At 33.3% G+C, this 230686-nt stretch carries 213 protein-coding genes and 1 tRNA gene (1 of these 214 cut by a window edge); 85 read left to right on the top strand and 129 right to left on the bottom strand.

What is annotated here, in order from left to right; translation table 11 throughout:
• Positions 1-403 carry the end of a dipeptidyl-peptidase 3 family protein gene (locus P7122_RS10955; protein ID WP_278005843.1) on the top strand. It extends 1637 nt beyond the left edge of the window, so the window shows 403 of its 2040 coding nt (coding positions 1638-2040); the start codon falls outside the window, past its left edge; the stop codon is at positions 401-403.
• 493 nt (positions 404-896) lie between these two features.
• On the top strand, positions 897-1283 hold the full coding sequence (locus tag P7122_RS10945; protein ID WP_278005841.1) for a pyrophosphohydrolase domain-containing protein: 387 nt from the start codon (positions 897-899) through the stop codon (positions 1281-1283).
• 32 nt (positions 1284-1315) lie between these two features.
• Here P7122_RS10945 and P7122_RS10940 read toward each other — a convergent pair whose 3' ends face one another.
• Complete coding sequence (locus tag P7122_RS10940; RefSeq protein ID WP_278005840.1) at positions 1316-2386, bottom strand: branched-chain amino acid aminotransferase; 1071 nt, start codon at positions 2384-2386, stop codon at positions 1316-1318.
• A 220-nt stretch (positions 2387-2606) separates the two neighbouring features.
• On the opposite strand from P7122_RS10940, the gene P7122_RS10935 reads away from it, so the two are divergent.
• From P7122_RS10935 to P7122_RS10920, 4 genes are all read left to right on the top strand, one after another.
• A complete protein-coding gene (locus tag P7122_RS10935; protein WP_278005839.1) occupies positions 2607-3110 on the top strand; it encodes a DUF4920 domain-containing protein in 504 nt (167 codons plus the stop codon).
• A complete protein-coding gene (locus P7122_RS10930; protein WP_278005838.1) occupies positions 3088-3543 on the top strand; it encodes a hypothetical protein in 456 nt (151 codons plus the stop codon). Before P7122_RS10935 ends, P7122_RS10930 begins: the two co-directional genes overlap by 23 nt.
• On the top strand, positions 3544-4239 hold the full coding sequence (gene mnmC2, locus P7122_RS10925; protein ID WP_278005837.1) for a tRNA (5-methylaminomethyl-2-thiouridine)(34)-methyltransferase MnmC2: 696 nt from the start codon (positions 3544-3546) through the stop codon (positions 4237-4239). It abuts the gene before it with no gap.
• A gap of 412 nt (positions 4240-4651) precedes the next feature.
• The gene (locus tag P7122_RS10920) at positions 4652-5557 is read left to right on the top strand and encodes a TIGR01777 family oxidoreductase (RefSeq protein ID WP_278005836.1); all 906 of its coding nucleotides are present in this window, start codon (positions 4652-4654) and stop codon (positions 5555-5557) included.
• Between the two features lie 23 nt (positions 5558-5580).
• Here the strand turns inward: P7122_RS10920 and P7122_RS10915 are convergent, their stop codons facing one another.
• Together P7122_RS10915 and P7122_RS10910 are read right to left on the bottom strand one after the other, a co-directional pair.
• A complete protein-coding gene (locus tag P7122_RS10915) occupies positions 5581-7425 on the bottom strand; it encodes a hypothetical protein (RefSeq protein ID WP_278005835.1) in 1845 nt (614 codons plus the stop codon).
• A gap of 202 nt (positions 7426-7627) precedes the next feature.
• A complete protein-coding gene (locus P7122_RS10910) occupies positions 7628-8281 on the bottom strand; it encodes a YceI family protein (protein WP_278005834.1) in 654 nt (217 codons plus the stop codon).
• Between the two features lie 172 nt (positions 8282-8453).
• Here P7122_RS10910 and P7122_RS10905 point away from each other — a divergent pair, with 172 nt between their 5' ends.
• The 9 genes from P7122_RS10905 (at position 8454) to P7122_RS10865 (ending at position 18031) form a co-directional block, all read left to right on the top strand.
• Positions 8454-8999, top strand: a complete 546-nt coding sequence (locus P7122_RS10905) for a nucleotide exchange factor GrpE (protein WP_278005833.1) — start codon at positions 8454-8456, stop codon at positions 8997-8999.
• 99 nt (positions 9000-9098) lie between these two features.
• On the top strand, positions 9099-10214 hold the full coding sequence (gene dnaJ / locus P7122_RS10900; protein WP_278005832.1) for a molecular chaperone DnaJ: 1116 nt from the start codon (positions 9099-9101) through the stop codon (positions 10212-10214).
• Positions 10215-10481: 267 nt separating this feature from the next.
• A complete protein-coding gene (locus P7122_RS10895) occupies positions 10482-11408 on the top strand; it encodes an ABC transporter ATP-binding protein (RefSeq protein WP_278005831.1) in 927 nt (308 codons plus the stop codon).
• Between the two features lie 2 nt (positions 11409-11410).
• Positions 11411-12724, top strand: coding sequence for an ABC transporter permease (locus tag P7122_RS10890; RefSeq protein ID WP_278005830.1), 1314 nt, complete (start codon positions 11411-11413; stop codon positions 12722-12724).
• 3 nt (positions 12725-12727) lie between these two features.
• Positions 12728-13603: a mechanosensitive ion channel family protein gene (locus tag P7122_RS10885; protein ID WP_278005829.1), complete on the top strand. Its 876-nt coding sequence runs from the start codon at positions 12728-12730 to the stop codon at positions 13601-13603.
• Between the two features lie 8 nt (positions 13604-13611).
• The gene (locus tag P7122_RS10880; RefSeq protein ID WP_278005828.1) at positions 13612-14502 is read left to right on the top strand and encodes a DUF6268 family outer membrane beta-barrel protein; all 891 of its coding nucleotides are present in this window, start codon (positions 13612-13614) and stop codon (positions 14500-14502) included.
• 2 nt (positions 14503-14504) lie between these two features.
• Positions 14505-15668: a sigma-54-dependent transcriptional regulator gene (locus tag P7122_RS10875; RefSeq protein ID WP_278005827.1), complete on the top strand. Its 1164-nt coding sequence runs from the start codon at positions 14505-14507 to the stop codon at positions 15666-15668.
• A gap of 79 nt (positions 15669-15747) precedes the next feature.
• A complete protein-coding gene (locus tag P7122_RS10870) occupies positions 15748-16626 on the top strand; it encodes a PPK2 family polyphosphate kinase (RefSeq protein ID WP_278005826.1) in 879 nt (292 codons plus the stop codon).
• Positions 16619-18031: a M20/M25/M40 family metallo-hydrolase gene (locus P7122_RS10865; RefSeq protein WP_278005825.1), complete on the top strand. Its 1413-nt coding sequence runs from the start codon at positions 16619-16621 to the stop codon at positions 18029-18031. Before P7122_RS10870 ends, P7122_RS10865 begins: the two co-directional genes overlap by 8 nt.
• A gap of 61 nt (positions 18032-18092) precedes the next feature.
• Here P7122_RS10865 and lysA read toward each other — a convergent pair whose 3' ends face one another.
• Positions 18093-19298 (bottom strand): diaminopimelate decarboxylase, encoded by a 1206-nt coding sequence (gene lysA / locus P7122_RS10860; RefSeq protein ID WP_278005824.1) that lies wholly within the window; start codon positions 19296-19298, stop codon positions 18093-18095.
• Between the two features lie 122 nt (positions 19299-19420).
• On the opposite strand from lysA, the gene P7122_RS10855 reads away from it, so the two are divergent.
• Together P7122_RS10855 and sucC are read left to right on the top strand one after the other, a co-directional pair.
• The gene (locus P7122_RS10855; RefSeq protein WP_278005823.1) at positions 19421-20083 is read left to right on the top strand and encodes a hypothetical protein; all 663 of its coding nucleotides are present in this window, start codon (positions 19421-19423) and stop codon (positions 20081-20083) included.
• A gap of 102 nt (positions 20084-20185) precedes the next feature.
• A complete protein-coding gene (gene sucC / locus P7122_RS10850) occupies positions 20186-21376 on the top strand; it encodes an ADP-forming succinate--CoA ligase subunit beta (RefSeq protein ID WP_278005822.1) in 1191 nt (396 codons plus the stop codon).
• Positions 21377-21472: 96 nt separating this feature from the next.
• Here the strand turns inward: sucC and P7122_RS10845 are convergent, their stop codons facing one another.
• The 3 genes from P7122_RS10845 to P7122_RS10835 all read right to left on the bottom strand — a co-directional run bounded on the left by P7122_RS10845 (position 21473) and on the right by P7122_RS10835 (position 23182).
• Positions 21473-22174 (bottom strand): phosphoadenylyl-sulfate reductase, encoded by a 702-nt coding sequence (locus P7122_RS10845; RefSeq protein WP_278005821.1) that lies wholly within the window; start codon positions 22172-22174, stop codon positions 21473-21475.
• 84 nt (positions 22175-22258) lie between these two features.
• Positions 22259-22501 (bottom strand): DUF1456 family protein, encoded by a 243-nt coding sequence (locus P7122_RS10840; RefSeq protein WP_278005820.1) that lies wholly within the window; start codon positions 22499-22501, stop codon positions 22259-22261.
• 3 nt (positions 22502-22504) lie between these two features.
• Positions 22505-23182, bottom strand: coding sequence for an alpha/beta hydrolase (locus P7122_RS10835; protein WP_437130090.1), 678 nt, complete (start codon positions 23180-23182; stop codon positions 22505-22507).
• 276 nt (positions 23183-23458) lie between these two features.
• On the opposite strand from P7122_RS10835, the gene P7122_RS10830 reads away from it, so the two are divergent.
• Entirely contained in the window at positions 23459-23860 is a 402-nt protein-coding gene (locus P7122_RS10830; RefSeq protein WP_278005818.1) for a TerB family tellurite resistance protein, read from the top strand.
• A 94-nt stretch (positions 23861-23954) separates the two neighbouring features.
• Here P7122_RS10830 and uvrB read toward each other — a convergent pair whose 3' ends face one another.
• The 14 genes from uvrB to P7122_RS10760 all read right to left on the bottom strand — a co-directional run bounded on the left by uvrB (position 23955) and on the right by P7122_RS10760 (position 56983).
• A complete protein-coding gene (gene uvrB / locus P7122_RS10825) occupies positions 23955-25961 on the bottom strand; it encodes an excinuclease ABC subunit UvrB (RefSeq protein ID WP_278005817.1) in 2007 nt (668 codons plus the stop codon).
• Between the two features lie 35 nt (positions 25962-25996).
• The gene (locus P7122_RS10820) at positions 25997-28351 is read right to left on the bottom strand and encodes a choice-of-anchor L domain-containing protein (protein ID WP_278005816.1); all 2355 of its coding nucleotides are present in this window, start codon (positions 28349-28351) and stop codon (positions 25997-25999) included.
• A gap of 66 nt (positions 28352-28417) precedes the next feature.
• Positions 28418-33322, bottom strand: coding sequence for a T9SS type B sorting domain-containing protein (locus P7122_RS10815; protein WP_278005815.1), 4905 nt, complete (start codon positions 33320-33322; stop codon positions 28418-28420).
• A gap of 109 nt (positions 33323-33431) precedes the next feature.
• Entirely contained in the window at positions 33432-38291 is a 4860-nt protein-coding gene (locus P7122_RS10810; RefSeq protein ID WP_278005814.1) for a T9SS type B sorting domain-containing protein, read from the bottom strand.
• A 111-nt stretch (positions 38292-38402) separates the two neighbouring features.
• Positions 38403-43238, bottom strand: coding sequence for a T9SS type B sorting domain-containing protein (locus P7122_RS10805; RefSeq protein WP_278005813.1), 4836 nt, complete (start codon positions 43236-43238; stop codon positions 38403-38405).
• Positions 43239-43660: 422 nt separating this feature from the next.
• Positions 43661-45466 (bottom strand): T9SS type B sorting domain-containing protein, encoded by a 1806-nt coding sequence (locus tag P7122_RS10800; protein ID WP_278005812.1) that lies wholly within the window; start codon positions 45464-45466, stop codon positions 43661-43663.
• A gap of 74 nt (positions 45467-45540) precedes the next feature.
• Complete coding sequence (locus P7122_RS10795) at positions 45541-48000, bottom strand: T9SS type B sorting domain-containing protein (protein ID WP_278005811.1); 2460 nt, start codon at positions 47998-48000, stop codon at positions 45541-45543.
• A 2-nt stretch (positions 48001-48002) separates the two neighbouring features.
• Positions 48003-51410 carry a T9SS type B sorting domain-containing protein gene (locus P7122_RS10790; protein WP_278005810.1) on the bottom strand — a complete coding sequence of 1136 codons (3408 nt, stop codon included), beginning with the start codon at positions 51408-51410 and terminating at the stop codon, positions 48003-48005.
• Positions 51411-51514: 104 nt separating this feature from the next.
• Complete coding sequence (locus P7122_RS10785) at positions 51515-52348, bottom strand: ABC transporter permease (protein ID WP_278005809.1); 834 nt, start codon at positions 52346-52348, stop codon at positions 51515-51517.
• Between the two features lie 23 nt (positions 52349-52371).
• On the bottom strand, positions 52372-53301 hold the full coding sequence (locus tag P7122_RS10780; RefSeq protein ID WP_417871272.1) for an ABC transporter ATP-binding protein: 930 nt from the start codon (positions 53299-53301) through the stop codon (positions 52372-52374).
• A gap of 136 nt (positions 53302-53437) precedes the next feature.
• Entirely contained in the window at positions 53438-53950 is a 513-nt protein-coding gene (locus tag P7122_RS10775; RefSeq protein WP_278005808.1) for an IS1096 element passenger TnpR family protein, read from the bottom strand.
• A gap of 153 nt (positions 53951-54103) precedes the next feature.
• Positions 54104-55120, bottom strand: coding sequence for a COX15/CtaA family protein (locus P7122_RS10770; RefSeq protein ID WP_278005807.1), 1017 nt, complete (start codon positions 55118-55120; stop codon positions 54104-54106).
• Positions 55107-55571 (bottom strand): GNAT family N-acetyltransferase, encoded by a 465-nt coding sequence (locus P7122_RS10765; protein WP_278005806.1) that lies wholly within the window; start codon positions 55569-55571, stop codon positions 55107-55109. The genes P7122_RS10770 and P7122_RS10765 overlap by 14 nt, the downstream gene beginning before the upstream one ends.
• A complete protein-coding gene (locus P7122_RS10760; protein WP_278005805.1) occupies positions 55568-56983 on the bottom strand; it encodes a CCA tRNA nucleotidyltransferase in 1416 nt (471 codons plus the stop codon). Before P7122_RS10760 ends, P7122_RS10765 begins: the two co-directional genes overlap by 4 nt.
• A gap of 144 nt (positions 56984-57127) precedes the next feature.
• On the opposite strand from P7122_RS10760, the gene P7122_RS10755 reads away from it, so the two are divergent.
• Complete coding sequence (locus P7122_RS10755) at positions 57128-58021, top strand: ATP-grasp fold amidoligase family protein (protein ID WP_278005804.1); 894 nt, start codon at positions 57128-57130, stop codon at positions 58019-58021.
• Here P7122_RS10755 and P7122_RS10750 read toward each other — a convergent pair.
• Positions 58002-59108 (bottom strand): glycosyltransferase family 4 protein, encoded by a 1107-nt coding sequence (locus P7122_RS10750; protein ID WP_278005803.1) that lies wholly within the window; start codon positions 59106-59108, stop codon positions 58002-58004. The two genes, P7122_RS10755 and P7122_RS10750, sit on opposite strands and share 20 nt — an antisense overlap.
• 41 nt (positions 59109-59149) lie before the next feature.
• Positions 59150-60001 carry a glycosyltransferase gene (locus P7122_RS10745; RefSeq protein WP_278005802.1) on the bottom strand — a complete coding sequence of 284 codons (852 nt, stop codon included), beginning with the start codon at positions 59999-60001 and terminating at the stop codon, positions 59150-59152.
• Between the two features lie 72 nt (positions 60002-60073).
• Here P7122_RS10745 and P7122_RS10740 point away from each other — a divergent pair, with 72 nt between their 5' ends.
• Positions 60074-60847: a lipopolysaccharide kinase InaA family protein gene (locus tag P7122_RS10740; RefSeq protein ID WP_278005801.1), complete on the top strand. Its 774-nt coding sequence runs from the start codon at positions 60074-60076 to the stop codon at positions 60845-60847.
• Here P7122_RS10740 and P7122_RS10735 read toward each other — a convergent pair.
• Positions 60844-61656 carry a glycosyltransferase family 2 protein gene (locus P7122_RS10735; protein WP_278005800.1) on the bottom strand — a complete coding sequence of 271 codons (813 nt, stop codon included), beginning with the start codon at positions 61654-61656 and terminating at the stop codon, positions 60844-60846. The genes P7122_RS10740 and P7122_RS10735 overlap by 4 nt on opposite strands.
• Here P7122_RS10735 and P7122_RS10730 point away from each other — a divergent pair.
• Both P7122_RS10730 and P7122_RS10725 read left to right on the top strand, forming a co-directional pair.
• Positions 61647-62468: a glycosyltransferase family 2 protein gene (locus P7122_RS10730; protein WP_278005799.1), complete on the top strand. Its 822-nt coding sequence runs from the start codon at positions 61647-61649 to the stop codon at positions 62466-62468. The genes P7122_RS10735 and P7122_RS10730 overlap by 10 nt on opposite strands.
• A gap of 7 nt (positions 62469-62475) precedes the next feature.
• Complete coding sequence (locus P7122_RS10725; protein WP_278005798.1) at positions 62476-63297, top strand: glycosyltransferase family 2 protein; 822 nt, start codon at positions 62476-62478, stop codon at positions 63295-63297.
• Here P7122_RS10725 and P7122_RS10720 read toward each other — a convergent pair.
• Both P7122_RS10720 and P7122_RS10715 read right to left on the bottom strand, forming a co-directional pair.
• Entirely contained in the window at positions 63294-64364 is a 1071-nt protein-coding gene (locus P7122_RS10720; RefSeq protein WP_278005797.1) for a glycosyltransferase family 9 protein, read from the bottom strand. The genes P7122_RS10725 and P7122_RS10720 overlap by 4 nt on opposite strands.
• A gap of 71 nt (positions 64365-64435) precedes the next feature.
• Positions 64436-65251 carry a 2,3,4,5-tetrahydropyridine-2,6-dicarboxylate N-succinyltransferase gene (locus P7122_RS10715; RefSeq protein ID WP_278005796.1) on the bottom strand — a complete coding sequence of 272 codons (816 nt, stop codon included), beginning with the start codon at positions 65249-65251 and terminating at the stop codon, positions 64436-64438.
• A 476-nt stretch (positions 65252-65727) separates the two neighbouring features.
• Here P7122_RS10715 and ruvX point away from each other — a divergent pair, with 476 nt between their 5' ends.
• The 4 genes from ruvX to mazG all read left to right on the top strand — a co-directional run bounded on the left by ruvX (position 65728) and on the right by mazG (position 68084).
• Positions 65728-66141 (top strand): Holliday junction resolvase RuvX, encoded by a 414-nt coding sequence (ruvX, locus tag P7122_RS10710; protein ID WP_278005795.1) that lies wholly within the window; start codon positions 65728-65730, stop codon positions 66139-66141.
• 38 nt (positions 66142-66179) lie between these two features.
• Positions 66180-66770 carry a peptide deformylase gene (def, locus tag P7122_RS10705; RefSeq protein WP_278005794.1) on the top strand — a complete coding sequence of 197 codons (591 nt, stop codon included), beginning with the start codon at positions 66180-66182 and terminating at the stop codon, positions 66768-66770.
• 102 nt (positions 66771-66872) lie between these two features.
• A complete protein-coding gene (locus P7122_RS10700) occupies positions 66873-67307 on the top strand; it encodes a DUF5606 family protein (RefSeq protein WP_278005793.1) in 435 nt (144 codons plus the stop codon).
• Positions 67308-67310: 3 nt separating this feature from the next.
• A complete protein-coding gene (gene mazG, locus P7122_RS10695) occupies positions 67311-68084 on the top strand; it encodes a nucleoside triphosphate pyrophosphohydrolase (RefSeq protein ID WP_278005792.1) in 774 nt (257 codons plus the stop codon).
• 254 nt (positions 68085-68338) lie between these two features.
• Here mazG and P7122_RS10690 read toward each other — a convergent pair whose 3' ends face one another.
• The 13 genes from P7122_RS10690 to P7122_RS10630 form a co-directional block, all read right to left on the bottom strand.
• Entirely contained in the window at positions 68339-70303 is a 1965-nt protein-coding gene (locus P7122_RS10690) for a DUF349 domain-containing protein (protein WP_278005791.1), read from the bottom strand.
• Between the two features lie 274 nt (positions 70304-70577).
• Positions 70578-71333 (bottom strand): shikimate dehydrogenase family protein, encoded by a 756-nt coding sequence (locus P7122_RS10685; RefSeq protein ID WP_278005790.1) that lies wholly within the window; start codon positions 71331-71333, stop codon positions 70578-70580.
• Positions 71302-72321, bottom strand: coding sequence for a DUF368 domain-containing protein (locus P7122_RS10680; protein ID WP_278005789.1), 1020 nt, complete (start codon positions 72319-72321; stop codon positions 71302-71304). The genes P7122_RS10685 and P7122_RS10680 overlap by 32 nt, the downstream gene beginning before the upstream one ends.
• On the bottom strand, positions 72321-73289 hold the full coding sequence (locus P7122_RS10675) for a DUF368 domain-containing protein (RefSeq protein ID WP_278005788.1): 969 nt from the start codon (positions 73287-73289) through the stop codon (positions 72321-72323). The genes P7122_RS10680 and P7122_RS10675 overlap by 1 nt, the downstream gene beginning before the upstream one ends.
• A 37-nt stretch (positions 73290-73326) precedes the next feature.
• Entirely contained in the window at positions 73327-74733 is a 1407-nt protein-coding gene (locus P7122_RS10670; RefSeq protein WP_278005787.1) for a tetratricopeptide repeat protein, read from the bottom strand.
• 247 nt (positions 74734-74980) lie between these two features.
• Positions 74981-76156: an aspartate aminotransferase family protein gene (locus P7122_RS10665; protein ID WP_278005786.1), complete on the bottom strand. Its 1176-nt coding sequence runs from the start codon at positions 76154-76156 to the stop codon at positions 74981-74983.
• On the bottom strand, positions 76157-78016 hold the full coding sequence (locus tag P7122_RS10660) for an OstA-like protein (RefSeq protein WP_278005785.1): 1860 nt from the start codon (positions 78014-78016) through the stop codon (positions 76157-76159).
• A 96-nt stretch (positions 78017-78112) separates the two neighbouring features.
• Positions 78113-79393 (bottom strand): adenylosuccinate synthase, encoded by a 1281-nt coding sequence (locus P7122_RS10655; RefSeq protein WP_278005784.1) that lies wholly within the window; start codon positions 79391-79393, stop codon positions 78113-78115.
• A gap of 13 nt (positions 79394-79406) precedes the next feature.
• Positions 79407-79859 (bottom strand): Fur family transcriptional regulator, encoded by a 453-nt coding sequence (locus P7122_RS10650; RefSeq protein ID WP_278005783.1) that lies wholly within the window; start codon positions 79857-79859, stop codon positions 79407-79409.
• Between the two features lie 104 nt (positions 79860-79963).
• Positions 79964-82174, bottom strand: coding sequence for a RelA/SpoT family protein (locus tag P7122_RS10645; protein ID WP_278005782.1), 2211 nt, complete (start codon positions 82172-82174; stop codon positions 79964-79966).
• A gap of 182 nt (positions 82175-82356) precedes the next feature.
• Entirely contained in the window at positions 82357-82872 is a 516-nt protein-coding gene (locus P7122_RS10640) for a T9SS type B sorting domain-containing protein (RefSeq protein ID WP_278005781.1), read from the bottom strand.
• Between the two features lie 105 nt (positions 82873-82977).
• Positions 82978-84210: a M48 family metallopeptidase gene (locus tag P7122_RS10635; protein WP_278005780.1), complete on the bottom strand. Its 1233-nt coding sequence runs from the start codon at positions 84208-84210 to the stop codon at positions 82978-82980.
• A 133-nt stretch (positions 84211-84343) separates the two neighbouring features.
• Positions 84344-85141: a TrmH family RNA methyltransferase gene (locus P7122_RS10630; RefSeq protein WP_278005779.1), complete on the bottom strand. Its 798-nt coding sequence runs from the start codon at positions 85139-85141 to the stop codon at positions 84344-84346.
• Between the two features lie 128 nt (positions 85142-85269).
• Here P7122_RS10630 and P7122_RS10625 point away from each other — a divergent pair, with 128 nt between their 5' ends.
• Both P7122_RS10625 and P7122_RS10620 read left to right on the top strand, forming a co-directional pair.
• Complete coding sequence (locus P7122_RS10625; RefSeq protein WP_278005778.1) at positions 85270-87060, top strand: T9SS type A sorting domain-containing protein; 1791 nt, start codon at positions 85270-85272, stop codon at positions 87058-87060.
• A gap of 105 nt (positions 87061-87165) precedes the next feature.
• Positions 87166-87963 (top strand): DUF6503 family protein, encoded by a 798-nt coding sequence (locus P7122_RS10620; RefSeq protein ID WP_278005777.1) that lies wholly within the window; start codon positions 87166-87168, stop codon positions 87961-87963.
• 196 nt (positions 87964-88159) lie between these two features.
• On the opposite strand, the gene P7122_RS10615 is transcribed toward P7122_RS10620, so the two are convergent.
• From P7122_RS10615 to P7122_RS10605, 3 genes are all read right to left on the bottom strand, one after another.
• A complete protein-coding gene (locus tag P7122_RS10615; RefSeq protein WP_278005776.1) occupies positions 88160-89482 on the bottom strand; it encodes an amidohydrolase family protein in 1323 nt (440 codons plus the stop codon).
• 11 nt (positions 89483-89493) lie between these two features.
• The gene (locus P7122_RS10610) at positions 89494-92481 is read right to left on the bottom strand and encodes an amidohydrolase family protein (protein ID WP_278005775.1); all 2988 of its coding nucleotides are present in this window, start codon (positions 92479-92481) and stop codon (positions 89494-89496) included.
• A gap of 76 nt (positions 92482-92557) precedes the next feature.
• The gene (locus P7122_RS10605; protein ID WP_278005774.1) at positions 92558-93625 is read right to left on the bottom strand and encodes a DUF3810 domain-containing protein; all 1068 of its coding nucleotides are present in this window, start codon (positions 93623-93625) and stop codon (positions 92558-92560) included.
• Positions 93626-93812: 187 nt separating this feature from the next.
• Here P7122_RS10605 and P7122_RS10600 point away from each other — a divergent pair, with 187 nt between their 5' ends.
• Complete coding sequence (locus P7122_RS10600) at positions 93813-95279, top strand: aminoacyl-histidine dipeptidase (protein WP_278005773.1); 1467 nt, start codon at positions 93813-93815, stop codon at positions 95277-95279.
• A gap of 122 nt (positions 95280-95401) precedes the next feature.
• Here P7122_RS10600 and P7122_RS10595 read toward each other — a convergent pair whose 3' ends face one another.
• The 3 genes from P7122_RS10595 to P7122_RS10585 are packed head-to-tail and all read right to left on the bottom strand — an operon-like array spanning position 95402 to position 98104.
• Positions 95402-96562 carry a peptidylprolyl isomerase gene (locus P7122_RS10595; RefSeq protein ID WP_278005772.1) on the bottom strand — a complete coding sequence of 387 codons (1161 nt, stop codon included), beginning with the start codon at positions 96560-96562 and terminating at the stop codon, positions 95402-95404.
• Complete coding sequence (gene gldI / locus P7122_RS10590) at positions 96555-97088, bottom strand: gliding motility-associated peptidyl-prolyl isomerase GldI (RefSeq protein WP_278005771.1); 534 nt, start codon at positions 97086-97088, stop codon at positions 96555-96557. The genes P7122_RS10595 and gldI overlap by 8 nt, the downstream gene beginning before the upstream one ends.
• Positions 97088-98104, bottom strand: a complete 1017-nt coding sequence (locus tag P7122_RS10585; RefSeq protein WP_278005770.1) for a DHH family phosphoesterase — start codon at positions 98102-98104, stop codon at positions 97088-97090. Before P7122_RS10585 ends, gldI begins: the two co-directional genes overlap by 1 nt.
• A gap of 277 nt (positions 98105-98381) precedes the next feature.
• Here P7122_RS10585 and P7122_RS10580 point away from each other — a divergent pair, with 277 nt between their 5' ends.
• Positions 98382-98801 (top strand): nucleoside-diphosphate kinase, encoded by a 420-nt coding sequence (locus P7122_RS10580; protein ID WP_278005769.1) that lies wholly within the window; start codon positions 98382-98384, stop codon positions 98799-98801.
• A gap of 91 nt (positions 98802-98892) precedes the next feature.
• Here the strand turns inward: P7122_RS10580 and P7122_RS10575 are convergent, their stop codons facing one another.
• The 4 genes from P7122_RS10575 to P7122_RS10560 form a co-directional block, all read right to left on the bottom strand.
• A complete protein-coding gene (locus P7122_RS10575) occupies positions 98893-99441 on the bottom strand; it encodes a hypothetical protein (protein WP_278005768.1) in 549 nt (182 codons plus the stop codon).
• A complete protein-coding gene (locus P7122_RS10570) occupies positions 99398-100111 on the bottom strand; it encodes a hypothetical protein (RefSeq protein ID WP_278005767.1) in 714 nt (237 codons plus the stop codon). The genes P7122_RS10575 and P7122_RS10570 overlap by 44 nt, the downstream gene beginning before the upstream one ends.
• A gap of 186 nt (positions 100112-100297) precedes the next feature.
• A complete protein-coding gene (locus tag P7122_RS10565; protein ID WP_278005766.1) occupies positions 100298-100495 on the bottom strand; it encodes a hypothetical protein in 198 nt (65 codons plus the stop codon).
• A 10-nt stretch (positions 100496-100505) separates the two neighbouring features.
• On the bottom strand, positions 100506-101366 hold the full coding sequence (locus P7122_RS10560) for an SDH family Clp fold serine proteinase (RefSeq protein WP_278005765.1): 861 nt from the start codon (positions 101364-101366) through the stop codon (positions 100506-100508).
• A 237-nt stretch (positions 101367-101603) separates the two neighbouring features.
• Here P7122_RS10560 and P7122_RS10555 point away from each other — a divergent pair, with 237 nt between their 5' ends.
• The 7 genes from P7122_RS10555 to P7122_RS10525 are packed head-to-tail and all read left to right on the top strand — an operon-like array spanning position 101604 to position 106446.
• Entirely contained in the window at positions 101604-102239 is a 636-nt protein-coding gene (locus tag P7122_RS10555) for a tetratricopeptide repeat protein (RefSeq protein ID WP_278005764.1), read from the top strand.
• Between the two features lie 16 nt (positions 102240-102255).
• Entirely contained in the window at positions 102256-103608 is a 1353-nt protein-coding gene (locus P7122_RS10550) for a histidine kinase (protein WP_278005763.1), read from the top strand.
• Between the two features lie 13 nt (positions 103609-103621).
• Positions 103622-103927: a 2TM domain-containing protein gene (locus P7122_RS10545; RefSeq protein ID WP_278005762.1), complete on the top strand. Its 306-nt coding sequence runs from the start codon at positions 103622-103624 to the stop codon at positions 103925-103927.
• Between the two features lie 13 nt (positions 103928-103940).
• Positions 103941-104285: a 2TM domain-containing protein gene (locus P7122_RS10540; RefSeq protein WP_278005761.1), complete on the top strand. Its 345-nt coding sequence runs from the start codon at positions 103941-103943 to the stop codon at positions 104283-104285.
• A 57-nt stretch (positions 104286-104342) separates the two neighbouring features.
• Positions 104343-104660, top strand: coding sequence for a 2TM domain-containing protein (locus tag P7122_RS10535; protein ID WP_278005760.1), 318 nt, complete (start codon positions 104343-104345; stop codon positions 104658-104660).
• 30 nt (positions 104661-104690) lie between these two features.
• Complete coding sequence (locus P7122_RS10530; RefSeq protein WP_278005759.1) at positions 104691-105446, top strand: LytR/AlgR family response regulator transcription factor; 756 nt, start codon at positions 104691-104693, stop codon at positions 105444-105446.
• Positions 105447-105498: 52 nt separating this feature from the next.
• Positions 105499-106446: a Fic family protein gene (locus P7122_RS10525; RefSeq protein WP_278005903.1), complete on the top strand. Its 948-nt coding sequence runs from the start codon at positions 105499-105501 to the stop codon at positions 106444-106446.
• A gap of 2 nt (positions 106447-106448) precedes the next feature.
• Here P7122_RS10525 and P7122_RS10520 read toward each other — a convergent pair whose 3' ends face one another.
• On the bottom strand, positions 106449-107627 hold the full coding sequence (locus P7122_RS10520; RefSeq protein ID WP_278005758.1) for an LETM1-related biofilm-associated protein: 1179 nt from the start codon (positions 107625-107627) through the stop codon (positions 106449-106451).
• A gap of 141 nt (positions 107628-107768) precedes the next feature.
• On the opposite strand from P7122_RS10520, the gene P7122_RS10515 reads away from it, so the two are divergent.
• From P7122_RS10515 to P7122_RS10500, 4 genes are all read left to right on the top strand, one after another.
• Positions 107769-108425 (top strand): DUF4331 family protein, encoded by a 657-nt coding sequence (locus P7122_RS10515; RefSeq protein ID WP_278005757.1) that lies wholly within the window; start codon positions 107769-107771, stop codon positions 108423-108425.
• 20 nt (positions 108426-108445) lie between these two features.
• A complete protein-coding gene (locus P7122_RS10510; RefSeq protein ID WP_278005902.1) occupies positions 108446-109006 on the top strand; it encodes a DUF4331 family protein in 561 nt (186 codons plus the stop codon).
• An 80-nt stretch (positions 109007-109086) separates the two neighbouring features.
• Positions 109087-110364: a tetratricopeptide repeat protein gene (locus P7122_RS10505; protein WP_278005756.1), complete on the top strand. Its 1278-nt coding sequence runs from the start codon at positions 109087-109089 to the stop codon at positions 110362-110364.
• A gap of 2 nt (positions 110365-110366) precedes the next feature.
• Positions 110367-112589, top strand: coding sequence for a TonB-dependent receptor (locus P7122_RS10500; RefSeq protein WP_278005755.1), 2223 nt, complete (start codon positions 110367-110369; stop codon positions 112587-112589).
• A 165-nt stretch (positions 112590-112754) separates the two neighbouring features.
• Here the strand turns inward: P7122_RS10500 and P7122_RS10495 are convergent, their stop codons facing one another.
• Both P7122_RS10495 and P7122_RS10490 read right to left on the bottom strand, forming a co-directional pair.
• Positions 112755-113669 (bottom strand): helix-turn-helix domain-containing protein, encoded by a 915-nt coding sequence (locus tag P7122_RS10495; protein WP_278005754.1) that lies wholly within the window; start codon positions 113667-113669, stop codon positions 112755-112757.
• Between the two features lie 49 nt (positions 113670-113718).
• Positions 113719-114474, bottom strand: a complete 756-nt coding sequence (locus tag P7122_RS10490) for an SDR family NAD(P)-dependent oxidoreductase (protein WP_278005753.1) — start codon at positions 114472-114474, stop codon at positions 113719-113721.
• A 199-nt stretch (positions 114475-114673) separates the two neighbouring features.
• Here P7122_RS10490 and P7122_RS10485 point away from each other — a divergent pair, with 199 nt between their 5' ends.
• Entirely contained in the window at positions 114674-115108 is a 435-nt protein-coding gene (locus tag P7122_RS10485) for a hypothetical protein (RefSeq protein ID WP_278005752.1), read from the top strand.
• Between the two features lie 2 nt (positions 115109-115110).
• Here the strand turns inward: P7122_RS10485 and P7122_RS10480 are convergent, their stop codons facing one another.
• The 5 genes from P7122_RS10480 to recF form a co-directional block, all read right to left on the bottom strand.
• The gene (locus tag P7122_RS10480) at positions 115111-115467 is read right to left on the bottom strand and encodes a hypothetical protein (protein WP_278005751.1); all 357 of its coding nucleotides are present in this window, start codon (positions 115465-115467) and stop codon (positions 115111-115113) included.
• Positions 115467-117884: a penicillin acylase family protein gene (locus P7122_RS10475; protein WP_278005750.1), complete on the bottom strand. Its 2418-nt coding sequence runs from the start codon at positions 117882-117884 to the stop codon at positions 115467-115469. The genes P7122_RS10480 and P7122_RS10475 overlap by 1 nt, the downstream gene beginning before the upstream one ends.
• 63 nt (positions 117885-117947) lie before the next feature.
• A complete protein-coding gene (locus P7122_RS10470; RefSeq protein WP_278005749.1) occupies positions 117948-118244 on the bottom strand; it encodes a DciA family protein in 297 nt (98 codons plus the stop codon).
• A gap of 88 nt (positions 118245-118332) precedes the next feature.
• Complete coding sequence (locus tag P7122_RS10465; protein ID WP_278005748.1) at positions 118333-118755, bottom strand: lipocalin family protein; 423 nt, start codon at positions 118753-118755, stop codon at positions 118333-118335.
• Entirely contained in the window at positions 118752-119831 is a 1080-nt protein-coding gene (gene recF, locus P7122_RS10460) for a DNA replication/repair protein RecF (protein ID WP_278005747.1), read from the bottom strand. Before recF ends, P7122_RS10465 begins: the two co-directional genes overlap by 4 nt.
• Positions 119832-119972: 141 nt before the next feature.
• On the opposite strand from recF, the gene P7122_RS10455 reads away from it, so the two are divergent.
• The 8 genes from P7122_RS10455 to P7122_RS10420 all read left to right on the top strand — a co-directional run bounded on the left by P7122_RS10455 (position 119973) and on the right by P7122_RS10420 (position 126553).
• Positions 119973-120737: a tetratricopeptide repeat protein gene (locus P7122_RS10455; protein ID WP_278005746.1), complete on the top strand. Its 765-nt coding sequence runs from the start codon at positions 119973-119975 to the stop codon at positions 120735-120737.
• A gap of 3 nt (positions 120738-120740) precedes the next feature.
• Positions 120741-121247 (top strand): 6,7-dimethyl-8-ribityllumazine synthase, encoded by a 507-nt coding sequence (gene ribH / locus P7122_RS10450; protein ID WP_278005745.1) that lies wholly within the window; start codon positions 120741-120743, stop codon positions 121245-121247.
• A 184-nt stretch (positions 121248-121431) separates the two neighbouring features.
• The gene (locus P7122_RS10445) at positions 121432-121659 is read left to right on the top strand and encodes a hypothetical protein (RefSeq protein WP_278005744.1); all 228 of its coding nucleotides are present in this window, start codon (positions 121432-121434) and stop codon (positions 121657-121659) included.
• A 7-nt stretch (positions 121660-121666) separates the two neighbouring features.
• Positions 121667-121951, top strand: a complete 285-nt coding sequence (locus P7122_RS10440) for a riboflavin synthase subunit beta (protein WP_278005743.1) — start codon at positions 121667-121669, stop codon at positions 121949-121951.
• A complete protein-coding gene (gene mutL / locus P7122_RS10435) occupies positions 121951-123825 on the top strand; it encodes a DNA mismatch repair endonuclease MutL (RefSeq protein WP_278005742.1) in 1875 nt (624 codons plus the stop codon). The genes P7122_RS10440 and mutL overlap by 1 nt, the downstream gene beginning before the upstream one ends.
• Position 123826: 1 nt before the next feature.
• Positions 123827-124618, top strand: a complete 792-nt coding sequence (locus tag P7122_RS10430) for a rhomboid family intramembrane serine protease (protein ID WP_278005741.1) — start codon at positions 123827-123829, stop codon at positions 124616-124618.
• 2 nt (positions 124619-124620) lie between these two features.
• Positions 124621-125496 carry a rhomboid family intramembrane serine protease gene (locus tag P7122_RS10425; protein WP_278005740.1) on the top strand — a complete coding sequence of 292 codons (876 nt, stop codon included), beginning with the start codon at positions 124621-124623 and terminating at the stop codon, positions 125494-125496.
• Between the two features lie 25 nt (positions 125497-125521).
• Entirely contained in the window at positions 125522-126553 is a 1032-nt protein-coding gene (locus P7122_RS10420) for an endonuclease/exonuclease/phosphatase family protein (RefSeq protein WP_278005739.1), read from the top strand.
• On the opposite strand, the gene P7122_RS10415 is transcribed toward P7122_RS10420, so the two are convergent.
• The 8 genes from P7122_RS10415 to P7122_RS10380 form a co-directional block, all read right to left on the bottom strand.
• Positions 126542-126850 (bottom strand): DUF6122 family protein, encoded by a 309-nt coding sequence (locus P7122_RS10415; protein ID WP_278005738.1) that lies wholly within the window; start codon positions 126848-126850, stop codon positions 126542-126544. The two genes, P7122_RS10420 and P7122_RS10415, sit on opposite strands and share 12 nt — an antisense overlap.
• Positions 126844-127464 (bottom strand): WbqC family protein, encoded by a 621-nt coding sequence (locus P7122_RS10410; protein WP_278005737.1) that lies wholly within the window; start codon positions 127462-127464, stop codon positions 126844-126846. Before P7122_RS10410 ends, P7122_RS10415 begins: the two co-directional genes overlap by 7 nt.
• Before the next feature lie 12 nt (positions 127465-127476).
• Positions 127477-129096 (bottom strand): signal peptidase I, encoded by a 1620-nt coding sequence (gene lepB, locus P7122_RS10405; RefSeq protein WP_278005736.1) that lies wholly within the window; start codon positions 129094-129096, stop codon positions 127477-127479.
• 61 nt (positions 129097-129157) lie between these two features.
• Positions 129158-129859: a 4-hydroxy-tetrahydrodipicolinate reductase gene (dapB, locus tag P7122_RS10400; RefSeq protein WP_278005735.1), complete on the bottom strand. Its 702-nt coding sequence runs from the start codon at positions 129857-129859 to the stop codon at positions 129158-129160.
• Positions 129859-130464 (bottom strand): DUF5683 domain-containing protein, encoded by a 606-nt coding sequence (locus tag P7122_RS10395; protein ID WP_278005734.1) that lies wholly within the window; start codon positions 130462-130464, stop codon positions 129859-129861. Before P7122_RS10395 ends, dapB begins: the two co-directional genes overlap by 1 nt.
• Positions 130454-131359: a ParB/RepB/Spo0J family partition protein gene (locus P7122_RS10390; RefSeq protein ID WP_278005733.1), complete on the bottom strand. Its 906-nt coding sequence runs from the start codon at positions 131357-131359 to the stop codon at positions 130454-130456. Before P7122_RS10390 ends, P7122_RS10395 begins: the two co-directional genes overlap by 11 nt.
• Complete coding sequence (locus P7122_RS10385; RefSeq protein ID WP_278005732.1) at positions 131359-132126, bottom strand: ParA family protein; 768 nt, start codon at positions 132124-132126, stop codon at positions 131359-131361. Before P7122_RS10385 ends, P7122_RS10390 begins: the two co-directional genes overlap by 1 nt.
• Positions 132127-132263: 137 nt before the next feature.
• Positions 132264-135098 carry a M16 family metallopeptidase gene (locus P7122_RS10380; protein ID WP_278005731.1) on the bottom strand — a complete coding sequence of 945 codons (2835 nt, stop codon included), beginning with the start codon at positions 135096-135098 and terminating at the stop codon, positions 132264-132266.
• A 233-nt stretch (positions 135099-135331) separates the two neighbouring features.
• On the opposite strand from P7122_RS10380, the gene P7122_RS10375 reads away from it, so the two are divergent.
• Positions 135332-138094 (top strand): M16 family metallopeptidase, encoded by a 2763-nt coding sequence (locus tag P7122_RS10375; RefSeq protein ID WP_278005730.1) that lies wholly within the window; start codon positions 135332-135334, stop codon positions 138092-138094.
• Between the two features lie 71 nt (positions 138095-138165).
• On the opposite strand, the gene scpA is transcribed toward P7122_RS10375, so the two are convergent.
• From scpA to P7122_RS10345, 6 genes are all read right to left on the bottom strand, one after another.
• A complete protein-coding gene (scpA, locus tag P7122_RS10370) occupies positions 138166-140283 on the bottom strand; it encodes a methylmalonyl-CoA mutase (RefSeq protein ID WP_278005729.1) in 2118 nt (705 codons plus the stop codon).
• A 283-nt stretch (positions 140284-140566) separates the two neighbouring features.
• Positions 140567-141937, bottom strand: coding sequence for a methylmalonyl-CoA mutase subunit beta (locus P7122_RS10365; RefSeq protein WP_278005728.1), 1371 nt, complete (start codon positions 141935-141937; stop codon positions 140567-140569).
• Positions 141930-142256, bottom strand: coding sequence for an FtsB family cell division protein (locus P7122_RS10360; protein WP_278005727.1), 327 nt, complete (start codon positions 142254-142256; stop codon positions 141930-141932). Before P7122_RS10360 ends, P7122_RS10365 begins: the two co-directional genes overlap by 8 nt.
• A complete protein-coding gene (gene udk, locus P7122_RS10355) occupies positions 142256-142861 on the bottom strand; it encodes a uridine kinase (protein WP_278005726.1) in 606 nt (201 codons plus the stop codon). Before udk ends, P7122_RS10360 begins: the two co-directional genes overlap by 1 nt.
• Before the next feature lie 47 nt (positions 142862-142908).
• The gene (locus tag P7122_RS10350; protein ID WP_278005725.1) at positions 142909-143364 is read right to left on the bottom strand and encodes a c-type cytochrome; all 456 of its coding nucleotides are present in this window, start codon (positions 143362-143364) and stop codon (positions 142909-142911) included.
• Positions 143361-144461: a PQQ-dependent sugar dehydrogenase gene (locus tag P7122_RS10345; RefSeq protein ID WP_278005724.1), complete on the bottom strand. Its 1101-nt coding sequence runs from the start codon at positions 144459-144461 to the stop codon at positions 143361-143363. Before P7122_RS10345 ends, P7122_RS10350 begins: the two co-directional genes overlap by 4 nt.
• Before the next feature lie 104 nt (positions 144462-144565).
• On the opposite strand from P7122_RS10345, the gene P7122_RS10340 reads away from it, so the two are divergent.
• Positions 144566-144640, top strand: a tRNA-Pro gene (locus P7122_RS10340).
• A gap of 68 nt (positions 144641-144708) precedes the next feature.
• On the opposite strand, the gene P7122_RS10335 is transcribed toward P7122_RS10340, so the two are convergent.
• Entirely contained in the window at positions 144709-144852 is a 144-nt protein-coding gene (locus tag P7122_RS10335; RefSeq protein WP_278005723.1) for a hypothetical protein, read from the bottom strand.
• A gap of 231 nt (positions 144853-145083) precedes the next feature.
• Here P7122_RS10335 and P7122_RS10330 point away from each other — a divergent pair, with 231 nt between their 5' ends.
• Positions 145084-145872: a hypothetical protein gene (locus P7122_RS10330; RefSeq protein ID WP_278005722.1), complete on the top strand. Its 789-nt coding sequence runs from the start codon at positions 145084-145086 to the stop codon at positions 145870-145872.
• On the opposite strand, the gene P7122_RS10325 is transcribed toward P7122_RS10330, so the two are convergent.
• Complete coding sequence (locus P7122_RS10325; protein WP_278005721.1) at positions 145869-146357, bottom strand: hypothetical protein; 489 nt, start codon at positions 146355-146357, stop codon at positions 145869-145871. The genes P7122_RS10330 and P7122_RS10325 overlap by 4 nt on opposite strands.
• A gap of 159 nt (positions 146358-146516) precedes the next feature.
• Between P7122_RS10325 and trxB the strand changes: the two genes are divergently transcribed.
• From trxB to P7122_RS10305, 4 genes are all read left to right on the top strand, one after another.
• The gene (gene trxB, locus P7122_RS10320; protein WP_278005720.1) at positions 146517-147500 is read left to right on the top strand and encodes a thioredoxin-disulfide reductase; all 984 of its coding nucleotides are present in this window, start codon (positions 146517-146519) and stop codon (positions 147498-147500) included.
• A 145-nt stretch (positions 147501-147645) separates the two neighbouring features.
• Positions 147646-148230, top strand: a complete 585-nt coding sequence (locus P7122_RS10315; protein WP_278005719.1) for a YceI family protein — start codon at positions 147646-147648, stop codon at positions 148228-148230.
• Between the two features lie 27 nt (positions 148231-148257).
• Entirely contained in the window at positions 148258-149535 is a 1278-nt protein-coding gene (locus P7122_RS10310; protein ID WP_278005718.1) for a hypothetical protein, read from the top strand.
• 60 nt (positions 149536-149595) lie between these two features.
• Positions 149596-150192, top strand: a complete 597-nt coding sequence (locus P7122_RS10305; RefSeq protein WP_278005717.1) for a YceI family protein — start codon at positions 149596-149598, stop codon at positions 150190-150192.
• A gap of 11 nt (positions 150193-150203) precedes the next feature.
• On the opposite strand, the gene P7122_RS10300 is transcribed toward P7122_RS10305, so the two are convergent.
• The 6 genes from P7122_RS10300 to P7122_RS10275 form a co-directional block, all read right to left on the bottom strand.
• Complete coding sequence (locus P7122_RS10300; RefSeq protein WP_278005716.1) at positions 150204-151034, bottom strand: GIN domain-containing protein; 831 nt, start codon at positions 151032-151034, stop codon at positions 150204-150206.
• A 183-nt stretch (positions 151035-151217) separates the two neighbouring features.
• A complete protein-coding gene (locus tag P7122_RS10295; protein ID WP_278005715.1) occupies positions 151218-151946 on the bottom strand; it encodes a head GIN domain-containing protein in 729 nt (242 codons plus the stop codon).
• A 41-nt stretch (positions 151947-151987) separates the two neighbouring features.
• On the bottom strand, positions 151988-152512 hold the full coding sequence (locus tag P7122_RS10290) for a nuclear transport factor 2 family protein (RefSeq protein ID WP_278005714.1): 525 nt from the start codon (positions 152510-152512) through the stop codon (positions 151988-151990).
• A gap of 86 nt (positions 152513-152598) precedes the next feature.
• On the bottom strand, positions 152599-154380 hold the full coding sequence (locus P7122_RS10285; protein WP_278005713.1) for a PspC domain-containing protein: 1782 nt from the start codon (positions 154378-154380) through the stop codon (positions 152599-152601).
• Complete coding sequence (locus P7122_RS10280) at positions 154377-154718, bottom strand: PadR family transcriptional regulator (protein WP_278005712.1); 342 nt, start codon at positions 154716-154718, stop codon at positions 154377-154379. Before P7122_RS10280 ends, P7122_RS10285 begins: the two co-directional genes overlap by 4 nt.
• Positions 154719-154778: 60 nt before the next feature.
• Complete coding sequence (locus P7122_RS10275; protein WP_278005711.1) at positions 154779-155225, bottom strand: DUF4870 domain-containing protein; 447 nt, start codon at positions 155223-155225, stop codon at positions 154779-154781.
• Positions 155226-155571: 346 nt separating this feature from the next.
• Between P7122_RS10275 and P7122_RS10270 the strand changes: the two genes are divergently transcribed.
• The 7 genes from P7122_RS10270 to P7122_RS10240 all read left to right on the top strand — a co-directional run bounded on the left by P7122_RS10270 (position 155572) and on the right by P7122_RS10240 (position 160858).
• Positions 155572-156027: a DUF4442 domain-containing protein gene (locus P7122_RS10270; protein ID WP_278005710.1), complete on the top strand. Its 456-nt coding sequence runs from the start codon at positions 155572-155574 to the stop codon at positions 156025-156027.
• A 96-nt stretch (positions 156028-156123) separates the two neighbouring features.
• The gene (locus tag P7122_RS10265; RefSeq protein ID WP_278005709.1) at positions 156124-156951 is read left to right on the top strand and encodes a TIGR00266 family protein; all 828 of its coding nucleotides are present in this window, start codon (positions 156124-156126) and stop codon (positions 156949-156951) included.
• A 222-nt stretch (positions 156952-157173) separates the two neighbouring features.
• Entirely contained in the window at positions 157174-157371 is a 198-nt protein-coding gene (locus P7122_RS10260; protein WP_278005708.1) for a hypothetical protein, read from the top strand.
• 116 nt (positions 157372-157487) lie between these two features.
• The gene (locus tag P7122_RS10255) at positions 157488-157814 is read left to right on the top strand and encodes a hypothetical protein (RefSeq protein WP_278005707.1); all 327 of its coding nucleotides are present in this window, start codon (positions 157488-157490) and stop codon (positions 157812-157814) included.
• A gap of 159 nt (positions 157815-157973) precedes the next feature.
• Positions 157974-158771 (top strand): MbnP family protein, encoded by a 798-nt coding sequence (locus P7122_RS10250; protein ID WP_278005706.1) that lies wholly within the window; start codon positions 157974-157976, stop codon positions 158769-158771.
• A 61-nt stretch (positions 158772-158832) separates the two neighbouring features.
• The gene (locus P7122_RS10245) at positions 158833-159879 is read left to right on the top strand and encodes a cytochrome-c peroxidase (protein WP_278005705.1); all 1047 of its coding nucleotides are present in this window, start codon (positions 158833-158835) and stop codon (positions 159877-159879) included.
• Positions 159857-160858, top strand: a complete 1002-nt coding sequence (locus tag P7122_RS10240; protein ID WP_278005704.1) for a hypothetical protein — start codon at positions 159857-159859, stop codon at positions 160856-160858. Before P7122_RS10245 ends, P7122_RS10240 begins: the two co-directional genes overlap by 23 nt.
• A 30-nt stretch (positions 160859-160888) precedes the next feature.
• On the opposite strand, the gene P7122_RS10235 is transcribed toward P7122_RS10240, so the two are convergent.
• Positions 160889-161827 (bottom strand): LysR substrate-binding domain-containing protein, encoded by a 939-nt coding sequence (locus tag P7122_RS10235; RefSeq protein ID WP_278005703.1) that lies wholly within the window; start codon positions 161825-161827, stop codon positions 160889-160891.
• A gap of 102 nt (positions 161828-161929) precedes the next feature.
• Here P7122_RS10235 and P7122_RS10230 point away from each other — a divergent pair, with 102 nt between their 5' ends.
• A complete protein-coding gene (locus P7122_RS10230; RefSeq protein WP_278005702.1) occupies positions 161930-162409 on the top strand; it encodes a Dps family protein in 480 nt (159 codons plus the stop codon).
• Between the two features lie 95 nt (positions 162410-162504).
• Here the strand turns inward: P7122_RS10230 and P7122_RS10225 are convergent, their stop codons facing one another.
• Positions 162505-162921 (bottom strand): DUF2141 domain-containing protein, encoded by a 417-nt coding sequence (locus tag P7122_RS10225; protein WP_278005701.1) that lies wholly within the window; start codon positions 162919-162921, stop codon positions 162505-162507.
• Positions 162922-163144: 223 nt separating this feature from the next.
• Here P7122_RS10225 and P7122_RS10220 point away from each other — a divergent pair, with 223 nt between their 5' ends.
• Complete coding sequence (locus tag P7122_RS10220; protein ID WP_278005700.1) at positions 163145-163768, top strand: trimeric intracellular cation channel family protein; 624 nt, start codon at positions 163145-163147, stop codon at positions 163766-163768.
• A gap of 1 nt (position 163769) precedes the next feature.
• On the opposite strand, the gene P7122_RS10215 is transcribed toward P7122_RS10220, so the two are convergent.
• From P7122_RS10215 to P7122_RS10175, 10 genes are all read right to left on the bottom strand, one after another.
• Positions 163770-164108, bottom strand: coding sequence for a hypothetical protein (locus tag P7122_RS10215; protein ID WP_278005699.1), 339 nt, complete (start codon positions 164106-164108; stop codon positions 163770-163772).
• A gap of 12 nt (positions 164109-164120) precedes the next feature.
• Positions 164121-164612 carry a VOC family protein gene (locus tag P7122_RS10210; protein ID WP_278005698.1) on the bottom strand — a complete coding sequence of 164 codons (492 nt, stop codon included), beginning with the start codon at positions 164610-164612 and terminating at the stop codon, positions 164121-164123.
• A 43-nt stretch (positions 164613-164655) separates the two neighbouring features.
• On the bottom strand, positions 164656-165279 hold the full coding sequence (locus P7122_RS10205) for a hypothetical protein (RefSeq protein WP_278005697.1): 624 nt from the start codon (positions 165277-165279) through the stop codon (positions 164656-164658).
• 66 nt (positions 165280-165345) lie between these two features.
• Positions 165346-166638, bottom strand: coding sequence for a hypothetical protein (locus P7122_RS10200; RefSeq protein ID WP_278005696.1), 1293 nt, complete (start codon positions 166636-166638; stop codon positions 165346-165348).
• Between the two features lie 195 nt (positions 166639-166833).
• Positions 166834-167262 (bottom strand): hypothetical protein, encoded by a 429-nt coding sequence (locus P7122_RS10195; RefSeq protein ID WP_278005695.1) that lies wholly within the window; start codon positions 167260-167262, stop codon positions 166834-166836.
• Between the two features lie 335 nt (positions 167263-167597).
• Entirely contained in the window at positions 167598-168179 is a 582-nt protein-coding gene (locus P7122_RS10190; protein WP_278005694.1) for a hypothetical protein, read from the bottom strand.
• Positions 168180-168420: 241 nt separating this feature from the next.
• Complete coding sequence (locus P7122_RS15840) at positions 168421-168639, bottom strand: CPCC family cysteine-rich protein (RefSeq protein ID WP_367575433.1); 219 nt, start codon at positions 168637-168639, stop codon at positions 168421-168423.
• 4 nt (positions 168640-168643) lie between these two features.
• Positions 168644-169087 carry a DUF4262 domain-containing protein gene (locus P7122_RS10185; protein WP_278005693.1) on the bottom strand — a complete coding sequence of 148 codons (444 nt, stop codon included), beginning with the start codon at positions 169085-169087 and terminating at the stop codon, positions 168644-168646.
• A gap of 171 nt (positions 169088-169258) precedes the next feature.
• Positions 169259-171403 (bottom strand): M3 family metallopeptidase, encoded by a 2145-nt coding sequence (locus P7122_RS10180; RefSeq protein WP_278005692.1) that lies wholly within the window; start codon positions 171401-171403, stop codon positions 169259-169261.
• A 132-nt stretch (positions 171404-171535) separates the two neighbouring features.
• A complete protein-coding gene (locus tag P7122_RS10175; protein ID WP_278005691.1) occupies positions 171536-172243 on the bottom strand; it encodes a peptidylprolyl isomerase in 708 nt (235 codons plus the stop codon).
• A gap of 2 nt (positions 172244-172245) precedes the next feature.
• Between P7122_RS10175 and P7122_RS10170 the strand changes: the two genes are divergently transcribed.
• Both P7122_RS10170 and P7122_RS10165 read left to right on the top strand, forming a co-directional pair.
• Positions 172246-172887, top strand: a complete 642-nt coding sequence (locus P7122_RS10170; RefSeq protein ID WP_278005690.1) for an NUDIX hydrolase — start codon at positions 172246-172248, stop codon at positions 172885-172887.
• 48 nt (positions 172888-172935) lie between these two features.
• Positions 172936-173733: a lysophospholipid acyltransferase family protein gene (locus tag P7122_RS10165; protein WP_278005689.1), complete on the top strand. Its 798-nt coding sequence runs from the start codon at positions 172936-172938 to the stop codon at positions 173731-173733.
• 83 nt (positions 173734-173816) lie between these two features.
• Here the strand turns inward: P7122_RS10165 and P7122_RS10160 are convergent, their stop codons facing one another.
• Positions 173817-174449 (bottom strand): DUF8845 family protein, encoded by a 633-nt coding sequence (locus P7122_RS10160; protein WP_278005688.1) that lies wholly within the window; start codon positions 174447-174449, stop codon positions 173817-173819.
• Between the two features lie 4 nt (positions 174450-174453).
• Positions 174454-174948, bottom strand: a complete 495-nt coding sequence (locus P7122_RS10155; RefSeq protein WP_278005687.1) for an RNA polymerase sigma factor — start codon at positions 174946-174948, stop codon at positions 174454-174456.
• Between the two features lie 137 nt (positions 174949-175085).
• Between P7122_RS10155 and P7122_RS10150 the strand changes: the two genes are divergently transcribed.
• The gene (locus P7122_RS10150) at positions 175086-176357 is read left to right on the top strand and encodes an NAD(P)/FAD-dependent oxidoreductase (RefSeq protein WP_278005686.1); all 1272 of its coding nucleotides are present in this window, start codon (positions 175086-175088) and stop codon (positions 176355-176357) included.
• An 87-nt stretch (positions 176358-176444) separates the two neighbouring features.
• On the opposite strand, the gene P7122_RS10145 is transcribed toward P7122_RS10150, so the two are convergent.
• The gene (locus P7122_RS10145) at positions 176445-177125 is read right to left on the bottom strand and encodes a lysoplasmalogenase (RefSeq protein ID WP_278005685.1); all 681 of its coding nucleotides are present in this window, start codon (positions 177123-177125) and stop codon (positions 176445-176447) included.
• Positions 177126-177256: 131 nt separating this feature from the next.
• On the opposite strand from P7122_RS10145, the gene P7122_RS10140 reads away from it, so the two are divergent.
• Entirely contained in the window at positions 177257-179407 is a 2151-nt protein-coding gene (locus tag P7122_RS10140; RefSeq protein ID WP_278005684.1) for a TonB-dependent receptor, read from the top strand.
• A gap of 93 nt (positions 179408-179500) precedes the next feature.
• The gene (locus tag P7122_RS10135; RefSeq protein WP_278005683.1) at positions 179501-180229 is read left to right on the top strand and encodes an energy transducer TonB; all 729 of its coding nucleotides are present in this window, start codon (positions 179501-179503) and stop codon (positions 180227-180229) included.
• A gap of 78 nt (positions 180230-180307) precedes the next feature.
• Here the strand turns inward: P7122_RS10135 and P7122_RS10130 are convergent, their stop codons facing one another.
• Both P7122_RS10130 and P7122_RS10125 read right to left on the bottom strand, forming a co-directional pair.
• On the bottom strand, positions 180308-180832 hold the full coding sequence (locus P7122_RS10130; protein ID WP_278005682.1) for a GNAT family N-acetyltransferase: 525 nt from the start codon (positions 180830-180832) through the stop codon (positions 180308-180310).
• Positions 180829-181383 carry a thioredoxin family protein gene (locus P7122_RS10125; RefSeq protein WP_278005681.1) on the bottom strand — a complete coding sequence of 185 codons (555 nt, stop codon included), beginning with the start codon at positions 181381-181383 and terminating at the stop codon, positions 180829-180831. Before P7122_RS10125 ends, P7122_RS10130 begins: the two co-directional genes overlap by 4 nt.
• A 32-nt stretch (positions 181384-181415) precedes the next feature.
• Here P7122_RS10125 and P7122_RS10120 point away from each other — a divergent pair, with 32 nt between their 5' ends.
• Positions 181416-181751, top strand: a complete 336-nt coding sequence (locus tag P7122_RS10120; RefSeq protein ID WP_278005680.1) for a tRNA-binding protein — start codon at positions 181416-181418, stop codon at positions 181749-181751.
• Between the two features lie 97 nt (positions 181752-181848).
• Here P7122_RS10120 and P7122_RS10115 read toward each other — a convergent pair whose 3' ends face one another.
• The 3 genes from P7122_RS10115 to P7122_RS10105 form a co-directional block, all read right to left on the bottom strand.
• Positions 181849-184359, bottom strand: a complete 2511-nt coding sequence (locus P7122_RS10115; protein ID WP_278005679.1) for a M14 metallopeptidase family protein — start codon at positions 184357-184359, stop codon at positions 181849-181851.
• Positions 184360-184445: 86 nt separating this feature from the next.
• Positions 184446-184835: a PUR family DNA/RNA-binding protein gene (locus P7122_RS10110; protein WP_278005678.1), complete on the bottom strand. Its 390-nt coding sequence runs from the start codon at positions 184833-184835 to the stop codon at positions 184446-184448.
• A gap of 61 nt (positions 184836-184896) precedes the next feature.
• Positions 184897-186654 (bottom strand): ABC transporter ATP-binding protein, encoded by a 1758-nt coding sequence (locus P7122_RS10105; RefSeq protein WP_278005677.1) that lies wholly within the window; start codon positions 186652-186654, stop codon positions 184897-184899.
• Positions 186655-186786: 132 nt separating this feature from the next.
• Here P7122_RS10105 and P7122_RS10100 point away from each other — a divergent pair, with 132 nt between their 5' ends.
• The 5 genes from P7122_RS10100 to P7122_RS10080 all read left to right on the top strand — a co-directional run bounded on the left by P7122_RS10100 (position 186787) and on the right by P7122_RS10080 (position 192465).
• Positions 186787-187890 (top strand): Glu/Leu/Phe/Val family dehydrogenase, encoded by a 1104-nt coding sequence (locus P7122_RS10100; protein WP_278005676.1) that lies wholly within the window; start codon positions 186787-186789, stop codon positions 187888-187890.
• A 92-nt stretch (positions 187891-187982) separates the two neighbouring features.
• Entirely contained in the window at positions 187983-188927 is a 945-nt protein-coding gene (gene nusB, locus P7122_RS10095; protein ID WP_278005675.1) for a transcription antitermination factor NusB, read from the top strand.
• A 115-nt stretch (positions 188928-189042) separates the two neighbouring features.
• Positions 189043-189579 carry a DUF1573 domain-containing protein gene (locus P7122_RS10090; protein WP_278005674.1) on the top strand — a complete coding sequence of 179 codons (537 nt, stop codon included), beginning with the start codon at positions 189043-189045 and terminating at the stop codon, positions 189577-189579.
• 8 nt (positions 189580-189587) lie between these two features.
• Positions 189588-189878 carry a preprotein translocase subunit YajC gene (gene yajC / locus P7122_RS10085; RefSeq protein ID WP_278005673.1) on the top strand — a complete coding sequence of 97 codons (291 nt, stop codon included), beginning with the start codon at positions 189588-189590 and terminating at the stop codon, positions 189876-189878.
• 208 nt (positions 189879-190086) lie between these two features.
• A complete protein-coding gene (locus P7122_RS10080) occupies positions 190087-192465 on the top strand; it encodes a TonB-dependent siderophore receptor (RefSeq protein ID WP_278005672.1) in 2379 nt (792 codons plus the stop codon).
• 58 nt (positions 192466-192523) lie between these two features.
• Here P7122_RS10080 and P7122_RS10075 read toward each other — a convergent pair whose 3' ends face one another.
• The 3 genes from P7122_RS10075 to P7122_RS10065 form a co-directional block, all read right to left on the bottom strand.
• Complete coding sequence (locus P7122_RS10075) at positions 192524-193123, bottom strand: YdeI/OmpD-associated family protein (RefSeq protein WP_278005671.1); 600 nt, start codon at positions 193121-193123, stop codon at positions 192524-192526.
• A gap of 137 nt (positions 193124-193260) precedes the next feature.
• Positions 193261-194493: a peptidase T gene (gene pepT, locus P7122_RS10070; RefSeq protein ID WP_278005670.1), complete on the bottom strand. Its 1233-nt coding sequence runs from the start codon at positions 194491-194493 to the stop codon at positions 193261-193263.
• 24 nt (positions 194494-194517) lie between these two features.
• Positions 194518-195348 carry a universal stress protein gene (locus P7122_RS10065; RefSeq protein ID WP_278005669.1) on the bottom strand — a complete coding sequence of 277 codons (831 nt, stop codon included), beginning with the start codon at positions 195346-195348 and terminating at the stop codon, positions 194518-194520.
• Positions 195349-195494: 146 nt separating this feature from the next.
• On the opposite strand from P7122_RS10065, the gene P7122_RS10060 reads away from it, so the two are divergent.
• The 3 genes from P7122_RS10060 to P7122_RS10050 are packed head-to-tail and all read left to right on the top strand — an operon-like array spanning position 195495 to position 198048.
• Positions 195495-196511, top strand: coding sequence for a quinone-dependent dihydroorotate dehydrogenase (locus P7122_RS10060; protein WP_278005668.1), 1017 nt, complete (start codon positions 195495-195497; stop codon positions 196509-196511).
• Between the two features lie 13 nt (positions 196512-196524).
• Positions 196525-197139 carry a LysE family translocator gene (locus P7122_RS10055; protein WP_437130089.1) on the top strand — a complete coding sequence of 205 codons (615 nt, stop codon included), beginning with the start codon at positions 196525-196527 and terminating at the stop codon, positions 197137-197139.
• 45 nt (positions 197140-197184) lie between these two features.
• Positions 197185-198048: a hydroxymethylglutaryl-CoA lyase gene (locus P7122_RS10050; RefSeq protein ID WP_278005666.1), complete on the top strand. Its 864-nt coding sequence runs from the start codon at positions 197185-197187 to the stop codon at positions 198046-198048.
• Positions 198049-198180: 132 nt separating this feature from the next.
• Here the strand turns inward: P7122_RS10050 and P7122_RS10045 are convergent, their stop codons facing one another.
• The 3 genes from P7122_RS10045 to P7122_RS10035 form a co-directional block, all read right to left on the bottom strand.
• Positions 198181-200358: an FG-GAP-like repeat-containing protein gene (locus P7122_RS10045; protein ID WP_278005665.1), complete on the bottom strand. Its 2178-nt coding sequence runs from the start codon at positions 200356-200358 to the stop codon at positions 198181-198183.
• A 92-nt stretch (positions 200359-200450) separates the two neighbouring features.
• On the bottom strand, positions 200451-201638 hold the full coding sequence (locus tag P7122_RS10040) for an HmuY family protein (protein ID WP_278005664.1): 1188 nt from the start codon (positions 201636-201638) through the stop codon (positions 200451-200453).
• 11 nt (positions 201639-201649) lie between these two features.
• The gene (locus tag P7122_RS10035; protein WP_278005663.1) at positions 201650-203794 is read right to left on the bottom strand and encodes a TonB-dependent receptor plug domain-containing protein; all 2145 of its coding nucleotides are present in this window, start codon (positions 203792-203794) and stop codon (positions 201650-201652) included.
• A gap of 91 nt (positions 203795-203885) precedes the next feature.
• On the opposite strand from P7122_RS10035, the gene P7122_RS10030 reads away from it, so the two are divergent.
• From P7122_RS10030 to P7122_RS10015, 4 genes are read left to right on the top strand one after another with little or no spacing between them, the layout of a single operon-like run.
• The gene (locus tag P7122_RS10030; RefSeq protein WP_278005662.1) at positions 203886-204791 is read left to right on the top strand and encodes a DUF6607 family protein; all 906 of its coding nucleotides are present in this window, start codon (positions 203886-203888) and stop codon (positions 204789-204791) included.
• Positions 204792-204798: 7 nt separating this feature from the next.
• Positions 204799-206277 carry an ankyrin repeat domain-containing protein gene (locus P7122_RS10025; RefSeq protein WP_278005661.1) on the top strand — a complete coding sequence of 493 codons (1479 nt, stop codon included), beginning with the start codon at positions 204799-204801 and terminating at the stop codon, positions 206275-206277.
• Positions 206278-206284: 7 nt separating this feature from the next.
• A complete protein-coding gene (locus P7122_RS10020; protein WP_278005660.1) occupies positions 206285-206770 on the top strand; it encodes a DUF2271 domain-containing protein in 486 nt (161 codons plus the stop codon).
• Between the two features lie 15 nt (positions 206771-206785).
• The gene (locus tag P7122_RS10015; protein ID WP_278005659.1) at positions 206786-208984 is read left to right on the top strand and encodes a PepSY domain-containing protein; all 2199 of its coding nucleotides are present in this window, start codon (positions 206786-206788) and stop codon (positions 208982-208984) included.
• Between the two features lie 76 nt (positions 208985-209060).
• On the opposite strand, the gene P7122_RS10010 is transcribed toward P7122_RS10015, so the two are convergent.
• Positions 209061-211292 (bottom strand): TonB-dependent receptor family protein, encoded by a 2232-nt coding sequence (locus P7122_RS10010; protein WP_278005658.1) that lies wholly within the window; start codon positions 211290-211292, stop codon positions 209061-209063.
• 221 nt (positions 211293-211513) lie between these two features.
• Between P7122_RS10010 and guaB the strand changes: the two genes are divergently transcribed.
• Positions 211514-212983, top strand: coding sequence for an IMP dehydrogenase (gene guaB, locus P7122_RS10005; protein ID WP_278005657.1), 1470 nt, complete (start codon positions 211514-211516; stop codon positions 212981-212983).
• 52 nt (positions 212984-213035) lie between these two features.
• Here guaB and P7122_RS10000 read toward each other — a convergent pair whose 3' ends face one another.
• The 23 genes from P7122_RS10000 to P7122_RS09890 all read right to left on the bottom strand — a co-directional run bounded on the left by P7122_RS10000 (position 213036) and on the right by P7122_RS09890 (position 230462).
• On the bottom strand, positions 213036-214073 hold the full coding sequence (locus P7122_RS10000) for a serine hydrolase domain-containing protein (protein ID WP_278005656.1): 1038 nt from the start codon (positions 214071-214073) through the stop codon (positions 213036-213038).
• Between the two features lie 125 nt (positions 214074-214198).
• Positions 214199-214954, bottom strand: coding sequence for a DJ-1/PfpI family protein (locus tag P7122_RS09995; RefSeq protein ID WP_278005655.1), 756 nt, complete (start codon positions 214952-214954; stop codon positions 214199-214201).
• 32 nt (positions 214955-214986) lie between these two features.
• Positions 214987-215445: an SRPBCC family protein gene (locus P7122_RS09990; protein WP_278005654.1), complete on the bottom strand. Its 459-nt coding sequence runs from the start codon at positions 215443-215445 to the stop codon at positions 214987-214989.
• A gap of 22 nt (positions 215446-215467) precedes the next feature.
• The gene (locus tag P7122_RS09985; RefSeq protein ID WP_278005653.1) at positions 215468-216361 is read right to left on the bottom strand and encodes a tetratricopeptide repeat protein; all 894 of its coding nucleotides are present in this window, start codon (positions 216359-216361) and stop codon (positions 215468-215470) included.
• Between the two features lie 31 nt (positions 216362-216392).
• Positions 216393-216857, bottom strand: coding sequence for a hypothetical protein (locus P7122_RS09980; RefSeq protein WP_278005652.1), 465 nt, complete (start codon positions 216855-216857; stop codon positions 216393-216395).
• Entirely contained in the window at positions 216854-217936 is a 1083-nt protein-coding gene (locus tag P7122_RS09975) for a hypothetical protein (RefSeq protein WP_278005651.1), read from the bottom strand. The genes P7122_RS09980 and P7122_RS09975 overlap by 4 nt, the downstream gene beginning before the upstream one ends.
• A 520-nt stretch (positions 217937-218456) precedes the next feature.
• Positions 218457-218624: a hypothetical protein gene (locus P7122_RS09970; RefSeq protein WP_278005650.1), complete on the bottom strand. Its 168-nt coding sequence runs from the start codon at positions 218622-218624 to the stop codon at positions 218457-218459.
• 312 nt (positions 218625-218936) lie between these two features.
• Positions 218937-219419: an outer membrane beta-barrel protein gene (locus tag P7122_RS09965; RefSeq protein ID WP_278005649.1), complete on the bottom strand. Its 483-nt coding sequence runs from the start codon at positions 219417-219419 to the stop codon at positions 218937-218939.
• 214 nt (positions 219420-219633) lie between these two features.
• Positions 219634-220173, bottom strand: a complete 540-nt coding sequence (locus tag P7122_RS09960) for a Riean_0653 family protein (RefSeq protein ID WP_278005648.1) — start codon at positions 220171-220173, stop codon at positions 219634-219636.
• Between the two features lie 203 nt (positions 220174-220376).
• Positions 220377-220913, bottom strand: coding sequence for a hypothetical protein (locus P7122_RS09955; protein WP_278005647.1), 537 nt, complete (start codon positions 220911-220913; stop codon positions 220377-220379).
• A gap of 147 nt (positions 220914-221060) precedes the next feature.
• A complete protein-coding gene (locus tag P7122_RS09950; RefSeq protein WP_278005646.1) occupies positions 221061-221663 on the bottom strand; it encodes a hypothetical protein in 603 nt (200 codons plus the stop codon).
• A gap of 147 nt (positions 221664-221810) precedes the next feature.
• Positions 221811-222515 carry a hypothetical protein gene (locus tag P7122_RS09945; RefSeq protein WP_278005645.1) on the bottom strand — a complete coding sequence of 235 codons (705 nt, stop codon included), beginning with the start codon at positions 222513-222515 and terminating at the stop codon, positions 221811-221813.
• Between the two features lie 154 nt (positions 222516-222669).
• A complete protein-coding gene (locus P7122_RS09940) occupies positions 222670-223431 on the bottom strand; it encodes a hypothetical protein (protein WP_278005644.1) in 762 nt (253 codons plus the stop codon).
• Positions 223432-223580: 149 nt separating this feature from the next.
• On the bottom strand, positions 223581-224117 hold the full coding sequence (locus tag P7122_RS09935; RefSeq protein WP_278005643.1) for a Riean_0653 family protein: 537 nt from the start codon (positions 224115-224117) through the stop codon (positions 223581-223583).
• A gap of 193 nt (positions 224118-224310) precedes the next feature.
• The gene (locus tag P7122_RS09930) at positions 224311-224640 is read right to left on the bottom strand and encodes a hypothetical protein (protein ID WP_278005642.1); all 330 of its coding nucleotides are present in this window, start codon (positions 224638-224640) and stop codon (positions 224311-224313) included.
• On the bottom strand, positions 224641-224961 hold the full coding sequence (locus P7122_RS09925; RefSeq protein ID WP_278005641.1) for a DUF7677 family protein: 321 nt from the start codon (positions 224959-224961) through the stop codon (positions 224641-224643).
• Positions 224962-225111: 150 nt separating this feature from the next.
• Positions 225112-225540: a lipocalin-like domain-containing protein gene (locus P7122_RS09920; RefSeq protein ID WP_278005640.1), complete on the bottom strand. Its 429-nt coding sequence runs from the start codon at positions 225538-225540 to the stop codon at positions 225112-225114.
• A 141-nt stretch (positions 225541-225681) separates the two neighbouring features.
• Complete coding sequence (locus P7122_RS09915) at positions 225682-226428, bottom strand: hypothetical protein (RefSeq protein WP_278005639.1); 747 nt, start codon at positions 226426-226428, stop codon at positions 225682-225684.
• A 153-nt stretch (positions 226429-226581) separates the two neighbouring features.
• The gene (locus P7122_RS09910; RefSeq protein ID WP_278005638.1) at positions 226582-227064 is read right to left on the bottom strand and encodes a hypothetical protein; all 483 of its coding nucleotides are present in this window, start codon (positions 227062-227064) and stop codon (positions 226582-226584) included.
• 159 nt (positions 227065-227223) lie between these two features.
• Positions 227224-227688, bottom strand: coding sequence for an HAD family hydrolase (locus tag P7122_RS09905; RefSeq protein ID WP_278005637.1), 465 nt, complete (start codon positions 227686-227688; stop codon positions 227224-227226).
• 192 nt (positions 227689-227880) lie between these two features.
• Positions 227881-228285 carry a DUF3592 domain-containing protein gene (locus P7122_RS09900; protein WP_278005636.1) on the bottom strand — a complete coding sequence of 135 codons (405 nt, stop codon included), beginning with the start codon at positions 228283-228285 and terminating at the stop codon, positions 227881-227883.
• 175 nt (positions 228286-228460) lie between these two features.
• A complete protein-coding gene (locus P7122_RS09895; RefSeq protein WP_278005635.1) occupies positions 228461-229462 on the bottom strand; it encodes a hypothetical protein in 1002 nt (333 codons plus the stop codon).
• 148 nt (positions 229463-229610) lie between these two features.
• On the bottom strand, positions 229611-230462 hold the full coding sequence (locus P7122_RS09890; protein WP_278005634.1) for a hypothetical protein: 852 nt from the start codon (positions 230460-230462) through the stop codon (positions 229611-229613).
• Between the last annotated feature and the right edge of the window lie 224 nt (positions 230463-230686).

Here is a 230686-nt window from a genome sequence, read left to right as displayed (position 1 = left end):
TGCTTGGGTATTCGAAAAAGGAAAAGCAGACAACGTTATTGAAAAGGTTACCAGAGATGGAAAAACATATTTTAATATTAATGATTACGATAAGTTACATGAACTTTTTGGTCAGTTATTAAGAGAAACACAGCGTATTAAATCTGAAGGAGATTATGCTGCTGTTGAAGCTTTAGTAGAAGGTTATGGAGTTAAGGTAGATCAAGCAATTCACGCAGAAGTTTTAAAGCGTAACGAAGCTTATCCAGATCCACCTTACAGTGGTTTTGTAAATCCTGTTTTAGTACCAGAGATGGATGAAAACGGTGAAATTACTGCCATTAAAGTAACGCAGCCAGTAGGATTCCCAGAGCAAATGTTAGAGTATAGCAAAACGTATAACTTTTTACCAGAAGTAAACTAAATATACGTTTGTACTGAGATTTTAAAAGCAGCCTATTTGGGCTGCTTTTTGTTTGTACTAAAAAATAATAGAAGTCCGTTTATTACTAACAGAATTAAAATAGAGTATAAAATTATCATAGTTTCTTTTTTAATATAACAGCCTAGAGTTAAAAACACCTAGTAGATAAAATGTTAAAAAAGAAGTGAAGTATAAAAAGCTACATCAAAAGAAACTTAACTGCGGCAATCATGCCTATAAAGCCAATGAAAGCAATAAGAACCCAGATTGTTCCTTTGTAATAGACTTTGTGAATTTTTAAGTCTTTACGATATTGGTAGCCTACAGCTATAACGAAAGCTATAAAGAATAATATCCCAAAAATCAGTTGACCAGTTGTAAACATTAGCGTATTTTTATACAAAAATAATTAAAATTAGAGCAAAAACATCACATTAAAGCTCTTCACTATTATAAACTTCAAAAAAAATAACAACCTTAGTTTTTATATAATATGCAAGACAAAATTAATGCTGTAAAAGCATTTCATACCGCTTTTAAAATAGGACACAGAGAGACACCAAAAGCAGATTTAGGATTAGATAAAAATATGCTGCGTTACAAGTTAATGCGAGAGGAAAATGAAGAATATTTAGAAGCCGCTAATAATAATGATTTAGTAGAAGTTGCAGATGCCTTAGGCGATATGCTTTATATTCTTTGTGGTACAATTATAGAGCATGGGTTACAGTATAAAATTGAGGAAGTTTTTGAAGAAATTCAAAGAAGTAATATGAGTAAACTAGGCGAGGATGGAGAGCCTATTTATAGAGAAGACGGTAAAGTGTTAAAAGGCCCAAATTACTTTAAACCAAACATACAGGATATTCTAGAATCATAAAATAAAAAAAAGCAGCCAACTGGCTGCTTTTTTTATTTTACTTCGTGTCTCCAACTATGTTTATCTTCAGATAAATTGTGTTGTATATGTGTGAGTGTCTTCTTAAAAAGAGAAGCATATGAGTTTTCTTGCTGAGGAATTTCAAAAACATCGTCAGCATGTTCAAAAGCAGAAACAGGACTAATAACCGCTGCAGTTCCAGCACCAAATATCTCTTTTAAATTTCCTGCTTCAGCAGCATCTTTAATTTCTTTTACGCTTACAGGTCTTACTTCGTAATCTATACCAAGATCTTCAGCAAGTTGTAAAACACTTTTACGTGTTACACCATCTAAAATTCTATCGCTAGTAGGAGCAGTGATAAGTTTATCGCCAATTCTAAAGAATATATTCATTGTACCAGCTTCTTCTAGATACTTATGCGTAGAAGCATCTGTCCAGATAATTTGGTCAAAACCTTTTTTCTGAGCCAATCCAGTTGGGTAAAACTGTGCAGCATAGTTTCCGGCAGCTTTTGCAAAACCAACTCCGCCATCAGCAGAACGACTAAATTTTTCAGCAAACAATACACGTACTGGCTTGTTATAATAAGCTTTTGCTGGCGAGCAAATAATCATAAATCTGTAAGTTGCTGCTGGTGATGCTGAGATCGCAGGCTCAGTAGCAATAACAAAAGGACGAATATATAATGAGTTGCCAAGACCTGGTTTTATCCAATCGCTTTCCATTTTTAATAAAGTTTCTAAGCCTTTAAAAAAGTAATTTTCAGGAAACTCAGGTATAGCAAGTCTTGAGGCAGATTTGTTTATTCTGTCATAATTTTGTTTAGGTCTAAACAAAAAGATTTTTCCATCATCATCTTTATAGGCTTTCATACCTTCAAAAACGGCTTGTCCATAATGAAAAACACGAGCAGAAGGTTCAAAGGTCATAGGTTGGTATGGTGTAATCTTAGGATCTTGCCATTTACCATTTTCAAAATCGCAAACAAACATATGATCTGTAAATACACGACCAAATACTAAGTTGTCAAAATCAACAGTGTTAATTTTTGAATTTTCCGATTTTACTACAACGATTTCGTTAGGGTTAGTTTCTACCATTAAAGAGGTGTTTTAAATTAGTGCAAAAGTACAAAATCAATGTGGTTAATAAAAGGTAATATTATCTTAAAATTTGTAGCTTTGTAGCTTTGTAGATATAATACAAACATTACTAAACAAATCAATAAAGAAACCTCCATGATTAATTACTAATCATAAAACCGAATAATAACTGAGAGGATGTTCTTTGAGACTATTAAAAACAATAAACATTAAATACATGAAAAAAATAATTTTATTTTTCGCAATGAGCTTAGCCTTAGTGTCTTGTAAAAATGAGAAAGACGCAAAAGAAGAAACGACTAAAGAGGTAAAAGAAGAGATTGCTTATGCATCGTTTGGAAAGGAAATAGACGATGCCAATGCACTTTCTCCTGCTCTTATGGTAGAGCGTTATGAAGGCTTAAAAGTTGGTGATACTATCAATACCAAAATGACGGGAACCATAAATTCTGTATGTTCTAAAAAAGGATGTTGGATGCGATTAGATGTAGGTGATGATAAAGAAGTGTTTGTGCGTTTTAAGGACTATGGTTTCTTTATGCCATTAAACGCAGAAGGCGAAGTTGTGGTTAACGGAAAAGCATTTGTTACAGAAACTACTGTAGATGAATTAAGACATTATGCAGAAGATGACGGTAAATCTGAAGAAGAGATTGCAGCAATTACTGAGCCTAAATTCGAATATAAGTTTTTAGCAGATGGAGTACTCCTTAAGCAATAAAACTCTCGCACTTATAGCTTTATTGCTATTGTGTTTTAATTGTAAAAATGAAGCGGAGCCCAAGCCTGTAGAAAAGGAAGACAAGCCAGAGCTTATAATGTATCAACCTTCTGAGATGGCAAATCTTATGAATGGTATGTATGCATATAACTTGCAAATAAGACAGCAGATTATTGATGGAGAAATTCCTACATCAATGCCATTAGATATAATGAAATTGCATTCTGCAGAAATGAGTAACGGTCATGCCAGAGGTGCTGTTTGGAATAGTAAGATAGATAACTTTATAGAAGCACAGCAATCTATTGCAGATACACTATCTAACACAGAATTAAAACAGCGTTTTAATGCAGCAATAAGTAATTGCATAGCATGTCATAAAACCGAATGTACAGGACCAATTCCAAAAATTAAAAAACTTTTAATTCAGTAATTGAAGCGAAAAATAATCACCACCTCAGATGGTTCTAAAACCATACAAATAGAAGATTGGAATGAACAATACCATTCCATTCATGGTGCCATACAAGAAGCAAACCACGTATTTATAAAGCATGGTTTGCTTTTTTATTTACAAGCTTGTTATCCTGAACCTGTTTCAGGTTCTCGTCCAATAAGCATTCTCGAAATAGGTTTTGGTACAGGTCTTAATGCCTTTCTTACTTTTTTAAAAGCTGAAGAACTTCAGGAATCTGTAAATTATGTTGGTGTAGAAGCTTATCCTGTAAAACCTGAAGAAATTCAGCAACTCAATTATGTAGAATTAATTTCTGAAAAATTTAAGGCTGAGTTTGAAAAAATGCACAATATTTCTTGGGAAGAAAAGCATAATGTTAGTAAAGGCTTTACGCTCGAAAAGCAAGAAAAATTTTTCAAAGACATTATAGACCAAGATAAGTATGATATCATTTATTTTGATGCCTTTGGTGCACGTGTGCAACCAGAGCTATGGACAGAAGATATCTTTGCAATTATGTACAAAGCACTAAAAGAGAAAGGTGTTTTAGTAACCTATTCTGCAAAAGGTAGTGTAAGACGCGCTATGCAAGCGGTTGGTTTTGTTGTTGAAAGACTTCCTGGTCCACCTGGCAAACGAGAAATGTTACGAGCGCGCAAAATGCGCTCTTAATATTCAGCGAACATAGTGAGCTAGATGTCCTTCAGAAAAAGAGCTCTTAGCATTTGACGAAGTGCAGCGAGTCAAATGTTTAGTAATAGCATTCGGCAACGTACAACGAGCCAAGTGTTTAGTAATAATTTTCGTCGAAGCAAGCAAAATATATTTTCTAAACGTCACTTCGAGTGATTGCGAAACTATCGAAATCAAAATATATTTTGATTGAAGATACCTAAGCGAAGCTTAAGCAATCGTATTGAGAAGCTATGAGGAATTAAATGGTTATCAATACTAATTTTATAAGCTCTCGTATCTAAAACTAATTAGCACAAACGTTGAAGGTACCAAACGTTAAAACCAAATTAAAGTCGTAAGGATGGCTCACTTCATATCGTACCTTTGTTAGTAAGAAAAAGAAAAAGCAATGACGGTTTTAATTACAGGCGCAACAGGATTAATTGGGCAAGAGATCGTAAAACAATGTCATGCACAAGGTATTACGGTCCATTATCTAACTACCTCAAAATCCAAGTTAAATAAAGAAGAAAATTACAAAGGGTTCTATTGGAATCCGAATGCTAATGAGATAGATCATAACTGTTTTAATGGTGTGTCTGCTATTGTAAATTTGGTAGGAGCAAGTATTTCAAAACGTTGGACCAGCAGTTACAAGAAACAAATTTTAGATAGCCGAACCAAAACAGCAAAATTATTACAGGACACAATTATAAAACACAAATACGAGGTTGGTTATGTGGTGTCTGCGAGTGCTATTGGTGTATATCCTACGAGTTTAACTAATTATTACGAAGAAGATTCAACCAAGGTGTCTAAGACTTTTTTAGGCGAAGTTGTAGAGCAGTGGGAAGGTGTTGTAGATGGTTTTAAAACATTAGGGTCTAAAGTGGCTAAAGTGCGCATAGGTTTGGTTTTGGCAAAAGATGGAGGTGCTCTACCGGAAATTGTAAAACCTATTAGGTATGGCGCAGGTGCTGTTTTTGGCGATGGCAAACAATGGCAAAGCTGGATACATGTACAAGATTTAGCCAGTATTTTTATGCATGCATTACAGTACCAGTTAGAAGGTATTTATAATGGAGTGGCACCAAACGCAGTTACCAATAAAGAGTTAACTAAGGTTGCGGCAAGTGTTTTAAAACGACCATTGATTTTGCCAAATATCCCAAGATTTGTAATGCGATTAGTGCTTGGAGAAATGCATATTCTCTTATTCGAAAGCCAACGTGTCAGCTCACAAAAAATAGAGGACAAGGGCTTTGATTTTAAATACGCAAACTTACGACCTGCTTTAGAGGATTTGTTGATGTAGGATATGATGAGTTTTGAAAGAGATTATTTTTTAAGTGCTTTAATAATTCTTTCTTCATTAATGACTATGTCTCTAAAAAGGACATAGGGAAATTCTTCATATTTAGACGTTTTAAATGCTTCATAAATATTTGAGAGAGTTGAAGCTGTAATTAATGAAAGATTCATTTCAGTGTCCATTTCACAATCTGTAACAAAGTCATCACTAAATTCTGGTGCAACCAATAAAATTTTTACAATTCTCAAGTCGTTTTTTAAAGCTAAATTTTGATAAGATTTTAACTGTCTTGATACAGAACTAAATTTATTATATCCTCGTTCTTTACTCGTTTTACATTCAACAATTATAATTTCTTCATTTCCAAGGTTTAAAAGGATATCCATCATGTCCTTTTTTGTATTCAACTTGTTTTTGAATGTATCGTCAACATTAAAGCCTAAATCTTTAAAAATTGTTTTTGTCAGATCTTCGAATTTTTGTCCTAGTTCACTTTCTTTTACTGAAATTCCATTCTCTTTTAATGTGTTGAGATTCCTGTATGCCACATTTTCATAATTTTCTAAATATAGATTTTCAACATCTTTGTAGTGTTCAAGAATATTTAAAATGTCATCGCCTCGTTGTTTTATTCCATAATCTTTGATAAATTTTGTTAAATCAGATTTAACTATTAAATCAAGGATATCTCTAGGTTTAATATTGTAATCCAATAAATAGTCAGCTTTAAGTACAAATTCATCCTGTAGTTCAAATTGTTCTTTAATATCTCGATTAAGTTTGGGTAACGATTGGTTTAATTCAGAAAGTAACTTGTCAAAACCATCTAAGGAAATACCAACTTTTTCATCTCGTTCAACATTTTCAAAATGATTGATGAGATTCATAATTTTTTCATCTAATGTACTGCCTCTAAGGTTTGAAATATTTAAACCTTTTTCGCAAAGCTCATTTAATGTTTTTTTCTTTTCTGTTAATGTTGTTTCATTTTTATAAATGTTATCAGTTAACAAGTTTGTAAATGAAACACCTTCTTTTATTATTTCTTCTATTTTTTGGGCATGGGATAGATTTCTATCTATATTATGTTCTCTTGCAATTTGATTAATAATTGGTTGTCTAAGTAATTTTAGGGTTCTTCGATAAAACTTTTCTGCAACTTCTTTTTCCCTTATTTTCCTCAGCATTCTCACCATTTCATCAGCAACATATACAGTGTTTTCTTTGTTAGAGTAAAATATAACACCAATATTTTTCAAATCTTTAATAACATCTTGAATATCTAGCTTTTTAATAGGTACAATTGAATAGTTGATTAATTTAATTTCCTCTTGAGAAAGACCTAAATATTTTGATAGTGTTAAAATGATAGATAATTCGTCAGAAGTAATTTTTGGATCTCTATTGTTCTCAATATCATTTTTATATGCAGTGTGTAAACATGCTTTGTAAATTTTATAATCACGTTTGCGACTCTCACTTAACTCTGATTTTTCATTTTTAAAATCTGATTCTAGGACTTTTATCCTTCCTTTTAAATGTTTGATTTCTTTATCATAAAGTCTAGAAAACCAATCCCTTTTCATTATACAATTACCATCCCTTATGATTATATCTATCAGTATGTCTAACTGAGATGTTATTTCTTGAAATTCACATTTTATATGTTGTTGAAATTCCTCAGAAGTTAATGCAAAGATTTTAGAAATATTTTGGTTGTCAACTGATTTCAGTCCTTTATCAGAGGTGCTTAATATTTTGTCAATTTCTTTGATGTTTTTTGGTGAGTTGGATATAATGTTGTCAATTATTTTAATAAATGAGTTTTTTTCAATTGACCCAAGTTTGTCTAAAATTTGTTCTAACTTCATGAATTATCTTTTGTGATTTTCTACTAAATTAGATAAAAATCAGGTTCTTACTATACGTATCCTTACGTATTTTTCGTTGACAATTAGAATCTTAGCTCATAAATAACAAAAAAGCACTCACGATTCCGCAAGTGCTTTTCTTATAATTTATATCTTTCTTGTGTGTCTCAACATTAAGGCGTTGAGGTACGCTGATAAAGTCTTAAGCTTTGTTAGCTAAAAGGTTAACAGTTAGTTCAATATCGTCGTTAATAAACTTATCTCCTAAATCATCAAAGAAAGACTTAGATCCATACTTTATATTCCACTTAGAGCGGTCAATTGTAAAAGTTTCACTTGTTAAAGTCATTGTATCTCCATCAACAGAAGTTTTTACAGGGAAACTAATATTATTTGTTTCACCTTTCATGGTTAAGTTTCCAGAAAGCATACTTTTACCATCTTTGTTTTCAAAACCAGTAACTTCAAATTCTGCAGTAGGGAAACCAGTAACATCAAAGAAATCAGGACCAGATAAGTGTCCTTGTAAGTTAGCATTACCTTCTTCGCTTTTAGGAATATCTGTTACTTCAATAGTAGACATATCTATAGTAAATTTACCACTCTCTACAGTGTCACCATTGATAGCAATAGTACCTCCTTTAACATTAATAGTACCTTCGTGAGAGCCTGTAGGTTTAAAACCTTTCCAGGTAATAATAGATTTGTCAGTATCTGCTTTAAAAGTTACAGCAGTAGATTTTGCTACAGCAACTTCTTCAGCGGCTTTTGTTTCTGCTTCTTCAGCTTTGTCTTTACAGCTAGAGAACGCTACAAATGCAACTAAAGCAGTAATTTTTAAGAAAGTTGTTTTCATGTTAGTGTTTTTTTTGAAATTGTTTGTTAAAAACACAAAGTTAACAATATGCAGCACTATTATCTAATAAAAAAATGTTAATGACATTTTGACATTTTTATAATAATGGCAGTACTTTTGCAACCCTAAATCGTAGATTTAAAAGTTAGATTAAAAATAAAGCACACTCAAAATGAGTAAAAAAGATAAAAACAAGGTTGAAGAGCCTCAGGTAGAAGATACTGCAACAGCAACAGCAGAACAAGAGCAAAACGAAGGAAAAACTGCAGAAGAGCAATTGCAAGACCAGTTAGCAGCAGAGAAAGACAAATTTATGCGTTTGTTTGCCGAGTTCGAGAATTATAAAAAAAGAACAAATAAAGAACGTATAGAGCTTTTTAAGACAGCTAGCGAAGGAGTAATGTTGTCTATGTTACCAGTTTTAGACGATTTTGAACGTGCCTTATTGCACATAGAAGAAGATAAAGAAGCCGAAGAGTTACGCAAAGGAGTACTTTTAATTTATAACAAATTATTGAATACTTTAGAGCAAAAAGGATTGTCTAAAATTGAAGTAAATAAAGGAGATACCTTTAATGCAGATGACCATGAAGCGGTAACTCAAATTCCTGCTCCAAGCGAAGATTTAAAAGGAAAAATTATCGATGTAGTAGAGCGTGGCTATAAGCTGGGAGATAAAGTTATCCGTTTCCCAAAAGTGGTAATAGGGCAGGCATAAACGATAAATTATTAACGGTTCGTCAGTTCGGGTGTACAAGCGGTAAACCTCGAGATGTATCGAGAACAATAAAAGATTCCCGTTTTATGGGCAGTAAACATGAAAGAAGATTATTACGACATACTAGGAGTAAGTAAAAGTGCTTCAGACTCAGAAATAAAAAAAGCCTATCGCAAGATGGCTTTAAAGTACCATCCAGATAAAAATCCGGATAATAAAGAAGCTGAGGAAAAATTTAAGAAAGCAGCAGAAGCTTACGAAGTTTTAAGTAATTCGGAGAAAAAAGCACGATACGATCAGTTTGGTCACCAAGCCTTTGAAGGTGGAGGTGGCTTTGGTGGAGGTGGCATGAATATGGATGACATCTTTAGCCAGTTTGGTGATATTTTTGGAGGTGCCTTTGGTGGAGGTGGCTTCAGTGGCTTCGGCGGAGGAGGTAGACAACGTGTGGTAAAAGGTAGCAACCTTAGAATACGTGTTAAACTATCTTTAGAAGAAGTAGCTAATGGAGTTGAGAAGAAGATAAAAGTAAAACGAAAAATACAAGCACCAGGTACAAGTTATAAGACATGTACAACATGTAATGGAGCAGGTCAGGTAATGAGAGTTACCAATACTATTTTGGGTAGAATGCAAACTGCAACAACGTGTCAAACCTGTGGTGGTGCCGGACAAATTATAGATAAAAAACCATCAGATGCAGATGCGCAAGGCCTTAAAGTTTCTGATGAAACAGTGTCTGTAAAAATACCAGCAGGTGTTGTAGATGGTATGCAACTTAAAGTTACCGGAAAAGGTAATGATGCACCAGGAAATGGAATAGCTGGAGATCTTTTGGTTGTGATTTCAGAAGAAGAACACCCAACACTAAAACGAGAAGGAGATAACTTACATTACGATATGTATGTAAGTCTACCAGATGCTGTTTTAGGAACTTCCAAAGAGATTGATACGGTTACAGGTAAGGTGAGAATTAAGATAGACGCAGGTGTGCAATCTGGTAAAATCTTAAGGCTAAGAGGTAAAGGAATTCCAAGTATTAATGGCTATGGTAAAGGTGATTTACTTGTTCATGTAAATGTTTGGACACCAAAGACTTTGAATAAAAAGCAAAAAGAGTTTTTTGAAAACATGAGAGATGACGAGCACTTTGAGCCTAAACCAGAAAGCTCTGATAAGTCGTTTTTTGAAAAGGTTAAAGATATGTTTTCGTAAAACCTTAAATGTTAAATAAAAAATACTATCTTTGAATTATCGCTAATTCTTATTAGCGGTAATTTTTCTTTTTCATAGCAATTTTTTCCCATCCTTATCTAACCATAAGGGTGGGTTTTGTTTTTTTAGACAATACTGAACATTATTTGTGTGCACAACATGTTATTTGTACAGTAAAAAACACTTAATAAGTAAGGTTTAAATGCAACAAAATGTTTAACATTTAATATATTTACAAACTAACCGTTGTAAAAAACTACTACTCCTATGAACGATTTATTAGTTGCTGATTCCGTATCTAAAAGCTTCGGAAGTTTTAAAGCACTAAATGAAGTTTCAATCGCTGTTCCAAAAGGCAGTATTTTTGGATTACTTGGCCCTAATGGAGCCGGAAAAACTACTCTAATACGTATTATTAACCAAATAACAATGCCAGATGAAGGTACTGTGCAATTAGACGGACAGCCTTTAAAACCAGAGCATATTAGAGATATCGGCTATTTGCCAGAAGAGCGTGGATTGTATAAATCTATGAAAGTTGGTGAGCAAGCTTTGTACTTGGCACAGCTAAAAGGGATGTCTAAATCTGAAGCAAAAAGCAGACTAAAATATTGGTTTGATAAGCTTGATATTGGAGATTGGTGGAACAAAAAAATACAAGAATTAAGTAAAGGTCAGGCGCAAAAGATACAATTTGTAGTTACAGTTTTGCACAGACCAAAACTTTTAATTTTTGACGAACCGTTTTCAGGATTCGATCCTATAAATGCTAATTTAATAAAGGATGAAATTCTACAATTAAGAGATGAAGGAGCAACAGTGATTTTTTCTACCCATAGAATGGAATCTGTAGAAGAGCTTTGTGATCATATAGCATTAATTCATAAGTCTAATAAAATTTTAGACGGAAAATTAAACGACATAAAACGTCAGTACAGAACCAATACTTTTGAGGTTGGGTTACAGTCTAACAATAGCGAAGCTGTTATTGCAGAAATAAAGAATAAGTTTGAAGTCTTGCCAGCAACCTTCAAAAATTTAAATGATGATATTAAACTCAATATAAAAATTAATGAGGCAACATCATCAAACGATTTGCTGTCGTTTTTAACTTCAACAGCAGAAGTAAATCATTTTGTGGAAGTGATTCCTACAGCAAATGATATTTTTATTCAAACTGTAAAAAATAACTAATAATGAATCATTTACCGCTCATTATAAAACGAGAATACCTTACAAAGGTTAGAAATAAGTCTTTCATTATAATGACTTTTTTAAGTCCACTGATTATGATTGCGCTAATCGCTGTGGTGGCTTATTTATCGCAACTTAACAACGATAAAAAACGAACAATAACAGTGCTAGATGAGTCAGGATTTTTAAAGGATGTTTTTCAGAATACAGAGAACACAACCTATAATAATCTAGAGGATTTTAACTTAGAAGAAGCTGTAAAGCTTGTAAAAGAAACTAATGACTATGGTTTGTTGTATGTAGCTAAAGTTGATTCTATAGAGGAAGTTTCTAAGAGTATAAAATTCTATTCAGAGGAAACACCCTCTTTGACTGTTATATCAGGTATAGAAGGTAAAATAGAAAAATTTTTAAGAGACAAAAAACTTCAGCAAGATGGTGTTACAATAGCACAAATAGAGGCAGCTAAAACAAATGTAGATATTGCTCAAGAGAGTTTTGATGGTCAAAAAAGTTCCAAATTAGATAATATTATAAAACTAGCATTTGGAGGAGTTGCAGGTTATTTGCTATTTATGTTCATCATTATTTATGGTAACATGATAATGCGAAGTGTTATTGAAGAAAAAACAAGTAGAATTATTGAGGTCATAATTTCTTCAGTTAAGCCTATTCAGTTAATGATGGGAAAAATTATAGGTACATCATTAGCAGGTGTAACGCAATTTGCAATTTGGGTAGTTTTAGGTGGTGTTTTAATGATTGTTGTTTCTACAATATTTGGAATAGATTTAGCCCAAACATCAACTCCTCAACAAGAGTTAATGAACCAAGCTATGCAGGCAGAAGGTGCTCAAGCCATGGCTGAAAATCTTTTAAACGGTATTAATAACTTACCTCTATTAAATCTTGTTATAGCTTTTATGTTCTTCTTTATTGGAGGTTATTTACTTTACAGTTCATTATATGCTGCAATTGGAGCTGCTGTAGATAACGAAACAGACACACAGCAGTTTATGCTGCCAATATTAATGCCTTTAATTTTAGCTGTGTATGTTGGTGTATTTACGGTTATCGAAGATCCTCATGGTACAGTATCAACAGTGTTTTCGTTTATTCCTTTTACATCTCCTGTGGTAATGCTAATGCGTATTCCGTTTGGTGTGCCGATTTGGCAACAAGGTTTGTCTTTGTTGCTTCTTATTGGTACATTTATGTTTGCGGTTTGGTTTGCTGCCAAAATTTATCGTGTAGGTATTTTAATGTATGGTAAGAAACCAACATATAAAGAATTATTTAAGTGGTTGAAATACTAGTGCATGCAAGGTCTTAGTGAAATAGAAGAAACAATAACAGAAAGCTCTATTTGGGAAAATACCAAAGAGTTTCTAAGTCTGCATATAGACTTTACTAAGGACATTAGCATTTCAATTTTTGATATGCTAATTGTTACTACAGCTATTGTAATAACAACTGTTGTGTTAAAGGTTTTTCTAAGAATTATTACCAGAAACCTACCCGAAGCAGATAAAGGAAAGTTTAATGTTGTGTATGGCTACTTTAGGTGGTTAATATACCTCATTATATTGCTTATTACATTGCATTCAGTTGGTGTTAATGTTACAGCTGTTTTTGCAGCTTCAGCAGCACTTTTAATAGGTGTTGGTTTGGCATTGCAAACCTTGTTTCAAGATATTATTTCGGGAGTATTTATACTCATAGATCAGTCTGTTCATGTTGGAGATATTATTGAAATTGAAGGCAAAGTAGGTAGAGTAGAAGAGATTAAATTAAGAACAACTAGAGCGGTAACTATAGATAATAAAGTGTTGGTAATACCTAACCATCTCTACTTAACCAATTCGTTGTACAACTGGACGCAAAACGGAACAACAACCAGAGAAAGTGTTGAGGTTGGTGTTGCTTACGGAAGTGATGTAGAGTTGGTAAGAAAACTACTGTTGCAGTCTGCAAGCACACATCCAGATGTTATATCAGAGCCTGAGCCTGTGGTGTTGTTTACTAATTTTGGCGATAGTTCGTTAAATTTTAAGTTGGTTTTTACTATCAATGATAGTTTTAAGGCTAGCTTTCCTAAAAGTGATATTCGATTCGAAATCGATAGACTTTTCAGAGAAAATAATATTTCAATTCCGTTCCCGCAACGCGATATTCACATTATAGAAAAGAAATAAAAAAATATATGATTTTACGCTTTAAGAAATGCCATACAATACTAGCCCTTGTTGTAATGTGTTGTGTGTATTCTGCAAAAGCACAACTTACAGATTTAGCACGTTTAGAATATTCTTTTATCCCAAAAGGAGATTCCGAAGATCAGTACACAAGGCTAAGAGCTTTATTTAATTACCCTATTGAGACCAGCAAGGATTGCTACTTAGTTTTAGGTGCAGAATATAATAGAGTTATTCTTAATTTAGAAGACAACTATCCGTTTGATAAGTCGCTTTTAGAGACCATAAATATTATAGACCTAAGTATTGGTTACACTTTTAAATCCAGTACAAAATGGCGTTTAGGCCTAAAATTTAATCCAAGAATAGCATCTACATTAACAGAAAAACTAACCTCTGATGATTTTTTTCTTAATGGAGGTATTTTTGCAATAAACGATAGAACAAAAGACGAAACTGCTAAAAGACCATACCGTTTAGTATTAGGTCTTACATACAATTCTACAACAGGTTTGCCAATTCCATTACCTTTTATAAGCTATTATAGGCGAGTTAATGAAAATTGGTCTTTTAATGCAGGTGTACCAAAATCTAATATTAAGTATTTTTTCAATGAAAAAAATATGCTTCAAACCTTTGTTACATTAGATGGGTATTTTGCGCACATACAACGACCACAGCAAATTAACGGAAAACAAGTAGATAATATATCATTATCTTTAGCTGTCGGAGGACTTGGGTATGAATATTGTTTTACTAAACATTTGGTGGCTTATATGTACACTGGTTACACCTTTAGGTTAAATAATGCCTTAAGAAACGAAGATAGAGATGAGGTTTTTAAGTTAAATGATGTAAATACATTTTACTTAAGAACAGGATTAAAATTTAAAATATAGATATGTCTAAAATATTAATAATAGAAGATGAAGCTGCAATCCGCAGAGTATTGGTTAAGATACTTTCAGAAGAAAGTGATACGTACCAAGTTGAAGAAGCTGAAGACGGTTTAGTCGGAATTGAAAAAATAAAAAAGGATGACTACGATTTGGTACTTTGTGACATAAAGATGCCAAAAATGGATGGTGTAGAAGTGCTAGAAGCTGTAAAAAAAATAAAACCAGAAACACCAATGGTTATGATTTCTGGTCATGGAGATTTAGATACAGCTGTTAACACAATGCGTTTGGGTGCTTTTGATTACATATCTAAACCACCAGATTTAAACCGATTATTAAATACAGTTCGTATTGCTTTAGACCGAAAAGAACTTGTTGTAGAAAACAAGAGACTTAAGAAAAAAGTAAGCAAAAATTACGAAATGATTGGTGAGAGTGCTGCTATAGCTCGCATCAAAGACATGATAGATAAGGTAGCTCCAACAGATGCTCGTGTTTTGGTTACAGGACCAAACGGAACAGGTAAGGAGCTGGTAGCACATTGGTTGCACCAAAAGAGCGAACGTTCTAAAGGACCTATGATTGAGGTAAACTGTGCTGCTATACCAAGTGAGCTTATAGAGAGTGAATTATTTGGGCATGTAAAAGGTGCTTTTACATCAGCAAATAAAGATAGAGCAGGAAAATTTGAAGCAGCAAACGGAGGCACTATTTTCTTAGATGAAATTGGTGATATGAGTCTTTCTGCTCAAGCTAAAGTGCTACGTGCTTTACAAGAAAGCAGAATACAACGTGTTGGTAGCGATAAGGATATTAAGGTAAATGTAAGAGTTGTTGCTGCAACTAATAAAGACTTAAAAAAAGAAATTGCTGATGGTAAATTTAGAGAGGATTTGTACCATAGACTAGCAGTAATTTTAATAGAAGTTCCAGCGTTAAATGACAGACGAGAAGATATTCCTTTGCTAGTAGATTATTTTGCTAATAAAATTTCTGAAGAACAAGGAAATGCTAAAAAATCCTTTTCAGATAAAGCTATAAAACTTCTTCAAAATTACGACTGGACAGGAAACATCAGAGAGTTAAGAAATGTTGTGGAGCGTCTAATTATTTTAGGTGGAAAAGAAGTAAGCGAAGCAGATGTAAAAGCATTTGCTTCTAAGTAAAGTTGTGTCATTATGCGCATTTGCTGAATGGACATTACTAGGTAGTTCAGACGTCATAATAATCTAGAATTTAAAAGAAATGAAAGACATAAACATAGAAGATTTTAGAATTAAGTCCCAAGTCAACATTAAAGATTTAACAACTAAGTATAATCTTGACGCTGATAAAAAAGACATCAAAGAGGCGATGCGTGACATTAGCAAAGACTTGGCAGATATACAAAATGCTATGTATGCTCATGGCAAGTATTCGGTTTTGTTTTGCATTCAAGGGATGGATACAGCAGGTAAGGATAGTCTAATTCGTGAAGTGTTTAAAGAATTTAATGTTAGAGGAATTGTTGCGCATAGCTTCAAAAAGCCAACGGAATTAGAGTTGAAACATGATTACCTGTGGCGGCATTATATTGCTTTGCCTGCAAGGGGTAAATTCGGAATTTTCAATCGTACACACTACGAAAATGTGTTGGTTACCAGAGTGCATCCCAAATATTTAATGTACGAAAATATGCCAGGAATCAATTCTGTTGAAGATATCGATGAAGCCTTTTGGGAAAGGCGTTTCAAGGAAATCAATAATTTTGAAAAGCATATTGCAGATAACGGTACAATCATTTTTAAATTCTTTTTAAATCTTTCAAAAGAAGAACAAAAAAACAGATTACTTAGACGTCTCGATAGATCAGATAAACAATGGAAGTTTTCTGCCGATGATCTAAAAGAACGTAAGCTTTGGGATAAATATCAATCATGCTATGAAGAGGTTTTAAATCAAAGTTCAAAACCACACGCACCTTGGTTCAATATTCCTGCTGATGATAAACCAACAGCACGTTATTTGGTGGCAAAAATTCTTTACGATACACTTAAAACGTATAAGGATATAAAAGAACCAGAACTTCCTGCAAAGGAAAAAGCTAATATAGGTTTGTATAAACAAGAATTAGAAAATGAATAATATTCAATTAAAAGCTATTGTATTTGGTTTAATGTTGAGTTCGTTTTGTGTTTCTGCTCAATCTGACGAAGCAGCATTAAAAACCATCTACAAGACATCTTTAACCAATGGCAAAAGTTACCAGTGGTTAGACTATTTATCCAATACTATTGGTGGTCGTTTATCTGGTTCAACCAACGCAGAACTTGCTGTGCAATACACCAAAATGGAGCTAGAAAAACTAGACTTAGATAAAGTATGGTTGCAACCAGTTATGGTGCCAAAATGGGTTAGAGGAGAAAAAGAAATGGCTTATTTTACTACTTCTGGAGAGTTGAATAAAGTCAATATTTGTGCATTAGGCGGATCAGTTGCAACACCAGAAAATGGGTTAAAAGCAAAGGTTATTGAGGTTGGTAGTTATGAAGATTTAAAGCACCTTGGAGAGGCAAAAATTAAGGGCAAAATTGTATTTATTAATAGAGCACTTCAGCCAGATTTAATCCACACTTTTGAAGCCTATGGAGGCTGCTCTGTAGAACGTTATAGAGGTGCTCACGAAGCAGCAAAGTATGGAGCGGTTGGTACTATTGTACGTTCATTGAGTTCTAGACAAGACGATTATCCGCATACAGGAAGTATGAGTTATGGAGATTTGCCAGTTGAAAAAAGAATACCATCTGCAGCAATAAGCACCAATGATGCTGTAAAGCTGAGTGAAGCTTTAAAACAAAATAAAGACTTAGAATTTTTCTTCGAGATGAGTTGTCAGCAGTTTGAAGATGTACAATCTTATAACGTCATTGGTGAAATTACAGGAAGCGAATTTCCTAACGAATATATCGTCGTTGGAGGTCATTTAGACTCATGGGATTTAGGAGATGGAGCACACGATGATGGTGCAGGTGTAGTGCAATCTATGGATGTGTTGCGTTTGTTGAAAGAAAGTGGCATTAAACCAAAGCGTAGTATTAGAGTTGTGCTTTTTATGAATGAAGAAAACGGACTGCGAGGAGGACGCAAATATGCAGAAGTCGCAAAAACAAAAGGAGAAAAACATGTTTTTGCATTAGAAAGTGATTCAGGTGGTTTTACACCAAGAGGCTTTAGTTTTGATGGTAGTGAATTAATGCTGCAAAAAATCGATGCATGGAGAACGCTTTTTAAACCGTATTTAATTCATTATTTTGAAAAAGGTTATAGTGGTGCAGATATTGGTCCACTAAAAGATGACGGTATTTTATTAGCAGGTTTAAGACCAGACTCTCAACGTTATTTTGATCATCATCATGCTGCCAATGATACCTTTGAACATGTTAATAAACGCGAACTAGAACTTGGAGCCGCAACAATGACAGCTTTAGTATATTTGGTAGATAAGTATGGTGTAGAAACGACTTTAAAACAAAAACAATTAAAGGACTAAAAAAATTCTCCCTTAAAAACTAAGGGAGAATTACTAAACTAAAAATAAACATTTTCAATTTTTACATAGCAATTTCAAGTTGATTTCTTAGAATATCTTCAAAGGTTTCACGTTGTCGTATGAGTTGAGGTTTCCCTTTGTATATTAAAACTTCAGCAGGTCTGTAACGCGAGTTGTAGTTGCTAGACATGGTAAAGCAATAGGCACCAGCATTTTTAAAACACAAAATATCACCTTCGTTTATTTCTGAAATTCTTCTGTTATTGGCAAAGGTGTCGGTTTCGCAGATGTAGCCGACAACAGAGTAAAAACGCTCACGTCCTTTTGGGTTAGTAATGTTTACAATTTCATGCTGAGATCCATAAAGCATAGGTCGTATTAAGTGATTAAAACCAGAATCTATCTGAGCAAAAACTGTAGATGTTGTTTGTTTTACAACATTCACTTTTGCTAAAAACACACCTGCTTCACTCACTAAAAATTTACCTGGCTCAAATGCAAGGGTCAGGTCTTTTCCATATTCTTTACAAAAACTATTAAATCGCTTTGATAGTTTTTTGCCAAGTTCTTCAATATTGGTTTCTATATCTCCTTTTTTGTAAGGTACTTTAAAACCAGAACCAAAGTCAATAAATTTAAGGTTTTTAAAATTCTTTGCAGTTTCAAACAAAATCTCACTGGCATACAAAAACACATCAATATCTAAAATATCACTACCAGTATGCATGTGTATGCCGTTTATGGTCATATTAGTGTTTTCAACAATACGAAGTAATAAAGGTATCTGATGAATTGAAATACCGAATTTACTATCAATATGACCAACAGAAATGTTGGTGTTTCCACCAGCCATAACATGCGGATTTATTCTTATACAAACTGGGATTTTTGGATGTTTAGAGCCAAATTGTTCTAAAATCGAAAGATTATCAATATTAATTTGTACACCTAATTCTGCTACACTTTCAATCTCTTCAAGAGACACTCCGTTTGGTGTGTAGATAATGTTTTCTGGCTTAAAGCCGGCTTTAAGACCAAGTTGTACTTCTTGTATAGAAACAGTATCTAAACCAGAACCCATACTATTAAATAACTTTAGTACAGATATGTTAGATAGTGCTTTAGCAGCATAATTAATTCTTAAGTTGTTTACAGAATTAAAAGCTTTGGTTAAGCGCTTGTATTGTGATGTGATTTTTTCAGCATCATATACATATATTGGGCTTCCGTATTCTTTAGCAATTTGTAATAACGTATTGTTGTCCATTAATTTCTTTCCTAATTAAGGACACAAACATAGAGTTAGAAAAGTTATCAAGGAATTTATTGTTGAATATTTACTAATTTTGCACAATAAGTTAAATAATTAACAAATTTAATTCTTAAAGCGTGAAGACTATTGCCTCTTGTGTAGAAAGCATTGTATTAGAGCAGCCTTTTTTAGAAGAAGGCTTGGCAAAAGAGATTATTAATTACTCTGCATTAGCAGAAGTTTTGCAAGATGAGGTCTCTAAACAATTAGGGAAACCAGTAAAAACAGGAGCTATTATGATGGCTTTAAGACGTTTTAAAGATCGTTTAGAAGTTAGTAAACCATATTATAAGTTAGATACACTTCTAGGACAGTTGGGAGACATTACCTTGCGTTCTAATTTAAGTGATTTTACATATAAAAATTCTAATACCTTAATAGATAGTCAGGCAGCAATTCTAACAAAAATAAAAGATAAGAGTAATGTGTTTTACACTTTTACTAGAGGTATTTTAGAAAGTAATATTATCATTTCGAGTTCTGAAAGAATTTCGGTACAAGAAAGTTTTAAGAATGAAGAGTGTATTGCTGTAAAAGAAAATCTGTCAGCTATCAGTTTAACCTTACCAAAAAGCAATACAACAGTTGCTGGTTTATATTATCAAATTCTAAAACGTTTGGCATGGCAAAATGTAGCGCTGTATGAAGTGATTTCTACAACAAACGAGTTTACTATTGTGGTAGAAGATGCCTATGTAGATAGTGCATTTTCAATAATAAAAAACCTGAACAGAAAGTAAAACCATAAGTTATATCAAAGGTTTAAAAATTCGACCCAAAAATTATTGGTTTAAACTAAGCGTATATGTATTTTTGCGTAACGAATTAATTTCAGATCACACATGAATTTACACGAATATCAAGGAAAAGAATTACTAAACAGCTTTGGAGTACGCATTCAACGCGGAATTGTGGCTCAAAGTGCTGACGAAGCTGTAGAAGCAGCTAAGAAATTAACTGAAGAAACAGGCACAGGTTGGCATGTTATTAAAGCTCAGGTTCATGCTGGTGGACGTGGAAAAGGTGGAGGTGTAAAACTTGCCAAAAATTTAGATGAGGTTAAAGATCTTGCTGGTCAAATCATCGGAATGAATTTGGTAACACCACAAACCTCTGCAGAAGGTAAAAAAGTACACCAGGTTTTAGTTGCTGAAGATGTGTACTATCCAGGCGATAACGAACCAGAAGAATACTACATGTCTGTACTTTTAAACAGAGGTACTGGTAAAAACATGATTATGTATTCTACTGAAGGAGGTATGGATATCGAGGAAGTTGCAGAGAAAACACCTCACTTAATCTTTACAGAAGAAATAGATCCTGCTTTAGGTCTTTTACCATTTCAGGCACGTCGTGTAGCTTTTAATTTAGGATTATCAGGTGCTGCATTTAAAGAAATGACAAAGTTTGTAACGTCTCTTTACACAGCATACGTAAAATCTGATGCCTCTTTATTTGAAATCAATCCTGTTTTAAAAACAAGTGATGACAAAATTATGGCAGTAGACTCTAAAGTAACTTTAGATGCTAATGCATTATACAGACATAAAGATTTAGCTGAATTACGCGATAAGCGTGAAGAAAACCCAATTGAGGTTGAAGCAGGTGAATTAGGCCTTAACTATGTAGACCTAGACGGTAACGTTGGTTGTATGGTAAATGGTGCTGGTTTAGCAATGGCTACAATGGATTTAATAAAGCAAGCAGGTGGTGAGCCAGCTAACTTCTTAGATGTTGGTGGTACTGCAGATGCTGCTAGAGTAGAAGCTGCTTTTAAAATCATTTTAAAAGATCCAAATGTAAAAGCAATCTTAATTAACATCTTTGGTGGTATTGTACGTTGCGATAGAGTAGCACAAGGTGTAATAGATGCTTATAAAAACATGGGTAACATTAACGTACCAATCATTGTACGTTTACAAGGTACCAATGCAGATATAGCTAAAGACTTAATTGACAACTCTGGTTTAGATGTACTAAGTGCTACAGAATTCCAGGAAGCTGCTGATAAAGTACAAGACGTTCTTTCTTAAGAAAAGAAAAAATATAGAATTAAAAAAGCGCCTTAATTAAGGCGCTTTTTTTATGTTAAAAACTAAAACATTAATTTTTTAGTTAATATGTGTCTTTTATAAATGTAACCCACATTCGGTTTTAGGATTGTTGTTCCAACGACCACTTCTATCTTCTCCTGGAACAGTGCAATGCTTACAACCAATAGAATTATAACCTTTAGCTACTAATGGATGAAACGGAAGATTATGCTTTTTTATAAAAGCATCTCGTTCTTCTTTACTAACATCTAAAAGCGGATAGAATTTTAATATTTCTCCACGTTCTTCAAAGATATCTAAGGTTGCTCTGTGGTCACTTTGCCATTTCATTAAACCAGAAATCCAAACCTTGTAATTTTTCTTTATTGTCTGTAAAGGTTGAACTTTGTTGATAGAGCAACAAAAATCAGGATTTTTCTTCCAGGTTTCGTCTTTTGTTGTAAACTCATGTTCTTCCTTAATTCCAGAAATAGACGTAACGTTAAGGTTGTATTTTTTTTCTAAAGTAGCCTTGTATTTTAGTGTGTCTTCAAAATGGTAACCTGTGTCAATAAAGAATACTTCTTGTTTGTTATTAATGTCTGAAATTAACTTTAACAAAAAAGCAGACGTAGCCGCAAATGAGCTGGTAAGCATAACATCTGCCATATCAAAATCTATGTACAGTTGTTTTATACGCTCAGCTGCGGATAAAGGTTTGTATTTTTCGTTTAGTGTTTTTATTTCCTTTGCAGAAATATCTAACAAAGGAGTGTGTTTTGAAGAGGTTTCAAACATGCTATGAATCAGTTTCTATTATGCAATTTAAAGGCAAAGAAGATAACAAAAAAATAATTTAGATATTTTTATGAACTTAATAATTTAATCCTTCTTTTTTTGAGGTTTTGGCATCGGACCTCTTAAATGAATAATTAAACCATTTAGGAAATTTCGGAGAATCTGATCGCCACATTCCATATATTTAGGATGATCTTCTCGCCTAAAAAAGGCATTAAGCTCACTTTTAGAGATTCTAAAATCTACAAGCTCTAAGATTTTTACAATGTCTTCATCTCTAAGTTTGTGTGCTACTCTTAGCTTTTTAAAAATATCGTTATTCGTCATAATTTAGTTTGCTTTAGTAAATAACCAATCATAGGCAGCAGCAAAGTTTTCTCTCCATAATTTTTCATTATGTTGGCCGTCTTTTATGATGTGGCTTTCTATTTGATTATCGTTAACGCCTTTAGTCTTTAATAAATTTACCATTCTTATTTGATCTGATACCATGGTGTCACTTTCCTTATCTCCAACTAAGAAATAGAATTTTGATGTAGCAGGTATATCAACAGATTTTGCTAGTTCATAGATCTCTTCGCTAAACCAAAAGGATGGAGAGAAAACACCAGCCTTACCAAAGGTTTCAGGATATTTAATTGCCGCATAAAAGGATATAAGACCTCCAAGTGAAGCGCCAAAAATAGTTGTGTGCTCTGCTTTAGGCTTTGTTCTGTAGGTAACATCTACATGTGGTTTAAGCGTATTTTTTATAAACGTAACATATGCTTCACCTTGTCCGCCACCATATTTTTCATGCTTGTAAGGTGTTAACTCTTCTATTCTTTTTTCATTGCCATGCGCTATGCCAATAATTATACTTTCATTTTGAGAAAGCGTGTTTAAATATTCATCTACTTGCCATTCGCCAGCATAAGCTGTTTCATTATCAAATAAATTTTGAGCATCGTGCATGTAAATAACAGGATACGCTTTTTCAGAATTTTGATAATTTTTAGGCAAATACACCCATATTTTTTTGAAAGTCTTAAGTTGAGGAGCTTCTATTGTAAATGTATTAATCTCTTTAGATGCAGTGCTTTGCGCGTTAATGCAACAGCAAAAAAACATAAAAAAGAATAGTGATAAATGGTTGAAACGCATACTATAAAAGGCTTTTGAGCTTGATAAAAGTTTAAAATTACCGACTAAGTACATTTAATTTTTCGACAAGATACATTATATCAACGACAATAAAATAATGTACCTCTTTAACTTTACACTGTTCATTAATTCCCTTTTTAAATGATTAATAGAGTTGAAAAATTGAGCTTACTTTCTGAGATGATTGCGTTTGCTCAAACTGATGAAAATATAAAGACGATAGAGTATAACTTCTTATTTAGTATAGCCAAACAATTGGATATATCTAAAGAGGATTTTGAATATCTTTTTAATCATCCTGTTACGTATGTACATTTAAAGACGCATAGTGAGCGCATTGTTCAATTTCATAGGTTAGTGCTTTTAATGAATTTAGATCATAAAGTATCTCCTAAACAGTTGGCAAAGATTCACAACTTTGGGTTACGTATGGGATTAAGCCATGAGTCTATTAATAGAGTATTGGACTTAATGGATAGTTTTCCTAATAAAATTGTACCGCCAGATTTCTTAATTGATATATTTAAGGTTCAGTATAATTAGATACTCAAAACGTTTAATTGTATAGGTGTTTATTAGTTGAATTGTATTGGTTAAGTTGATTTTATACTCATTAGTTAATTGGTTTCACTAATAACTATTTCACTTTAAGACTTTCTAATTTTTCTTGATAAGCCGTAATCTCATCTCTATATTTTGCGGCTTCCATAAAGTCTAATGCTTTGGCAGCTTGTTCCATTTGCTTACGCTTTTCTCTTATTTTCTTTTCGAGTTGAGCTTTAGTAAGGTATTCGCTTTCTGGTTCTGCGGCAAGTTTGGCATCGAGTTCGGTTTTATAAGTACTCACAGAGTTTTTTGCTAAAGCACTATCTAGACTTTTGTTCAAGGCCTTTGGTGTAACATTGTTTTTGGTATTGTATGCAATCTGTTTTTCGCGTCTATAGTTGGTTTCGTCTATGGTTTGTTGCATACTTTTGGTAATGGTATCTGCATACATAATTGCTTTACCATTTAAGTTTCTTGCGGCTCTACCAACAGTTTGGGTTAGAGAACGGTTAGAGCGTAAAAAACCTTCCTTATCTGCATCTAAGATAGCTACTAACGATACTTCTGGTAAGTCTAAACCTTCACGTAGTAAGTTAACTCCAACTAACACATCAAACAAACCCTTACGTAAATCTTGCATAATTTCTACACGCTCTAGCGTATCAACATCACTGTGAATGTAGCGACAACGAATGGCAATACGAGTTAGGTATTTTACCAATTCTTCTGCCATACGTTTGGTTAGTGTTGTAACCAGTGTACGCTCGTCTTTTTCTACACGATTTTGTATTTCTTCGATTAAATCATCGATTTGATTTAAACTAGGACGTACTTCGATAATAGGATCTAATAAACCAGTTGGTCTAATAACTTGCTCAACGTAAACTCCATCTGTTTTTTGCAGTTCATAGTCGGCTGGAGTTGCAGAAACATAAATCACTTGGTTTTGCAACGCTTCAAATTCTTCAAATTTTAAAGGTCTGTTGTCCATGGCAGCTGGTAGTCTAAAACCGTATTCTACTAGGTTTTCTTTACGACTTCTATCACCACCATACATGGCATGTACCTGTGAGATGGTTACGTGACTTTCGTCAACAACCATCAAGTAATCATCTGGGAAATAATCTAGCAAACAGAAAGGTCTTGTACCAGGAGCTCTGCCATCTAAGTATCTCGAATAGTTTTCAATACCAGAGCAGTAACCTAATTCACGGATCATCTCAAGATCAAATTCGGTACGTTCTTTAAGGCGTTTGGCTTCCAGATGTTTGCCTATATCTTTAAAATAATCGTGTTGTTTTACCAAATCATCTTGTATATCTCTGATTGCATTTTGAAGCACATCAGGCGACGTTACAAACATGTTTGCAGGATAGATGTTGAGTCTGTCATAGCGTTCTATCACTTCATTTGAATATGGATTAAAAGCTTCAATTTCTTCAATCTCATCACCAAAAAAGTGAATTCTAAACGCATTGTCTGAATATCCAGGAAAGACATCTACAGTATCTCCTTTTATTCTAAAGTTTCCGTTTTTAAATTCGGCTTCGGTACGCGAGTATAAACTTTGTACTAATTTGTGTAAAAGTTTAGTTCTAGAAATAACTTGATCGCGTTCTAGCGTAATAACATTTTTTTGAAATTCAACAGGATTACCAATACCATATAAGCAAGATACTGATGCAACAACTAATACATCGCGACGACCAGAAAGTAGGGAAGAGGTAGTGCTTAATCGCATCTTCTCAATTTCTTCGTTTATAGACAAATCTTTTTCTATATACACACCAGAAACAGGAATGTAAGCTTCTGGTTGATAGTAATCATAGTAAGATACAAAGTATTCTACAGCGTTATTAGGAAAAAACTGTTTGAACTCAGAGTACAACTGCGCTGCTAAGGTTTTGTTGTGCGCCAATACCAAGGTTGGTCGTTGTACTTCTTCAATAACATTGGCAACGGTAAATGTTTTACCAGAACCAGTAACACCAAGAAGTGTTTGATACCGTTCATTACTGTCTATGCCAGCAGCTAATTGTTTTATAGCTTGAGGCTGATCTCCTGTGGGTTTAAATTCTGATTCTATCTTAAAACGCATAGCACAAATTTACGATAAAGATAGCTAGTATTCAATTACCGTTTTAATGCAAAATGGCCTTTAATTTCGTAGTTTGAAGTGTCTTGTTTAAATTTTAAGACATACCAATAATCGCTGGAAGGCATAGGATTGTCTTTATAGTTTCCATCCCAACTAAAGCCACCAGAATACGATTGCATCATTAATTTTCCGAAGCGATCAAAAACCTGTAAGCTTTCAATTTGATTAAGGTCTGTATTAGCACCTATAATTTCCCATGTATCATTAACATCATCTCCATTTGGTGTGAAGAATTTTGGTATACCGACTATTGTTATAGTTTCTTCTGTAATACCGCAACCATTTCTATCTTTTATGTAGATGGTGTGTTCACCTTCAGTAATATTATTAAATACATTACTCTCTTGATAATTACCGCTACTGTCATCTATAGCAAAATCGTAAATTCCTTGCCCAGAAATATTAACAGTAACAGTGTTATTTGGGGAAATACCTTCAATAGAAATACTTTCAATGATAGCAGTTTCAGAAGCATTTACTGTTAAGGTTCGGCTTGATGAACAACCATTAGGGTCGGTAACGATTACGGTGTAGTTTCCGGCTTCGTTGATCTCATTGAACGAGGTGTCAACATCTGTTAAACTACCATTAAAATACCACTCATAGTAGTAATTGTTTGGTAAATCATTTAAAACTCCACCATGAAGTGTAATGGTTTCAGGAAACGTATTTGTACAATAAATTAAGGTTTCGTCTGCTTCTAATACAGGAGTGTAAAGTACATTCAGATTTGCTGTTGAAATGCTGAAACACTGATTATCGTTTTTAATTTTTACAAAAATGGTTTGAGAATCCGCAATTATGTTGGTGTAATTATTTGGTAAAGAATTGCTTTCGCTTAAAGCATTTTCAAGGGTTTCATAATATGTTACTAGAGAACCAGTGAGAATTTGAGCGATAATGGAAGCTTCAATATTGCTTAAAGTAAACGTAGCAAACCCATCCATTTCCATGCCATCACAAGCTCCCAAATCTGGAATTGAAATAATAGTATTTGTAGTTTGTAATTCTAGAGCAACAACATCAAAACAATTTGCAGTATTAACAACACGAGCAAACACATTTTGAAACGCTTCAGTATTTTGAAAGTTTATTGGGTCAGTTATAGGATTGGTGTCATTTAAAGCATCATCCTCGGTTAAGAAAAAATTTGAAACGATAAAATCATCATTGTTATTTGTTAAATCGTTTTCAGCATCAAAAAGGTTATAAGTCGTTAAACCGTCAGAATCAACATCGCATTCTGTTAAAATAGAATCTTGACCATTTGGGACAGGAGCATATTCAACAATAATTTCTCCATAGGAAATACAGTCATCTAAAATAGTAACTTCAACATTATAGGTTCCTGGTTCTGTAACTGTGTAATATCCGCAGTTTAAGCAGTTTGGTGTTGTTTCTTGCAGCACACCATCTTTGTACCAACTGTAAGAGCTTAAGGCAGCATGATTGGCGTTAAGTTCTAAAGTTTCGCCTTCGCATAATGCGTTTTCTGTAGCGACAAGTCGGTTTGGACCTAAATCTGTAGATAATTGAAAACTACCAGCTTCAAGAAATACAGCAGAATCGTAGCGGTAGTTTTGTTCGTCTGCAATAACCAGTTTTACATGATAAGATTGATTAGGTGTAACATTTGCTGTTGCAGTTAAAACAGCTGTTTGACCGTTGAAATTTATTGGTGAGTTAAAACCATTATACGAGCCAAAATAGGTTTCGTTTTGAGGTGGACAGGATCCTGAAACACCTGGAGTTACAGTCGTTACTTTTACAGGTATCGTAGTATCTGGAACTAAAGCTATATTCTCATATTGATTTTGACTGGTTGTAGGTCTAATTAGAAAACCAAATAAATCGGAATAGTTACAACTATTAGAATTGTTTTCTTGATATTCTTCTGAAGCAAATAAATATCGGAAACTAACTTGAGAAGCCACAGCAGTAAAATCGAATTCTAATATTGTGGCATTATAAGTTTGGTTTTCATTTAATGCAATTTCTAAATCGATATCTCCTGCCCAGTTTGCGGCATCATCATCACTTAAGTTGTCATTTGGTCCAGGGACATTAATAAGTCTGCCTGTACTTAAAACTATGCCGCTTTCAAAAGGAAAGTTTGTGCCAGAAGCATCAAAATAACCATAGCTCTGATCTGCACCATTAAAATTACCACCAATTACATTGGTTACGTTAACATTGGTAATGCATTCACTATCAATTAATATGTCTTCTATTAGCTGCTGAGCAGAATAGGTCTGACTGTCTACAACAATGTTTTGAGTGTAGCTTGTTATTGTAAAAAATAACACTAAAAATCGTACTATTGTTTTCATCTCACATTTAAGGGAGTGCAAAGATACGCATAGAAAACATTAAAAAGTGTTAAGTATAGGTTATAACTAACGTCTCAGCGCAAAGTGACCATTAACTTCAAAAACGTTGTCGTCCTGTCTCACTTTAGCAACAAACCAGTAATCACCAGCAGGCATAGGATTGCCGTTGTAAGATCCATCCCAACCAGGAGAGGTATGCAGAAGCGTTTTTATGAGTTTTCCAAACCTGTCAAAAATATAGATGACTGTACCAGGAAGCGTTTCTACACCAGTAATGTGCCAAGTGTCGTACTGTCCATCACCATTAGGAGACATGTGCTTAGGAGTGTCAATCACCAAGACCTCTCTGGTAATCTGAGCACAACCATTTTGATCAATAATAGTTACAGTATTGTAGCCAATAGGTACATTGTAGAAAGTGCCAGAAGTCTGAAAAGGCTGATCGTTTAATTGATAAAGATAATTACCAATACCAGTTACTGTAACGACAATATTATTAGGATCTGCAAAATTTACGGTTTCTACAACATCAATTTCGGCAGAGTCAGATTCTGTTACCGAAAACGTAGATGTGGTTTGGCACCCAAATTCGTTGGTAACCGTTACAGAGTAAGACCCAATAGCAGTAATCTCAATAGAAGAAGCGGTTTCATTTGTAGACCACTCATAGCTATCTAAAGGGTTGTTGGTCTCGGCAGAGACCACCAAAGGAAAATCATTAAGACAAAGCACTTGGTCATTGATATCAACAAAAGGCTTGTCATTAATAATGACCGAGAATTGCGTAATACCGAAACAACCAGTGATACTATTTTCAACCCTTGCAAAAATATATTCGTTGTTTGAAGCTACATATGAATTGGCTAAACCATTAGTGTTTTCAATAGCATCAATTTCAGAAGAAAAATAACTCACCGAGAATTCATCAGGATTTTGGCCTAAAAGAATTGAAGCATCCTGTTGCGATAAATCAATAGCCAACTGTCCATCAAAATCATCGTCACAATCTACAATGTTGTCAGGTTGATTAGCAACAGGAAGCGGATTGACATGCAATTCAAAAGGATAAATCGCATAACAACCAGTAGTGGTATATTCAACTCGAGCGACCAAGTTTTCAATAGTATTTGTGTAGATGTAATCTGTACTTAAGGCGTTATTGTCATTTTCGGCATCGTCTGTAGTTTGATAATAACTGATTAAAACATTAAAGGTGTTATCAACCAAAATCAAATCAATGTCGTGCAGGTCTAGAGTATTGGTGTCATTATCACAAATATCATAAACACCAAACTGATTGATAGTAGGAGGTGAGTTGATAATCAGTTCAAAAGGAACAACCGAGAAACAATCTGTAGTGGCATTACGAACTCTGGCATATACTGTTTCAGGACTACTAGTATTTGTATAAGCCGTAGGATTGTCGATAGCATTCACATTATTCTGCGCATCATCTTCGGAATTGAAATAAGTGAAATCAATATTGTACTGTCTGCCATCTAAGATGTTGAGTTCAATTTCAGTTAAATTCCACTCCACAGAAGTATTATAATTATTACCACAAGCCACCAAGGATTGTCCATGAGTTAACTCAGGCAATGAAAGCGTATTGAGATTAAATGTTTCCACATTATAACAACCGGAATTGGCATTTTCAATTCTGGCATATATCATCTGAGGATTCGTTGTCGCTGTATAATTTAAAGCAATGGCATTGGCACCAACTTCAGCATTTAGAGGTGTTAGGTGAAATGACACATTCAGAGGTGTGGTACTGCCAAGTTCAATTTCGTTGATAGTGTTGCTAAGGTCAGTTGTTGCCAGACCAGTATTATTAACATCGCATTCAAAAATATCGGTAGGAATATTATAGTCAGGTGTTTCTCTCACTTCGATTAGCATAGGAGCAACCTTGTAACAACCGTTTTCAGCTTCATTTTCAAGTCTAACGTAGATGGTCTGAGGATTTGAAGTATTGAAATAAGGCACTGTTTTATCAATAGCATTTTCTCTGTCAATAGCATCGTCTTCAGTTTCGAAATAGAGCACTTGCATGTCTTGTTGGTTGCCTATGATGGAGGCATCATTATCTTCAAAAACAAACTCAGATGGCACATTAGGATCGACTTCACAATTTATAAAGTTGGAAACGCTATCTAACTGTGGGTCTGCGTAGATGAGGACGTCAAAATTGAGAATACTAAAACAGTTTTCAGACTCAATTTCAGCTCTTATAAATATCTCCTTGCTTGAGGTGTTATAATTGCTTGGATTTGTTATGACTAAATCATCATGTAACTCATCTATAGCATCATCAAAAGACTCATAAAATGAAAAAGTAACATCTGGATTATTCGCTGAAAGTCCAACTAAAACATCTTCTAAGTTAATAGTGGACCATAAATCTTGATCTTCATCACAAATGATTATAGGTTCTGGATTACTTGCCTCAATAGCAGAAGTAATATTAAACTCTAATGTTGTAATGTCATAACAGCCAGTAAAAGTATTTGTTGCTCTTATATATAAAAGTTGTCCGAAACTTAAGTTATAGATTTCATCTAATGGATTAGATAAATTTTCAGCATCTTCAAATGTTTCATATATGTTTACATTAGCTATTATATTGTAAGTATTAGCAAAGTCTTCTCTAATGTTATCAGTAATGGTTTCTAAAATTACTGTTGTTGTGTTTGTGTTTGGATCTGTGTTACCACAATAATCTATTGAAACAGGATCTAAATTTATTGTTGGAATTACATCAAAATTTATTTTTGAATAAATACTACAAGCAACATTACCATTAAATGTATAATAAGCATCTATAAACAACTCATCTTGACTGGTTGCAGTAAAAGGAATAGATTGATCTATAGCATTAACACCATTGCTTCTGTCTTCTTCGGTGAGGTAATATGTTAAGTGTACATTAGAAGAGTAGTTAGCGTCTATATTTTCCAAAAGCTCTTGTCGTATATAGTCAAAGTTGAAATCTTCAATACCATCGTTTGATTCATCATCACATTTAGAAATAGTGTTTTCTGCACCTATAACTTCGTGAAGGTAATTTTTATAGAGTCTAAGAGTTACAGGACTATAACAGTTACCATTGTCAAAAGATACTGCCAATGGAATAGTGAATGTAGAATTTTGCTCTAGAGTATAGGACATTGGGTTGCCTAAAAACATTAAAGCGTTTAGCCTAACAGTAGATCCAGGGAAAATGGATGTTTCAATAAGGTCAAAATAACCTTCGATATCAAAAAACACAGGTAATGTGCTGTAGGTATAGTCAACGTCATCAATGCTTCCTTCAAAATCTGGGTCAATACATGCGTCTAGTATTAGTGTGTCAGTATATAAGTCTGGAGGTGTAATGTAATCAAAGTATATATATGCTAAAGAAAAACAGTTATTGACTTGGTTATTGGACTGAACTCTTGCAACAATATGAGGAGGTTCATCACTAAAGCTAGGGAAATCAGTTATTGGGTTAACATTATTAGTGGCATCTTCTTCGTTAAGAAAATAAGTAACGGTACTTTCAAATTCGCCATCAGCCATTACTATGTTAAACATATTTAAGTTGGAAATACCAGGATCAGCAAAGCTGCCATTACAAATATAAACTGAAGCATCTGCTGTACTTGGAGTTTCGTTAACCGAAGAATTAAAGCTACCAATTTGCAGACAATCTCCATTTAGGCTTTCAATTCTTACAAAAATAGTTTCTTCCTGTTCTGTATTTTGATATATGCCAACCAGAGGATTAACGTTGTTTTGAGCATCATCCAAACTTAGATGGTAAGAGATGTTGTAATTGTCTGAAGGCAACTCAGCTAAAATTTCATCATTTTTCAATAACGGAAAATCAAACTGATAAATTCCATCGCTAGGAGTAGGATCGCAAACCGAAAGATCATCAATAGGTGCAGCTTCTTGATAAGGAATTATTTCAATTTCAATACTATCTTCCAAGACACAGTTGTTACTAGTACTTGGAATTGAGATTTCAACACTATAAGTACCAGATTGTTCAGCCAGAAGCGTAGGGTTTGTTTCGCCAGTAATAAGATCATCATCTAAGTACCATGAATACACGGCAGAAGGATTGTCAATCTCAGCATCTAAGGTTAAGTTACTACCACAAACCGATTGGTCAGGACCAAGATCTATAGAGCCGCCAAAGCCTTCAGCTTCAATAAAAACAGCAGAATCAAAACGTTGATCGATATGGTCTGCAATCACAAATTTAATTTCATAAATCTCATTAGGAATAACCTCAGCGTTAGCGATTAACACTTTAGTTTGACCATTGAAGTTCGTGCCAGGTAAGTTGTAACCCTGAAAATAATCTTCGTTAATAGCCTCACAAAATCCATTGATGTTTGGGTGAATAGTGTTTGTACTTACTTCTGTTGTGGTTTCTGGTACTAAAGCAATATTTACAAAAGGATCAGCACTACCTGCAGGTCTAATAAGAATGGCAAAAACATCTTTAAAGTTACAAGGGTATTCTTGCTGATATTCGTCGGAAGCAAAGAGGTATTTAAAGGCTACAAAATCATTAGCCGTACTAAAGTTAAACTTAATAGAAGTCGCATTGAGAGTTTGGTCTATACCAAGAATATTCAACACATCAGGATCTGTTTCCCAATTGATATTACCATCACTAAGATTGTTGGTTATGACTGAGTTTCCAGCATTAGTTATGCTTCCAGTAGATAAAATGATACCACTTTCTAAAGGAAAACTAGAAGAGCCTCTGTCAAAATTCCCATAGCTTATAATATTGTTTACACTACCATTATAAGGTGAAGAAATACTGTTGACTGTAGCACAATTATCGCCTACTAAATTTTGGATAAGTTGTTGCGGAGTTAGCGTGTTGTCTGTAATAATCTGTTGCGAAAACAAAAAATTCACAAACGACAAAAAGAGGAGAAGAGTACATGTTCTATTCCTTATCATAGCTTTTTTTTAAGAGAACAGGATTGATGGTATTGTACTCTTATTACCAAATATAGGAAAAACCGTATAATTTTTTTGTTTTAATTAACAATTAATTGAAAATAAGAACTTAACGTCTCAGCGCAAAGTGACCATTAACTTCAAAGACGTTGTCGTCCTGTCTCACTTTAGCAACAAACCAGTAATCACCAGCAGGCATAGGATTGCCGTTGTACGATCCATCCCAACCAGGAGAGGTATGCAGAAGCGTTTTTATGAGTTTTCCAAACCTGTCAAAAATATAGATGACTGTACCAGGAAGCGTTTCTACACCAGTAATGTGCCAAGTGTCGTACTGTCCATCACCATTAGGAGACATGTGCTTAGGAGTATCAATCACCAAGACCTCTCTGGTAATCTGAGCACAGCCATTTTGATCAATAATAGTTACAGTATTGTAACCAATAGGCACATTGTAGAAAGTTCCAGAAGTCTGAAAAGGCTGATCGTTTAATTGATATAGATAATTACCAATACCAGTTACTGTAACGACAATATTATTAGGATCTGCAAAATTTACAGTTTCTACAACGTCAATTTCGGCAGAGTCAGATTCTGTTACCGAAAACGTAGATGTGGTTTGGCACCCAAATTCATTGGTAACCGTTACAGAGTAAGACCCAATAGTAGTAATTTCAATAGAAGCAGCAGTTTCATTTGTAGACCACTCATAGCTATCTAAAGGATTGTTGGTTTGGGCAGAGACCACCAAAGGAAAATCATTGAGACAAAGCACTTGGTCATTGATATCAACAAAAGGCTTGTCATTAATAATGACCGAAAATTGCGTAATACTGAAACAACCAGTGATACTATTTTCAACCCTTGCAAAAATATATTCGTTGTTTGAAGCTACATATGAATTGGCTAAACCATTAGTGTTTTCAATAGCATCAGTTTCAGAAGAAAAATAACTCACCGAGAATTCATCAGGATTTTGGCCTAAAAGAATAGAAGCATCTTGTTGCGATAAATCAACAGCCAACTGTCCATCAAAATCATCATCACAATCTATAATGTTGTCAGGCTGATTGGCAACAGGAAGCGGATTAACATGCAATTCAAAAGGGTAAATCGCATAACAACCAGTAGTGGTATATTCAACTCGAGCGACCAAGTTTTCAATAGTATTTGTGTAGATGTAATCTGTACTTAAGGCATTATTATCATTTTCGGCATCGTCTGTAGTTTGATAATAGCTAATTAAAACATTAAAGGTGTTATCAACCAAAATCAAATCAATATCGTGAAGATCCACAGTATTGTCAACGTTGTCACAAATATCATAAACACCAAACTGATTGATAGCAGGAGGTGAGTTGATAATCAGTTCAAAAGGAACAACCGAGAAACAGTCTGTTGTGGCATTACGAACTCTGGCATATACTGTTTCTGGACTAATGGTATTTGTATAAGCTGTAGGATTGTCGATAGCATTCACATTATTCTGCGCATCATCTTCAGAATTGAAATAAGTGAAGTCAATATTGTACTGTCTGCCATCTAAGATGTTGAGTTCAACTTCGGTTAAATTCCACTCCACAGAAGTGTCATAATTATTACCACAAGCCACCAAGGATTGTCCATGAGTTAACTCAGGCAATGAAAGCGTATTGAGATTAAATGTTTCCACATTATAACAACCGGAATTGGCATTTTCAATTCTGGCATATATCATCTGAGGATTCGTTGTCGCTGTATAATTTAAAGCAATGGCATTGGCACCAACTTCAGCATTTAGAGGTGTTAGGTGAAATGACACATTCAGAGGTGTGGTACTGCCAAGTTCAATTTCGTTGATAGTGTTGCTAAGGTCAGTTGTTGCCAGACCAGTATTATTAACATCGCATTCAAAAATATCGGTAGGAATATTATAGTCTGGTGTTTCTCTCACTTCGATTAGCATAGGAGCTACTTTGTAGCAACCGCTTTCAGCTTCATTTTCAAGTCTAACATAAATGGTCTGAGGATTTGAAGTATTGAAATAAGGCACTGTTTTATCAATGGCATTTTCTCTGTCAATGGCATCGTCTTCAGTTTCAAAATAGAGGACTTGCATGTCTTGTTGGTTGCCGATGATGGAGGCGTCATTATCTTCAAAAATAAACTCAGATGGTACATTAGGATCTACTTCACAATTTATAAGGTTAGAAACGCTATCTAACTGTGGGTCTGCGTAGATGAGGACGTCGAATCGGAATACCGTAAAGCAACTCATTCCATCTATTTCGGCTCTAATAAAAATTTCTTTAGAGTCTGTAGTGTAGCTATCAGGATTTAAAATTGGGTTTAGATTATCTGTAGCATTGTCATAGCCTTCAAAGAAGGTAAATACAAGGTTATCAGTTCCGTCTGTTATTTCTGGAATGACACTTAGTAGATTAACGTTAGAAAAGCCATCTTGATCTTCATCACATACAACAATTGGGCTTGGATTTACAGCATTTATTGAATTGCTTATGTTTACTTGAGCTGTTGTAAAATTGTAACACTGATTTGGAGAAAAAATATCTGTAACTCTAACATAAAACAAATGTCCATCTCCGATAATTTGATATTCTTCTTCAAGAGCATTTTCTTGGTTTTCAGCATCTTCTTGAGTTAAGTATAATTCTACAGTTGTAGCGGAGTTCAGGCTTGTATTTAAACCTAAACGAATTTCATCAATCAAAGGTGGAATTGAGATTGTGGTGGTATTTGTGTCTAAGTTGGTATTTCCGCAATAATCTATTGTTACAGGCTCAGGAATAAAAAGTGGTTCAATTTCAAAAGTAACTTTTGTATTATATGTACAACCTTGATAGGTGGATCTTATGTATAGGCTTTGATTGTTAGATACAGATGTTAGAGCGTTCTGATCTAATGCATTTGTCAATAAGGATCTGTCTTCTTCTGTTTCGTAAAATGTAAGTTCTATATCTTCATAACCATTTTTTAGATCTTCAGTAATTTCAGCTAAATCTACATCAATAACTCCATCATTAGAAGCGTCATCACATTGAGAAATTAGAGTTTCTTCTCCTAAAACATTAAAAAGTAGGTTTTTATGAATCTCTATGGATATGGTTTTTGGGCAATTTTCATCAACATATCTAACAGTGATAGGTAAATTAAACGCAGGATCAGAAATATGTAAAACAGGAAAATCTGGATGCTCTATTATATCTAGAGAAATGATAGCTTCATATTCAGGATTAGCGTTTATATATGCATCCCTCATGTCAATAGCATTATAATCTGTTGTTAAGCTATAATAGTCAAAAGTTTCACCATTTACAGTTTCGTTATAATTAGGGTCTATACAATGATTAATTATAACATTGGTTATCTCTGGAGATGATACATAGGATAAATTAACAGGAACAATTGATGGGCAACCATTAAAATCACTTTCTACTCTAGCAAAAAAGCCTTCAGGTTCATTTTCTAAGTCAGGAAAATCTGTAATTGAATTTATAGTGTTTATGGCATCATCCTCAGTTTCGTAATAAGTAACTGTTGTCTCAAATTGATAATTAGATACAACAAGATCTAAAGAGCTTAGGTCTGTGAACGTTATTTCAGTGATGATACCATTACAAACTTCAACTGTAATTTCATTGGTTTCTGGTGATAGGTATACAGAAATATTAAAGCTACCAATTTGCAGACAATCTCCATTTAGGCTTTCAATTCTTACAAAAATAGTTTCTTCCTGTTCTGTATTTTGATATATGCCAACCAGAGGATTAACGTTGTTTTGAGCATCATCCAAGCTTAGATGGTAAGAGATGTTGTAATTATCTGAAGGCAACTCAGCTAAAATCTCCTCATTTTTCAATAACGGAAAATCAAACTGATAAATTCCATCACTAGGAGTAGGGTCGCAAACCGAAAGATCTTCAATAGGTGCTGCTTCTTGATAAGGGATTATTTCAATTTCAATACTATCTTCTAAGATACAGTTGTTGGTAGGGCTAGGAATTGAGATTTCAACACTATAAGTACCAGATTGCTCAGCCAGAAGCGTCGGATTAGTTTCGCCAGCAATTAGATTACCATCTAAAAACCATGAATACACAGCAGAAGGGTTATCAATTTCAGCATCTAAGGTTAAGTTACTACCACAAACCGACTGGTCAGGGCCAAGATCTATAGAACCACCAAAGCCCTCTGCTTCAATAAAAACAGCAGAATCAAAACGTTGATCAATATGGTCTGCAATCACAAATTTAATTTCATAAACTTCATTAGGAATAACCTCTGCATTGGCCATTAGTACAGTAGTTTGACCATTGAAGTTTGTACCAGGTAAGTTGTATCCTTGAAAATAATCTTCGTTAATAGCCTCGCAAAATCCATTAATATTTGGGTGAATAGTGTTTGTACTCACCTCTGTTGTGGTTTCTGGTACTAGAGCAATATTTACAAAAGGATCAGCACTGCCAGCAGGTCTAATAAGAATGGCAAATACATCTCTAAAATTACAAGGGTATTCTTGCTGATATTCGTCGGAAGCAAAGAGGTATTTAAAGGCTACAAAATCATTAGCCGCACTAAAGTTAAACTGAATAGAAGTCGCATTGAGAGTTTGGTCTATACCAAGAACATTCAACACATCAGGATCCGTTTCCCAATTGATATTACCATCATTGAGGTTGTCTGTTATAACCGAGTTACCAGCATTAGTTATGCTTCCGGTAGATAAAACGATACCACTTTCTAAAGGGAAACTGGAAGAGCCTCTGTCAAAATTACCATAGCTTATAATATTGTTTACACTACCATTGTAAGGTGATGAAATGCTATTTACCGTAGCACAATTATCGCCTACCAAATTTTGGATAAGTTGTTGCGGAGTTAGTGTGTTGTCTGTAATAATCTGTTGTGAAAACAAAAAATTCACAAACAACAAGAAGAGGAGAAGAGTAAAAGTTCTATTCCTTATCATGGCTAATTTTTAAGAGAACAGGATTGATGGTATTGCACTCTTACTCTCAAATATAAATAAAACTGTACACTTTCTTTTACATTAGCCTAACTAAATGGTTTTAAAATACGCTTAACGACGTATAGCAAAATGCCCTTTTACCTCAAAAGACTGGTTGCCTCTTGCCACATTAGCAACAAACCAGTAGTCGCTTGCAGGTAAGTTTAGACCATTTAAAGTGCCATCCCAACCAGGACTATCATGTCTTAGTGTAGCTAAATGCTTACCATAACGGTCAAAAATATGAATAATGGTTCCTGGAAGTGTTTCTACACCAACGATATGCCAAGTATCGTACTGGCCATCACCATTTGGCGACATGTGCTTTGGTATGTCTATTACCAAAACGTCTCTCGTTACTTCAGAACAACCATTTAAGTCTATAATTGTTATTGTGTGATAACCCATGCCAACGTTATCAAAGAAGTTAGATTCTTGTGGTTCTCCATCATCTAGTTGATAGAGGTAATCACCAATGCCACTAATAGTTACCGTAATATTGTTAGGGTCAGAAAAATCTATAATTTCTGTAGCTTCTATGGTTGCAGCTTCAGATTCTGCCACACTAAAAACTCTTGTGTTTTCGCAACCAAACTGTGTCGTAACAGTAACCCAATAGGTTCCGATTTCAGGTATTGTAATTTCAGGTGAAGTTTCACCAGTAGACCAAATATATTGATCTGTTGGGTTGTTGGTGTTTGCAGAAACAATTAATGGTAAATTATCTAAACAAATAACCTGATCTTCAATATCTATAACAGGTAATGGATGAATAATAACCGAAAACTGTGTTACAGAGTAGCAACCAGTGGTATTGTTTTCTACTCTTACATGTAAAATTTCAGAATCAAAAGCAACATAGTCTGTATCTATTGCAGACACATTGTCAAGAGCGTTAGCTTCGGAGTTGTGATATGTAATTGTAAAATTATTAGGGTTTTGTGCGCCTAATATTTCTGAATTTTTTTGTGTTAAATCAAAGTATAATAACCCATCAAAATCATCATCACACTCTTCTAAATTGCTAGGTTGATTAGCAACTGGAAGCGGATTAACATTAAGATTAAACTCATATACTGTAAAACAATGTGTTGTGGTAAACTCTGCACGTGCAAACAACGTGTCATTATTGGTTACATATGTATAGTCTGTATTTAATGCATTTTGGTTTGCATAGGCATCAGTTTCGTTATTGTAATAACTGAATATTACATTAAAACTTTCGTCCATGATAACTTCGTCAATCTCATTTAAGTCGAAACTATTATTTTCATTTTCACAGATATCGTAAGACTGAAAATCATTAATAACAGGAGGTAAATTCACGCTTAAATCTAAGGGAATTAAGACATAACAGTTAGAGAAGGAGTTATTTATTTTAACGTATGCGGTTTGTGGATTACTTGTGTTAGTGTAAGCTTCAGGATTACTAATAGCATTATTATTAGTTTCGGCATCCTCGTAGTTTTCAAAATAAGTAATTTCGATATTATCTTGTCTTACATCTAAAATGTCGAGTTCAGCATTGGTTAAATCAAACTCAGTAAATCCATCATAATCTGTATCGCAACCAATTAAAGGTACTGAAGGATTAACATCCGGAACTTGTACAACATTTAATTCAAAAGATGTAATAGAATTACAAATTGTTCCATTATCAATTTGAACAAAAATAGTCTGAGGGTTTACAGTGTTAGTATACTCAAGAGGTAATGGGTCTATACTGTTTTCAGCGTTATTAAGCGAAGTGTAAAATGTTACAGTTAAGTTGTCTGAAATTCCGTCTGATATTTCTGTAACTTTAGTTGACAGATCAAAAGTTTCTGAACCATCGTTAGAGATGTCGTCACATACAAACCAGTCTGAAGGTTCATTATAAAGTGGGTTTGTGCCTACCTCAATAATAAAGCTAGTAGTGCCGTAGCAATCTTGATCTGTAATATTTTCTACCCTTACAAAAATTGTCTGTGGAGTCGTAGTATTTTGGTATGCAGTATCTTTGTCTATTGCATTGGTTCTGTCATCAGCATCTTGTTGATTTAAATAATATGAGACTTCTTTTCCTGATTGTCCGTTTAAAATTTCCGCATCTTTTGTATTAAAAATGAAATCAGCATAACCATCACTATTGTCTTCGCAAATTTTATAATTTTCTATTTCAGAAAAAACAGGAAGTGTATTTACAGTAATACTTAGTGTTTCTGTAGCATGGCAACCAGTATTTGTGTTTTCTACTCTAATAAAAATAGTTTCTGTCTGAGCATTGTAACTACTGTCATTGTTAATGGCATTGCTACCATTATCTGCATTTGTTTGGCTATTATGAAATGTTATTTGTCTATCTGTAGTGCTATTAACCACTTCTGGAATAACATCAGTCAAGTTAATTGTAAAGAATCCATCTTGATCATTATCGCAAATAACTATATCTGAAGGAGCAGAAGTTACAGGAGCTTCTAAAACCGTAATCTCAAAAAAGTTTACATCAGAACAACCTGTTTCGTTAGAAGTTATTCTTGGATAAACGGTAAAAGGATTTGTGGTATTGGTGTAAAAATTTGGTAAAACATTGGTGTTGTTTCTGGCATCATCCTCAGTTAAAAAATAAGTAACACTAAACCCGTCTAAAGCTTCTGTAACTTGTGTGTCAAATTGCGATAAGTCTGTTGTAGTAAAACCATCTTGGTCTTCGTCGCAGACAGTTTGACTAACAATAGATTCAAATTCATATATAGGAATTAAGATTAAGTCTATTTGTTCAATTTCATAACAAGTGTTGCTAGATAACCCTAAGTAAATGGTTTGAGGATTACTGGTAGGAACAAAAGGAACTGTTTGGTCTAGAGGGTTTGTTTGATTGTCTCTGTCGTCTTCAGTTAAGTAAAATTCTACAGCAATATTAAACTCTTCAGGTAAATCATTAATGATGCTGGCTGCTATTCCTGAAAAATTAAATTCTTCATTTCCGTCATTTTCAATGTCACAAAGCGATACATCATTAATGTTTGTAGCTGTTAATAGCAAGTTGGTATGAAGCTCTATAGGTGTAATAGAAGCACAACCTGTAGTATTGTTTTCAACTCTGATGTATACCACTTGTTCTTCAGAAGTAATGTTTGCATAATTGGTATCATCAGCAATAGGATTACTTCCGGATAAAGCATCAGTATTGGTTTCATGAAATGTAACCGTAACATCGGTTAAACCTTCTAGAACATCAGGAATTATAGTAGTTAAGTCAAAATTTGCAAAGCCATCATGGTCCGTATCACAAGCATCAATATAATGATCTTCTGTGTTTATTACAGGATTGTCTAAAACAGAAATATCTAAGGTTGTTGTACTAATACAGCCTGTAGACTCATCTCTAACACTAACAAATACTTGCTCGTTGCTATTGGTGTTAACATAAGGCATTGGTAATGGATTAGAACCAGAAGCTGCATCTGCAGAAGTATTGTGATAAGTAACAATTAGGTTGGTAAGTCCGTTTGTAATCTCGTCATTTTTTATGTTTAGGTCTATAGTTGTGTATCCATCTGCAACCTGATCATCACAAACCTCTAAAGGTGAAGGATCATTAATGTTTGGTAGAGGATTTACTATTAAATTAAAGTTAGAAAAAGCTAAACAACCATCATTTGTGTCCTCTATTCTTACATATATAGTTTGAGGATTAGTTGTATTTTGAATTGGGCTAGTAATAGAATTTGCGCTACTCTGTGCTTCAACATCAGAATAGTGATAAGATATTGTATAGTTTGAAGGAGGAACAGATGCTAAAACTTCAGCATCTTTTGTACTTAAATCAAAAGTTTCTACACCATCATTGCTCGAATCGTCACAAATTTCATAGTCCGATATTGGGTCCGAAGATTGTGTAGAACTTAAAGTAAGATTAATATCATCTTCAATAACACAAGAACTTCCAGAAAGAGGAATGTCTATCTCAACGCGGTAATTACCCGAAATATTAGCGTTTAATGTAGTTTGGTTTTCGCCAGGAATTAATACATCGTTAAAATACCAGTTGTATGTTGCTTGCGGATTGCCAATATCTCCATTTAGAGTTACATCACTGGCACAAGTAGAAAAGTCTTCACCTAAATCTACAGTAGCATTAAAACTATTTCCTTGAATAAAGACTGCAGAATCATAATTTTCGTCTGTTTGATCTGCAATGATTAATTTAATTTGATATTCTACATTTGGTTGAATCGAAGCAGTAGCAGACAGTACATCTGTTCTTCCGTTATAATTGGTATCTCCTAGACTATAACCTTCAAAGTATTGTTCGTTTGAAGCTTCGCAGAATCCAACAATTTCATCGTGAACTGTATTGGTGTTTACAGGTGTTGCAGTACCAGGAACCAAAGCAATATTAGTATAAGGTGCATTAGTGCCAGCTTCTCTTATTAAAAATGCAAACCCATCAGAATATTGGCATGGAAAATTACCATAATATTCTTCTGAAGCTAATATGTAATTAAATTGAATTTGATTTGATATTGAAATAAAATTAAACTCTAAAGATGTGGCATTTAGTGTGCCTGTTATGCCAAGAGCAGTTTCTAAGTCAGGATCAGTAGCCCAACTGCTACTTCCTTCATTAAGCGTTGCTGTATTTTCAGAATTTCCTGCAGAATTAGCATTTCCGGTACTTAAAACAATTCCGTTTTCAAAAGGAAAATTTGAAGCACCTCTTTCAAAATATCCAAAACTACCCAGTCCAACAACACTACCATTAGAAGGAGAATTAATATTTGATACTTCTACACAACCTTGAATAAGATTATTCTCTATTAAGTTTTGAGGGCTAACAGAATTATCTACAGTGATTTGCTGTGCATAAGAAAAACTGTAAATAAAGCATAGGATTAGTAGGAGGGAGCGATTAATAAATTTCATAAGTAGGTTAAGTTTACTGTACTGGTATTTATCATTTTGGGACTGATAATTTTGTACGTTCTAGATGTGAAAAGTAAAAGCATTAAAGTTGAAATGCAAAAAAATACGATAAAAAACATAAAATGTTAACATTTGAAGGTGGTTTTGTATTCTTAATCGCACAAAAAAGACCTCAAAAAAGAGGTCTTTTTCCCAAATTGAAATTTCAAAACATTACAGCCTCAACAAATAATGTTTCTTAACCTGAAACTTCATATTGTTGTTTTTCGAAGTTGAAAAACATAGCTTACTATAATAAAATATTAAGAGGGAAACGTGAGCAATGTTGAAATGGAATAATAAATGCTTCACAATATTAAAGGTAAAGTTCAATTACAACACGCACAAAAGAAAAAGATAAACGGACTAAAATCTTAACATAATTAGTAATTTACGTACACCCAACCTACCATTGGTCGATAATTAGGGTCATTAAGATGTAAAACGTAAAAGTATGTGCCAACTGGTACAGTTTGCCCATGATTATTAAGCCCTCTGTTTATTTTTCCAAACCAAGGTTTATCGTTGTTACCTTCAAAAATAACATCACCATAACGGTTATATATTTTTAGTTGGTGCTCTGTAAAAACATCATACAAACCTTGTATATTAAACCAATCGTTATAATTGTCATCGTTTGGTGAAAAACCATTGGGTACATACGGAGGGCAATTTTCTACAGAAAGCTGAAATTGATATACTTCATAGCAAGGAGGGCTTTCTAACCTTGCATAAATAGTTTCAGGATTGGTAGTGTTGTTATAAATAGATGGAACCAGAATAGGATTTGATGCTGTTTCTAAATCTTCAAGAGACGTGTAAAAAGAAATGTTTTCTTCTTCATATTCTATACTTTCCAGAGCGTTGTACAAATTATAGGTTGAAGTTTCAAAACCTTCATTACAACCCATAAGTCCTGGTAAAGTTGTAATATCTGGTATTACTAATAATTCTATATCTATAAAGTTGATATTATTGTCTTCGTTGGTTTCTGTTACAACTCCAGACATAGAGCCATCATCATCTACAGCAGCTACTATAGTTATACTTTGGTTAGAGTCTTCAGGAATGGTTACGATGGTAGAGTTAGTCTCTGACTCTCCAATGTTTAAGCTATTGGTTGTTTGGCTTTGTCCTACAAGCAGACCGTCTAAATAAAATGCAATAGGTGTATTTGCTGGTAAAACGTCAGTACTATTAAAATTGTTAACGGTATAAAATAATTCAATACTATTATCTCCACAATTTACTGTATAATCGTTAACCTCTATAGTTGCATCTGGTAATTGACTATTAAGTACCGTAATAATGTTGTTTAGAATTATAAGGTCTGCGCTAAATCCACCATTTTCATTAATACCACCTGTTGTTAGCTTTATAGATACAGACGTGTCTCCAATATTAATGTTGTTTTCTAAATCGTAAACGTCTAAATCTGCATTGTAGAAAGTGGTAGAATTTGTAAAGGTGTTTGTGCCATTAAAGGCATTGTCTGCCAGATTTAGAGGAGGATTGGATATAACGTTGTTATTAATGGATAAAGATTCTCCATAATTAAGATTATTATCACCTTCCCAAGCCAGAAAGCCAATTTTGGCACCTACATTATCAATGACATCAATATTATCTAGAATAATTTCTTTTTCTTGGACATTACGGTTTATAATTTCTAAACCTTGGTATAAATTAACTTGATTTAAAGGAAGGGTTTCATTTTGATAAATGACATAAATGCTCCAACCTCCAAAATTTGTTCTATTGCTACAATAGCCAGGATTAGACATTAAATCTGCACTTATATCCATGTCTGAAAAGGTGTATGTACCGTTACCTTCACTAAGTATTAAATTGGTAATATCAGCATAGCAAGAAAAATAATTTAGCTGTCCACTGGCAGTATCTGTATACGTTACGTTATAAGTTTCTTCACTAGAAATTTGTATTCCGTTTAGGGTAACTTCTGTATCACCAAATCCAGAACCAGCCCAATACAAATAAGCTTTTACAATTTGATTGTCTGCATCTAATGTAAGATTAGCACTAGAGGATTCTAAAAGTGAGCAAAAACTCTGATCAATGTTATTTTCAGCCTGATTTAAAGTGTTGCCAATAGCTGTATAATCGTATCTGCCATTAAATTGTTCAAACAAAGAAATATCTTGAGCAGATAGAGGCAATACGAGGCTCAAAAAAAATATAAAAAGTATGTAATGAGCTTGTTTCAAATGGTTTGGATTGGTTAGGTCTAAATTACGATTAAAATCTATCGCACCAAACTAAAATGACTGGTAAAGATTCTACCATCTTCTAGTTCTACTTTAAACCAATAATCACTACTTGGCATTTTCTTTCCTTTATAGGTTCCGTCCCAGCCGCCACCAAGAGGGTTTAGTTCTGCCAATAGTTTTCCGAACCTGTCAAAAATTAGGATACTGGTGTTAGGCTGAAATTGTCGACTGATGCCTTTAACTTGCCAAAATTCGTTTGTACCATCTCCATTTGGTGTGAAGAATTTAGGAAAACCAATTACAGAAACTAATTTATCTTCAATACCACAGTCGTTTTTATCTCTTACAAAAATGGTGTAGAGTCCAGGTAATACGTCTTCAAATATGTTAGAATCTTGGTATGGTCCATTAATATCATCCAGAGCATATTCGTAATCACCTTCACCAGAAACTAATACTGTAATCGAATTATTATTAGAAGCATCAATAACTTCAATGGCATCAATAGTAGCAATATTAGAAGGTAAAACTGTAATCGTTCTGTCTTTAAAGCAGCCGTTAACATTGCTAACTCTAACATTATATGTGCCTGCAGCACTAACTTCAATTGTTGCTGTATTTTCACCAGTAGACCAATCAAAAATATAGTTGCTTGGTGAGTCGTCAATGATACCAGCATCTAAAACTATGGTCTCAGGAAAACTATTGAGACAGTATAAGGTTTCAAACTCGGTTTCAATATTTGGAAGTTCGTAAACTGTAAGCTCAACTTCACTTATCCCATAGCAAGCATTAGAGTTTTCAACACGAGCATAAATTGTTTGATTGTATGGAATAGTATTGGTGAAATTGGTACCAAGCGGATTGGTTTCAACTAAGGCATCTTCATACGTTTCAAAATATTGAAGATCTAAACCAGCAGGTGCGCCAGCAAGCACAATGGCATTGGTATCATTAAGGTTAAAAACAGCAAAGCCATCTTCATTACCGTCGTCATCGCATACAGCAATACTGGCATTGTTGGAAGATGTGGTACTCACTTCTAAAGAAACTTCACTAAAATTTACACAACCAGTTGAGGTGTTGGTAACTCTAGTGTACACAATTTGTGGATTAAAGAAGTTATCAAAAGCGCTGGCATTAATTTCATTTTCATTATTATCTGCATCTGTTTGAGATAAAAAATAAGAAACATCTGCATTAGAATCTCCGTTGGTAACATCACTTGATATTTCATTAAGATTGAAGGTAGTAAAGCCTTCTGGGATGCCGTCTTCATCACATTGAATTAGTGATACATCATTTGCAATTGGCTTGGCAGCTACCACAATGTCAAATGAAGTGAAACCAACACAACCATCAACTAAATCTTCAATCCTTACAAAAATTTCAGTTGGCGTTGCTGAAGTGTTTGTGTAAATGGTTGGTAAGGCAGAAGTATCAGTTTCTGCATCTGCTTGAGACAAATGATAGCTTATATTAAAGTTTCCACCCAAAATGCCATTAGTGATTTCTTGAGTTTTTACATCAAAATCAAAAGTAGCTTGTCCATTTTGGTCATCACCATCTGTGTCATCATCACATACCTCATAGGTGGTTGGTGGATTAAAATTTGAAAAAGAATTGATATTAACGGTCATTGTGTTAACGATAAAACACCCTGTTGTTGAGTTTTCTATTCGTATAAAAACAGTTTGAGTACTGAAAAAACTGGTGAAAATATCACCAAGAGCATTTATGCTAACATTAGCATCATTTTCAGTATTATGAAAACTTACAGCTACATCACCTTCACCATTAATAATATCTTGTCTAAGACTGGTAAGGTCAATTTCAGTTATTAAATCATCAAAAGGAGCAACATTATCACATAGTTCTAATGGAGGTAAACTTGTAGTGTTTTGGTTTGTTAGTAGTGGGTTAGAAGGACTATCTGGAAATGTAGCTGTACCAGTCCATTCTAATGAAAAAGGGCTGTTACCAACAGGTCTGTCAATGACTAAGAAAAATGTTTGTCCAGCAATAACATCTAAGCTGCTTACAAAGCTGTCGCCATCTTCACCAGGACCTTCGTTAGGGTCTGGATCATTGGCACTCATACCTGTGAGATTATTGCCTTGATTTGCTGCTTGTGGGTTTGTTGTAGAACACCTTATGGTCTGCCCAAGGTTATCACATGTTGCATTTGGGCCAAAAAGAAAAAAATCGTAATCCTCAGAAATAGAGGTGCTTCCAGGTGTTAGTGTAAATGCTAAAGTACCAGATTCTGCAATGGTTATTTGAAACCAAATACTGTTGTTTTCTCTACTGCTACAATTGTTTCTTCCTTCTACTTCTTGTACACCAATACCATTAACATCAAAAACAAAACTTGAATTGCCACATACGGTTATTGCATTAACACAGTCGTTGGGTTCTTGGCTATAACAAAAGATACTAAAACATGATATAGCTAAAGCTAATAGATTTTTATTAAGGGATAGATTTGGTTTCAATGTTATCGTTTTAAAGAAAAATGGCTTGTAAAAGTTCTTCCATCTTCTAGCTCTACCTTAAACCAATAGTCGCTTGCAGGCATGTTAGCACCATTGTATCTGCCATCCCAACCAGGACCAAGAGGATTAAGCTTTGTTAGAAGTTTTCCGTAACGGTCAAAAATAAGAATTAAAGAATTAGCTTGAAACTGATTATTAATACCTCTGACTTGCCAAAACTCGTTAGTGCCATCACCATTTGGTGTAAAGAATTTTGGAAAACCAATAACTGAAACTAGCTCTTCTGAAATTCCACAATCGTTTTTATCTCTAACAAATACTGTGTAGAGACCTGGTGAAATATCTTCAAACACATTAGAATCTTGATAAGGTCCATTAATATCATTCAAAGCATATTCATAATCACCTTCACCAGAAACTAAAATTGTTATAGAATTATTGTTTGAGGCGTCTACAATTTCAATATTATCTATAGTTGCGATGTTAGAAGGTAAAACCGTTATAGTTCTTTGTTTGCTACAATTGTTACTGTTAAAAACATTTACCGTATAAGTGCCAGGTTCATTAACTTCAATTGTAGATGTTGTTTCAGTTGTAGACCAAGAGTAGGTATAGTTGCTCGGTGAGTCGTCAATAATTCCTGCATCTAATATTATTGTTTCTGGGTAAGAATTAATACAATATAGTATTTCAAATTCAGTTTCAATATTTGGTAGTTCATTAACAATAAGTTCTATTTCACTTATACCATAACATGCGTTAGAATTCTCTACGCGTGCATAGATGATTTGATTATAAGGAGTTGTATTGGTATAGGTGTCATTAAGTGCATTGTTTTCTAATAGAGCGTCTTCATAAGTTTCGTAGTATTGCACATCTAGTCCTGCAGGTGCGCCTGCTAAAATGATTGGATTTTGAGTTATAAGACTAAAAGCCATTAAACCATCTGCAGTATCATCATTATCGCAAGCAATAAAAGTTGTATCGTTTGAGGATGTTGTGCTTACTTCTAACGAAACTTCACTATAACTTACACAACCAGTATTTGTATTGAATACCCTTGCGTAAATAATTTGAGGATTAAAGAAGTTTTCAAAAGCATCAGCATTAATTTCATTTTCTTCATTTTCTGCATCTACTTGAGATAAATAATAGCTTACATTTCGGTCTGGTTCATTATTAGCAACATCATCATTAAAGAGATTAATGTTGAAAGACGTGAATCCTTCTGGTATGCCATCTTCGTCGCATTGCACTATAGAAATATCATTTGCAATAGGAGCATCATTAACGTTAAGTTGAAAGCTTCCTGTGCTGTAGCAATTAGTATTATTTGTGTTTTCAATTCTTACAAAAATTTCACCAGAATCAGAAGTATATGTTAAGGGTAATGTACCAGTGTTGTCATCAGCATCTTGTTGTGTAGGATGAAAGGTAATATTTGTGTCGGTTTCAGATTGATCACCTCTTATAGTTGGTATTAAGTCGCCTAATTCTATTGTGGCAATCCCATCTGTTGGGTCACCTTGGTTGTCACAAAATTCAATATTATTTAGTTGAACAATTTGCGGAGTATTAATTACTTCAAGCTCAAAGGTCGTAACATCAAAACAGTTGGTGTTATCTACGTTTTCTACTCTAACATAAATTGGTTGAGGGCTACTGGTATTTGTATATGGAAAGGTAATTTCATTTTCGAGGTTAACAGCATCATCCATCGATTCAAAATAACGCACGTTATACTGTGTTGGTGATTGCATAGAGAGAGCTTCTTCATTTTTGTCTGAAAAATCTATATTACCAACAATACCATCGTTTATAAAATCATCACAAATCGTTAAATCAGAAACAGTGTTGGCTACAGGAATATCAAAAACACTAACCACAGCACTACCTTCTATTGGGCAATCTCCATTGTTGGGTTCTATATAAACTTCATAAAAACCGGGAGTGTCTATTAGTAATTGAGCTTGATTATTTCCGGTAATCGGTGTGCCATCAAAAGACCAAACATAATCTGCGCCTGTAATTTCATCAGCCTGTAAGGTGTAGTTATCTCCTGTACACAAGCTTAAATCAGAGGTGCTAATACCATTTCTTATAATATCTATTTCAAAACTAAGTAGAGAAGTGATAAAAGGAGGTAAGCCTAAAGTGGCATTAGTACCATTAGCTAAGGGCTGTCCACCTTGGTTGTAGTTACATGCTAAACCAGCTTCACTAGGATTTTCAATAACATCAAGACTATTTAGGCTTTGTCCATTACACACGTATATTTTGTTATTTGGACCCAATTGCATTGATGAAATAAATTGTGTGCCTTGAAATACCGTGGTTACAGCATTATTATTATCGAGATCAAACTGCCTTACTACAGTGCCATTAGTTACATATACTTTTTTAGAATCAGCAGAAAATTCAGTTCCATAGCTTTGAACATTTGATATTAGATTTACAGGATTGCTAACTTGCCCTGTTTCATTATCAAAATCATAAATCCAAAAACCACCAGTGCCAGGAGCTTGGTTATCATCACTAGGTAAAACACCGTTTTGAGCATGACAAACTGCTATTTTAGTGCCATCTGGCGACGATTTTATATAGCCAATACCATTTCTTCTATAGCCAAGTGTACTTATGCTTGGTGTTACGGTAGAGGTAACTGGAGTTAAATCATTAAAACCATTAGCATCAATTTTAAAAGCATAGAAGGTGTCTACAAACTGAGTTATAACCCACATTGTTTCACAGTCAGCCCCTTGAACCGCAGTTATTTTTTCTGCACATTTGTATAATTCTTGGCCTGGTTGAGAAGTATCATAAGTTATAAGATGAACATTTTTTTCAGAAGGTACAACATCACCAAAACCTCCGTTAAGCGTCATGTCTACTAAAGAGTAATTAAAACCATTATTAAAGCCATCATCATCATTAGGTACAGTTTGAAAGTCGCCAAAGGTTTCTTCGTAAAAATTTATTGGATTCCCATTTTGGTCTGATGGACCTTGGTTAGGTGATGCCCAAGCATTATTATGATGAGGCTCATCTACAGTAAAAATATAGTATAAGTTATTGTTTGTTGGGTGTGGTACAATGACACCAGATGATGTACTGGATGGATCGCCAAGTAGACCTGTACCTCCAAAATAATTACCGTTTGGCATAATTTGATGGTTACGGTTCCATACCGTGCGTCCGTCTGTGTAAAACTGTAAAACACCATCTTCATCAGAGATAGTAGAACAGCCTTCGTTAGTACTTATTGAGGTAGAAATGGGTACAACATTTCCTGTTGCTAGATTAAAATTTAGACCAGCATTGTTTCCAAAAGCCCAATTTGTAGTTTCTTCTTGTGCTAATGCTACAACACAATAAAAAAATGCAAATAGTAAGGCGTATTTCTTTTTCATAGTTGCTTTATTGTACACTTCACACTTTAATACAATATAACAACTAGAACTCAAAAACTCCTAGATTTAGTATTAAAAAATATAAAGCAGTTCACATAAAGCTATTATAAATCTCTCTTTTTTAATAATTGATAAGATAAAAAGATAAAAAGAGCAGACCAACCTAATACTATCGTAATTTCGTACCAATGTACTGAGTAATCGTAAGATATATCTTCTTCTATCTGATTGGCTAATGTTTGTACAGCCGATAACCTAGATACTGGCTCGTCAATTAAATTCCATAAGGATTTAAATGGCATGTACTGATAAATGCTATCTGCTAAATCTGTACCTCTGTTGTATGCAGATACAATACTCCAACTAATAAATTCTGCCAAGAATAAGACAACCATTGTTGCTACAGCAAACGCAGAACGTTTTATAAGCACACCTAAAAACAAACCAAAAGAGAAAAACCCAACAAGTTTTACAAAGAAGGCGAGTAAATATTCTAGGTCTGTAAATACTATAGAAAATTCTGTGTAACTAGAGTAGATGTAACCCAAAGCTAATGATACAACAAATACAAAGGCTGTAGATATTAGCGAAAAAGCTAAAACCATATAAAACTTAGATAGTATAAATTCTTTTTTGCTTAATCCATCTATAAGGTTTTGCTTTAAGGTTTTATTGCTATACTCGTTAGATACCATAGAAACAATAACCAGTAATAAGAAAAACTTTAATAAGCCAGCGACAAAAGTGTTGAAGTGCCAAATGTATGGGAAATTAAAAATGCCCATTTCCGCTAAATGAAATTTAACTGGGCCAATATCGAACTTTATGACAGCAAAAAGCGCTATTAGTACAAGTAAAATGAAATAGGTAAGTATAAGTATTCTACTTGCTTTATTATATCTTAATTTATCAAATTCTATTTTTAATAATCTTAACATGGTGTGGTTGGTTGTGCTTAGTTTTAATTTAATTTTCCTAATTCTTGATTAATCTCATTTTCATCTGTCAGTTGCAAGAATTGTTCTTCAAGACTTTCTTTTCGTTTTACTAGATGCGATAGGATTATACCTTTGTCAAACATCATTTTGTTAAAGTCTGAAGCAGACATAGGCTCGTTTAGAAAGGCTGTGATTAATTCTCCTTCAATTTTAAGATTGCTAAAGTTTGAATGAGATTCTAAAATTGAAATAAGCTCTTTCTTTTTTTCTGTTTTTAATTCAAAAAAACCATGACTATTAATCATTTCATCTACTCTTCCAGAGTATAGTTTTTCGCCTTTTCTAAGAACTACAACATGAGAACATACTTTTTCTACTTCATCTAAAAGGTGAGAGGCTAACAAAATGGTTGTACCACCAGCTGCTATATCTTTAATAATTTGGCGTATTTGATGAATTCCTTGAGGATCGAGACCATTTGTAGGTTCATCTAAAATTAAAATTTCAGGATCGTTAAGTAGCGCAGAAGCAATAGCCAAACGTTGTTTCATTCCTAATGAATAGGTTTTAAACTTATGGTGTTTTCTGTCTAAAAGGCCAACAACCTCGAGTTTTTCATCAATTTTACTATGGTCAACATCTTTAATTCTGCATACTAACTTAAGGTTTTGTTCTGCAGTCATATAAGGATAGAAGTTAGGTCGTTCTATAATGGCTCCAACTTGCTTTAATGCATTATGTGTAGATGTATTGCCATTGAACCATTTAAAGTCTCCACTGGTTTTATTTACAACATTTAGAACAATACCTAAAGTGGTAGATTTACCACTTCCGTTGGGTCCTAAAATGCCATATACATTGCCTTTGTTAATAGTAAAGCTTAGATCTTTTACAGCTGTAAGAGAACCAAACTTTTTTGTAAGATTATTGATTGTAAGAATGGATTGTTCCAAAATTGATTGGTTTTTTAATACTGAAAAATACAGTATAGATTGGTTATGTATGTAAGACGAACGTATGCATTTTTTGTTACATGCAAATAAAAAAAGCACCAAATTTTGGTGCTTTATCTACTCGTTTAATATGTTTTTAATTCCAATTTTCATTAAAATCAAGACTTTCATAATCATCTATGTCTAGATCATCATCAAACTCATTAAAATCATCTTCATCTGCTTCAAAGGTCTTATCAGGAGCTTCATCAGGAATTTGACCATGAACAAACATTAAGTTAGGATAATCTGTGCCTTGAGCTTCTTCCACAATTTCGGCAAGTTCTACATAGAATGTCCACATGCTTAAGAAATCATACACATAAATTAGCTTTGGAGACGCCTCGTGTACAATGTCTTTAATAATTGTTGTGCTCATCATTTTAACTTCATTACCAGCTTCACTCATATCGAACATAGCAATTTCTTCGCCTTGGTTCCATTCGTCATCGCTTATGTAAAATGAAGCCATTTCCATTCCGTCAAAACCAAAAGATTGGGTAATGATGTTATGCAAATCTTCCATAGTATCTGTTTCGCGGATTTCTAAATCACGAAACACATCGTCTTCTGTATCGTTGTCTAATATGACTCTAAATCTGTAAATCATTTTGCAAAGATAGATTTTAAAACGCAATTATTATGCGGTGAAAAGTATTTAGTTTATGTGTTGACAATTCGAGAATCTATTTGTTGAATTGTTTAAAAGTTTACAAGTTTTTTATGGAACTATTTGTGAGTATAATAATTTTCACACTTCACATTACTTGCTAAAACGATGCAGTGTAAAAACCATACAACTCAATAAAATAAATGCAACCACCTGATGCAAAACACCCAGCCAAACAGGTACCGCTAATAATAGTGTAAGTACACCTAATAAAAACTGAATGCCAACCACAATCAGAAGACTGTTAACACCTTTAGATTGCCATTTTGAAATGTCGTTGCGTGTAGCTTTGTACCAAATTGACAGAATAAAAATGACTACAACGTATGCTAATGTTCTGTGTACAAACTGTACACCACTTTTTCCTTCCAGAAAGTTGAGGTAGGTTGGGTTTTGTTCTGTGTATACGGTTTCGTGAATAAGCTTACCTTCGCTCATAAATGGCCAATGGTTATGAATCCAGCCAGCATCTAAACCAGCTACAAATGCACCATATATAATCTGAATAATTAGTATAACAAGACCGATTCTAATAAAGTTTCTAAGCTTAGTGTCTACATTTTTTTTATTAGGAAACATTAAATCCAGAGCAACCCAAAACGTGTAAGCAAAGGTTAAAAACGCTGTAGTTAAGTGTGCAGCTAGCCTGTAATGACTTACATCTGGTCTGTCTACCAAGCCACTTTTTACCATGTACCAACCAAGAAAACCTTGAAAACCTCCCATAAGGAGTAGAACAATAGATTTTTTGATTGTAGGTTTTGAAAGTTGTTTTCGGATTAAAAAATAGATAAACGGAAATATGAATACTAAGCCTATAAAGCGACCAATTACTCTATGAATCCATTCCCAAAAGTAGATATCCTTAAACTCTTCTAAAGTAAAATGGTTATTTAGTTTTTGGTATTCAGGATACTGTTTGTATAGCTCAAAAGCTTCGTTCCATTCTGTTTCGTTCATTGGTGGAATGGTGCCAGAAATTAACTTGTAATTAGAGATGGATAGACCAGAATGTGTTAGTCTGGTAATGCCACCTACAATTACCATGATAAAAATTAATAAGCAACCTGTAAGAAGCCAGTAGATTACGGCTTTGTTATCCTTTTTCATTTTCTAAATTTTTTATAAAACAAAGGCTGTTTTTAACACCTTTGTATTGTCCGTAATTAGGGATTATGTTGTAAGAATTCTTTTTATAAAATTCAACAGCTTCAATTTGTCTTATGCCTGTTTCTAATATGCAAGAATCGTAATTCAGTTCAGAAGCCCACTTTTCAAGTTCATTTAAGATTAGAGAGGCTATGCCTTTTCCTCTGTGTTTTTCTGAAGTAAACATGCGTTTTATCTCAACGCTATTGTTTTCAAAATCTTTAAAAGCTCCACAGCCAACAGGTTTGTCATCTATATAGGCAATTACAACTTGTTTAAGATTTTCAATAGCGTTGTATTGGTTATAAAAATCATGCTCGTCTCCATCTGTAATCTTTAAATAAGCATCGAGTTGTTCTACGAGACCAACAAAATCTTTATTAGAAGAATTGGTTCTTTTTAGCGTTATCATACAGCCACAGTTAAACCTAATTTTTTTCCTTTTTCTATCATTAGCTTAAGAGCAGCTTCACGCTCATTCGGAATGTCTCCTTCTAGAATAGCTTCTTTTATAGCTTCTTTAATTAGTCCTATTTCCCTTGAAGGCTTTAGGTTAAATGTTTTCATAATTTCTTCACCAGAAACAGGAGGTTGAAAGTTGCGTACCTTGTCTCGTTCCTCTACTTCAACAATTTTATCTCTCACAACTTTAAAATTGTTGTGATACTTTTTAAATTTTTTAGGGTTTTTCGTTGTAATGTCTGCTTCGCAAAGTGTCATAAGATCATCTACATTATTACCAGCATCAAACACCAAACGACGAACAGCAGAATCTGTAACTTCACTAGCTAAAACAATAGGACGAGAGCTCATCAATACCATTTTTTGAACAAATTTCATTTTGTCATTTAATGGCATTTTTAATCTTTTAAAAAGTTTGTAAACCATTTTAGAGCCAACAAACTCATGGCCATGAAAGGTCCAGCCTACTTTTTTGCTAAATTTTTTGGTTGGAGCTTTACCAATATCATGAAGCAATGCAGCCCAACGTAACCAAAGATTGTCTGTGGTTTCGCAAATATTGTCAACTACTTCTAGAGTGTGATAAAAATTATCTTTGTGCCGTTGGCCTTCTACTTCATCAATACCTTTGAGTGCTGTGAGTTCTGGTAAAATAAAATCTAAAAGTCCTGTTTTTTCCAGAAGTTTAAATCCTATTGAAGGTTTATCGCTTTCCAGAATTTTGTTTAACTCTGTAACAATGCGCTCTTTGGTTATGATCTTTATTCGGTCCTTATTGTCTGCAATAGCTTTGAGAGACTGTTCTTCAATTTTGAAGTTTAATTGCGTAGCAAATCGAATAGCACGCATCATACGTAGCGGATCGTCACTGTAGGTTATGTCTGGGTCTAGAGGTGTTCTTATAATGCCTTTGTCTAGATCTTCTATGCCATTGAAAGGATCTAATAATTCGCCAAAATTAGATGTGTTAAGACTAAGAGCAAGTGCATTTATTGTAAAATCACGACGGTTTTGATCATCTTGTAATGTGCCATTTTCTACAATAGGATTGCGGCTGTCTTCGTTATAACTTTCTTTACGAGCACCAACAAATTCTATTTCAATATCATCGTAACGCAGCATTGCTGTACCATAAGTTTTAAAAACTTGTACTTTTGGATTTGTAGGCAGGTTTTTAGAAACTTGTTGAGCCAATTCTATTCCACTGCCAACAGCAACAACATCAATATCTTTAGCATCACCACGTTCTAATAGATAGTCTCGTACAAAACCACCAATAACATAAGAATCTAGGTTTAATTCTTCTGCAGATTTCGAAATAGTTTCAAAAATTGGATGCTTTAGAGCTTGTTTGTGATTCATTTTTATGAATTAAAAATGGTTTTGCAAAGATACTACTCGTCATTAGTCTTTTAAAACTTCAAAAGAATTTTATTTTATAAATTTTGAATCTAATAGTAATTCAATCATCTTTGTTAACATGTTTATCACTGTAATTTTATTTGTATGAATTTTATTAAACGTAAGTATTATCAATTATTAGTTAAGTTTCTAAAAAACAAGCCAAATTCAGACGTTGATTTTATTAAAGCAAAATATTTTTTAAAAAATAATAAGCAGTTAAATATTGAGAACCCTCAGGAATTTACGGAAAAATTGCAATGGTTAAACCTTAATTTGTATAATGAAGATTATAAAGATTTTGTTGACAAATATGAAGTGCGAAAATACGTTGAAAAAAAAATAGGAGAAGGTTTTTTAGTTGATTTTATTGCTGTATTTAACGACGTTGATGAGATTGATTTTAATGTCTTACCAAACCAATTTGTTTTAAAAGCCACACATGGCTCTGGCTATAATATTATTATCAAGGATAAATCTAAAATTGATATAACAGAAGTAAAGAGAACATTGAATAAATATCTTAAGTCTAATTATTATGATAAATACAAAGAGCGAGTTTATAAGAAGGTTCAACCACGTATTTTAATTGAGCACTATCTAGAAGAAGTTGATGGTGAGAATGTCTTAGATTATAAATTTTTCTGTGTACATGGAGAGGTTATATACATATTTGTTTTGATGCGTGATAAAGATGGTAAAAAGAAGTATTGTTTTTATGATTTAGATTGGAATAAAATTAAGAATGATAACCCAAGTAACACTTTTCTTTCTAAAGACATAGAAAGACCTGATAATTTGAATGAATTACTTTCTGTAGCAAAAAAATTAGCGGAAGGATTTATTTTTATTCGAGTTGATTTGTATTCAATCGAAGGAAAAATATATTTTGGTGAACTTACATTTTTTCCAACATCAGGTTTACAGCGATTATATGTTGAAAGGCTAAATAAAGAGCTTGGCGAATTAATGCATCTTCCTATTGAATCTGGTGCTTAGACAGCTCGTCGTACATTTTCTTTGCAATTACTTTCTTGGTAAAGTTATCTAATAAATATTGATATCCGTTTTTAGTAAATTTATCTTGTAAACCTTTGTCTTTAATTAATAAAGTTACTTTTTCTGCAAAATCTTTAGGGTTTCCTACTTTAGCTAGAAGACCAGTTTCACCATCTACAATAACTTCAGAAATACCACCAGCATCTGCAGCTACAATAGGAACTTTACAAGCATAAGATTCTAATAATACACCTCCTGTAGGTTCGTTGTTTGAGGTGAATAAGAATAAATCAAATTCAGGTAAAATTTCAGGAATATCTCTTCTAAAACCTGTGAAAATAATGTGCTCTGTTAGACCTTTTTCTTCTACATAATTCTTTATGTCTTGCTCCATACTTCCTTTACCAACAAGAATATACTTGGCTTTAATGGCATTTTCTTTTACCAATATCTCAACAGTATCAACCCAAGTATAATGATCTTTAAAACCAGTGAATTCCGCAATGTTTCCAATAATTTTATAGTCTTTTGGAATGTTGAATTCCTCATGTAATATTCCGGTGCCTTCTTGCTTCTTAAATTTGTTAATATCAGTAACACTGCCAACTACATCAAAACGACTATGATCTTTAACTGCAAATTTTAAAGATTCAACAACAGGTTGAGAGACACAAATAATTTTTTTAATGCCTTTGTAATTGTATTTCCATTTTCTAAAGAAATTGGTGTCTACACGTTTTATAAGTGTTCTACAAAGCACCAAAGGAACTTTCATTCTAAAAATAAAATGAGCTAAAACAGCTATGGTATGCGCTTTACTACTATGTATAAAAATTACAGATGCTTGTTTTTCTTCTGCTAATTTTTTAAAAGTTTTTGCATAAGATAGACTGTATTCAGATTTATATTCAAACGGAATAACTTGCATGCCTTTTTCAGTAGCAATACGCTCTACTTCAGAGCCGATTGGGCAAACAATCCATTGGTCTTCTACATAACCTTCTGCTTTAAAAGCTTCGTATAAATAGATGATTTTTTGTTCGTGACCACGCCAACCATTAGAGGCTGTAAATTGTATTAACCGCATTTAAATTGTTTTTAGCAAAGCAAAAGTAAGACTTTTCAAGTTTACTTAATCTTATAAAGGCCAAGTGCTTTTTTTAACTTTTTACTTGCTAAAACATAATTAACATATAACTTGTTTTTTAGGCTTAGAGTTCTCCATTTTTTATGCGGAATGATCTCGTTACTCACCTTTTTTTCAATCGATTTTGATACTATAAACTGAGTTTTTATATCGTCCCAATCTACATTATCATAACCATCAAACTCGTTGACCTTATTCTTTTCGTGTATGATAGACATCCAAAGGCGTTTGTTGGCAATTTCAACACGCCTAGATTCTTTTTTCCACATATTATGGTCACTAAACCAAACTGTTTTTGGAGCTTCATTTTTTTCAATAAGACTTATAAAAGGATTAAAAATATGCTCTTTTTTACCCAACATTATATCTGGTGAAATTTGAAGCGAATACCCCTTTAATACATCTATTGCCATAAAGTCTTGAGACTTGAATTGAGATTGAATTGTATTGATGTAATCTTTATGAATACAGTCATCATTGTCTATACGAGAAGTAATAATATATGACGAATCATTACTGTCTTTAGTAATGTAATTTTTTATAGAATTATGAAATGCCTCCATACCATCAATATAGAATGACTTAAAGTGAGGGTAGGGCTTTAGCAGTATTTCTAATTCGGTTTTAAAATCAGAATCTGTACTTGTGTCAAAAAATAGTAGCCACTGAAAATTTGTATTGGTTTGACTTGCTACAGATGGTAAACAAAAATTACTAAAAAGACCAATACGGTGCGTCATCCACTCGCGAGTTAATAGGGTTTCGTTATTCTTAGTAACTTCCCAGTTTTTATTTTTAAGATTAAAACGCGTGATAAGATAATGTTTAAACATAGTATGGTATTAGTTGCTGGCAAATTTAAAGAATTAAATAGCTACTTTTGCAAACTAAGGTAATAGCTATATATGTCTGTAACAATTAAAATTCATAAAGATTCCAAACTTACAAAGTCCACTGTTTTATCTACACTCGATAATTTTGAGCATCAAGGTGAGCTTATAGGTACAGGTTACAGAAACGTTATTAAGATTCTTGATATTGAAGATGAACACTATAATATCAAAGGTTTTAAAGTGCCTAATTTGGTGAATAAAATTGTGTATCGTTTTTTTAGAAAAAGTAAAGCAGAACGTTCTTTTTTATATGCTGAGCGATTACTAAAAAACGGAATTTTAACACCAAAACCAGAAGCTTATATTGAATACAAGTCTTTATTTATTTTTGGTAAAAGCTATTACATAAGCAAGCAGTTAGAATACGATTTTACTATAAGAAAACTTATAGACGAGCCTGAGTGTGATGATTACGATAATATCCTAAGGCAGTTTACACAATTTACTTTCAAGTTGCACGAAAAAGGGATACACTTTTTAGATCATTCACCAGGAAATACTTTAATCAAAAAAACAGATTCTGGTTACGACTTTTATTTGGTAGATCTTAATAGAATGAACTTTAAAACGCTAACGTATGATGAGCGATTAGCAAATTTTGCACGCTTATCTCCAAAAGATTATATGCTAGATATAATAAGTGATGAATATGCCAAGCTTATAAATAAACCACACGAAGAGGTTAAAGAGAGAATGTACTTTTTTTCTAAGAAATTTTCTTCAGGTTTTAAGAAAAAAGAAGCTTTTAAAAAGAAATATTATTTCTGGAGAAAAAAGAAAAACTAAATTTCCTTCTTATAAATCTCACGCAACTTAGAGTACTTCAAAAAAGTAATATTTGCAGTTTGTACACAGATTACAAAGCCGTTAAAACCATCTAAAAACCCAAGCCTCAAAACATAAGATTTAAAAAATGCCCAAGTCGGATTCCATACAATTTTCCAGATAGGAGCAGTTTTACCTTTGTTATAATAAGCCTTGGCTGCAATTGTAGAGAAATGTTCGGTTTTATTATTAAATTCAGAATAAGTTTGGTACGTCCAATGCAGAATATCACCTTTTAAGTGTCCGCTTTTGGTCTTATTATCGTAAAACTGAACATTATCATGCGGATTAATTCCTTTCCATTCAGCTTTTGTTTTATCAAAAACACGCAATTTTCTGTTAGGATACCAATCGCTGTGTTTTATCCATTGACCACAAAAATTATTAAAACGATTGGCGTAATATCCATCAAAATTCCAATTGTTTTTTAGCTCAATTATAGATGTTTGAAGCTCTTCAGAAAGTGCCTCATCACCATCAAGAGAAATAACATGGTTGTGTGTAGTTTGGTTTAGCGCAAAGTTCTTCTGCTCTATGTAGCCTAAAAATTTCTGCTCAATAAACGCTACGTTATATTTTTGGCAAATGTTTTTGGTATTATCGGTAGAGTAGGAGTCAACAACAATAATTTCGTCAACTACATTAACTAAGGATTGTAAACATCGTTCAATGTTTCGTTCTTCATTAAAGGTAATAATAACACCAGAGAGTTTTAGCATAGTTGTGATTTCACTGCTGTAAAAATAGTATTTTTGTGCTAATGAAATCATCACTAAAGGCTTCAGTTATCATAAGCACTTACAACCAACCAAAATGGTTAGCGTTGGTGTTGCATAGTTATGAAATTCAAACAGAATCTAATTTCGAATTAATCATAGCTGACGATGGTTCTGACGAGAGAACAAAAGCTGTAATTGATGAGTTTTCTAAGCAGTCAAGCATAAATATTACTCACGTATGGCAAGAGGATGAAGGCTTTCAGAAAACCAAAATTCTTAATAAAGCCATAATAGCTTCAAATGCAGAATATCTCATATTTACAGATGGTGATTGTATTGCAAGAGCAGATTTTGTAGCAACACATTTAAGGTTGAAGCAAATGAGTTGTGCGCTATCAGGAGGATATTTTAAGTTATCTGAAAAAATATCTCAAAGTATTACTAAAGAGATCATAGATGGTCAAAAATGTTTCGATAAACAGTGGCTTTTAAAGCAAGGTCAGACTAAAAGTTTTAAGCTAAATAAGTTAACGAAGTCTAAATTGAAAGCTAACCTCTTAAACACATTAACTCCAACAAAAGCTACTTTTGATGGCATGAATGTATCTTGTCATAAAAATGATATTTTAGCTGTAAATGGTTTTGATGAGCGTATGCAATATGGAGGTGAAGACAGGGAAGTAGGCGAGCGTATGATGAATAATGGTGTAAGATTCAAGCAAGTGAGGTATAGTACTATTTGTGTACATTTGCATCACGAAAGACCTTATAAAAACGAAGAAGCAGAGACTTTAAATCTGAAAATTCGAAAAGAAACAAAAAAAAATAAATCAACATATACCAAGTTTGGTATTAAGAGATAAAAAATTCATGGCGTTACCAAAAATTACAGTCATTATTGCTACTTACAATAAAACCGATTGGTTAGAGAAAGTGCTGTATGGCTATAGTGTACAAACCTACAAAGACTTTGATGTTATTATAGCAGATGATGGTTCTACAGAAGAAACCAAAAATTTAATTGATAAGTTTAAACAAGATTATCCTGTAGAAATTACGCACGCTTGGCATGAAGACAAAGGATACAGACGCCAAAAAATATTAAATGAAGCTATAGTCATGGCAAAAAATGATTATATCTTATTTACAGATGGCGATTGTATTCCGCGTGAAGATTTTGTAGATACTCATGCTAAACATGCTGAAAAAGGCTACTTTTTGTCTGGCGGCTATTGTAAACTTCCAATGGACATTAGCGAAACTATTGCTGAAGATGATATAAAGTCTAAGCGTTGTTTTGAGGTTAAATGGCTTAAAGCACAAGGTGAGTTGAGTGGGAAAAACAAACTAAAGCTCTCTGCAAAAAATGGTCTGGCTAACTTCTTGGATGTGGTAACTCCAACAGGTGCTACATTTAACAACTGTAATTCCTCAGCATGGAAATCTGATTTAATTGCAATCAATGGTTATGACGAACGTATGCAATATGGTGGGCCAGATAGAGAGTTGGGTGAGCGTTTGGTAAACAATGGCATTAAGACAAAACAAATACGATACAAAGCTATTTGCCTGCATCTAGATCATGCACGTGGTTATAAAACACAAGAATCTTTAGATAGAAATTTAGCGATTAGAGCTAAGGTGAAAAAAGAAAATTTAAAGTGGACTGAATTCGGTATTAAGAAAGGTTAAGCCTGTAATCTTTCTAAAAATTTAACCAAGCCTTCTTCAAAAAGAGAAGGTTTAAATTTTAAATACAAATCAAAAGCTTTAGATTTTAATTCTTTTGGGTGCTTTATATCAATATATGGTTGTTTGTTGTAATCTTTTAGATGAACCGAAACGTGCTTTATACCATCATCAAACATATTCCAAGCTTCTTTTTTTATCCAAGGTGAAAAAATAGTAAATGTTGGGATGCTCAAAGCTTTCGCCATGTTTATAGCACCTCCTTCATTTCCTATTAGTGCATCGCAATGCTGTGTTATGGCTAAAAAATCTCTCAAACTTTTACCGAAAACATTAAAATGAACGTTGTCTTGAGTTTTTGATGCACAAAGATTTAAAATCGCTTTAGCATCAGCCTCTTGTTTTGGTATATAATTGAATAAAATCTGGCTTTCGGGTTGAGTTGTTACAATTGTATCAATTACAGAAGCCATATAGTCAAACGGATAAGTTTTGTTAGATCCGCTTCCCAAAACACCAATCATGTAGAGTGGTTTGTTAGTGTCAATGTTATTTGATTCTAAAAACGCTTTAGCTGCAGATTCTTCCTCTTTAGTAAGATATATTTTTGGTCTTACTATTTTACTGCTATCTATATTTATAGGCTGCAATAGTTGCAGTCGGTTTTCTATGGCCAAACCAGCATTGGTATCTGCTTTAGCTTTGTGTTTGTATAAGTTGGTATACAATAGCTTATTTCTGCTTTTATCTATAGAAATTCTAATTTTCGCCTTAGAAAGTAAAGTTATGAGGTTACTCGATAGTTTAGAGTAAACATCTATGATAACATCGTAATTTTCTTTGCGAAGTTGTTTAGCAAGTTTAAAAAGTTTCAGTTTACTGTTTTCGTGTTCTGGAGTAAAAAACTGAATCTTATCTATGTAAGGGTTTTGATCTACAACAGGAAACGTGTGCGTATTTATAAGGTAATGCAATTCTGCATCAGGATATTGATGTTTAATGGCTTCAAACAATATGCTCGAAGCCAAAACATCACCAATCATTTTTTGTTGTATGATTAAAATTTTCATTCAGAAAAGCTTAATTATGCAAAATTATTTTTTCCTTCTTAAGGAAATATTTGTAGTATAAAATAGCTTTTTTAAACCGCTACATCATACTCGCGTAAAGCATCATTTAGAGATGTTTTCTTATCTGTACTTTCTTTACGTTTTCCAATAATTAAAGCACAAGGTACTTGGTATTCTCCAGCTGCAAATTTCTTGGTGTAACTACCAGGAATTACAACAGAACGCGCAGGTACTCTACCTTTCATTTCTACAGGTTCATCACCAGTAACATCTATAATTTTAGTACTCATAGTCAATACCACATTAGCACCAAGAACAGCTTCTTTTTCTACATGTACTCCTTCTACAACAATACAGCGGCTGCCAATAAAAGCTCCGTCTTCAATAATTACAGGAGAGGCTTGTAAAGGTTCTAGCACACCACCAATACCAACACCACCAGAGAGGTGTACGTTTTTACCAATCTGCGCACAACTACCAACTGTGGCCCAAGTGTCTACCATTGTACCTTCATCTACATAAGCACCAATGTTAACATAGCTTGGCATCATAATAACACCTTTAGAAATGTAAGCTCCGTGCCTGGCAACAGCGTTAGGAACAACTCTAATACCCTTTTCCATGTAGTTGCGCTTTAATGGAATTTTGTCGTGATATTCAAAGATACCAACCTCGTGGGTTTCCATTTTCTGAATAGGGAAGTAAAGCACAACTGCTTTTTTAACCCATTCATTTACTTGCCATCCATTTTCGGTTGGTTCTGCAACACGTAAGGTGCCAGCATCAATAAGATCTATAACACTTCTTATAGCATCTATAGTAACTTGGTTGGTTAATTGAGAACGATCGTCCCAAGCGCTTTCTATGACGGATTGTAATTGTTTCATGTGTTTTAAAATTTTACCAAAAGTACATGATTTTTTTCATTCAATAATTGGCAAGAGCCGAATAGAAATAATGAAGATTTATAAGTGTTTGATGCATAGAAACTAAGCTTTAGTACTCGTTTTTTAGTGTAACGATATGTTAGTATTTTGTTATAATGGTTTGTTTATTAGCTTTTTGTGACCTTTTGTAAAAAGATGTGTCTCATAAGTGTTAAATGTGATGAAAATTTATTTAGCATAAGTTTATCTGAGGATTTAATTAATAGCTAATTATGAAAACTCCTCTCCCCTAATTGAGGAGTTTTCTTTTTTTTTGAAAAATAATGTGACCAATAATAACGTTTAGTGTCTTAATAGATATAATTAGCGTGATTTATTTATAGAGGGTAATAAAATCAACGACTTAATTAATAACTAATTTTTAAAAACGCTTCTTTTTATTAAGAGGCGTTTTTTATTACACTATCTTTGCAGTAATGGGAAGAATATTAGCCATAGATTACGGTACAAAAAGAACAGGATTGGCAGTTACAGATCCAATGCAAATTATTGCTTCAGGATTAACAACGGTAGAAACCAAAGAGTTAATAACGTATTTAAAAACTTATGTCGATACAGAAGGTGTAGAAAAATTTGTTGTAGGAGAGCCTAAACAAATGGATAATACAGCTTCAGAAAGTGAAGTTTATATTCAAAAGTTTTTAGAAAAAATGGTTAAAGAGTTTCCTAATATTCCTATTGTTAGAGTAGATGAGCGTTTTACATCTAAAATGGCCTTTCAAACCATGATAGATAGTGGTCTCAAGAAAAAGCAAAGACAAAATAAAGCATTAGTAGACGAAATTAGTGCAACCTTAATTTTGCAAAGCTATTTAGCTTCAAATTTTTAAATAAGAATTGTACTTTTGCACGCGAAAACAACGAAATTATGATATTACCAATAGTTGCATATGGAGATGCGGTATTAAAAAAAGAAGCTAAGGAAATAGACAAAGACTACCCTAAGCTTAATGAACTTATTGAAAATATGTACGAGACAATGTATGGTGCTCATGGTGTTGGTTTAGCAGCGCCACAAATTGGGTTGCCTATTCGTTTGTTTTTAGTAGATACAGAACCTTTTTCTGATGATGAAGATTTATCTGAAAAAGATAGAGAGCAAATGAAGAATTTTAAGAAAACATTCATCAACGCTCAGATATTAGAAGAAGAAGGGGATGAATGGGCTTTTAATGAAGGCTGTTTAAGCATTCCAGATGTTAGAGAAGATGTATTTAGAAAGCCTAAAATAAAGATTCAATATCAAGATGAAAATTTTGATACACATGTAGAAGAATACGATGGTTTAATAGCCAGAGTCATTCAGCATGAGTACGATCATATCGAAGGAGTTTTGTTTACCGACAAACTATCATCGTTTAAAAAACGTTTGATAAAAGGAAAGTTGACAAACATTTCTAAAGGAAAAATAAGAATAGATTATAAAATGCGTTTTCCTGCAATGAGCAAGAAGCGTTAATAAACAATAAAAATAGATTGACTGTTGTGTTGAGTCTGTAAAAGCGTATTTAAGAAACAAATAGACTTCGATAGGATTCTCAACAACAAATTAAAAATTACTATGAGCTTAGATAAAATATTAGCTATTTCTGGAAAACCAGGATTATACGAAATCGTAACACAGACAAGAACAGGAGCTGTTGTACAATCTTTAATAGATAAAAAAAGAATTACTGTAGGTGCACACAGTAACATTAGTATTTTAAGCGAAATTGCCATCTATACTTTAACAGAAGAAGTACCATTAAAGGATGTATTAAAAAAGGTTAAAGACAAAGAAAATGGTGAGCAAACATCGATTAGTCACAAAGACAGTAAAGATACTTTAGAAGAATATTTCTTTGAAGTTTTACCAGATTATGATGAAGATCGTGTGTATCCTTCAGACATAAAAAAAGTAATTCAGTGGTACAACTTACTACACAAAAATGATCTTTTAGGATCACTTGAAACTGAAGCTGTAGAAGAAACAGCTACTTCAGACGAAGAAGAATAGAACATGTCTAACAAAGCAGCCCAACTAAAAGCTTTTGAACGTTTGCTTGTTATTATGGACGAGTTGCGAGAACAATGTCCATGGGATAAAAAGCAAACGATGGAATCGCTGCGTCATCTCACCATAGAAGAGGTTTACGAACTTGGTGATGCCATTTTAGATAATGACCTAGATGAGGTAAAGAAGGAGTTGGGAGATGTGTTACTGCATATTGTTTTCTATTCTAAAATAGGAAGTGAAACAAATAATTTTGATATCGCAGATGTGTGTAATAGCATCTGCGATAAACTTATAGATCGTCATCCGCACATCTATGGAGATGTTAAGGTTGAAAACGAAGAAGACGTAAAACGCAATTGGGAGCAATTAAAACTCAAAGAAGGCAAAAAAAGCGTACTCGAAGGTGTGCCAAGAAGCTTACCTGCTATGGTAAAAGCCAATAGAATACAAGATAAAGTTGCAGGAGTTGGTTTTGATTGGGAACAACCAGAACAAGTTTTTGAAAAAGTAGAAGAGGAGTTAGCCGAATTAAAAGTAGAAATAGCAAAAGGAAATCAAGATGCTATTGAAAGTGAATTTGGTGATGTTTTATTTTCTATGATTAATTATGCACGCTTTCTAAAAGTAAATCCTGAAAATGCTTTAGAGCGTACCAATAAAAAATTCATAAAACGCTTTCAATACCTAGAAAGTAAATCTAAAGAACTTAATAAGCCACTAAAAGACATGACCTTATCTGAGATGGATGTCTTTTGGGAAGAGGCGAAATCTCTTTAGTCGTTTTGTCATTCTGAACTTGTTTCAGAATCTCACAATGTTAAAATTATCCCAAAAAGAAAACCTTAAGATCCAAACAGAAATTTCTCACGTAAATAAGATATATAAAAACAACAACGTTTTTATATTCTTAGTAGGAAATCTTAATTATTATTAAGCGGTTGTAATTAAGGTTAATTTAGTTTAGTTAGGGCAAAACCCATCTGTTAGTAGCAGATGGGTTTTGATTTTTTATGCAAAAAAGAGATTAGAACCTAAGAATACATCCCACGAATCTTGGTAAGCTTAGCTTTCCAGGTTTCTAGTTCTTTTTTGTGCTTGGCAATGTTTTTATGTACATCTTTTACCAATGGATTATCAGAATCTACATTGGTGAAAAATTGTAAGTTGTTTTCTAGCTGCGTTATTTCAGATTTTACTTCACCAATTTTCTTACGAATAAAGTTTTGTTCGTGATCTAAAAGTCTGGTGTCATCGTCATTATTGGCTAAATTTTCAAGCTTACTTTCAAATTTTACCATTTCTAACTTAGACTTCTCCATTTTTAGTTTATCAAAAGCATCGTCAATTGCTTTGTAGAATTTTCCATCTATGTAGCGTTTGTTTTGTGGTACATAGCCAACTTCTTTCCACTCAGCAATTTTGGTTTTTAAAGTTTCAACATCAGCTTTGTTGTCGCCACTTAGTTCCATTGCTTTCAAGTCTTCAAGCAGCTTTACTTTTTTATCAAACGCATCGTATAAATGCTGGTTTTCAGCTTTTCGTTGTGCATGCATTCTGTCAAAATAGTGGTTGCATGCATTTTTAAACTGTTTCCAGATTTTGTCGCTATCGCGTCTTGGAACATGACCAATTTTTTTCCAATCGTTCTGAATTTTCTTCATTAAAGGAGTAACAACGGCAAAGTCTTCGCTGTCTTTATTTTCTTCAGCTATTTTTATAAGCTCTCTCTTTTTTTGAAGATTCTCGTATTGGTCTTTCTTTAAATCTTTGTAAAACTTGTTTTTCCCTCTGTTAAAAGCTCTAACGGTGTCTTTAAACTTTGCCCAAGTAGCTTCGTTTACTTTAAGAGGCACTTTTCCAGCATTAAAAAATGCTTCACGTAGCGCTTCAACTTCTTTTATTTTCTTTTGCCATGCACTGTGAGCATTGGCTTTGTCTTCTGCAACAGCTTGGATTTTTGCTATGATTTCTTCTTTCTTTTCAAGATTTTTTTCATAAGCTTTGTCTAAATCTGCATAGTAAGCCTGACGCTTGTCATGTATGGTTTTTGTGGCATTACTAAAACGTTCCCAAATTTCTTCTCTGTGTTCTTTGGCTACAGGACCAAGTTCTTCTTTCCAAAGTTTGTGTAGTACCTGTAGTTCTCTAAATACACGATTAATATTGTTGTCTTTAGCAAGTTCTTCGGCACGCTCAATGATTTTTAGTTTTTGATCATAGTTGTGCTTAAAGTCCATATCTCTTAGATCGTTATTAAGATGTAAGAAATCATAAAAACGCTCTACATGATGATGGTATGTGTTCCAGGCATTATTGTATTTATCTCTTGGAATTGGGCCAGCATTACGCCATTTTTCCTGAAGCTCTTTAAAGGTTTTATAGGTAGAACCCATGTTTTCTTCTACAGAAAGCAGGCCTTTAATTTCTTCAATAATAGCCAATCTATTTTCGAGATTTTGCTTTAGGTTGTGCTCACGCTCTTTGTAGTAAGCACTTATAGATTGTTTGTAATCTTTATAAAGTTGGTTGAATAGTTTTTTGGTATCGTTGGTGTAGTAGAAATCTATTTCGTTGCCGCCATCGTTTATAAACTCTTCTTTCTTTTCTTCTAAAAGCTCACCAAATTTAGCATTGAATTCTGTTTTAATTTCATTGACTTGCTTAGATATGGTCTGAATTTTATGATGCTTTAAAAGCCTGTTGAGCTCTTCTGCTAAATCTTGCATAGTCATGGCATGATAGTCCTTTTCTTCTACCTCATGACGCTCTGCATTAGACTCGTCTTCTGCATCTTCTGCATTAGAAGCTTCAATTTCTGAATGCGCATCATCAGCGTCTACTTTAGATTCACTGTCAGAATCTTCAGCAGATTCATTTTCGATTTTCACTTCTGCATGTTCTTCAACTTGTGGAGTTGATTCTTCTTGAGGAGTAGTGTTCTGTAACTCTACTTCTTTTTTTCCGTCTGCATCTTGCAGGTTATCATTCTCAGACATATGTCAAAAATATTTATTAGGAGGTTAAAGATACTAACAACTCGTTGAATAACAAAGGAAATAAAAAGGTGATGTTTTTTGAATTGTTGAACAGGGTAATTGTTAATTTGTTAGCTGTTATTCCATCGCTCTTTTAAATATAAGGATGGTCTAGTTGTTTGCGAAGTGTTTGGTTTTTTTGTCATTTTCACTACTAACTACTAACTACTAACTACTAACTACTAACTACTAACTACTAACTACTAACTACTAACTACTAACTACTAACTACTCGCTACTTATTCCATATTTCCCAAGATTTTTCGGCTTGCAGCTTTAGCATCTCTAATCCGTTGATAATTGTAGCTCCTTTTAATTTACCGCAATTAAGGAATTTTGTTTCTTCAGGATTATAGATAAGATCGTATAAAATATGTTTGTCTGTAATGCCGTCATAAGGAATATCAGGACATTCATTTACATTAGGAAATGTACCAATTGGTGTACAGTTTATAATAATTTGAAATGAAGCAATGATGTCTTCAGTCAATTCAGAATAGGTGTAGGTAACATCTTCTTTTTTAGTTCTAGAAATATAATGATGCTCAATACCAAGTTTCTTTAGAGCATAAGCTATGGCTTTAGAAGCGCCTCCTGTACCCAAGATTAATGCTCGCTTATGATGTTTCTTTAAATGTGGCTTTAATGAGTTCTTAAAACCATCATAATCTGTATTAAAGCCAATTAATTTGCCTTTTTTGATCTTTATAGTGTTAACGGCACCAATTTTTTTTGCGCGTTTATTTAGCTTGTCTAATAAGGAAATAATGTCTTCTTTATACGGAATAGTAACGTTAAGACCCTTTAAATTAGAAGTGTTTTCAATAATCTCCTTTAGTTCGTCAATTGATTGTATATCAAAATTAACATAAGAATGTGGTAAACCTTCGTTAGAAAATTTATCTGCAAAATACCCTCTAGAAAATGAATAGGAAATATTTTTTCCTACCAATCCAAACTTAAGTTTTGATTTGTCTTGTGCGTTGTCCATACCATTCTAATCCCAATACTATAAGGATTCCAAGACCAATATACGCAATTGCAATATAAGTTTCGGTAGTCGCCTCAGGGAAAAAACGCTTGTAATTTGCAATAACCTGTTTGCCAGTGGAATCTAAAATGTGGCTGCCATCTGCGTTGGTTTTGTATATAGTTTCTTTCCATGGCCAAACCACACCAAGTGATCCAATAATAAAGCCAACTATAGTTGCAAGTGTAATGTTCTTATAATGATGTAAAATATAGTTTAGTACATGCGAAAAGGTCACTAAACCAGCTACAGAGCCTAATGTAAAAATGCTAAGAACTTTGAGCATTCTTATTCTGGCTTCATTTTTTATGAACTCAAAATTACCAGTAAATATATCTGAAAGTGTATCGTATAGTGCATTTACCGAATCCACCAGAAGAAGCACATAATTACCAAGTAAAATTAATATAAACGAACCCGAAAACCCAGGAAGTGTCATGCCAGAAACGCTAATAATACCACAGAAAAATACAAACCATAGATTGTCGTTTTCTTTGGCAGGATCTAAAAAACTAATGCTTATGCCAATAACAGCACCAAGGATTAAAGCAATAATTGTTTTGCTATTCCAAGCTTTAAAATCTTTACTGATGTAATAGATGGAGCCTAGTATCATACCAAAAAAAGCACTCCACACATAAAGCTGAAAGTTAACAATGAGGTAATCGAGTATTTTAGAAACACTAAAGTAGCTCACAATCATTCCTAAGAATAAAAGTCCTAGAAACTTACCATTAATGTATTGATAAAAACTTTTAAAACGACCGTTAAAAAGAAGTTTGAACGCAGTTTTATTAACACGTTGAAGCGAATAAATAAACTCTTCGTAAAAACCAGCAACAAAGGCCACAACACCACCAGAAACTCCAGGAACTTTGTTAGCGGCTCCCATTGCCAGCCCTTTTATGACCAAAAAAATACGATCCTTAAAAGTTCTGGTGCTTTGCATTAGATTTTATTTTTTTGATCTCCTAAACGCTCTAAAATTAAAATCGTGGCAAATCCAATTACAACAAATACTAATGCCATAACTATTTGATTATCTCCTTGGTAAGAAGAGGGCAAAATGCTTTGGTCTAATAAGGTAACTTCTTGCCCTTCAGAATTAATTCTGGTTTTAAGAATCTTTTTCCAAGGCCATATTTTGTTAAGTGAACCAATCATAAAACCAGTTAAGATGGCTAATGTTAGATTCTTTTGGTGTTTAAACATCCAGTTTAATGCTTTAGAGAAGACTTTTAAGCCAACAACAGCACCAATAGCTAGCAAAACAAACTTTAAAAAGGCGTCTTTAAATAACGCCATATTGCCTGTTAACAAGCCATCGCGTAAATTATTTATAGTGTCAATTGCAGTTTGGTAAGCGCCTAAAATAAGTAGAATAAAAGCACCAGAAACACCAGGTAGTATCATTGCAATTATGGCAATAAAACCACAGAATAATAAATAAAGAGAACTGTCTGGTGAAGCAAAAGGTTCAGCTAATGTTATAAAATAGGATAGTACAGATGTAGCAATAATGGCTAGGATAATTTTTGGAGACCATCCTTTTATTTGTTTTGCTATGTATAGAATACTTGCCAGTACCAATCCAAAAAAGAAAGACCATAATAAAATAGGTTCGTTGTGCAAAAGCCACTTTATAAGTTTGGCTAAGGATAAAATACTAATGGCAATTCCTGAGAACAAAGCCAAAAGGAATGAGCCATTTATAGATTTCCACGCGGCTTTAAAACCTTGTTGTTTCCATACTTTAAAAACTCCTAGGTTTACTTTGTCGATACTCTCTATTAATTCTTCGTAAATACCCGAAATAAAGGCTATGGTTCCGCCAGAAACACCTGGTACTACATCTGCAGCTCCCATAGCTACACCTTTAAAAGCGATAATAAGATAGTCTAAAAAACGTCTTTGCATTTCTTTTTTTATAAGAAATGCTAAGGTATGGATTTTTTTAGTCGGAAGTCTTTTTTACTTCCGAAATTATGGCTTTAACCATCGGTCTTTCAATGAGCAAAGGAAAGAGTTCTGAAACAATAAAACTATAATCTGCATTAAGTCTTAACGCGTTTTTTAAATGAAAATGACCTTCTTGTGTCTTTTGTGTTGTAAAATATAAGCCACCTAGTCTGTATTCAATTTCTGGGTTATCTGGATAAAATTCAGCAGCTTGAAGCAGGTTGTAAATTGATGCTTCATATTCTCCCAGCGCAATTAAAATATCAGAACGATCTATCCAAGTTTCAAGTTCGTAATTGCCGAGTTCTAAAGTTTTTTTATAGCCAACTTCTGCTTCTTCAAGGAAGTTTAGACGTTTATTTATTGTAGCATATAGTTTCCAGTACAACACATTTTCACCGTCAATATTTACAGCATTTTTAATATACTTCAACGCTTTGTTATAGTTAAGGCGTTTCATGTAAAACTTTGTAATAGCAATCCAGCCTTTGTCTAGCAAAGCATCGTCTTCAATGGTTTTATTAAAAAATTGTATTGCTAAATCGTCTTTACCAATTTTTTCGTAACAGTGGCCAATTCTTAGTAAGGCAAATGATGTTGGGTCTTCTAAAGCGAGTGTTATTTTGTAATTAACTATAGCTTCTTCATATTGCTCTAGTTTTTCTAGAACTTTACCCTTTTCTATATAAGCACCTACAAAAGTATCATCTGAAATGATAGCAAAATCAAATGCAGCATTGGCTTTGTGGTAATCTTTAACCGCAAAATATTGACGACCCAACTGGTGCCAAGCCACTTCGCAATAAGGATTAGAATCTAAAAAGTTATTAAGATAACTTATGGCTTCTTCATTCTGATCTAGAAAATCGTAACAGTAAACAATGTTGTGTAATGCTGAGTAATCTGAAGAGTCACTTTCTAAGCATTTTTTAAAGTAAATGACAGCATTTTCAAATTGATCGAGGAATAAATATTCCATACCAACCAAAGCGTATAAATCTGAATCATCTTCTGGAGTAGAAGAGATGTCTATAGCAATTAAAAGTGTATTAATTGCTTTTTCGTGCTCATCTTGCTTAGAGAGTACGTTAGCTTTTTGAATGTATATTTCTTCGTTACTAGGTTCAATATCATGAAGTGTGTCTAGTATTTCATCTGCTTCATTGAATTTGTTCTCAATAACTAAAATTTCTACCTGAAATAATCTAAGATTAATTGATGTAGGATGTTGTTCTAAGCCAAGTTTTATGGCACGTTTGGCTAAAGCAATTTTTCCATTCTCGAGATAATGATGTATGATGTTTTCAAATTCATTCGAATCAAAAAACAAAATATCATTTGTCTTTAGCATAGATTCAAATCTTAGAAGTGGATAGTTTTCGTCTTCGTGACTATAATTCATAAGCGGCTTTAAGATTCACTCGATCATCAAGATTTAAGAACACTTAATATTGCGTTTATTTTAGGTAGCGCATAACTTTGTGAGTGCTCTAGTCTCAAAAATTGTTTACTAATCTAAATTACAGTTATCCTTTAATGATGGAGGTGAAATACGTTTTTGTTTTTAACAAATTAATTAACATTGACTTAGATTTCTTGGTGAATGTTTATTTTATTGTAAATCAGTGTTTTGTGTTTGTGTAGGTGCGTTATATTTTGTCTAAAATTGAAGTAATTATTTTACATCCCTTAATAATTTCTTCATTAGAAATGGTGAGTGGAGGTGTAATTCTTATGGCTTTAGGTTCAAAAAGTAGCCAAAATAAAATTAAGCCTTCATCTTGAGCTTTGAGTATAACGTTGTTAGCAATTTCAGAATTTTCTACTATTGCAGCAAGCATTAATCCTTTTCCTCTTACTTCTTTAATGTGTTTATGATTAAGGTGTTGTCTTATTAATTTTTCTTTTTCAAGAGTATCTTTAATAAGGTTTGTATCTATAATTTCTTTTAAAGTTGCTAGTGCTGCAGCAGCAATTAAAGGGTTGCCACCAAAAGTAGTTATGTGTCCTAATTTAGGATTATTACTCAAGGAAAGCATCATGTCTTTAGACGCGGTAAATGCACCAATAGGTAAGCCACCACCAAGACCCTTGCCTGTAACGACAATGTCTGGTTGGCAGTTGTAGTTTTCAAAACCAAAGAGTTTGCCTGTTCTGCCAATTCCTGGTTGAATTTCATCTAGTATAAAAAGAGCACCAACCTCATTACAACGTTTTTGTACCTTCTGAAGATAATTGTCTTGCGGTTCTATAAAACCAGCACCTCCTTGAATGGTTTCTAAAATTACAGCAGCCGTTTTAGTTGTGATTTGTGACAGATCTGCCTCGTTATTAAAAGCTATATGTTTTACATCTGGAATTAAAGGTAGAAAAGGAGCTTTGCGTTCTTCATAATCCATAAGACTTAAAGAACCCATTGTATTGCCATGATAAGCATTTTTAGCGGCAATAATTTCTGTTCTGCCTGTGTAGCGTCTGGCAAGTTTTAAGCTGCCTTCAATGGCTTCTGTACCAGAATTTACAAGATATGTGCTCTCTAATGGTTTTGGTAAATTATTAGCTATAAGTTTAGCAAGTTCTATTGCAGGTTCCTGTATGTATTCGCCATAAACCATCACATGAAGATATTGGTCTGCTTGCGCTTTTATAGCGTTCACAATTTTTGGATGCGAATGCCCTAGAGAACATGCAGATACACCTGCAACAAAATCTAAATAAGCTTTTTTGTTTTTGTCGAAAATATATGAGCCTTCAGCATGGCTTATTTCCATTGCCAAAGGGTGTGGCGATGTCTGAGCCTGATATTTAAAAAAATCGTTTTGCAATTATAACCCTCCTTTTACTTTGATTTTTTTAGTTTCTTTAGAAACGTTTGTAGGTTTAGTTTTTGGAATCGAATCTAGTTTTGTCTTAGAAATAGGTTGCTCTACTTTTGGTTTTAGACCATTAGACTCTTTTTCTTCTTCCTTTGGAAGGTTTCTTGCTGCTTTATTTGGCTTATTAGGTGTGTCTTTGCCAGCTTCTTCTATACGTTCTATAACACTATCTCCAAAAAAGTCTTCTGGTGGAACATAATCTTCTAAGCCAGATATTTTTGGTAAATCTAAAGGCGGATCGTCTTTAAATAAATCTTCTACAGATGCAGGTCGTTCTTCGCCTCGCCAATCAAAACCTCGTAATCTTCTTGCGTTTCTTGGAAAATCGGGTTCTGGAAAAATGTTACCATCAATCTGATTAATAAATCTAACTTCTTCAATAGCTTGTTCTACAATTTGAATGTTAATACTACCAGATTTAGATTTCTGAATACCTATGAGTTCATTTTTGTCATTTCTCATATACCTAATGGTCTCAGCATTCTTTATAATGTCTACATTGTAGAGTTCATTATCTCTAAACAAACCAATGAGTCTTTGACCTTTTATTTGGTTGTAACCATCCTCACTAATAGTATCCTTACTCACTAAAAAAGCATTATTAAACACTTTTAATGAGTCTAGTTTTTCAGTTTCTGTATTAGATGTTAGATGAATAGTATCACCAGTCATCTGGTTACCTATATTCCATAACACTGGCTTACGAGCTGTGGCAAAAGCGTCTGTAGAACTGTATCTGCTTAGGTTTATAAGTTCTGTTAAGCCTGTTTTGTGGTCTACATGTATAGAATCTGCTTTACCTGCTAAATCACTTTTATAAAGTTTGGCATTATAGTAAGCTCTTGTAATGCGATGCTCTGGTTTTCCTGTAACCATTAGAGTGTCTGCATGCAAGTACATAGAATCTTTTTCTTGTACACTTATTGCTAAAGCTCTTTTGGTAATAAATACAGAATCTTTAGCGCGCCATACTTCTGCATAATGCCCTTTTACTAAGCTGTTATTTATGGTATCTGTTACTGTTATATTATTGGTTGCAGATGCAAAACTACGGTTACGGTCAAAATAAATACTATCTCCTTCAACCGTTCTATTGTCGTAATCTATTTTAGCATTTCGTTGAAAATAACCAGTATTAGCATTGGTGTCGTAAAAGCCACGTTCGGTATAAATTTTACTTTCTTCTCCAACAATAGTCGAAGGTCCAAACAGGTACGCATGACCGTTATCTGGAAAAAAATCTAAACGTTCAGTGTTTAAAGTATAATCAGGATTTACAAGAACTACGTCTTTTGTAAACTGATACTTCTTACTGTTCATATAATACCGACCTATTTGACTCGTAATAGTACCAGAAGAATCTCTTACAACTTTACCACTAGTGTCATAATAAGCTAGTTGACGCACTCTGTCAAAATACAATTTATTTGTAGTTAGTATAGAACTAGGCTCTGTTAAAACCACTTCGCCTTGAGCAAATGCTAACTCGGTTTTACCACTGTATTCCACATATTTAGCAACCATATTAATAGAGTCGCCTTGCTTGACTAATACCTTGCCAGAATTGCCGCTAAAGGCTTCAATATAGTCTTGGTCTTGATAATATATGGCTTTATCACACCAAAGATTAACTCCTTTGTGAACAAAATGTACTTGTTGAGAATCGTCTCTAAGAAAAATTATAGCACCATCTTCTACATCAGGATTTGATGTAGTTATGCCAGAGTATTCTATGACAATTTTTTGCTTTTCTTGAGCAAAGCTAAAAGCAGAAATACAAAGTATAATAATTAAAAATAGATTCTTCAAACTATTCAAAGCTGTATGGTTTTTAAAAAATAACACTAATCAATTAGCTTTAGTATAGGTTAACAGTTTTTTTAACAGAATCTATAATTCAAAAAATTATATCGTTTTTCTGACGATAGTCTGCTTACGATCAGGACCAACAGATACTATTGTAATAGGAATGTTAAGCTCTTTTTCTAAAAACTCAACATAAGCATTAAAAGCTTCAGGTAGTTGAGACGCTTCTGTCATGCCAGTTAGATCTTCTGACCATCCTTTAACTTCAGTATAAATTGGCTTAATGTTTTCTTCCTCGATATTGTAAGGTAGATGCGTAATTGTTTCACCTTTATAATTGTAGGCAGTACATACTTTTAAGGTGTTAAAACCAGAAAGTACATCACCTTTCATCATAATTAATTGTGTAACACCATTAACTTGGCATGCATAGCGAAGCGCTACTAAGTCTAACCATCCACAACGTCTTGCGCGACCTGTTGTTGCGCCAAACTCGTGGCCAACGCGTCCCATAGTTTCTCCATCTTCATCAAATAACTCTGTTGGGAAAGGACCTGAACCAACACGTGTTGTGTAGGCTTTAAAAATACCAAAGACATCTCCTATTTGGTTTGGTGCAACACCTAAACCTGTACATGCACCAGCAGCAGTTGTGTTAGAAGATGTTACGAATGGATACGTCCCAAAATCAATATCTAAAAGCGATCCTTGAGCACCTTCTGCTAAAATAGTTTTACCAGACTGTTGCGCTTGGTGAACGTACTCTTCAGAATCAATAAACTTTAATGTTTTTAGAGTTTCTATAGCTTCAAAGAAATCAGTCTCTAATTCTTTTAAATCGTACTGAATATCTACATTATAGAAAGCAATCATAGCTTCGTGCTTATCTGCTAAAGCTCTGTATTTTTCTTTCCAGTCAGCCAATTCAATATCACCAACTCTAATACCGTTTCTACCGGTTTTGTCCATGTAAGTTGGACCAATTCCTTTTAGTGTAGAACCTATTTTTGCTTTTCCTTTAGAAGCTTCACTGGCTGCATCTAGTAAACGATGTGTAGGTAAAATGATATGTGCTTTTCTAGAGATGCAAAGAGATTTTTTGTAATCTACACCTTGCTCGTCTAATTTGTCTAATTCCTTTTTAAAAATCACAGGATCTATAACGACACCATTACCAACTAGGTTTACAGTGTTGTCATGAAAAATACCAGATGGTATGGTATGTAAAACATGTTTTTTGCCGTTAAAAACTAAGGTGTGACCAGCGTTTGGGCCACCTTGAAAACGTGCAATAATATCGTATTTAGAGGTGAATACATCGACAATTTTACCTTTGCCTTCATCTCCCCATTGTAATCCAAGTAGTAAGTCTACTGCCATTTTAAAAAATTAGTTAGTCTTCTTTTTTACGGTTGCCGTAAAAGTATAGTGAATGATTAGTTATTTCAATGTTAAAAACCTCTTCGATGGTTTTCTTTATAGATTGAATGCGTGGATCACAGAATTCTATAACTTCACCTGTATCGGTAAGAATAACGTGATCGTGTTGCTTATCAAAATATGATTTTTCGTAGTGTGCTTGGTTTTGGCCAAACTGATGTTTGCGTACCAATGCACATTCTAAAAGTAACTCTATGGTGTTGTATAGCGTAGCTCTACTTACACGATAGTTTTTATTTTTCATTTTGATGTATAAAGACTCGATATCAAAATGCTCTTCGCTTTCATATATTTCCTGAAGTATAGCATAACGTTCAGGTGTTTTTCTATGACCTTTGTCTTCAAGGAATTGTGTAAAAACTCGTTTTACAATTTCCTGATTACTTTCTTCTGTTGTTGCATTCATAATTAAGGTGCAAATTTACGTAAAAATATAGGATAAGAATGATTTAATTTTAGATTAAAATTGAAAGAAATGAACAAGTTTTCAATACTTTTAATCTATTAAAATCAAACTCTTACTACTTTGTCTATACCATTAATTGTTTTGAGTTTGTCTATGAGGTTTTTTAGCATGGTTTGGTTTTTTACTTCAACCGTTATGTCTCCGTTAAAAATACCGTCGTCACTAGAAAAACTTATACTTTTCATGTTAACATGAAGGTTTTCTGAAATAAGTTTTGTGATATCGTTTACCAAACCAAGGTTGTCTATTCCAGATAGTTTAATATGCGAGGTGTAAGCACGCTGAGAAGAGTCTATCCATTTGGCAGCTTGTATTCTGTAGGCATAGTTAGATTGTAAACTTACTGCGTTTGGACAGTTTTTTTTATGAACTTTTATACCGTCATTTATGGTAACAAATCCAAATACTTTATCGCCAGGAATTGGGTTGCAACAATTAGCAAGAGTGTAGTTGAGACGTTCTTCTTCTTTTCCAAAAACCAGCATATCATACTTAGAAGTAATCTCTTCTTTGTCTATATCCTTATTAGGAACATCTGGCTTGCGGATTTTACTTTTTATATAACTCATAAAAGCGTTACTTCTGGATGAAGCAAAGGCTTTGAGTTTGGTGTTATCTATAGTACCAATACCAACACGATAAAATAAATCTAAAGATGTTTTAAGCTTAAAGTAGTTGACCAGCTCATTTACCGATTTTTCATTAAGAGTAATTTTGAGTTGCTTTAGTTTTCGTCTTAAAACTTCCTTACCTTCTTCTGCAATCTCTTTGGTATGTGCATTTAATGCCGATTTAATCTTGCTTCGAGCTCTGGCAGTTGTTGCATAATCTAGCCAGTTAGCGTTTGGCTTGGCGTTGTCTGATGTTAAAATCTCTACACGGTCTCCACTTTGTAGTTCATGACTTAGAGGTACTAATTTACCGTTGACTTTTGCTCCTCGAGTTTTCATGCCAACTTCGGTATGAATGCTAAATGCAAAGTCTAGTGGAGTAGCACCTTTTGGTAAAGACTTTAAATCTCCTTTTGGTGAAAAAACAAAGATTTCTTTTGAGTAGAGATTGAGTTTGAATTGTTCTACAAAATCTACAGCATTAGCCTCGTTATTTTCTAGAGCTTCTTGAAGCCTGTTAATCCATAAGTCTAAGTTATCTTCTTTGTCGTTGGCGTTTTTGTATTTGTAGTGTGCTGCGTACCCTTTTTCGGCAATTTCATTCATGCGCTCACTTCGAATTTGTACTTCTACCCAACGACTTTTTGGCCCTACAACAGTAATGTGCAATGCTTCGTAACCTGTAGATTTTGGTGATGAAATCCAATCGCGCAAACGAATTGGGTTTGGTGTAAAGTGGTCTGTAACGATAGAATAGATTTTCCAAGCCAGAAACTTTTCGTTTTCAAAATCTGATTTATAGATAATTCTAACAGCAAATTTGTCGTAAACTTCATCAAAAGAAACACCTTGTTTTACCATTTTTCGTCTTATACTAAAAATGGATTTTGGTCGTCCTTTAATTTCGTAATTAAGGCCTTCTTTATTAAGTGATTTTTCTATGACTTCAGAAAATGCTTTAATGTATGCGTCTTGCTCTTCTTTGCTTTCTTGCATTTTTTCAGCAATGTCTTCATAGACTTCTGGTTCGGTATACTTTAGTCCTAAATCTTCGAGTTCGGTTTTTATATTGTAAAGCCCAATTCTGTGTGCTAGTGGAGCATAAATGTATAAGGTTTCTGATGCAATTTTTATCTGTTTATCTGCACGCATAGAGTCCATAGTTTGCATGTTATGCAAACGGTCTGCAATTTTTATGATGATAACACGTACATCTTCATTGAGTGTTAACAGCATTTTTCTGAAATTCTCTGCTTGTAGAGATACATCCATTTCCTTATTAAGGACAGATATTTTTGTAAGTCCGTCTACAATGCGAGCTACGGTTTCGCCAAAAAGACGTTCCATGTCTGCAATGGTGTAGTTAGGATTGTCTTCAACCACATCATGAAGTAGAGCAGCAGCAATAGACGTAGCGTCTAGACCAATTTCTTGTGCCACAATTTTTGCCACAGCAATTGGGTGAAAAATATAAGCTTCTCCAGATTTGCGACGTTGATCTTTGTGCGCATCTAGAGCGACCTCAAAAGCATGGCGAATTAGTTTTTTATCGTCTTTGCTTAGGGTTTGGTAGCTTACTCTGAGTAATTCTTTGTAGGCTTTTGCAATGGCTGCATTTTCTTTTTCAATGTCTACTTCTGTCATAAGAACTAAAGTAAACAAAGTCTATGAGATAGGCAATGGGTTTTGTTGAAGAAATTTTTGATGGTTTTGTTGCGGAAAAATCCGCAGGATTCTTTCAGCCGTAGCTGAAAGATAGCAAAAAGTGTTAAATTCCGATAAGGGGTTCTACCGCAGTGAATTATTACTATTGTTACCCACAGTTATTATTGTAATAAAGGGTCGTTTGGGTCTTCAACATTGCAGTTTGCAAAACTAAAATCGCCTGACTCTGAAAAATCTCTAATTAAGCAGACATATCCAAACTCGACAAAAGTTGCTTCATTTTCAACTACAATTTTATATTTATAAGTTCCAAATGTCAATTCCGAGTTACTTGATTGGTTTAGACCAAGAAATGGATTAGATTCATAATTATTTGCCTCAAAAACAACATTATCATCTATGTCATAAATGGTTACTGTATTATCTGTATAAAGGTCTATGTTTTGGATTGCAAATGTGTCATTCAATCCGTCTCCATTTGGTGTAAAAGCACCTGTAGCTTCAATTTCACCTGCTGTTTGGTCTAGATTATCAATATTTGAGTCAGAAAAAGGATTTTCTCCGCAACATAGAAAAGTTTCTAATTCAGGTTCAGGTTCATCATTGCTTTCAGTACAACTAAAAGTCAAAAAAAATGATAAGATAATTGTAAATAAAATCGCAATTCTGTTTTTCATAAAGTTTTTGTTTAATTGTGGGTAATTTTCATGATACGGACTTTTTTAACTGTCTATATCAGGTGTTAACGAAGTAAGTCTTTTTATCTTACAAAGTCAAGTCTATCAGTTTTTTAAATTCCTAACACGATCTAACAAGGTAGGATGTGAATAATGCATAAACACGTAAGCTTTGTGTGGTGTTAAATTACTCAAACTGTTTTTAGAGAGTTTTTTTAATGAGGTAATTAAAGGCTCAGCTTTGTAAGTGTTTTTTGCATAATCATCAGCTTGATATTCAAAAACTCGTGAGACGTAATTCATAATTAAACCCGTAATTTCTGAAATAGGCGAGTAGAGCAATCCAAAAGCAATTAAACCAACATGAAAACTTGGTGTTTCTACTCCAATAGCATTAGATAATAATGGGTTTGAAATAAAAACCGATAAAATAAAAAGTGTGAATCCGGTTAATGCTATTGATGTAACCAGATTAAAAATAATGTGTTTGCGTTTGTAGTGCCCAACTTCGTGCGCTAAAACCGCAACAATTTCTTCATCGTCTAAATCGTTAACCAAAGTATCGTAAAGCGTAACACGTTTTTCGCTTCCAAAACCAGAGAAATAGGCATTGGCTTTAGTGCTACGTTTAGAACCATCTATGATAAAAATTTTATTAAGACTAAAACCTACAGATTTGGCATAATCTGAAATTTTATTACGTAACTCTCCGTCTTCTAAAGGTGTTTGTTTATTGAACATTGGCACAATGAGCTTAGAGTAAAACATGTTCATAAATACTGTGAATACGGTTACAATTCCCCAAGCATACAGCCAAAATTGATTTCCTGTAATTTGATAAAACCAAATAATTAAGGCTATAATACCTCCACCTAATATGGCCATCATTATTAAGCCTTTTAATTTATCTAAGATAAATGTCTTTTTTGTGGTTTTATTAAACCCAAACTTTTCTTCAATCACAAAAGTTTTGTAATATGCAAAAGGTGTGGTTATAATGTCGCTGGCAATCATAATAATGCCAAAGAAAATTAAACCAATAATGATAGGATTATCAGAATAACTTCTGGCAATGTTATCTACATATTCAAACCCATCTAAAAACAGAAAAACTAAGGTTAAAACCAGTGAAAATAAGGAAGACCATATCCCGAATTTGTGATTAGTGGCTTTGTAGTTTTGCGATTTTTTATACTCGTCTTCATCATAAACATCATTTAATTCTTCGGGTATTGCTTCGTTAAAATGTTTGGCATTTAATGTATCTAGAATTTTATCCTTTACAAAGTTGATAAGGATAATGGCTATGATGATGTAGAAAAGAATGTCTGCGTTCATTTCTTTGTGATATGTTTTGTTCGTCACTTCAAGTGAAATTTCCTTAGGAATTTTGTGTCGAAAAGCTTCTTTCTTGTAAGGTTCCCGATACGATTTTATCATTCTTCGAAAATCACTCGAACTGACGTTTAGGTTATTTAAAGTCTCGTTGTCTTTTGGATTCAAAAATAAGAATTCCTGCAGCAACAGAAACATTCATAGAGTCAATAACACCTTGCATTGGTATACTAATGTTTTGTGTAGCTGCATCTCGCCATTCTTGGGTTAATCCTGTGGCTTCTGTGCCAACCACAATAGCTGTTGGTAAGGTGTAATCTTGCGTATGATAAGGCTGAGATTCTTGCAGAATAGCAGAGAAAATGTTGAAATTGTAATGCTTCAAAAAATCGATAGCTTCAGTAGTGCTTGCCATCGCAATTTGTGTTGTAAAGACACAACCAACACTAGAGCGTATAATATTTGGATTGTACAAGTCTGACTTAGGGCTGGCAATAATCACAGCGTCTACATTAGCAGCATCAGCAGTTCTTAATAAAGCACCAACATTACCTGGTTTTTCGGGTGCTTCAGCAACTAAAATTAAAGGGTTTTTGTTAGTGAGTTTTAAATCTTCAAGTTGGTGTGCTTTACTATTTACGACAGCAATAACACCTTCTGTGGTGTCTCGATGTGCCAATTTTTGAAAAACTTCTTTAGAAATTTCAATAATATCAATATCATATTGCGACATGGCTTTTGCTTCACTTTCAGAAAACAAATCCGGGAAAAATAAAAGTGTTTCAATTTTGTAGCCACCTTTTATCGCCAAAGACAGTTCGCGTTTCCCTTCAATTAAAAATTGTCCTGTTTTTTTGCGTTGTCTAGACTTGTCTTTTAGTTGATTAAGTTGTTTAATAAGAGGGTTTTGTGGGCTAGTTATTGATTTTATCATATATTTGAGAGTCTTTGATAAGTGCAAATTTACGCCTTAAATTATTAAGGTGTTTCAATTTTAGCTCAATTGAAGCGTAACCATTAATCAGTTTGTACATACACACTATGCTATTAAACCAATCAATTATGAAAAAACTTTTACTTGCATTTTCTTTTTGCTTCTTTTTATTGAATTCATATTCTCAAATTGCAAATCAACCATCAGATTTAATGGTTTGTGATGACGATAATGACGGTTATGCCGAATTTGACTTAACAATTACTGAGCCGGAAGTTTTAGGTAGTCAGAGTTCGCTGGATTTCAGTGTTTCGTATCACGAAACCCAAACAGATGCTATTATTGGTGATTATCCTATTGCATCTCTTTACGTAAATATTGTTCCTAATATGCAAGTGATTTATATAAGAGTGGAAGATTTAAGTTCTGGTAGTGTAGCAACCACTTCTGTTAATTTGGTGGTGAACCTGACGCCAGAAACAACAGTAATCTCAGATTATGAAATTTGTGAGATTAACTCAGATGGTTATGCAGAATTCGATTTAACCACAAAAAATGCAGAGGTTTTAAATGGGCAAAATCCAGCTTTATTTAGTGTGAGTTACTATGCTAGTGTAGTAGAAGCAGAATTACAAATGAATGCATTACCTAGTCCTTTCACCAACTATACCAATCCCCAAACCATATATGCAGCCATAACAGATAATTCAACAGGCTGTTTTAGTACAATAAGTTTTGATTTAGTGGTTAATGAAGCAGCGCAAGCAAACCCTGACTTACAACCAATTGTCTACCAGCAATGCGATGATAATGCAGAAACAGATGGTGACCCAAGTAATGATAGTTCTCAATTTGATTTATCTGTTTTAGATTTTCAAATTCTAGATGGTCAGGATCCTTCAGTATATACATTAAGTTATTTTGCAACACTAGTGGATGCTGAGATTGGTGTAAATCCTTTGCCAACACTGTATCAAAACACAATAAATCCTCAGGTTATTTATGCTAGAGTAGAAAATTATTTTGGCTGTTACGATATCGCAGAAGCTACTTTGATGGTAACTCCTATACCTTATTTGTCTGTAGAAGATACGATATTGTGTGTAGACGAATCTGTAACAATCGACACAGGTTTAAGTAGTGATGATTACGCTTTTCTTTGGTATGTCGATGGATTTATTATTTCAGGTGAAAGTTTGCCAACGTTAACTATTAATTCACCCGGAGTTTATACGGTTCAGGTAATAGATATTCAAGGTTGTGGCATTGTTACAACAGAGTTCTTGGTAACAGAATTGCCTTGTCCAGATGCCGACTCCGATGGAGTAGATGATAGTGAAGAAGATATTAATAATAATGGTAATTTAGACGATGATGATACTGATGATGATGGTATACCAAATTATCTAGATGACGACGATGACGGAGATAATGTCTCTACCGAAGATGAGATTGCAGAGCTTTCAGGTCGCAATAGCTCTGGTACACATCCTTTTGTAGATACAGATAATGATATGATAGAAAATTATTTAGATGATGACGATGATGGCGATGGTGTGCTTACCATAGATGAAGATTATAATAATAACGGAGATCCAACAGATGATGATACCAACTCTAATATGATTCCGGATTATCTTGAAGCAGCAGTTGCTCTTAGTTTGGAATCATTACATAAATTGTCTTTTAAGTTGTATCCAAATCCAGCAAAAGATATGGTAACAGTAACATTGAGTCAAAATATATTGAATACAACAGATATTTCTTTAATAGACATTCAAGGTAAGACGATTAATATTCCGAAAAGGGAATTTAATAGTACTGTAGAATTAGATGTGTCTGCTTTAAATTCAGGACTGTATTTTGTTCAATTAAGAAGTGGTAATAACATTATTACTGAAAAGTTGGTTGTTGAATAAAGTATAGAATATAATATGTTTTAAAAGCTTCAGATTAATTCTGAAGCTTTTTTTGTAATGTACAGATTTAAGTTTCGTCCAAATTACCAACTAATAAAACTAACCATGAAAAAAGCAATTTACCTTTTATTTTTAACTGTATTATTTTCAGCTTGTAAAAACGAAAAACAAACAGAATCTACAGTTATAAATGAAGTAGCAAAAGAAGACATTACAACAAGTATTTATCCAGAGTCAATTACTAAAGTGTTTAAAGCACACGGTGGAATAGATACTTGGAATACCATTAAGTCACTTTCCTTTACAATGGAAAAATCAAATGGAAAAGAAGTAACTACCCTAAATCTACAAACCAGAGCAGAAGTTATTGAAACTCCTGATTATAAAATGGGTTACGATGGCACAACGCAATGGGTTTTAGAAAAGGATAATAAACCATACAAGGGCAATGCTAAGTTTTACAAGGGACTTATGTTTTATTTTTATGCGATGCCTTTTGTTTTAGGAGATGATGGTATTATGTATGAAGATATTGAACCTCTTACTTTTGAAGGAAAAACCTACAAAGGAATTCTAATTTCTTACGAATCAGGAATTGGCGAGTCACCAGATGATCAATATAAAATTTACTATGATGAAGCCACAGCTGAAATGGCATGGTTAGGATATACGGTAACTTTTGGTAAGGATGAAAAGAGTAAAGATTTTCATTTTATTCGCTATAACAATTGGCAAACCATTAATGGTTTGAAATTACCTAAATCAGTAGATTGGTACATGTACGAAAACAACTTGCCAACAGAAAAAAGAAATACAGTAGAATTTATTGATGTTTTTTTATCTGAAGAAGCACCAGATAGCACAATGTTTAAAATGCCAGAAGGAGCAACTATCGTAAAATGATAACAAATAAAAAAGCGAGCTGAATAGCTCGCCTTTTTTAGTTTTAACTTTTAGAAACTTATGGTTAAACAAGAACTATAATAAAAATGATAATTATTAAAATGGCTGCAGTTATGGCTATTTTAGTATTGCTTTCAAAAACTTGAGATAAGAAATCTAAAATGAAACTAATTACGTTCTGCATTTTTAATATAAATCACTTTTGCTTGACTTCCTGATTCTTGTACTTTTTAGAATAACGCTTCCAAAGCTTTGTTTGATGTGTTTCTAAACTAACGTTTCTACCATCAATAAAGGCATGTGTCAATTTGTTAGTTCTCATATCTAAGGCATCACCTTCGCTAATAAATAGTGTTGCGCTTTTGCCCACTTCTAAGCTTCCGTACAGATTGTCGATTCCCATTATTTTCGCTGCATTTAATGTTATTAATTGAAGCGCCTGCTCTTTCGTCAATCCGTGAGCTACTGTAGTACCTGCGTAAAATGGTAAGTTTCTAGAATTCATACGCTCCATATCTCCACTAGTTTCAAGAGAAACCAAAACACCTGTGTCAACTAATTTTTTAGCTTGTTTATAGCTGTAGTCATAGTCATGGTCTTCTAACTCTGGTAATGAGTGTACTCGTCGTAACATTACAGATACATTATTTTGTTTTAATACATCTGCAACTTCATTGGCTTGGTAACCTCCTACAATAGTTACTTTGCTAATACCTTGTGCTTTTGAAAAGTTAACAGCGTCTGTAATGCTTTTGGCATCATCTGCATTGATGTATAAATGCTGATTATCATTAAACAGACCAGACATAGCATCGTAAGGCAAGTGCTTTGTTGCTTTGTTGCCATTATTGTAGGCTTTAGCTTCGTTAAAGTAATCCGTTAGCTCTTTAACTTGCTTATCATAGTTTTTATTTGGTTTAAGACCAGGATCTTCACCTAGCCACCAACGACCACGACTAAAACTACTTGGCCAGTTAATGTGTATACCATCGTCTGTTTTTATAGACGCGTCTTCCCAGTTCCAGGCATCATATTGTACAATAGAAGAAGTTCCTGTAATACGTCCTCCACGAGGCACTACTTGCCCAAGTAAAACACCATTCGGTCTCATAGATTCTACAACTTTAGACTCGGCATTATAAGCAATAATACTACGAACATTAGGATTAAAAGTACCCATTTCCGAAAGATCGCTAGAGGCTTTTACAGCATCAACTTCAACTAAGCCTAAGGTTCCGTTAGAAACTATAAATCCAGGATACACATGTTTGCCTTTAGCGTCAATGATATCCATGGCTTGTCTGGTCAGTGGAGTAGAAGCTTCAGGACCAATCGTTGTTATTTTACCATTGCTTACTACAATGATACTATTTTCAATAACGTCTCCGTTGCCAATATGTGCTGTTGCACCAACAATAGCAAAATCTTTAGTTTGCTTTGGAGCAGGTGTTTGCTGTGCAAAATTTAAAGTAACACACAGCATTAAAAGAACAATATTTATAGATTTTAATGTTTTCATTTTAATAAGTTTTAATGGTGATGTGTTGTATGCTCTCCATCCATAGAATCGCAATGCAATAATTCTTTTTCTTTCTTCTGAATAGGTTGTGTTTTCAACCCTTTGTTTTTCTCTTGAAGCATACTGTTAATAAGCTCACTTTTTTCTTTTTGAACGGCTTTTCGCATTTGTTTGTCGCGTTCTAAATCAAAGTAAGTTACACCTTCAATGATTGTTTTTTCAGCTTTTGCGTATACTGAAAGTGGATGGTCAGACCATAAAACAACATCAGCATCTTTGCCAACTTTAAGACTACCAACTCTATCATCTAAATGAAGCAATTTCGCCGGATTTAAAGTCACAAATTTTAATGCATCTTCTTCGCTAACATTACCATATTTTACAGACTTTGCAGCTTCCTGGTTTAATCGACGAGACATCTCAGCATCATCACTATTAATCGCAGTAACTACACCAGCATTGTGCATTATAGACGCGTTGTAAGGTATGGCATCATTAACTTCGTATTTGTAAGCCCACCAATCGCTAAAGGTTGAGCCACCAACACCATGATCCTTCATTTTGTCAGCAACTTTGTAACCTTCAAGTATGTGTGTAAATGTGTTAATGTTGAAGTTGAATTGCTCTGCAACTTTCATCAACATATTTATTTCACTTTGCACATAAGAGTGGCAAGAAATGAAACGTTCTTTATTTAAAATTTCAGCTAAAACTTCCATCTCATAATCTTTACGATAAGGTTTACCGCTTTTTTTGGCATCGTCATAAGCTTTTGCTCTTGTAAAATAATCTACAAACACTTGCTCAACTCCCATACGCGATTGTGGGAAACGCTCATTTCTACTAGATCTCGATTGTTTTACGTTTTCACCTAAAGCGAATTTTATAAATTTCGGAGAGTTGTCATAAATCAGGTCTTCAGCAGATTCTCCCCATTTTAATTTAATAATTGCCGAACGACCACCAATAGGATTTGCAGATCCATGTAAAATCTGAATCGATGTCACTCCACCAGCAAGGTTTCTGTATATGTTAATGTCTTCATCATCGATAACATCTTCTATAGTCACTTCGGCAGAAGAATTTTGTCCTCCTTCATTAATAGAAGCTGCAGCAATGTGTGAATGCTCGTCAATGATTCCAGCAGTAATGTGTTTTCCTGTAGCATCAATTACGGTAGCATTTTTGTCTGAAAGGTTTTTACCGATTTTAGAAATCTTACCGTTTTTAATTAGTAAATCGGTATTTTCTAAAACACCATCCTTCTCGTTGGTCCAAACCGTAGCATTTTTGAATAATAAGGTTTCAGATTTTGGTTGTTCTGTAAATCCGAATGCCAGATTAGGATAAGTAATAGGACTCATATTTTCGTTTGAAGCTTCTGAGTCTTTCTTATCCTTTTTCTTAGAGTCGTCTTGCTCGTTTGAACTAGCCTTACTTGCAAAGAATGACAATTCGTTTCCATTTGGTAAAATGGCTTTACCATTTAGACTGTTGCTGTTTGCAGCATTGGCGACAACTCTAATAAATTCACTTTTTGTACTGTCTGTAGTTTTAAAAGTTAGGTTAACCCAATCATTTGCGTAGTTTAATTTAGAACCTAATTGAAGGTCTCCACTTTCAAGTTTTGCATTAGGTTTTGATGTACTCCCAGAAATGGATAGTTTGTAATCTTCGCCTGCTAATTTAAATGTGTAATCACCATCAATATCTCTGGTATTCATGTCTTCAATCACATGCGCTTCACCTTGTACCCAGTTTTCGAAGAGTTTTGTGTTCTTTTCAAAAATATCTCCAGAAGTAATTAAAAAGTTGGCATAGCTACCAGCTTTTAAAGTACCTAAAATATCAGATTTTCCTAATAATGAAGCAGGAACTGTAGTCAACGCTTCAAGTGCTTTTTGTTTAGAAAGTCCGCTTTCTATGGCTTTTAGTAAATTAGATTTAAATGATTTTTTAGACTTTAAACCATGTGTTGTTAAGGCAAAGTTGATACCATTCTCAGCCAATAATCTTGGGTTATGTGGCTCTTGATTCCAAGCGCGCATGTCGCTTAATGATAATGTTGAAGCTAAGTGTGCATTTTCTACATCGTAAGCCAATCTAAAATCAATTGGCAGAATAATTGTAGCATTAGTTTGCTTTACTTCGTTAATGCGTTCGTATTCATCACCACCACCAACAATGGTATATTGCACGTTAGATTCATCACCAACTTTGTCAGCCCTTAAAAGGTTGGCTCTGCTACCAGCTTCAAAAATTTGTAAAAGCGAAGTGTTTTTGTTTAAGGCTTCTAATGATAAATCTTTGGTGTCTACATTGCCATCAGCATACCATTTAGCGTCGTTGTACATTTGTCTTAGTAACGCCATACTTCCCATAATTGAAGAAGGGTAAGATTGACGTGATTTTACACTTTTACGAAACGAAAAATGCTGAGTGGTTTCTCCATCAACAACGCGTAGTGAATTATCCGCATCATTATTTAAGGCAATAAGAGCGCCAGTTCCTCTTACAATACCATCTGGCATATGCGTGTTAACCACACCAAAACCAAGTTGATGTAGTTCTGTTGCTGATTTAGAATCGTAGTTAAAGCTGGCCATTACATCTTGCTCTGGCGTCACGTGGTCATTCCAGTAAAAGCCACTTCGGCTGGCACCATATCTTGGGCCATTTCCACCACGTTCAGGGTTTTTTACACCAAAAGACGTATAGATGTCTATAAATGATGGGTAAATGGTTTTTCCTGAAACATCAATGGTTGTGGTGTTTTTCGGAATGTTTACTGAAGTGCCTACGTTTACAACTTTGCCATCTTTAATTAATAAAGTGGCATTGCTTAAAACCTCTGTAGGCGAAACGTAGATTGTTGCATTTGTAAGCGCAGTGTAATTAGTGTTTTTAGATTTTACACCAGTGTTACTTGGAAAGTAATCTTGCGCAAATAGCGAAAAACTGCACATAAGCATGAGCAGCCGTAAAAATACTTTTGTCATAAAACGGTTAGTTAATTAGAATTCTAAAGATAATGATTAAACACAATTTTGAAATTGAATTCAGTTTTTTTAACGTTTATAGCGACTGGTTTTCGAAGTAGTTTACCAGTAAAGCTACAACGTAACTGTAGCTTTTCATACCATCGCTTTGATTGTTTGCTTTTAGGAAATTATCAAAGGTTTTTTCAAAAAGAGGTTCAATTGGGTTTTCGTAAGATTTCCAAAAGTCTTGAACTTCTTGGTAATTCATTAAAATGCCTTTATTTACTGTAGCAAGAATCTCGTAGTATAAATCTTTATCGCGTTTAAAAATTTCTACCAAACAGTAACGTAAACCAAAGGTGTAACCAGAATATTTAAAATGAAGATCTTTGTTATGAATAGCGGCTAGGCAACCAATAAAATTGGCTTCATTTTCTGCTGCATAGCCCAATTGATGCGCAACCTCATGGCACGATGTGGTTGGGAATTTGTAGGTTGGTATTAATCCATCAACTTGTGCTTCATTAGTAAATGGATTCAAATATCCTGAAAATCCCATGTAAGTTAAAGGTAGGCTGTAAATGGATTTTTTAATGCTTACAGGATTATAATCTAAATGCGGATAGGTTTCAGACAATGTTTTGTAACTGTCTTTTACCATATCAAAAACTTCAGATTTGGTAAAAGGCATGTCCACTTTTGCAGAATCGTTAACGGCTAATTGATTATGAATTTCATTTGATTTTTCAATTAATCGCTTTGTGAAATTTACCAACTGCTCTGTGGTGTATTCCGCTTCAAGATCTAACGATTTGTATAGTGGAAGTCTGTAGTAGTTGAATGCCCACAACACGTGAAACGCAAAATAAGCCAAGGACAAGGTTGCTAAAATGTCTAATAACCAATTTTTAGTATCCTTATAAATGCGTTTTCGGTTAATGATAATCCAGCGAATAATATAAATACCAGCTAAAGTATAAAACACATCACCTACTGAAAATGGCAACCAACCAAAGGCATAGCGCATTAATTTAGAGGTAAAAACATAAACACCATTACTGTAAAATTGCTCTACAAATTCTGGGAATCGCTTTAAGATTTGAATAGCAATAATCTGAACAATCAAGAAAAGCGCAATGATGAGTTTTTTGTTTTTCAGCATGACTCAAAAATAGGAAAAACTTGTCATTCCGCACTTGATGCGGAATCTATATTTGCAGAAGGTTGAATATCTATATGAGATCCTGAAACAAGTTCAGGATGACAAAAAACAATAAGTCTTTTTGTACTTTTGTAATCGAAAATCAAGTATTAATTTAAAAAGATACCCACTTCTGTGGGTAAGTAATATGAGTCAAGATATAAGAGGCCTTGAGCCAAAGGCACTATGGAACAAATTTGCAGATCTTAATGCAGTACCTCGTCCTTCAAAAAAGGAAGAACGTGTTATAAAATTCATGAAGGATTTTGGTGAAGGATTAGGTTTAGAAACTATAGAAGATGAGGTTGGTAATGTTATCATTAGAAAGCCTGCGACTGCAGGAATGGAAGATCGAAAAGCTATTGTGATGCAATCGCATTTAGATATGGTGCATCAAAAAAATAACGATACTGTTTTTGATTTTGATACACAAGGTATCGATATGTATATTGATGGAGATTGGGTGAAGGCAAAAGGCACAACACTTGGTGCAGATAACGGTCTTGGTGTGGCTACAATTATGGCTATTTTAGAAAGTGATAGCATTGTACATCCTGCTTTAGAAGCTTTGTTTACTATAGATGAAGAAACTGGTATGACTGGAGCCATGGGACTTAAAGGTGGTTTGCTTAATGGTGAAATACTACTGAATCTAGATACCGAAGAAGATGATGAAATAGGTGTTGGGTGTGCAGGTGGAGTAGATGTTACTGCTAAGCGTACATACAACGAAGAGGAAACGCCAGAGTTTAAAATTGGTTATACCATTGAAGTGAAAGGTTTACAAGGAGGTCACTCAGGTATGCAAATTCATGAAGGTTTAGGTAATGCAAACAAGTTAATGAACCGATTATTATTTGATGGTTTTGAAAATTATGGTTTACGTATTTCTGAAATTGATGGAGGTAGTTTACGTAATGCTATACCAAGAGAAAGTAAAGCGATTGTTGCGATAGATGCAGTTAATGAAGCAACTTTTGAAACTGAAATGAAAACTTTGGCAGATACCATTAAGCATGAATATAAAACCATGGAGCCAGACTTAGAAATAAAAATTTCTAAATCTGAAACACCAGAAAAAATCATGGATTTAGGAGTGCAAGAAGGATTAACAAGAGCTTTGTATGCTGCCTTAAATGGTGTGTATAGAATGAGTCCGGATATTAAAGATTTGGTAGAAACTTCTAATAATATTGCAAGAGTTATTGTAAAAGATGGAGCAGTGAAAATTGGGTGTTTAACACGTAGCTCTGTAGAAAGTTCTAAATGGGATTTAGCTAATACACTTCGTGCAACTTTTGAGTTAACAGGTTGTGAGGTTGAATTCTCAGGAAGTTATCCAGGTTGGGCGCCAAATATGGATTCTGCTATTTTAAAAGTAATGGTGCCAATTTACGAGCGTCTTAATAATGGTGAAAAACCTCATGTTGCAGCTTGCCATGCAGGTTTAGAGTGTGGAATCCTTGGGCAAAATTATCCAGAAATGGACATGATTAGTTTTGGGCCAAACATTAAAGGTGCGCACTCACCAGATGAACGTGCTCAGATTTCATCAGCTCAGAAGTATTGGGAGTTTGTTTTAGAGATTTTGAAAAACATTCCTAAAAAAGCTTAATTGTATTTGAGATGCTGAACTTGTTTTAGCATCTAACTACAATTTATAACAACAAAAAGGCAGTTGCACTTCGGCTTCGCTCAGTGACCAACTGCCTTTTTTATTGTTATTAATTTGTTTGCTTATTCAGCAATCGCAGTTAATTCAATATCAAATACTAGATTTGTTTTTCCTGGAATTAAAGGAGCTCTACCAGATTCTCCATAACCCAAATGGTAAGGAATATACACTCTGGCTTTGTCACCAATTTTCATATTTAACATTGCTTCTCTAAAACCAGCAACTAAACTAGCGGTTTCATTATATGGCATTGTAAAAGGATTATAACCACCACGACTGTCTTGCGTTTCGTCATACTTTCCGTTTTTCTCAGCTACCTCTTTCCAAGTTGTCCAGAATAAGGTACCATCTTCAAAATAACCAGCACAATCAATCTTTACTCTTTGTTCTGGTGTAGGTTTAACACCATCTCCTTTGTGAGTAAAGGCCATTTCCATACCAGTCTCAGACTTGATTATAGAATTTTTGATTTCTTCATTTTTTTGCAAAAATTCTTCTCTGGCTTTTTTAGATAATTCTTCAGCTTTTTTCTTTGCTTCAGCTTCTTGTTGTTCTCTTTTTTCTAACATTTTTGGCATTTCTTCTTCAAATACCTTTGGCGCATCAAAGAATTTAGCGTCTTTACCTTTTCTTATGATGTTAAGTTTTGTAATTACTACATCTTCAACAGGTTTATGGTTTCTCGCTCGAGGATTAATTACCTTAACATTAGAAATAGAATCGTGCACGTCCATGCCTTCTATAACTTGACCAAAAACAGCATGTCTGTTGTCTAAACTTGGCCATTCTTTTTCCATGATAAAAAATTGGCTTCCGTTTGCGTCTCTACCAGGATTTGCCATAGATAAAACACCTGGTTTATCGTGCTTTAAATCTGGGTGAAACTCGTCTGGAAATTTATAACCAGGATCTCCCATTCCTGAAGCTGTAGGATCACCACCTTGTATCATAAAATTATTCACTACTCTATGAAAAGTAATGCTGTCATAGTAGCGTTTTCCTTTGTATTCATCTTTTACCATTGGGTGGTTACCTTCGGCTAAAGCCACAAAATTGGCTACAGTTACAGGTACTTTATCGTAGTGCAGTTTGGCAAGCATTGTACCTTTGTTGGTAACAAATTCTGCATAAAGTCCGTCTTCTAAATTAGGATACTTCTCCTGGCAAGAGATATTTGCCAATACAACTAATATTATTAACGTTGTAAGTGCTTTTTTAATCATTTTCTTGGGTTATAGTGTTTAAAGTTACTTCACATATTAAGGGAACATTTGTTCCTATTCTTTTTTCATCACCATAATAGCCGTAAGCTTTCTGTGATGGAAAAATGAAGGTGATATGATCTCCTTCAGACATTAATTTTAATCCTTCGCGCAGACCTGTAAAAAGCTCTTGTTTGTCCATAACGTAGGTTCTTTCTGCCGTTGCGTATATTTCATTTCCGCTAAGATCAGATACGTTGTATTCAAAATTAATAATGTCTCCAAAATCTGGTTGAATGGTATCATTTTGTGCTTTGGTATTATAGTAGTACCAAAATCCGCTTTCTGAGGCGATATAGTCTTTTTCTGGATTATTCTTTATAATATCCTGAATAATCTCATGCTCCTTTTCGTTTAGTTTTTTGTTGCGCTCTGCAGATTCTTTTAGAAAAGAACCAGACTGTACCTGTTCTGGCATTCTGGCTTCTGGAGATTTACAACCCACTAAAACAAAAGTTGCAATTAGTATGTAGAGCAGGTGTTTCATTACTGGGACAATTCATTTTTATATTGTTGTAATATACTAATAAATTTTTCAACTGTAGTTTGTAAATTATCTTCACTACGTCCTCCAGCTGCATTGGTGTGTCCACCACCATTAAAATGTGCTCTGGAAAATTCGTTCACAGAAAAAGAGCCTTTACTACGCAACGATATTTTTACAATATTGTCTTGTTCGTTTTCTATAAAAATGGCAGCAAATATGATGTCTTTTAATGACAGACCATAGTTAACAAACCCTTCGGTATCGCCTTTTTTAAAGTTAAATTCATCTAACTCAGCTTGCGACAATGTAATATAAGCTGTGCGTAATTCTGGTATTACTTTTAGGTTTTGCATGGCTCTGCCTAAAAGTTGTAAACGGCTGTAGCTATTAGTATCGTAGATGTTATTATGAATTTCAGAATTTTTAGCTCCTCGCTTTATTAAATCTCCAATAACCTGGTGTGTTCTTCTAGTGGTAGACGGAAAACGAAACGAGCCAGTATCTGTCATAATTCCTGTGTACAAACAAGTTGCAATGTCAGCGTTTATTTTTTCAACATCATTTAACATTTCAATAAAATTAAAAACCATTTCGCAGGTAGAAGACATGCTAACATCAGAATAAGTGTACTTAGCATAATTGTCTGGTTGCTGATGATGATCTATCATAATTTTGGTGGCAGACGACTGCTCTAAAGGCACTGCCATATCACCAGTACGATGAAAAGCATTGAAGTCTAACGTAAAAATAAGCTGCGCTTTGTTTATTAAAGCTTCACAATGGTCTCGGTTAGACTCAAAGATTAAAACAGCATCATCTCCAGGTAACCACTTTAAAAAATCTGGATAATCATTGGGTGCAATAACGGTTGCTTTATGGTTATAGGCTTTTAAATAATGATACAGGCCTAATGTAGAACCCATGGCATCTCCATCTGGATTTTTATGTGGCACAATCACAATATCTTGAGGTGTGCTAAGTAGTGTTTTTAGTTCTGGAATTTGTGTTTTAATCATAGGAAGCGAATTTACAATTTTTAGTGTTTTTGAAAACGTTTTTAATATGAAATTAAGAATCGTTCATATTCCTGCCTTTCGACTACGCTCAAGATAAACTGCGGCAGGAATCTATTAGTTGATTTGAAATGAGATTCCGTATCAAGTGCGCAATGATAATATAGAGTTGCTTCAACAGTGTTCAAGACTGCAGTAAGTAGTAACATTAATTTAATAATTGAGGCGCTTGATAAATTAAAGAAATGCATTACTTTTGCACCCAATTAAAAATAAACAAATGGCAACTAACAGAACATTTACAATGTTAAAGCCAGATGCTGTTGAAAAAGGACACATTGGCGCAATATTAGAAAAAATTACAGCTTCAGGATTTAGAATCGTAGCAATGAAGTTAACTCAAATGACTAAGGCAGATGCTGAGGAATTTTACGGAATCCACAAAGAGCGTCCATTCTTTGGTGAATTAGTTGAGTACATGACACGTGGCCCAATCGTTGCAGCAATCTTAGAAAAAGATAACGCTGTTGAAGATTTTAGAACTTTAATTGGTGCTACAAACCCTGCGGATGCTGCAGAAGGTACTATCCGTAAGATGTTTGCTGATTCTATTAGCGAAAATGCTGTACACGGAAGTGATAGCGATGATAATGCAGCTATTGAAGGTGCATTCCATTTTTCTGGTAGAGAGATGTTCTAAGAACAGACACTTTATATAAAATTGAAAAGACCATCCGTGAGGATGGTCTTTTTTTTGTTTTGTGTTTTTAGAAGTGGGTTGGGGCAAGTAATTATTTATGGCTATTGTTAGCAATAGTTATTTCTTTTCTTGGGTCATTATCATTCGGATAAACTTTACGTGCTAATCCATAAATTAATTCTAATTTCTGTCGATTGCTACAAGTAAAATCAAATGTTACAAATCCATTTGTTCCAAGAGAAGATAAGCATTGCCAAAATCGACCGACTAAAATTTTTTTTCCATTCTTTACAATACAAAACGCTTTCCAATCCAATTCCATTTTGTCAAGTTTAGACGAACATTCTTTTGTTAAATCAAAAGTGAAAGTGGATTTATCATATCCAATGATATCTTTTTCAGTTATTATTTTGGATTTAAGAACCACGTTTTTTGGTTCAACTTCTTCAAACATTGAGAGATTAGAACTATCAATCAAAAATATTTCAATTTTATCGTTTTTTTCTGAACAACTACAAATGAAAAATAGAATGAATAAGATGATATAACTAGGTGAAAACAAGCAATTACTTATAGCCATTGTTGGCAGTAGTTTTTTAATTATTAAAATCGATACTGTAATCAGAAGTTGTTCCAGCATCAAAAGTTATGTTTTCTATTTCTGTTGATTGTACTCCATTTACAGTGCGATATATTTTTAATTCTATAGGTTGATTTCCCGCTATTTCGAGTAGATGGTTTTCTTCTGATTCACTATTCCAACCACGAACTTGTCCATCAATAGATTGAGAAAATCCAGAAGGTCGTGGGTATGAAAACTCGGTCATCAAGCTATTTCCTTGCTGAACTTGGTCAAGATTTAACAAAGATAAATTCAAATAGGCTTTTTTAGGGATATTATGATTAATGGTCAAACTTGTATCACGAGTTATTTGAAATAATGAGATTCCATTTAAATCAGTCCTCAAATACTCATTATTATCAAGTTGCTCGTAAGATAATGTAAATCCGCCTTCTTCAAGTTCATCATCTCTTATAAAGAATTTCAAATAAAAGTTTCCTTGTGAATCAGTTCTTGTTGTTGCTTTTGTTCTTATAGTGCCAGAACCTAAATATGGAATATTATCCCATTTTACTGTTAGTTTAAGATTGGAAATCGGTACAGTTCCATTGTCTGTCATTATTTTTCCAATAATTTCAGTACAATTTGTTTCACAATTTTGACTAATTAAGTCATCTTCTTCTTTGGAACAGCTAATAAAAATAAAAACTCCTAAAATTATTCCGAAACTTAATTCTTTTATTTTCATACTCTTTTTTATTGTAGATGACGGAACTCCAAATTAGTTGCGTCAAATTACTGCCAACGGTTTTGTATAAACGCAGTAGCGGATTAAAAGCGTTGGTTTTCCGATATGAAGATACATATTTAAAATAAAATAGCGGTTCAAGTTTGCACCAAAACCGCTATTGCGTTTATACGTTGTTGTGTAGCGTTATTTCCTATTCAAATTAGAATAAGTTTGTCTACCTAATGTGTCAGTTAAAGGAAAACTATAAGTAGGTTTTTCAGATTTTTCCACATTTCCTAACATTTTAATAGTTTCATCAAATTTGGAAATCTGCTCCATCTTATTTTTTTCCTCTGTAGTCTTATCGACTATTTGTTCTACAAGTTTTGCTATATTTTCCATAATTACAAATTTATATAAATTTTCGTGTGTGAAAAAACATTTCTCCGTTATTTCGTCCAATGTATTGGCAAATTAGGTCGTTATATTCTCTTATTATTTTAGTTAGAACAGCGTCTCCAGAATAATCTTCTATTTTGAGTTTTAGTATATGTGTTAGTGCTGAAACACCTATTGAACGACCGTGAGAATGCCATATTTTATTATCTCCTAAATCTCTTGCAATTTCTGTAGCTCTATCTTCTTTTTCTTGTGGTGTTACTGGATTTCCTGTCGAATTATGCGTATTCCAATTTTTGAACTTATATTGTACCAACCATTCTTTTAAAAGTGCAATTGTTAGGTCTCTCGCTTGTTCGTGTCTTCTCAACATTGCTAAATCTTGTTCTCTCAACATTATTAATTCTGCCTGTGAGATTGTTCCTGCAATTGATTTATTTATTAATTCCTCTACTTTGTCGAGATAGCCTAAAGCCGGTACCCAATTTTTACCATTGTAAACTTGTGGATCAATTGGTCCAAGAGAAGATGAGTAATCCATATAAATAGCATCTCCTGATAGACAAAATATTGTTCCTGCAGAATAAGCTGCATCAGGAACTATAAAATTCACAGTTTGATAATGATGTCGAGTTATTTTAACTAACCTTTCAACAGTTTCGGCACTTCCTCCTGGTGTATTGAGCATTATAAATAAGGTGTCCTTTGTATCAGGTTCTGCTTTTAATTCTTCTACTAAATCTCTAAAGGGTTTGTCAAGAGAATCAGTTATCGGACCATAATAGAATAAAAAGTCCGCATCGAAATGATTTTCAAGTTCTCCTAACCTTTTATTTAGGATTTCGTGTAATGTTGAGTCAAATATTGGTTTCATTTACATTTTTTTTAATGCTACACAACGAAGGAATATACGTATTACGTATATCCAAATTGTATTTAGTGTCTTCAAATTTAACTCTAAAAGTCAGTGTTTTATATACGTAACCTTACGTAGTTTTCAGAAAACTACAATTCGTCCTAAAAAAGCGACAATTCGGTAATTGCTATTTTAAAAAGCAAGTATTGCGAAGGATATTTGTACCATAATCATAAAAATATCAATCAAAACATCATGAACACATTAGTAAAAATCGCAGTAATATTGGTCTTAAGCTTAACAGGACATCAGATTAGCGCACAAACCAATTTTGAAAAAGGAATGACCAAAGCTTTTGATCTTTGGGAAGAAGGCAAATGGGATGAAGCCGAAAATATGTTTGAACGCATTTCAAAAGCCGAAGAAAATGAGTGGTTACCAAACTACTACATAGCACAAATGAATAGCCTAAAAAGCTGGAGCGAAAAGGATGAAGCAATCTTAAGAGCGCAGTTAGAAAAAGCGCAAGAACACTTAGATATTGCAATGACTAAAAGTGAAGACAACGCAGAACTGTTAATTATGCAGGCACAAGTGTACACCAATTGGGTGGTTTTTGATGGCGCTACTTACGGAATGAAGTATGCTGGCAAAATAACTGAGCTATATACCAAAGCGTCTGATTTAGATCCATCTAATCCCAGAGCAGTAATGTGCAAAGCAGATTGGGAAATGGGTAGTGCTAAGTACTTTGGTAAGGATACAAAACCATTCTGTGAAGAAATTAAAACATCAATAGAACTTTTTGATACCTTTAAGCCAGAGAGCGATTTTCATCCAAATTGGGGAAAAGAACGTGCAGAGCAAGTATTAGCTGAGTGTAAAGAATAAGTTATTTCAAAAATTTATGTCAAAGTCAATTAAAAATATTGTTACCACATTTCTTATAGGTTGTGCAGTCTTTGTAATAGGATCGTACTTTTCTACAGGATTTGATTTTGAAAGTGTTAATCGGTTTTTAATATACTTTGGTATCTATCAACTATACACCTTCGTTATCAGTTACGTTAATACCTTGGTCTTTGAGTTTTTAGAAAAGCGAACATACAAGTCTTACAATGTTATTAAGCGTATTGTATATGGAATTTTAGGGAGTACAATAGTGACTTTGCTAACCATCTTTGTACTAAGGATTATTGTTGAAGTTGTCATTTTTGGAGATTCTTTTAATCATTTTATTGAAAATGAAACTTGGAGCGGTTATTCTTTTGGGTTGTGGATTACCTTGACTATAGTTTCGGTATTTTATGTTATTTACTTCTACAACAGTTTTCAGAAGAATAAAATAAAAGAGCAAAAGGTTATTGCAGGAGCTGCAAGTGCCAAGTTCGATGCTTTAAAAAACCAGTTAGATCCACATTTTCTGTTTAACAGTCTTAATGTATTAACCAGTTTAATTGAAGAAAATCCAGATAGTGCGCAGAAATTTACAACAGCATTGTCTAAAGTGTATCGCTACGTTTTAGAGCAAAAAAATAAAGAATTAGTAACGGTAGATGAAGAATTAAATTTTGCCAGAACATACATGTCGCTTTTAAAAATGCGATTTGAGGACAGCATTATTTTTGAAATACCAGACAAAGCCTCTAATCCAGAAAGTAAAGTTGTGCCTTTATCGCTACAATTATTATTAGAAAATGCTGTAAAGCACAATATGGTAACCTCGAGTAAGCCATTGCACATTAAAATTTATGAAGACGGAAATCACTTAGTAGTGATGAACAATCTTCAACCAAAACAAATTGTAAAGAAGAGTAGTGGAGTTGGTTTAGAAAATATAAAACAACGCTATCAGCTTCTTACAGAACGAAAAGTTTACATCAATCAAAGAGAAAAGGATTTTGCAGTTGCAATTCCGATGCTCACAAAACAAGTATCAATCATGAGAACAGCATTAAAATCAAAAGAGCGTCTTAATGACGACTATGTGAGAGCTCGCAAACGTGTAGATGAGCTAAAGGCTTTCTACTATAGTTTAATATCATATGTCTTTGTTATACCATTTTTAATTTTTATTTGGTATAGATATTCGCAACATACCATTCAGTGGTTTTGGTTTCCAATATTTGGATGGGGAATTAGCTTAGCGTTTCAGGCATACCGAGTTTATATAGATAATGGAGCCTTAGGGTCTAAATGGGAGCAACGCAAAATTGAAAAATACATGCGTGAGGAGGATGATAAAAATCGTTGGAATTAAAAAGTAGAGCATCATGAAAGATCAAAATTTAAATTATATAAAGGCAAAGCGAAAAGTAGAAAAAGAGAAAGGGTTTTATACACATTTAGCTATATATTTCTCTGTGAATATAGTAATAACCATAATCAAAGTTTGGGGAGATTTTAATAGTTGGGATGGTTTTGTGGATGAGTTTACATCTATAGATGTTTTGAGTTCTTGGGTAGTTTGGGGAGTGTTTGTAATCTTACATTTTGTAGCATTTAAATACGGTGCTAAATGGGAAGAACGCAAGATTGAAGAATACATGAAAAAAGAATTGTCTGACGATTCGCATTAAAAAAAATAAAGAGATGGAAAAATATAGTTTAGAGCCATATAAAGATAAAGAAGAGGTTTCAGATTTTAGAAAAGAAGAAGCGTATCTAAGAGCGAAGAAAAAGGTAGACGCTTTAATAGGATTTTACTGGCATTTTGCGGTTTATGTTGTTGTAAATGCTTTTTTAATAATCCTTATAGGAATGAACTCTAATCGTGGTTTCTCTGGTTTTGGTACCTATGCCACTGCTGTTTTTTGGGGAATGGGATTAATCTTTCACTTCATAGGTGTTTTTGGTCCAGATTTCTTTTTCGGAAAAGACTGGGAAAAACGAAAAATACAAGAGTTTATGGATAAGGACGATCGTAACTGGGAATAAAGGTCGTTTGTTATTGCAGACATTGCCTAAAAAAGCAAATTTCAAAAAACGATATTTATGCATTCTAAAGACAAGGAAAGATTATTAAAAGCGCAGAAACGCGTAAGGCATCTAAAACTGTTTTACATTCACTTTGCAGGCTATCTGGTTGTGGTAGCGTTACTGTTATACAATCTTTATATTGTTGAAGGTGCTTACAAGAATAATATTATAAGTCTAAATCTTTCAGTGTTAGTTCTCTGGACAGTGGCTATTTTATTACATGCATGGAAGGTTTTTAAAGAAAATAAAGTGTTTAAAAAAAGCTGGGAAGACAAGAAAATGGCTTCTTACTTAGCGGAAGAGGAAATAGAAGAAACCAAAATGTGGGAATAAAAACTAACCAATCAAAAAAATAAAACACATATGAACGTAATCATTATAGAAGACGAAAAACCATCAGCAAGACGGTTGCAACGTATGCTAAAATCTCTGGATGTAGAAGCAGAAACAATGCTGCACTCTGTTGAAGAATCCTTAGAGTGGTTTCAAAATAACGAGCATCCAGATTTAATTTTTCTGGATATACAATTGAGCGATGGGCTTTCTTTTGAGATTTTTGAAACCTTGGATATTAATTCTGCAGTTATTTTTACCACAGCTTATGATGAATATGCGCTTCAGGCTTTTAAACTCAATAGTATAGACTATCTGTTAAAACCAATTGACGATGACGATCTAAGAAATGCGGTAAACAAGTTTAAAGGAAGAACACCACAAAAACAAGCTGTGACCTTAGATTTTAATGATATCAAGAAGTTGTTAGTCAACCCAATTGAGCGTGAGTATAAAAAGCGTTTTTCGGTAAAAGTTGGTCAACACCTAAAGCTTATAAATATTGAAGATATAGAGTGCATCTATAGCGAAAATAAAGGAACTTATGCGTATACTAATGAAGGTAGAAACTACCTGCTAGACTTAACTCTAGATCAACTAGAAGAAGAGTTAGAGCCAGATGTGTTTTTTAGAGTAAGCCGAAAATTTTATATAAACATCAATGCCATTAAGGATATTATAAGCTATACCAATTCCAGATTACAAATCAAACTTAGCCACTTCGATGAGCAAGAAATCATCGTCGCTAGAGAGCGCGTAAAGGATTTTAAAAGCTGGTTAGAGTAAAATATCGGATAAAAAGTTTTTTAAACACATCCGATAATTGTATCTTTGTGGTGTGTGGGATGTAGATACAAAATATAGGCAAGATTTAGAGCAGACCTTTGCAAGGTTGTTAGATAAGCTTGAGGTTTTAAATGCAGCAAGACCTTTGCCTAATATTGTATTGCAAAATATTAAAGAAGCTTTCCTTGTAGAGTGGACCTATAACAGTAATAGTATTGAAGGCAATACCTTAAGTTTAAGAGAAACACAATTGGTGCTTCAAGAAGGAATAACCGTAAAAGGAAAATCTCTACGAGAGCATTTTGAAGCTAAAAACCACGAGTTTGCCATTCTTAAATTATATCAATTAGTTAAAGACGATTATGTCTTAAACGCTAAAGATATATTAGATCTTCATGGTTTGGTTTTACGTTCTATAGAAGATGAGTATGCTGGTAGATTGCGTAACGGTGGAGTTCGCATATCTGGTGCTAATTTTGTGCCACCAAATGCTCGTAAAGTTTCAGAGTATTTAGACGATTTAATAGATTATATTAATACCAATCCTCAAGGGTTAAACGCTATAGAGTTGGCTACTGTTTTTCATCACAAATTTGTATGGATTCATCCTTTCTTTGATGGTAATGGTCGTACTGTTCGTTTGGTTATGAACTTGCTGTTAATGCGTTATGGTTTTCCGCCTGCAATTATTCTGGCTAATGATAGGGCTAAGTATTATGCTGCATTAAACCAGGCTAATAATGGTAATTATGCTAAGTTAATGTTGCTAATGTGCCAAGCTACAGAGCGCTCATTAAACATTTATTTGAGTGCTATTCCTGGTTCAGATAAAGATTATCAAGCCATTTCTTCTATCGTAGAAGAACCAGAGATTCCTTATGGTCAAGAGTATGTTAGTTTATTAGCAAGACAGGGAAAAATTGACGCTCACAAAGAAGGTAGAAACTGGTATACTACAAAAGAAGCAGTACTCAATTACATACAAAACAAAGGGAAATAGGTTTAATCTTCCTCTTCAATTCTATTATCATCAAAGGCAGAAGGCAATAATTTTGGGATAATTTTTACAAAAAGAGGCAATAATATTGCACCACCTGGTAGCATAAAAATAGCTAAGCTAGGTATTGATTTAAAAATGTCTAGCAGCTGTTGCTGTATCTTTTTTTGTTCTTCATCATTGAGTGTTCTGTAGGTAGAAGCAGTTAATAATTTCATGGCTTCTTTACTCTCAGATAATTCTTTTAGAAGACGCTTTTTATTACGATTAACAAGTTTAGATACAAGTTTACTGCTATTGTCATAAAAACTCTGAGCTAAGTTTTTAGAACTCAAAAAAGCAACTTCTTCCTTGTGCTCATCGTAAAATGTGTTTATAGATTCAATGGATTTGTCAATGACCTCTTGTTCTAAGTTGAGGTCATTTTTCATTTTATCTAGAAAATTTTGTTCAGCAGTATCTATAACTTTATCACTCCACGATGCCATACATACCAAGTCAACCAGATATTGCTTTTCTAGAGGATGGCTAATAGCTTTAATAACATCGTCGTAAGTGTTAATGTCTGTGTCTTTTTGACGCATAGAGCTTTCAAAAAGTTTCATTAAGTTTTCGTCATAGTCAGATTTATTAGGTTTGGTTTCCATAACAGAAATGACCACAGACTCTAAGGCAGACTCTAAGTTGTTTACATAGGTCTTAATGTCTTTTTTCCCATTTAAAAAATGAATATATCCTAAGACATCTATAAAAAGAAGAGCATTAACTAAAAAGTAGTTGAAGCTTTTAGAAATAAAATTATCATCTATATGAATGCGCTTATGAATCATTTTTTCCAGCAATTTATCACCAGAAGATTCTCCAAAAAGCTCTTCAAAAAATGAACGCTCATTCTCGCCTACATGTTTATAGTAGGTTACTAGTTTATCTATAAAGGTATCGTTAGTGTGTTCTTCAATTAGATGAATATGATAAAAACACAGAAGGAGATTTATTTTGCTTCGTTCTTCTTCAGTAAAATCAAACGATTGATCTACAAATGATAAAGTAGAAATATTACTGCCATAAATAAAACCTGTTTGTCTTAGTTTTTCATAAAATTCTAAGGTGTCTATATCAGCCAGATTGTTATCTGATATATCTTTTAGTAGTTTTTTTATCCAGCCTTTTGCTGATGGATTCATGGCATTGTTATTATGATATAAAGATACTTTTTATATCTAAAAAACAACCACATTTCAAACTTTTTGAAAAAAATATAAAACCGCCTTAATCATTTTTCCGTAGGTAGAACAGAGACACAATAATTAACAAAATCTCAAATTATGAAAAACACAAAATTTTTAATGGCAGCAGCAATTGTAGGAATTGCAACTTTCGTTGCTATTGCAGCAGATCACATAGACGCTCCTGCTGTACAAGGTGGTACTAGTGATATCACAGATTTTTATGCCTTTCAAGGCGAGAACACATCAAATATTGCTTTTGTAGCAAATGTGCAAGGACTTTTGGGTTCTGGTAGCGATACACAAAATGCAAGTTTTGATGAAAACGTATTAATCGAATTCAACATTGATAATACGGGAGACAACGTAGAAGATTTGGTAATTCAGGCCATTGCCAGAGATGGAAAAATGTATGTTTTTGGTCCTACAGCACCTTCTCAAACAGGTTTAAATAGCACCATTGCAAGCAATGCAACCAATCAACTTTCTGTAGATATTACACCTTACGGACAATCTGCAATTGTAGAAAGTTCTGGTGGAATGATGGCTTTTGCAGGCCCTAGAGATGATCCGTTTTTTATGGATTTTGCGCAATACGGACAAATTATAGCAGGTAACGCTACAAGTTTTAACAATCCTGGTACAGACACTTTTGCAGGTACTAATGTGCTTTCTGTTGTAGTTGAGGTGCCTAAATCTGCGATTGGTGGATCAGGTACAATAAATACTTGGGTAGAATCTAAAAGAAGACAATAACAAACTTAAAATTTACGATGATGAAAATTAATAATACAAAACTATATGCTATTGCAATGTTGGTGTCTTTAATGGCATTTAATTGTAATAATGATGACGACTCAATTTCGCAGCCAATGGGACCTGATTTCTCAGGTACTTATGCGCAGCAAGATCAAATGGGAAGACCAGCTGTAAATACAGTATTTGTGTCTTCTGGTATGAAAGATGCTTTTAATACTACAATACCTTCTAGTCAAGGTGACGCTTTCCAAGCAATGTTTCAAAACAATTTAGAAGGCTTAAGTCCTGCGTATGCAAATCCAGGAGATACTAATGCTTTAGGTTTAGATTCTGCAACATTTACAGGATTATTAGCAACAGATGTGCTTAATGTTTCTTTAGATGGTACAACTACATTTTATGATGGTACTAATGTATTAACAGGAAGAGCATTAGCAGATGATGTTATAACCGTTGAGTTATTACTGATTTTTGGTGGTGAGGATTTCTCAGAAAATCCAGGATTATCTAATGATAATGTAGATGCCAATGACAAGGCGTTTTTAACGTCTTTCCCTTACTTAGCTTCGCCTTGGTAAGATACTGAACTGAACCTAATTCCTGAGGTAGATTTTTTATTTGCTTCAGGAATATTTTTAACTAAAAAAACTCGCAAACCATGATACTAAAAAAATACCTTCCCCTCATTATAGTGTTGCTAATGTTTAGCTGTGGTAAAAACACAGTAACCAATAGTAACGATTATTCAAAATACCTTTCAGAAAAGGCAGACAAATCAGCGCTTATCGCAAATGCTCAGCAATGGACAGATAAGCTTAACGAAAACCCAAATCAATACCCTTATTTAGGAAAACGAGCAGCTGCTTATACTAAAGTTTTTGACGCTACAGGAGATATAGATTATCTAATTAAAGCAGAAAAAGACTTAAAGCAAGCTGTTGAAATTACTAAAGGAAAAACCACATCATACCTAAAAAGTTTAGCCTCAAACTACATTTCTCAACATAGATTTAAAGAAGCGCTTGAATTGTTGAAACAAGCTGAAGAAAATGGGGATAAATTAACAGGGACTCAAAAAATGCTTTTTGATGTGCATCTTGAGTTAGGAAATTATCTTTTGGCAGAATCTTATTTAAAGGGTTTTAAAAACATATCAGATTTCGATTACCTAATTCGCTTAGCAAAATGGGAAGATCATATAGGAAATTTAGAAGGAGCTATCTTGAATATGGAAAAAGCAAAAGATATAGCAGAGGCTTCTAATCTAAAAGGTATGAAACAATGGTCATATACCAATCTTGCAGACTTTTATGGCCATGCTGGTGAGATAGAAAAATCTTACAATCTTTATTTAAAGGCCTTGGAGATAGATGCAACAGATGCTTATGCAAAAAAAGGAATAGCATGGATTGCTTTTTCTTATGAAAATAACCCTATTATTGCGCAAAATATAATAGACTCAATAACCACATATTATACGGCTCCAGATTATCAGTTGTTAATGGCCGAAATTGCAGATTACAACGAAGATGAGCTAATGAAAACTTCTGCTATTGGTCGTTATAATGATATGGTAGAAAATAAGAATTATGGTGATATGTATAACGCTTATAATATTATAGTATACACAGAAGAAATGCTATTACCAGAGAGAGCAATAGAAATGGCAAACCAGGAGGTAGAGAATAGACCTACACCACAATCGTACGATTTATTGGCTTGGAGTTATTTTAAAAATGGAAACGTAGAAATGGCAAATGAAATTATAGAAAAGCATGTAGATGGGCAGACTTTTGAGCCAGCGGTTTTGTATCATATTGCAGAAATATATAAGGCAAAAGGGAAATCAGAAGCTGTAGCAGATTTAAAAAAAGAGTTAGTTGCCAGTCTCTATGAACTTGGACCTACAATGGAATCTAAAATCAATCAATTATAAAAATGAAAAATTTAAAACTATTATTTATTCTGTTGGTAAGTGTTGTGTACACCATTCAAGCGCAAAATGTTAAAGGTGTTGTTCTTAATGAACTTAACCAACCGCTTGAAGCAGCTTATGTGTATAACCTAAATTCAGAAGCTCATGCACATACTTCTGAAAATGGCGTGTTTTTTATAAACCAGACTAAAACAGGCGACTCATTAAAAGTTGGGCTTTTGGGTTATAAAACAACTATAGTAAAAGTAACCAGTACAACTGATTTAAGTATCGTGCTTCAAGAAAAAGTGTTTCAATTAGATGAAATGGTTTTGCGCGAGGAGCTAAATCCAGTAAGTACTATTGCCAGATTAGATCTAAACGTTACTCCTGTAAACTCTTCGCAAGAAGTTTTAAGAAAAGTACCAGGTTTATTTATTGGTCAGCATGCAGGTGGAGGTAAGGCAGAGCAAATTTTTCTTAGAGGATTTGATGTAGATCATGGTACAGATGTAGCTATTGGAGTAGACGGAATGCCAGTAAATATGGTATCTCATGCGCATGGACAAGGTTATAGTGATTTGCACTTTGTAATACCAGAAACGGTAAATAAAATAGATTTTGGTAAAGGTGCCTACTATGCTTCAGAAGGTGATTTTAATACTGCTGGTTATGTAAACTTTAAAACCAAAGATTATATAAACGAAAGCAGTGTGTCTTTGTCTCTTGGTCAGTTTAATACATTAAGAACAGTAGGTTTGTTCGATTTGTTAGAAAACACCAAAAATCAGAATGCTTACATGGCTATGGAATATATAGCCACAGACGGACCGTTTGATTCACCTCAAAATTTTAATCGTCTTAACTTATTTGGAAAGTATGTAATGTACTCTCCGGAGAATGATAAGGTAACGCTTACAGCTTCACATTTTACAAGTCGTTGGGATGCTTCTGGGCAAATACCACAACGCGAAGTTGATAACGGAAATATTACAAGATTTGGTGCTATAGATGACACAGAAGGTGGTGAAACCTCTCGAACAAATTTAAATGTTACGTATGATAAATACATCACAGACAATACAACATTAAAGGCTAACGCTTACTACTCTAAATATGCTTTTGAGTTGTATTCTAACTTTACATTTTTCTTAGAAGATCCTGTAAATGGAGACCAAATAAAACAAAAAGAAGACAGACAGATTTTTGGTGCCAATGTAGCGTTAAATTATTCAACGTTTTTAGGTAGTACGGAGTTGAATTTAACCTCAGGTTTTGGTTTACGACACGATATTGTTGATGGTGTGGAATTATCTAGAACATTAAACCGAAGTACAACGTTAGAAAACATTCAATTAGGAGATATAAATCAAACTAATATTGATGCCTTTGTAAAAGCAGATTTTGAGTTTGGTAAATTTAAATTAGCACCTGCCTTACGTTTAGACTACTTCAAGTTTATGTACTATGATGCGTTGCAAACCAATTATGAAACACAATCTGAAACAAAAGCAATTGTAAGTCCTAAATTAAATTTTTACTACAACGCTCAAGATAATTTACAATTGTATTTAAAGTCTGGTCTAGGATTTCATTCTAATGATGCCAGAGTCGTTGTAGCAAACAATGGTAAAGATATTTTACCACGTTCTTACGGAGCAGATTTAGGAACTATCTGGAAACCATTTCCAAAACTAGTAGTTAACTCAGCACTTTGGTATTTATTCTTAGAACAAGAATTTGTTTATGTAGGAGATGCAGGTATTGTAGAGCCAAGTGGTAAAACAAGACGTTATGGGCTAGATTTAGGGTTAAGATATCAGATTTACGATTGGTTGTTTTTAGATTCTGATGCAACATACACACATGCAAGAAGTATAGATGAACCAGAAGGAGAAGATTATATACCATTAGCACCAGATTTTACTTTTACAGGTGGTTTATCAATAGATGATTTAAATGGATTTTCAGGAGGACTTCGATTTAGATATCTAAATGACAGACCAGCGAATGAAGACAATTCTATTGTAGCAGAAGGCTACACTGTAGCAGATTTTAATCTTAACTACAGAATGAAGAATGTAACGCTAGGTGTTATGGTAGAAAACTTATTTGATGTAGACTGGAATGAAACTCAGTTTGCCACAGAATCTCGTTTGCAAAACGAAGCAGAGTCTGTAGAAGAAATTCATTTTACACCAGGAACACCATTTTTTATAAAAGGTATTGTAACCTATAATTTTTAGAAATCAACGCTTAGTTTGTGGGGAAGCAAATTAAGTTTGGTTGATTGGTTGCTAGCAAGAAAGATTAACTGCTGATTACAGTTAATCGGTATCATTAGAAATTTTGATACTTTTTTGAGTTTTTTTGTTAGTTGAAACACCCAGACGTTAAATGTCTGGGTGTTTTTAATTAAAAGCCTTTCTAAACTCCAAAGGTGATACTTCGGTTTTGTTTTTAAATAGTTTTGAAAACGAAGCAGGTTGTTCAAAACCAAGTTTATATGCAATTTCGCTAATAGAAAGCGATGTGGTGGATAAATCTATTTTAGCTTTTTCAATTATTTTTTGATGAATATGCTGTTGTGTGCTCAAACCCGTTAGAGTTTTTAAAACATTGCTTAAATAATTTGGAGACAAATTAAGGTTTTCAGAAACCCACTGTACAGTAGGTAAACCTTTGTTAACTAAAGATTCTTCATTAAAATAATCTTTTAAAAGCTTTTCTAAATTATCTAGTGTTTTATGATTTACAATTTTTCTGGTTATAAATTGTCTTTCGTAAAAACGTTCGGCATAGTTCAATAATAATTCAATTTGAGACACGATGATTTTTTGGCTAAACTTATCAATATTAGATCTGTATTCTCGTTGAATATTTTTTAAAAGTTCTACCATCATAGATTCTTCTTTTTCAGATAAAAAAAGAGCTTCTCTAATTGAGTATTCAAAAAAATCATACTGCGGCATTTTTTGAGCCAGAGTAGAATTCCACAAAAAATCTGGATGAATTAAAAGCAGCCAACCAGATGGATTATGTCCAAGATTAGGGTTGTCCGAAATGCTTAATACCTGATTTGGCGCTAAAAAAGTCATTAAACCTTCATCAAAATCATACTCTTGCTGACCATAAAAAAACTTGTATGGTATATTTCTTTTAAGACCAATAACATAATAGTCTTGCGTCCAGGTCATTTGATGAATGTTCTCTACATACGTCACTTTGGAGTAGTCTACAAGACTAATTAAAGGATGCTCTGGCGCAGAAAGATTTGCCATTTTATGGTAATCTGCTACTTTTTTTAATCGAATGATTTCTTTCATTGAAATAAAATTAACAAAAAGAATCGAAGAAGTTTTAAGATCATTTAATTTATACCAACATACCTCCAGAAACTTCGATACGCTGACCGTTAATCCATCCTGCATCTTTAGAACATAGAAAAGCAACAACTCCACCAATATCTTCAGCTTCGCCTACGCGTCCTAAAGCTGTAATGCTAGAAATTGTTTTGGCTTTGTCTTCTTCTTTATTACTGCCACCAGCAAAGTCTGTGGCTATAGCACCAGGCGCAACTGTATTTGCTGTAATTTTTCTGCTGCCCAACTCTTTGGCTAAATAACGCGAAAATACTTCTATACCACCTTTCATAATAGCATAGGCAGACATGCCAGGTAAGCTAAACCTTGCCAAACCACTAGATATGTTAATTATTCGACCATAATCGTTAAGATAAGGTAATGCAGATTGCGTAATAAAATAAACGCTTTTTAGATGTATGTTCATCATGTCATTAAACTGGTCTTCTGAGGTGTCTTGTACCAGATTAAAAGTTCCTGTACCTGCATTGTTTATTAGAAAATCAAAATTTGGATTATTGTTTTTCTTGTTTAAATAATCAGTAGCATTTTTAATAAACGTTTGTCCACTTTTGTAATCATTAGCGTTAAATTGAAATGCTTTAGCATCTTGTCCTAAGCCTTTTATTTCTTCAATAACTTCTTCTGCTTTTGCTACGTTTGTATGATAAGAAAATACAATATTAACGCCTTTTTTTGCTAGACTGATAGCCATATTTCTTCCAAGACCTCGACTTCCTCCTGTAATAATTGCTGTTTTAGTACTCATAATTTTTTATTGTTTTTGTGTTGTACAAAGTTGAGCTAAAACGTTTGTTGATGTTTTGCCAAATCCACGTATATGTTGTCAGAATCTACGATGGGATTTGTAGTCAGTTAGATAGCTTTAAATTCCGTTTATCTATTTTTTATTTAAAGATTTTTATTTTAAATAAATTTATCTGTTATTGAAATAATAATTGTGGTTAATGACAAATCTAAGAGAGACAAAGTTTTATGGTGATGTGCTCAAGGAAATAAATTATCCTTTTGCAGATATTTATATTTTTGAAGGGTTTGTTGTTTCTGAGATAAAGGAAGGTGTTGTTTTTTCGTGGGAAGACCATGCAAAACGCATAGTCACAGATGTGGTAGAATACACTAAAAACAATGGTAGCGAAATTGTGTACCTATCGCATAGAGTTAATTCTTATTCTTTAAAACCATTAGGTTGGTTACATTTTTTTAACGACAGTTTTAATCTTAAAGGCTATGGAGTAATTGGATACAACAGTTTTAGTTTTTTGAATACTGTTGTTGAAAATTTATTCTTCAGTAAAAAGATTAGACGTTTCGGCGATATAGAAACAGCTATTCAGTGGGCCAAAAGTAGAGTGCTCGTAGATATTAATATTAATGAATAGTCTTATTTTTTACTAGCGTAAGAAGCAAATTGTTTTCCAAAAACAGCTGCGATGCCAGCTGCCAATCCACCAACACATCCTGTAACTAGCATTAACACATACGGATTTCCACCAAGAGGTAAGAGTGTAGCAATACGTTTTGCTAATGTATAATCGTTACCACTACTTAGTATAAAACTATAGGTTCCCCAAAACACAAGAATAGCTAAAAAAGGCACAAAAAAAACGGCTGCTTTTTTAAGTGGAAAAAAGAGAGACGTTGCAAGAGCAGCTGTCATTACAGACCACCAAGGCAAAGCAAAAGATAGTAATAAGGCTAATAATATTGTGGCAAAAAAGTTGAAAATATTGTTTTTCATTAATTCTTAGGTGTTAGAGTTAGTGTGCTAATAATAGCGTCTGTAGCTTGGCTAGATTGTAAAAAGTTAAGTTGAAGGTATTTTCCCTCAGCCCAATCATCAATAAGGTTATCATAGTACTTACTTCCAGGATTACCTGATTGTCCACCAGGATATATACCAAGAGCAGTAGGAGGTGAGCTCATCTCAACAATCATTCGCCATGAAGGGCCATGATTTTCTGATGTCGCATTAACAATATTACGATCTCCACCAATAGGAATATCAAATCTAGAAAACGCAGGTAAGGCTTGTAACAAGTGACCAGCATAAGTTGCTTTGTAGTTAGCCCATTTGTAGTTGCCTTTTTCTTCTCTAATTTCAATAAGCTTAGATACTGCACTTCTAAAAGCAATCAAAATTAAATCTTTTGCTGTTTCTACTTTATCTTCAGTTTTAACGATATCCATAAACTTGTGTTCTCCGTGATTCTTTAACAAGTAGATTGTTTGATACGTGAAAGGAGAGCTTAAAGCTGTGTCTTCAGAAACAAACTCGTCCCAAACTAAATTATAGAGTTTTCCATACCATTGCCTAAAAATACTTGGACCAACTTCATCTATGTCGTTATTAAATTTCCATGCTTTTATTTCATTGTATATGGACATTTCTTCTTCATCTAGCGGAGAAGTGTCCATGTGTTCTAGCATGTATGGTACAATTTCTGCTGCTTTAAGATTGTAATTGTTGTTGTGTAAATTTTTGAAATCCTCAATACTGAACTTCTCTTTAGAATTAAAGTAATCATTAATAACTCTGTTTCTATACGTTTCATAACCATCATTAAAAACATAAAAAGGATAGTTTTCGTCTACAGGATGTTGATTTGCAGAACTCACAAAGCCACGATCAGGATTTTTAGTGTGTGCATTAAATTGCTGAGGTATGTAGCTTTGCCAATCATTTTCAGGATTGCTACCATCCATTAAAAACTTTCCTTGACCTTCCCATTTATTCGGAAATTTTCCTTGTATCCATAAAGCAATATCTCCTTCAGTAGAAGCAAAAACAAAGTTTTGTGCAGGAGCATTCCAGTATTGTAATGCTTGCACATATTCATCATAATTCTTTGCTTTATTAAGTTCTATAAATGTTTTTTGATTATTTCCTCCTTCGTGTCCAATCCATTTCATAGCATAGCCTGCCAGTTCCATATCAGACTTAAAGTTTTTATCGTACACTACAGGACCATGATGGGTATAAAGTACAGTGTCTTTATAGTTTTCTTTTCCTTTTATTTTAATGTCTTCAACGCGTATAGAAACATCTTTCCATTGGCCATCATACTTATATTTGGTGCGGTCTTTATTAAATTCAACCTTGTACCAATCAATAACATCTCTTGTTGCGTTGGTTTCGCCCCAAGCAATGTATTGGTTAAAACCAGATATAACACTCAGCGCACCAGGAATAGTAGCGCCAAAAGCATTGTGTTTTGGAGTACTTAGTTGCATAACAAACCAAATAGAAGGCAGGTTAAGCCCAAGATGCGGATCGTTTGCCAGTATAGGATTTCCGGTTGCTGATTTTGCACCTGAAATAGCCCAATTGTTACTCCCATTATCTGGATGTGGCTTTGAGATTGTCTCTGTAATAGTGTCTAATACAGCCTTGCTGTTTGGTAACGGAGTCTGAGCTACGTCTATAAAACTCCAATCGGTTTCTTTAGGTATTACAGGATCTGTAATGTCAAAGAAATCTGGAAACAATAAATCGAAATTATCTTTGCCGAGTAGGCGCAACGTGTTTGTGTATTCTAAATCATCATCATAACCAGCCAGCATTTTGGTCATATACATTAGTAGTAATGTTGTCTTTTTTGGTGTCCAAGCCTCTGGTTTATAATCAAGTAATTTATATTCAACCGGATAATTTTCAGGTTTTAGTTGCCTAATGTAAGCATTAACTCCATCTGCATAATCCTGAATATACCCTAAGGTTTCTTTATCATGCTTTTCCATGTAAGCTATGGCTTGGTCTGCACCATAACCCATACCTCGTCGTCTTTCTGTACGGTCATAATCTAGAGCCTTTTCACCAATAATTTCAGATAAACGTCCAGATGCCGCAAAGGTCTGAAACTCGAGTTGCCACAAACGATGTTTGGCTGTTAAGTACCCTTGTGCTTTGTAGAGATCGCTTTCGTTTTGAGCAAAAACGTGTGGAATTAATTGGTCATCGTAATGTACCGTTACCTTGTCTTTTAATCCAGGAATACTAATATCTCCAGAAGTGGTTTCTGTTGTTTCGTTTTGCCAAATACCAGAATACGGATTTAAAAATTTACCAATTGGCGGAATAGAACCTAATTTGGTGTTGAGGATAAAAAAAACACCAATAGTTAATACGAAGGAAATAATGAGTTTAACGTATTTCATAAAGCTAGAATAATTGCTTTAGAAAAATACTAAATAATTCTGAAGCTTAAAAAATTGATTTTATTAACGAAGTACAAGCTTTTTTACAATCTCTTTGCCAACAGATTCATTAAGCATTTTTACAATTTTTTCGTTTCCATAGCTTAATTCTTCACGCAACACGCTTGAGCTAAGTTGTACGTAAAGCGTTTCGTGTTTAAGCTCTATGGCAGTAGTGTAGTTGTTAACTCCATTTCCCATAAGATTTGCCCAAGCTTCACGAATGTTTACTTTGTCTAAACCAGCTTCTAAATTATTGGTTTGTACAAATTCTTTTAGGATTTCTTCAATTGGACGATTATCGTTGTTTCTTTTTGACATTGCTATTTCTCTTAAAGGCAGGAATCTTTCAGATTTTATTCAAAATTCGTCAATTTTAATGAGTTTAACGAATGGAAATAAAGGAAATTCATTCTTCAACATCTAAGCGTATAGGAGTGTAACGTTTGTATAAATATATTGTGTTGTTTTCGTTGCTAACTTTTAAGTGCTTTTCTGAGGCTTCTAAAACTGTTTCTTTCCACTCAGCATAAGCCGTTTTATAATAAATATTGAGTTGGTTGTCTTCAATTTTTAAGGTAATCGCTTCGGCATCGTCAGAGGTAAAATACGTGTCGTTAATGCTAGGCTTTAATTTTTTTCTGTATCCTTTCAGGCTATCGTTAATGCTTATATAATCTATAGTTTCGCTAAATTGATATTGCTTTTTTGTGCCATTTTCTAAAGTGACTTCTTCAATCTCCCAATAGCCATTAAGGTGTGTTAAGAGTGTTTCAGGATTTTTAGAACAGCTAAAGATTAGAATTAGCAGGATAATGCCATACTTTTTCATAATTTAAAAATTTTGTAAGATTGATGAATTTGCTTAATCACATTTTCTGTTCGGTCAGCATGCGTATCACTAATAAAAATCTGACCAAAATGGTCGTTATCTACCAAACTGATAATTTGTGCTACTCTGTTTTCATCTAACTTATCAAAAATATCATCGAGTAGTAGAATAGGAGAGACACCACTTTGTTGCTTTATAAAATCGAATTGAGCCAGCTTTAGAGCAATTAAAAAAGATTTTTGCTGTCCTTGACTTCCAAATTTCTTAATCGGAAAATCATCGATTGTAAAGACCAAATCATCTTTGTGTGTACCCACACTTGTGTATTGTAGAGCTTTGTCTTTATTAAGGTTGCTTTGTAGTAGATTAATTAAATCACCATCAAACAAATCGCTTTTGTATTTTAAGTTTATGGCTTCTTTGCTTTGGCTAATGGCTTCGTATCGTTCTTTAAAAATAGGAATAAATACTTTTAAGAATTCATCTCGTTTTTTAAAAATCTCTGCACTATACGTGTTTAGTTGTTCATTATATATAGCAAGTGTGTCTGCATTAAACGTATTATTGAGTGCAAAATATTTTAAAAGTGCATTGCGTTGCGAAAGTACTTTGTTATAAGAAATAAGTGCAGATAAATACGCTTTATCACTTTGCGAAATAACACTGTCTATAAACTTACGCCTTGTATCACTACCTTCTATAATTAAATCTCTGTCTGCAGGAGATATAATAACTAAAGGAATAAAGCCAATATGGTCACTAAATTTGTCATAGGCTTTACTATTGCGTTTTATAACTTTTTTTTGTCCCTTTTTTAACGAAACAATAATTTTTTCTGAACGCTCATTTTTAGTGAAATTACCGTCAACCACAAAAAACTCAGTGCCATGTTTTATATTTTGTAAAGCAACAGGATTAAAATAACTTTTGCCAAATGCTAAGTGATAAATAGCGTCTAAAGCGTTTGTTTTTCCGATGCCATTGGCACCAACAAAGCAGTTTATTTTGCTGTCGAAATCAAAAACCTGACTTTCAAAATTTTTGTAATTAACTAAAGATAATGTGTTTAGAACCATAAAAAACAGATGTCCTTTACTTGAATTTAGTGGTGTTTTAATGTAATGAATATTCTCGCAAATTATTGAAAAATAACAAATAATTAGGCTTTTAAATCCCAATAAAAATTTTATTTTTGCGCACGCATTAATAGACAAGATATGGCAACGTATAAGAAAAGAGGCTATAAACCAAAAACTCAAAAAGAAAAGGAAGTAGTTGTAGAAGAAAGTTCAACAACAGCTGACGTATTTAATACTTTAGACGAAGGAGCTTCTAAGACTGAAGAATGGTTTGTAAAAAATCAAAAATATATTGTAGGTGCAATAGCAGCAGTAGCAATTGTAGTTTTAGGCTACATGGGTTATAGCAAATTTATTGCAGAACCACACCAAAAAGAGGCAATGAACGATATGTATCAGGCTAGAACCTACTTTGAGGAGGCTGCAAATGGTATTTCATCAGACTCACTTTATAATATGGCTTTAAATGGTGGTAACGGTAAATTTGGAATGGTAGATATAGCAAAGGAATACAGTGGTACTCCTGCAGGAAACCTTGCAAACTATTATGCTGGTATCGCATATCTAAACTTAAAAGATTATGAAAAAGCAATAAGCCATCTTCAAGAATTTACAAGCGATGCTTCTATTCCTGGTCCAATAGTTAAAGGAGCTATTGGTGATGCATTTGTGCAATTAGAGCAGTACAAGGAAGGATTAGATTATTACGAAAAAGCATTTAAAGCTGATGTAAATAACTATACAACTCCAATGTTTTTAATGAAGGCAGCTCGTATAGCTATTAGATTAGACGAAAACCAAAAAGCTTTAGATTATTTAAAGCGTATAAAAAATGAATTTGACAGCGCTACAGAAGCTGCGCAAGTAGATGTTTTAATAGGTATGGTTGAAGCTAAACTATAACAAATGGCTACTGCAAATCATAATTTATCTAACTACGATAAAGCTACAATCCCAAACGCGAAAGACTTTCGGTTTGGGATTGTTGTTTCAGAATGGAACGACAAAATAACAGAAGGCCTCTGGCAAGGTGCTTTTGATGCATTATTAGATTGTGGTGCATTAAAAGAAAACATTGTACGATGGAATGTACCAGGAACTTTTGAGCTCACCTACGGTGCTGCCAGAATGTCTAAAAGTGTATATGCGGAATCTGGTATGTTAGACGCTATTATTGTTATTGGTTGCGTTATACAAGGAGAAACAAAGCATTTCGATTTTGTATGCGAAGGGGTTACTCAAGGTATTAAAGACTTAAACTTATCAGGTGATATTCCTGTTATATTCTGTGTGTTAACAGACAATACCATGCAACAATCAATCGATCGTTCTGGTGGAAAGCATGGTAACAAAGGCACCGAAGCAGCCATAGCAGCTATTAAAATGGCACAACTTCGAAAGGAAACTAAGTAATATTTAGCTTTTAGTAAGGCAGTATTTAGCAAATAGTATCTGTTTTATATTTGCAGTATAGTACTAGTCAACTTCAGACTGGCATCCTTTTTGTTGATAATTTTAAGGAATCCTTAAACAATTTTTCCTAGTATTTTAAGTACTTTTGAGACAGTCAAGGTTTTAAATTTATAAGAAAGACAACTTGTTTCATCAAAGAAAAAATAAGAAGTTTAGTTATAAGCCACGTTTTCAGGATTCTGAAACCGATAACCATCGGAAAGAGTCGAAAGACGACTTGGAGCGTAAGTGGAGTGAAATAAAAGGTAACACCAAGCGAAAATCTAATAAATTATTTTCCTTACCATCTTTAATCATTATCCTCATAGCGCTTTTTGTTTTAATGTATGTCTTAGAAGGATATATAAAATAAGCATATTATGGGATTAATGAAATTGAAAAAAAACAGAAAGTACGATTATAAACCTCGTTATTATAAGGGTGATGGTAATCCTTATGAGCTAAAACATAAATTTGATGATTATCGTAAAACGATAAATCTTCCAAAAGGGATAAAAGGAAAATGGAATGCAGCTTTAGACGAATATCAAAATCAAAGAGATGAAAGCGTTAATAAACGTGTATTTATAATTGCCGGAATATTAATATTGCTCATCTTATTAATATTTGGTTTTGATTTATCTATTTTCTTCCCACAAAGCTAATGACAGATATCATTCAACTTTTACCAGACCATGTTGCCAACCAAATAGCAGCTGGTGAAGTGGTACAACGCCCAGCTTCTGTAGTTAAAGAGCTTTTAGAAAATGCAATAGATGCTGGTGCAGACGATATAAAACTTATTATAAAAGAAGCTGGTAAAACACTAGTGCAAGTTATAGATAACGGCAAAGGTATGAGTGTTACCGATGCACGCTTAAGTTTTGAGCGACATGCCACTTCAAAAATAAAATCTGCCGAAGATTTATTTCAGCTTAATACCAAAGGATTTAGAGGCGAAGCTTTAGCAAGTATTGCGGCTATTGCACACGTAGAGTTAAAAACCAAACGACCAGATGATGAGTTGGGTACAGCTATAGAAATAGAAGGTAGTGTGGTAAAATCTCAAGAGGTTACCGTAACACCAACTGGTACATCTGTTGCTGTTAAAAATTTGTTTTTTAATATTCCTGCAAGACGAAATTTTTTAAAATCCGATACTGTAGAGCTACGACATATTACAGATGAGTTTCATCGTGTTGCTTTAGCACATCCAGGCATTGCATTTGCTTTTTATCATAATGGGAGCGAGCTTTTTAATGTTCCTAATGAAAATTACAGACAGCGTGTAGTTCATATTTTTGGTAACAAAACCAATGAAAGATTAGTACCTGTTGAAGAAGATACAGAGGTTTTAAAAATATCAGGATTTGTAGGAAAGCCAGAATATTCTAAGAAAACACGCTCAGAGCAATTCTTTTTTGTAAACCAGAGATTTATAAAAAGTCCGTATCTAAATCATGCTATTAGTGCCGCATTTGAAGGTTTATTAAAAGATGGTTACCATGCCAGCTATTTTTTAAATCTTACGGTAGATCCTAAAACTATAGATATTAATATTCATCCTACAAAAACCGAAATTAAGTTTGATGATGAGCATACGCTTTACGCTATTTTAAGATCAGCTGTAAAGCATAGTTTAGGGCAGTTTAATATAGCGCCTGTTCTAGATTTTGAACAGCAAAGCAGCTTTGACACGCCTTACAGTTACAAAGATAAAGCAGGAAAAGTGCCGACGATAGAGGTAGACCGAAGTTTTAATCCATTTGCAGATGAAGGCAGTTCTTCAGGTAGTTCTTCTTCTTCTAAATCTACTTCAACAACAACGAGTTTTAAAACTGCACCAGCAGCAAACTGGGAAAGTTTGTATGTTGGTTTAGAGTCTAAGAGTAATACTAAGCACGATAATGATGTTGAGCTAAGTTTTGAGAAGGAGTATAAAACAGAAACTATTTTTAGCGATGCTTCTGTAGAAACGAGTAAAACTACTTTTCAGCTTCAGCAAAAATATATTGTAAGTACCTTAAAATCTGGTATGCTTATCGTAGATCAGAATAGAGCACATCAACGTGTTTTGTACGAAAGTTTTTTAAAGCACATTACTATTAAAGAAGCTACCAGTCAACAATTATTATTTCCTCTGCAGTTGAGTTTTACTCCTAATGAAATGAATATTATTTCAGGATTAAAAGAAGATTTAGAGCATACAGGATTTGTGTTTTCTAACGTTAAAGAAGATACAATAACAATAACAGGAGTTCCTGTTGGAGTTCCAGAAAGTGAGGTGTCTATTATTTTAGAGCAACTTATTAGTGATGTAGAAAATGATGTGCCAGATGCTAGTTTTAGTGCAGCAGATTTATTAGCTAAGTCTATGGCAAAGAGTTTAGCTATAAAGAATGGACAAACTTTGAATAATACAGAGCAGGAGCATTTGGTAAACTCTCTGTTTGCTTGTAAGGAACCAAATATTTCACCAGCTAACAGACCAACGTTTATAACAATGTCTACAGACGACATTGAAAAGAAATTTATGTAGTATGAGACAAGGAATATCAGATGCGGTAAAGCATCTTATTATAATAAATGTAATTTTTTGGATTGGTACATTGTCCATCGGAACCTATGGTGATGTATTTACAAGTTTATTTGCAGAGCACTTTCCTCTAAATGATGAATTTAAGCCTTGGCAAATTATTACGCATATGTTTATGCATGCCTCTTATGTAAATACAGGCAACGGAATGAGCATCTTTTTCTTACATATTCTATTTAATATGTTAGGTCTTTGGATGTTTGGTACACCAATAGAACAACGACTGGGTACAAAAAAGTTTCTGTTCTTATATTTTAGCGCAGGTTTAGGTGCTGTGTTACTTCCGTTGATAATTAATTTTTATAATTTTCAATCGATATTAAATGATTTAACTGCAGCAGGTTTTGAGTCAGATCATATTTTGGCAACATTAAATGAGGGTAAGTATTATCAAGGTTGGGTTGATGTCATTGGAGCAGAGCGTTTTCAAGATTTTACAAGAATTTTTAATACAACTTCTGTTGGTGCTTCAGGATGTGTAATGGGATTATTGGTAGGCTTTGGTATGCTATTTCCTAATGCATCACTTATGCTAATTTTCCTTCCTATTCCTATAAAGGCTAAATATTTTATCCCTTTATTGTTGGGTTACGAAATTATATCTGGTATTACAGGTGGAAGTTCTATGTTTGGTTTTAATGTAGGCCATTTTGCGCATATTGGTGGAGCACTTGTAGGATTCCTTTTAATGTGGTATTGGAAGAAAAATAGTATGGATAAATACCGTTGGAATTAAGAATGGCAATTATTGAAGATTTAAAATACCGTTACAAGAATCTCGATGTTTTTGGTAAAATAATAGCCATTAACGTTGTTATATTTATAGTAGATGCGATAATAACAAATCTATTAAAACTAGATATTGTAACTTATTTTAAGCTGCCTTCAATTTTCGGAAAGTTTATTATACAGCCTTGGTCTTTAATTTCTTATGGATTTCTTCATAATGATTTTTTCCATCTGCTGTTTAACATGTTGTTTTTGTTTTATCTATCTAGAGCAGCATCTAATTTATTTAGAACCAAGATGGTTTTAAATATTTATTTGTTAGGTATCATAGCAGGTGGTTTAGCATATTTGGCTGTCTTTAATTTAATTCATTTCGATTTTTTTGGACCTAAAAACAGTATTATGGTTGGTGCATCTGCAGGTGTTAGCGCATTGCTGATGTTTATAGCCATATACATGCCTAAGTCTGAAATTAGATTATTCAATACCTTTAATGTAAAATGGATTCATATTGCTGTTTTCTTTGTAATTATGGATGTTTTTAGATTAATGTCTGGTGTTAATCAAGGCGGCTATGTAGCGCATATTGGAGGTTATGTTTTGGGTTACGTTTACGCAAGTCAATTGGTAAAAGGAAAAGATATAGGTAAAGGTTTTGAGCGCTTAATGGACTCTGTAGCTAGCTGGTTTAAGCCAAAATCTAATTTAAAAACTGTGCATAGAACATCAAAAAAGAAGTCTTATGCAGGTAAAACCAGAGAGGAGTTTCATACGTATAACGATCAAAAGAAAATAGATCTTATTTTAGATAAGATAAGCAAAAGTGGTTACGAAAGTCTAACAGCAGAAGAAAAAGCATTTTTATTCAAAGCTGGAAAAAAATAAAGACTACTGCTTAAGACTAATGAATATGAAAAAATTAAAATTCTTTAGTAAGCTTGTATTTATTGCCAATTCGTTGGCTGCATTTTTATTGCTCATTTCTTATTTGTTGCCTTACGTACCACCAAAGAGTTTTGCTATTTTATCTGTACTTAGTTTGGGAGTACCACTTTTAATTTCAATAAACATTGTATTTTTTGTCTACTGGTTGCTTCAGGTAAAAAAGCAGATGTTATTGTCGCTTGTGGTTCTGCTTCTAGGATGGAATTATTTAGGGTCGTTATATAAATTTTCATCTTCAAAAAAAGTTGATGAACCCAATAATCTTTCTATAATGTCTTTTAATGTAAGGTTGTTTAATAAATATAATTGGAAGCCTAATAAAACAACTAAGGAAGATATCATTGACTTTATACACAGAGAATCTCCCGATGTTTTATGTATACAAGAGTACTCAAGAGGTAAGCCTATAAAGTTAAATGGGTATGATGATTTTAATGGTCGTTACGTAAAAAATGTAAAAGGAGGACATGCCATTTTTTCTAAACTGCCTATTATCAATTCAGGATCTTTAGAGTTTGAAGACACAAATAATAATGCCGTTTTTGTAGATGTCGTAAAAGGAAACGATACCATTAGAGTGTACAATGTGCATTTGCAATCTGCAAAAATTAATACACAGATAGATTATATTAATAGCCAATACTCAAGAGAAGTATTTCTAAAACGTGTAAAATGGGCTTTTCAAAAGCAACAATCTCAAGTAGAAAAGTTTTTAGAACATAAATCTAAATGCTCATATAAAACCATTGTAGCTGGTGATTTTAATAATACTGCATTTTCATATAGCTATAAGAAGATTTTGGGTGATGATTTGGTAGATACTTTTGAAAAAGCAGGCAATGGCTTTGGTAAATCGTTTGATATTAAATTCTTTCCGTTAAGAATTGATTTTATTTTAGCAGATAAACGTTTTAAAGTGAATGGATTTAAGACGTATAATGATATTAGTCTTTCGGACCATTATCCTATAAAAGCTACTTTAAACTTAAATAAATAAGCAATCTACACTATCTGATACAATGTGGGCAAGCAATCCTAATGCAAACACACGTGTTGGTTTTTTCCAAAGTAAAAAAAAGTAAACGGTAATAGCATAATAGCTATGAAGCGGATGAAAGTTTATACTACATCTGTTAGAATCAAAAATAGGATTGGCCAATAAATGGTCTAGATCTATTATAAAAGCAGCAAGCATAATGCAGTACATTTTTAGCCACTGCTTTCTGTAGAATATTAATGCAATTACTAAAGGAAGACCAAAATGCAAACCATAGTGAATGGTAAATTTTAGCATAACTCTGTACTTTGGCGTGTAAGATATAACTCCGCGCTAGGGCCTTCGTTAAAAAGTAAATCTAAAACACTTAAATTAGAAATAAACCCATGCTTTTCTGTAAAAACCTGTGTGTAGTGTTCTAGGTTATTGGCTTCATAATTTCGTTTTACCAAAGGTCTAAAATCACTTTTATTTAAAGGTTTTTTTTCAAAAAATACGCTTTTAGTTGCGTTTAATTCTAACTGAAGACCATCTGTTAGAATCTCAAAACACTTCAAATTTAAATCTAATATGTAGTCAAATTTAGTTTCAAAAAGCGGCATTAAATCATCAATGTAAAACTCAAAAAAAGGAGACATGCTGTAAGCTGATTGCAAAGATTTTAGATGTTGTAATTGCCAATTATCTTCATTAGCAATTTTTACATCTTTATACAATTGTCTGTTTTTCTGAGAATAGCTTACAGGAACAGTTAAAGCTAATTTACCATTAGCACCATAGATTTCTGCCCGATTTCTGTAGGACTGTTTTTGGTAATTGTCACATACCTCAAAACAAACGCCTCCAGATTTAAGCATAGCTACAAAATGGGCTATGTTTGGGAAATACGTAGGATATATAAGGGCATCCATCAAAATAGGATTTTAAGCAGCAGAAGCTTTCTTCTTTTTACGCCATTTGTTGAAGCCATAAATTCCTATAAGAACTACTAAGAAAGGAATTAAATACGATGTACGTTCGCCAGAGCCACTCACAGTTGTAAATATTCTGTCCCAACGGAATTTCCAGTTTTTAAGTCCATCGTTAATGCCATCTATGCTCATCCAAATGAAGACAGGCTTTCCAAAAATATGATCATAGGGTACAAATCCCCAATATCTACTGTCAATAGAATTGTTTCTATTATCACCCATCATCCAGTAGTAATCTTGTTTAAAAGTATAAGAGGTTACTTGTTTATCATTAATAAATATATCATTGCCTCTTGTAACTACTTCGTTACCTTCATATTCACCAATTGCACGCTTATATAAGCCTATGTTTGTTTTATTTAACTGTACAGTTGCTCCAGCTTTAGGAATCCACAATGGGCCAAAGTGGTCTGTATTCCAGTCATTGTGATAATTATCTCTAGGAAAAACATTACCAGCAATACCTTTTTCTTGAGTAACACGTTCTACACTGGCTACATTAGGTTGTACTCTAAGTTTTTTAACAGCTTCATCAGAAGCGGCTGCTAGATAAAATGTACCATTAGGATTAATTCTAAACCCATCGTCAATATCAGCTTTGTCTAGCATGTTATAAAACATACGTTCTTCGCTTGCTGAACTTATAGGCTTTTTTAGAGTTAATAAGTAAGAAAATTGTAAATGCGATCTTGATGGTAGTACATTTTGTTTGCCATTAATAAATACATAGCCATCTCTTATTTCTAAAGTGTCTCCAGGTGTTGCAACACAACGCTTTACCAGATTTGTCTTTTTATCAATTGGCTTGTAGTAGTTACGGTCTGGTGTAAAAACATTCATGTCCAACAGTGTATCTGCTGGTTGATTAAAAACAACAATATCGTTACGCTCTACATCTTCAAAACCAGGTAATCTAAAATAAGGTAACTGTAATTTGTTTTTCCAAGAGGTATCTTTTTCATCAAATTTATCACTAAATAAGTAAGATTTGGTACCTAACTTTGGAATTGTGTCGTGTACCATAGGTGCAGCTACAGTTGTCATTGGACCTCTGGCTCCATAATGTATCTTGCTCACAATAAGAAAATCACCAACTAACAACGATTTTTCTAAAGAAGACGAAGGAATAACAAACGGTTGAAAAAAGTATGTATGTACAATGGTTGCTGCTACAATAGCAAATAGAACAGACGTAATCCACTCACCAGTTGAAGTTTTTGGCTTTAGTTGTCTGTTTTCAATGTATTTAACGTCTTCAACATAATTTAAATAATACAGATAAAACCCAAGAGTTACAATACAAATCAAGGCATCTAATTTACTGTCTTTACCAAATGCTCTTGCTGTCTCAACCCAAGCAGCCGGAATCATAATAAGATTTACAATTGGTAAGAACATAAGAATAACCCACCACCAAGGACGCGAAATAATCTTCATTAAGATTACTGCGTTATAAACAGGTACAAATGCTTCCCAAGCTTGTCTTCCAGCTTTAACATAAAGTTTCCATGTGCCTAATCCATGTATAATTTGTAATATCAGTAAAAAAATAAACCACTCTGTCCAAGTCATGATGTTATGTTTAGTCTAGTCGGTTGAAAAATATTTTATTTTGTTTCAAATGATTGGTAAATTAACCAATGTTTAACACATCTTTCATACTGAAGATGCCTTTTTTATCTTTTATCCACTCTGCTGCAATTACAGCACCTAAAGCAAATCCTTGTCTACTATGTGCTGTGTGCTTTATACTTATAGAGTCTATTTCAGAATTATAAGTTATTTCGTGAGTGCCAGGAACTTCTGGTATGCGTTTAGCTTCAATGCGAATTTCATTAGACTTAGGGTTGTCTAATGTCCAGCTTTTATATTCTGTGTTTTCAATAATACCTTCAGCTAAGGTTATGGCTGTTCCACTTGGTGCATCTAGCTTTTGGGTATGATGAATTTCTTCAATCTCTGTATTATAGCCTTCTACTTTAGCCATTAGGCGACTCAACTGTTTGTTAATTTCAAAAAAGATGTTGACACCCAAACTAAAATTTGATGCGTATAAAAATGTACCATTATTAGATTTACAGTACTCTATAACGTCGTTATAATGCTCTAGCCAGCCTGTAGTACCAGATATAACAGGAACACCAGCATCTATAGCACTTTTTATGTTACTTACAGCTGTTGAAGGGATACTAAAATCTATAGCAACATCTGTTTTAGAAAAATCGAAAGATTTAGTAGAACTTGTTGCTTTTAAAGAGATGTTATGGTTGCGGTCTAAAGCAATAGCTTCAATACTTTTTCCCATTCTTCCATAACCGAGTAAAGCTATATTCATTAGAATTTAAAGTTAAGAGTTAAGCCTAAATCGCCTGAGTTTTCCATTTGGTTGTATTGGTAATGCGGACTGAAACTTAAATTTTCATCTACATTAAACTGAAGCAAGTGCGCATCTACATTGGCATCGATGATATTAAGAGCATATAAGCCTAAAGTAACCAATAATGAGACTTCTTTATTTCTTCTAAATTGCTGTTGGGCTCTCACCAATCCTTCATTAGAAATAAGTGGATTACCGTTAGCATCAGAAAATTCATCGTCTGTAAAACCTGCTAAACGTCTCTTGTAGGCATTGCGGTAACGATCGTACTGTTTGTCGTTTCTTAGGTAGAAATAAACACCAGTGCCAATAGCTCCCCAAACAATAGGGATTTTCCAGTATTTTTTGTTGTAAAATTGTCCTGCACCTGGTAAAATAGCAGAATAGAAGGCTGCTTTAGAAGGTCTTAATGGATCAATTTCTTTCTTTTCTATAAGCGCATTGTCTATTAAAACGGTTTCTTTATCTAAGCCAATGCTGGTACTGTCATTTTCTACTTGAGCAGATGAAAATGAGAGAGAAAAAATGCACAGAATGCCAAAGAAAATTTGTTTATTTAGCACGCTGTACTAGTTTTTTAATTCTATTGAAATCTTCTTCAGAATGAAAAGGTATTGTAATTCTACCACTACCATTTTTGCCAAGTTTCACATCAATTTTATGACCAAAATAATCTGAAAAATCTTTAATTCCTTTTTTTACATATTTAGGAACTTCTGTAGGTGCTTTGTCTTGCTGAGCTTCCTCTTCTTGGTTGCTAAGGTTTTTTACTAATTGTTCTGTTGCACGCACAGACAGTTTATTGCTTATTATTTTTTCATAAACTTCAAGCTGATCAACAGGATTTTCTATGTTGACCATAGCTCTACCATGACCCATAGAAATAAATCCATCTCGCATTCCGGTTTGGATAATTGGATCTAGTTTTAATAAACGCAAGTAATTGGCTATAGTAGAACGTTTTTTACCCACGCGCTCACTCATTTGCTCTTGAGTAAGGTTAATTTCATCAATTAAGCGTTGGTAGGATAACGCAATTTCTATTGGGTCTAAATCTTGCCTCTGAATATTTTCAACCAGTGCCATCTCAAGAGATTCCTGGTCATTGGCAATTCTTATATATGCAGGAATTGTTTCTAAACCAATAAGCTTGGATGCTCTAAAACGACGCTCACCAGAAACTAGCTGATAGTTGTTAAATGCTAATTTTCTAACCGTAATAGGTTGAATAACACCTAGCTCTCTAATAGAAGAAGCTAATTCTCTAAGCGATTCTTCATTAAAGTTAGTCCTAGGCTGAAAAGGGTTAACCTCAATACTGTCTATATCAAGCTCTACAATATTACCTACAACTTTGTCTGCATTTTTATCTTCTGCAGATTTTATATCATTTTCAGGATCTTTAAGTAGCGCAGAAAGTCCACGACCTAAAGCCTGTTTTTTAGTTGCTTTCGCCATTACAATTCATTTTTCTTTATTAGCTCTTTAGCTAAATTTAAATAATTAACAGCACCTTTACTGCTTACATCATAGTTAATAATGCTTTCGCCATAACTAGGCGCTTCACCTAGTCTTACATTTCGCTGTATAATAGTTTCAAACACCATATCGCTAAAGTGTTTTTGTACTTCTTCTACAACCTGATTAGATAAACGCAAACGCGAATCGAACATTGTAAGTAGCATACCTTCAATATCTAACGCTTGGTTGTGTATTTTTTGTACACTTTTAATAGTATTTAACAGTTTTCCTAAACCTTCAAGAGCAAAATACTCGCATTGAATAGGTATAATGACAGAGTCTGAGGCAGTTAAAGCATTCAGAGTTAATAATCCTAATGAAGGCGCGCAATCTATTAAGATGTAGTCGTACTCAGATTTTAATTCTGAAATTGCTTTTTTAAGCATATACTCACGTTCATCCTTGTCTACAAGTTCTATCTCAATAGCCACAAGGTCTATATGTGCAGGAATAACATCTACATTAGGTGCATTAGAAGCCATAATTGCTTCCTTTGCTGTTTTTGTATGTTCTAAAACCTGATACGACCCAAGTTCTACAGTATCAACATCGATACCTAATCCAGAACTGGCATTAGCTTGAGGATCTGCATCTATAAGTAGGACTTTCTTCTCTAAAGCACCTAAAGAAGCTGCTAAATTTACTGAGGTTGTCGTTTTTCCGACACCACCTTTTTGGTTAGCAATTGCAATGATTTTACCCATTAATTGATTTGGTTTATTAAGGGTTTAAAAATACAATTTATTATGGGTTTTGAAAATTGAAGTTGTTAACATTAGGAAAAATAAAAAGCTGCTTGAAAATAGAATCAAGCAGCTTTTTGTTTTTTGGTGCCAAACTGCTATTTCTCTGGCATAAGTATGGCTTTTACATAACCATCTGTTAGATATTTTTTGGCTACATCTTGTACGTTTTGTGTTGTTATAGCATTTATATTTTCTTCAAAATTTAAAATGCTATCCAAGTCGCTCTTGTTGTAGTCTGCATTTTTTATTTGAGACAACCAAAATCTGTTTTGTTGTAAATCTTCTTTTCTTGAGAGTAGCATGGCTTTTTTTACTTTGTCTAAGTCAGCTTCAGTTGGGCCTTCTTTAATAATTTTTTCAAGTTCGGCAATAGAAGCGTCTGCTAGTTTTTCAGCGTTGTCTGGTCCACAAGGAAACGAAATACTAAAGTTGTAACTACCATAAGGTATTTTGTTTATGGATCCTCTTGCACCAGCACCATAGACACCTCCTTCTTCCTCTCTAAGTTTTTCAATTAACTTGATGCTTAAGATCTCTCCCAAGGCATTCATTGCATTAGCTTCATCCTTATTGTATTCGGTTTCTCCAGAAAATGATAAACGAACTTGACTTTTAGGTTCGGTTCCTTTGTTGTAATTAAATTCATGTGATCCAGTTTTTGGTCTAAAATCAAAGACTTTATACATTTCTCTTTCTTCGCTACTAGGAAGCGAAGCAATGTATGTTTCTGCATATTCTGCTAGTTTATCATCATCAACGTTTCCTACAAAGTAAAAGTGAAAATCACCTGCATTAGCAAATCGTTCCTTGTATTTTTCGTAAGCTAAATCGTAGTTAGCATTGTCTAGAGCTTCTTCGTCTGGAAAACCTGTGTATCTTGGGTTTCCTTCGTTTAAATACTCACTTAATGCTATAGAAAATGAAATACTTGGATTAGAAAGAATATTGCCTAAAAAGGCTTTTTGTTTAGAGATATAAGATGCAAAAGCTTCAGGATCTTTGTCTAGTTTAGTAAAGTACAAATGAATCATTTGAAACATCATTTCCAAATCTTTAGGTGAGGCAGAACCTCTAAATCCTTCAGAATTTCCACCTATAAAAGGGCTTACTCTAACAATTTTTCCAGATGTTAATTTTGCCATTTCATTTTTGTCAACACCATCAATTCCAGCTTCAAATACACCTCTGTTAGCGCTAGAAGTTTCTTTTAATTCTTCATTAGAATATAACGATGTACCACCATAACTAAAGGCTTCCATTAAAATTTCATCGTTTTTAAAGTCGGTTTTTTTGTAAGTTACTTTTGCGCCATTACTAAGAACAAATGTTTTGGTTTCATTAAGCTTACCTTCGTTATTTGTGGTTTGCTGTACAATGCTACCTTTTTTAGGTTTTACAGGCATTAATTCTTCACGAACAGCTTCATCTTCATAATCTTCAATATCTGCGTTTTCTACTTTGTTGAGTAGATCAATAACTTCTTGTTCTGTTACTTTTTTAAGACCATCTTTTTTAGGACCTGTTAAAATGACCAACCTATTATCGTCATGTAAAAAATCAGTAATTAGGCTGTTAACTTCTTTGAGTTGAATGCTTGGTAGTTGTTTTTGAGCAAATTCGAAAGTCCACTCAATACCAGGAATTGGATTTTCTCTTAAAAAATGCTGAACATAAGCATTTACAATTCTGTTAGATTCTCTTTTGTCTTTGTCATTGAATTGACGTTCTAATCTGGCTAAATAATCTTTTTTTGCACGCTCTAGTTCTGATGCTTTAAAGCCATAACGTTTTACACGTTCGTTTTCTTCAAGAAGCACTTTTAAAGCTTCTAGTTGTCCTGTTTCATTTGTTTGAGCAAAGGATTGGTATGCATCTTTGTTTCCAATGATACGTCCATTGTAAGAAAACCCGAAAATAAAAGGAGGATTAGGTTTGTTGCTAAATTCGGCAAGTCTATTATTTATCATCTGATCAAAAAGACCTTCAACCATATTATCTCTATAATCTTTTATAGTTTTTGTTTTTTTAGTGTTGCCTTGGTCTTTATAATAGATTGAAACCTGACTTCCTGTGGCTTCTTCGTCCCACTCAATAGCAACGAGAGTTTCTTTGTGGTTTTCAGAATAATATTCGTCACGTTTCTTTTCGTTTTTAGGATTAGTGAGTCCACTAAAGTTATCTTTTATCTTTTGCTCTAGAGTTTCTACATCCAAATCTCCAACAGCAATAACAGCCATTAGGTTAGGTCTGTACCAATCTTTTTGAAAGTTTCTAATGCTTTCGTATTTAAAATTTTCTAGATTATCTAAAGTTCCAATAGGCAGACGTTCTGCATAGCGCGATTTGTACGCAATTTTGTCTAAATATTTAGATTGCATTCTGGTAGAGGCACCCAAACGTGTTCTGTATTCTTCAATAACAACACCACGTTCATCATCGATATCTTCTTCGGTTAATAAAGCATTACCTGCCCAATCTTGAAGGATTTCAAACCCTTTGTCTAATTTTTCGGGATCATCGCTCGGTATAGGTAAGATATATACTGTCTCGTCAAAACTAGTGTAGGCGTTTAAGTCTGCACCAAACTCTACACCAATACCTTGTAGGTAATCCACTAATTCGTTTTTCTTAAAATGTTTTGTGCCATTAAAATTCATGTGTTCCATAAAATGCGCAAGACCCAATTGGTCTTTAGTTTCTAGTATGGATCCAGCCTTAATAGCTAAGCGTAGTTCTACTTTGTCTTCTGGTTTACCATTGTTTTGAATATAGTAGGTAAGACCATTAGACAGCTTGCCTATTTTTACTTCAGAAGTAATTGGCAGAGTAGTGGATGGTTCTGCGGTTTTTGATTGTGAGTTACCAACATAAGCCGTTAGTAAAAAGCATGCAAAAAGAGTGTTGAGCACTCTGGGAAGTGTTCTTTTCATTGATTGATGGTTTAAAGATTAATAGTTTAAATTATAAGAAATTTCTTGTAATTTAATTATAATAACTTGATATGGAAAGATTTATTATTCTTTTAACTAATTTTTTAGTTCAAAATCTGTTTTCAGATTCTTTCATGATTGTATTTAAACACAAAAAGAATAAATGAAATAATTTAACAATATTTTAAATCTTAATTTTTAAATTTAACAGAACCATTAAATTAATCAAAAACATGAAAACTAATTTCCGCACTGCGTTTGTGCTGGCATTTGCTTTACTATTTTCTATAATAGCAGAGGCACAGACAAAGCAGACAGCCTCAGTAGAAGGTATTACAGAGTACAAATTAGACAACGGACTTAAAGTCTTGTTGTTTCCAGACAATTCCTCACAAACCATTACAGTTAATATTACCTATAAAGTTGGGTCTAGGCACGAAGGTTATGGAGAAAAGGGTATGGCTCATTTGTTAGAGCATTTAGTATTTAAAGGCACACCTAATCATCCAGACATTCCAAAAGAATTAACATCGCATGGAGCACGACCAAATGGTACTACCTGGTACGATCGTACAAATTATTTTGAAACTTTTAATGCTACAGATGAGAACTTAGATTGGGCTTTAGACTTAGAAGCTGATCGTATGGTAAACTCTTACATTGCAAAGAAAGATTTAGATTCCGAATTTTCAGTAGTAAGAAATGAGTTTGAATCTGGTGAAAATTCACCAACAAGTGTACTGATGCAAAAGGTAATTAGCTCTGCATTTTTATGGCATAATTATGGTCAGTCTACCATTGGTAACAAGTCTGATATAGAGCGTGTTCCGATTGAAAACTTAAAAGCATTCTACAAAAAATATTACAGACCAGATAATGCTGTATTAATGGTTACAGGAAAGTTTGATACAGACAAAACACTTGCTTTAATTGAAAAGAAGTTTGGTAGTATTAAAAACCCTGAGATATCGTTAAATGATGTACCAACTATAGAGCCACCACAAGATGGCGAAAAAAGAGTAGAATTAAGTAGAGTGGGAGATTTACAATTGGTTTCTGCATTGTATCACACACCAGCAGGTTCTCATGTAGACTATGCACCTTTAGCACTAGTAGAAAATATTCTTACAGATCAGCCTTCGGGTCGTTTGTATAAGGCTTTGGTAGAGAGTAATAAAGCATCTTCAATATGGAGCTTTTCTCCTTTTACTAAAGAACCAGGTTTTATGTACTTTAATGTCGATGTGCCTTCGGATAAATCATTAGCTGAGGCTGAGACTACTTTGCTAGAAATGTTTGACGGATTGCGTGAAAACCCAATTACAGAAGAAGAGCTAAAACGTGCAAAAGCAAATCTTGGAAAACAGATGGATCAAATGCTTCGTAATTCTTCGTACTTAGGAACTTATACAAGTGAATTTATAGGTGCTGGAGACTGGAGATTAATGTTTATCCACAGAGATCGTGTCGAGGCTGCAACATTAGAACAGGTTAATGAAGTTTTAAGTAATTACTTTATAAAAACAAACCGAACCGTTGGGAATTTTATACCAACAAAGCAACCTATGCGTATTGATATTCCACATACCGAAGGTTTAAATGAGTTGGTAACCAATTACAAAGGAAAAGAAGCTCTAAGTACAGGTGAGGCTTTTGATGTGTCTTATGCTAATATTCAAGATCGTTTAGAATCTGGTACAATAGGAAAAACAGGTATTGAGTATGGCTTCATAAAAAAAGATAATAGAGGAGAAACTGTAAATGTCAATTTTACCTTTAGAAATGGTAGTGTCAATGATTTAATGAACAAAGGAAGTGTAGCAAGTTATACTGCCAGAATGCTTAACAAAGGTACTAAAACCAAATCTAGACAAGATATTGAAGATAAACTGAGTGAGCTTAAATCTAGTGTGTACTTTAGTGGAGGTAATGGTAGAACTTATGCGTATGTAACATCTACCAAAGAGCATCTTATGGAAACTTTAGATTTAATGACAGAGATGTTAAAAACACCAGCATTTAGCCAAGAGGAATTAGATAAATTAAAAACTCAGGATATTGCAAATATCGAACGTAATAAAACAGAACCACAATACTTAGTGCAAAAACGTTTGGGTGAAATTAATCAAACATATCCTAAAGGGCATCCGTTGTACAACATGTCTATGGAAGAAGAATTGGCAGCTATTAATGATGTGTCAATAGAAGCAATGCAAGCCTATTATGATGATTTCTACGGAATTTCAAACAACGCAACGTTAGTAGCCATTGGTAATATTGATGAAGCAAAATTGAAAAGTTATTTTGAAAAGGAATACGCAGATTTTAAATCTGATTTACCATATTCTGAAATTAAAGACCCTTACACAGCTAATAATCCTGCTAACGAACAAATAAAAACTCCTGACAAAAAGAATGCCTTCACTTTAGGATTCTTAAACTTTGAGTGTAGCCAATATGATGACGATTATGCAGCATTACAAGTAGCTGGATCTGTGTTTGGTGGTGGTTTCTTAAACTCTCGTATAGCAACTAGGTTACGTCAACAAGATGGTGTAAGCTATGGCGCAGGAGGTGGAGTTAATGTAGATGGAGATAAGGATGATAAAAATTCTGGAATGTATATCTACGCTATCTACGCGCCAGAAAACGAAGCTAAAGTTCAAAAAGGATTTGAAGAAGAAATTGCACGTTTTATAAAAGACGGAATTACACAACAAGAGTTAGACGATGCAGTTGCGGGTTGGGTACAAGCGCAAAGTGTATCTAGAGCAAAAGACAATGAGTTAGCAGGTACTATTAACAATAATCTTTATTATGAAAGAGATATGACTTTTCATGAAAATATTGAAAAGAAGGTAAAAAGCTTAACCGTTGAAGATGTAAATAAAGCGATTAAGACTTATTTTAAAGAAATGAAAGAATGGTCTGTTGTTAATGGAGGTGATTTTAAAGAATTTGAAATTAAAGACACCAAAGAAAAAGTTGATGATTAATAAGAGTGAATTATAAATAAAAAAGCCCTTCATTTTGAAGGGCTTTTTTTATGAGGTTAAAAATTGAAAAACTAATCAATCAAAATTTCCAAAATCTGAATGGCAGCATCACTGATTTTGGTGCCTGGTCCAAAGACTGCAACTGCACCAGCATCGAATAAATATTGGTAATCTTGTTTTGGGATAACACCACCAACAATAACCATAATATCTTCTCTGCCATAGTTTTTAAGTTCTTCAATAACTTGTGGCACCAGAGTTTTGTGTCCTGCAGCTAAAGAAGATACGCCTAAAATATGCACATCATTTTCAACCGCTTGCTTAGCAGCCTCTTTAGGTGTTTGAAATAATGGGCCAATATCCACATCAAAACCAACGTCAGCGTAACCAGTAGCTACAACTTTAGCACCTCTGTCATGACCATCTTGTCCCATTTTTGCAATCATTATACGTGGTCTACGACCATCCTGTTCTGCAAACAGGTCTGCTAATTCTCTGGCTTTTTTAAAGCTTTCGTCGTCTTTTATTTCTTTGCTATACACTCCGCTAAATGATTTTATTTGTGCTTTGTAACGTCCAAATTCAGCTTCAAGAGCGTCACTAATTTCACCAAGTGTGGCGCGTTTTCTTGCTGCATCTACTGCTAAAGCTAATAAATTTTCTTCACCAGATTTTGCAGCAGCTGTTAATTTTGCTAAAGCATCTTTAACTGCTTTGGTGTCTCTTGTACTTTTTATATTATTAAGGCGCTCTATTTGTTGGTTTCTAACCGTTTGGTTGTCTACTTCTAAAATGTGAAGCGGATCTTCTTCCTTAAGTTGGTATTTATTCACACCAACAATAATATCTTGTCCAGAATCAATACGTGCTTGCTTACGTGCAGCAGCTTCTTCAATGCGTAATTTCGGAATTCCGGCTTCAATAGCTTTTGTCATTCCGCCTAATTCTTCAACTTCTTCAATAAGTTTCCAGGCTTTTTCAGAAATTTCGTTAGTTAAACTTTCAACATAATAACTACCAGCCCAAGGATCTACAGTTTTGGTAATATGTGTTTCTTCTTGAAGATATATCTGTGTGTTACGTGCAATACGTGCCGAAAAATCTGTTGGTAAGGCAATCGCTTCATCTAGTGCGTTGGTGTGCAAACTTTGTGTGCCTCCAAAAGCAGCAGCAGCAGCTTCAATACATGTTCTGGCAACATTGTTAAAAGGATCTTGCTCAGTTAAACTCCAACCAGACGTTTGGCTATGCGTTCTTAAAGCTAAAGATTTTTGGTTCTTAGGGTTGAATTGTTTCACGAGTTTTGCCCAAAGCATACGTGCAGCTCTCATTTTGGCAATTTCCATAAAGTGATTCATGCCAATTGCCCAAAAGAACGATAAACGCGGAGCAAACGTATCGATATCCATACCTGCACCTAAGCCTTTTCTTATGTATTCTAAACCATCAGCTAGAGTATATGCTAACTCAATATCGCAGGTTGCACCAGCTTCTTGCATGTGGTAACCCGAAATACTAATGCTGTTAAAACGTGGCATATTCTGGCTAGTGTATTCAAAAATATCTGAAATGATTTTCATCGATGGAGTAGGTGGATAAATGTAAGTGTTACGCACCATAAACTCTTTTAGAATATCATTTTGAATTGTACCTGCTAATAATTCTGGTTTTACACCTTGCTCTTCTGCAGCCACAATATAAAATGCCATGATTGGTAATACAGCACCATTCATGGTCATAGAAACCGACATTTTATCTAATGGAATTTGATCGAAGAGGATTTTCATGTCTTCAACCGAATCTATGGCTACACCAGCTTTACCAACATCGCCAACAACACGTTCGTGGTCTGAGTCGTAACCTCTGTGTGTAGCTAAATCGAAAGCAACCGAAAGTCCTTTTTGTCCTGCAGCTAAATTTCTTCTGTAAAACGCGTTACTTTCTTCTGCGGTAGAAAAACCTGCATACTGTCTAATAGTCCAAGGTCTACGAACATACATGGTAGAGTATGGGCCACGAAGGTTAGGAGCAATGCCAGCTACAAAATCTAAGTGTTCTAAATCTTTTAGATCTTCTTTTGAATAATTAGATTTTACTTTAATGTCTTCAGCGGTAATAAAATGGCTGTTAGCATTTGGCTCTTGGCACTTGCTTTTTAGTTCTATATGTTGAAGGTTTTTGCGACTCATGGTTTACCTTTTATTCTTTCTTTTCGATTTTGATGATATCTTCAATTCTAATTTTTTTACCATTGATTGAAATCATCTTTTTATCTATTATTTTTAATATTCCCTTATATTTTTTGTGTATTGTGTGAACAATGAGAATATCATTATCGAACAGTTTTCTAACTTTATTTGTGGTAATTTTTTTTAGTTCTATATGTCGTTTCTGTGAATAAACGTTTGAAAATGAAATAGCAAAGCTAAAAACACATAAGAAAGCGACTATAGATTTTTTTATTACCACATTTTATTCATTTTTTAATCTATTGATTTCTAATTTTTCAGACAATCTTTTTTCAATTATAGGCTGAATTATAGTTTTTCGTTTTTCAATTTTTAAAAACGGACTCACTTCAAGATCATCTTTCATTTTATCATCAGGATTTGGATGCTTATTAGTTCCTAAAAGGATTAGTTTTTCAGCATCAAAATCGACTTGCTCTTTATCGGCACTTTCTTTTATTTTTCTTTGAATAGTGCCTTCTTTTAATTGACTTAAGAAACCTCCGTTAGCTTCAATATCTTTAAATAGAATTAATGCTTTTTCGGCTAACTGCTCGGTTAAACTTTCAATATAATAAGCGCCATCTGCAGGATTGTTTACCTTATCGAAATAGCTTTCATTTTTTAGTACTAAAAGTTGGTTGCGAGCAACACGATCTCCAAATTCGTTTGGGTTGTGATACAAACTGTCGTACGCTAGATTGGCTACAATATCTGCACCTCCTAAAACCGTACTCATGCATTCTGTTGTGGTACGAAGCATGTTCACATTATAATCGTAAATAGTTTTGTTGCGTTTGCTTGGTATTGCAATTATTTTGCAATTAGTGTTAAAACCGTATTCGGTAGCAAGTGTTGCCCATAATTGTCTAAGTGCTCTTAGTTTGGCAATCTCGAAGAAGTAATTTGAGCCAACTGCTGTGTTGAAAGTTACTTCTATCGATTCTTTTATTTCATCAGATAGATTATCGAAATGATTGAGATACTCATTAGCATGAGCTAAACTATAAGCCAATTGCTGAACGATATTAGCACCTGCATTTTGGTAAAGACTTGCATCTATTGAAAATTGATAAGATGATTTTACAATAGCATCAAATTTTTCGTGATCGTCTTTTAAGTTTGTATACCAATTACCTGTTTTGGCAAGATGTCCTATAATATCTGTATCAAAATGTAATTTTAAGCCAGAAGAAGATACAGCAGCATTTTGTTCTATAAATTTTGAAGAAAGAAACTGCATTTTAAAACGTATGCTTGTTTCTTCCAAATCTATTTGACTAAGAAGTTCTTCAAGATTAAAATCTTCATTCTTAACTACAAATGTTATGTGCTCGGCACCTCTGGCAATGGCATCTGTAGCCTTTGTATTAGCTTCTTTGGCGTCTTCTACCTCAATGACTTGCGAGATTTTCCATTGCGTGGCTTTGCTTGCAGAAACTTCTGATAAGTTTTCAAATTCATCAGAATGGTAAAACGGTTTAACGTCTATACCTTCGTTGGTATGCCAAATTAAGGTGTCGTTGTAATCTGCACCTTTGAGGTCTACTTGTATTTTTTGCTTCCAGGCTTTTGAGGAAACACCTTCAAAATCTTTGAATAAGGATTTACTCATCGTTATCTTTTTTGGCTATGCTGTCTTGGTATTCTATGATGAAGATGTCTTCATTATCTTTTTTCATGTAGTAATTTTCGCGTGCTGCACGCTCTACACCTTCTTCTGTACTAAGCTCTTTTATAGCTTTATTGTCTTTTGCAATTTCGTTTTTGTAATGCTCTTTTTGATATTCTAGTTCTTCAATTTCAGAATTTAACTCATGATGAAAAAACCACGAATGCGCATCAAAAAAAAGCATCCAGATAATAAATACAACCAATACCAGAACATAGATGTTCTTAAAGGGTTTTAGATATTTATTATTTAATAGTTTCATTATAATCTTTCGTTTATAATCGTTTTAACGATATCTACAGCAACCGTGTTGTATTTGTTATTTGGAATTATGATATCGGCATACTCTTTCATAGGTTCTATAAACTGCTGATGCATTGGTTTTAAGGTGTTTTGATAACGGTTTAAAACCTCGTCAATATCTCGTCCACGTTCTGTTATGTCTCTTTTTAAACGACGTATAAGGCGCTCGTCTGAATCTGCGTGTACAAATATTTTAATATCAAATAAATCTCTAATTTCTGGATGAGATAATATAAGAATACCCTCTACAATCATTACTTTTCGAGGTTGCGTAACAATAACATCTCCTGTTCTGTTGTGTTTAACAAAAGAGTAAACAGGTTGGTTTACAGCTCTTCCTTTTTTTAACTCTTTTAAGTGCTCTTCTAAAAGTTCAAAATCAATAGAGCGAGGGTGGTCAAAATTTATTTTTACACGCTCTTCAAAGTTTAAATGAGATGTGTCTTTGTAGTATGAATCTTGAGAGATAACACCAACTTCTCCTTCTGGAAGTTCTTTTAGAATTGTATTAACAACTGTGGTTTTTCCGCATCCTGTTCCGCCACCAATTCCGATTATAAGCATTGTAAATGTTTAGATTTAGTTAGTTCTGCAAAGTTAGCTAATTAAGGCTAGTTTTTAATGACTTTTATCACATCTTCTGCTGTAATCATTTTGCCGTAATTATTTCCCCAACTGTTGTTTATGTAATTCATAACATCGGCAACTTCTTCATCGCTAAGGCCTAATGGAGTCATTACGCTATTATAGGTAATGCCATTGACTACAATTTTGCCAGATATACCTTTTTTTACACCTTTTATGCTAGCTTCCTGGTTGTTTTTTAGGTAATCTGATTGTGCAAGAGGAGGAAACGCTTTTGGTGCACCTTCACCATTACTCATATGGCAGGTTATACATAGGTCGTTATAGACAGCTTTGCCTCGCTCGTAGCTGTCCTTGAGTTGTGGATCTAATGTATTATTTGTTGTGTTTGCTGAATAATCTGCGTTGTTGTTTTTCTTGTCTGTAGAATTACAGGAAGTCACTAATAACATAACGAGTAGCAGCCTAAAAGTGTTTATCATTTTTTGATGAGTTTTACAATTCCTAAATTTTCTACTCCAACATATATGTAACCGTCCGGACCTTGTTCTATAGATCTAACTCTGCCTATGCCATCTAATAAACGTTCTTCTTTAATGACTTTGTTGTCTTTTAAAGTACACATATCTAAATATTGAAATTTTAATGAACCGACTAATAAATTACCGTTCCAGTCACCATATTTATCACTATCAATAAAAGCCATTCCACTGGGTGCAATTGAAGGATCCCAGAAATGAAGAGGCTGTTCCATACCTTCTTTTTCAGTTAGGTCAGTAAATTTTGTACCGCTATAATTTACTCCATAGCTAATAACAGGCCATCCGTAGTTTTTACCTTTTTTTATTATGTTTATCTCATCACCACCTTTTGGACCGTGTTCGTGAGTCCATATTTCTCCAGATTTTGGATGTAATATCATGCCCTGAGGATTTCTGTGTCCGTAAGAATAAATAGCTTTCTTTGCATTTTCAACATCGTAAAACGGGTTGTCTGTTGGAATTGTACCATCGTCTTTTGTACGGTAAATTTTTCCGCAGTCTCTGGTGATATCCTGAGGGTTTACATCTCTATCACCACGTTCTCCAATAGAGAAATAAAGATAACCATCATTATCAAAAGCTAATCGAGAACCAAAATGTTGTCCTTTTCTTGAATTTGGATTGGCTTTATACAAAACTTCAAAATCTACTAAACTATTTCCATTAAGCTTAGCTCTTCCTACAGCAGTATTTCCTCCTTCACCTTCACCTTCTGGTGATGCGTAAGAAAAGTAGATCCATCCATTTTCTTTGTAGTTAGGATGCAGTGTAATATCCATTAAACCTCCTTGTCCTCTCAAGTATATTTCTGGTAATCCTGATATTTCAATCTTTTTGCCGTCTTTAAAATGAAATAATTGACCTGATTTTTCAGTTATTAGCATAGTACCATCAGGTAAGAATGTAAATCCCCAAGGTATACTTAAGCCTTCTACAATAACCTCGTAGGTATTCTTTGTGTTTGTAGGGTTTTTATCTTGTGCGCATGTGAGTATGCTTACTAAGATTAGACCTATTATCGGAAGTTTAATTTTCATAAATAAGAGCAAAAATTTAGTATCAATTTTTAAAGTTAGAAAAATGTTATTGGATTGTAAAGAAAAACTCTATATTTGCAGTCCTAAAATTGATAACCAATATTCGGGGTGTAGCGTAGCCCGGTTATCGCGCCGCGTTTGGGACGCGGAGGTCGCAGGTTCGAATCCTGCCACCCCGACTTTAATAGAAAAAGCTCAGCATTTGCTGAGCTTTTTTATTTTATAGATGTATGCGAAAGCTTAAGTTTTATAAAATAGTTCCTGAAATAATAACAGCACTAATTAAAACGACAAGAACAAATCCAATTAGCCTTGCTCCAATAATAGTTTTCTTATCCTTTTGAAAAAGATAATCTCTTCTTTTCTCATTTTTATTTTTTATGAATTTCATTTTGTGTAAATTTTTGATTTACAATAATATAATGGTTTTTAACGTGAGAGTCAAGTTAAAGAAAGTTAAAGCTATAGGCTAAAATTGTGATAATGAGTGCTTTTTTTTAAGATTATGTTAAACTTTTAAGCGTTAGCTAATATTCTACGGGTTAAATTTAAGCTTCATCGATTATTTTTTAATTACAATAATGCTATGCTTAGTTTAACTTTCTGAAAATGAATATTAACTATGCTTACCTTTATTGTTCCTGTAAAAAGCGAACGTGTCTCTGGCGATTGGTTAGGGTTCTGTAATCTTGTAGAAAGAACATTTAAGTCTTTGTGTAATCAAACCGATCAGAACTTTAAAATCATAGCTGTTTGTCATGAAATTCCTCTAATTAACTTTCAACATAAAAATATCCATTATTTACAAGTTGATTTTGATCCTCCGATTCGAAAACAAAATGAAAGTGATGATAATATAAACAAGCGAAGAGAGATCGATAAAGGGAGAAAGTTAAAGCTTGGTACCAAATATGCTAAAGAAACGTTTGATGCAGATTATGTAATGACTGTAGATTCTGATGATTATGTGAGTAATCGTATTGCAGCATATGTAAATAATGCAAAAGAGAATGTACCAGGTTGGTATACTAAAAATGGCTACTTGCATTTTGAAGGAAAGTCTTTTTTGTTCGCAACTTTTAAGTTCAGTTACTTATGTGGGAGTTCGGTAATAGTAAAACCAGAGTTGCTTCAGTATTTTTTTGAAGTAGATCCTATTTTATATTTTGATCATCGTTTAACAATTTTAGACAATCGTATAAGGTTAAAGCCATTGCCTTTTTATGGAGGTATATATAGCATGGCCAATGGAGAAAATCATTTAATGCACGTTTCAAACATAAAAAAGTTTAACAACCATAAAGGATGGCTGTCTAGCGAAGGTCTAAAACGTATAATTACAAAGCTGAAAAATTACCGTTTTCGCTTCATCACAAAAAAGATTAGAAAGGAGTTTAGTTTTTTCGGTTAAGGCTCTTCAACTCTGATGTAATTTTCAGAATATATTCTGTTGCCTTCATCATCTAATTCTATTTGCTGAAATTTATTAGACTGTAAATTCAATTCAAAAATAAACTGTTTTTTTTCGGCAATTACCTCGTCCATAACGGTAGAGCCAAAATCTAGCACTTCTGTTAATTGGTCGCCGTCAAACTTGTAAGTACCATATCCAAACCACTCAGAAGAGTCTGCAGGTCTATGCTTGCACCACATTACTTTGGTGTCTGTGTACATCTTTAGTTGTCTAAAATCTGGATTCATTTTAAAAGAATCAACAACGACATTATCCTTGTAATTGTAAAATCCTGTGAGTTCCCATGTGCCTTTTAAGTCACTAAGTTTATCATTTAACGCTGCGTTAGATGAGTCACTAGTCGTTTCTGTGCTTTTAGCCTCGTTTTTACACGAAAAAGCTAATAACAATAACATGCTTAGAAAAAGAAGTTTTGTTTTCATGACAGGTTAGATTTAGCTATTAAATACCTAAAATTTAATAAATTAATTTGAGAAATTAAAGCAATTTGAAAACTTTATGACACTATAGTAAGTGTTAATAACTTCTATGTAAGGATTTATACAAAAATCCTACTTTTGTTTTGTAATAAAACACAAGATATGTCTGATACAATTGAAAAAGTAAAATGCCTAATTATAGGTTCTGGACCTGCTGGCTATACTGCAGCTATATATGCATCTAGAGCTAACATGGAACCTGTAATGTACCAAGGTGAGCAACCTGGAGGGCAATTAACCACTACAAATGATGTTGAAAACTTTCCTGGATATCCTGAGGGTATTACAGGACCAGAAATGATGATACAGTTACAAAAACAAGCAGAACGTTTTGGTACAGATGTGCGTCATGGTTGGGTAACTAAAGTAGATTTTTCAGGCGATATTCATAAAGTTTGGATTAACGATGAGAAAGAAATACACGCATCAACGGTAATTATATCTACAGGAGCATCTGCAAAATATTTAGGATTACCATCTGAACAAAAATATTTAAAACTAGGAGGTGGAGTTTCTGCATGTGCAGTTTGTGATGGTTTCTTTTACAGAAACCAAGAAGTTGTTATCGTAGGAGCAGGAGATTCTGCTTGCGAAGAGGCACATTATTTATCTAAACTTTGTAAAAAAGTAACGATGTTAGTGCGTCGAGATGAGTTTAGAGCGTCTAAAATTATGGCAGAGCGCGTAAAGAAAACCGAAAATATCGAAATCTTATACAATACCGAAACTGATGAAGTTTTAGGTGATGGACAAGTTGTTACAGGTGTTAGAGTTTTTAATAACCAAACCAACGAAAAGCACGAAATTGAAGCAACTGGTTTCTTTGTAGCCATTGGCCATAAGCCTAACACTGATATCTTTAAAGGGCAGATAGATTTAGATGAAACAGGATACATTATTAATGCTGTTCCTGGAACAAGTAAAACCAATGTAGAAGGTGTGTTTGTAAGCGGTGACGCAGCAGACCATGTATATAGACAGGCTATTACTGCTGCAGGTACAGGTTGTATGGCAGCTTTAGATGCTGAACGCTATTTAGCAGCTAAGGAGGCTGATTTTGAAGTTGTAACTTCTACCTACAACTAATAGCATGCTTACAATAATATATTTTAAAGCCGAAGTTTTATACTTCGGCTTTTTCTATTAAATAATGTTCACTATGATATGACTTTTATCATAAAATAGGATTGTTTTTTTTCAAAACTTTGTATAAACATTAAAGAAAACAATTATGAACTACACACTCAAAACTCCGATACTTTATCTATTATTTTTTGTAAGTACACTTTTTTCTTTTCAACAATTAGTATCTCAAAATTATACACTTAGTAAATCTTCTGTTTTAAGTGTAGAAGGTACCTCTTCCTTACATGATTGGGAGCTTAATGCAGAAGAGCAATCTGGTAATTTAAATGTTTCAAATTCTGAAGAATTTACAATAAATAAATTAGATTTTTCTGTAAAAGCTGAAAGCCTTAAAAGCGGAAAATCTGCAATGGACAAAAAGACTTTTAAAGCACTTAATACAGATAAGCATAAGAAAATCACTTTTCTAATGTCTTCGGTTAGTCAATTAGAAAAAATATCAGAATCTCATTTTAAAGCTACAGTAAAAGGAAAGTTAACCATTAGTGGTACTACGAAGTCGGTTTCTTTAAGCTTCAATCTAAAAATAGATGGAGACAAAATTTATTTAAATGGAGAAAAGTCTCTAAAAATGACAGACTATGGTGTTGAGCCACCAAAGGCTTTGTTAGGAACCATAAAGACAGGTGATGAAATAAAAATAATATTCAAATCAGTTTTCAACAAATAACAACAATTAACTATAAACTATAGTATTATGAAATCAATTTTAAAAATAGCAAGTTTTATTCTTGCACTGACACTAAGCAGTTCTCTATTTGCGCAAGAGAAAAGTAAAAGAGATTTAGACAATTACAGACAACCAGACAAAAGAGGTGTTAATGTTTTTGAATCTCCAAAAGATACAGCAACGACTTTTAAGGATATTAATGTAAGAATTGGTGGTGCTTTTGCCTTACAATATCAGGCATTAGAGAATGAAAACTCAGGCATAGTTCCGATAGGAGAGGTTGGTAGTAATTTTAATTTGGCAACCGCAAATTTAGATTTAGATGTAGCACTTTTTGATGGTGTTAATATGCACTTAAGAACCTATTTATCATCAAGACATCACCATGAACCTTATGTAAAAGGAGGATACTTTCAGGTAGATAAATTAGAGTTTATTAGCGAAGGTTTCTTGGAGGATTTAATGCAGCATGTAACCATTAAGATTGGTCATATGGAAAACAACTATGGTGATGCTCATTTTAGAAGAAGCGATAATGCACAAGCACTTTACAATCCGTTTGTAGGTAACCTGATTATGGATTCTTTTACAACAGAGGTTGGTGCTGAGTTATATTATAATACAAACAATGGTTTCTTTGGTATGTTAGGCTTTACTAATGGTAAGCTTAACCAAAGTACAAGCAAATCTAACGGAACAACAGGTGGTGCTGCCTTTTTAGCAAAATTAGGATACGATAAGCAAATCACTGATGACTTTAGATTTAGGCTTACAGGTTCTTTATATAACACAGGATATGCTCAAAATGTATATCTATACACAGCAGATAGAGCAGGATCTAGATACTATAATATAATGCAAGATGCGGCTGCTACAAGCGATAACTTTAGATCTGGACGTTTTGATCCTGGTTTTTCAAACAAGATTACAGCTATAATGGTTAATCCATTTGTAAAATATGGTGGATTAGAGTTTTTTGGAACTGTAGAACTAACCTCTGGTAGAGCTTTGAGTGAAACAGATAGAAGAAATGCTGAACAATATGCAGGTGAAGTAATTTACAGATTTGGTAAGTCTGAGAACCTTTTTGTAGGTGGTAGATACAACACTGTTAGCGCTGAGCTTGCTAGTGGAGATGATGTTACTGTAAATAGATTTCAATTGGGTGCAGGTTGGTTCTTAACCAAAAATGTATTAATGAAAGTAGAATATGTAGACCAACAATACAAAGACTACCCTGTAGGAAGCCTCTTAGACGAAGGAAAATTTAATGGGCTTATGGCAGAGGCTGTAATTAGTTTCTAAAGTAATAATTAACCAGGTCTTTAATCTATGTTAGGTTAAAGACCTTTTTTTCATTTTGTTATGATTAAAGTAGTCTCATTTACCATATTGTTTTTTTTCACTTTAATAGGAAATATACCTCTTAAAGCTAACGAAGAAACAAGTGAAACAACAGTATCCTTTTCATCAGATAGTTATCTGAAGATTAACGGAAAAACTAATGTTAGTAAATTTAACTGTAGCTTTAATATACAAGCCTTTTCTAACGAAATTAAAATAGGTTACAAAGAGCTAGAAAATTCAATACAGTTTAATTCGGCAACAATTCAGCTTCCTAACATAGAATTTCATTGTGGAGGAAAAGCTATAAATAAAGATTTTAGAAAACTTCTTAGAACAGATGAATACCCTAAAATAACTCTTAGTCTTAAAGAAATTTCTAAACAAAACGAGATTTCAGAATTTATAAATGCCACACTAAGTATTACAATATGTAATATCTCTAAGGATTATAAAATACCTGTAAAAATTATAAAAGGAAACGAAATATATGTGCAAGGTCTTTTGCCAATAGACATTACGGATTTTAATTTAGAAGCTCCCAAAAAAATGCTAGGAATGGTAAAAGTCTCACCAGAAATAGAAATAGAATTCGCTCTTAAAATAAACGAAGTCTAAATCCCTAAACACTAGCGTTGCTTCTTTTGAAGTTTTGCAGTATCCTCAAACTTTGTAATAGTAATTTCTGGGCTACCAAAAAGATATACTTCGGTATCTCCTGATGCAGCAATAGAGATGTTATCTATTGTACTTATAGTTAAATCGCTGTTGCCTTCTAAAGTAGCGTCAACGGTTTTAACATCAAACTTAGGACTATTAAAATTTGTAGAATTATCTAATCGTATTACAGATTTATTTGCAGCACCTTCAATAACAGCATCAGAACGTTGGTACAAATCAAAATCTGCAACTTTACTATTAATTAATGCATCTAATTTACTGTTGTCACTCAGCTCAATTTTTGTTGAATCTGCAGTAAGATTTAATCGTGTTTTAGATTTTCCGGTACTTTTATAATCAAAGTTGTCTGCTTTAATATTTAAGTAAGCTCTAGAGTTGTCACTGGTTATTAAGCTGGCATCACCAAGTTCCATTGAGGTTAAAGATCGTATTTCGCCATCACCTTTTATTTCAATATTTTGAAGCGCATCTCCATAATTTACGGTTATATTAAGTCGCTTTTTTGACGTAATTCGCATGGATTGCGCAAATGATAAAACACCATCAACAACATCAAATTGTATAACGTCGTGTAAGTTGTCGTCTGTTTCTACATTAACAGAAGGCTTACTATTGTAAACAATTTCTATAGAAAAATCACCATTAACAACAATGGTATGAAAGTCGTCAATGTATGTTTGTTTTATGGTAACATTTCTATCACCTTTAATTTTCTCTTGGGCATTAATTGTAGGTATTGCTGCCAACATTAATACCAGAATAAGTAAAACTTTTTTCATTTTTAATCTTTGTTTCGCTATTAATAAGACACAACTCAGGGAAAATGTCACTTTCTTAGCTGCTAAACAAAGATATACAAAAACCGCCCCAAACTCTATAAAGAATTTAAAACGGTTTGCAATTGGTTGGTTTTTAGGTTTTTGAGGTGGGTTGGTAAGTCTGTTTTTTGAAAGAAATAAACATTAATTTGCTCTAACACTTCCAGCAGAATTATCAGATTTATCGACTTTTTCAGGATTACCAGAGTATCTAATATCGCCACCACTGGTTGCTCTGGCTGTTAATTCTTTTGAGGTATTAACAGAGATGTCAGCTCCGCTTGTAGCTTTTACTTTAGATGTTTCGGCAATAAGATCAGAGGCTTTTATATCGCTGCCGCTTGTCGCTTCTGCAAATAAAGATTTTGTAGTGCCGCTAACTCTTATATCACTACCACTAGTGGAATAACAGTTTAGTGTTTCTGTTTTTACATCTAATGTTATGTCTGCTCCACTTGTACAATTAAGTTCTAGTGAGTTAGTTTTTATAGTATTTGTTGAAAATACATCACTACCACTAGTTGCTTTAATTGCCGAGATATTATCAATGCTAAGATTGATTTTTTTAGATGCTGCTCTTCTAATATTTTCTGTAGTATAGATACGAAGTGTGCCGTTTTCAACATCTGTCATAATGATATCGTGAAGGTTTTCATCAGCTTCTACACTTAGAGATACATCATTACTTTGGGTAATGTATAGGTCTAGACCTTGGCTTACTTTAATAGATTCAAAGTTGTTAGAAATATTGCGATCTTGAGTTACAACTTTTTTGTTGCCGTCAATTCCTGTGCCTATGTTTAGTGAAAAATCACAGGAAAGCATGATAATGCTTAAAATACTGGTGACTACTATTCTTACTAATGTGCTCATGATTTTTTTTGATTTATTTGATTGATGATTTTTATGAAAATTTAATTTTCAGATTTTTCTTTTGATGTATGATTATAACTTAAAACGCGCTTTAGTTTCCATTCATTTTCCTCTATAATCCACAAATGTGAAAACAAAGCATAGTTGTCAGATTTATCATAAGTCATGTCTTCATTGGTAGAAAAGAAGTGCTTTCCGGTTTGTAATGCTCCATATAGCTCACCGTTATTGTACATAGGAAAAACTTCTAAACTCTCTTCAACTAGAAACCGATAGACCTTTGTTGTGTTGGTGTTACTGCAGATTCCGTTTTTCATTGTTTTGACGAATTCTTCTTTAGAATTTGTAACACCACCTTTATCGTGGTAAAATTCTAAGTCATCACATATTATTTCTGCACTCTTTTCTATGTCACATTTATTAAATCCTATATCGAATAAAATACTGTCTTGTTGTTTGAGTGTTTTGTAGAGGTCAGAATTTTTTTCCACCTGAGCTGCTGCAATACCAGAGGCCATTAGGAATCCGATACTGCACAGCAAAAGTGATTTGATTGATTGGTTCATTTTTTTGATTGATGATTACAGCGCAAATGTCTGTGTTATTTTGATTGATCTAAACTTAATTTAACCGAACTGTCAATTAATGGGTATCAATTGTTGTTAATTTCAAAATCAACTCCATTTTCGTCTATTTTTAGATTGACTTCATGCTTTTCTTGGTTAGACGACGACATTTCTTCTGAGGTTACAGTTTCTTTAGTGGTTTCGTTATTACTACAGTCTAAACACTCAGCATTGTCTTTGGTAATTTTATAATACTTACCAAATTCTATATCTCTTAAAAGATTGGTACCATATCTAGAGTAACTATATCTCCATGATTTTGAAAAACTCTTATCAGTATATAGAATTGTACCTTCTGGTAAATAGATAATGACTCTTACTTCTTGTTCGCTAAACTTATTCTCTATGTCAGTTTTTAAGTAATCATTTAAAACCAGAGTATTGCCATTGAGTTTATATCCAAAATCAATGTTTTCTGCACGTGTTTTTGCTTTGTTGTAATCGCTTCCGGTAGCTTCTTTTTCAATAATAATTGAAGCAACAGAATCTGTGGTTGATTTTACAATATATCTTACGTTTGACGTAATTATACTAGGACCTTCATCGTTTTCAATAATATTAAAATCGTTGTTGTGGTTATAACGATAACTACTGTATTCATCATATTCAGAATTATTTAGATTAATAGTGTCGCCAGCTTTTATTATTAGTTCGTTTTTAGTAACAACTTTTGCATCAAAAGTATGCTCTGTTGCTTGTTTTATTACGATTATTATAATTCCTACAATAGCTATTAGCCAAATGCCTAGTAATGTAAATTTGGCAACATTACCTATAGACTTTAAGTTGTTTACTAAGATCTTTAGTCCTAAATAGAAGATGAAGAAAAATGGTATACCAATAGCAAAAAATGCTAGTGTAGACATTATCCAAATAGGTATGTTTGCTGCATTTGCGACATAGAGCAAGTCAATACCAGGCAAGTGTATAGCATCTGTAATACCTACAGTAAATAAGAATACAATTGAGGTTATTATAGCACCTACACCAGCGACAATAAGTATAATACCAATGAACTTAGCGATGATTTTTAGGAAAAACATTATTATGTTTCCGATAGAATCAAAAAAGGTTTGCGAACTCGATTTTAACCGATTGCCTTGCTTCTGAAAATCGACACTCTTTACTGTTTCTGAAATGTTATCGGTAAGATCGTCTAAGCCTTCTTTTAATTTTTCGCCATGTTTTTTAAAATCAACATTTTTTACGGTTTCTGATACCGAATCAATGCTGTCTTTAATTTTTTTTTCAATGTTACTGATGTTTACAGGATCACCAGTCATTGTTAGCTTTTCTGCTGTAGTCTTAGCTTCTGGCACTAATGCCCATAGTATTAAATAGAGTATTACTCCTGTTCCGGCACCAAAAAATAGTATGGCCCAAATAAGTCTTATCCAAAGCACATCTATGCCAAAATAATGACCCAAACCAGCAGAAACACCACCTATGTAAGAGTTGTCGGTATCTCTAAATAGTTTTTTTGTAGGACCAGAATTAGAATTACGAGATTTTTTTGGCTGAGGTTCATCTTCAAAGATTTCGTCATCAACCAAATAATCCTCTGGTTGTCCCATTATAGTAATAACTTCATCTACGAGTTTTACACCAACAACTTGTTTTTCGTTTTGTATACGCTCAGAAAACAACTCGGCAATACGAGCTTCTATATCTGCGATAATTTCTGAACGTCCTTGAGAGTCTGTAAATGAACGTTTTATAGCCTCAAGATAGCGCGATAACTTAAGATATGCATCTTCGTCTATGTGGAAGAATATACCTGCTAAATTTATATTGACTGTTTTATTCATTTTTTTGTTGTTTTTGTACTGGTTACTAGGTTAACTGCATTTTGTAATTCACTCCAAGTTGTGTTTAATTCATTTAGAAACAACTTGCCTGTTTCTGTAAGACCATAATATTTTCTTGGTGGTCCAGATGTGGATTCTTCCCAGCGATAACTGAGCAATCCGGCGTTTTTTAATCTTGTTAATAGTGGATATATAGTCCCTTCTACAACAAGCATTTTTGCGTCTTTTAGTGTGGCTAAAATCTCTGCAACATAGGCATCTTCATCTTTTAAGATGGATAAGATGCAATACTCCAGAACACCTTTACGCATTTGTGCTTTTGTGTTTTCTATCTTCATAGTAATAGTGTCTTAAATTCGATTAAACTGTTCATTTTTTGATTGATTATTGATGAAATTTTATTTTAAAAAATTGATAGTCAAAGGATATTTATACGATAAACCATCTCTTGCAGATAAACTAGCCTTAACAATAAGAGCTAATTCTACAATAAATCCTATGATAGCTAAAGCACCAAGTCCGCCACCTATATAGAGTAGAGGAGAAGGCTCTCCTAAACTGATATGAAAATCACGAAACCCATGAAAATCGATAACATCTAATCCCCTAAAAAGTTTAAAGATGAAAAACGGAACGCTTAGAGTGCCAATGATAATAGCATATAACAAAACACTAATCTGAAAGTTAATGGCTTGCTTTCCATGCTGATCTACAAACTCTGATTTATCCTTGTTGGCAGCCCAAAGTACTATTGGGCCAATAAAGTTTCCAAACGGAATTATAAACCTAGAAAAGGTTGAAAGATGTATAAATGTGGCTAAATTTTTTTGATGACTGTCTACCATTTTAAAAAGTATATAATAGTTTCTTATACAAATATATGTCTAAAAGAAGGTATTATGTTACGCATAGTACTTAAAATTAACATTTTTTTAACATTGAAGCTTAATTTATTTTTGGCTAATTTTGAGGAAATAAAAATTTATGGATTACAGAAATCATTATAAGTCAATTGTGTTTTTTCTTTTCTTTCTGTTTATAGTTTTTGTGCCTATAGATAAGCTAAACATGACAGGAGCATTCATTAATATGAAGCCTTACATGGTTTTTGCTAGCTTAATCATTTGTGTGTTGTTTTTTCTTCAAGAATTAAAAAAGAATAAAGAATAGTACATCTAATTCATTTTACATATGAATATATCTCCTTCTAAACTCAATACTTTTTTAATGTTTAAACTGCCTGCAGCATATTTTACAGGAGTAAGAACAAAATCTTTAGATGATACCACTTGTGTAGTCACCGTAAAACATCGTTGGATAAATCAAAATCCGTTTAATTCAATGTTTTGGGCTGTACAAGGCATGGCTGCTGAGTTAACAACTGGTGCTTTGGTAATGAAAAAAATTAAAGAAAGTGGTAAAAAAATATCCATGTTAGTTGCTAATAATAATGCATCGTTTACAAAAAAAGCTACAGGGAGAATTATCTTTACATGTAAAGAAGGCCATAAAATAGACGATGCTATTGCAAAAGCTATTGAAACAGGAGAAGGGCAAACCGTTTGGCTTAGCGCTAATGGAGTTAATGCAGAGGGAGTAGAAGTGTCTTCTTTTAATTTTGAGTGGACACTAAAAGTAAAGTCGTAGTGTGTCATTACGAACATATTGAAACTATCTTATTAAAATGTAACAAAATGTTGTTTTAAGCAACATATAACTGTCAATCAAAAACAAAAAAACATTATGGAAAGATTACCAGATTTTACAGACAGAAATGCTCACGAAATAGATTACCGTATCTATGGAGAAGAAATGCAGTATGTAGAAATAGAATTAGATCCTCAAGAAGCTGTTATTGCAGAGTCAGGAAGTTTTATGATGATGGATAATGGTATTAAAATGGATACCATTTTTGGTGATGGTTCTCAAAAAGACAAAGGGTTTTTAGGCAAAATACTAGGCGCAGGAAAACGAATCCTTACAGGAGAAAGCTTGTTTATGACCGCTTTTTACAATGACCTTACAGGAAAACGTAATGTATCGTTTGCATCTCCGTATCCAGGGAAAATTATACCTATAGATTTAACAGATTTTAGAGGGAAGTTTATTTGCCAAAAAGATGCTTTTCTCTGTGCAGCTAAAGGAGTAAGTGTTGGTATTGAGTTTTCAAAAAAGCTGGGTAGAGGCTTATTTGGAGGCGAAGGTTTCATTATGCAAAAACTAGAAGGCGATGGTATGGCATTTGTACATGCAGGCGGAACCATGGCAGAAAAAACCTTACAACCAGGTGAAACTTTACGCGTAGATACAGGCTGTATTGTTGGCTTTACACAAGATGTAGATTACGATATTGAGTTTGTAGGTGGTATTAAGAACTCTATTTTTGGAGGCGAAGGTCTGTTCTTTGCAAAATTAACAGGACCAGGAAAAGTATACATACAGTCCTTACCATTTAGCAGATTGGCAGATAGAGTTATAGCGTCTGCACCAAAAGCAGGTGGTAAAGGTAGAGGAGAAGGAAGTATCCTTGGCGGTTTGGGCGATTTGTTGGATGGTGATAATCGGTTTTAGGTTGTAATTCGCACTAAATCAATTGTTTGAATCTGTGAAATTATCTTTCAGTAATTTTACTACTCAACACCTAGAATCTAACTTTTAACATAATAAGCTGTTAAACTTTTGAAGTTTTGTTTTCGAAAAAGTGTTTTTTTTCTATCTTAGAGAACGAATTTTTGAAATAACAGCCTATAGATAAAAACTACTTTTTGTTAATCTAAAATCTTGAAATAACTTATGGCGAGAGCAATGTTTGAGTACACTAAAACTGTACTTAAGAAGGTAAGTTTTGATGCGTCATTATTCTGTAGAGAAGTGGAAAAAGCAGCTAAACGATTACTGCCTCACGAACTAGAAGAATTACGAATATTTATTCAATCACTAATCAATCAAAACCCGGATTTAAACCAATGTTTAATCTATTTAAAAGCATAAAAAAAGCGACTTTAAAGTCGCTTTTTTTATAGGTATAAACTACTTTTGCATCAAAGCAAAATAAGCTGAAAAAACTCGTAGTTTATATATTATTTTTCTCCTTTGCCTTAAGGCCAATGTGTTTTGTTGGTAATGTCTTGTATTATCAACTTAACATAGACTATATTATCGAAACGTATTGTGTTAATAAGGAGAAACCAGAGCTTCAGTGTAACGGAAAGTGTCATTTAGCAAAGCAACTATCTGCAACAAAAACAACTGATAAAAATGGTAAGGCCATTTTAAATTTATCAGATTCCTTTTTTCCTGTTTTTTCTCAAGAATTTCAAGAATTTAAAACGTCTTTTATTTTATCAATAGCTATAAAAGATAAAATAGTATCTCCGGCTCAGAATTATAAATTTAGCTTTGAGCAAGTTCATTTCAAACCACCAATTGCATAAGTTTTCATATTTAAATTAGGCTAAAATTAAAGCCTAAAATTCTTTGAGGCTGCATTTTAATTTTTTTGAAAATAAGAATTAAGGTGTATAGCTATGCATGCTATGTACTCAAGTCTCAAAATAAATTACGGATTAAAAAAATATTAAAACTTATACAAAATGAAAATTTTAAAATATGCGTATGCACTAATGCTATGTGCATTAATAGCAAGTTGCTCATCAGATGATGATGATGGACAAGATTTAACAGGGCAAACAGGTAATATAGTCCTCAAATTTGATAACGCTGTAGGTGATCAAGACTTTATATTTGGTGCAACTTACAATAAATCTAATAACGAATCTTTTCAGCTTAATACACTAAAATATATAGTAAGTAATGTAAGAGTAAAAGATAGTGAAGGCAATACTTTTTTATACCCAATAGAGGAGAATGCCTTTATTATTAATGAAGAAGACGGTAATAATGCAGGCGAAATCTACGTAACCTTAGATAATGTTAATGCTGCTAATTACACAGAAATTACATTTGGTATTGGAATAGATCAAGAGCGTTTTGCATTAGGTGCAGAAGGACAAGGAGACTTTTTAGACTTAGCCTCAGAAGAAGGTATGATGTGGAATTGGTCTACAGGATACAGATTTGTAAGGTTAGACGGTACTTTTAGCTCAGACACTTTTACTAATGAGCCATTGAACGTTCATATGGGAAGTGTAGGAACATCTTTAGATAATTATAGAGAAGTTACTTTAGAGTTTCCTAATACTGTTTTGGTTAGAGAAAATAAAACACCTCAAATACACATTGTTGCAGACATTGCAAAAATATTTGATGGTACTACATCAGTAAACTTATCTGATGGCTACAACCAAGTGCATGTTAGTGAAGAGACAACACCTGTAATAGCTGCCAACATGCAGTCTATGTTTATGGTGCATCACGTTCATAATGACTAGTTATAACTTAAAGACTGTTAGGATGTAAGAGTCCTGGCAGTCTTCTAATAAATAAGTTATTATGAAACATATTAGTTATGCAGTTTGGTTATTGGTTCTGGTTTTTTCATGTTCAGAAAGTTCAGACATAGCTAAATACGAACCAGCAATTTTAGACATTGAGCAACCTTCTAATTTTCCTCAAATAGTTTATAATCTGGATAATAATCAGGTTACTCAAGAAGGCTTTCAGTTAGGTAAAGATTTATTCTATGAAGGACGCTTGTCTTCTAACAATGCTGTGGCATGTGCTTTTTGTCACGAACAAGGATTTGCTTTTACGCATCATGGTCATAATCTAAGTCATGGAGTTAATGGTGGTATTGGTAAACGCAATGCGCAACCCATTCAGAATATGGCGTTTCAGACTAGTTTTATGTGGGATGGTGCTGCATCGCATTTAGATCTTCAACCTATAATTCCTATAACTAGTGAATTAGAAATGGGAGAAACTCTAAGTAATGTTGTTGAAAAACTAAAAGCCGATAGTTACTACCAAGATCAGTTTACCAGAGCTTTTGAAGATGGAGAGATTTCTACCGAAAATATTTTGAAAGCACTATCGCAGTTTATGGTAACAATGATTTCTTCAAACTCTAAGTACGATAAGTATGTTAGAGGCGAAGATAATGTGACGTTAACAACAATTGAGCTAGACGGATTGCAAACATTTGAGACCAAATGTGCTTCTTGTCATGCTACAGATTTATTTACAGACAATAGTTTTAGAAACAATGGTTTGTTGGTAAATCCTCAGCTTAATGATAAAGGACGTTTTGATATTCTCGAAAATCCTGAAGACTTGTACAAATTTAAAGTCCCTAGTTTAAGAAATATAGAATATACCTATCCTTACATGCACGATGGTAGATTTTCAACATTAGAAGTTGTACTAAATTTTTACGATTCTGGTATGGTAGATAATGGAAATGTAGACCCTCAATTTTTGAGAGAAGATGGAAGCTATGGTATTACTCTAAATGATTATGAAAAAGAGAGTATTATCGCTTTCTTAAAAACATTAACCGATTATGAATTTTTAGAAGATGAACGTTTTTCAGAATTTTAAGACTATTGTGCTACTGCTATTTTTATTAGTTAGTAGTACGGCAAAAGCAAAAGAAAAAGACCCTAATTATACTTGTCCTAATAACCATATTTTAGAGCTATTACCATGTGATTTGTGTGGATGCTCAACCAGTAGCGGAAGTTTTGGTTTTGGCACTCTAAGTAATGCAAATTTTATTGGTGTTAGATACATCTATCAAAATTTTGAGTCTCGTTATGGTATTTTTGATAATTCACCTAAGAGCAAAGAAACATTTAGTACATATCAAATTTGGGCTCAGGTTCCATTAAATGATAAGTTCTATGTTACTACTAATGTACCTTATCAAGATTTAACAAGAGAGTTTCAGGGCAGTAAAGAAAACTTAAACGGACTTGGTGATATCAGTGCTATTGGTTGGTATAAACTTCAGTTTTTTAAGAAACAAAAAACAGATGGATTTACTGTAGATTTTAATGCAACAAAGGAACCGTCTGGTCATTCTTTGCAATTTGGAATTGGAGTAAAACTACCAACAGGTCAGTTTGAAGAAGCTTTAGCAAATAATGTTAATCCAGGCTTTCAGGTTGGTACAGGTAGTGTTGATGGTATTTTTTCTTTGGGTTACAATTATGGAAGTGATAAAATAGGTGTAAATACACTAATGAGTTACTATTTAAAAGGTGAAAATAAGAATGAATACCAATTTGGAAATCAATTTAGTTACTCAGCAAATGTGTATACTTTTTTTTCAACCAAAAAAATGAATATAATGCCATTTGCAGGAATATCAGGAGATGTATATGATACCATTACACAATATGGTGAAACGTTGCAAGATACAGATGGAGATATTCTTAATGCCTCTTTTGGATCAGAGTTAGCTGTAGAAAAATTTATTTTTGGAGCCAGTTATACACTACCAATACAACAAAATTTGTTTGGTGATAATGTAGAATCTAAACAGCGATTTTCGGTCTATGTTAATTTTGCTTTATAAAAAGAAAATCCCTCTATTGAGGGATTTTTTTTATTTAGCTAGAGGACTAATAATTTCAACATTACTAAAGGCAATAGCACCTCTAATTACAGACGAAATTAAATCGTGCATGGCATTAATAATTTGCATTTTTAGTTCGCTTTTATGGTAGATAAGACTTACCTCTCTGGCTGGTGAAGGTTCTATAAAATGTTTTAAGTTACTACTGTATTTGTCACTAATATCTTGTGTGTGCAGATAAGGTAGAAGAGTCATTCCCATACCTTCGTTAGATAACTTAATCAAAGTTTCTATACTGCCACTTTCTAGTTGAAAATGCTCATCTTCTTGGTTTTTAAAAGCCTTACAAAGATTAATAACACCTTCTCTAAAGCAATGACCGTCTTCTAGCAATAACATATCTTCAATTTCAAGATCAGAAACTTCTAGTGTTTTTCTATCTCTTAACCTGTGATTTGTAGGTACATAAGCTACAAAAGGCTCGTAATACAAAGGACGTTCTTTAATATTGTCACTTTCTAATGGCGTTGCAGCAATAGCAGCATCGATGTGGCCATCATTAATTCTGGCAATGATTTCTTCAGTGGTAAGCTCTTCTATTTTAAGCTTTACTTTAGGATATTTTTTAATGAAATTGTTTAAAAACATAGGCAAAAGCGTTGGCATAATAGTAGGTATTATACCAAGTCTAAACTCACCACCAATAAACCCTTTCTGCTGATCTACGATATCTTGTATACGGTCTGCTTCGTTAACGATATTTCTAGCCTGAAAAACAATTTTTCTTCCAACTTCGGTAAGTTCTATTGGCTTTTTGCCTCTATCGAAAATTACAATATCAAGTTCGTCTTCTAATTTTTGTATCTGAGTACTTAGCGTAGGTTGCGTTACAAAGCATTTTTCGGCTGCTTTAGTGAAATTTTTGTGCTCTGCAATTGCTAAAGCATATTTAAGTTGTGTAATTGTCATAACTATTTATTTAGGCTATAAAAATATAAAAACTATTTATAAAAACTATAGTAAAAATGGTTTTGTTTCATGGTAAATTTGAATAAGAAAAAAATTAAAAAAATGACATTAAATAGTATAGGTTTAGATACCAAAAAGACGAAAGATTTAGCTGATGAATTAAATCAGCTTTTAGCTAATTTTCAGTTGTATTACCAAAATTTAAGAGGTATTCACTGGAATATAAAAGGACGCATGTTTTTTGATTTGCACGAAAAATTTGAAGAACTTTACACAGATGCCAATCTTAAGGTAGATGAAATTGCAGAGCGTATATTAACACTAGGCGCAACACCACTACACACTTTTGAAGATTATACAAAAGCGGCAAGAGTTCCGGTGGGAAAAAACATTTCTAAAGATGAAAAAGCAGTTGAATTGATTGTAAATTCTCTTTCAGAATTGCTTAAAATAGAACGAAGTATTCTCGAAGCTTCAGATGAAGCTAATGATGAAGGTACAAACTCAATGATGAGCGACTTTATTACACAGCAAGAAAAAACAGTTTGGATGATGAAAGCATGGTTAGGAGAAACGGTTTAAATTAAGATTTAGTTAGATAAAAAAAGACTGCAATTAGCAGTCTTTTTTTTGATTGATTGATTGATTGATTGATTGATTGATGACAAGATTTTTATTTAAAATCTAATATTAAGATCCAAGTCTTCGTTGGCTACTTTAAATTTTGCATCCTCATACTGAGGTGGTCCCATAACCATAACATTGTTAGACATTCCAAACGATTCTTGAGGCATACCATTATCGTCAAAGTCCATACGTTTGTTATCATTTTGGTCGTGTAATGCTAAAATAGCGTATTCGCCAGGCAATACATTTTCAAAAGTTATAGTTACTTTTCCGTCTTCAATTGAGGTTTCAGCATCTTTAATACCTTTACCTTTCATAAAAGTTTCTGAGGTGTGTAGCGACATCAAAACTTTTCCTTTGTCATTAGTAACATTATCTATGGTTACAGTGATTGTGATACCTTCATCTTGAGCAAAACTGAATAATGTTGAGAAGGCTAATACTAAGGTTAAAACTAGATTCTTCATGATGTATTAGATTTAATGGTTATTTGTTCGTTTTTTGATGATTCAAATATCTAACATTACTTAAAGATAATATAATTGTTATTACCGAACTGTAATTTTAAGATGATGAATTGTTTGTTAGCCTAGAAATCTGTTTGTTTTCAATTTTGATTAATAGGCTTTTAGATATTTAGAATAAAATTTAATTTCGCAGTAATCATATAATTAGATAAACTACGGTAAAATGTTTTTTCAAACTATAGACATATTAGGAACCATCGCTTTTGCTATTTCTGGAGTACTGGTTGCTATGAATAAACGTATGGATCCGTTTGGTGTTTTAATCATAGCGTTTGTAACAGCTGTTGGTGGCGGAACATTACGAGATATTATGGTAGGAGTAGAGCCTGTATCTTGGATGCGCAACATGACTTTTGTTTATGTAATTATCGGTTCTGCTATTTTTGCCGTTATTTTTAGAAACTACCTAAAGCACCTAAGGCGCTCATTGTTTTTGTTTGATACTATTGGTATTGGACTGTACACTGTAATTGGAATAGAAACAGGTTTGGTAGCAGGATTGCATCCAATAATTTGTGTTGCGCTAGGTACAATGACAGCGTGCTTTGGTGGTGTAACCAGAGATATTTTGTGTAACGAAATTCCTGTGATTTTTAGAAAAGAAATCTACGCTACAGCTTGTATTGTTGGTGGACTTAGTTATTTTTTGATGCGTTTTTTCTTAAAAGATGAAAACTATCTTTTTGTAATAGCAGGTTTGGTTGTTATTGTTATTCGGTTAATTGCAGTACGTTTTCAGATAAGCTTGCCAAGTTTGTATACTTCGGAAGACTCAGACAAACAGTAATCTATTTGCGTTTTATCATATACGAATTAAATCCTTTTGTAGCGTCCATTTGCTGATACCAAAATAGTATAGGAATCGCCAAACCAAGAGTTCCTAATGCGCCATACAATACCCAAAGTACTGCTGAAGCGATAACACCAATAGCCACACCAACAAGAATAATAACGTTGTTAGCTTCTGCTTTAATATCGTTAACATGCTTTGTTTCTCTATTGCCACAATTAAGGCAATTGACTTGAAACTCATCTCCTTTTTGCATCTGTAAATCTGGACGCGTAGCAGCATTAGATTTTATTATAATGTCTTTGTTGCAAGATTTACAACGTGTTACTAATTTCATATTGTCTTAAGTTTAATCTTTAAGTTCAGAGAGTAAATCTCTTGTGTTTAATGGTCTTGTGTACATGTCTAATTCACCATCAGGCTTTTGAGGCCAAAGTTCTTTTGGTCTGTCCCAATAGAGTTCTACACCATTTCCATCAGGATCGTCTAAATATATAGCTTCAGATACACCATGATCTGCACTGCCAGTTATAGGATAGTTTTTTTGAATTAATCTATCTACAATGAGTGCTAAATCTTTTCTAGTAGGATACAGTATAGCAGTATGAAATAAACCAACGCGATTTGTGTCTGCTTTTGGTGCATTTTTAGAATACCAGGTATTAAGACCAATATGATGATGATAACCACCAGCCGAAATAAAAGCCGCATCTGCACCGTATTTCATTGTAACCTCAAAACCCAATAGATTGCAATAAAAGTCTAGTGAGCGTTGTAGGTCTGAAACCTTAAGGTGTACGTGACCTATTCTGGTTTGGTTTGGGATTTTATAATCTTGCATTGGTTCGTAATTAGAGTTTGGTTATGCTGAGAAATATAGGTTGTTATTTTCTAACTTTCGAGTATTCTTTAGAATTCTCTATGGCTTTTTCATAATCTTTTATAATTGATTTTAATTCATCTATATCTGGCAATTCATTAGATTGATAATTATGAATCATAGGCTCAGTAACAAATAACTTCATAAGTATAAGTTGGTCGCTTAGTTTGGTTTTTAATACAGCAATAGAATCCATTTTTGTCTCATGGTTAGCTATTCTTTTATTATAATCCGTTTCTAGTTTATCAAAAATGGCAAGGATTTCTATTTTTTTGATGCTGTCATTTAATTTATTTACATACGATTTCGCTGTGCTCCAATAACGATTGTTAATCGTGGCGTAATCTATATAATTACTGGTTTTATCGCTAAGACTATCTGATGTAATTTCTTTTATGAGGTTATTTAATGTCTCTAACTTTTCATTTTTGCCTAAGGCTTCTCCATAAAGCTTTTCAATTATGTTCTCGTCGTATCTTTTGGTTCTTAAAAAAGAGCCTTCACTTTTTTTTCCATCAAGAACCCTTGGTGTTTCGTTGAGTTGATTAATCTCTGGTGTTTTATTTTTTTCTTCTGAACATCCGAGAAATAAAATTGTAACTAGAAGTAAAATTTGAATGGTTTTCATAATTGAATTTTTATTGGTAGGCGAGAACAAGCAATTACTCAATACCATTGTTATGCATTTGTTTTTTTAATGTCTATTATCACAAAGTATTTCTATAGAAGGCTCTTTTTCAGTTATAAAGTTAATAGATTCGCATCCAAATGAAAAATATTGGAATCCAAAAACGATAGATGGCTTATTTTTAAATAATTTCCCAGTCCATTGAGATTGATGATTTTTTTCATTCTTATCGCTATCAGTAATTATTTCAGTAGGAGATGTTCCCTCACTGTAACAATACAGTTTATTGAATACTTCTGAATTTGACTCTTTATCTATGATTACTAAATGATTACATAAATTGCTTTTTGAAGCTTTTTGCAAAAAATAGTTGTATTCTTTTGTCTCGAATTTATAGGAAACTCGGTAATCATCATTTTCATTTTGCTCATTAATAACTGGAAATTGATTGTTTTCTGTTTTTTTCCAGATTATAGGTTGTAGTTTGCCTATTTCAAATGGATTTTCTTTTCCAATAAATGTTAAATTATCTGACCAATCCGATTCATTTATTTTTTTACCTAAATCAAATCCAAATTCATAATCAGTCTCAATATTACCATAATCCTCAAAAGAACCATAAATGTTATAACAGGCAATAGCAGGCAAGTCTTTAATATGAAAAGCTTTTATTTTATCTTGTGTTATTGAATAAATAAATACTTTATCGGATTCTGAGATATTTAAGAATTTCAATAATTTATTTCTCTGATTTTTATTAAGTCTTATAGTATCTTTTTTTAAGTCTTCGTCTTTAAGTATTGAATTTCCATTTCTATCTTCACTCTCATTATAAGCATTTTCAAAATAGGTTTCGGATACGTTTAAAAAAGCGGTTCTTACATTTCCGTTCTGCTCTTTGTAATAAGAAGATGTATAATATATTTTTATGTCAGATTCAATAAAGTTATTGGATAGAAACCCATTGAAAACATAAACGGTATCTATTTCTTTGTCTTCAAGCACCCAGTTTTGAACGCCAACCCATTCACCAACAATTAATTTTCCTCCATCATTTATTGTATCAGAAACTTTGGTGTGTTCTACTAATCTTAATGATGTATTCAGTGGAAATTTACCCAAGATTTTTCCATTAGGTTTATCTCTGTAATTTAAACCTGATTTTGCAATGACATATTTATGCTCGTAGTGTTTGGGTACTTCTTTTTTCTCTATAACTGAATCTTTAGTTTGTACAACTGATATTTTTTGTTCCGTTTGCTTTTCAGTTCCCGTTGTTTGTGATTCACTTTTTTTCTCCTTACAGCTATAAGTCAAAAGCAGTAGTGATATAAGAATTAGCTGTAAAGTACTTTTCATTTTTAGTTTTGGGTTTTATTAAGTGAGGTACAACGATTTTGTGTACGGCTTGGTTGCGGAAAATTTTTGCCGCAAACGAAAGATAATAAATTGCAATGAAACGAGAGCAGAGAACTAGTGTAAGTAAAATCTCTGAGGATTTTCAGAAGTAGGTGGTAACAAGCAATTGCTTTTAATCATTTTAGCACCAGTTTTTTATTCAAATTTATTGTGGTTTTTAGTCCAATATTTTTCGATGAACTCCCATTTTCCATCCCAATATCCTTCTTCTCTGGGTGTAAATTTAATCTGCTCTAATTTCTGACCATTTACTTTGTTTATGTAAATGCCATTCTCATTGTCAATTCCACAACCTATACCTTTTATATTGCCAAAATGAATGGCTTTATTATCAATTATTTTAAACAAATCGCTATCCCAATTATTATCAGCGCATCCACTTCTATGGTACGAATAATAAAAATCTGTTCCTTTTATCTTAATTGCGGAGGGGAAATTTGTGAAGTCAACAATTCTTTCAAAATCATTCTTTTCTGGATTAAAAATCAAAAGTTCTTTGATTCCAGGAACATTAGTAAAGTAGTCTAATAAGATGTCTGAAAAGCCATCTCCATTAAAATCCAAAAATTCAAATTCTGCTGGATTATCTTCATGTTCATAAACAAGTGTTTTGTCGGAATTTATAATTGTGAAATTTCCAGGCCTTTTTATACAAGCTTTAAATTCAATTCCATTTATTGATTTTTTTTTTGCAGTTTAAATAAAATTTATCTTCTTGAGTTTCCTCTGCTTGTTCAATCACTGATTTTTCCAATTTCCCTTTTTGTTCATTACATGAACTAATAAAAATTAGAACTAAAAATATTGATATGCTGATTGTGTTTTTCACAATGTTGGAGAACGGTTTTTTGTATGGCTCGTTGCGGGAAATTCGCGAGGATTCTTTCCGGCGCAATGAATTATAGCCGTTGTTGTGCGTTCGTTTTTTTAATTCTATTTAATAATAATTCAGTTTCAGAAACTTTCGAGTATTCGAAATCTATCTCATTCCAAAACTTAATAAAATAATCTACTGCTGAATTCGTGCACAAATCAATGAAAACCTGATTAACATAATCAACATTTAAATTTTTTGGATAGGACAACGAGTATTTAAAATCTCCAAAGTCTTTTTTATAGTTCTCAGTCAAATAAAAAATATCTTCTTCATTCACATAATTTCTTCTAAGAATGTTAGATTTAATCTTATTGTTATCTGGAATTTCATTATTGCTATTCAAGTCAATATTTTCAAAAAGATATTTGTAATATTCTTCACTAAGCATATCACCACTTCCAAGTAGTTTATATTCGTGAGTAGCTTTATTGTAAGCTATTGGTCCAACACCTATTCTTGACCCTCTTTCATCATCCCATTCATAATCTTTATGTTTCCAAGTAATGAATATGTATTTACTTGAGTCAGAAGTGTTATGAATTTCATATTCAGAACCAATAGTTGAATTGATTAATGTTTGAACTTTATCTTTATCTATAATCATTTATAAGGTTCTTTTTCGTTTGTGCCTAACGGTTTTGGCTATGATTTCGTTGCGGAAAAATCCGCAGGATTCTTTCCGCTGTAGCCGAAAGATTGCAAAATTGCGGTGAATTCCGATAGGGAATTCAACCGCAATGAATTATAGCCGTTGTTGTATGCAGTTTTTATTTTAGATTTCTTTTTATTAATTCAAAATTCTTCCGTTTATCTTCAGAGATTACATTTTTAACCATTTTTATATCTCAGGCTCCATATTTTACAAAATTTTCTCTTCCTTCTCTTAAAGTTATATGGTTTGGTCCAGAATGAATATCAAGTTCATTAACGTCAATTCCGTCATCTTCCCAAAAGCATACTGGACAAATTAAATAACTTCCTCTTTCTGGTAAAGTTACGTAATCACAGCAAGGACATTGAAATTTCGCTTTCGAACTCTTTGGTTTATACCATTTCCATTTCATTTCTCTAATCTCCTAATATTTTTTGGTCATAGTCATATTCCTCTTCATTTGGGAAAAATCCATTCAAGTCAGGAAAAATTAACTGTAAATATTTGAATTCCGAATTCTTATAAAACTTAAATGAACTCAACGTGTATTCAGTCAGCTTATCATTTTCTACCTCAATAAAGTAAACAGGAAACCGGTCAATTAAATCGTCAATTTTTTTATTCAGCGGTATTTCTTTGAATTTAAATCTTCCCGCATAATTAGTAATCAACGTATTTGTCAGTCCATTCGGAAGTCCAGAAATGAAAAGTTCAGGAATTCCAAAGTTTTTATAGATTCCAGTTGAGTATCCAAAAGGTGTAAATCCAATTTCTTCCATTACGTAGGTATTATGAAATCCATATTTTTCAATGTTGTCATAAACCATTTTAAAATACTTTTCCCTTTTTTCGTCACTCATTTTTCGGTTTTTCTCAAATTGCATACAACAATTGGATATAAGTATTAACTATATTCAACTTATACGTTTATAACGAACAATTTAAAAAAATAATAGTACTTCTTCTCAATAACCATAAATAAAAAAGCCATCACAATTTGCGATGACTTTTAAATCTATATTTAAAACATCTTAATTCTTAGGAACAGGAAAGCCTCTATCGCGCATTAAGGCTTCAATCTTAGCGTCACGTCCTCTAAATAGTCGGTATGCTTCTGCAGGATCCATAGCGTTGCGTGGTGCAAATAAGTATTTTACTAATTTGTCAGCAACAGCTTTGTCGTAAAACCCATCTGGAGCTTCTTTAAACGCTTCAGAGGCATCACTCGTCAACACATCTGCCCACATATAACCATAGTATGCTGTGGCATAGCCTTCGCCAGAAAATACGTGTCCAAAATGTGGTGTTCTATGACGCATTGGCAATTCTTTTGGCATACCTAACTCGTCTAAGGTTTCGCGCTCAAATTGGTCTATATCTATATTGGTTGGGTCTGCTAAGTGTAATTTCATATCAATTAAAGCAGAAGCTAAATATTCTGTTGTACCAAAGCCTTGATTAAAGGTTGCTGCTTTTTTAATTTTTTCAACCAATTCAGCTGGAATCGGTTTTCCTGTTTCGTGGTGTACCAAAAACTGATTGATAACTTTATCTGTAGATAACCAACGCTCTAACAATTGCGATTGAAACTCTGTATAATCTCTAACACCTCCTTGCAATGTTGGATACTTTACATCTGCCGCAAAGAAGTGTAACGCGTGCCCAAATTCATGGAAAAATGTTGTGGCATCATCCCAAGACACTAAAACCGCTTCGCCAGGTGCTGGCTTTACAAAGTTAGAGTTGTTAGATGCTAATACATTGGTTTGCCCTTCAAAAGTAGTAGAGCTTCTGTAAGTTGTAGCCCAAGCTCCAGAACGCTTGCCTTCGCGAGCATAAGGATCTAGGTACCAAAGCCCAATGTGTTTGCCAGAGTCTTTGTCTGTAACTTCCCAAACCTTTACATCCTCATGAAACACAGGAACTGAGCCTTCTTTAACTGGTGTGAATTTATAATTGAAAATTTCTCCAGCCACAAAGAACATAGCTTCGGTTAATTTGTCTAACTGAAGGTATTGTTTTACTTCATCGCTATCTAAATCGTATTTCTTTTTACGAACTTTTTCGGCATAGTAGCGGTAATCCCAAGGTTCTATCGTTATGTTATCGCCAAGCTCGTTGGCTACAGCTTGCATATCTGCAACTTCTTCTTTTACTCTAGCTGTAGAAGCAGACCAAACTTTTAGCATTAAATCCATAGCGTTTTCAGGATTTTTTGCCATTCGGTCTTGTAATCTCCATTCAGCATAATTATCGTAACCTAAAAGACCTACACGCTCTTTACGCAGTTTTAAAATTTCGGCAATAATTTGGTTGTTATCATACTCATCTCCATTATCTCCTCTAGAGTAGTAGTTTTCCCAAACTTGTTTACGCAATTCGCGCTCCGTAGAGTAGGTAAGGAAAGGATCCATAGAAGAGCGTGTGTTGGTAATAGCATACATGCCTTCTTTGCCTTTGTCTGCAGCTATTTTTGCAGCCGATTTTTTAAAACCATCAGATAAACCACCAAGTTGATCTTTGGTTAAATACGTAACATAGTTTTCTTCATCATGCAGTACATTGTTAGAAAACTTAGTGTATAATGTTGAAAGTTCTTTGTTGATTTCGGCATAGCGCTTTTTCTTTTCTGCATCAAGGTTGGCACCATTCATTTCAAACTGCTTGTATGTTAAATCTACAACACGCTGTTCTTGTGGTTCTAGAGGACTTTTTTGTGAAGCTTCATAAACAGCTTTTATACGTTGAAATAATTTTTCATTCTGAGAAATCTTAGAACGAAATTCTGAAAGTTTTGGAGCTAATTCTGCCTGAACTTCTCTAAATTCTGGTGAAGACATATTACTAGATAAAATGCCATAATAGGTAAACACACGATCTAAGGCTTTGCCAGCACTTTCCATGGCAACAATGGTGTTTTTAAAAGTTGGAGCTTCATCATTATTAGCAATAGCATCAATTTCTTGTAATTGCAGTTCCATACCTTTTTCAACAGCTTCTTTTACGTCAGCTACATTCATTTTGTCAAAAGCAGGAACACCTTGGTAAGGGCCTGTCCACTCCTGTAACAGAATATTCTCGGTCATTGATTTGTCTTCGGTTTTTTGTTCTTCTTTGCAGCTTGCAAATAAGATAATGCTACCTAAAACAGTAGCTTTGATTGTTTTAGAAATCATAATAATAGTTAGTTAAATTAATCGTGTATTGAGATTCTGAAACCACACTTCGACTTAGCTTAATGCAAGGTTTAGAATGAACACGATTTTATAGTTTACAAGATATTAATTTTAGTGCAGTAGAATTCTTAATTATTCTATAATTTCTACCTTTCTTATGTAAACATTATCTACAGGCCAGTCACCATCATCGGTCTCTACAGCATTGATTTTATCTACGATATCCATGCCTTTTATCACTTCGCCAAAAACGGTATAGTCACCATCGAGATGTTTGGCTTTTTCTCTGTTTACCACAATAAAAAACTGAAATGGCGAGGCAAGTTTGTAAGCATTTTCAATTTCGCTACTTGGCATTGAGATAGAACCGCGTTGATGCGTATAGCCACGTTTGGTGTCTGGTGGTAAAAGATATTTTCCGATTTTGCGTCGCTTTTTATAAAGGTCTAAGCCATCACTGCTTCCTCCTTGAATTATAAAATCTTTTACAACTCTGTAAAATTGTGTGCCATCAAAGTATTTGCGTTTGGTAAGATAAATGAAGTTAGCACGATGAAACTTGGTTTTGTCGTACAGCTGTATCACTATATCTCCAAAATCTGTTGTAAGTTTTACTTTGTCTTCTTTGTGCTCTTTGTCATATTCTAAAAAGAACTCCATGGCATTATCATCACTAAGAACAGGGAATTTTGATGTTTTTTTAGCTTTCTTTTTTTGAGTTGGCTTCTCTATTGTAGTAATGCTATCTTTTGCAGTAGTAGTGTTAGAGTTTTTTGAAGTTTGCTTATCTTCACAGTTCCATAAAAAAAGAACGATAATAAACATTAATTGAAATCTCATAAATGCGCTTTAATACGTTTTCTGAATCTGTAGTAAAAATAAAACATCTAGAGCTTTTTGGCGAACAATCGCATGCCAAAATGTCTCCACCTTACCGATTAGAGTTGGCAGAACGCATGAAAGAAAAAGCTAAAACAGCTAAGACTGCAGGTGTTATGGCGTTGTTTTATCCAGATCAAAAAGAGGAAACACATTTGGTGTTAATTCTTAGAAAGACATACAAAGGAGTGCATTCTAACCAAGTTGGATTTCCTGGAGGTAAGTTTGAAGAGTCTGATGATAGCTTAATGTTTACAGCTTTAAGAGAAACAGAAGAAGAGGTTGGTGTACCTATGGATAAGGTGAATGTAATTAAGACCATTTCGCCTTTGTACATTCCGCCAAGTAATTTTATGGTACATCCATATTTGGGCTTAATGAATACGACTCCACAGTTTATAAAACAAGATGAAGAGGTTGAGGATATTTTAGAAATACAATTGCAGGATTTTTTGAATGAACGCAATGTCATTACCACAAATGTGCATACGTCTTTAAATGTTAAAGTTGAGGTACCAGCCTTTAAATTAAACGGTCATATTGTTTGGGGAGCAACGGCAATGATGCTAGGCGAAATCAAAGACTTGTTAAAACAAGTTTTATAAGTTGTCATATTTGTTACTTTTGTCATTCACAAAAATTGAAATTTTATAATGGGATTATTCAAAAAAAATCCTTTCGGACATATACTCTGGGTAAAAAAATGGTTAATCAGAATCTTAGGCCTTTTAACGCATAGACGTTTTAGAGGTTTTAACGAACTACAGATTGAAGGTTCTGAAATCATAAAAAACTTACCAGATACCAATGTATTATTTATATCTAATCACCAAACATACTTTGCAGATGTTATAGCAATGTTTCATGTGTTTAATGCCAGTCTTAGCGGACGATTAGACAATATTAAAAATGTTGGTTATTTATGGAATCCTAAGCTAAATATGTATTATGTAGCAGCCAAGGAAACCATGAAATCTGGTTTAATACCTAAAATTTTTGCTTACACAGGTTCTATTAGTATAGAGCGTACATGGCGTTCGCAAGGAAAGGACGTTAATCGTCAGGTAAAAATGAGTGATATTACAGCTATAAAACGCGCTCTAGATGATGGTTGGGTAGTTACGTTTCCGCAAGGTACGACAACGCCTTTTAAGCCAATTAGAAAAGGTACAGCTCATATCATAAAAACGTATAAGCCTATAGTAGTTCCTATTGTTATTGATGGTTTTAGACGTTCTTTTGATAAAAAAGGATTACGTGTTAAAAAGAAAAATATCTATCAAACTTTTGAAGTAAAAGAACCTCTGAAAATAGATTATGAGAATGAATCTATAGCAGACATTGTTGAAAAGATAGAATATGCCATTGAGCAACACCCTTCGTTTTTAAAGGTTATTCCACAAAAAGAATTAGAAGAGCAAGAGCGTTTAAATAAACTGCGTGACTGGTAGGTTTAGTAGACAGTAGACGGAAATGCTAGTTTGATCACATATGTCTAAAAGTCTAATGAATCTAAAACTCTAATAATCTAAGTTTAAACTTCTAGTTTTTTAAGCTCGCTGTAATTGCTGTTTAGGCGTTTTAGGAGTATACCATATAAGAGTTTGTAAAATAGCCAGATAATACCTAAGAATATTGCTGTTACTAAAATTGTTACAGCAACTAGAATCGTCATTTGGGTAGTATCAAAAGCAGCAACCTGATCGTGAAATTCTGAGTTTTGATTAAATTCAAAATAAAGCGAAAGCGGAATGGAAATAAAAATCATAACAAGGTTGTAGAGCACATAGTACTTAATCACTTTTCTTGTTTTTAGAATGCTTTCCATTAGTTTTTTAGCATTATCAGTAGAAGAGATAGACTTATGAGATTTGTAAAGCAGATACACAAATAATGCAACTACAACAAAGCCTAGAATTGTTAATCCTGTAAAAATTGGATTTTCGTAGCTTGTTTTTAATCGTTCTCTCAGGCTATCTGAAAAGAAATAAGGAACATAACTAATAAGTACCCAAAACACAAGCTCGGCAACACTGATGTAAAATAAGGTTTTTACAATAGACGATGATTTTTTATGCAACATTGGGTATATATCAGAATCTGAATAATTCTTAAATGTTTCAGTTCCCTTCTTCCAGTCCTTCTTTAATAATTCTAATTCATCCATATGCTTACGGATTTAAAATTGTTTTTAATTTCTTTTTTACACGGTTCATTTTTACACGTGCATTTACTTCAGTTATACCTAGGGTTTCACTTATCTCTCTGTAATCCTTATCTTCTAGGTATAGAAATACTAACGCTTTTTCAATGTCATTTAACTGTTGTACGGCTTGGTACATAAGCTTCAACTGTTGTTCTTCGGTGTCGTCGTATTCTTCAGCTTTTATTTTAAATTGAACACTATCAAACTCTTGGGTGTTAATGCGTCGTTTCGATTTTCTATACAGTGTAATGGCTGTATTTAATCCTACACGATACATCCATGTACTAAATTTAGAATCACCTCTAAACTTAGGATAGGCTTTCCACAGTTGTATGGTTATTTCCTGAAACAAATCGTTGTGCGCATCGGCATTGTTGGTATACAAACGGCATACCTTATGCACAATGTTTTGATGCTTTTGCAACTGCTCTACAAAACTATGTTCTAGTTCTTTGTTCAATTAATTTCTTTGGTTAGTTACACTATTAGTAGTTGTAATGTTAATATTGTTACAAAATTGAAAGACATTTCTTTAATCAACCTGTTTTAGGGTTCTTAATTCGTATTTTTGTAAGTATAATTTCCAATTACATTTTTATGAATATTCCTCAGTCCAATCTACCAAGAGTTGTCATTATTGGTGGTGGTTTTGCTGGTATAAATTTAGCAAAAACAATAGCGAATAAAAATCTTCAAGTTGTATTAATAGACAAGCACAACTATCACACATTTCAACCACTTTTATATCAGGTGTCTAGTTCTGGTTTAGAGCCAGATTCTATAGCTTATCCACTGAGGAAAATTATAAAAAAGCATAAAACTTCATTTTTTAGATTGGCAGAAGTCAATGAAATACAACCAGAACAAAAAAATATTAAAACCAGCATTGGAGATTTAACCTACGATTACTTAGTGTTGGCAACAGGAACAAAAACTAATTTTTTTGGCAATAAAGAGGTTGAAAACAACAGTATGCCAATGAAAAGTGTGCCGCAAGCATTAAATATTAGAAGTCTTATTCTTCAAAATTTTGAAAAAGCAGCAATTGCCAATACAAAAGAAGAACGCGAAGCCTATCTTAACTTTGTTATTGTAGGTGGTGGACCAACTGGAGTAGAATTAGCAGGTGCTATTGCAGAATTAAAGAATAATATTTTGCCAAGAGATTATCATGATCTTAATCCTACAGATATGCACATTCACTTATTAGAAGGCTCTCCAAGAGTATTGCCTCCAATGAGTGAGCATGCTTCAAAAAAGGCAGAGAAATTTTTAAAGGCTTTGGGAGTTAAGGTGCATTGTAATACGCTTGTTACAGGCTATAATGGTCTGGATGTTACTACAAATTCAGATTTAAAAATGCAGTCCGAAACTTTAATCTGGGCAGCTGGAGTTACAGGCGCACCAGTAGGCGGACTAAATGCTTCTGCTTTGGTAGATCGTGCTAACAGATACAAGGTGAACGAATTTAATCAAGTTGAAGGTTACGATAATATTTTTGCCATTGGAGATATTGCGCTAATGACTTCAGAAGATTATCCTAAAGGTCACCCACAAGTGGCACAACCAGCCATACAACAAGGAAAACTTTTGGGTAAAAATTTATTGAAATTAGCGCAAAAGCAACCAATGAAACCTTTTAAGTATTTTGATAAAGGTTCTATGGCTACTATTGGTCGTAATAAAGCTGTAGTAGATTTAAAACCTTATAAGTTTGGTGGCTTTTTTGCCTGGTTTATTTGGATGTTTGTGCACCTTATGTCTTTAGTAGGTTTTAGAAACAGAGTGATTGTGTTCTTTAACTGGACATACAATTACATTAATTTTGATAAAGCAGCACGACTAATCATTAGACCATATAAGAAGTGATTTTTTGTGATTGAACCGTAGATTAGGGTTATCATGCTGAATTTATTTTAGCATCTGAAACGAGTTTAGATTGATAAAGTTTTAATTTTAGTTAGTTTTTTTCAACTTCAAAATTCCTATAACAATTAAAAACTGCGCCAAGGCATAAGTTAGCATAATACTTATGTTAGAGAAGGGTAGTGGCTCATAGAATTTGTTTAAGGCTAAAATACTATCAGAAATCATAAAGAAAATAGCGCCAGAAAACACCAGATTGTAGCTGAGGTTGTTTACCATGTCTTTTCTTAAAAATGCTGTGGTTGCCATGCTCAAAATTACAATCATATAGACAATTACAGGAATAAGCATAGCTCCTAAACCGTCTTTTAGTAAATAGAATAATCCTGAAGCATATATTAATAAAAACACTATAAAGCCAATAAAGGGTTTTTGCTTGTTTCTATGTTTTAAAAACGCAAGAATGTACATGATATGTGCAGTTAAAAAAGCAACGAGCCCAATGGTAAAAAAGTGTGGTGATTGCTCTACAAACATTAATAATATATCGCCTAATAACGAAAACACTAAAGCCAAAAGCGTAATCCGTTTTATAGATTTTGAAACGCCTTCAGAAGTTTTAATAAACAAAAAGATTAAGCTAATAACAATTGCAGGCTTGGCTATATAATGTGCCATTTTTAAGGTTTCTGTGCTTCCTGTTATAATTTCAAAAAGTACAATTACAAAGAATAAAACGCTGAACTGTTTTTCGGTGTTGGTTAGTTTCATAATCTGAAATTAATTAAAAATTTTCAATTCGTCCATCAAAAATTACAACTCAGTAACATAGAATTTAGTAATACATCTTATTGATTGAAGTTTGCCTCATCAAAACAAGAAGAAATCAAATCAATCAAAAAATGAATAAGTTAATTACACTAATAGTTTTATGTCTCATCAACATAAGCTATGCGCAAACTACAATTTCTGGTAAGATACTAGATAACAAAAATCAACCGATAGAAGGAGCCAATGTATATCTCGATGGTACTTATGATGGTGCAACATCAAACGTGGATGGTGAGTTTTCATTTACTACGGAAGAAACAGGAACACAAGCCTTAGTGGTTTCATTTTTATCGTACGAAACAAAAACCATTGTAGACGATGTTTCAAAATTTAAAAATTTAAATATCACTTTAAGAGAAGATGTAGAGTCTCTGGATGCTGTGGTGTTGAGTGCAGGTACGTTTGAAGCTAATGATAACAGTAAAGTGTCTGTGTTAAAGCCACTAGATGTGGTAACTACGGCAAGTGCGCTTGGAGATTTTGTAGGCGCATTACAAACCTTGCCAGGAACCTCTAATGTGGCAGAGGATGGACGTTTGTTTGTGCGTGGTGGTAATGCAGACGAAACCCAAATTTTTATTGATGGTATTAGAGTTTTTACTCCGTATTCGCCAACGGCAAATAACATGCCGACTCGTGGACGCTATTCGCCGTTTTTGTTTGATGGCATTACGTTTTCAACAGGTGGTTATTCTTCAGAATTTGGGCAGGCATTATCTAGTGTTTTATTGTTAAACACGATTGATGAACCAGTTCAGGAAAAAACAGATATTGGATTAATGACCGTTGGAGCTGCTTTAGGAAATACTCAAAAGTGGGAACGTTCTTCGCTTAGTTTCAATGTAAATTATATTAACCTAGCACCTTATTTGGCTGTTTTTAAAGATAGAAACGATTGGCAAACACCTTACCAAGGTGCGCAAGGAGAAACGGTTTATAGATATCGTCTTAACAATGGTATGCTAAAATTTTATGCCGCTTTTGATACTTCTAAATTTCAATTAACACAAGAAGATATCAATTTGGAGGAAGGTTTAGATTTTAAATTGAATAATAACAACTTCTATCTTAATACATCATATAAAGGCATCTTAGAAAACAACTGGACCTTAAGTACAGGATTAAGTTACACGTATGCAAAAAATGATTTGGGTGTAATGACAAGTGATATTGAAAATTCAGAAAACTCTGCTCATGTAAAGTTGAAATTAAAAAAACGATTCAATAGTAGATTTAAGTTGAGTTTTGGTGCAGAGCAGTTTATTACAGACTTTAATGAAGATTTTAAAGAAGAAACAATAGACGTCACTTATGGTTATGACAATAGTATTACAGCAGGTTTTGCAGAAGCAGATTTAATTTTTTCAAAAGACTTAGCTTTAAAAGTAGGATTGCGTGCAGATTACAGTTCTATATTCGGTGATTTAGACGTATCACCAAGAGCTGCCTTAGCTTACAAAACGTCTAAAAACGGACAAATGTCTTTGGCTTATGGTAGTTTTTATCAAAACCCAAACAGTTCAATATTAAAGTTTAATCAAGATTTAAAAGCAGAAAAAACATCACATTACATATTAAACTATCAATATGTTAATGATGGTAAAATCTTTAGAGCAGAAGCTTACAGAAAAGATTATGATAACTTAGTAAAGTTTGATACAGAAATGACATCGTTTGACAGTAACTATAACTCTAATGGAGATGGCTATGCGCAAGGATTAGATGTATTTTGGAGAGATAATACAAGTATTAAAAATCTTGATTATTGGGTAAGCTATTCTTATTTAGATACTGAGCGTAATTACAGAAATTTTGAAACTACAGCACAACCAGGATTTGCGGCCAATCATAACCTGTCTGTTGTTGGTAAATATTGGATAGACAGCTGGAAAAGTCAAGTTGGACTTAGTTATAGTTTTTCGTCAGGGCGACCATATACCAACCCAAATACTAATGCGTTTTTAGGTGAGCGAACAAAGTCTTTTAATAGTTTAAGCTTCAATTGGGCATATTTATTAGATCAACAAAAGATTTTATACTTCTCTGTAAATAATGTTTTAGGTTTTAATAACGTAAACGGTTATCAATATGCTAATACAGCAGATATCAATGGCCAGTTTAATCGTAGAGCCATAAAGCCAGCACAAGATCAGTTCTTTTTTGTAGGTTTCTTTTGGACTTTGAGTGAAGATGGTAGCGATAATCAGTTAGATAATCTGTAAAATGTTAAAATGCTGAGTGCGTTTTAAACATGACAAATGTCATATGTTTTATGCTTTATGATGGGTAACTTTATTTTATAAAATTTAAACGTCATGAAACTAAAGAAAAACCCAAGAGCTAATGTAGGCAGAAACAGTAGTTTGTATTTTGCTGTTGGCTTAAACGTAATGCTACTCCTTACGTATTTAGGATTAGAACATAAGACATACGAGACACCAACAACCAAGGTTGATATCTTAATGCTAACAGAACAATTAGAAGAGGATATACCAATTACAACAATTAATGTTCCTCCGCCACCTCCACCTCCAAAAACAGTGGTTTCTGAAGCTATAACTGTGGTAGAAGATGTAGCAGAAGTAGAAGAAACATTTGTAGAAAGTAGTGAGATAGGGCAAGATGATATTATAGAAGAACGCGTAGCTAGTGTAGATGATGTTGAGGTAGAAGAGGTAGAAGAATATATTGAAGTACCGTTTGCGGTAATAGAAAAAGTGCCTCAGTTTCCTGGTTGCGAAGGTAGTAATGCAGAGTTAAAAGCTTGTTTTCAACAAAAAATGCAAGAGCACCTGCAAAAGCACTTTAGATATCCTGATGCAGCTGCAGAGCTTAATATTCAAGGTAGAGTATTTGTGTATTTCTTAATAGATAAATATGGTAATGTGTCTAAAATACAAACCCGAGGACCAAACAAGCTTTTAGAAACCGAAGCAGAACGTATTATAGGATTATTGCCAAAAATGGAACCAGGTAAACAGCGCAACAAACCAGTAGGTGTTCCTTATAGCATACCTATAAATTTTAAACTACATCAACAATAAATTAAATTCAATTTTATATGGTTTAGATAAATTTTTGATTGATAGCAAAACCCCTTTTATAAGAAGGGGTTTTGTTAGTTATAAATTAGGGTTCTGTAAAGTGTACCAATTACAGAGGTCGCCTAGGTAAGAAAAAGTACCTGACGGATTTAAGCCTATATTTTTAAGAATTTTATTAGAAACTGTGTGGTTTACATCTGCTGCAGCACAGATTTCTTTTAGTTTTAGGTCTTTAAAACCATATTCTAGAGACGCCTTAGCAGCCTCAGTGGCAAAGCCTTTTCCCCAAAACTTTTCGTTAAGTCTGTAGCCAAGATCATAATAATCAAACTCTTTACGTAATTCGCGCTCAAATTTTAATCCAGACCAGCCTACAAATTCACCAGTATCTTTCTTTATCATTGCTAATCGACCAACTCCATAGTCTTTGTATTGCTGTAAAACACCTTTTATTTTTTCGCGAGATTGCTCTATAGATGTTACAGGATTGTTGCCTAAAAAAATATGTACTTTAGGATTAGAATCCATTTCAAAGAAATTTTGATCATCCTCTTCGTTAATAGGTCTTAAATAAAGCCGCTTGGTTTCTAGTTTTAGATTCATTTCCATTTAATATTACAACCCATGCTAGGTTTTTGGTTTGGATCAATAGGTTGGTGGTTTAAAAGTGCGTCCATGGCAGCTCTCAAATCTTTTCCGGTTACCGGAATATCATTTCCTGGTCGAGAATCATCTAACCTTCCTGCGTATACTAATTTTAAATCTTCATCAAACAAGAAAAAGTCTGGCGTACAAGCAGCATCATAGGCTTTTGCTACGGCTTGTGTTTCATCATACAAATACGGAAAGGAATAGTGGTTTTCTTCGGCATGAGTTTTCATTTTATCAGGACTATCTTGAGGATAATTTTCTACATCATTGCTGGAAATTGCTATGCAATTAATACCATTTGGTTTATAATCGTTAGCTAATTTTACTAATGCTTCATTAACATGAATTACAAAAGGGCAGTGGTTACAGATAAACATTACTAACGTGCCATTGGCACCTTTTAGCTGAGACAATGATTTTGAAACATTATCTTTTGTGTCTGTTAAGTTAAAATCTGGAGCTATTGTGCCAAGAGGCAGCATATTTGATGGTGTTAATGCCATTGTTTTATAATAAGAATTACTAATTTTATCGCATGGATAATATAATAACATTTGAAGACTTTACAAAGGTAGATTTAAGAGTAGGAACTATTGTTGAAGTGAACGATTTTCCAAAAGCCAGAAAGCCTGCCTATCAACTTACTATAGATTTTGGTGACTTAGGTATTAGAAAATCGTCTGCTCAGATTACAACGCAGTACAAAAAAGAAGATTTAGAAAATCGTCAGATTGTAGCAGTTGTTAATTTCCCTAAAAAGCAAATCGCCAATTTTATGAGCGAATGCTTAGTTGTTGGTGCTGTAAAAGAGAATGACGTCTTTTTATTGCATCCTGAAAATAAGGTGAAAAACGGCTCGCAAGTATCGTGATGTTTATTGTTTAACTCTTGAATTGAGTAAACGGTTAATCGTTAAAATTTTAAGATGTTTGTTTAGTATATTATTAGGCTTTTAGTTTCGCTACTAACTACATCTCATTCCTAAAGAAAATGGCATTCATCAACAGTTTATTGGTGCCATACCAAAATGCTCTAAAGTTGGTGTTGTCTGTAAAAGCCATGATTTTTCCGCGCCCAATTCTACTGGATTTAAAAGGAATGGTTTGTTTTAAACTGTCTAAGTTTTCTTCAGAAATATAACCGCTTAACAAAGGCTTTTCTGAATATTGAATTGGGTTGTCGTAACTGTTTTTATTAGGATTTATAAACAACGTTGAGTTTCTAAATATTGCTAGTTTATCATTTTTATAGCCAAAGTTTATAGGATGCGAACGGTCTAACTCTGTTTCAAAAATAGCACCACCTATAACCTGTGCTCCTCTAAAATTACTTCGATCTTCAAAGCTTATATTTTTTGCTTTTAAGGAGCTTTTCTTTTTGAAATTAAGTTTCATTAACTCACTGGAATTTAACCAACGCAACGTGTTTTTGTAAGCAATAAGAGAACCTCCATCTTGTAACCATTGCTTTAACTTTTTGGTATTGCCACTGTCTAATGCAGAATTAGAATTTACCATTATAATAGTGTTGTACCTACTTAAATCAGCTCTGCTAAAATTTTTGGTGTCTAGTTTTGTAACAACGATATCATATCTCGTATCGAGTAAATGCCAAATTTCGCCAGCATCATAAGAAGTAACACCATCACCAACCAACAACGCTATTTTAGGAAGTTCTAATGCTCTAAAATTTCGACTTCCAAGATCGATACCTTCATTTAAACCTGTTGAAATCGCATCGATTGTGATATGGCTTTCTTTAGCAATAGTGTTTAAAAACGAATACAATTCAGAAGTCTCCATGTCTTGATTTTGTACAGGAATCATAATGGTACCATAATCATAGGATTTACCATTGGCTTTAAAATTTTTCAGGCTTACACTGGCACGTATCCCTTTTTTTAGAATTGTATGTAATAGTTTTGGAGCATAATACTCATTCCACGGAAATAAATAAGCATAGTCACTTTTAGATGTTACACCACCTTGTTGATGGGTTAATTCGGTAACAACATTACTCGCTTTTTCCACGCTGGTTTCTGTATAATCTAGATTAAAAGCTAGTGGAAATGTCCATGCAGAAATGTCGTAAAACAAACTGTCTTGAAACGTGGTGCGTTTTTCAAACATGGCATTGATAAGTCGTGTATTCTTTTGGTTTTTTGGAACTACATAACTGTAGTCTTTTTTATATGTTTTGCCATCTAAGGAAACATCAGATTTTAAATGATGAAATTTTATGTTATGACGCTTTAAGATTTCAGCCAGATGATATGTTTTGGCAGCATCTTTTTCATCACCAAAAATAATGGCTTTGTTGCCTTCAGAGGAAGCTTCTTTTCGAGCGTTTTTATAAAAGTTATGTTGGTATTCTAAGAGTTCTTTTCGCATTTCATTGGCTGCCTCAAGTGTAGATAAACCAGCTGTGAATTGATTTTTTATAGTAAACGGAAAGGTTAGCAAACCATTGTCACTCTCTTGAACATGACCACGAGAACTCGCTTGTTCAAACAATATACCAATGCCTCCATTTATATCCGGAAACGTTGAGCCTTTACCGTAATAGAAATCATCAAAACTTTCTTCGGAATAGTATAAAGATCCAATTTTGTCTAGCGCTTTAGCATGGTATTTAGCAATGCCTTTTGTGAGTTCTTGATTCATTTTTGGGGTTAGAGGATGCGTGCGTGAAGGAATGCCAGGCTGAAAAAAGAAACTAGAATTGGTACCCATTTCATGATGATCTGTTAGAATATTAGGTAACCAATCGTGAAACGTTTGTATACGTGCTCTAGACTCTGGTAATTGCACTGGAAGCCAATCTCTATTCATATCAAACCAGTAGTGGTTGGTGCGTCCACCAGGCCAAACTTCACTAAACTCTCTATCGTTTGGGTCTGCATTAAGATTCATACTACGATTTGTATTTGCCCAATACGCAAAACGTTGTAAACCGTCTGGATTTAATGATGGATCAAAGAGAATTATGGTATTGTCTAGTAAATTTTCAATATCAGAGCCTTCTGCAGCAGTAAGATAATAGGCTAAAGCCAACGCTGCATTAGAGCCACTAGGTTCATTACCATGTATAGAAAATCCTTGATATACCACTATTGGTCTGTTGCCAAGATTTGCATCATTTGTTTCTGTAGCTTTTATGTGTTGTGTCTTTATGGTCTCTAAATTTGTATGGTTAGTAGGTGATGTTATGGTTAATAATATAAGTGGTCTGCCCTCAAACGTTTTGCCTCTGTCTTCTATACTTACACGATCTGATGCTTCTGCAAGTTCTCGCATATACTGTACTAACTTATCGTGAGTAATGTGCCACTCTCCAACTTCGTGTCCAATGCTACTTTTGGGTGTTGGTATGTTGCTATTATAACTAACGTCTTGTGGTAGATAGTAAGATAGGTCTATGTTGGTTTGAGAGAAGAGAGTAGAGGAAAGTAAAAGGAAAAAAAGAGTAATGCGTAGCATGTAATTACAATGTTGGTTAAACCTTAAAAATAAAAAACCCTAACTAAAATTAGTTAGGGTTTTTTATAATTTAACAGAAGTTAATTCTAAATGTCTTCGAAGCTTATGTCTGTGAAACTTTCGGTTCCGTTTAAGTCATCTGCTGTTCTAGACTCTTGAGTTACAAAATCGTCTTCGCGTTTAAAATCTTTTTGATGACGCTCACTGATTACTTCTTCACCTTTTTCGGTAACAATGTAATCTGTCATTTCGGCTAAAATTTCTCTAAACTCAGAAAAGTCTTCTTTGTAAAGGTAAATTTTGTGCTTTTTGTAGTGGTAAGATCCGTCGTCGTTGGTAAATTTTTTGCTTTCGGTAATGGTTAGATAGTAGTCTCCAGCTTTTGTTGCTCTTACATCAAAGAAATAAGTTCGTCTGCCAGCGCGTAAAACTTTAGAATAAATTTCTTCTTTATCCGTCATTTCATAATCGCTCATAAATCAATCTTTTTTTAATTTCAACTCAAAAATCTAAAAAAAAAGTAAACTGGCAAACAAATTATTGTATTTCTTTTTCTGAGAGTTGCTTTGTATAAAGTTCCTTATAATAACCTTCAACACTGATGAGATTTTCATGGTTTCCGGTCTGTATAATTTTACCATCTTCTAGCACAATTATTTGATCTGCGTTTTTTGCAGAAGACACTCGGTGGCTAACAATTATGGTAGTTTTGTCTTTGGTTAATCTTACTAGATTTTTAAGAATCTTCTCTTCAGTTTCGGTATCTACAGCAGATAAACAATCGTCAAAAAGTAGAATTTCTGGCTTTTTTATAATAGCTCTGGCAATAGAAACACGTTGTTTTTGACCTCCAGATAAGGTTATACCACGTTCGCCCAAAATGGTATCGTAACCTTTGCTAAAACCTATAATGTTTTTATGAACTTTAGCATCTTTTGCAGCTTCAATAACTTCTTCGTCTGTGGCATCTTCTTTTCCAAACATTATGTTGTTTTTTATAGTGTCAGAGAATAGAAATGCATCTTGTGGTACATAACCGATACTTTCTCTTAGGCTATACAGATTCAGTTTAGAAATTGTAGTGTTATCTACTAAAATGTTTCCGTTTTCAATATCATATAGTCTACCTATGAGGTCTAAAATAGTAGATTTTCCAGAACCTGTTTTGCCCAATATAGCAAGAGTTTCGCCAGATTTTAATGTAAAACTAACATCTTTGAGAGCTTGGATATTTGTGTCTGGATACACAAATGAAACATTCTTAAATTCAATATTGCCTTTAATAGGAGTAAGCTCGTTTGCTGCGTTTTTAATTTCTGGTTCAGTTTTTAAAAACTCATTAATTCGTTCTTGAGAAGCTTCCGCTTGTTGTACTAAAGATGTAACCCAACCCACTGTGGCTACTGGCCAAGTAAGCATGTTTACATAAATAATAAACTCTGCAATAGTACCAATGTTTTCTATTTCGCCATTCATATATTGCATTCCTCCAACATAGATAACAATGAGATTACTAACGCCAATTAGTAGTATCATTAATGGGAAAAAAAGTGCCTGTACTTTGGTAAGGTTTATTTGTTTTTGTCTGTTTTCGGCAGAAAGATCAGCAAATTCAGAATTTGTTTTAGTCTCTATGCCATAAGACTTTATAACTGAAATTCCGCTAAAGGTTTCCTGAGCATAAGTTGATAATGTAGATAACGACTGTTGTACAATAGTACTGCGCTTATTTATAAGTCTACTTAATTTATAGATAGAAACCGATAAAATAGGCAAGGGTAGTAACGTATATAGCGTTAGTACTGGTGCTGTATTAACCATATATATTATAGCTACTGTAAATAGCGTAATGGTGTTAATGGTGTACATTAAAGCAGGACCAACGTACATACGTACTTTACCTACATCTTCGCTAATACGATTCATTAAATCTCCCGTTCGGTTAGATTTATAAAAGTTTAATGATAATACCTGGTAATGTTGGTAAATTTCATTTTTTAAATCGTATTCAATATATCTAGAGACATTAATTATGGTTTGTCGCATCAAAAAAGTTAAGATACCAGCAACAATAGCTGCACCAATAATGAGTGATACATTTGTTATAAGTTCGGTTTTAAAAACGTCATAAGAGATTTTGCCTGCTAATTTATCAGAGATAATATTTATAGAATCTCCTACAAAGCGTGGAGTAAATAGTACAAATATTTTAGATATAATGGTGATAATAACACCAATGATTAAGCGATATCTATATTTGTAAAAGTATTTATTTAGATGTTTTAGTGCCTTCATATTGTATTTGGTCGGTCAAAAGTATTATGATAATCTGATTTTGACGTTAATATTTTGCTAATCCTCTAATTATAGTTTATTTTTGCACGCTGTTTTTAAATAATTTTCAACAGCCTTAAATCTTAATCAATAATGACTTCAGAATTAATAAGTTCAAAAGAACTTGCAAAAGCAGATCCTGTATTTGGTCAGGTTTCATTTGATGATCACGAACAAATCGTTTTCTGCAACGACAAAGATACTGGTTTAAAAGCTATAATAGGCATACATAATACTGTTTTAGGTCCTGCATTAGGAGGTACTAGAATGTGGAATTATAATAACGAGTGGGAAGCACTTAATGATGTGTTGCGACTTTCTCGTGGTATGACTTTTAAATCTGCAATTACAGGCTTAAACCTTGGAGGAGGTAAAGCGGTAATTATAGGAGATGCCAAAACTCAAAAAACACCAGAATTAATGCGTCGTTTTGGAGAGTTTGTTCACTCTTTAAGTGGAAAATACATTACTGCTGAAGATGTTGGTATGGCTACCGAAGATATGGATACTGTAAGAGAGGTAACTCCTTACGTAACTGGTATATCAGAAAGCAAAGGAGGTGCTGGTAACCCATCGCCAATTACAGCTTATGGTGTATTTATGGGAATGAAAGCAGCAGCCAAGTTTAGATACGGATCTGATGTTTTAGAAGATAAATCTATTTTTGTACAAGGTATAGGACATGTAGGTGAAGGATTAGTAGAGCATTTAGTAAATGAAGGTGCAAAAGTTACTATAGCAGATATTAACCAAGAACGTTTAGAAGAAATACGTTCTAAGTATGGTGCTACAATATATGGAGGTAATGATATTTATAGTGAGCCTATGGATATTTATGCACCATGTGCTTTAGGAGCTACTATTAATGATGATACAATCTACAGAATACAAGCAGATATTATAGCAGGTGCAGCTAACAACCAGTTGGCAGAAGAAAACAAGCACGGAAAAATATTACAAGAAAGAGGTATTGTTTATGCACCAGATTTCTTAATCAATGCAGGCGGAATTATTAACGTATATGCAGAGTTAGAAAATTACGACAGACAAGAAATTATACGCAAAACTGAAAATATTTATAACACAACACTAGAGATTTTAGATAATGCTAAAGTTAACAATCTCACAACGAATGCAGCAGCATTAAATATTGCAAGAGAGCGTATAGAAACTCGTAAAAGAGAAAATTCTAAATAATTTTTTTCAGAATTAAATAATAGTATTTTTGCAAGGTGAATCGGAATACGATTCACCTTTTTTAGTAACCTATATAAAGCAGTTCTGTATACATGCTTAACAGAAGACACATTAGAATAAAAGTAATGCAATCGTTGTATGCTTTTAAAGGTCATGAAAGTGACGACCTGGTAAAAGATGAAAAGTTTTTAATGCACAGTTTAGATAGCATGTTAGATTTATACCTTTCTATCTTAGCACTGCTTACTGAATTGCATAAAAAGAGTAAAGACTACAATAAGAAGCTACAACAAAAGATTTTAGGATCAGAGTCTGACAGAAACCCAAACACTAAATTTCAAGACAATTTATTGTTAAAAATAATTAGTAATAATAGACTATTACAAGATATTATTACAAAACGAAAATTAAATTTTTGGGATTTAGATTTTGAATATGTAGACATCTTATTTAAAGAAATAAAGAAAAGTAGTTTGTATGAAGAATACATGAATAATCCTGAAACAGGATTAAAAGTGGACAAAAAATTCATACTAGACATCTACACAGAAATTATAGCACCAAATGATAAGTTGTATGATTATTTTGAAGATAAAAAACTAACTTGGGTAGATGATTTTCCTGTTGTAAACACAGTACTTTTAAAAGTTTTAAATAAAGTAAAATTAACATCTCCAGAAACAAGACTCCTTCCAGACTTATACAAAGACGAGGATGATAAAGAGTTTGCAAAAGAATTATTGAAAAAAACAATACTCAATAACTCTAAATTTGCAGAAGAAGTATCTAAAAAAACCACCAATTGGGACGCAGAGCGTTTAGCCAGTTTAGACGGTTTGTTATTAAAAATGGCTTTGTGCGAATTTCAAAAATTTCCATCCATTCCATTTAAAGTTACAATTAATGAGTATCTAGAAATTGCCAAAGAATACTCAACACCTAAGAGTAGCTTGTTTATTAACGGAATACTAGATAAGATTGTAAAAGAATACCAATCTAACGACCTATACCCAAAAACAGGAAGAGGTCTTATGTAGAAATATTTCTTTTTACAAACATGTTAAGGACATTCTAAAAGTTTTAATTGCTGGGAATAATTATTACCTTTGACAACTTAGAGAATCAATAATATTAATTAAAAAAATATAAGTAATGAAAAAGATTATCTTAGGACTTAGCGCATTATGTATGATAGCTTTTACATCTTGTAAAGATGATGCAGCAAGTAAAGTAAATTCTGAAAACGTAGCCGTAGCAGCAGAGAGAGATGCTAATGCTGGTGATTTTCCAGTAATGGAATTAGATAAAACAGTACACGATTTTGGTACTATTGAAAACGGTACACCTGTAGAAACAATCTTTAAGTACACAAACAAAGGAAACTCAATGCTTGTAGTAAGCAATATAAAGAGTACTTGTGGTTGTACAGTACCATCTAACTATACAAAAGAAGTAGCACCAGGTGAAACAGGTGAGTTTACTGTAAAGTTTAACGGTAAAGGAAACGGTAAAGTTTCTAAATCTTTAACCATTACAGCAAATACAGAAAAAGGTACAGAGATTGTTAAGATTACTGCAATGGTAAACAATCCAGAAGCAGCTAAAAAAGCAGCAACAGCAAAATCAAATCCACTAACAACAACAAAAACGTCAACTAAGCCTGGACACGAAGGGCATAACCACGACTAATATAGAATATGGAAGGATTAGGTTCATTTTTACCATTTATTGCCATTTTTGCTGTGATGTATTTCTTTATGATTGCACCTCAGTTAAAACGTCAAAAACAAGAAAAAAAGTTTGCTAATGAAATGAAGCGTGGTGATCGTGTGATTACCAAAAGTGGAATGCATGGCAAAATTGTAGAATTAAACGATAAAGATAACAGTTGTGTTATTGAAACGTTAGCAGGAAAAATTAAATTTGACCGTTCTGCAATCTCAATGGAAATGAGTAAAAAATTAAACACACCTGCTACAGTAAAGTAGAAATTCAGGTTTAGAAATTATATTAAAAATGCCACTCTTTTTGAGTGGCATTTTTTGTTATTATATACCAAAAATAGTAATTGACTGGTTTTTAATAATATAAAAATATTACTTCAAAATTATTTATATTTAGTCTAAATAAAGTTTTTTTTAATTGTTTTGGGTTTTATATTTGCGCTCTATTTAAAACAATTCTAAATAATATATAATGCTTAAAAAACTTATTTGGCTAGTCTTAGTCGCTGCGCAAATATCATTTTCGCAAAGTAAAATTACAGGACATATTACCGGAAATAACTCAGAAGTTATTCCTTATGCAACAGTAGTAGTTAAAGGTACAACTCTAGGAACTGTAGCAGATGAAAAAGGGTATTACGAACTCAAGAATTTAAATGCAGGTGACTATATAATTACTGCGTCTTATGTTGGTTATAAATCGTCTACCCAAAGTATCTCTATTCATGATAATGAAACTAAAGAGCTTTCTTTTCAGTTAGAGGAAGATACAACTTTAGATGAAGTTGAGGTTTTTGGAAATCGTTTTGAGCATCCAGATAAAATTGAAGCTTTAACTAGACTGCCATTAGCGCCTTATGAGCAAATTCAAAGTATTTCTATAATATCAGATAAATTAATAGAGCAACAAGGTAATCTTACAATTGCAGATGCAACCAAAAACGTTCCTGGTGTATACACGTTTGCTACTTATGGTAATAAAAGAGAGAGTATGTCTTCTCGTGGGTTTAGAGGTATTCCTATATTAAAGAATGGAGTTAGAGTGCATTCAGATTTTAGAGGTGTTGGTGTGCTTACAGACATGCAAGGTGTAGATAATATTCAGGTTCTTAAAGGTTCGGCAACTATAACTCAAGGTGTAGCCACAGATTTAGGTAGTCCTGGAGGTGTGATTAATATTGTTACAAAAACACCACGCTACGTTTCTGGAGGTAATGTGTCTTTAAGAGCTGGAAGTTTTGGTCAGGCAAGAACAACCTTCGATGTTTATGGACCTTTAGTTAAAACTAATAATGTAGCTTTTAGATTAAATGGAGCTTTAGAGCGTTCTGATAGTTATAGAAATAGAGTGTCATCAGATAGATTTTATATTAATCCGTCATTAGAATGGAAACCAGATGATAAGACAACTCTTACTTTTGAAATGGATTATTTTGAGGATAGCAGAACACCAGACTTAGGTACTGTAAATCTTGGTGAAAACGATGTAAATAATATTTACGATTTACCTCATGATAAATTCTTAGGTTTTTCTGATGATAAATCTCTAACCTCTAGTGCTTCTTATTCTATTAGGTTTAATAGAGAGCTTAATGATAAGCTTAGTTTACGAGGTGCTTATTATAAATCTAATCTAGATCTAGACGACAAAGGAGCTAGCTTAGGAGGTGTTGTAGAAGACGAGTTTGGTGATCCAGTGTATAACCAAAGAAAAAGAGGATATTCAGCTTCAACCAGAAGTGATGATAATAGTGTTTTACAGTTTGATTTAATTGGAGAAGATATTAATACAGGAAGTATATCTCATACCTTTCAAGTAGGATTCGATTACAGAACTACAGATTATAGTACATGGTCTCAACGCGTTTCTACGGTAGATACAATAGACGTGTTTACAGGTAATACACATACTTTACCAGATGATTTAGCATTTTCTAATGCCACGACAGCAGGTGCAAAATCAAAGGCTATAGGTTTTGTAGCGCAAGATGTAATAACTTTCAATAAGTATTTAAAAACATTTTTAGGTATTCGTTTTAGTAAGACTCAAACTATTGCAGCCACAGAAACTACAGAGAGCGATGCAGTAAACCCGTTGGCAGGTATTATTGTTACACCATTTCAAAACATTAATGTTTTTGCGTCTTATACCAATAGTTCTTACCCAAGAACAGCTACGCGTTTAGATGCAGATGGTAATGAGTTAGGTAATGAGCGTTTCGATCAGTTTGAAACAGGAATAAAAACCAATTGGTTAAACAACAGATTACGTTTTAATTTTACGTTCTTTAAAATTAATAATAAGGATATTAACCTACCTGTATATGACGAAAACTGGGTAGCTACAGGTTTCTATCAAAAAGGAGGTAATGACGAACGTAAGGGTATAGAGGTAGAGCTTAGTGGTCGTTTACTTGAAAATCTGGAAGTCATCACTGGTTATTCTTATATTGATGCACAATACAAAGAACATACGTCGTTTGTGTACGGTTCTGCACCATTAAACACACCAAAGCACACATTTAATGCATATGCAAATTATAGTTTCAAACAAAAGTTAAAAGGTTTATCAGTAGGAGCAGGTGTTTATTACACAGGCGAAAGACCAATTAACGATTGGAGTGCAGGCGCAGTAACACACGAGGGTATTGTACCAAACCAAGAACCATTTTATGTAGAGGCATATACACAAGTAAATGCACAGGCTGCATACAGGCTAAATAACCACTGGAATTTTAGAGTTATACTAAATAACGTATTTAATGAAATAGGCTATAATGCTTACAGAACAAGGTTTATCAACCAAACCAATCCAAGAAATTTTGCAGCAATTTTGAGTTATTCTTTTTAAGATTAATTGGTTAATTGAAAAGCCACTCGTAATGAGTGGCTTTTTTTTTATTAAAAAATTAGCAGTTTTTGTATTTATCATGAAGCCCTTTGCCGTTGAGAATCATTGGCGTTATTTTCTCTATTCTAGATAGTTTTGTAGCTTCTCGTTTTGCTTCACTAATATGCTCGCAGTATTCTCTCTGTTTACCTGGAGTTAACGCTTTAAAGGCTGTGTTTAAATCATTGTTAGCTGAGAACACTTTTTTTAATTCTGCAGGTATTATAACAGCTTTTGTATTGCGTTGTGGTTTTATCTCTTTGCCAAGTTTTTGGTTTTCAATAGCCTCTTTTACATACTTTAAAACAGCACTTTTGTTGATGTCTGCCTTAGACTCAAAACGCATTTGTCTTAATGCTTTGGTTTTGTTCTCTTGGGCATTGATAAGTAGGTTAGCTTCATCTTTTAAGAACACACCTTGAAAGAACCATATACCAAAATGGTTTTTAAATGCACCTAAACCAACAACATTTTTTCCATTTAAGGTATAAGTTGGAGCACTCCATTTTAGTGTTTCTTCAAGTTCTGTAGTATTTATAATTTCACGAAGTATTTTTAACTCGTCCTCAAAGTGAGTGTTAATTTCAATGTACTCTTCTACAGATGTCGCTTTCTTCATAAATAAAATTATTAAACAAGAATGATTTTTAAAATTAAGATTTTCTAATGAAATAGATTGACTGTTATTAAGTTTTTCAAGAATAAAAAAGCCTAAGTATAAAAACTTAGGCTTTACATTTTATAGAAATAACTTTCTTATCCGTGTTTTACAGCTGTAAGCTCTGCTATCTTACAAATAACTTCAACAGCTTTTTGCATACTTTCCACAGGAACATACTCATAACGTCCATGAAAGTTATGGCCACCAGCAAAAATATTAGGACAAGGTAAGCCCATATAAGATAATTGAGAACCATCTGTACCTCCTCTTATAGGCTTTATTAAAGGTGTAATATCTAAGGCTTTCATTGCCTCTTCAGCAATGTCTACAATATGTTTTACAGGTTCTACCTTTTCTTTCATATTGAAATATTGATCCTTAATTTCAATTTCAAAGATTTCAGCTTCAAACTTTGTGTTTAAATCAAAAACCACCTTTTCCATTAAAGCTTTACGAGCTTCAAACTTGTCTTTATCATGATCTCTAATAATATATTGAAGTGTTGTTTCTTCAACCTTTCCGTCTATATTATGTAAATGAAAAAAACCTTCGTAACCTTCAGTGTGTTCTGGTGTTTCTAGTCGAGGTAAAGCATTAATAAATTCGGTAGCATAGTACATAGAGTTTACCATTTTGCCTTTAGCGTAACCTGGATGAACAATCTTTCCTTTTACTTTAATCTTTGCGCCTGCAGCATTAAAATTTTCGTACTCTAGCTCACCAATTTGGCTACCATCCATGGTGTAAGCCCAATCTGCACCAAATTTTTCAACATCAAATTTATGAGCACCTCTGCCAATTTCTTCGTCTGGTGTAAAACCTACTTTAATCTCTCCATGTTTAATTTCGGGATGCTTAATTAGATATTCCATAGCCGAAACTATTTCGGTAATACCAGCCTTATCGTCTGCACCTAAAAGTGTGGTACCATCTGTAGTTATTAGAGTTTGTCCTTTATAAAGCAAAAGGTCTTCAAAATAACTTGGAGATAAAACGATGTTTTCTTCAGCATTTAAAACTATATCCTTGCCATCGTAATTTTCTACGATTTGTGGTTTTATATTGGCTCCTGTAAAATCTGGAGAAGTATCAAAATGCGATATAAATCCAATTGTTGGTACATCATAATCTACATTACTTGGTAATGTTGCCATGATATACGCATTGTCGTCTATAGTTACATTGCTCATACCAATAGCTTTGAGTTCTTCTACCAACTTGTTGGCTAAATCCCACTGCTTTTCTGTACTTGGTGTTGTGTTAGAATTTGGATCAGATTCTGTATCTATTGTAACGTAGCTTATAAAGCGATCTATAATATGCTGCATGTGTATGTTTGTCTTATTTATGTATTAAAGCTTAAAAGTAATTACTGGTAATTTTGAATGGTTTACTAAGTCTTCAGAAATGCTTCCTCCAAAGAAATGACTTAATCCTGTTCTACCATGAGTAATAATAGAAACAGCATCTGCGCCTTCTCTTTTGGCAAAGTTTAAAACACCATCTTCTACCATGTGGTCCGCAGTAAATGCAATGTTTAAATCTTTTTCGTTTAGTTGTGCAAGTTTTATAAAGTTGGCCACTTTTTCGTTAATTTCATCTGTGCTTAAAAAGCTTAAGTTAGGAAGGTTAACGTGTAATAACGTTACTTTTTCTGTTAACTCATTTAGCATTTCTATAGCGTTTTTTACTGCTGAAATACTGTCTTCATCAAAATCGCAACCAAGTACAATGTTTTTAAAGTTTACAGAATCAGGTTTTGACTTAACAACCAAAACAGGAATATCACTGTAACGTACCACTTTTTCTGTGTTAGAACCTGTAAAAATGCCATCGTGCTCACTATGACCTCTAGAGCCCATAATAATAAGATCTGCTTTTTCGTGGCTAGCAACTTCAGAAACTTCTTTTAATACTTTATGGTGTTTAATTATAGGTGTAACAGATATACCATCTAGGTATGGTTTGTCTAAGAATTTTTCAAATTCTTTATTGGTTACCATAAGCATAAATGCATTTTCTTCACTTTTTTCAGAATCTGATGTAGAAAAAATAGATTCAGAAAGCTCTAACATGTGCATTACAATAAGCTCTGCATTGTGTTGCTTAGCAAGCGCTGCACCAGTTTCTAAAGCATATTCAGAATGTTGTGAAAAATCTACGGGAATTATAATTTTTTTCATGATAGTATTATTTGTTATTGCTCAAAGTTAATAATAAGAATTCTTAAAAATAATGATATTGGACAGTTTCTGATTAAATATTTATTGAAAGTAAAAAGGCATAAAAAATATTTAGATTCTTATTTTTGTACAGCAAATTTCTTTCCATGTATAAAGCAATAATAAGACCCTTTCTCTTTTGGTTCGATCCAGAAAAAGTACACTATTTTACATTTTCGTTAATAAGAAACATTTCTAAACTACCAGGTTTTAAAAGCTTGTTTAGAAGAATGTATTTGGTTGAAGATAAAAAACTAGAACGCCAGCTTTTTGGTTTAACATTTAAGAATCCTGTTGGTCTTGCAGCAGGTTTTGATAAAGATGCAAAACTCTATAATGAGCTTTCAAACTTTGGTTTTGGTTTTATTGAAATTGGGACACTAACACCAAAACCACAAGAGGGAAATCCTAAAAAGCGATTATTTAGATTAAAGGAAGACTCTGCTATTATTAACAGAATGGGCTTTAACAATGGAGGTGTAGAAGAAGCTGTAGAGCGTTTAAAAAAGAACAAAGGTGTACTTATAGGTGGTAACATTGGCAAAAATAAAGTAACACCAAATGAAGATGCTGTAGAAGATTACAAAATTTGTTTTAATGCACTTTTTGATCATGTAGATTATTTTGTGGTCAATGTAAGCTCACCCAATACACCAAATCTAAGAGCTTTACAAGATAAAGAACCGTTAACTGAATTGCTAAAAGCCTTACAGGTACTCAATTTTCAGAAAACAAACAGTAAGCCAATTTTATTAAAAATAGCACCAGATCTTACTAACGAGCAATTAGATGATATTATAGATATTGTAAAAACAACGAAAATTGATGGTGTAATAGCTACAAATACAACAATTTCTAGAGAAGGCTTACAAAGCGAAAACAAAAAGGAAGTTGGTGGTATGAGTGGTAAACCTTTAAAATCGCGTTCAACAGAAGTAATTAAGTATTTGTCTGAAAAAAGCAATAAAGCATTTCCGATTATTGGAGTAGGAGGTATTCATTCTGCAAAAGATGCTTTAGAAAAAATTGAAGCAGGAGCAGACCTTGTACAATTGTACACAGGTTTTATCTACGAAGGTCCAAAACTTATTCGTTCTATAAACAAGGCGTTGCTTCATAATTAATTAAAAGGTTTTGATAACCGAAACACTCATATCATTTGCATTAGCAACATGCGCATTGGCTATTTCGCCAGGACCAGATAATATTTATGTTTTAGTACAAAGTATTACAAATGGTAAGTCTTACGGAATGGCAACAGTATGTGGTTTAATAACAGGATGTATAGTGCATACAACATTATTAGCCTTTGGTGTTTCTGCAATTATTAAGGCTAATGATGATTTGTTTTTTGGAATAAAAGTACTCGGAGCTTTGTATTTGTTGTATTTAGCTTACAAAGTATATAAGTCAGATGCTCAATTAGATTTTGATTCTGAAACAGCTCCGAAGAAAAGTCTAAAAGCTTTATTTGTACAAGGTTTTTTTATGAATGTATTAAATCCAAAAGTTACCATCTTTTTCTTAGCTTTTTTTCCAGGATTTTTATTTAGTAAAACGTTAAGTAGTGTTTTGCAGTTTTACATTCTTGGAGGCATTTTTATGCTTGTCTCTTTTATTATTTTTTCTGCCATTGCTTTGTTAGCAGGCCAGATAAAAGCTTATACTTTAACTCATAAGAATTCGGGTTTGTTTTTAAAATGGCTTCAAATAGTTGTGTTTATTGGTATTTCGGTATTTATTTTAGTCTAAAAATGATGCTATGAAATCGTTTTCGGAAACCGTATATTTGAAACAATGAACAAAGCTGTAAAAATTATAGAATGTCCAAGAGATGCCATGCAAGGTATAAAGGACTTTATTCCTACGGAAAAAAAAGTACAATACATTCAGTCTCTTCTAAGAGTTGGGTTTGATACTATAGATTTTGGGAGTTTTGTCTCGCCAAAAGCCATTCCGCAAATGGTAGATACAGCCGAAGTTTTATCGCAGTTAGATTTATCTAAAACCAAGAGCAAATTACTAGCTATAATCGCAAATACACGTGGTGCTAATGATGCTTCAGTTCATTCTGAAATTGACTATTTGGGCTTTCCGTTTTCAATATCTGAAAACTTTCAGATGCGTAATACGCACAAAACTATAGCACAATCTGTGGTTACACTTTCTGAAATTTTAGAAATAGCAGATAAGAGCAACAAAGAAGTGGTTGTGTATATTTCTATGGGTTTTGGTAATCCTTATGGAGATCCTTGGAATGTAGATATAGTAGGAGAGTGGACAGAGCGTTTGGCTAAAATGGGAGTAAAAATATTATCTTTAAGTGATACAATAGGAAGCTCTAATCCTGAGAATATAGATTATTTATTTTCTAATCTTATTTCCAAATATCCTAATATAGAATTTGGTGCACACTTGCACACCACACCAACTACCTGGTTCGAAAAGATTGATGCCGCTTATAAGGCTGGTTGTCGTCGTTTTGATGGAGCCATACAAGGTTTTGGTGGTTGCCCAATGGCAAAAGACGATCTTACGGGTAATATGCCAACAGAAAAGATGTTGTCTTATTTTACACAAAAAAAAGCCCATGACTTAAATGCCATGAGCTTTGAGAGTGCTTACAATGAAGCGACTAAAATATTTTCAAAATATCATTAAAGATTTCTATAGAATTTTCACGCTACAAATACTAAAATTAAAGTTAGTATAGATGTTACTATTAAGCAGGAAAATAGGACAACAATGCGTTTGGCAATATGTTTAATAGAAATCATTTTCAAGAAAATGTTTTTAGTTTAATACAAGTTTTTTTGTAAAGCTGTTATTACCTGAAGTAATCTCAATGATATAAATACCAGAATTTAGTTCAGACAAGTTAATTTGACTTGTATTAGTACTAATGCTAGTGCTATATACTTTTTGACCTGTTGTAGAATATACATTGATTTGGTTCTTTTCAGAATATAATGTCTCATCAGAGAACTTCAGATCAATGATTCCATCGTTTGAAGGATTAGGGAAAATACTAAAAGTATTAGTTTCAAAATTATTGATGCTCAAAGTTTCACTTGTAGCTTCAGTAGATTCTACAAAAGAAGTGTCAACAGCACTAACAGACCAAAAATAGTTTGTCGCATTTCCAAGGTTTTCTATGGTCCACGTCGTTCCATAAACAGGATAAGACGCAATTTCATTACCACCTTGAGTTGTACCAACAGTTAACATATAAAAAAGCCCATTACTAGGAGTAAAATCGTCCGTTGCAGCATCCCAACTAAAGGTCATAGAATTATTTGAGTTTGCTGAGCTTACAAGGTTAGAAGGCGCATTTGGTGCAGAGTTGACAACTGTAGTATTGTTTTCAAAAAAGCGTGTTCTTCCAACATAGCCATCTACATCTGAACCACCAGAAATTGCAAAATCTAAATCGTTATCTCCATCTAAATCTATAAACTTTAGATTGGCATAAGAACCAAGGTTAATTAAGCCTTCACTTGCAAGATCAAAAGATGTTTGATTATTAGTGTATAAATATGTTTTATCATCATAATTGTTATCTGTACCAGCAAAAACCAAATCTAGATCACCATCATTGTCATAATCTCCCCAAACAATTGGATTGTTACCTGTAAAATTACCTACACCTTCTAATGAAAATCCAGAGTCTATAAACGTACCATTACCATCATTGTTATAGATTTTTGTTACATAATCGTAGTTGTCATCATAACCTGTATAGGCAAAATCTAGATCACCATCGTTATCATAATCACCTAAAGCTAACCAGCTTTCTGCAGTTGTAAACGGCAGAGTAGCTAATGTATAAGAGCCATTGTCATTGGTGTATAAAGCAGAAAAGTTATCGCCATTAATGTCGTAACCAGTGATTAGGATGTCTAAATCAGAGTCGTTGTCTACATCCGCAAAAACAGCATTTCCGTTCTGTACAGCAGATAATCCAGCATTAGCATCTGAGAAAGTACCATTAACGTTTTCGTAAATTCTTGTATATAAAGAAGCTCCACCAGCATCTTGAAAAGCTCCGGAAACTAATAAATCTAAGTCTCCATCATTATCATAATCTCCTGTTTCTATAGAGCTATAAACAACACCTTCTAACTGTTGAGAAACCGAAAATGTACCATTTTCATTTTCATAAACTGTAAGGTAAAATGTATATATGTCATTGTAGTTTTGGCCAGAAGTTACCAAGTCGATATCTCCATCATTATCGTAATCTAAATATTTAACACTTCCTAAGTGTAAATCGGCCACATTTGCTTGACTGGTAAGAGTTAAAGTACCATTTACATTTTCGTAAAAATCAATCTTACTGCTATCTGCATATTCGTCGTTATCTGTGTCTATACCACCAGAAATTACTAAATCTAAGTTACCATCATTGTTTATGTCTGCCCAATCTGATGAAGCATACCAATAATCGCTTGTCGTTGTTGAGATTTCTGAAAATAAGTCTGTTGGTACAGCACTTAAAACTACATTGTCTAATGATATAGCATTATGGTTGCCAGGTAAAACAGCATTAAACACTAAATATTCTCCTGTATTTATGGTTATTTCTACATTGTGTGTTGTGGTATTCATAACAGTAAATGGAGACCCAATTGTAGTATAGGTGCTACTATTGCTTGTGTCTGTAACAGTACCAACTTCAATTTGTAAACCACCACCAGCAACACTAGTTGTGTCAAACTGTAAGTTATAAGTTCCAGAAGCGATTTCAGGAGTCGCTAACATGGTTGGTGTATTAGGCGAATTGAAACTGTAAAATACAATCTCGCCTGTATCTTCATACACAAAAGCACCTGTGCTAATTATAGACCAGCATTGGTCTATTTCGCCACTCCAGTCATCAAAGTTTTCATTAAGAGAAGACTCTATATTGCATTGTGCAAATCCATAAAATATAGAGGCTACACAAAAAATTAAAAAGTATAAATTTTTCATAATTATTTAGAATTGATATAAATAGTAAAATAGGTTTTAAAAAAAGCCATCTTAATTGATGGCCTTTTTTTGTATTGTTAATTAACAGAGAATTACTCAGCTAATAATTCGTATTGAAATTGAGGGAAACCTCTTTCTCCTGTTTCGCTAACTACAGCAGTAAATCTTAATTTGTAGTAGTTACCGTCAGTATCTTTTACAATATAATATCTGTTTTCTCTTACTGTTGGTTCAACACCAGGAGTAAAACTTGTAACTCTCCAACCACTACCAATAACAGCACGGTCGTTATATACAAAACTAGCTTCTGTAACATCAGCTAAAGTAAAATCTACATAGTTAGGAGTAGTTGTGTCATCTTCTTCAATAGTTATAGTGTATAGACCTACACCAGCAAGTGTATTGTGAGTTGTGTAGTCAGAATATGTTAATCCTGCATCTATACCTTGAGATCCATAATAAGAAAATACACCACCAAAATCGATGTCCCAGTTAGAAGACATTGGCTCTGAACTTACAACTTGATCATCAGTTAAGCTAACAGCAGTAACATTGTAGCTACCATCTTTAGTTACAGTAATTTCAGAAAAATCAGTTGTATTTGTTAACTCAGCATATTGAATAGTATACGTGTTTCCATCAGTTAAAACTCTAACTTTCATGAAACCTCTAGCATCTCCTGTAGTGTTTAACGATCCGTTGTTTTCAGTTGGGATTTCGTTTCCTAAGTTTACGATGTATACATTGTTAGAACTATCTGTAGTAGATACTTCTTCAAATGCAGTACCTGTTAATTCACCTTCTTTGCTATCTGTAAAAGAAATACCAGCACTTAAGTCCCCATATTGTGTGTAGCTTACAGGTAATCCTGCCATTAATTCACCTACAGTGTTTACAGTTACAGTAGTTTGAGAAAAACTTTGATCAAGTGTATTTAGTGTCATAGGTGCTGTAAGTGCAGTACTTTCAGTCACTGTTGTAATGTCATTAATTCCTTCTAACTCAGCAGCAGATACTAATAAAGCATTATTTAAATACACTCTGTTTTGAGAACCGTTATACACAGCTATTTCCCAAGAATCTCTTGCTACAGCAGTTTGTGTACCAGTACTTAAGTCAACATAAACACGGTTAGGTTGGTTAAATCCACCTACGATAGGATCTACAATACCACCTTCAGAAGGAGGAATTACAGGTGTTGTACCGTCGTCATCACTACTACAGCTAGTTACAAGGGCAGCTGCTATAAATAACATTAGTGTTAAAAATTTGTTTGTCATAATTGTTAGTATTAAAAATTTAAATTATATGTAAGTTTTAAAAAATAAGATCTTCCGTTACCAATTAATCTCGATCCAGATGTTGAGTTGGTGTGTGCTCCTGCTGATGAACGCGTATTGATATTAACTACATCTAAAATATTACGTGCTCCTAACGTGGCGCTTAATCTTGTTGAAATATCTGTTCTTATAGAGGCATTTAGCCAAGTAAAAGCTTCGGTTTCGCCAATAAATAACTCATCATTTTCATCAGAAAATATTCCTTGAGTTTTACCTGTATATTTTAATTGGCTGGAGATAGTAGTATTCCACTTATCTATTTTGTAGGCTAATGATGTTTGAAAATTTAAACTCCATAAATAGTCATTGTCATTTTCTAATTCTTCATTTATAGAGCTTGTTACACCTAGATATGTAGCTCCTAAACCTATATTCCAGTTTTTGTAGATAAAACTGTTATCTAGACTAAAACCAATACGTTTGCTGTAATCTATATTGTCTTGCGTGTATAAAATTCTTCCATCATCATCCTCAGCAGTTACACTTGTAATAGCGTCTTTTAGGTCGATATAAAAGAAATTAAAACTTGGACTTAAGTAGCCTTCTTCTGCAATTCTGTAGTTATCTTTTAAGTTAACAAATACTGAAATACCATCTTCGGGTTTTAGGTCTGGGTTACCTCTTACATTATGGTTGGCATCTACAAAATAAAAGAATAGCTCTTCAAAATTTGGTGCTCTGTAGGCAGAGCCAACAACAGCTTTTAATTTTAGTTTTTCTGTAAAATCGTAAGTCGATGATAGTGACCAAATAAGATAGTTGTCGAATTGAGAACTACTTGTAAATCTTGCACCTGGATTTAATGATAGCTTTTTAGTTGGTTTAAATTCCGTAATCCCAAATACCTCGTAATTAGTAATTGTGTTTTCTACAACATCGCTAGAGTAGTCTCCTGTAGCAATAGCATCAAAACCTTTCTGGTTAGTAAATTCATAACCTAATTGAAGGTTAAAGAAATCAGATTTTGGTACAATGTTATTTACAAATCCCTTAGAATACCACACTTCACTAGATTGGCTTACGGCATCGTTTAGTACAGATTCTTCACGACGCTCCAGAATGTTGTATACATACTCTTTATAACGTCGTTTTTGATTTTGGTAAGAGAAGTTAACATTATAATTCGTAGCACCATTTAAAGGACCAGAAATATTAAGGTTATTTACCCATCTGTCTGTCTCGTAATTCTGATCAACAGCAGTTGGGTTTAGCTGTCCGTTTTCGTACCTACCATTAACTATTCTGTTATAGATATCTAAACTTTCATTAAAATACTGAAGTTTGTAAAAGAAATTATGTTTTCCTACATCTAAATCTGCATTAGCAGAAACAGTAAGCTGTTCTTTAGGATTCCATTCTGTACCACGAAGGCTGTCATTTTTTATAAGACCGTTTTCGGTTGCAAAATAATTTTTGCCTTGATAACCATTATAAAAGCCTGCAAAGTCATTTCGCGAAGCGCCAAAAGAATAAGAAAACTTTTCATTAGCCTGATTGGTAACTCTAAAGTTTTGAATATGTCTTCCTCTATCAAAAAACTCAAATTCGTTTCCTACAGTTTCCTCTTGTAAAGATAGCTGAAGTTCCCAGCCATTGTCTCTCAATCCTCTTTTAGTAATTATATTAATAACACCTGCAACAGCATTATCACCATATAAAACACCCATTGAACCTTCAACAATTTCAACTCGCTCTACATCATCGATATTAATTTGTGTAATATCAATATTGTTACCAACACCATTATCACTAACCACAGGTACACCATCTATTAGTATTTTGGTGTATTGGCCATCTAAACCAAATAAACTCACTGTAGAACGACCATTTGAAGCATCAGGATTTACCGTAATGTTTAGGCTGTTAAATAGTATATCTGCTAAGTTGTTACCAGCTACATTTTCTATGTCCTTTCTTTTTATAGTACCAACTGTAAATAGCTTTTTGCTAACAGACATAACGTTGCTTTCGCCTACAACAACAACTTCCTTAAGTTTTTCTACAGAAGTGCTATCTTTTTTTTGCTCTTGTGCGTAAACCGAAGCAGTTAAAAAAAATAAAAAATAAATGTAGATTTTATTTTTATTTAGATTCATTCTTGATTAATTTTGCTGCAAATATAAAATCTTATTTTAAATCAATCTAAATAAGAATAAAATTTTTAAAAAATAATTTTAACCTATAATCATGAAACAAATTTTAGCTTTTTCATTAGCGTTTTTAGCTCTAACGCTTTCAGTAAATGCACAAGACAAAAAAGAACAAGACAAATCTGCTATTAAAGAAATGTGTGGATGTTTTGAAGTCACTTTTAATTTTGCAGAAACATTTTCATTCAGTGAAGATTCATTGTACAAACCATCAAAAACCAAGGTAGATAAAGGATTAGAGTGGGCACAATTAGTCGTAGATGAGGATGATAAGATTTCTATTCAGCATTTATTACAAGTAGGAAGACCAGACCAACCACATATTGTTAAGCACTGGAGACAAGACTGGTTATTCGAAAACAAAGATTTCTACATGTACAACGGAGATAACGAATGGTTGTTTGAAGAAAAAACGGATGAGGATGTTGCAGGTCAATGGACTCAAAAAGTATATCAGGTAGATGATAGTCCTCGTTACGAAGGATCTGCTACTTGGGTACACGTAGATGGAAAAAGCTATTGGGAAAACACAACTACAGCACCATTACCAAGAAGAGAATACACAAAGCGTAGCGATTATAATGTAACTCTAAGAGGTAACCGTCACGAGATTACTAATTACGGATGGTTACACGACCAGGATAACGCTAAAGTTATCAGAGAAAAGGGGAAGGAAGATGTAGTATTAGCAAACGAAAAAGGTTACAATACTTATGTAAAAGTCGATGATAGCCGTTGCCAAGCAGCACAAGATTGGTGGAAAGCTAATTTTGATAAATGGGCAACTGTAAGAGCTAAATGGGATGAGGTTTACGGAAGAGATAAAGATTTAGTTTTAGAAGAAAAAGTAGATAACAAAGTTCTTTACAAGCATTTATTTGATGAAGAAATGACTGAAAAGAAAGATATTGACACTACGATTGAATCTTTTGTTAAGAAATAAACAAAACATGAAGATAGTAAAACAACTGATAGTGACCTGTACATTAATGTTCGGGTCGCTATTGTTTGCACAAGACAACGTGTTTTTAAAACGCGATTTTTGGGATACAAAACCCACTGTGGAAACAATCAAGGCTAAGATAAAACAAGGCAATAATCCGTCTGAAGCCAATAGTAATAATTTTGATGGAGTAGTGTATGCTATACTTCAAAATGCACCTACAAAGAGCATTGTGTACTTAATGACTCTAAAAGGAAATGAAATTAACAAGCTAACGCACGATGGTAGAACTTATATTTTCTGGGCAGCATACAAAGGCAATACAGAGATAATTACCTACCTGTTAGATCAAGGAGCAAAGACAGATTTAACTGATGATAAGGGTAATACCATAATTACGTTTGCGGCAAGTACAGGTCAACAAAACACCAAGGTGTATGATTTAATTATTGCTGCAGATAAAGTTCAGGTATCAAAAACAAATCCAGATGGTGCCAATGCACTTTTATTGGCAGCACCTTACGATACAGATTTAGAAGTTGTAAAATATTTTGAATCTAAGGGATTAAGTGTAAAAAGCACAGATGCTAATGGTAACGGAATTTTTAATTACGTAGCACGTACAGGCAACACTAAGCTAATGGACAAGCTTATAGAAATGGGAGTAAAAGGTACAGACCAAGCTTTTATCTTTACAGCCTATGGCACAAGAGGAAAAGCAAATACCGTTGAGGCCTACGAGTATTTGGTAAACGTAGGATTAAACCCAAATGTTGCAAATAAAGAAGGTGTAACGCCTTTACATATTGTAGCGGCAAGAAGTAAAGACATAAAAGTTGTTACGTATTTACTTGAAAAAGGATTAGATGTTAATGCTAAAGAAGCAGAAGGAAATACACCATTTATAAATGCTGCTTCAAGAAATAATCTTACAATTGTAGAGACGTTATTTAAAAAAGTTAAAGACGTAAATCAAAGTAATAGCAAAGGAGCAACAGCTTTAGCATTGGCCATTAAGTACAATGATGTGGATGTAGTTGATTTTTTAGCTAATAACAAAGCAAACTTTAAGTTTAAAGATAAGGAAGGAAATAACCTGGCTTATTACTTATTTGAAGGGTATTCACCTAGAAACGAAGAGCAGTTTTTTATGAAGTTAGACGTTTTAAAAGGAAATGGAGTAGACGTAACAGCAGCACAAGATAACGGTAACACATTATACCATCTTGCTACAGAAAAGCAAAGTTTAAGACTATTAGAGGTAGCAGCTAAGCATAAATTAGATGTTAATGCTAAAAACAGCGAAGGAAATACCGCTTTACATATTGCAGCTATGAAAGCTAAAGACGCAGACATTCTAAAATTCTTAATAGAGCAAGGCGCAGATGTTAAAGCTACAACAGACTTTGATGAATCAGTTTATGATTTAGCTTCAGAAAACGAATTACTAAAAAAGAACAACGTTTCAATAGACTTTTTAAAGTAAAAACATAATGAAGAATTTTAAAATATTAGCAGTCCTATTTATCACCATTATTGGATTAATGTCCTTTACCTCAATGGTAGAATCTACAAAATATAAGTGTATGATTCAGATGACCAATTACACAGGAGAAGGTGCATACATTGTTATCTCATTAATTAATCCTGAAGGTGAATATGAGGAAACTTTGCACGTTAAAGGCGAGGATGACGAATGGTACAACACTGTTGAAGAATGGTGGGATTTTTACGGAAAAAAGCGTAACGATATCGATGCCATAACAGGAGCAACTATTAGTGGAGGTGAACGCTCTATTAGTGTTATAGAAATCGCTGACGATAAACTAGACAACGGTTACAAATTACGATTTGAAACTGCAGTAGAAGACCAGGAATATTACACCTCTGACGTTGAGGTAGAGCTGACTTCTGCCAACGTAAAAGGTAAATATGACGGCAAAGGTTTTATTCGTTATGTAAGACTAATGCCTCAATAATCTACCAGTAGATATATGACAATTTCAATATGGAGATATAGTCACTTTGCGCTGGCTATATCTTCTTTCATTTTTATACTATTGGCAACCGTTACAGGTATTATTTTAGCATTTGAACCCATTTCAAATCAGCTAAAGCCTTATGCTATAACCAATGCAGACGACATTAAGTTGTCTACGGTTATTTCGGTTTTGCAGGATGAATATGATGAAATTGTTAGTGTAGAAGTAGATAATAATAACTTTGTAAAAGCTTCTGTTTTTACGTTTGAAGGTGATAGCGAAACCTTTTACTTAGACCCAAATACAGGAAAAAAACTTGGAGAATTAGAGAAAAAAGCACCAATCTTTGAGTTTGCAACAAACCTACATCGTTCTTTATTTTTAAAATCCACAGGTCGATTTTTAGTCGGTTTATTTTCGTTTTTATTGTTTCTCATTGCTATTACAGGAATTCAGCTGATTGTAAAAAGACAAGGTGGTTTAAGGAAGTTTTTTAGTAAAGTTGTAAAAGAAAATTTCGAGCAATATTACCACGTGGTTTTAGGACGTTGGTTCTTAGTTCCTATAGTTATCATTACACTCACAGGTGTTTATTTATCCTTAGAAAAGTTTGATATGTTGCCTGCCAGTAAGATGGAACATATTGAAACCGTTGAGAAACAATCTAAGGAAAAGCTAGAATTATCTAAATTCAAAATATTTAATGACACACATTTAGATGAGCTTGTAACACTCGATTTTCCATTTTCTGAAGACGAAGAAGATTACTTTATTCTGCAAACAACATCTGGCGAGTTTTATATTAATCAATACACAGGTAATGTTCTGAGTGAAGCCAAAAAACCTCTGGTAAGTCAGCTATCTTATTGGAGTTTAATTTTGCATACAGGACAAGGCTCCATCGTTTGGGCAGTAGTATTGTTACTGGCTTGTTTTGCGATTCTGTTCTTTATGTATTCAGGTTTTGCAATGAGTTTTAAGCGTTTGGCTAAAGGGTCTAAAGTGAAAAATAAATTCACAAAAGATACTGCAGAATACATCATTCTTATTGGTTCAGAAACAGGGCATACCAACAAGTTTGCGCATCAATTTTATAATGCTTTGTTAGACGCTGGTAACACGGTTTATTTTTCTACATTAAATCAATATCATAGTTACAAAGAGGCAAAACACATCATCATTTTTACGTCAACTTATGGTGAAGGCGAAGCACCTCGCACAGCCAAGAGTTTTGAAAAATTGTTGCCTACAATTCAGCAAGCCAATAGTATAAAATATTCTGTAGTTGGTTTTGGGTCGTTGATGTATCCAGACTATTGCAAATATGCGATTGAGGTTGATGAATGGTTGTATAATCATCCAAATTTTGAACAGAATTTACCTGTTTTCAAAATAAATAATCAATCTTTTGAAGCTTTTAAAAATTGGATAATTCAGTGGAATGAAGCTACAAACCAAGATTTAAAAGTGGTATTAACCAAACCATTAGTTAACCGTAAAAAACTGAAAAGTTTTAAGGTAGCATCTAATTCTGGTCTTAACGTAGATGATACCTTTTTAATTGAATTAAAAGCAGAAAAAAAATTGAAATTTCAGTCAGGAGATATTGTGTCATTCTATCCTGAAGACGATAACATTGAACGTCAATATTCAGTAGCTAAAGTTGATGATAGCATTTTATTGAGTATAAAAAAGCACGAGTTTGGTAAATGTTCAACGTTACTAAGTCAGTTAACAGTTGGCACTACAATTAAAGGGAAAGTCAACAGGAATTTAGATTTTCATTTTCCGAGCTATGCCAAAGAAGTGGTAATGATTGCCAATGGTACCGGAATTGCGCCTTTCCTCGGAATGCTCAACGAAACCAATAAAGACATAAAAACACATCTGTTTTGGGGAGGACGAACCAAAGCATCGCTTCAATTGTATGCTTCTCACATAGAAAACGCAACTCAAAAAAGCTATTTAGATAACTTCAATGTTGCCTATTCGCAAGAACAGGAAACTAAGGTATACGTTCAAGATAGTATTAAAGCAAATGAAACCCTTATTTCTAATGCGCTTAAAAACGATGGAGTCATAATGATTTGTGGTTCTATAGCTATGCAAAATCGTGTCTTAGAAGTTTTGAATACCATAACCACAACAATCTTAAACGAACCATTGAGCACGTTTGAAAACAACGAGCAAATTTTAATGGATTGTTACTAAGATTCTATCTAAAAAAAAAGCGCTATCCAAAAATGAATAACGCTTTTATCAATTAACTAATTTTAAAACTGAATATTTAAAATCTAAATTCAAATCCTAGGTTACCACCAAATGGATGGCCTGGACGTAAACCAGCAGGAACTCTTGAAACAGCGTATGTTTCGTCTAGTAGGTTTATAATGTTTCCTGTAAGACTAAGATTCTTTGTAAAATGATATTTTGCAGACATATCTATGATAAAGTTTGAGTCTACACGCTCAATATCTGGAATAGATCCTGTACCAGCCATAGTTCTAAATTCACCATTAAATCTTCCGTTGATGTTAAGCTCATATTTAGTGTGCTCTAACGATAAACCAACATTAAATTGATGTGTTGGAATGTATGGTAATTCGTCACCTTCAGTAACTTCTCCCCATAAATCATCATTACTACCAAAGCTATTTAAAAACTCGGTATTTGTATATGTGTAAGCAAACGTTATAGGTAGCTTAAACGATTTGTTGTTAGGCAATAACTCGTAGTTTAATAAAACTTCTACACCGCTCACAGCAACTTCACCTGCATTAAATTGATCTAGAGAACCTGTTCCGCCAGTTGCAGCTAAATCGCTACCTAATAAGTTACTGTAGTCATTATAGAAACCAACAACCTCACCACGTAATTGACCAAAAACAAAACGCGATCCTAATTCATAATTAATACTTTCTTCAGCTTCTTCTCCATCAGAACTTCCTGGAGGTGAAAATCCTTTGTGTACACCACCAAATACAGAAACAGCATTTGTAAATGCGTAGTTAACACCAATACCAGGAATAAAAACATCTACTTTGTTTTCTCTAAACGAAAGGTCACTGCCTGTTCTACTTGGGTCATTGCTGCCATAGTTATCGCGTTGTAAAATGATATTTTCATATCTAACGCCAGGTGTTACAGTAAGTTTATCATATTTTAGTTTATACATCGCATAAGCTGCAAAGGCTTTTGCGCTACTAATTCTGTTACCTTGAGCACCATGCACACCATCCGATGTTTTAGACATATTTTGGTTAATAATACTATAACCATCTTCCCACTGAAAACGGTCTTCTTCATCGTAATGGTAACGTAAACCAACTTCTAAATCATGAAAGGTGTTGTCACCAAACCAATGGTAGTCAAATTTTGTTTGTATACCTTTAGAATAGTAAACACGGTTATTCGCTTTTACCAATAAAGCATCGGCAGATGAATCTACATCACCACGAATAATATTCATATGGTCGGCATAGGTAGTTGGGTCTGCAATTACGGTAGAAATACCTTGTTTGTCGCCGTTAAAGATAACATCATCTAATTTATACCAGTTACGAGAAAACCTGTTATAATAACCGTTGGATGTTAAACGCATATTTTTTGAAAATTCTAAGGTATGCGTAAGCATTAATTGAATTTGCTCAGCAATCATACGGTCATCTTGTGAAGCTGCATATCTACTGTAAGGATTTGCATTAAAGTCGTTTTCTGTTAGTCCTAAATAGGTTTCGTAAGAACGCTCATCGTAATAATGAAATTTGGCTTCTAATGACTGCTGAAGTTTAGCGTCAGCATCAGTTTTTACTTTAAATTTGGCTGTTAATTCGTTAATGTCAAATCCTGTGTTGTTACCGTTAGGTAAGTCCTTAAAACCATCAGAACCGTAGTTAAGGAATTCTACCATGTAGCCAATATTTTCTTTTGAATCACCGATACGCGCCAAAACTTGTTGAGTATCAAAAGAACCATAACCTGCTCTAACCTCACCACTAAATGTATTAGGTATTTGTGCAGAAATCATATTAATAGCACCACCTGTAGTAAAAGGACCAAATTGTACCTGGCTACTTCCTTTTAAAATTTCTACAGCCTGCATACGACCTACAGAAGGAAAATAATAAGCAGCAGGAGCACTGTAAGGAGCAGGTGCTATAAGTACACCATCTTCCATTAGAGTAATCTTTGCACTACGTTCTGGAGATGTACCTCTTAAACTTATATTTGGTCTTAATCCAAAACCGTCTTCTTCATAAAAGGTAACACCAGGAACCGATCTTAATGCACGGTTAATGTCTGTAAAGCCAAATTTCTTTAACTCTTGAGGAGATAAATAATAAGCAGAACCTGTACGGTTACTTGCTACATATTTGCTGCCAAAAATTTGGTTAGAGTTAATAATTACTTCGTCTAGTTTCTGTATAGAATCTAAGGGTTTTTCGTTAGGTTGTTTTTGTGCAGATACAATATATGTACTTACTAAACCTAATACTGTAAGGGATAATTTACGTCTCATTAATTTAGACTTGTTAAAAATAGGTTTGCTTTCAGCGTGCAAAAATAATGTTGAATTATTTTTTTTCAAACTTTATAAAAGAATAAATATTACAGAAGTGTTGTTTAGAAAATTATAGTGTTTGTGAGTTAAGATAAATTAAAGGATCATTTTTTAACCTAAAATTGGTATAAGCTCTACGAAAAAATGTATCTTTGTGTGCAATTAATTTTAATTGCATAATGACAGCACACGAAAACAAAATCTTAGGTGAAGGTCTTACCTATGACGACGTCCTTTTAGTCCCAGCTTTTTCTGAAGTACTTCCTCGCGAAGTAAACATTCAAACAAAATTTACGAGAAACATTACCATAAACATTCCTGTTATTTCTGCAGCAATGGATACGGTTACAGAAAGCAGAATGGCTATTGCCATGGCTAGAGAAGGTGGTATTGGTGTGTTGCACAAAAACATGACCATAGAACAACAAGCTACAAAAGTGCGTCGTGTAAAACGTGCTGAGAGTGGTATGATTATAGATCCTGTAACACTTACCATAGAAGCCACCGTTGCCGATGCCAAAAATGCTATGAGAGAACATAGTATTGGTGGTATTCCTATTGTAGATGGTAATGGTAACTTAAAAGGTATTGTTACCAATCGTGATCTACGTTTTGAGCATCAAAATAACAGACCAATCATAGAAGTTATGACAGGCGAGAATCTTGTTACGGCTCCTGTAGGTACTTCTTTAAAAGATGCTGAAGCTATTTTGCAACAAAATAAGATTGAAAAATTATTGATTGTTGAAGGAGATAGACTTGCAGGTTTAATTACATTTAGAGACATTACTAAAGTAACTCAAAAACCAATAGCTAATAAGGATTCTTACGGAAGGTTAAGAGTTGCGGCAGCGATAGGTGTTACTGCTGATGCTGTAGAAAGAGCAGAAGCTTTAGTTAATGCAGGTGTTGACGCTGTGGTTATTGATACAGCGCATGGACATACTAAAGGTGTGGTGTCAGTTTTAAAAGAAATAAAATCTAAATTCCCAAAACTAGAGGTTATTGTTGGTAATATTGCAACTGCAGAAGCGGCTAAATATTTGGTAGAAGCTGGTGCAGATGCTGTAAAAGTTGGTATTGGTCCAGGTTCTATTTGTACTACGCGTGTGGTTGCAGGTGTTGGTTTTCCGCAATTTTCTGCAGTGTTAGAAGTTGCAGCAGCCATTAAAGGTTCTGGTGTTCCTGTAATTGCTGATGGAGGAATTCGTTATACAGGTGATATTCCTAAAGCTATTGCAGCTGGTGCAGATACTGTAATGTTAGGTTCGTTATTAGCAGGTACTAAAGAAAGTCCTGGAGAAACAATTATCTACGAAGGACGTAAGTTTAAATCTTATCGTGGAATGGGTTCTGTTGAAGCCATGAAACAAGGTAGTAAAGATCGTTATTTCCAAGATGTAGAAGACGATATTAAAAAATTAGTACCAGAAGGCATTGTAGGTCGTGTACCTTACAAAGGCGAATTGTTTGAAAGTATTCACCAATTTGTTGGCGGACTAAGAGCTGGAATGGGTTATTGTGGTGCAAAAGATATTGCAACTTTAAAAGAAACTGGTCGCTTTGTAAAGATTACATCTAGTGGTATTCATGAGAGTCATCCGCATGATGTAACTATTACAAAAGAAGCTCCTAATTATTCGAGATAATTCGATATAAATTGATATAAACAAGACCTTTAAGGGAGTTAATGTAGCTTTTTTAAAGGTCTTTTTTTAGAATTTTTACAATTCTACTATACATTATTTCAGACATACTCCAATTATAGCCTTCAAAATCTACAGTATTTGTAAACTGAACCACAACAGCGTCTATATCTTTATGATACTTTGCGATTGTTTGGTAACCAGGTATTAATCCTGTATGTTCATATCTATATATTGAGGAATAAATGTCTCGCTCTTTTTTATCCTTAAATGCAGTCCCTTCATTTAAAGCTCTTATAAATTTACCCACATCTTCTGCTGTAGCAAGCATAGAGCCTACTTTGTCTGTTTTTAAATCTAAATCATAACCTACGTAATAACCACTCATTACATCATTAATATCAACATTATCAATAGATCCGTATGTATTGTTGAGATTAAGTGGTGTTAAGATTTCATTTTTAATATATGTGAAGGTGTCGTAACCAAGCACTCGATTTATAATTCTACCAATTAAAAGGTAGTTAGTATTACAATACTGATAGCTTTCATTTGGTGCAAAATTTGCAGGTTTATTAATAATTAAAGCTAATTTTTCATCATCAGTTTCTTTTGGGTTTGCCCAATAATTATGCGTATCAGTAAAATTAGGAATACCACTACGATGTTGTACTAACATTCTTAAAGTAATGGTATTGGCATTTTCAATTTTATCTTTTAATTCTGGTAAATAATCTGCCAGTGTTTTGTCTAATGACAATTGGTTAGAGTGTACTAATTTAGCAATTGCCAAAGCAATATATAGTTTATCTAAACTGGCTATTTTAAACAAAGCTTTTGGGTCTGCAGGATTTTTTAGTTCTCGGTTTTTGTAACCCGATGTGTAGAGTAGTGGAGCTTTATTTTTTTTGTCTACATAGACTATAATACCATCAAAACCATAATCTTTGGCTTTGTCCACTTGGGCTTGAACTGTTTTTGGTAATGGAACAATCCAAGCCTTTACAATTGGCCATGGTACAAAGTATAACGAAACAACAGTACTAATAAGTAAAAGAACTCTTATAATTCTTTTAGATTTTGATTTAGACATATTTTTAGAGATTGATTGGTATGTCTAAATATAGAAAAATGTAAGTAATTTTATTTAGTGTGTTTGAGTTATAAATTGTAATAGCTGTTGTTTATCTGGTAGATAGATTTACTTTTTTTAGTGTTTTATTTTTTCCAATTCTGAAGTCTGTCTAAGTATAGATAGCTTTCTACAAACTCTCTATGATTAGAGTTTGTCATTTTTTCTAATAAATTTAGTGCAGAAATATAACTGGCTAAATTTCCGTTAGAAGAACTAAATTTTCCATCTTCAATAAAAGTTACTAAACTGTCGTTCTGTACTTTTAGGTTTGGATAATCTTTTTGCAGTTGTTCTCCGCCACCAATCCACGTCACTATTTTATGTCCATCTGCAATGCCAGATTTTCCAATGAGTTGAGCACCAGCACAATTACTAACGACGTATTTAGCTTCTTGATTTTTGTTTTTTATAAAATTTACAATTTCATCATTGTGAACTTGAGCATACATATCATAAGCACTAGGTACAAAAAGCGCAGTTAACTTAGGACAATTATTAAAAGTAAAATCTGGAACTATTTTAATACCTTCTTCGGTGACAATGGGTTGTTCTGTTTCTGCAATTGTGATGACATTAAAGATTTGCTCACCACTTTCGGTTGGTTTTGCAAAAACATCTGAAGTTGCAATAACCTCACTTTGTAAAACTCCATTGTACATTAAAAGCCCAATTGTAGGTAAATCTGACTTAAAGGGTTTAAGATGTTTTGTTAATGTGTCTGTTTTTGTATTGGTTGTGTTTGTAGTTTCTGTTTTGAGGTTGTCTCCCGATTTTTCTGAGTTACAACTCATCATAGTTGCCACAAATATTAGAGCAGTAAAAACGTTAAGTATTTTCATTGGTATATGTTTTGAAGGTATTTATAGTTGTTTTATTTTTCTGAGAGTTCTTTTAGCTTATCTAAAGCTTTAGGCCATGTGGTCTCAAAATAATCGAGATATTCATTGTCTGCTTCAGTTTCAACAGTTATTGTAGTTAAGCCATTGTGCTCTTCAAAAGAGTAATTCTCAAGTCCGCCAGCCCATTTTTCTACTTGTGGTCCTGAAGTTATCTCGTTTTCACCATCTAAAATTCCATAATGACGAATAGAAATAAATTTTGAAGGAATATTGTCTGCAATTTCAGACACCATTCCACCACGTTTGCCGTTCTCGTCTGTACCAACAAAATAGATTTTAGATCCTTTTTCCCAATTGCCTTCAAAGGTTGAGGTTGGGTTAAAAATGGCTGTCCATTCTTCATAAGTCTCTTTGTTATCTATACCCAACATGGTGTTGTATGCCTTTTTAGCAGAGGTTTTTATGTCTATTTTGTATTGTAGTTTTTTCATTCTTTGATTAGTGTTTATGGAGTTATTTTTTTAATTCTTTCAATTGTTGTTTAGCATATTCCTTAGCTCTATCATCACCATGTTCAGCAGTTTTCTCGTAGTATTCAACAGCTTTTTCTTTATCGCCTTTTAATTTATAACCCAACGCAATGTTTCCAAGAACGATATAATCTTTTGGGTTGATTTTTTCAGCTTTTAAAAGAGGTTCTATGCCTTTATCATAATCGTCTGTTAGTAGGTAGGTAATTGAAAGGTTAGATAAACTCTCAATATGGTTAGGATAATGTTCTAAGACTTTATTTGCAATCTCTCGCATATTTTTTAGTAAGTCATCATTCCCAGTATCATATAATTGCAATTGATAGCTTTGTATGCCTGAAAGGAACTCTTTTTCTCCATTATTGTATTTTTCGTTGTTAGTCCAAGTCCAGTTATTATTGTTTTTAGCAGAAAATTCTATTGTTTTAAGTATTTCTGATGTAAAATAAGACCAATTTTCAATTTGGCCTAGCACAAAGATTTTACCAAATCTCATGTCAAGACGGTTAGGATATAGTTTAATTCCTTCATCAATTTTATCTAGTCCTTTCTTTAATTCTGCCTGGTTAAAATGAATTTTACTGCCAATATAACCTGCATTTTGATTTAAGCTGTCTTTCAATACCAAGCTTTCGCCATCTGGCTGATCTGTAGTTAAAGTGACAATTTCTTGTCGAGATTTCATAAAATGATAATTAAAAAAACTCGTAAACAATTCAGGATCTTTAGGTGTTTTAGACTGCCATTCTTTTAAAGTTTTTAATTGATTTATGGTATCGTTGGTTTGGCAATATTTCTGAAATTCTAATTGATAATCTTGAGAAAATCCTATGTAAGAGGTTAAAAATACAGTTAAAATTATTAGTGAGTTTTTCATTAGTTATTTGTAAATATTTTATTTAATAGTTTTAACCGTTCATAGATTTTTCAAGAAAATCAACAACCTCTTTGATTTGAATAGTAAACACTCCACCTTCGCCATTATCAAATGCTTCTTTCCATTGTAGGTAACCGTCCATATATTCTGGCAATTTATCTATAGTGCCTTCTAGTTTTGTTAGACTTTTTAAAAGCGATTCTTTATTAAAAGGCAAATGTCCTATGTCTTTAGAAAACCCACCATCAATCTGTTCGTTTTTAATTTTTAATTCGTTAACAGCAATGTGGACCACTTGCCCTTTTTGCCCATAATCTTCAACTTTAAGAATTATAACTCTAGATTTTTCTTCACCCTTTCGGGTGTTGTACTCCCATATTTGTCCACTTTTTAGCTGAGGTTTTTTCAGGCTTCCGTCACCTTTGTTTTGTCCAAATAGACCAAAAAAAGAGAATAGTAGCATCATAGGATATAACTTGTAGTATGGTTTCATCATTTTAAAATTTTAATTCTGGACACAAAGTCATTTAATAAATCCATATTTGTTTTAATTGTTTGCGGTGTAGAAGTAAAGAAAATTAATAGATAATGACTGCCTGTATCTATGGTATAACAGATGTTTTCGTACATAGAACTTCCATGTACGGCCTGTATACTGTATGCAACTCCATTAACCGATTTTGGGGACTCAATTTCTTTAGTTAATAAAATTGATGCTCCACCTAACTGATCTCCTGTTTTAAGGCTAGATACTTTTTCTTTATTAAATTTAGAAAAAGAGCCATTAAAAGATTCTTTTTCAAAGGGATTGACTATTAAGGCATTTTTAATGTTGTCAATATCTGGAAAAGTACCACCAAAGACAATATTAGAGTTTGTCTTTATGATGTTAAGCCACTTGGGTATTTCAATTTCATAATGCCTTATAGAATCGGTATATACAATGTTCTTTTCATCATCTTTTGCATCTACTTGATAGTATAGCGCGTCTATATCTATTTCACTACCATAAACTCTTATATTTTCGCTAATTCCATGAAGAAAATTAGAAATTTCATCATTATCCTCAAACGCAGGTATTGATATACAGACAACATGCTTATTGGCTACAAAAGATAGAAAATAGTTTTTTACTACTTGTATATCTACGTCAGAGTGTTCCATTTCTGGTAACTTATATTCCCATAATAAAAACCGTTTTCCAAGTTTGTTCTTAAAAACACTATAGTTGCTTTTTACTTTTTGCTTTAGTACATCGTCTTGTATGTAATCTAGTTCCCAATTCATTTTGCTTTCTAACAATTCAATCTCCTTAATGGAGTCCATTTTATTGGTGTACTCTTCTATAGTGTAAGGGTTTTTTATAAATTGAATCATGTAATCATCAACTTTAAAAGCTCCTTGAATTTCACTAAGGTTTATACTATCACCAGGTATTTCAATGGCATAAAAAGAATCTGGTTCATTATCTGCATATACAAATGTTTTGTCTGTTTTAAAGTATGCTATTTTATCCTCTTGAGAAAAAACGGCACCTGTCATAAATAAGCAAATAAAGAAGTAGATGTTTTTCATGTTGAATTTGGTATTTACAGCTTAAAATTACTTAAAGTTGAATCATTTAAGTCAAATGATCTAAAAAAAATATAATTTAATCTTGTTTGCGCTAGAATTTTATTGTTCAAGTATAAGAATAAGCATACCTAACGGAAAAATAGTTAGGACTAAAACATTGTCAATACCAGCGGAAAAATCTTGAACAGGAAGATATAGTGAAAGGGATCCTGCAATGAAGTATACAAATGAAACAATTAGACTTATTATTAAAAGTCTTTTTCTTAAAATGTTTGTTTTGGCTATTTGAAAACCAATAATCAAAACCGCAATCAGTAAATAGAAACCAAATAAATCTGCTTGCTGAAATACAAAATTAGGTATCCAGTGCAAATCTTCGTTTTCATTATGATGACTATAGATGTAGGAGTAGGGAACAAGCAAAATTATAAACAGTACTATGTTTAAAACGCAAACTGTTTTGTTTTTAGTGATATACCGCCAGACTTTACTCATCATGCTTAAATAATTGCTAATAGCATTAATTTAAAGTTAGCTGTTTTAGTTTTTTTATGCCTTTCTTTAAAGACTCAAAAACTAATTCTTTAATTTTTGCATCTTCAGTTTCTGTTTGTTCTAGTTGTTTTGAAATAAGATCTAAATCACTGTTGTCGTGAATTGGATTCTGCAGTTGAGATAGATAACTCATTATTTGTTTTGTTATTAGAACAACTTAATAACGATAATAATGTTAAAATAGAAAGAAGCTTATTCATTGTTTTTTCAGTTCAATTTTATGTTCATTTTTCTAATGACAGAGAACGGTCTTGTATAATGTTCAGTTACTATTTTTCCGTTTAGCACAGACGTTAGCAAACCTTTAGGTTCAGCGTAGCTAATTCTGATTATTATCTTCATTCAAAATATATTTTGAATGAAGAATACCTTACAACGTAAGTAGAAGGATAATCGAATCTGCCGTAATTGCAGTTATACATTGTTGGCAGTAGTATTTTATTTGTCATATTTTTAATACTGTTCCTAAATTTATATTACTACCTTTATTTGTAATTCTATAAATTTCATCTTTATCTATATTGTTCATTCCAGATAAAAACTGATAATCTAATAGAATTCCAATTTTATCATTTATTTTGATTCTATAGCCAAACCCTAAATTTATTGCAGTTTGTGTATTTTTAATTGTTGCACCTAATATGTTTTGACTAGAAGAGTTATTAGTTCTAAAGCTTTGAATGATTCCAAAATTCAAATTCCATTTTTTCGTTTTACCAAAATGCCAATTCATATTAAAAGGTATGTTTATATAGTCTACTTCATAGTTGCTATTATATGTTGTTCCTCCCATTTTCTGATATAACAGCCCTGTTTGGATACTCCAGGTTTTATTCAAATAGTAATCTCCACTAACACCAAAATTTATAGAACTTAATGAACCAGACGGATGACCCAGATACATAATAACGAAAACTAGATTTCCCAATTTTAACAGTTAATTCAATTGTTTGTTCTTCTCTTATTTGAGAAAAAAGACTTGTTGAAATAAAAAAGACGATAAAAAAATAAATAATTTTCATTTAGTTCGAGGTTTTAGGATATTACAGCCAACGAAACCATATTAAGTAAATATGTAAGAATTTCCGATAGGAAATTCTGCCGTTATTATGTTTACACGTTGTTGGCAAACTGTTTTTTATTTAATATTTCATATCAAATTCACCTTCTCTTATCTCCACAATAATACCATTTTCATCTATTGCATTGTAATGAAAAGTTCCACCTAATATTCTATTCTCTAAATCGTGAAAAACTACCTCCAATTCGCCTGTATTTAGGTCATTTGTAGAGTAGTTGAAATCTATTCCGCCATAACTATACTTTCCATAGTTCCAATTGTCTTCATTCTCGAGAGTATAGATATTACCAACTTGAATAGATTCAGGAACCACATCAATAATTTTCATTCTTACTGATTGAGAAATAAAGTCAGGTGATTCACCACCATTTAAAAAACTGAGGCTCAAATATTCTTCGTTGTTCCAAGAAATAAATTCAACATCAGCTGCTAGTCCAGTTCCACTAAAACTTACTTTTGGTTTAATTAATTTTCCATCAACTTTACATTTTATTCCGCCTCTTCCATCGAAAACGTAATTGGGATCATCTGTATCTACTGAAGATACTTCGCAATTAGTTAGTCCAATTAAACAAAGTATAAGAATTAATTTCGTTTTCATAATAATTCAGTTTATAATTAAAAGATGTAGTTTCTATCGAAAGGTTGCGTTAAATGTTTGCCAACGGTTTTGTGTAAGCGTAAGTTACGGGTTAAAGTACGCAAATTTTTCGGTTAAGCACTGACGTTAGCAATTCCGTGTGGATTCGGACGTAGTCGAATCCGCCGTAATTGCGGTTATACATTGTTGGCAAACGTATTTCATTATCCAGCCATAAAATCTAATTTCAAGTCAGATATTTTGTTATCAGCAATCTTGAATGAATATCTGTAGCTACTTTCAGGACACCAATCTAATTCTTCTTCGTAAAATTCTTCATATATGTCGAGTAAGTACCTGTTTTCGGAATGAGAAATAGTTATTTTGTCTAAACATTCGCATTCAAAATCTTCAAATAACATTTCTTTTTCAAATACTTTTCCGCTTTTTAATTCGGATAGTTTGATTCCATTTAGAGCATTATTCAAATGGTTTAACTCAAAGTCAATCTCAAAATTTGATTTTAGATTTTTATGTAGTTGTTCAATTAAATTTTTGTCAAATTCTAATGAATTAGACTCAAAATTATTTTCGGTTATTTCTTTTTTTGTTTTTTCATTTTCCTGAACACTTTGTTCAGTTTTAGCGTTTAATTCGGTTGTAGGTCTTTGTTGGCTTGATTCTACATTTTTAACTTCTTTTTGTTTACAAGAAACAATTAAAGTCAGAATTATGATTGTTATTTGCAGGTGTCTTTTCATATGTTTGCCAACGGTTTTGGCTATGGTTTCGTTACGGAATGGTACGCGAGTATCATTCCGACGTAACCATAAATTTAGCAAAAAGGCTTGAAATTCCGATTAGAAATTTTATCCGTAATGAACTATAGCCGTTGTTGTATGTAGTGTTTAATGATGAATTTCAGACACCATATTAAAATCCTTTAAATATGTTGAATTCATTCTTAATATATATTCTTTTTCATCAAGTATACGATTGTTTGAACTACTGACGGATTTCGTTTTTCTGATTAGAGTATTAAAGTTTATCGTTTCATAGTGAATTTTTCCATAATTATCTGTTTTTATAGAATAGTATTTAATTAGTTTGAACTTATTACCTCGAAGTAGAAACGAATGTTCTTTATGTTCATTTTCGTAATCATGTTTTATAGTTAAAATATGATTTATAATTTCAATGCCTGAAAAACTTTTTTCTTTTTCCATTCCATTAGAACCTTGAAAGTACTCAGGGGTAATTGCTTTATCCGTTGATGTAAATAAAATTTTACCGACTTTTCTTTTACTTAGATAGATTTCTAATCTATAAGGTCTAAATTTATTTACTGTATCCTGTTTTACAGTAATTGAATCAAGCACTTTATCTTTATTTAAGTAACCAACTTTTGTTAAAACTGAATGATTGAAGTTAGATGATTCTTGTGCAGTTAAATAATTTGTAGATATTATTATAATCAGAAAAATTATTTTTTTGTAGAGTATATTATTCATACGTTTTGGGTGACATTACATACAACGGTCTCGTATAACCGTCAGTTACGGGTTAAATTAGCATTAATTTTCAGTTAAGCACAGACGTTAGCAATTCCGAGTGGATTCGGACGTAGTCGAATCCGCCGTAATTGCAGTCATACATTGTTAGCCACTGGATTTTTCTATTACTTTATTTACTTTGACATAAAACCAAGGTGAAGATTCAAATCCGTTTTTCTCATCGTTCATATATTCCACCATTTCAGTCCATTTATCATTTTCACTAATTAGTCCGAATTCGTTTATTTCTATTCCGAACTTTTCGATTAAGTCATTTGCTAAATCGTGACAATGAAAACTATGAAATTCACTACTATCTTCTATTCCGATTAAGTCGTAGCCTAAAGTTAGTTCGTCTTTGTTTTCTGTTATTCCTTTTTTTAAATTTATAAAAAGTCCGATTTCGCCAAAACTTGTCTTTTCAGGATTGAATAAATTTAATAATTCGGTTCTTTCTGATTCGGGAAAGTTAATACTCAATATTTCACTTTCTGCTTTTGGAAAAAACGAACTTTTATATTCGGTTAAGGTTTCTAAATCGGCAAATGTGCAAATCCATCCGATTTTATTTTCCTCCATTTTTTTGTCCGTCCAATTCTGTATTTCTTTAATCAGCTTTTCATTAAGATTAAAGTTCGATTTGGTTTCTGCATTAATATTTTTTCCATCTTCTGCCCACGAAATTGACCAAGCATCAAAAAAAGAATCGTTAATACAAGTACTACAAGTATGCAATTTTTTTCCTTCGTAAGTTCCAAAATTGGAATCACGAAGTTTAATTAAATAATATGCTCCAATGTAGTATTTCAATGTTTCTTGAGCTTGTGGCCAACGGTTTTGTGTATGATTAGTGGCGTGTTTAAGCCACTAATTTAGCAAATACAAACCGAATAGAAAATCCGCGAGGATTTTCGTAAGTAAGCCCGAACTAGCCATTAATTATACACGGTGTTGGCTACAGTATCTATTCAACTTGTTTATTTCCAATATATTTAACTTTGTGATGTTCAATATATTTTAAAATTCCTTTTTTACTTATCTGAATTTCAGACCAAATTGTATCTATTTCAGTTTCTGTAGGCTCTTCAGGTGCTGGTTCATCATATTCTGAAGGTTCTACATTTGATATGGAATAATCATTTATCCATTTCCCATATTTTTCTCCAACCCAACCTGCATCTCCTCCAGAGTATGCAATTACTCCAATGTTTATAATATCAAGCGTGTCTTTTTTGGTTGTCGCAGCATATAATGTTGTGCAGCAACTTTCATCGTCGTATGAAAATGTGAATAAGTTAAAATCTTCATATTCTTTTGATGCTCTGAATGAATAAGATTCAGGGTAATCTGCTGGCAAAGATTCAGGAAATCCAATGTCAACTTTTTTAGGACTAATATATTTTATTAAAAAATCTTTGGGTATAAAGTTTTTATTCTTGTTTGATATATTATATGAAACATTAATTTCTTTAGGTAATTCAGTAGTTCTAGATTTTATGTATTCAAAGTTGAATTCTTGTTGAACTTTCAGTGAATCTATATTTTCTTTTCTTTCTTTGATTTCAGTATTTTCTTCTTTTTTAAATTCGGTCTGTTCAGTTTGCTCAAGCCTTTCAGTTACCTTGATTTCTTTAGTCTTGATTTCAGTCGATTTTATATTTTCTTTATTCTCGTTTTTACAAGAATAGACTAATATTAAAAGTAGTATGATTATCGTTTTATTCATATTGTTGCCAACGTGTTTGTGTATGGCTCGTTGCGGGAAATCAGCTATGATTTTCCGACTTAAAACGAAGATAGCGAATAAGATTGAAATTCCGAGAGGAATTTCAGCCGCAATGAGCTATAAACGGTGTTGGCAAATCGTTTTTTTAATTACCAAATTTTCATATCAAATTCACCATTTCTAATTTCACGAATTTCTCCATTTGAATTTTCTACATCATACCAAAATGTTCCACCTAATATTCTTTCATCCACATCGTGGAAAATAACTTTAAGCTCTCCTACATAATTTTCATTTGTGGCTCCATCGCCAAACTCTCCAACACCATATTCTCCATAACTTTCATTATTTTCTTCACTTCCTAATTCAAAAATTAATCCAGTTAAGTCATCTCGATAGTCAACATCATTTAAGAATATTCTTATATATTGAAATCCTAGTCCAGTACTTTGATTATTGTTATGAAAACTCAAAGACATAAAAGGAATTCCATCCGTTGTAGTATCAGAATTCAGAGTAGCATTTCCGTAAATTATTGCTGTGCTTGGTTTTAGCAAAACTCCATCAACTTCACACTTTATTCCGCCTCTACCATCAAATGAATAATTATTATCAATATCTATTTCATTTTGAGAACAGCTTACCAATAAGTTTAAAGATATAAACAGTAAAATGTATTTTTTCATAATTTCTTTTCCTATTAGATGTGATTTTATTCCATTGGTTGCGTCAAATGTTTGCCAACGGTCTCGTATAACCGTCAGTTACGGTTTTAAAGTTAATAATTTTCGGTTAAGCACTGGCGTTAGCAATTCCGAGTGGATTCGGACGCAGTCGAATCCGCCGTAATTGCGGTTATACATTGTTGGCAGTAGTTTTTTAAAATATTTTCCACCATTTTTTCTTTTTTTCATAATTTTTAATAAAATGTTCTTCTCCTTTTAAATCAATCCAGCATTTTTTTAATGCAATTTTTAAAATCGGATTATCCTCAATCCTTATGTTTGATTTAGGATAAGTGTTACCCGAACTCATTATTGACGCTCTAAAGCCACCTGTATTCGTCATTTCGATTGCCCAATAAAAATCCTCTTCATTACCTTCAAATTTGCTCATTAATTCTTTGACAATCAATTCGTCATCTTTGACACCTCTTTCTCGACATTCAAGAATCGAGTCCACAATTCTTTCTGCTAACTGATCAGTCATTTATTTTTTGTCTTTTAAAGGTGGTGCAGAATGTAATTCAATTTCCCAATCCTCATAAGGTGGTTTGACTTCAAATTCAGGGTCACAGTATGAACGGATATAGTCAACAGCTCTTTTTTCAGCATATTTCGCATTCAGCACGTTTCCATTTTCATCCAATTCAATTACGTTCGTAAATATTGCAAAAGCTTGTTCGATTGCACTTGGTTCTTCGCCAAACAAGTCCAAATATTCAATTCCGTTTAATTGATAGTGAGTTCCGCTTGCAATGAAATAGGCAAATGTTCTTAATGCTCCGCTAAATGAATTACTTAATTTCATAGGTTTTGAATTACTGCCAACGGTTTTGTGTATGGCTCGTTGCGGGAAATTCGTAAGGATTTTCCGCCGTAGCCGAAAGATAGCAAATTGCAATGAATACCGATTAGGAATTCAGCCGCAATGAGCTATATACGTTGTTACAAACAGTTTTTATTCTACTTTTTCGTATTCATAAGTAGTTCGATTATTTGTATCAAGAGTTTCTCCGTCTCTATAGAAGTTTTCAATACTTAATTCAGTTGCGGTTAGAGTTAAAATATTAAATCTAAAATCTGAATTTTGTCCGAAAAGAATTTTTAATTCCGTTCCATTTAATTCATATTGTTGAGTTTCTGTAAAAAATTCACAAGGCTCATTATCAGTGTAATACGAAATTAAAGTTCCATTTGAATTGAAAGTCAAAGTTTCTTGTAATTCGCAATCTGAAAGATTTTCATTTTGTCCATCATATATTTGATTAACTAAAATCCATTCTCCAAGTATTGTAGGTTCATTTGGGCTTGAATCATTATCATTAGATGAGCAAGATAAAATTGCTAGTCCAATTAGAATTCCAAGTAGTAAGTTCAGTTTTTTCATTTCGTAAAGTTTTGTTTAAATTGTTTGTAACGGTCTCGTATAACCGTCAGTTACGGGATTAAAGTTAATAATTTTCGGTTAAGCACTGACGTTAGCAATTCCGAGTGGATTCGGACGTAGTCGAATCCGCCGTAATTGCGGTTATACATTGTTGTGTGCAGTACTTTTTCTTTCATTTGTTATTATTTGTTCAGCCCAAGAAACTTTCTCAGCAAAACTTTCTGTTTCAAATTCAAAATATTTCTGTTGAATTTTGTTAAGAGTTTTATTTGACAAAATCCAATTTAATAATTCCTCCGCGTTTTGTTTTTGGTCTTGAAATCCGCTGATTTTTTTTCTGTCAAAAAGTGTCGTTTGTTCCTCAATTATAAATTCCGCTAAATGCTTTATTCCAGCTTTTGATTCCGATTCAGTCCAGACGTCAAGTAAATCAGAGAATTTTGGGTAAAAATGAGCAATAGCAGAAAAGTAATCTTTAAACTCAAATTCTGCTTTCCGGCTGTTGTCATTTACAATACTTTCCCAAAGTGCAATCATAAATTCTTGAATTACTTTTTGCTCTTCTTCTTCCCAATTTTGGAATTCCGCAAGAGTAAGTTTGTCAAATGCAATCCAAATTTCGTAAGGTGTTCTTAATTCAGCCGTTAACTCAAAAATTCGAGGAAGAAAATGTTTATAGTCGTTTGCATTTCCCCAAGTTGTCATTGCTTTTCCTGTGTAAAGAGATAAATCATCTTGATCTAATTCTCGCAATGGTTTTGAAAATAATTCCTTATTCCACTTGTCCAAGTCATCATAATTCGGACTTCCATTCATTGCAGAATTACTATGATACTTCTCAAAAGTCTCATACAATTTCTCAATGTTATTTTTTAATCTCTCGGTCATTTTGGGTATTGCACACAACGGTTAGTATAATCGAAGTTACGGTATTTAGTTGGTAGCGTTAGAATTAAGCACAGGTTTTAGCAATTCGCGCTGGATTCAGACGTAGTCGAATCCGCCGTAATTGCGGTTATACATTGTTGTGCATAGTGTTTTTTATTCATTCCGTCTGTAATTAAGTCCGGTTTTTATTCCGCTTATTGTTAGCAGAATTATTAAAATTAGTTGGATGATGAATAAAATATAAAAAGCATTATTCCATCCATTTCCAGCATTTTCCACAATTCCGCCACTCAAAGGTGGATATTCAGTCGAACTTGGAATTTCTCGGATAGAATTTACTAATGAAATTAGAAATGTAAAAATTAAAATCAGAGTTATGTCCGAAATCATAAAAATCAGATTTGCGGTCAAGTTTTTAAAATTCCGACGTAACATTCGGATTAGGTAAACGCCGAAAAAAATCAGCGAATTGATTAAAATAAATAGATGAATTGTCGGAATCACATAATAGGTGTCGTGTACATTTATGTCCGTATCTCCAGTCAAGTCAAAACTTCTAAATCCAGAAGGTCCAAAAAAGAAAACAATCACAAAAAGGATTGTTCCAATTAGCCAAAATATTTCTTTTTTCTTCAAAATTTTAATTCAGTTTACGGTTTTGGGACATTATGCACAACGGTTTTGTGTATGGCTCGTTGCGGAAAAATCCGCAGGATTCTTTCCGCCGTAGCCGAAAGATAACAAAATTGCGTTGAATTCCTAATCGGAATTCAACGCAATGAGCTATACACGTTGTTACCCAACGTTTTTTATTCCGTTTATAATTTTTTCAATCCAATTCTTATCAGTCGGTTCAACAATAATTACTTTAAAATTAAATCTTTCGCTTTCAATTCCAACACCTTTTAAATCGTCAATATGTAAATCAAAATCAAATGCTGGCGGAAATTTCGATGAGTTAATATTTCGAGATTTTAAAATTTTCCGATTTTCTTTTTCGTTTACAATTCGGTTGACTTTTATTCCGTAATATTTTAAAGTCCGTCTTATTTTTCTTTTGCTCCGAAATGATGTCGTGTAAATATGAATTTTATGTCCCTTATTTTGCAAGTCCAAAATCAATTCAGACGTTCCTTTTCGTATTTCCTCAATTCCGAACAGTTTTGCAATTCCGCTTCTACTTTCAGTTTCAAACTCCGTTCCGTTTGGAATCAATGTGCTGTCAAGGTCAAAACTTATATTCATTTGTTTATGTTCCAATATTGTTTTTGGTTCGATTCCGTGATTTTTGTCAAATGTTGGGTAACGGTCTCGTATAACCGTCAGTTACGGTTTTAAAGTTAATAATTTTCGGTTAATCACTGACGTTAGCAATTCCGAGTGGATTCGGACGTAGTCGAATCCGCCGTAATTGAGGTTATACATTGTTGTACACAGTATTTTATTCCTTTTTTAATTGTCAATATGTTCTTTAAACCTCTTTTTTTGAATGTCCAGTTTTTTTAGGTCTAGTTCCGTTGAATTAAAGTCCATAAATGCATTATTCGGATTTTCTATGTCATAATATACAGGATGCTTAATTCCGATGCAATTTCTTGTCCTTTCGCAATCCGAATATTTAAAACCATAATTTACAGATTTAGAGTATTCAGTTCCCTCAACGTTATATTTATAATAGATATAATAGGTTTCAGCTATACCTGTTACTTTATGGTCGGTAATTTCTCCAATGACATAATTATTTTCTAATTTCAGTTGTTCCTCTTTTTTGTCATTCTTAATCGTTTTGAAAATAGAAAATATTAAAACGATTACCGCAATAGGTATTAAAAATCGATTTACTTTTTGGTGAGTCAAATTCTAAATGGGATTGAGTGGTTATATTGTGTACAACGTGTTTGGCTATGATACGTTGCGGAAAAATCCGCAGGATTCTTTCCGCAGTAGCCGAAAGATAGTGAATTGCAATGAAATTCCGATTAGGAATTTCAGCCGTAATGAACTATAGCCGTTGTTAGCCACAGTTATTTTTTTAATCAATTGGTTTAATTTCAAACCCATTATTTGTTTCTAAAACTTTACCATAAACTTTTTCCATTTTAATATCTTTTTGCAAAGCCGTTTCTAAATTTTTTATGGTTTTGTCTAAATACTTATGGTTTATTATTAAAATTCTCTCAGCACTATAACCAATACTTCTTTTAATAGTATCTAAATCTGGTGCATATCTGTTTTCCCATTCTTTGCCGATTAGTACTTTGTCAATATCTAATAGACGTTTTTCAAGTTCAGGGTGTTCTTTTATAAGTTCATTACCTAATTTATCCGCAAACTCTTGTAATTGAGGACCTGGTCGTTCATTTACTATAATTGCTTCTTTAATTTCAGTTACATCATCTAATTCATTTGCAGAAGTAAAATCTTCTAAAGATTTGTTTGGCTTTATAACTCTTATATCTGCTGTGGTAACTAAAATTGCACAAGATAAATCTATAAATCTACCGTCATAATAAGTGCGTTCAAGTCCACTTACGTAGTCATTTTTTACAAACTCTGGCATTGCAAACCTAAGTTGAAATATTCCGTGTTTTACTCCGTTTGTATTACCGTTTCCATCTGCTGATAATTCAACTCCGCTAATACAGTAACCAATGCCTTTTTCAAACTTTAAGACATTTTCATTTTCTATTCTTACAGGAACGATGTCTTCTGTAGAATTCATTATTCCAAGAGGAATCATTTCACTTGGGAATGGCGAAAATATCCACGAAGTACCTTGTTGACGATATTTACATTCGATTAACATTGATAAGACAATTAGTCTTTCGTCATTACTATTGTCTAAAGTCTTATATGTTCTTAAATCAACTGAAAACTCTTTTAGTTCTCTTCTCTCATCAGGTCTTATATATGGATACTCTCCAAAAATTAAATGACCAAGTTTATTTAGAATATTTGAAGTGACATATTCTAATGGAAGTCCTGTTTTAAGAAATCCTTTTTTCCATTTATTATTTGGTTTTGGGTCGGTCATTTAATTGTGGCTAACGGTTTCGTATAACCGTCAGTTACGGGATTAAAGTTAATAATTTTCGGTTAAGAACTGACGTTAGCAATTCCGAGTGGATTCGGACGTAGTCGAATCCGCCGTAATTGCGGTTATACATTGTTGTGTGCAGTTTTTATTTGTTCATTTTATATTGCAATCCTCTAATTTCCTTTTCTACAATTTGATTTATAAAATTCTCTAAATCTGGATTCCGAATTTTATTAACCTCAAAATTAATTTTACGCATATATTTACTATAAAAATATTCAAATGGCGTTGTTATTGAGTTCAAAGCAAAACTATCGCTTTTAAACCTTCCCATATCCACCAACATTTGATATAAAGCATTTACTATCGTATATCTCGATGTTGTGGTTATAATATTTTCTTTATTTATTTTGTCAGTTAACTCTTGACTAAACTCTTTAGAATATTTAGGTTTAAATGCAAAATTCCATTCTCCGTGTTGAACTTTATTTCTAATAGAGAAATTTGGAATGAGATGGTCTTTTACTATTCTTTTAAGAGAGAAATATTGGTCTACCAATTCATCTCCTAAATTTTGCCTTTCTCTATTTATTCGAACCTGCTCACAGTTTTCATCATTAGAAGGAACCAAATCATATGCTATGCAGAAAATAATTTTTAGAGTTTTATACCATCTTTGGTCTAAAGCAGGTCTTTCCAATAAGTAAGTTCTTTGATTGTCAGTTAGTAAATTCTTTTCATAGAGCAACCTTTTAATGCTTTCTTCTGCCCAAGAAACTTGAATCCCAGAAAGAATTCTACTTAATGCTTTTTCTTTTTCACGATATTTTATTTTCAAGCTATCATTTTCTTGTAAACCGTAAATAAGTTGTCCGTTTTTATTTCCTGCTCTGTATTGTGCTTTAATCTGACTGCGTATTTCATCATATCCAATTTTTAATGATTTCATATTGGAATTATGATAATTGAAATATTGTTGAACTTCTGCTTCTGTCATAATTTATAATTTGGTTGTTCTTGGCCGAAGAAGAACTATTTAAGACACTCCTTCGGCCAGGAATCGAACCTGGTAAACTAAATCAACCGAAGTATCATTAGTCTAGGACACCTGTCCACGCTTCTCGTAGAAGACTTTTGTTTTTTCAAATGTCTAGTCCTGAAATATGGCTACAGGTTAAAGATTGATTTACGCTGTTTTTAAATATACCATATTCGGTGTTT

This window comes from Winogradskyella marincola (genome assembly GCF_029624125.1).
Classification (GTDB): Bacteria; Bacteroidota; Bacteroidia; order Flavobacteriales; family Flavobacteriaceae; genus Winogradskyella; species Winogradskyella marincola.
This window is presented reverse-complemented; position numbering and strand designations above follow the sequence as displayed.

What these genes read in the sequence shown, in the direction of transcription:
- P7122_RS10065 (WP_278005669.1), bottom strand. Translation starts at nt 195,348, where the DNA reads ATGAAAAAAATTATAATTCCCGTAGATTTTTCACAACATTCTGAATAT.
- dapB (WP_278005735.1), bottom strand. Translation starts at nt 129,859, where the DNA reads ATGAATATAGCTTTACTCGGTTATGGAAGAATGGGAAAAAGTATTGAA.
- P7122_RS10595 (WP_278005772.1), bottom strand. Translation starts at nt 96,562, where the DNA reads ATGATTAAAAAAGCACTTACAACGTTAATAATATTAGTTGTATTGGCA.
- P7122_RS10040 (WP_278005664.1), bottom strand. Translation starts at nt 201,638, where the DNA reads ATGACAAACAAATTTTTAACACTAATGTTATTTATAGCAGCTGCCCTT.
- P7122_RS10890 (WP_278005830.1), top strand. Translation starts at nt 11,411, where the DNA reads ATGAATCATTTACCGCTCATTATAAAACGAGAATACCTTACAAAGGTT.
- P7122_RS10315 (WP_278005719.1), top strand. Translation starts at nt 147,646, where the DNA reads ATGAACTACACACTCAAAACTCCGATACTTTATCTATTATTTTTTGTA.
- uvrB (WP_278005817.1), bottom strand. Translation starts at nt 25,961, where the DNA reads ATGCGTTTTAAGATAGAATCAGAATTTAAACCCACAGGAGATCAGCCT.
- P7122_RS10735 (WP_278005800.1), bottom strand. Translation starts at nt 61,656, where the DNA reads ATGATTTCATTAGCACAAAAATACTATTTTTACAGCAGTGAAATCACA.
- P7122_RS10385 (WP_278005732.1), bottom strand. Translation starts at nt 132,126, where the DNA reads ATGGGTAAAATCATTGCAATTGCTAACCAAAAAGGTGGTGTCGGAAAA.
- P7122_RS10715 (WP_278005796.1), bottom strand. Translation starts at nt 65,251, where the DNA reads ATGAAACAATTACAATCCGTCATAGAAAGCGCTTGGGACGATCGTTCT.
- P7122_RS10105 (WP_278005677.1), bottom strand. Translation starts at nt 186,654, where the DNA reads ATGAAGGCACTAAAACATCTAAATAAATACTTTTACAAATATAGATAT.
- P7122_RS10345 (WP_278005724.1), bottom strand. Translation starts at nt 144,461, where the DNA reads ATGAAAATTAAACTTCCGATAATAGGTCTAATCTTAGTAAGCATACTC.
- P7122_RS10230 (WP_278005702.1), top strand. Translation starts at nt 161,930, where the DNA reads ATGACATTAAATAGTATAGGTTTAGATACCAAAAAGACGAAAGATTTA.
- P7122_RS10770 (WP_278005807.1), bottom strand. Translation starts at nt 55,120, where the DNA reads ATGAAAAAGGATAACAAAGCCGTAATCTACTGGCTTCTTACAGGTTGC.
- P7122_RS09995 (WP_278005655.1), bottom strand. Translation starts at nt 214,954, where the DNA reads ATGAAAATACTTAACGTTTTTACTGCTCTAATATTTGTGGCAACTATG.
- P7122_RS09985 (WP_278005653.1), bottom strand. Translation starts at nt 216,361, where the DNA reads ATGAAAAACTCACTAATAATTTTAACTGTATTTTTAACCTCTTACATA.
- P7122_RS10235 (WP_278005703.1), bottom strand. Translation starts at nt 161,827, where the DNA reads ATGACAATTACACAACTTAAATATGCTTTAGCAATTGCAGAGCACAAA.
- P7122_RS09915 (WP_278005639.1), bottom strand. Translation starts at nt 226,428, where the DNA reads ATGACCGAGAGATTAAAAAATAACATTGAGAAATTGTATGAGACTTTT.
- P7122_RS10100 (WP_278005676.1), top strand. Translation starts at nt 186,787, where the DNA reads ATGACTTCAGAATTAATAAGTTCAAAAGAACTTGCAAAAGCAGATCCT.
- P7122_RS10205 (WP_278005697.1), bottom strand. Translation starts at nt 165,279, where the DNA reads ATGAAAACCATTCAAATTTTACTTCTAGTTACAATTTTATTTCTCGGA.
- P7122_RS10485 (WP_278005752.1), top strand. Translation starts at nt 114,674, where the DNA reads ATGACAAATCTAAGAGAGACAAAGTTTTATGGTGATGTGCTCAAGGAA.
- gldI (WP_278005771.1), bottom strand. Translation starts at nt 97,088, where the DNA reads ATGAAACACCTGCTCTACATACTAATTGCAACTTTTGTTTTAGTGGGT.
- P7122_RS10810 (WP_278005814.1), bottom strand. Translation starts at nt 38,291, where the DNA reads ATGATAAGGAATAGAACTTTTACTCTTCTCCTCTTCTTGTTGTTTGTG.
- P7122_RS10330 (WP_278005722.1), top strand. Translation starts at nt 145,084, where the DNA reads ATGCTTACCTTTATTGTTCCTGTAAAAAGCGAACGTGTCTCTGGCGAT.
- P7122_RS10465 (WP_278005748.1), bottom strand. Translation starts at nt 118,755, where the DNA reads ATGAAAAAGTATGGCATTATCCTGCTAATTCTAATCTTTAGCTGTTCT.
- P7122_RS10505 (WP_278005756.1), top strand. Translation starts at nt 109,087, where the DNA reads ATGATACTAAAAAAATACCTTCCCCTCATTATAGTGTTGCTAATGTTT.
- P7122_RS10390 (WP_278005733.1), bottom strand. Translation starts at nt 131,359, where the DNA reads ATGGCGAAAGCAACTAAAAAACAGGCTTTAGGTCGTGGACTTTCTGCG.
- P7122_RS10520 (WP_278005758.1), bottom strand. Translation starts at nt 107,627, where the DNA reads ATGAATCCATCAGCAAAAGGCTGGATAAAAAAACTACTAAAAGATATA.
- def (WP_278005794.1), top strand. Translation starts at nt 66,180, where the DNA reads ATGATATTACCAATAGTTGCATATGGAGATGCGGTATTAAAAAAAGAA.
- P7122_RS10565 (WP_278005766.1), bottom strand. Translation starts at nt 100,495, where the DNA reads ATGGAAAATATAGCAAAACTTGTAGAACAAATAGTCGATAAGACTACA.
- P7122_RS10130 (WP_278005682.1), bottom strand. Translation starts at nt 180,832, where the DNA reads ATGAATCTAAAACTAGAAACCAAGCGGCTTTATTTAAGACCTATTAAC.
- guaB (WP_278005657.1), top strand. Translation starts at nt 211,514, where the DNA reads ATGACAGCACACGAAAACAAAATCTTAGGTGAAGGTCTTACCTATGAC.
- P7122_RS10305 (WP_278005717.1), top strand. Translation starts at nt 149,596, where the DNA reads ATGATTAAAGTAGTCTCATTTACCATATTGTTTTTTTTCACTTTAATA.
- P7122_RS10025 (WP_278005661.1), top strand. Translation starts at nt 204,799, where the DNA reads ATGAAGATAGTAAAACAACTGATAGTGACCTGTACATTAATGTTCGGG.
- P7122_RS10765 (WP_278005806.1), bottom strand. Translation starts at nt 55,571, where the DNA reads ATGATAACGCTAAAAAGAACCAATTCTTCTAATAAAGATTTTGTTGGT.
- P7122_RS10160 (WP_278005688.1), bottom strand. Translation starts at nt 174,449, where the DNA reads ATGGATGAATTAGAATTATTAAAGAAGGACTGGAAGAAGGGAACTGAA.
- P7122_RS10840 (WP_278005820.1), bottom strand. Translation starts at nt 22,501, where the DNA reads ATGACGAATAACGATATTTTTAAAAAGCTAAGAGTAGCACACAAACTT.
- P7122_RS10790 (WP_278005810.1), bottom strand. Translation starts at nt 51,410, where the DNA reads ATGAAAAAGAAATACGCCTTACTATTTGCATTTTTTTATTGTGTTGTA.
- P7122_RS10915 (WP_278005835.1), bottom strand. Translation starts at nt 7,425, where the DNA reads ATGAAGTTAGAACAAATTTTAGACAAACTTGGGTCAATTGAAAAAAAC.
- P7122_RS10310 (WP_278005718.1), top strand. Translation starts at nt 148,258, where the DNA reads ATGAAATCAATTTTAAAAATAGCAAGTTTTATTCTTGCACTGACACTA.
- P7122_RS10605 (WP_278005774.1), bottom strand. Translation starts at nt 93,625, where the DNA reads ATGCTGAAAAACAAAAAACTCATCATTGCGCTTTTCTTGATTGTTCAG.
- P7122_RS10180 (WP_278005692.1), bottom strand. Translation starts at nt 171,403, where the DNA reads ATGATTTCTAAAACAATCAAAGCTACTGTTTTAGGTAGCATTATCTTA.
- P7122_RS10895 (WP_278005831.1), top strand. Translation starts at nt 10,482, where the DNA reads ATGAACGATTTATTAGTTGCTGATTCCGTATCTAAAAGCTTCGGAAGT.
- P7122_RS10000 (WP_278005656.1), bottom strand. Translation starts at nt 214,073, where the DNA reads ATGTCTAAATCAAAATCTAAAAGAATTATAAGAGTTCTTTTACTTATT.
- P7122_RS10615 (WP_278005776.1), bottom strand. Translation starts at nt 89,482, where the DNA reads ATGAAAACATTAAAATCTATAAATATTGTTCTTTTAATGCTGTGTGTT.
- ruvX (WP_278005795.1), top strand. Translation starts at nt 65,728, where the DNA reads ATGGGAAGAATATTAGCCATAGATTACGGTACAAAAAGAACAGGATTG.
- P7122_RS09930 (WP_278005642.1), bottom strand. Translation starts at nt 224,640, where the DNA reads ATGACTGATCAGTTAGCAGAAAGAATTGTGGACTCGATTCTTGAATGT.
- P7122_RS10480 (WP_278005751.1), bottom strand. Translation starts at nt 115,467, where the DNA reads ATGAAAAACAATATTTTCAACTTTTTTGCCACAATATTATTAGCCTTA.
- P7122_RS10640 (WP_278005781.1), bottom strand. Translation starts at nt 82,872, where the DNA reads ATGAAAAACAGAATTGCGATTTTATTTACAATTATCTTATCATTTTTT.
- P7122_RS10260 (WP_278005708.1), top strand. Translation starts at nt 157,174, where the DNA reads ATGGCGAGAGCAATGTTTGAGTACACTAAAACTGTACTTAAGAAGGTA.
- P7122_RS10720 (WP_278005797.1), bottom strand. Translation starts at nt 64,364, where the DNA reads ATGAAAATTTTAATCATACAACAAAAAATGATTGGTGATGTTTTGGCT.
- P7122_RS10785 (WP_278005809.1), bottom strand. Translation starts at nt 52,348, where the DNA reads ATGTTAAGATTATTAAAAATAGAATTTGATAAATTAAGATATAATAAA.
- P7122_RS09955 (WP_278005647.1), bottom strand. Translation starts at nt 220,913, where the DNA reads ATGAAAAGACACCTGCAAATAACAATCATAATTCTGACTTTAATTGTT.
- P7122_RS10910 (WP_278005834.1), bottom strand. Translation starts at nt 8,281, where the DNA reads ATGAAAACAACTTTCTTAAAAATTACTGCTTTAGTTGCATTTGTAGCG.
- P7122_RS10575 (WP_278005768.1), bottom strand. Translation starts at nt 99,441, where the DNA reads ATGCTGGAACAACTTCTGATTACAGTATCGATTTTAATAATTAAAAAA.
- P7122_RS10885 (WP_278005829.1), top strand. Translation starts at nt 12,728, where the DNA reads ATGCAAGGTCTTAGTGAAATAGAAGAAACAATAACAGAAAGCTCTATT.
- P7122_RS10015 (WP_278005659.1), top strand. Translation starts at nt 206,786, where the DNA reads ATGACAATTTCAATATGGAGATATAGTCACTTTGCGCTGGCTATATCT.
- P7122_RS10620 (WP_278005777.1), top strand. Translation starts at nt 87,166, where the DNA reads ATGAAAAAAGCAATTTACCTTTTATTTTTAACTGTATTATTTTCAGCT.
- P7122_RS10495 (WP_278005754.1), bottom strand. Translation starts at nt 113,669, where the DNA reads ATGAAAGAAATCATTCGATTAAAAAAAGTAGCAGATTACCATAAAATG.
- dnaJ (WP_278005832.1), top strand. Translation starts at nt 9,099, where the DNA reads ATGAAAGAAGATTATTACGACATACTAGGAGTAAGTAAAAGTGCTTCA.
- P7122_RS10325 (WP_278005721.1), bottom strand. Translation starts at nt 146,357, where the DNA reads ATGAAAACAAAACTTCTTTTTCTAAGCATGTTATTGTTATTAGCTTTT.
- P7122_RS10920 (WP_278005836.1), top strand. Translation starts at nt 4,652, where the DNA reads ATGACGGTTTTAATTACAGGCGCAACAGGATTAATTGGGCAAGAGATC.
- nusB (WP_278005675.1), top strand. Translation starts at nt 187,983, where the DNA reads ATGCTTAACAGAAGACACATTAGAATAAAAGTAATGCAATCGTTGTAT.
- P7122_RS09975 (WP_278005651.1), bottom strand. Translation starts at nt 217,936, where the DNA reads ATGAAAAACATCTACTTCTTTATTTGCTTATTTATGACAGGTGCCGTT.
- P7122_RS10630 (WP_278005779.1), bottom strand. Translation starts at nt 85,141, where the DNA reads ATGATAAAATCAATAACTAGCCCACAAAACCCTCTTATTAAACAACTT.
- udk (WP_278005726.1), bottom strand. Translation starts at nt 142,861, where the DNA reads ATGCTTATAATCGGAATTGGTGGCGGAACAGGATGCGGAAAAACCACA.
- P7122_RS10200 (WP_278005696.1), bottom strand. Translation starts at nt 166,638, where the DNA reads ATGAAAAGTACTTTACAGCTAATTCTTATATCACTACTGCTTTTGACT.
- P7122_RS10120 (WP_278005680.1), top strand. Translation starts at nt 181,416, where the DNA reads ATGGATAATATAATAACATTTGAAGACTTTACAAAGGTAGATTTAAGA.
- P7122_RS10175 (WP_278005691.1), bottom strand. Translation starts at nt 172,243, where the DNA reads ATGAGATTTCAATTAATGTTTATTATCGTTCTTTTTTTATGGAACTGT.
- P7122_RS10580 (WP_278005769.1), top strand. Translation starts at nt 98,382, where the DNA reads ATGGCAACTAACAGAACATTTACAATGTTAAAGCCAGATGCTGTTGAA.
- P7122_RS10255 (WP_278005707.1), top strand. Translation starts at nt 157,488, where the DNA reads ATGTGTTTTGTTGGTAATGTCTTGTATTATCAACTTAACATAGACTAT.
- P7122_RS10285 (WP_278005713.1), bottom strand. Translation starts at nt 154,380, where the DNA reads ATGAATAAAACAGTCAATATAAATTTAGCAGGTATATTCTTCCACATA.
- P7122_RS10475 (WP_278005750.1), bottom strand. Translation starts at nt 117,884, where the DNA reads ATGAAATACGTTAAACTCATTATTTCCTTCGTATTAACTATTGGTGTT.
- P7122_RS10740 (WP_278005801.1), top strand. Translation starts at nt 60,074, where the DNA reads ATGTCTGTAACAATTAAAATTCATAAAGATTCCAAACTTACAAAGTCC.
- P7122_RS09920 (WP_278005640.1), bottom strand. Translation starts at nt 225,540, where the DNA reads ATGAAAAAACTGAACTTACTACTTGGAATTCTAATTGGACTAGCAATT.
- P7122_RS10535 (WP_278005760.1), top strand. Translation starts at nt 104,343, where the DNA reads ATGCATTCTAAAGACAAGGAAAGATTATTAAAAGCGCAGAAACGCGTA.
- P7122_RS10550 (WP_278005763.1), top strand. Translation starts at nt 102,256, where the DNA reads ATGTCAAAGTCAATTAAAAATATTGTTACCACATTTCTTATAGGTTGT.
- P7122_RS10455 (WP_278005746.1), top strand. Translation starts at nt 119,973, where the DNA reads ATGGCAACGTATAAGAAAAGAGGCTATAAACCAAAAACTCAAAAAGAA.
- trxB (WP_278005720.1), top strand. Translation starts at nt 146,517, where the DNA reads ATGTCTGATACAATTGAAAAAGTAAAATGCCTAATTATAGGTTCTGGA.
- P7122_RS10680 (WP_278005789.1), bottom strand. Translation starts at nt 72,321, where the DNA reads ATGCAAAGCACCAGAACTTTTAAGGATCGTATTTTTTTGGTCATAAAA.
- P7122_RS10140 (WP_278005684.1), top strand. Translation starts at nt 177,257, where the DNA reads ATGAATAAGTTAATTACACTAATAGTTTTATGTCTCATCAACATAAGC.
- P7122_RS09970 (WP_278005650.1), bottom strand. Translation starts at nt 218,624, where the DNA reads ATGAGTTATCTATCTCAACTGCAGAATCCAATTCACGACAACAGTGAT.
- P7122_RS10215 (WP_278005699.1), bottom strand. Translation starts at nt 164,108, where the DNA reads ATGAAATTAGTAACACGTTGTAAATCTTGCAACAAAGACATTATAATA.
- P7122_RS09935 (WP_278005643.1), bottom strand. Translation starts at nt 224,117, where the DNA reads ATGAAAAAATACATTTTACTGTTTATATCTTTAAACTTATTGGTAAGC.
- yajC (WP_278005673.1), top strand. Translation starts at nt 189,588, where the DNA reads ATGGAAGGATTAGGTTCATTTTTACCATTTATTGCCATTTTTGCTGTG.
- P7122_RS10685 (WP_278005790.1), bottom strand. Translation starts at nt 71,333, where the DNA reads ATGGACAACGCACAAGACAAATCAAAACTTAAGTTTGGATTGGTAGGA.
- P7122_RS10430 (WP_278005741.1), top strand. Translation starts at nt 123,827, where the DNA reads ATGAGACAAGGAATATCAGATGCGGTAAAGCATCTTATTATAATAAAT.
- P7122_RS10115 (WP_278005679.1), bottom strand. Translation starts at nt 184,359, where the DNA reads ATGCTACGCATTACTCTTTTTTTCCTTTTACTTTCCTCTACTCTCTTC.
- P7122_RS10365 (WP_278005728.1), bottom strand. Translation starts at nt 141,937, where the DNA reads ATGAGTAAATCCTTATTCAAAGATTTTGAAGGTGTTTCCTCAAAAGCC.
- P7122_RS10820 (WP_278005816.1), bottom strand. Translation starts at nt 28,351, where the DNA reads ATGAAAACAATAGTACGATTTTTAGTGTTATTTTTTACAATAACAAGC.
- P7122_RS10245 (WP_278005705.1), top strand. Translation starts at nt 158,833, where the DNA reads ATGAAACATATTAGTTATGCAGTTTGGTTATTGGTTCTGGTTTTTTCA.
- P7122_RS10940 (WP_278005840.1), bottom strand. Translation starts at nt 2,386, where the DNA reads ATGGTAGAAACTAACCCTAACGAAATCGTTGTAGTAAAATCGGAAAAT.
- P7122_RS10170 (WP_278005690.1), top strand. Translation starts at nt 172,246, where the DNA reads ATGCGCTTTAATACGTTTTCTGAATCTGTAGTAAAAATAAAACATCTA.
- P7122_RS10875 (WP_278005827.1), top strand. Translation starts at nt 14,505, where the DNA reads ATGTCTAAAATATTAATAATAGAAGATGAAGCTGCAATCCGCAGAGTA.
- mutL (WP_278005742.1), top strand. Translation starts at nt 121,951, where the DNA reads ATGACAGATATCATTCAACTTTTACCAGACCATGTTGCCAACCAAATA.
- P7122_RS10220 (WP_278005700.1), top strand. Translation starts at nt 163,145, where the DNA reads ATGTTTTTTCAAACTATAGACATATTAGGAACCATCGCTTTTGCTATT.
- P7122_RS10210 (WP_278005698.1), bottom strand. Translation starts at nt 164,612, where the DNA reads ATGCAAGATTATAAAATCCCAAACCAAACCAGAATAGGTCACGTACAC.
- P7122_RS10425 (WP_278005740.1), top strand. Translation starts at nt 124,621, where the DNA reads ATGGCAATTATTGAAGATTTAAAATACCGTTACAAGAATCTCGATGTT.
- P7122_RS10300 (WP_278005716.1), bottom strand. Translation starts at nt 151,034, where the DNA reads ATGAAAAAAGTTTTACTTATTCTGGTATTAATGTTGGCAGCAATACCT.
- P7122_RS10805 (WP_278005813.1), bottom strand. Translation starts at nt 43,238, where the DNA reads ATGAAATTTATTAATCGCTCCCTCCTACTAATCCTATGCTTTATTTAC.
- lysA (WP_278005824.1), bottom strand. Translation starts at nt 19,298, where the DNA reads ATGGACAACAATACGTTATTACAAATTGCTAAAGAATACGGAAGCCCA.
- P7122_RS10050 (WP_278005666.1), top strand. Translation starts at nt 197,185, where the DNA reads ATGAACAAAGCTGTAAAAATTATAGAATGTCCAAGAGATGCCATGCAA.
- P7122_RS10265 (WP_278005709.1), top strand. Translation starts at nt 156,124, where the DNA reads ATGGAAAGATTACCAGATTTTACAGACAGAAATGCTCACGAAATAGAT.
- ribH (WP_278005745.1), top strand. Translation starts at nt 120,741, where the DNA reads ATGGCTACTGCAAATCATAATTTATCTAACTACGATAAAGCTACAATC.
- P7122_RS10570 (WP_278005767.1), bottom strand. Translation starts at nt 100,111, where the DNA reads ATGAAAATAAAAGAATTAAGTTTCGGAATAATTTTAGGAGTTTTTATT.
- P7122_RS10760 (WP_278005805.1), bottom strand. Translation starts at nt 56,983, where the DNA reads ATGAATCACAAACAAGCTCTAAAGCATCCAATTTTTGAAACTATTTCG.
- P7122_RS10350 (WP_278005725.1), bottom strand. Translation starts at nt 143,364, where the DNA reads ATGATAAACACTTTTAGGCTGCTACTCGTTATGTTATTAGTGACTTCC.
- P7122_RS10930 (WP_278005838.1), top strand. Translation starts at nt 3,088, where the DNA reads ATGGAGTACTCCTTAAGCAATAAAACTCTCGCACTTATAGCTTTATTG.
- P7122_RS10415 (WP_278005738.1), bottom strand. Translation starts at nt 126,850, where the DNA reads ATGCTAAAATTTACCATTCACTATGGTTTGCATTTTGGTCTTCCTTTA.
- P7122_RS10545 (WP_278005762.1), top strand. Translation starts at nt 103,622, where the DNA reads ATGAAAGATCAAAATTTAAATTATATAAAGGCAAAGCGAAAAGTAGAA.
- sucC (WP_278005822.1), top strand. Translation starts at nt 20,186, where the DNA reads ATGAATTTACACGAATATCAAGGAAAAGAATTACTAAACAGCTTTGGA.
- recF (WP_278005747.1), bottom strand. Translation starts at nt 119,831, where the DNA reads ATGGTTCTAAACACATTATCTTTAGTTAATTACAAAAATTTTGAAAGT.
- P7122_RS10225 (WP_278005701.1), bottom strand. Translation starts at nt 162,921, where the DNA reads ATGAAGAATCTAGTTTTAACCTTAGTATTAGCCTTCTCAACATTATTC.
- P7122_RS10290 (WP_278005714.1), bottom strand. Translation starts at nt 152,512, where the DNA reads ATGAACCAATCAATCAAATCACTTTTGCTGTGCAGTATCGGATTCCTA.
- P7122_RS10670 (WP_278005787.1), bottom strand. Translation starts at nt 74,733, where the DNA reads ATGAATTATAGTCACGAAGACGAAAACTATCCACTTCTAAGATTTGAA.
- P7122_RS10010 (WP_278005658.1), bottom strand. Translation starts at nt 211,292, where the DNA reads ATGAGACGTAAATTATCCCTTACAGTATTAGGTTTAGTAAGTACATAT.
- P7122_RS10730 (WP_278005799.1), top strand. Translation starts at nt 61,647, where the DNA reads ATGAAATCATCACTAAAGGCTTCAGTTATCATAAGCACTTACAACCAA.
- P7122_RS10190 (WP_278005694.1), bottom strand. Translation starts at nt 168,179, where the DNA reads ATGATTATAGATAAAGATAAAGTTCAAACATTAATCAATTCAACTATT.
- P7122_RS10030 (WP_278005662.1), top strand. Translation starts at nt 203,886, where the DNA reads ATGAAACAAATTTTAGCTTTTTCATTAGCGTTTTTAGCTCTAACGCTT.
- P7122_RS10725 (WP_278005798.1), top strand. Translation starts at nt 62,476, where the DNA reads ATGGCGTTACCAAAAATTACAGTCATTATTGCTACTTACAATAAAACC.
- lepB (WP_278005736.1), bottom strand. Translation starts at nt 129,096, where the DNA reads ATGACTTGGACAGAGTGGTTTATTTTTTTACTGATATTACAAATTATA.
- P7122_RS10690 (WP_278005791.1), bottom strand. Translation starts at nt 70,303, where the DNA reads ATGTCTGAGAATGATAACCTGCAAGATGCAGACGGAAAAAAAGAAGTA.
- P7122_RS10135 (WP_278005683.1), top strand. Translation starts at nt 179,501, where the DNA reads ATGAAACTAAAGAAAAACCCAAGAGCTAATGTAGGCAGAAACAGTAGT.
- P7122_RS10530 (WP_278005759.1), top strand. Translation starts at nt 104,691, where the DNA reads ATGAACGTAATCATTATAGAAGACGAAAAACCATCAGCAAGACGGTTG.
- P7122_RS10610 (WP_278005775.1), bottom strand. Translation starts at nt 92,481, where the DNA reads ATGACAAAAGTATTTTTACGGCTGCTCATGCTTATGTGCAGTTTTTCG.
- P7122_RS10945 (WP_278005841.1), top strand. Translation starts at nt 897, where the DNA reads ATGCAAGACAAAATTAATGCTGTAAAAGCATTTCATACCGCTTTTAAA.
- P7122_RS10540 (WP_278005761.1), top strand. Translation starts at nt 103,941, where the DNA reads ATGGAAAAATATAGTTTAGAGCCATATAAAGATAAAGAAGAGGTTTCA.
- P7122_RS09890 (WP_278005634.1), bottom strand. Translation starts at nt 230,462, where the DNA reads ATGACAGAAGCAGAAGTTCAACAATATTTCAATTATCATAATTCCAAT.
- P7122_RS10420 (WP_278005739.1), top strand. Translation starts at nt 125,522, where the DNA reads ATGAAAAAATTAAAATTCTTTAGTAAGCTTGTATTTATTGCCAATTCG.
- P7122_RS10275 (WP_278005711.1), bottom strand. Translation starts at nt 155,225, where the DNA reads ATGGTAGACAGTCATCAAAAAAATTTAGCCACATTTATACATCTTTCA.
- P7122_RS10125 (WP_278005681.1), bottom strand. Translation starts at nt 181,383, where the DNA reads ATGGCATTAACACCATCAAATATGCTGCCTCTTGGCACAATAGCTCCA.
- P7122_RS09950 (WP_278005646.1), bottom strand. Translation starts at nt 221,663, where the DNA reads ATGAATAATATACTCTACAAAAAAATAATTTTTCTGATTATAATAATA.
- P7122_RS10650 (WP_278005783.1), bottom strand. Translation starts at nt 79,859, where the DNA reads ATGAATGCAACAACAGAAGAAAGTAATCAGGAAATTGTAAAACGAGTT.
- P7122_RS10295 (WP_278005715.1), bottom strand. Translation starts at nt 151,946, where the DNA reads ATGAGCACATTAGTAAGAATAGTAGTCACCAGTATTTTAAGCATTATC.
- P7122_RS09960 (WP_278005648.1), bottom strand. Translation starts at nt 220,173, where the DNA reads ATGAAAACGAAATTAATTCTTATACTTTGTTTAATTGGACTAACTAAT.
- P7122_RS10560 (WP_278005765.1), bottom strand. Translation starts at nt 101,366, where the DNA reads ATGAAACCAATATTTGACTCAACATTACACGAAATCCTAAATAAAAGG.
- P7122_RS10060 (WP_278005668.1), top strand. Translation starts at nt 195,495, where the DNA reads ATGTATAAAGCAATAATAAGACCCTTTCTCTTTTGGTTCGATCCAGAA.
- P7122_RS10700 (WP_278005793.1), top strand. Translation starts at nt 66,873, where the DNA reads ATGAGCTTAGATAAAATATTAGCTATTTCTGGAAAACCAGGATTATAC.
- P7122_RS10675 (WP_278005788.1), bottom strand. Translation starts at nt 73,289, where the DNA reads ATGCAAAGACGTTTTTTAGACTATCTTATTATCGCTTTTAAAGGTGTA.
- P7122_RS10150 (WP_278005686.1), top strand. Translation starts at nt 175,086, where the DNA reads ATGAATATTCCTCAGTCCAATCTACCAAGAGTTGTCATTATTGGTGGT.
- P7122_RS10410 (WP_278005737.1), bottom strand. Translation starts at nt 127,464, where the DNA reads ATGGATGCCCTTATATATCCTACGTATTTCCCAAACATAGCCCATTTT.
- P7122_RS10240 (WP_278005704.1), top strand. Translation starts at nt 159,857, where the DNA reads ATGAACGTTTTTCAGAATTTTAAGACTATTGTGCTACTGCTATTTTTA.
- P7122_RS10035 (WP_278005663.1), bottom strand. Translation starts at nt 203,794, where the DNA reads ATGAATCTAAATAAAAATAAAATCTACATTTATTTTTTATTTTTTTTA.
- P7122_RS09990 (WP_278005654.1), bottom strand. Translation starts at nt 215,445, where the DNA reads ATGAAAAAACTACAATACAAAATAGACATAAAAACCTCTGCTAAAAAG.
- P7122_RS10555 (WP_278005764.1), top strand. Translation starts at nt 101,604, where the DNA reads ATGAACACATTAGTAAAAATCGCAGTAATATTGGTCTTAAGCTTAACA.
- mazG (WP_278005792.1), top strand. Translation starts at nt 67,311, where the DNA reads ATGTCTAACAAAGCAGCCCAACTAAAAGCTTTTGAACGTTTGCTTGTT.
- P7122_RS10380 (WP_278005731.1), bottom strand. Translation starts at nt 135,098, where the DNA reads ATGAAAAGAACACTTCCCAGAGTGCTCAACACTCTTTTTGCATGCTTT.
- pepT (WP_278005670.1), bottom strand. Translation starts at nt 194,493, where the DNA reads ATGCAGCATATTATAGATCGCTTTATAAGCTACGTTACAATAGATACA.
- P7122_RS10500 (WP_278005755.1), top strand. Translation starts at nt 110,367, where the DNA reads ATGAAAAATTTAAAACTATTATTTATTCTGTTGGTAAGTGTTGTGTAC.
- P7122_RS10080 (WP_278005672.1), top strand. Translation starts at nt 190,087, where the DNA reads ATGCTTAAAAAACTTATTTGGCTAGTCTTAGTCGCTGCGCAAATATCA.
- P7122_RS10250 (WP_278005706.1), top strand. Translation starts at nt 157,974, where the DNA reads ATGAAAATTTTAAAATATGCGTATGCACTAATGCTATGTGCATTAATA.
- P7122_RS10745 (WP_278005802.1), bottom strand. Translation starts at nt 60,001, where the DNA reads ATGTTTAAACATTATCTTATCACGCGTTTTAATCTTAAAAATAAAAAC.
- P7122_RS10625 (WP_278005778.1), top strand. Translation starts at nt 85,270, where the DNA reads ATGAAAAAACTTTTACTTGCATTTTCTTTTTGCTTCTTTTTATTGAAT.
- P7122_RS10870 (WP_278005826.1), top strand. Translation starts at nt 15,748, where the DNA reads ATGAAAGACATAAACATAGAAGATTTTAGAATTAAGTCCCAAGTCAAC.
- P7122_RS10830 (WP_278005818.1), top strand. Translation starts at nt 23,459, where the DNA reads ATGATTAATAGAGTTGAAAAATTGAGCTTACTTTCTGAGATGATTGCG.
- P7122_RS10880 (WP_278005828.1), top strand. Translation starts at nt 13,612, where the DNA reads ATGATTTTACGCTTTAAGAAATGCCATACAATACTAGCCCTTGTTGTA.
- P7122_RS10270 (WP_278005710.1), top strand. Translation starts at nt 155,572, where the DNA reads ATGAATATATCTCCTTCTAAACTCAATACTTTTTTAATGTTTAAACTG.
- P7122_RS10755 (WP_278005804.1), top strand. Translation starts at nt 57,128, where the DNA reads ATGAATTTTATTAAACGTAAGTATTATCAATTATTAGTTAAGTTTCTA.
- P7122_RS10865 (WP_278005825.1), top strand. Translation starts at nt 16,619, where the DNA reads ATGAATAATATTCAATTAAAAGCTATTGTATTTGGTTTAATGTTGAGT.
- P7122_RS10635 (WP_278005780.1), bottom strand. Translation starts at nt 84,210, where the DNA reads ATGAACGCAGACATTCTTTTCTACATCATCATAGCCATTATCCTTATC.
- P7122_RS10145 (WP_278005685.1), bottom strand. Translation starts at nt 177,125, where the DNA reads ATGAAACTAACCAACACCGAAAAACAGTTCAGCGTTTTATTCTTTGTA.
- P7122_RS10440 (WP_278005743.1), top strand. Translation starts at nt 121,667, where the DNA reads ATGGGATTAATGAAATTGAAAAAAAACAGAAAGTACGATTATAAACCT.
- P7122_RS10075 (WP_278005671.1), bottom strand. Translation starts at nt 193,123, where the DNA reads ATGAAGAAAGCGACATCTGTAGAAGAGTACATTGAAATTAACACTCAC.
- P7122_RS10280 (WP_278005712.1), bottom strand. Translation starts at nt 154,718, where the DNA reads ATGAAGATAGAAAACACAAAAGCACAAATGCGTAAAGGTGTTCTGGAG.
- P7122_RS10185 (WP_278005693.1), bottom strand. Translation starts at nt 169,087, where the DNA reads ATGAGTGACGAAAAAAGGGAAAAGTATTTTAAAATGGTTTATGACAAC.
- P7122_RS10470 (WP_278005749.1), bottom strand. Translation starts at nt 118,244, where the DNA reads ATGTCAAAAAGAAACAACGATAATCGTCCAATTGAAGAAATCCTAAAA.
- P7122_RS09940 (WP_278005644.1), bottom strand. Translation starts at nt 223,431, where the DNA reads ATGAATAAAACGATAATCATACTACTTTTAATATTAGTCTATTCTTGT.
- P7122_RS10490 (WP_278005753.1), bottom strand. Translation starts at nt 114,474, where the DNA reads ATGAGTACTAAAACAGCAATTATTACAGGAGGAAGTCGAGGTCTTGGA.
- P7122_RS10515 (WP_278005757.1), top strand. Translation starts at nt 107,769, where the DNA reads ATGAAAAACACAAAATTTTTAATGGCAGCAGCAATTGTAGGAATTGCA.
- P7122_RS10020 (WP_278005660.1), top strand. Translation starts at nt 206,285, where the DNA reads ATGAAGAATTTTAAAATATTAGCAGTCCTATTTATCACCATTATTGGA.
- P7122_RS09980 (WP_278005652.1), bottom strand. Translation starts at nt 216,857, where the DNA reads ATGATGAAACCATACTACAAGTTATATCCTATGATGCTACTATTCTCT.
- P7122_RS10775 (WP_278005808.1), bottom strand. Translation starts at nt 53,950, where the DNA reads ATGATTTACAGATTTAGAGTCATATTAGACAACGATACAGAAGACGAT.
- P7122_RS10375 (WP_278005730.1), top strand. Translation starts at nt 135,332, where the DNA reads ATGAAAACTAATTTCCGCACTGCGTTTGTGCTGGCATTTGCTTTACTA.
- P7122_RS10045 (WP_278005665.1), bottom strand. Translation starts at nt 200,358, where the DNA reads ATGAAAAATTTATACTTTTTAATTTTTTGTGTAGCCTCTATATTTTAT.
- P7122_RS10845 (WP_278005821.1), bottom strand. Translation starts at nt 22,174, where the DNA reads ATGTTTGAAACCTCTTCAAAACACACTCCTTTGTTAGATATTTCTGCA.
- P7122_RS10510 (WP_278005902.1), top strand. Translation starts at nt 108,446, where the DNA reads ATGAAAATTAATAATACAAAACTATATGCTATTGCAATGTTGGTGTCT.
- P7122_RS10360 (WP_278005727.1), bottom strand. Translation starts at nt 142,256, where the DNA reads ATGAAACTATTAAATAATAAATATCTAAAACCCTTTAAGAACATCTAT.
- P7122_RS10600 (WP_278005773.1), top strand. Translation starts at nt 93,813, where the DNA reads ATGAGTCAAGATATAAGAGGCCTTGAGCCAAAGGCACTATGGAACAAA.
- P7122_RS15840 (WP_367575433.1), bottom strand. Translation starts at nt 168,639, where the DNA reads ATGAAATGGAAATGGTATAAACCAAAGAGTTCGAAAGCGAAATTTCAA.
- P7122_RS10655 (WP_278005784.1), bottom strand. Translation starts at nt 79,393, where the DNA reads ATGGCAGTAGACTTACTACTTGGATTACAATGGGGAGATGAAGGCAAA.
- P7122_RS10815 (WP_278005815.1), bottom strand. Translation starts at nt 33,322, where the DNA reads ATGATAAGGAATAGAACATGTACTCTTCTCCTCTTTTTGTCGTTTGTG.
- P7122_RS10335 (WP_278005723.1), bottom strand. Translation starts at nt 144,852, where the DNA reads ATGAAATTCATAAAAAATAAAAATGAGAAAAGAAGAGATTATCTTTTT.
- P7122_RS09895 (WP_278005635.1), bottom strand. Translation starts at nt 229,462, where the DNA reads ATGACCGACCCAAAACCAAATAATAAATGGAAAAAAGGATTTCTTAAA.
- P7122_RS10110 (WP_278005678.1), bottom strand. Translation starts at nt 184,835, where the DNA reads ATGAGCGATTATGAAATGACGGATAAAGAAGAAATTTATTCTAAAGTT.
- scpA (WP_278005729.1), bottom strand. Translation starts at nt 140,283, where the DNA reads ATGAGTCGCAAAAACCTTCAACATATAGAACTAAAAAGCAAGTGCCAA.
- P7122_RS10090 (WP_278005674.1), top strand. Translation starts at nt 189,043, where the DNA reads ATGAAAAAGATTATCTTAGGACTTAGCGCATTATGTATGATAGCTTTT.
- P7122_RS10645 (WP_278005782.1), bottom strand. Translation starts at nt 82,174, where the DNA reads ATGACAGAAGTAGACATTGAAAAAGAAAATGCAGCCATTGCAAAAGCC.
- P7122_RS10935 (WP_278005839.1), top strand. Translation starts at nt 2,607, where the DNA reads ATGAAAAAAATAATTTTATTTTTCGCAATGAGCTTAGCCTTAGTGTCT.
- P7122_RS10905 (WP_278005833.1), top strand. Translation starts at nt 8,454, where the DNA reads ATGAGTAAAAAAGATAAAAACAAGGTTGAAGAGCCTCAGGTAGAAGAT.
- P7122_RS10165 (WP_278005689.1), top strand. Translation starts at nt 172,936, where the DNA reads ATGGGATTATTCAAAAAAAATCCTTTCGGACATATACTCTGGGTAAAA.
- P7122_RS10585 (WP_278005770.1), bottom strand. Translation starts at nt 98,104, where the DNA reads ATGATTAAAACACAAATTCCAGAACTAAAAACACTACTTAGCACACCT.
- P7122_RS09925 (WP_278005641.1), bottom strand. Translation starts at nt 224,961, where the DNA reads ATGAAATTAAGTAATTCATTTAGCGGAGCATTAAGAACATTTGCCTAT.
- P7122_RS10750 (WP_278005803.1), bottom strand. Translation starts at nt 59,108, where the DNA reads ATGCGGTTAATACAATTTACAGCCTCTAATGGTTGGCGTGGTCACGAA.